Below are 230,686 nucleotides of genomic sequence, written 5' to 3'. Positions count from 1 at the left end.
CGAGGCCGCACCGGGAGAGCCCTTCGTGCTGCACCCCGGCGAGTTCGTCCTCGCCTCCACGCACGAACTCGTGACTCTGCCCGACGATGTCGCGGCACGGCTCGAAGGGAAGTCCTCGCTGGGCCGGCTCGGCCTGCTCACGCACTCGACGGCCGGATTCATCGACCCCGGATTCAGCGGTCACGTCACCCTGGAGCTGTCCAATGTCGCAACCCTGCCGATCACGCTGTGGCCGGGCATGAAGATCGGGCAGCTGTGCTTCTTCCGCCTCAGCTCCTCTGCCGTCAACCCCTACGGCTCCGCTGCCACCGGCAACCGGTACCAGGGCCAGCGCGGCCCGACCGCATCCCGTTCGCACCTGAACTTCTACCGGAGGGACATGTGATCACCCGCCGCGAACTGCGGCGCCAACGCGAAGCCGCCGAACGCGCCGAACGCGAGCGTGCCGACGCCGCGCGCTACCAGGGCGGTCTCGCCGCGTCCGGGGACACCGGCCCTGCGCGCTCCGGATCAGATGGGTCGCCGGCGCCCGCACCCTCCGTCTCGGATGAGGCGCCCGGACCCGGAGCCTCCGCCCCGGCTCGGCGCCGGACCGGGATGCCCTCGACCGGTCGCCCCGGGTACGGTGATCACCGCGCATCCGCGCCGGTCGACACTCCCACCTCGGCGGATCTGCGGGGTTTCCACCTTCTCCTCCTCGACGATGCCGTCGAGATCTCCGACGTCCTCGCACTCGTCCACAACAAGCTGCCGGACCTGCACCCGCAGCTCGACGAACACGGACAGATGAGGCTGAGTCGGCATTCGCGGCTCAGCTCCGGCACGGTCCTCGAACCCGCGGATGCCGCCGCCCTCGAAGTCCCCGACTGGGCCCACCACGCGATCGTCGTCGACTGTCCCCGCGACCGTCAGCCCTCCCCGCCACCGGACTGGTTCGCCGATGCCGACGGCCTCCACGCGGCCTTCCCCGAGGGCATGCCAGACCGGGAGGAGGAGCGGGTGCTCAGCCTCCTGCTCGCCATCGCCTCCCGCCTGCACACGGGAGTCCGCCTGGCCGACGAGCCCGGACTGCCGACGCGAGTGATCATCCCCGACCCCGAGGCGAAGGTCGACCTCTACCTGTACTCGCCCTACTGGCTGGAACCGCAGGTGGCCCTGGAGTTCGTGCGCCGCCACGCCCCGCACGCCTTCCAGCAGTCGCTGCCCACCCCCGACGAGGATGTGCTCGTGCAGGCGAACATCGACGACCCGCTCTTCGATCCTTCGGCCCCCGTCATCCTCGACGGCTACGCCCTGCTCGTCCCGCTCGGAGACATCGATGAGGCCGCCGGCGGCCTCGAGATCCGGGTGATGGAGGCCGAGTGGGTGCCGCCGATCATCGCCGCCCACACGGATGCCCCGCAGATCGAATACCACGTGCACTGGATGGACACCGAGTCCCGGCGCTACCAACCGAATCCGCGGCGTCGATTCCGCAGGATGCGCGCCGAGGTGGCCCGACTGACCGACGCGATCGGAGCGGAGCTCCTCGTCGGCTGCGATGGGGTGGGAGTCGACGAGAACGGTTTCCTCGTGACCAGCCGCCAGCTGCGCGAGTGAGCGTCGACGGGGCCACGGCACCCGATGGGGCCGTCGGCGCCGTCTGCGACCGTCCTGGGAATGCGACCGAGGACCCCGCCGGTGACTACCCCGAGGACCTCGCGAAGGACCTCGCCGAGGACTGCCCCGAGGACTGCGCCTAGGCCCCCGCCGATGACTGCGCCGAGGACCCCGCCGATGACTGCGAGGGCGGGCGAGAAACGGGTTCGGCCGAGTGCACGCAATTGGGGAAACTTCGTCTGTCCGTGCAAAAATAAACTCACGAACCTTTCTCACAAACAGGCATATGACGGAGGTGGCTGCCGGTGATAGCCATGACAGGTGCCTTCTTCGGCGCGTCTGTCATCGCCTACCCCCTGGTTCGTCTCCTCGGCCGCAACGCCTTCTTCTACCTCGCGCTCGTCCCCTTCGCCGGACTGGTGCTGAGCCTCTCGAAAGTTCACGACCTCTTCGGCCCCGGCGCCCATCCGCTCGTCGAAAGCATGAACTGGCTCCCGGAGCTCGGGCTCGAAGGTGTGTTCCGCCTCGACGTGCTCTCATGGATCATGACGCTGCTCGTCACCGGAGTCGGGGCGCTCGTCTTCGTCTACTGCGCCCGCTACTTCCCGCCCGACGAACCCGGACTGGCCCGGTTCGCCGGCATCTTCATGGCCTTCGCAGGCATGATGTACGGACTCGTCATCGCCGACGACCTCCTCATGCTCTACCTGTTCTGGGAAGGCACCACGGTCTTCTCCTACCTGCTCATCGGACACAGCCAGTCCCGGCGCCGCTCGCGTCAGGCGGCCCTGCAGGCGCTCATCGTCACCACCGCCGGCGGTCTGGCCATGCTCGTGGGCATGGTCCTACTCATCACCGCCACCGGCACCGGCCGGATCTCGACCCTGATCGACCGGGCACAGCTGGGCATGGACACCGGCGGAGTCATCATCTCCGCGATCATCCTCATCCTCATCGGCGCGATCTCGAAGTCCGCGCTCATGCCCTTCCACTTCTGGCTGCCCGGCGCCATGGCCGCCCCCACCCCGGTCAGTGCGTACCTGCACGCTGCGGCCATGGTCAAGGCCGGCATCTACCTCGTGCTGCGCCTGGCCCCCGGCTACAACAACATCCCCGGCTGGTCCGAAGTGCTGCTCACCCTGGGCCTGCTGACGATGTTCATCGGCGGCTGGCAGGCGCTGAAGCAGACCGACCTCAAACTGCTGCTGGCCTTCGGCACGGTCTCCCAGCTGGGCTTCCTCACGACGATGGCCTCCTTCGGCACTCCGGACATCACGAAGGCGGCACTCGGGCTGCTCATCGCCCACGCCCTGTTCAAGTCCTGCCTGTTCCTGTGCGTCGGCATCATCGACCACCGTGCCGGCACCCGTGACCTCACGAAGCTCTCCGGCGGCTGGAAGGCATTCCCCGTCGTCGCCGTGTGCGCGACGATCGCCGCCGCCTCGATGGCGGGACTGCCCCCGCTGCTCGGCTTCGCCGCCAAGGAAGCCGCCTACTCGACCCTCCTGTCCTCACCGGACAAGGCCTCGGTCATCGGCTTCATCGGCATCATGATCGGCTCGATCCTCACCGTCGCCTATTCCGCCCGCTTCGTCTGGGGCGCTTTCTCCTCGAAGCCCGGCGTCGACGACATCGCCCGCCGCGATGAGAAGCTCGGCCTCGTCTTCTCCCCGATCATCCTCACCGCGCTCACCTTGGCGCTGGGCCCGGGCGCCGGACTACTTGACGGATACTTCTCCGCCTGGACCGCCGAGCTGCCGATCGTGGCCGCCGAGGACGGGCACTACCACCTGGCGCTGTGGCACGGCTTCGAACCGGCGCTCGCCTTCACCGCCGTGACGGTCGCCGTCGGCGCGGCCCTGTTCTTCCTCCGCCACCCGTTCGCGAGAGTGCAGTCGACTCTGCCCTCGGGCATCGATTTCCACGAGCTCTACCGGCGGCTCATCAGCTGGATGGAAGCACTGGCGCTGTGGGTCACCGCCCGCACGCAACGCGGTTCGCTGCCGTTCTACCAGGGTGTGGTCTACCTCGTCCTCGTCGCCGGAGTGGGCCTGGCCATCATCGCCAACGACACCTGGAACATCGACTTCCGCCTCTCCGACACCCCTCTCGACTTCATCGTCGCCACCGTCCTCATCGTCGTCGCGATCGGTGCCACCCGGGCGAAGAAGCGCTTCACGGCCGTCGTCGTCACCGGCATCTCCGGCTATGCGATGGTCGCGTACTTCGCGTTCGTCGGCGCCCCCGACCTGGCCCTGACCCAGGTGCTGGTGGAGACCATCACGATCGTCGTCTTCGTCCTCGTCCTCCGCCGTCTGCCGGCCCGGATCGGCGAATCCACGGGGCGTCTCACTCCCGCCTGGCGGGCGATCATCGGCGGTGCCGTGGGCATCACGGTGATGCTCGTGGTCCTCATCGCCGCCGGGGTGCGCGTGGCCGACCCGGTCTCGACGGACTTCGGTCAGCTCGCCTACGAACTCGGCCACGGCCAGAACATCGTCAACGTCACCCTCGTCGACATCCGCGCCTGGGACACGATGGGTGAGATCTCCGTGCTCGTGGCGGCGGGAACCGGTGTCGCCGGACTCATCTTCGTCCGCGGCCGCGAAGGCCACCTGCACCGGTTCGAGAGGAAGAAGGACGGCACCGAGGCGGCCGGCCGGATCCGCTTCCAACCCGTGTCCGAGGACGTCGTCGACCTCCACCATCCCGGGCGGGAGGACCTGTCCCAGAAACGTGTGTCCTGGCTCATCGCCGGCCGCACCCTGGCTCCGCGCAACCGGTCGATCATTCTCGAGGTCACCGCGCGACTGATCTTCCACGCCGTCTTCGTCTTCTCCGTCTACCTCCTCTTCGCCGGCCATAACGAACCCGGCGGCGGTTTCGCCGGCGGCCTCGTCGCCGGTCTCGCTCTCGTCGTGCGCTACCTCGCCGGAGGCAAGTACGAACTCGCCGAGGCGGCCCCCTTCACTCCCTCGGGAATGCTCGGCACCGGTCTCGTCACCGCGATCCTCACCGTCGTCGGCGGTTGGGTGTGGGGCGATACCGTCTTCGACTCCGTCTACCTCGAAGGCGATCTGCCGTTGCTGGGTCATCTGTCCTTCGGCACGTCGACGTTCTTCGACATCGGCGTCTACCTCATCGTCATCGGCCTCATGCTCGACATCCTCCGCTCGCTCGGAGCCGAGGTCGACCTGCACCAGGAACGTGACGAAGCGATGCTCACCCACCGCATCCACGACAACGTCAACTTCTCCGAGAACATGGGATCGACCGCCGAACACCGCGCCGTGTCCGAGATCATCCACCGGGTCAATGAGCTCGACGTCGACAACGGTGCGGAAGGAGGCCGCCTATGAGCATGCCCTTCATCATGGTCCTGGCCATGGGTGTCCTCTTCGCCTCCGGCATCTACCTCATGCTCGAACGCTCCCTGACCCGCGTCCTGCTCGGCTTCATCCTGCTCGGCAACGGGGTCAACCTGCTCATCATCCTCACCGCCGGACGCGGTTCGCCGCCCCTGACCGACGGGAAGGACCTGTCGACCGAGGGCATGTCCGATCCGCTGCCGCAGGCGCTCATCCTCACCGCCATCGTCATCACCTTCGCCGTGACCGCGTTCCTGCTGGCGATGATCTACCGCTCCTGGAGGCTCATGCGCGCCGATTCGCTGCAGGACGACGACACCGACCTCCAGGTCGCGATCACGAAGGTCATCGACTCCGAAGCGGAGGCGAGCACGGACTACGACGACACCGAGTTCGGTGACGAGGCCGAGTCCCCGATCGTCGGCGCTGTCGACCTCGACGACGACGGCACTCCCGAAGAGCGGGAGGAGATCGCCGAGGAGATCGAGGACGCGGAGACCCCGACTGAAGCCGATGACATCGCCGAGGCGGTCGTGGAGTCCCAGACGCAAGCGCACAGCGCCGCTGAAGCGGAGGCCGCAGAAGCGGCCCGAGAAGAGACAGCGCCGGGTGACGAGTCCGGGAACACGGAGCCGGATGACGAGCACGGGAAGGGGGACCGGCCATGATCGATCTGCTGCCCGTCCTCGTCCCGCTGCCGGTGCTGCTGCCGCTGCTCGGCGCCGGCATCGCCCTCATCCTGTCCAAGCACACACGGATGCAGAACCTCGTGTCGGTCGCGATCCTCGTGGCCGTCATGGTCATCGCCACGATCATCCTCTTCGGCGTCGACATGCACGGTCCGCAGGTCGTGGCGATCGGCGGTTGGCAGCCGCCGGCGGGCATCGTGCTCGTGGCCGACCGGCTCTCCGCCCTCATGCTCATCGTGTCCTCGCTGGTCACTCTGTGCGTGCTCGTGTACGCGCTGAGCCAGGACGCCAACGACGATTCGAACGAGACCCCGATCTCCGTGTTCAACCCCAGCTACCTGGTGCTGTGCGCGGGCATTGCGAACTCGTTCCTCGCCGGGGACCTATTCAACCTCTACGTCGGCTTCGAGATGTTCCTCGTCGCCTCCTATGTGCTGCTCACCCTCGGAGCCACGGCCGAGCGCATCCGGGCCGGAGTCACCTATGTGATCATCTCGCTCGTCTCCTCGGTGATCTTCCTCGCCGCGATCGGCATCATCTACGCAGCGTGCGGAACCGTGAACATGGCGCAGCTGTCGCAGAGGCTCTCCGAGCTGCCTGCCGATGTGCAGATGATCCTCCACGTGATGCTGCTGCTCGGCTTCGGCATCAAGGCCGCGATCTTCCCGCTGTCCTTCTGGCTGCCCGACTCCTACCCGACCGCTCCGGCCCCGGTGACCGCGGTGTTCGCGGGTCTGCTGACGAAGGTCGGCATCTATGCGATCATCCGCACGGAGACCCTGCTCTTCGCCGAATCCTCGCTGCGGGTGCCGCTGCTCATCGCGGCGGGGCTGACGATGCTCGTGGGCATCCTCGGCGCCATCGCACAGTCGGAGATCAAGAGGATCGTGTCCTTCACCCTGGTCTCCCACATCGGCTACATGCTCTTCGGCGTGGCCTTGGGCACGAGTGTCGGCCTGTCCGCGGCGATCTACTACACGGTCCACCACATCATCGTCCAGACCGCGCTGTTCCTGGCGATCGGGCTCGTGGAAATGCGCGGCGGGTCCACCTCGACGCGGTCCCTGGGCGGTCTCATGGTGCTCTCGCCGGTGCTGACGATCATCTTCTTCATTCCCGCGCTCAATCTCTCGGGCATTCCTCCGTTCTCCGGATTCATCGGCAAGGTCGCCCTGTTCCTCGCCGGCTTCGACGATCAGGCGTGGCTGCCCACCGTCCTCATCGTCGCGGGCACCGTGACGAGCCTTCTCACGCTCTACGTCATCGGCCGTACCTTCAACCTCGCGTTCTGGCGTGATCCGGCCGATGTGGAAGAGCCCAACGAGGACCTCGTCGAGGAATTCGCCGACCGGAAGAAGACGCTGCTGGCGGGGAAGAAGTGGAAGTCTCAGATCGGCGTGCCCCCTGCTATGGTGGTGGCCACCTCGGTGGTCGTCATCGCCTCCCTCATCCTCACGGTCGCGGCCGAACCCCTGTGGGACATGGCGAATCGCGCCGCCGAGAATCTGCAGACGCCGATCGACTATGTCACGAACGTGCTCGGAGGTGACGACTGATGAGTCCGAACCGGGCACGGATGAGCCGCGGCCGCGGAATCGTCCAGCAGTTCGTGCTGCTCGTCTCGCTGGTCCTGCTGTGGCTGATGCTGTGGGATTCGATCACCGTACTCACCGTGGTCTCCGGGATCGTCCTCGCCTTCCTCGTCACCCGCATCTTCTACCTCCCTCCCGTCGTGCTCTCCGGTCGGTTCAACGTCTGGCACGGCGCGGTGTTCGCCCTGTGGTTCCTCTACTCGGTCCTCCATGCCTCGATCGAGGTCGCCTGGTATGCGTTCCGTCGCCGCGCCGTCGGCGCCGGTTCGGTCATCGCCTGCGATCTGCGCACGAGCTCCGATCTCGTGCTCACCCTCATCGCCGACACCGCCAGCCTCATCCCGGGATCGATCATCATCGACAGTGATCGCGCGATGGGCATCCTCTACCTGCACTTCCTCGACTGCGATTCCGAGGAGAAGCTGCATCAGGCGAAGGCGCAGGTCTACCACATCGAGGAGCTGCTCATCCGCACCCTCGGTTCGGCCCGCGACCTCGGGGCACTGCGTGCCCGCCCAGATCCGCTGGGCGAAGTCGAGGGAGGACGCGCATGAGTCAGATCGTCTTCGACCTCCTCGTCATCGCCGGGTCGGTGCTGTTGGCCGCCTCGGTGTTCATCGCGCTCTACCGGATCGTCCGCGGCCCCTCGATCCTCGACCGGATGATCGGCACCGATGTCGTGCTCGCCTCGATCATGTGCGGACTCGGCGGGTACATGGCCCTGGCCGACCGCACGGATCTGCTGCCCGTTCTCATCGTGCTCGCGATGCTCGGCTTCGTCGGCTCCGTGAGCGTGTCGCGATACGTATCGAAATCCGATTCGATGACGCCCGGCTCCGAGTCGGGAGCGCTGTCGGACTTCTCGGCATCGGATTGGCACATGTCCCAAGATGCCCAGGACGACGATTCCGCCGAGGCTGCTGCCCGGAGAGCAGCGCCAGGGCCCGGTTCGGTCCCGGTCTCCGATGAGGTCACCGAGATCTCGGACCCGACTTTCGACGCACACGCTGATGCCGGCGGGGAAGGTGAGGGCACCGGACCCGATCCCGGACCCGACGACGCCGAGCATATGTTCACGGGCCGCGGTGATTCTGCCCCTGGCCGAGACGATTCCGCCCCTGGCCGCAATGATTCTGCCCCCGGCCGCGGCGACGGGAGCACCCATGGTTCTTGACATCATCTCGGCCGTGCTCATCCTCCTCGGCGCTGTGCTGTCCCTGGCTGCGGCGCTCGGTCTCGTGCGGTTCGGGGATCTCCTCTCACGCATGCACGCGAGTGCGAAGCCCCAGGTCCTGGGGCTGATGCTCGTGGCCGTGGCGGTCGCCATCCAGTTCCCGACCTGGGCGACGGTGACGACGCTGGCGATCGTCATCTCCTTCCAGCTCGTGACGATCCCCGTCGCCACCCATATGGTCGGCCGCGCCGGCTATCGCACCAAACACCTGCGTCGTTCTATGCTGTATCGAGATGAACTCGCCGAGGCGGTCGACCGTGCCGAGGCCCGAGAAGTTGCCTGGGAACGCCAGAGAGGAACCGGAACTGAGCACCATGACGGCTGACAATCACACCGAGCCCCAACCACTCGTCTTGGTTGCCGACGACGAGCCGGATGTGCTCGGTGCGGTGGTGCCCTTCCTCGAGCGTTCCGGATTCCGGGTCCTGCCGGCCAGTGACGGCCTGCTGGCACTCGACGAGATCCACCGCCACAAACCCGATGTCTGCGTGCTCGACGTGCTCATGCCCGGAGCCGATGGCCGGCAGGTGCTCCGACGCCTGCGGCAGGAGGAGAACTGGGTCCCGGTGCTGCTGCTGACGCAGGTCGGTGAGGGTGTGGAACGGGCGATGGCGCTGGAAGAGGGCGCCGACGACTACCTCAACAAACCCTTCGATCCACACGAACTCGTCGCCCGCATCCGGGCGGTGCTGCGCCGGACCCGCAATGACGGGCCGCCCTTGGCCACCGCACCGGTACTCGTCTCGAGCTTCGGCCTGCGCGTGGACCGGGTGGGTCGGCGTGCCTGGCTGGGACAGCGCGAACTCGTCATCACCCCGAAGGGCTTCACCCTGCTCGAATACCTCATGGTGCACAAGGACGAACTCATCGAACGCTCCCGCCTGCTCGAGGTGCTGTGGGGATTCGAAGAGGCCGTGGGCACCCGTGCCGTCGATTCGCGCGTTGCCGAACTGCGACGCGTCCTCGGCGAAGACGCTGCCGAACCGCGGTGGATCGCGACCGTCCAGGGGCGCGGATACCGCTTCGTCGGTGAGGTCCGCGGTGAGGACGGGCAGAGGCGTCTATGACGAACTTCCTCGTCGTCGAGATCCAGGTCTGGCTGTTCCTGCTCCTGCTCGTCCTCGTGCTCGCGGGGCTGGCTGTCGGCGCCTGGTTCGGATGGCGGTATCTCAAGAGGCGCGAGGCGCAGCTGCGGGAATCCATCGAGACGGCCGCGGCAGAGGACTCGATGACCAAGCGCAACCGCATGCTCATCCGCCTCGACCATGAGCTGAAGAACCCTTTGACCGCGCTGCGCACATCCGCGGCGAGCATCCGCGAAGTCGTCCGCGACGGAGGCACCCTCACCGAGGTCGAGCCCGCCGCCAAACAGGTCGACGTGTCCTCCCGTAGGGTCGCCCGACTGCTCGCTGACCTGCGCAAACTCGCCGATGTCGAAACGCGCATCATCGAATATGCCCGCGTCGACCTCGACGCGCTCATCCATCAGGCGGTCGAGGACGCCTCGACCGCGCCCGGCGCCGAGGATCGGATGATCGTGGCCACGGTCGCCCGTGCTCCGTGGCGGCTGCCCGATGTCGCCGGGGAGGAGGATCTGCTGCTCACCGCGATCCTCAACCTGTTGGGCAATGCGCTCAAATACTCTTCGCAGGCCGAGGTCGTCGAGCTGCGCGCGAACGAGCAGATCATCGATGGACACCGGTGGGTCGTCGTCGAGGTCGCCGACACCGGCAGCGGCATTCCGCTGGCCGAACAGGAAGCCGTCTGGGACGAACTCTCCCGCGGTTCCCGGGTGCGGGCGGTCGCCGGTTCGGGGATGGGACTCTCGCTTGTCCGGGCCATCGTCACCCGGCACGGCGGTTCCGTGCAGCTGTTCAGCCAGGAGGGTGTGGGCACCTCGGTGCGCATCGTCCTGCCGGTGCTCGCCGATGCCGCGCCCGTCACGGTTCCGCAGATGTCGGAGCATATGGATCGGGTTGCCGCCGGTTCGCACCCGGTGCAGCCGATGCAGCAGGCGGATTCGCGGCGGTCTCCCGGGTTCCTTCCCCCGAGACAGCCGAACGAGGCCGAACTGCAGGGCCGGATCCTCGGCACCCCGCGGCGGACTTCGAAGCGTCGCCTCGAACGGGTCGACGGAGCTTTGGTCAACCGCACCACCGGAGAGTCCGTCTCCGGTGGATTCCCACCCGATTCCGGGCAGCATTCCCAGTTCAAGCCGCCGCGGTCAGGGCCGGGCGCACAGAATCTTCCTGAGGGCGGACCGCCCGTCGGCAGCCAGCCGGGCCAGCAGCACGGGGGCCAGCAGAACTTCGGCCAGCCGGACAGCGGACCCCAGAATTTCGGCCAGCCGAATTCCGGGCCGCACGGGTACCAGCAGCCGAACGGCGGGCCCCAGAATTTCGGGCAGTCGAACTCCGGACCGCACGGGTATCAGCAGCCGGACAGCGGGCCCCAGAATTTCGGACAGTCGAGCAGCGGGCAGCAGGCAAACAGTGGCCCCCAGCAACCGAACAGTGGACCCCACTGGCCCCAGCAGCCGAACAGCGGACCGCAGCCGCCGTACCGCCGAGACAACGGTGAGCAGCCGTGAGCTCGGTGTCACCGCTGCGCCTCGCGGCAGCCGGGACGCTCGCGCTGACCGTTCTCCTCAGCGGCTGCTCGGTCCTGCAGATCCGCACCGAGGACAAGGATGCCGGCCCCGTGCGCGTGGGCGTGCAGAAGACACCGGGCCCCGAACCCACGGACAAGCCCACCGATGCGGGCATCCCCGAGGGGATGTCGAAGAAGACGATCTCGCTCGGCGATTCCTGTCCTGTGACCATCTCCTTCGCTCTCGGCGACGACTGGACGGGCGGCGCCGGAGACACCGACAAGTTCCGGGTGTTCCATCGCGGTTCCGACAGTCGGGATTCCGACGTCATCCTCATCAACTGCTCCGAGGACTTCGGCGGCAGCGCGCAGGCGATCATCGATTCGAAGCGCAAATACACCTTCGACGGCAAGGGCTCCCAGGTTCTGTCGGAGACGACCGGTTCCCTCAACGCCGGCGAGTATTGGAGCTTCCAAGGCGAGCTGGGGTCGTCTGAGATCCTCGCGATCAACAGCCAGCCCACACTCATGTACGGGGTGCAGACGGGATACACGATCAACGGCAGACTGGTGAATCTCTCCATCGAGATGCGCGCTGTGAAGGAACACGCGAAGGCGGATGAGGACTTCAAGAAGATGCTGCCGACGGTGACGATCGGCGGGCAGAAGGTCCCGGCTCCGACCTTCCGCTAGAGGCGGTCGCGCTCAAGCGATTCTCCCTTCAGCGCCCCCTTGTCCGAGTTGCGAACTAGGATGAGGCCATGACGACCCACGACGCAGTGACCCGACTCCTCGACGCCCGCCGCCTGCAAGGCCTCCTGACGAATCAGAGCGGCCGCGTCATCGCCCAGTACTCGTTCCTCAACTCCGAGGGCAGCTCCTCCCTCAGCCACCTCGCCGATATCAGCGGCGAAGTGCCCCGCCGCATCACTCGCGGAGACCAGTCCATCGGCCCGGCCGCTCTGAGCGATAACGGGACGATCGTCTTCGCCGCCAAACGCAAGGGCGAGGACGGCAAGGACGCCGAGAGCCCGAGCCTGTGGGCGCTTCCCGACAACGGAGAGGCCCGCAAACTCGCCGACCATGAGGGCGGGTTCACCCGGATCGAGATCAAGGGGGAGACCCTCATCGTCGAGTTCCCCGTCCACACCTGGGCCGCCGATGAGAACGACCATCAGGAATTCAGTGCCGAGCGCAGCGATGCCAAGATCAGCGGCATCCTCCACACGGGGTTCCCGATCCGGCGGTGGAATCAGGATCTGGGGCCGGGCCGGCAGACCCTGGCGGTAGCGAAACTCGACGAGGCTGCCGCCGACTTCCCCGAGGTCGCCGATGAGCTCAGCGCTCCGGCGGGCCTGGACTTCCGCTACCTGTCGCTGCCGTCCGGCCGCCTCATCGACTGGGCCGTCGACGACGATGCCCGGTTCGCCCTCGTCCAGCTCGAGAGGCCGATCCCCGGCCAGCTCGAAGCCAGTGAGATCTGGCGCGTCGACCTGGAGGGTGAGCCCGAGCTGCATCGGCTGACGAAGCCGGCCGCCGATCACTGCTTCGGGATCGAAGCCATCAGCCCGGACGGGACGAAGGCCCTGGTCAGCCGCGAACAGTTCTGGACTCCGCAGGCAAACCTCGCCGTCGACCTCATGGTCCTCGACCTCGAGACGGCCGAACTCGCTCCCGTGTGGCCGGACGCCGATTTCTGGTTCTCACCGATCTGGGTCGACGACTCGACGATCGCGGCGGCCGCCGACGATCACGGTCGCGGCAGCGTCTTCATCGGCGATCTGGCCGATGCGCAGCCTCGGCGCCTCGTCGGCGGTATCGAGCAGAAGTATTCGTTCTCCGGTCTCGCACTGCGCGGGGACACGGTGGTCGCGACCGCCTCGGCGATCGATGTCGCGCCCATGCCGATCTCGATCGATCTCGCTACCGGGGTCATCAGCGAACTCGCGAACCCGGCGACGGCGCTCGACGAGGAGGGTACCCTCACCGAGGTGGAAGCCACGGCCGAGGACGGCACCCCGATCCGCGCGTGGCTGGTTCTGCCGGAGGGCGAGGGGCCGCACCCGCTCGTCGTGTTCGCCCACGGCGGCCCGTGGGGGTCGTGGAACGCATGGACATACCGGTGGAACCCTGCGCCCTTCGCCGCTGCCGGCTATGCGGTGCTGCTGCCGGATCCGGCGATCTCGACCGGGTACGGTCAGGCGATGATCGATCGCGGTCAGCAGCAGCTGGGTGGGACCCCGTTCACCGACATCATGACGCTCACCGAGACGGCCGGGGCGCGGGCGGACATCGACGCCGAACATGTCGCGTTGGCCGGAGGTTCCTACGGCGGCTACATGGCCAACTGGGTCGCCGGACACACGGGAAGCACGTTCAAGTGCATCGTCACCCACGCCTCCCTGTGGAACACCACGTCGATGGGGCGGACGACGGACAACTCCTCGTGGGACGAGGCGATGCGCGAACAGTCGGCGGAATACTCGCCACACCTCTTCGCCGATCAGATCGAAGTGCCCATGCTCGTCATCCACGGCGACAAGGACTACCGGGTGCCGATCGGGCAGGGACAGGAGCTGTGGCTCGACCTGCTCACGCAGTCGAAGACTCCGCTCAACGCCGACGGCGACACACAGCACCGATTCCTGTACTACCCGGATGAGGGGCACTGGATCCTCGGCCGCGGCAATGCCGAGGTCTGGTACCGCACGGTGCTGGCATTCCTCGACACGCATGTGCTCGGCATCGACGCGAACCGGGTCCGCACCCTGGGGTGAGCGAGAGCAGAGCGATGGAAGGACCTCGATGACACAGACCGAGCAGATCCCCGCCGAGGCGGTCATCCACAATGCGTGCATCCTCGACGGTGATCGGGCGACGTTCGCCGAGGACACCGCGGACACGTGGATCGCGATCGCGCAGGGATTGGTCACTGCACGGGGCCGCGGGGACGGCTGGAAGGACAGGGCCGCCTCGGCGAGGAGTGACGTCATCGACGCGGCCGGCGGATTCGTGGCTCCCGCGTTCGTCGATATCCACTGCCACGGTGCCGGCGGAGCGAGCGCCGAGGACGGAGCAGGCGCTGAGGACGAAGCAAGCGCCGAGGACGGAGCAAGCGCCGAGGACGGAGCCGACGCGATCGACGCGATCCTCGACGTGCATCGTGATCACGGCACCGGCAGGCTCGCCCTGTCATTCGTCTCGGACACGATCGACGGGCTGTGCCGGTCTCTGCGTGCCGGGGCCGGGATCGTCCGCGATCGGGCCATGGTCACGGGCCTGCATGCCGAAGGTCCCTTCCTGTCCCCGGATTTCAAGGGTGCGCATGCACCCGAGGTACTCACGTCGCCGACTCCTGAGGCGGTCGAGGCGCTCCTTGAGGCGGCCGCTGGAACGCTTGCGCAGGTCACCATCGCCCCCGAGCTGCCCGGTGCCCTCGACGCGATCAACCGGTTCACCGCGGCCGGGGTGCGTGTGGCCATCGGGCACACGGCCGCCGACTTCGAATTGGCCGCTGCGGCGTTCGACGCCGGGGCGAGCATCCTCACCCACGCGTTCAATGCGATGCCGGGCATCCACCACCGTGCTCCGGGGCCGGTTCTTGCCGCGGCCGAGGCCGAGCATGTCACCGTCGAACTCATCAATGACGGTGTCCACGTCGTGGCTCCGGTCGCACGCATGCTCCACGAGCTCGTGCCCGGGCGCCTCGCGCTCATCACCGATGCCATGGCGGCAACCGGTCTGCGCGATGGAAATTATCACCTCGGTTCGCTCCCCGTCGATGTCAAGGATTCGGTAGCCCGCCTGGTCACCTCGGACGGCTCTCCCGGTGCCATCGCAGGGTCCACGTTGACGATGGACGAGGCCGTGCAGCGGGCCGTCGCCGAGGTGGGTCTCAGTCCATTCGACGCTGTGCAGGCCGCGAGCCTCGTTCCTCTGCGAGCAGTGGGCGGCGCCGATGCAAACAACCTGCTGGCGATCGGAATGCCGGCAGACCTTCTGCTGCTCGATGACGACATGAGCATCCGAGGCTCGCAGATGGGCGGTTGAACTCGGCTGAGCCCTGATGGCTGCTGGATGCGATCGTCCTCGCACAGCGGCTGGACCAAACCGATCTCGGACGGCGGCTGGACAAGACCATGCCGGGAACACGGCCGTACTCGGCTCTGCTCGGAAAATGGGCACAGTCGTCTCCTGCAAGCTGGGGGAGCTATTCGTCGAACAGAGAGTCGACGATGTCGTCTGCGATGAAGCGGGCGTGGAGGATCGGCGTGCGAGAGGGGTCTTTTGCGGCGGGCGGAATGTACGCCGGCCGTCCGTCGAGGAGCATCAAGGTGTCCCAATCGGAGCGATCGAGCAGGTGGTGGTGATAGCTGCAGAGCAGTGCGAGATTGTTGACCTTGGTCTTGCCGCCGCGTGCCCAGGGCACCACATGGTTGGCGTCGCACCAACCGGGAGGGGCGTCACAGCCTGGGAAGGTACACCCTCGATCGCGAGCGGTGATCACTGACAGCTGTTTCCGATTGGCGAAGCGCTGCTCGGTTGCCACCTGCATGGTCTTGGCCTTGTCGCTCATGAGATGGAAGAACACCGAGCCGTTGAGGCCGTCAGCCATAAGTTCTTTGATGGGCACGGGGTTGTCAGCGCCTGTGGTGCCGTGCCCCTTGCCGCTGGCCAGATCCTCGGCCTTGGCGGTGACGACGAGGGCATACGGCGCTCCCGCGGTCGTACGCTGCTTGTCGATCGTAGAGACCAAACCGGCGAATCGTTCATAGATCCATTCCCGTGCTGAGGGCTGCTCGGCACTGACGTCGACGATCTCGCCGTTCTCGCGGACACCGACGCCTGGGGTATCGGACGGATTTCCGGCCGAGCGAACTGCAGCGAGGTTGGGCTCCGGTACGCGCTTGGCGTCATACCGTTCGCCGGAGAGCACCGCGTCGACGATCTCGAGCAGCTCTTCATCGGGAAGCGGAGCAGCTGTTCCCTCGGGTTCAAAGCCTTCGGTGTCGGATGCCAGATGCCCATCGGCAGCACACGAAGCACCTGCGATACCGGCCGCCGAGTCAGCCCCGTCAGTGTCAGGAGCATCGATGGCAGTCTTGTCGCCTTCACCGGCGGACTGAATCCGAGAGGTCAGCAGCCCGTTGAGGGTGCCGCCGGTGACGGGATCGAGCAGTCCCCGCACCTCCCAGTCGCCGTTGGCCTTGGCGCGCATCGACATGCAGTACGCAGCGCGGTCAGTCGAGTCTTTCGGCTCCTCGCCGTCCGGGTCGATGTATCCCATGAGCTTGCCGAAGATCTCCCGCAGGTCCTTGAGGCGGACCTTGGGCGCGTTGCGGACCAGGCGCGACTCGACATCGGTGCGGATCTCTTGGCTGACCCAGTTAGGCAGCTTCCGCATGCAGTCTTCGATGACGGATGCCTGGGCGGCGGAGATGGTGCCGGCATGGAGCGCATCCGCGACGAGAGGGTAGAGCGGCGGCAGTGCCTGTCCGGCCATGTCGACGCGTCCGCCGAGGTTCTTGGCCATCTCGGTCCGGCGATTGGCTTCTGCGCCGGTGAGGTTGAACCGATTCTCGATGAGCGATTTGGTCGACTTGGCGCCGAAGTCACTGGGGGTGCCGACACGTTCGCAGACGGAAAGCGCAAGCGTCGACAGCGCTTCATTGATGCGTGTGATCGCCTCGACTCCGTCGGCGAGCATGATGGCCTGATCCGGTCCCATTGGGCGATCGAAGGTGCGCAACTCATCCTTGAGGCTCATCAGCTGGGTGATGGCGGAGGTGACTTCCGGAGCGAAGCGACTGAGATCTGCCCACTCTTCGTCGGCCAGCAGGGGGTGACCGCTGGTCTGAGGGGAGTTGTCGGCATTCCGATCGGAATGATCGGAGCTGCGTTCGGGAGTGAGGGTCATGGGGATGATTTCCGTTCACCAACATCGTTGTTGTTGAAGTCCAGTATACTCTCATCGCCCAGAGAACGCCATAGAGAATCGAAAAAGATTTCGAACAATCTTCTGATGTTCGCAGATGTTCGGCGATAACGGCAGGTAATTTTGTGTTATAAGTTTGAGACTGCTGTCAGTGGTGATCGATGGGGCCATCGCCCGCTCGGCCGCTGTGCGAGCCGTACTGCCAGCCGCTGTGCGGGTGGCAGTGCCGGCCGCCGGGCCAGCCGCGGGCACCTGTTCGACTCGCCGGCCCACCAGCCGTCGGCCCGCCGCCGCAGGCCCCGCCGCCACGTCCCGGCTCCCGCGGTCGCGAACTCGGCCGTCCGGTCCCGGCTTCGAATGCGTCACCCGGACGTGGCACGATTGGGGGTATGGATGCCCTGCTCCTCATCGACACCGACGACGCCAGCTATCCCAGTGATGACGCCATGGAGACCCTCGGCGACATCGTCACCCGCACGCGAGCCGTGGGCGGTGTACTCATCTTCGCCTCCACGAAGGAGGGCCTCGCCGACACTCCGGACGAGGAGCTGAGCATCTTCGTCCCCGACGAGGAGGATCTCGTGCTCCGCTCGAATGGTCCCGATGTCTTCGAAGGCGTCGACGATCTCGCGGCCGGTCTGCACGATATGGCCGTCGACCGGATCATCATCGCCGGCGCCGACGACACCGCGGAAGCTCCCAGCGCCAGCGCCACCGCGGAAGCTCCCAGCGCCAGCGCCACCGCGGATGCTCTCGCCAACGCCGATACCGATGCCGATGCGGATGCTCCCGCCGATGCCGATGCCGATGCCGATGCGGATGCTCCCGGCGCGGTGTACGCTTCGGCGATGGCCGCGCTCGTGTGCAACTTCGATGTCATCGTCCTCTCCGATTCCACCACCGATCCTCGCGGCGAACTCGTCACCTGGACCGATGCCGCCGAGTCGGCCGGAGCCATGATCAAGAAGACCGCCGACACCTGGCTGCGGATGTAGCTTTCGTCGCGCCCATGTTCACGGGGGCCGATGAAGCGCCATCCGAGGTCACAGCGCTGCGAAGAAGAGCCGTGGCGCCGATTCGAGGCTCCCTCCGCCCGCGCGTTTCTACTTTGAGTAGAATGTGTGAATGGGTTGGGAATTCCACCTTCGTCCAGGCACCGATGGCACACGCATGTCGGTGCAGCGAGGCGAACTCGGGGCTGCATCAGAGGAGGAGCCATGACCGGATGGACGAAGTCCGTTCGCGCGCTCTTCGCTGCCCTCATCACGACCCTGCTGGCCCTGCTCATGCACCTCGGTGCCGGCGGCAGCGCCTCGCTCCTGGGCACCGGCGTCGTGTTCGTCCTGGTGCTCTGGGCGGCGATGATCCTCGCCGGCCGACGCCTCGGGTATCTCACCCTCACCGCTCTCCTCGGCCTCGGACAGGTGCTCATGCACCTGACGATGAGCTGGTCGGTGAACGCACACTCCGGAGCCCATGCGGACGCACACCCCGCCTCGGCGGGGGAAGGATCCGCCGCTGCCGCGATGAGTGCTCATGCGGGACACATCGTCCCTGCCCCGGGCACCCTCGACCTCGGATCGGCCGCCGCGGCCGCTTCTCATGCGCACGGCGGCACTTCGCCCGGGATGATCCTCGCCCACATCGCCGCGGTCCTCATCACCGCCGTGATCCTCAAACACGGTGAGGACATCGTCCTCACCATTCTGCAGCTGGCTCTGGGCCCGGTCGCCGGTGCACTGCGGGCCCTCGCCGAGGCGGCCGGCATCCTGGCTGACCATCCCTACCGGTCCGTGCTCGTTGCGTTCCGGTTGCCGCAGCCGATCGCTTCGGCCGTGGTCGGACCGAACTATCGCCGCGGCCCTCCTGCCCTCGTCTGACACCTCACTGCGACGGCGAAAACCGCCGTCACACCAACCCACCGAATGGTGGCAGTCGAAGACACCCGCGACCCAACACCGCTGTGAACCGGAACTGCCGCAACCCGGCACCGATGCGCCCCGGTTCTGCCGCGGTTCGCCGCACCTGCACGACCAGCAGCGCACTCGATTGCACGAGCGGCCGCACACTCAATCGGACGTGCAGCCGCGAGCTCGAGCGCGGCAGCGGTGACCCGATCGGTCCATGCACGCAGCGGCCCGTACGCGGCCGTATTCGACTGCACCAAAACACGAAAGTGCAGACATCATGCGAAAGAACATCACCCTGGCTATGGCCCTGCCCATCGCCGTCGTCATCGGCCTCTCCGGCTGCGGCCAGTCCGGCAGCCAGGCCGCCGATTCCTCGCAGCCTGAAGCGAGCGACTCGGCGTCGAACAGCCCCGCCTCCTCGCAGGTCGACGCCGATGCGCTCAGCCTCGACGACGCCTGGGTCAAGGCCGCTGAGGACGGAATGACCGCGGTCTTCGGCGAAGTCCGCAACAACACCGATCACGACATCAACCTCGTCGAGGCGAAGTACCCGGACGCAAAGATGGTCGAACTCCACGAAACCTCTGAGGACGGCTCCGGCGGAATGTCGATGCAGGAGAAGGAAGGCGGCTTCGACATTCCGGCCGGGGAGAGCCTCAGCCTCGAACCCGGCGGCGATCACATCATGATCATGGGCTTGAAGAAGGCGATCCGACCCGGCGAGGAGATCACTCTCGACCTTGTCACCGCCGATCATCAGAGCATTGAGGTCACAGCAGTGGCGAAGGAGTACTCCGGGGCCGAGGAGAACTACGCCCCCGGGGAAGCCGAGGGCGCCGAATCCGGCGACGACCACGGCGATCATGGAGACCACGGCGACCACGGAGACCACGGCGACCACGGAGACCACGAGGACTCCGATCATGGAGACCACGGTGACCACTGAGCAGTCTCCCTCCGGGTTCAGCCGCCGAGGTCTCATCACCTCGGCGGCCGCCGCCGGCAGTGCCGGTCTCCTCGGCGCAACCGCGGGATTCGGGCTCGGCCGGACCGGTCTTGGGTCGTCGGCGGCCGACGACGGCGGCGGATCGCCTCGGCGAGACCTGGACGGAGCGAACGGGGCACAGGTCGAACCGTTCTACGGCACTCACCAATCCGGTGTCGAAACCCCGCCGCAGGCGTATGCGCATTTCCTTGCGTTCACGATGCGACCGGAGATCACCGCCGCCGAGGCGGTCCGCTGGCTGCGTCTGCTCACCGCGGATGCGGCCGCACTCACCCAGGGCACGGCCCCGCTGGCCGATTCCGAAGCCGAACTGGCTGCCGATCCGGCCCGTCTGACGGTGACCTTCGGGTTCGGTCCCGGGCTCGTCGCACTGGCAGGCAAGGAGCAGGTCCCGGACTGGCTGAAGCCCTTGGAGAAGTTCGGTATCGATCGCCTCGACCCGAATCGCTGCAAGGGTGACCTGCTCCTGCAGATCTGCGGCGACGACCCGCTGACCTTGGCCCATGCCCGGCGCATGCTGTTCAAGGATTCGCGATCGTTTGCAGAGGTGGCGTGGCAGAGGGACGGGTTCCGTCGCGCCTACGGCAGCACAGGGGAGGGGACGACGCAGCGCAACCTCTTCGGACAGCTCGACGGCACGGCGAACCCCGGCCCGGGGTCCGAGGACTTCGCACGGATCATCTGGGGTGCCGGCACCGATACGACCGAACCGGTGTTCTCGGCACGGGGGGAGCCTCCGGCCGACCTCGGCGCGCACCTGCCCGGATGGCTGCGTGGAGGCACGACGCTGGTCCTGCGCGACATCGCTATGAACCTCGACACCTGGGACAAGGCCGACCGTCCGGCTCGGGAGTTCTCGACGGGACGGACCTTGGACACCGGGGCCCCGCTGTCGGGAACCGACGAGTTCGACGTTCCGGACTTCACCGCCGTCGACAAGCGTGGGCTGACGAAGATCTCGAAGGCCTCGCATGTGGCTCGGGCCCGTGACGGGCTGGGACCCGAAGTGCAGATCCACCGGCGCACGTTCAACTACGAAACCGGTGCCGGAGAGGATTCGGGGCTGCTGTTCGCGTCCTTCCAAGCCGACATCGAGCGTCAGTTCCTGCCGATCCAGCGCCGCCTCGCCGAGGTGGATCTGCTCAACGAATGGACGACGCCGATCGGGTCGACGGTGTGGGCGATCCCGCCCGGAGCCGAGGAGGGAGGATACGTCGGGCAGTCGCTGTTCGAGGGGTGAAGCTCAGCCGGTGAGTGCGGTCCGCGTCAGAACAGCGGCTGCGGCAGCGCATCCTCGAATTCGAGCAGGCGACGTTTCGTGTCGAGTTCGTGCCCGGGCAGTCCGCCCGAATAGCCGCCGAGTCCGTTTCCCGCGACGACTCGGTGGCAGGGCACGATGATCGGGATCGGATTGAGTCCCATGATGCCGCCGACGGCACGCGCGGGGATTCCGGTCCCACTGGCCTCGGCGAGCTGCCCGTAGGTCACGGTGGTCCCCGCCGGCACATCCTGGGCCAGTGTTGTGAGCACCGTGCGAGCGACGTCGGAGACCTCACCGAAGTCGACGGGCAGATCGAAATCGGTCCGACGGCCGTGAAAGTACGCACGCAGCTGGGCGACCGCCTCGGCGAGGAGCCGATCGTCGGGTTCGGGGGTGGGCACGGCCGCCTCGGTGCGGGTGAGCCACTCGAGACCGACGACAGACCGGCCGTCGCCGGTCACAGCGAGGGGACCGACGAAGGTGTCGATGATCGCCGAACTGTTCGTCATCTGGTGTCCTCCGGTCGGCCGAGTCTCTCAGACCACAGCCAGCCTATGACAAAGGCCCGGTCGAAGACTCGACCGGGCCAACGTCATCAGGCAATCACTTGGCGAGTTCGCCCTTCTTCAACTGATCGACGAAGTCCGGGTTGTCCTTCAGCCATTCAGCGACAGCCTTCTCATGATCGTCGCCTCCGTAGTGCTCATCGGAGAACATGAGGTTCTCGAGGCTGGCCAGGTGGTCATCGTCGAGAACGAGGTTCTGCAGCAGCTGCGAGACGTAAGGATGCTCATCTGCAGCTTCCTTGCCTGAGAAGCTGAAGATGCGCTCGGCATCGCCCATGGCACCCTTGGGGTCTTCGAGGTCGCGGACCGGGAAGGCATCATAGGCCCAGTGCGGACGCCACAGGGTCACTGCAATGTTCTCATCGGCATCGGTCGACTTCTTCAGCTGCGCGAGCATCGCCGGGGTCGAAGAGATCTTGAAGTCGAGGTTGTCGAGCCCGTACTCCGGGATCGCCTTCTCCTTCGTGGTCTTCGTCAGACCGGCACCGGCGTCGATCCCGTACAGGATGTTGTTGTACTCGTCACCCATGTCCTTGAGATCGCCGATGGACTTGGCCGGGGAATCCTCGTTGACGGCGATGGTCAGCTTCGCATTGTCGTACCAGCAGCCGTGGTCGACGAGATCGTCGCCGTACTGTTCGAGGTAGCTCTCGTGAGTCAGCGGCAGCCAGCCGTCGGTGAAGAAGTCGATGTCGCCCTTGGCCACACCGGTGAACATCGGACCGGCATCGAGCTCCTTGGTGTCGACTTCATAGCCGTCTTCCTCGAGAATGTTCTTCAAGAGGTAGATGGTGGCGTACGACTCGTCCCAGCCGCTGAAGATGCCGAGAGAGACCTTCTTCTCGTCGTCCTCGGTGTCGGCGACGTCCTTCGAACCCTCACCGGGCTTGCACGAGGACCAGTCCTGTCCGCCGGCATTGGTCTCATCGTCACCGCCGCCGGCGGGCTCGCCACCGGAGTTGGACGCGCCGCATGCCGAGAGGACAAGCGCGCTGGCGGCGAGGATGCCGCCCAGCTTGGTCAGAACTGACGTTTTCATATGACTCTCCTTGGTAGTCGTTTCGGTTAGTTGAAGATTAGGCGGCCGCGGCCTTGCGAGCTCGCTCGATCGGGGTCTTCCTGCCCAGAGCAGCTGTGACGCGATCGAGGAAGATTGCGATGACCACGACGGCCAGACCGGCTTCGACGGCCAGTGGCACATCGACGTTCTGAATGCCGCCGACGACCGCACCACCGAGGCCGCCTGCGCCGACCATACCGGCGAGGACGACCATCGACAGGGCCAGCATGATGACCTGGTTGACACCCGCCATGATGGTCGGCATCGCCAGCGGGATCTGGATCTTCGAAAGAATGTGACCCGAGCTGGCACCGAAGGCCTGACCGGCCTCGACGACTTCGGTGTTGACCTGACGGATCGCGAGTTCCGTCAGTCGCACTCCTGGAGGCAGGGCGAAGATGATCGTCGCAACCGCACCCGGCGTCTGGCCGATGCTGAACATGAGGATGGCCGGGACCAGGTAGGCCAGAGCCGGCATCGACTGCATGAAGTCGAGAACGGGTTTGACGACAGTCGATACCCAACTCACCTTGGCAGCGAGGATGCCGAGTGGGATCGCAATGATGAGCGCGACGAGCACTGCCACGATGACAAGAGCCAAGGTCGACATCGTGTTGTCCCATTGGTCGAGGGCACGCACGAAGTAGAACCCGATGAGGGTGAATAGAGCGACCTTCCACCCCGCGGCGAAGAACGCGATCGCGGCCAGGATGATGATCATGACCAGATAGATCGGCGAGGAGAAGACGAGATAGAGAACCTCGTAGAGGCCGCTGAGAATGAAATTGATGATGTCCAGCAGCCACTGGAACGCTCCGATGAACCAGGTGAGGAAGTCGTTGACCCAGTCACCGACCGGAAGGCGCGGATTCATGAAGTCCATCAGTGCTTACCCCTTTCAGCGTCGGTGGCGCCTCGCGTGGCGGCACCGGTTCCCTCATCCGCACTGCCGGCGGCGGATTCGACGTCAGCCGAAGCGTCCGCCACTTCCGTCGGAGTCGCCTGTTCGTCGGTGAAAGCGGCGCCGTCTTCGCTGTCCGACTCAGCGGCACTCGGCGAGACGACGACTGGTTCCGAGGCTTCCTGCACAGGCGGGATCTCCCCGGTTGCGGGACCCGGATCGGCCATCGAGTTCAGCAGCGCCACGCGCGGCACGATGCCGAGCAGTCGCTGATTCTCATCGATGACGGTCAACGGAACCTTGGCCGCGGAGCTGGGCGCGAAGAGCTCCGAGATCGGAGTCTCGGGACGAACCGTGAACAGGTCTGTCTTCTCCACGATGTCGGCGATCGTCTGCTGCCCTTCGCGGGCGGCTCTGACCACGTTGCGGTCGCTGACCATGCCGAGCACGGTGCGATTGTCGTCGAGGACGAGCAGGCCCGAGGAGTTGCTGTCCTCGAGCGTGCGCATCGCCAGCCGAGGGCCCGCTTCGATGCTGATCGTCGCCTTGGTCTCGCGCATGATCGAGGAGGCTGTGAGCACACGAGTGCGGTCGACGTCCTGAACGAACTCGGCGATGTAGTCATCGGCGGGCTGAGTCAGGATCTCCTCGGAGGTGCCGATCTGGACGATGCGTCCGTCACGCATCACCGCGATGCGATCGCCGAGGAACATCGCCTCGTTGAGGTCGTGCGTGATGAAGATGATGGTCTTGTTGAGCTTGGACTGAAGCTCCACGAGCTGTTCCTGCATCTCGCGGCGGATCAGCGGGTCGAGTGCGGAGAACGCCTCATCCATGAGCAGGATGTCGGTCTCCGCAGCGAGTGCGCGTGCCAGGCCGACACGCTGCTGCATTCCGCCGGAGAGCTGTTGCGGATATTTGTCGCCCCAGCCGTCGAGCCCGACGGCCTTGAGCCACTCCTCCGCCTTCTCCAGGCGCTGATTCTTCGGCATTCCCTGGATCTCCAGGGAATAGGCTGCGTTCTCACGCACCGTGCGGTGCGGCAGCAGAGCGAAGTGCTGGAACACCATCGACACGTGTTTGCCGCGGACCTTCCGCAGGGTCGACGAGTCCGCCGTCGAAATGTCCGTGCCGAGCACTTCGACGGACCCCCCGCTCGTATCCCAGAGTCCGTTGAGAGTACGGATCAGCGTCGACTTTCCCGAGCCCGACAGGCCCATGACGACGAAGATCTCGCCTTCCTCGACTTCGAAGCTCGCATCGATGACGGCAGCCGTGCCGAGCTTCGTGAGGTCCTTCCGGTCGGCCCCTTCTTCGAGCCGTTTGATCACTTCATTCGGCCGCTTGCCAAAGACTTTGTAGACATGTGATGCCTTGACGACAACGCTCATGTGCTTCCTCCTTGCATTCTTGGCTCTCCGCAAGAACGAGAGGCTTCACCCCCGTTTGCACGGTTCGGTGCTCGCAGATCCGATTGGTTCAATTGCGAACACGCCTCACCGCACACGGATATCTGATCCACCATTGTAGTTTTGTTCAGGAATTTCGGTAGATCTTTTATTGTCAATACTCGGTGTGGCGGCCTTGACTAGTGCTCTGACCTGGGGAAACGCAGGGTGCGACGTTACTTGATTGTTATAATCGGCAGTTGAGGCAGGTAGTTGTGACCTAAATGGATTTGCTGGCGAATGTGATTTCTTGATGGTGAAACGGAGCTTGCTCTTTCGCCTCGCCGGCGGCGAAGTCAGGAACGAGGCAGCGATTCGCTGAGGAAGCGGAGAACAGCAGGTGTGACCACCTCGGCGAATTCCTCGAAGAATCCGTGCCTGCCTTCGGGGAGGATGAGCATCTGCGAACCGGCGATCCGCTCGTGGAGGATGTGCGCGTTGTCGACCGGGTTCATTCGGTCGTCGTCGCCGTGGACGATGAGCGTGGGCGCACTGATTTCGGGCAAGCGGTCCCAGGCATTGTGACCGGCGCTGATGCGCAGGTGGGCCGCCGATTCGGCAGGCGTCATCGTGGCATCGCCGAGCAGCTTGCTGTACTCCGACGGCACCGTCCACGCCGGAGTGTAGAAGAGATCGAAGAGGTAGCGGGTGTGCTCCTGGCCGCGCAGACGGGCGAGTGACTGTCCGACCTCGCGGGGGCGCTTGACCGAATGTGGGCCGCCCGGAGTCGTGCACCCGAGCACAAGCGCGCTGACCCGTTCGGGGAAGTCCAGGGCCAGCATCTGTGCGATCCGCCCGCCCATCGACGTGCCGTAGGCGGCGGCGCGCTCGACACCGAGGCGGTCGAGCACCTCGGCGGCATCGGCGGCGAAGCTTGTGGTGGAGAGTTCGCCGAGTTCACCCCGGCTGCCGCCGGTGCCCCGGTAGTCGAAGGTGATGGTGCGGAACTGCGGGGAGAAGTCCTCGCGCAGCTCAGCCCACCATTCGTGCGAGTTCGACTGGCCTTGCAGCAGGAGCAGCGCGGGGCCGTCTTCGGGCCCGCTGACCTGGATCGCGAGCGGAAATCCATCGCGTGTGCGGATCGTGTGCTCCCGCATCGTCTCCACTCGTGTCCTCCTGCCCGCGGGCGTGAGGTGAACGCCTACGCTTGAATCATGAAACCACTGCCGTTCCTCAATCCTGCCGCAGGATCGCCCGCCGTGCGCAATCCCCTCCGGCCGGCCGTGATCGTGCCGACCCAGGCCGTCGACGCCGAAGAGCTGACCGCGCAGTGCGCTGCGGCCGCGGCGACGGGCGCCGTCGATGCCATCGAATGGCGCATCGATCCGCTGCTCGCGCAGACGGCTGTTGCCGAGGCGGCGATCGGTGACGGTGCACACCCCGAGGACCTCTTCGCCGAGGCGGCCACCCGCACCGAGGGGGTGCTGCGGCTGCTGCCGCACGCGGCCGCGGCGGGGCTGCCGGTGCTTCTCACCGTGCGCACCGCGTTCGAAGGAGGCCTGGTCGAGATCACCGAGGGCGCCTACGCCGAGGTGCTGCGGCGTCTCATCACCGGTGTGACCGGAGCGGAGGCGGGCCCCGGCGGTTCCGCAGCAGCAGATGGGGCCGGAAACGCAACCGTGCCCGTGGCGATCGATGTGGAGATCGACCGGGCGGAGTCGCGTGCGCTCATCGCCGCGGCGAAGGAGAACGGCGTGCCCATCGTCGCGTCCCACCACAACTTCACGGCCACCGATCCGCTTGAAGAGCTGCGCGCGACATTTCGCACCATGGCCGAGGCCGGAGCCGATGTGGCGAAGGTGGCGATGATGCCGCAGACTCCTGCCGATGTGCTGCGTCTGTTGGACGCGACCGCCGAGGCGGCTGCGTCCTCGAGCCGCCCCGTGCTCGGGATCTCGATGGGCCCATTGGGGCGGACCAGCCGAATCATGGGGTCAGACTTCGGCAGCTGCGCCTCGTTCGCGCAGCTGGGCACGGCTTCAGCGCCCGGTCAGATCGATGCGGTGGATCTCGCCGAGGTCTATGACCGGATCTACCGCTGAGGGGTCAGTCGAAGCTCTCTTCGATCTGCTTGCGGAACTTCTTCGGCAGGGCCTCCTCGCCGAAGTTGTTGCGCACGGTGTTCGCGGCGATGCGCTGCACCACGAGCTGTGCCACGGCCACACCGACACCGGAGACGATCGTCCAGGCGAGGGCTTCGGACATCGAGATCTCGTCATCGACGGGGTTCGACGGCGCCGGACGCTTCGTCGACTTCTCCCAGGCGACGGTCAGGGTCTTGCGAGCGACGAATGCGGCTGCGATGGGTGCTCCCACGCCGATGATCTGCCAAGCGAGCTTTCCCATGCTCGTGTCCTTTCCTTGAAGCTCAAACCCACGGCGACGCTGCGCCGTGTGAACGAAGTCCGTCCGAGACAACACTAACGCAGGACGGTGCCGGCGAAGCCAGGCGGCACGTCCCCCGATCGCGCAACATCACCGACTCGGGTGCGCGAGACCGATGTTCTCGGAAGCAGAACCCCTCCTTCTCGAGGGCCTCGGGGTCTCCGCCGCCTCGCGACAACGGCGCTGATCGCAGAAAGTCTCTCCATCTCATACTTTTGGGGGATGTGCGAATGACCTCGGCCGGGATAGCTTGAGATGACGATTCGGTGGGACGCGGGAAGGTCCGTGCCGAATCGTGACGAGAAAGGCGCATGATGCTGAGGAAGTGGAAGACGAGGATCGTCACCGCACTGTTCGTCTGTGGTGGCCTCGGATTCCTGCTGGTGCTGCTGCCCGGCCTGTCCGGTGTTTTCTGGCCGTTGTGGTTGGCCAGCTGCACCGTCTGCATCCTCGGGCTCGTGCTCGCCTTCACCCTCCCCTCGTCGGCACCCGCCGACACCCTGCCCCGGGCCTGAGGGTCCGGGGCAGCGCATCCCTGCCTGCCTCCCACACGCAATGCCGACCGGCGAGACCCGCGGATCATACGAACCGTCGGTCGAGCGCCTCAGCCGAAGAGCCTCGCCGCGCCGCCGGCTTCAGCCCGCGCGGACGATCGCTTGGAACCTCGCGGTGAGCTCATCGTCGACGGGAATCGCATTCCCATCGAGTTCGCGCAGTGCCACGGCCGTGCGCATCGACGAGACGAACCACGCCGCATCGGCGGTCTTGACGTCTTCGAGGCGCAGATCGGCGTACTCGGCCCGCAGCCCCACCTCTTCGGCGCGTTCGAAGATCAGCCTCTGCGTCGTACCGGCGAGCAGACCCGCTTCGGGGTCCGGGGTGAGGAGGCGGTCGCCTCGGCGGATGATGAGATTCGCGGTCGGGCCCTCGAGGACGACGCCGTCATGGGAGACGAAGAGCGCCTCTTCGGCGCCATGCTCCGCGGCATAGCGGCCGGCTGCCTGGTTGACGGCATAGGACAGGGTCTTCGCCCCGATGAGCAGCCACGGGGCCTTGCTGCCGATATACGCGTCGAAGCCGCGGTCGAGGCTCACTGCCGTGACGCCCTGCGCCCGTGCGGAGCGGATGTGGTCGTCCACGGGAACTGGGAACGCCCACCCGCGGGGCCGGAACTGTCCGTCAGCGCCCTGCTGACCGCGGGACATCGCGTAGCGGATCCCGAACTCGCTGATTCCCGGCTCGGCGGCGACCACCTCGGCGATGATCGCGTCGATGACCCGATCCCACAGCCCATCGTCGGGATCCGGCAGCTCCAGCGCCGAGGCGGAGCTGCGGAACCGCGTGAAGTGCCGTTCCCGATTGACGACGGTGGCACCGTCGACGCCCATGCTGACGAGGACGGTTTCGAAGATTCCGTCCCCGCGATGGGCGGAGTGATCGGTGACCGGCAGCTGCGCGGCGGCCAGGTCGGCGAATTCGAAACTCGCGGTGGTGGGATCGACGAGGACGAGCGGATCGCTCATGCGGTACCTCCGAAGAACAGGCCGAGGATGTAGGTCATGGCGGCGGCCCCGAAGCCGATTCCGAGCTGACGCAGCGCGCGCGGGCCGGGGGACTTGCCCGAAAGCAGACCGACGATGCCGCCGGTGAACAGCAGGGCGATGCCGACGAGGCCGGCGGACAGGAACACGGCGGGCAGCCCGGACATGCCGAAGATATAGGGCAGGATCGGGATGAGGGCGCCGGAGGAGAAGAAGCAGAAGCTAGAGACGGCGGCGCCGAGGCCGGTGCCGAGTTCGTCGCGATCGACCCCGGAGTCGACGGCCGGCAGCTTCGGCGCCCGCTTGTTCTTCGCCGCCGCGATCGTGCGGTTCGCGCGCGCTTCGGCCTCCCGGGCGTCCATGCCGCGAGCACGGAAGACGAGGGCGAGCTCATTGGCGTCGATGTTGAGGTCGGCCAGAGCGTGCCGCGACTCGGGATCCGGGGTCGAGGCTTCGAGGAGTTCGCGTTGAGAGCGCACGGAGATGTACTCACCGGCACCCATCGACAGGGCTCCGGCGAGCAGACCGGAGGCGCCGGTGAGCAGGATGACCGTGTTCGACACGCCGGCCGCGCCGACGCCGAGGACGAGCGCGAGGTTCGAGACCAGCCCGTCGTTGGCGCCGAAGACGGCGGCACGGAAGTTGCCGGACAGGCGGGCTCGGGAGCGGGCGGCCAGGGCCCGGACCACCTCGGCGTGGATGCGTTCGTCGGCCGCCATCTCCGCCGAAGCCGCCTCGTCGTCCTCATAGGGAGAGCTCGTCTCGGACTGCTGTGCCAAGGCGAGGACGAAGACCGAACCGAACATCCGGCCGAGGAAGGCGAGGCAGCGGGTGACGAGGTCGGCGGAGCGACGCTTCTCCGCATGTTCGCCCAACAGCGTGATCCAGTGCTCCTGGTGGCGGGATTCGGCGGTGGCGAGGCTGAGGAGGATCTCGCGGTCTTCGCCCGTGCGGCGTTCGGCGAGGTCGCGGTACACGCGTTCCTCGAGCCGTTCGTTGGCGAGGTAGCGCTGCCAGCGGCGAATGGTCCGTCTGTCAGGTGAGGCGGGCTGCTGGGCCCCACCGACGGAGTCGTTGGTCGTCACTGGCCCGAGTCTAATCCGGCGCGCGGGGTTCGGTACAGGCGGGTGCCGGCGGGCTGCGTGGTCGCGCTCCAGTGCGCATGAAATCAACGAGTGACCGGTTGTTATCAATTCGTGACATTAAACCCGGCGAATGTCGACTAGATTAAAGCCCAATGTGAGTTGTGTCACCGTTTCGTTATAGAAGAATGTGATTCGTTACCAACGGCGAGTCATGACGGAACGTCAGAATCGAGCTTCCCCGCAAGCGCAGTCGTGGAGGCCGCCACCGATATGGACAGCCATGTCGGAGCGGTCGATTCCGGCGCGCCTTCCCCAGCGATTCCTCGGGCACAGACGAAGGAGCGAAAGGAACTCCATGAAGTTGCGCACGAAGAGCTGGCTGGCGATCACCGCCTCGGCCGGCCTGATTCTGGGCGGGGTGAGTCCGGCGCTGGCCGCAGGCCCCGCCGGCCCGACCGAACACACCGACATGGGCGTCAACGGTGACGCCGTGATGGATCATCTGCAGAAGCTCTCCGACATCTCGACCTCGCATGCGGACGAAGGATTCCGTGCGTTGGGCACCCCCGGCTACGAAGAGGCCGTGGAATACGTCGAGGACACCCTCGAGGCCACAGGCGCCTTCGACGTCACTCGTCAGGCCTTCCAGCATGATCAGCAGAAGTTCCCCACTGTCGCGGTCAGCGTCGACGGGGAGGAGCTCGAGGTCGTACCCGCCGAGTACACCGAGGGCACGACCGAACCGCTGACCGACCTGCCCATCGTGCTGCCGGTCGATGACGACTACAGCGACCTGGCAGGCGGACAGCTCGGCTGTGAGGCCGGCGACTACGATGACAGTGCCGAAGGTGCGCTCGTGCTCGTCGTCCGCGGGGAATGCGCCTTCGGGGAGAAGACCCAGGCCGCCACCGATGCCGGAGCCGCCGCAGTCCTGCTCTACAACAACGACGAAGAGAACCCCGACGATGCGCTCAACGCCACCCTCGGCGAGCGCACGGAGGGCAATGCTCCCACTGTGGGGGCGAGCTTCAACATCGGCAACGATGTCCTCACCCAGGTCCAAGAGGCCGCCGAAGACGAGGCCCCGACCGCGGACTTCACCCTGGAGACCGAGTTCACCACCTCGACGACCTGGAACGTCATCGCCGAGACCAAGGCGGGCGATCACGACAACGTCCAGATGCTCGGTGCTCATCTCGACAGCGTCGAAGAGGGCCCCGGAGTCAACGACAACGGTTCCGGCTCCGCAGCCCTCCTGGCCAGCGCCGAGGCGCTCGCTCAGCAGCCGTCCGACGTCGACAACGCCATCCGCTTCGGGTGGTGGGGAGCTGAGGAGGAAGGCCTCGTCGGCTCGACCCACTACGTCGAGAGCCTCGACGATGCGGAACTGGGCAAGATCCAGTCGTACATGAACTTCGACATGATCGGCTCGGACAACTTCATCGTCGGCACCCTCGACTCCGACGGCTCCGATGTGCCGATTCCCGACGACGTCAACGTCCCCGAAGGCTCGGCCGAACTCGAGAAGATCTTCACCGACTACTTCGCGGACATCGACCAGCCGAACGTCGGCACCGATTTCTCCGGACGCTCGGACTACCAGGCGTTCATCGACAACGGCATTCCTGCCAGCGGCCTGTTCTCCGGCGCAGACGGCACGAAGACCGCCGAAGAAGCCGAGATGTTCGGCGGCACGGTCGGGGCGAAGCACGACACGAACTACCACCAGCCCACCGACACGATCGAGAACGTGAGCAAGGAGTCGATCGACATCTTCGCTCCGGCGATCGGATTCGCCGTGCACACGCTGGCCTACGAGCTTGTCGACGCCCCGACGACCCCGCCGACGGATCCGCCGACGGATCCGACCGATCCTCCGACCCAGACCCCGACCGACACGCCTGCCGAGCGGGCGCTGAGCATCGATCCGACGACGATCGAGGCCGAGGCCTTCGTCGGTGACAAGGGAGTCCAGGTCACGGCCACCGGCTGCACCGCCGACACCACGGCGACGATGAACGTCGACCCGCAGAACGGGAAGATCGAGAAGTTCGAGCAGACCGCGACGGTCGACGCGGACAGCACGGCACGCTTCGGAGTGCGCGGACTCGATGACTCGATGGTCGACAGCTACATCGGCACCTATGCCGTCACCGTCGACTGCGACGGGGGCGAGCCGCTGACCGGATCCTTCGAAGTCGTCGCCGCCGAAGACGGCTCCGGTGGCGGTGGCGGGGGAGACCTGCCCCGCACCGGCAACGAGGCCATGCCGCTGATCATCTCGGCCGGAGCGCTCATCGTGCTCGGTGTCCTGATGACTCTGGGCTCGCGTCGTCGCCGCGACTGAGAATCACACACCCACGGGTCGGTGACCGATGAGGTCGCCGACCCGTGTGGTCATTCACCCGGCGGAGCTGCGGGCATTCGACTCGCTGGCGTGGGGTCGCCGCCGTACGGATGCTCGTTTCGCCGCCGCGGGGTCGTTCGCTCCGCTGAGACGAATCCGCTCGGTCGGCGGTCTTCAGCTCACGTCCAACCCGACCAGGGACAATGGACTTCTGTGACTCCAAAACGTTTCTTCACATTCTTCGCAGTGGCCGAGACCGTCACCTGGTCTCTGCTCATCATCGGCATGATCCTCAAGTACGTCACGCACACCACCGAGGTGGGGGTGCGGATCGGCGGGGGCATCCACGGCTTCATCTTCATCTGCTTCGTCATCGCCGTCATCGGCGTCGGAACCTCGCAGCAGTGGAGCAAGCGGCGCATCGCCACGGGGCTCGGCTCGGCGATCATCCCCTACGCCACCATCCCGTTCGAGCGATCCGTCGAGAAGACCGGATCCCTCGAGGGCGAGTGGGGGCTCGGCCGCCGCGGTCGCGCGCCGGTCGGCTGGTTCGAGAAGCTCACCTCGTGGTGCATTCGGTACCCGTGGTGGGCCATCGGCATCGGCGTGGTCTTCGTCATCGTCGTCTTCTCGGGTCTGCTCGTGGCGGGCCCGCCCTGGGAATGGGGCAGATGATCGGCAGGTCCGCCCTGTTCTGTGTCGGTGGGCTCGCTTAGGATGAGTGGGGTCGGCCGGTGATCGGCCGACGGCACACCCCACTGCGATGAAAGGCCCACTGATGGACCTGCTACTCGGCGCCGGAGGAATCGGCGTCCTCGTCCTCGTCATTCTGATCGCACTGTTCGTGATCCTCCGCTCCTACAAGATCGCCTCCCCGTCCGAGGCGCTCATCATCACCGGGCGGAACGCATCGGGCGCTTCGGGCACCGGTCGCATCGTCATCGGCGGTCGCTCTGTCGTCTATCCGATCGTGCAGAAGGCGTTCATCCTCTCGCTGTCCTCGCGGCAGATCTCCGTCGAGATCGACGGCATCTCCATCAACGGCATCGCGCTGCGGCTGCGCGGCGTGGCGCAAGTCAAGGTCGGCGGCACCGAGGACGATGTGCGCAGGGCCGCGCAGCGCTTCCTCGACCAGCAGGATCAGATCGACCACTATTCGAAAGAGATCCTCTCCGGCACGCTGCGCGCCGTGGTCGGCACGCTCACGGTCGAGCAGATCATCCAGGACCGGGCCTCCTTCGCCGCTCAGGTGCAGGAGGAATCTGCGCACTCGATGAACAACCAGGGCCTCATCATCGACACCTTCCAGATCTCGGCGGTCGAGGATGAAGGCAGCTACCTGCGCGACTGGGGCCGTCCGCAGGCCGCCGAGGTGGCGAAGAACGCCGCCATCGCCGAGGCGAACGCCGGCCGCGCCTCCGCTGTTGAGGAAGCGCAGCAGAACGAAGAGACGCAGAAGCAGCAGGCGCTGACCGACCAGGCGATCGCCGAACAGCAGCAGCAGCTCGCGCTGCGTCGTGCCGCTCTGAAGGAAGAAGCCGATCAGCGTCAGGCCACTGCCGACAACGCCGGCCCCTTGGCCGCTGCGGCGGAGAAGCAGAAGCTGCTCGAACGCGATCGCGTGGTGGCCAAGGAGGCCGCAGAGCTGCGCGCCGAACAGCTCGACGCCGAAGTGCGTCGTCCAGCCGATGCCGAGCGCTATCGGCAGCAGGCGACCGCCGATGCCAGGGCCTACGAGATCGAGGCGCAGGGTCGGGCTGAAGCCGCGGCCGAGCTGCACCGTCGGTCGAAGGACGCCGAGGCGATCCGGCTCGAGGGCGAAGCCGAAGCCGATGCGATCCGGGCGCGCGGTGAAGCCGAAGCCGAGGCGCTGCAGGCGCAGGCCGAGGCGTACAAGCAGTTCAACGATGCGGCCGTGCTGTCGAAGGTGCTCGAAGTGCTGCCGACCGTGGCCGGCGAGCTCGTGGCGCCGTACGCGAACATCAAGGATCTTTCGATCGTGTCCACCGACGGAGAGTCGAAGCTGGCGAACTCCGTGTCGAACAACCTCGCGCAGGTGCTCGAAGTGGTGCGGGGCACGACCGGTGTCGACCTCACCGATCTCGTGGCCAAGGCGAAGGGCTCCGGCGGGGCGGGTTCGGCAGGATCGGACGATTCCTCGTCGCCCGAGGGCGGAGGACCGGCCGATTCGTCTGCGTCCTCGGGCGAGGGAACAGATGAGGTTGTCGATGGGGTCGTCGCGGACGGTCCGGCGTCTGCTGGGCCGCGGGCGAACCGCACGAGCTTCGACCCGAAGTCGTTCCTCGATGACAGCGGCGTCGACCTCGACCGGATCGGCGATGAGGTGAAGAAGGCGACCGGCTTCGATGTGCAGTCCTATATCGACGAGGCGAAGCGCCGCCTCGACGAGCGTGGAGCGGCCGGCGGCTCCGGAGAGGATTCGGATTCAGACACGGATTCGGGCTCGGACTCGGATCCGGACTCGGACGAGGGCGATACGCGTTCCGAGGACTGACTGGCTCAGCGGACCCTGTTGTTGATTCAGCGGGCCCCGGTGTACGCGGCACGGGCACCGATCAGACGATCTGGTCGGTGCCCGCTGCCGTTCCCGGCCCCTTCTGTGCGGGTGAGCAACGTCACCGCAGGCACTGTATATAAACGCATGTGCATATGTTAATGTGTTGAGTCGGGAGGTTCATATGGCTCATGATCATTCGCATGGTTCGGGATCGCGGCGTCAGCTGGGAATCGTTTTCGGCATCGTCGCTGCGATCTTCGTCTTCCAGCTCATCGGCTCCGTCATCACCGGCAGTCTCGCGCTGCTCGTCGACACCGGCCACAATGCCGTCGACCTCATCGGCATCGGCATCGCACTCTTCGCGGCGACGCTGGTCAACAAACCGGCCGGTGGGCAGAAGACCTGGGGATTCAAGCGTGCCGAAGTGCTTGCCGCGGGTGCGCAGGCGACTCTGCTGTTGGGCCTCGGCGTCTACAGCCTCATCGAGGGCGTCCGCCGATTCTTCGCCCCGCCTGAGGTGCCCGGGCCGGGCCTGCTGCTCTTCGGGGCCATCGGTCTGGTCGGCAATCTCGTTTCGATCGCCATCCTCAGTTCCTCGAGGGAGAATTCGCTCAACCTCAAAGCGGCATTCCTGGAAGTCATCGCCGATGCGCTCGGGTCCGTGGCCGTCATTCTCGCGGCGCTGTCGATCTGGCTCTTCGGCTGGGAGCGCGCCGACGCGGTGGCGGCGCTGGTCATCGCGGCCCTCATCGTTCCCCGGGCCTTTTCGATCCTCCGAGAGACCGGGTCGATCCTCCTCGAGGTCGCTCCGAAGGAACTCGACCTGGACAAGGTTCGGGAGCATCTCGAATCGGTCGAGCACGTGCAGGAGGTCCACGATCTCCACGTCACCCGCATCGATTCGAACCTGCCGGTGCTCACGGCTCATGTGGTGCTCGCCGACGAATGCTTCTACGACGGACATGCTCCGCGCATCCTCAAGGCTCTCCAGGAGTGCCTGGCCGAGCACCACAAGATTGCGATCGAACACTCGACCTTCCAGTTCGACCGCGCGAAGGATGCCGCTGAGGAGATCCACACCCACGAGTGAGGCGGGGTTCCTTGCCAGCGGTGTCTTGTGGGTGCGAGGACCGCTTTCGACTGCCTGCTCAGGCTGCCACGGTCTCTTCGGCGTTGATGGCTTCGAGCTGAGCAACGATCGCCTCGGTCATCTCGACCGTATTCGACTCGCCGCCCGGGCCCCGAAGCAAGATCCCGGCCCCGGTTGCGTTCTCAGTAGCCCGGCCTACGCGGTCGGCCTCTGCTGCCAGGCCGAACTGGTCGAGCATGAGCGCGGCTGGGTCGCCTTCGACTTCACCGGAACCGTCCTCATCGTGGCACTGGTGCGGGTGATGATCGGAGTCGTGGGTCTCGGGCAGTAGGCAAGGGGCCCGGGGCATCAAACGTTGCTGAAGCGGGTCGTCATTTTGGGTCATACTCGAAATTCATAGTGAAAAAAGACAGAACACTTGTAGGATCAAAGTCACTGGCGACGTAGTTGATCAATCGGGAGACTCCATCGATGCACACCACGAGACTTGCTCCGAACGAGGCCGCAAATGCTGCGGATGGCCTTCAGAATCGTTTTTTGAAGGGGTCTTCGGACGCCAGCAGGAAATTGGCCGCCTTGAAACGTGCACGATCGCAGTGGAACGACGCCGAGAACGACTTGTCTGGATCCGCCGCGCGTACACGATCTGTTCTCAATGCGCACGCGACGCTCGCCGAAGATCTCAAATTTTGGCTACAAGAGAGGCTGTCGGGATCCGATCGGGCATGGTCCGTCCTGACGAAGCTTCATCAGGACGGAAACATACAACCCCTTGAGGTGCCTTACAGACAGAGCGGGCAAGGCGGCATCGATTTCGACTTCTCCAGGATCGACCAGTTGAAGGATGACATCGTCCTGCTCCGTCGAAATCTTGACTTGGCTCGAATTTTCACCGGTGGCGTAAGCCGACGTCTCACGCTCAGCCTTTCATCGTTCGAGGGTGCCCGATTGCACTGCATCGCTATGGCACACGAAACCGCGGAGATGCTCGCTTCGGAGATGGGGCACTTCGACGCTGTCACAAATGAAAACCTTTCGAAGTACCGAGCGCAATTGGCGGCTATCGGCGCAGAACTCAGCAACGAGGTCGACGACGTCCACGGATCTTTTCAGACAGTGATCCGGTCAGTCGGTCCTGGAGCAGTCGGATCTTGGGAAGATGCGGAGCTGCAGAAATGGGAACCACCGGAAAGCGTCGTCCCTCAACACATAGCTCAACTGCGGTATGACAATCCGGAGTTGTCGGAGATCACCAGAACTTCCTTGCAAGTGCCCCTTCTCAAAGACATCAGGAAACTGGGCAATGTTCTTCACCCCTATTCGGGAAAGGCGACTGACCGAGAAGCGTTGGACGCAGTCGTTCGGAACTTCCTCGCTCGAACTATGTGCTCATTTCCTCCGAAGAATCTCAGGGTCGGTGTGATCGACCCGCTGGGCATGGGAAACGCTGTCTCACGATTCATTCGATTGGGCGATTACAATCCGGAGCTCATCTCGGGCAAGGTACGCAGCAATACTGAGTCAATCAAAGACCTGCTCAATACGTTGACTGCACATATCGAAGTCGTGGTGCAGAAGTATCTTCGTGGGACATACCGCTCTTTGGCTGAATACAACGACGACGCAGGCGAGGTTGCCGAGGCTTACCGGCTCTTGATCGTGCAGGACTTCCCTAAGCTGTTCGACGACGACATGCTCCACCAACTGCAGAGGATCATCGAGCATGGACCGAAATGCGGAATATTCACCCTTGTGACCGCTAACACCGATTCGGACGCAGATGACTTTCGCCGTATCGATATCAGCCATTTGCCACGGGATTCTATGGCTGTCACAAACGCGGATTTTGCGCCTGGCTCTGCCTCTCAACTCGGCGACTCGGCGTGGCTGACGGAACTGAGCAACGATCCGATCAGCGAGCTCGGCGAAGAGTATGGAGGCACTGTAATCGACCAGATCGTCGACAAGATTGGTTCGAGCTCCAGGACCCTCGACATCGATACTGCGATCGAAAAGACATTTTCCAAATTCAGCGAAGTAGTTGCAGGAGGCACGAAGTCGGAACTGAGACCGGATTTGAAGGTCCCTGATCTGAGCGACTCTGAAACTTGGTGGCAGAACCGTACGAGTGAGAATGTGGTCGCTCCATTCGGCCGGTCAGGAGCTACGGAAGTCGCTACTCTCCGGCTTGATTCAGGTAATCTCACTGGAGCACTGATCGTTGGCCGCCCTGGATCTGGAAAGTCGACGCTGATCCACACGGTTCTGGCGGGCCTGACAACTATGTATGGGCCAGACGAACTGGAGCTGTATCTCCTCGATTTCAAAGAAGGCGTTGAATTTGCCGACTACGCGGAGCACGGGTTGCCACATGCTTCTTGCATAGCGGTGGAGAGCGAACGCGAGTTGGGAATGAACGTTCTCCAGTCACTTGAGCATGAGCTCAAGCACCGAGCGGACACTTTCAAAGCCACCAAGGTACAGAACATCGGCGGTTATCGCGCCATCGGTCATGAGATGACGAGAATCGTGGTGTTTTTTGACGAATTCCAAGTGCTCTTCAATGATGATGACCGGATTGGACAAGCTGCCGCCAAGTCTTTGGACCAGATCATCAAGCAAGGACGCAGCCACGGAATCCATATAGTTTTGAGCTCCCAGACTCTGAGCGGCATGATCGCAATCAACAAGCAATCCCTCCAACTGCTCAACGTGAGGGTGCTGCTGCCCAGCTCCACAGAAGATGCGATGACTGTGATGGACGATCACAACCCTGCACACCGACTCATCTCGTCGCGAGGTGAAGGAATCCTCAATAACGAGTCGGGGCGCGAGTCTGCCAACGTTCATTTCAAGGGGGCATACGAGGACGCGACTGTCCGGAAAAACAGGCTGGACGTTATGAGAGCCAAGGCCGAAGATGAAGGATTCACTCGAAAGCCCCGCATCTTCGAAAGCGGTACGCAAGCCCACTTGGAAGAGGCCGAAATGGGCCGTTTCACACCTGGCTCGACCGAGGATCCGCAGAGCCAAAGCAAGCCTGTCGTTCTTCGTCCCGGAGACGCTTTCTCACTCCACTCCGACTACTACGTCGAGCTGAAACGGGAAGCCGGCAGCAACATCATTCACGTCGACCGCAATGTCTCGCACCAGCTTGTCGGAACGTTGACTGCTCTGTGGCTTTCTGCGCGGGCGTCGAATCCGTTCATGACGCACGAGATCATCGCCTTCTCTCACATTCTTCCCGCTCTTCAGCAGGTCATCAACGGGCTCGTCGATCAAGGAGTCGCAACGCAGTATTCGAGCAAGAATGCCGAAAGCGCGCTAGCATCCGTAGCCGCAGAGATCGACAGACGGCAAGAAGAACAGGACTTCTCCTCCGCCCCCATCCTTCTCACGCTCTATGGACTCCAGAAGGCCCGTGACCTCGACCCCAACAGCTTTTCCACTTCGATGAGCTTTGATGACGAACCAAGCGTCTCCTTGCACGAGCTGATCGAAAGAATCGCATCTGAAGGGCCAGAAGTCGGAGTGCATATCGTCGCAACAGTGGATACGGCTCAAGGACTTGAGAAGAGGCTCAGCCGCAAGGTTCAACACGAATTCTCCTTTCGGCTCATCGGCGCAATGTCGAACGAAGACATCGGCCAACTCACATCGGCGACCGTTCGTGTCCGTCCTGACCAAGGACAGATGCTTTACTACGACCTCGATACCGGAGAAACGAAGAAGTATCTTCCGTACGTACTGAACGATACGGACTGGGTGGCGAAAGCCCTGACTCTAGGAGAAACGATATGAGCGACCGTGTCCACGCCAATGCCCCCGAACTCGAGGCCTTCTCACGACGGCTCCGCAGCAACGGCGAGAACGTCGTCAAACTCGCCAAGGAACTCGAGTACACGCTTCGCACGATCGACTGGAATGATCGGGTCAAAGACCGCATTGATCACGATGTCCATGACGCGACTCTTGGACTGAAGAAGTTGGCCGAGAGTCTGTTTGACCATTCTCGCGAAGTCGATGCCAAGTCCCGGCAACTCAGGGACTTCCTTGGGCGATGAGTTCTGAGAAAGTCAGCTCCAGCCATGGAGCCTTGAGCTCGCTGTCGACGAGTTTGCTGGCATTCCGATCCGGATTCGACTATTCGGCCCGCAATGTTGATCGCTCTCTGCAGTCAAGTGCACACGATGCCGATCAAGCAGTGTCGGGTCGTCGGAGAGATCTCGATGCCGCTGTCGGCGACCGAGTGAAGGCACAAGCTCGTTTATATTCAGCGGAATCCGAGTTGTCCGCGGCAGAGAGCGAACTCGCCGACGCTCTCGATGAGGACCCGCGTTACAGTGGGAATTCTGTGGGATTTGCTCGAACACGGGTGGCGAGAGCGGAGAGCGAGCTTCGCGCCGCGTCCGAGAATCTCCGGGAGGCAGAGGAACGAGAACGCGAGACACGTCGGCTGTTGGAGCGAAGTGAAAACGCACGACGGCGGATTCATTCGGCGCTCGATGAGTATCGCCAATCATTCAGCAGCGCGAGAGCCGCTGAGACGGCCATCGCCACGGCGGCTTTGACGAAACTGTCTATTCTCAAGGGAGTTCTCGGCGCCTATCTGAGCAGTTCTTCTTCGAAGTCTTCAGCATTTCGGTCGGGTTCGACTGGAGTGTCTTCAGTGCCGTCTGCAATGTCAGGTGGTGTCTTAACCGATTCGGATGCCGGGCCCGACTGGAGCGCCTACCTGTTGAGACCAGACACTTCACAGATTCAAGTCGCACCGCTTGATCAAAGTCTGCTCGAAGTCCTAGACGCAGGAGCACTCAAAACGAGCGAGTCCGAAACAGCCGCCTTTGACATGCTCATCAAGCGCTGGGACAAGGGAGGGGCCGCGATGTTCAGGCGCAATCCGTCTTTGGAAAACTTCAGGGCTCGAGATGCACGTGAGGGGCTGAGCGGCACAGATTCGTACGAGGCAATGTTCGACCTGATCACAGCCGACCCTGTCACCGTCAACCCGATTACGGGAGCCGTTCGGTCTGGCCACCTGCTGCTCCGAGCCTTGGTGAACGCAGGAGCTGACATGATTCCGATGCGGTTCGAAGGCGTCGATAGTGATGATTGAGGACACGGCTCTTACGTTGAGGAAGTCGATGCGCGATATCAAGCTCAATTGGAACGACTCACAGGCGGACAAAGTCGAGTCAGAATTGATCGTGCCTCTGATCGCGAACGCCATGAGATTGAGTCAGCAAGCCGATGATGCGCTCGCAACAGTTGCCCGCGCACGAGAAGAACTGTAGAGGAAGTATATGAATCTCCCTGAATTCGGCCTCCCCGAACGGCTTAATGTCCCGCCTTTCGGCGAGCAGCAGTCTCGGTTGGGGCGGCAGATCCTCCTCGGTGTGAAAGTGGCCGCGATACTCTTCGTTGTCTGGTTGATCATCTTCGGGATCACCTCTTGCATGAACGCGATCAACGACATGATGAGCCTGCCGACCGGCGGAGGTGTGGAATCCCCAATCCGCGTTGAAGCTACATCTCTTGAATCACTGCCCGGGCAGGATCTCCACTGAATCGGTGCGGAAGCGTTCGAGCTTTTCCGGGTCGATCGAGACGCCGAAGCCGACGCCGGTGGGGACGTCGACCTTGCCGTCGTACATGACGATCTCCTCGGTGATGTCCTCGCGGAAGAAGCGGTTCGAACCGGAGATGTCGCCGGGCAGGGTGAAGCCCGGCAGAGAGGCCAGGGCCGCGTTCGCCGCCCGCCCCAGACCGGTTTCGACCATTCCGCCGTGCCACACGGCGACACCGTGAGCGGCGGCGAGATCATGGATCTTCTTCGCTTCGATGAACCCGCCGACCCGTCCGGGTTTGATGTTGATCACCGAGGTGGCTCCGAGCATGATCGCGTCGGCGGCCGCCTCGGCGGAGACGATGGACTCGTCGAGGCACATCGGGGTGTCCATGAGCTTCGCGAGTTCAGCATGCTGCCGGATGTCGGCCTCGCCGAGGGGCTGTTCGATGAGCAGGAGCCCGAATTCGTCGAGGCGGCGCAGGTGGGCGGCATCGACGAGGGTGTAGGCGGCGTTCGCATCGACCTGGAATCCGAAGTCATCGCCGAAGGCCCTGCGCACAGCGGCCACCGGGGCGATATCCTTGCCGGGCTTGATCTTCAGCTTGATCCGGGCGTAGCCCTCTTCGAGGTAGCCGCCGATGACGTCGACGGTCTCCTCGACGGAATCCTGAATGCCGACCGACACACCCGAGGGCACCGAGTCGACGACCCCGCCGAGGTACTCCTTGAACGACTGGTCGTTGAGTTTGAGCTGGGCTTCGATGACAGCCATCTCGAGAGCCGACTTCGCCATCGGATGACCGATGACATGACGCAGATGCCATGACACCGTCTCCGCGGTGAGGTCCTCGACGTCGAAGAGCAGCGGGGCCAACCAGCGACGAGTGACGTCGATGCCGGCGGCCACGTATTCGGAGGAGTAGAGCGGGGAGATCATCGCCACGGATTCGCCCCAGCCGGTGATCTCACCCTTGGCCGTGTCGAACACCGCTTCGACGAGGTAGCAGTCCTTCTCAGTCTCCCGCATGAACGAGGTCTCGAACGGTGTCACGAGCGGAATCGAGACCTGGTGAAGGGTGACTGACTTGAGTTTCATGTGCCGGGCTCCTAAAGCGCAACTCTGCGGGTGGGTCTTCGCCTCCACCTTATGCCAGGCTCTGGAGCGGTGGTGCGGCGGTTGATAGTGTGAGCGAAAGTCGTCCTGTCGGCAAGGGGGCCATCGTCATGAAAGACCACCTGAGGACGCTCACCGCGCGCAGACAATCGTGGTTCGGGCTCAAACTGCCCGTGAAGAAGGCGCTCGCCCAGCCGATGCTCCACCCCCTGCTGCGCACTGTCGCGCCGCGGCTCAGAGGTGTGAAGATCGGCCGTCTGCCCGCTCCGATCGAACTCACCGAGGTGCGCGGACGTGCCGGTGGAACCGACTTCATCCTCGTCGAGCCCTTTCGCTGCGAGATCGCCAAGGAGTTCTACTGGGGGCGCGGCCGACGCACCGAACCCGAAGACGCCTTTGCTCTTGACCTCATGGTTGCTCTCAGCGCCGACGCCGAGGCGTTCCTCGACATCGGCGCCTACACCGGGGTGTTCACGATGGCCGTCCTCGCCGCGAATCCGCGGGCCCGCGCCCATGCCATCGAGATCATCCCCGCAGTGGTGGCGGGGATGGAGAAGAACATCGCCCGCAACGGACTGAGCGACCGTGTCACCGTCCACCCCACAGGGGTCGGCAGTCCCGACACCTGGATGAAGGTGCCCCTCGGTGACGGGGGATCGGCCCTGCCGTCGTTCTACTCCGCCGACATGAGCTTCGACTCCGACGCCGAGGTGCGCTTCACCTCCCTCGACGCACTCCTGCCCGATCTGCTCGAGGAGACGCACAGGGCGGGCGTGGGCGAAGACTTGACGGTGACCATGAAGGTCGACGTCGAAGGCGGTGAGAACGATGTCTTCGCCCACGGGCAGGAATTCCTCGCCGCCTTGCGCCCGGACATCCTCTGCGAAGTCCTCGACGACCGAGCGAAACCACGGGAGCTCATGCGCCACCTCGGCGGGCACGGCTACCACTACTACCTCGTCGGGGAGGACCGGCTGTTTGCCCGGAAGACGATCCGGCCGGACCCGCAGCTGCGTGACTGGCTGTTCACATCGAAGTCGCCCGAGCAGATGCGCTCGGCCGGTTACCCCGTCGACTGAACGCACCGGCCCCATCGCCCGGACGCGGCCGGCGGGCACCCGCGACAAGGTCCGGCCGGTGCCGCGACACGGGCCTACCGGCACTCATGACAAGAGTCGGCCGGCCTCTCGCGCAGTCGTGCGCGCGGCGTCGACTCAGCCCTCGAGCTGATCGGCGATGAGAGCCGCGAGGAGTGCGGTGCGGGGTGCGATCTCGTCGATGACGGCGTGCTCATGCTCGGCATGCGCCCCATCGCCGACGGCACCGAGACCATCGAGCGTGGGAATGCCGTCACCGGCGGTGAAGTTCCCATCCGAGGCCCCACCCACGGACACGCCCTCCGGTGTGCGAAGCCCGAGCTCGGCCGCCAGAGAGGTGGCGCGGTCGAACAGCGCCGCCGACTGCTCGGGTTCGAACGGCGGCCGGTTGATCCCGCCGAGCACCTCGGTCGACGAGCCGTCCACCTGCGGGTTCGCAGCCAACTCGCGGATCTGCGCATCGACGCGTTCGAGTTCTGCCGCGGTTCGGGCGCGCACATCGATGTCCACCCGCGCCTCGGCGGGCACCGTATTCGACGTCGTTCCAGCACTGATCACGGTCGGGACCACCGTCGTCCCGGCTGAAGCGTCGGCGAGATCGGCCACGAGCGGCAGGGTCAGGGCCAGGGCCATCCCCGCGTTGATCCCCTTCTCCGGTTCGAGTCCGGCATGCGAGGCCCTGCCCGAGAACTTCAGTACGTAGTTGCTCGTGCCCTTGCGTTCGAGTTTGAGCGCACCATTCGCGCTCGCCTCCATGACGAACACGGCCCGGGCTTCGGCCGCCTCGGCGCGGATGAGCTCCGACGACGTCAGCGAACCGATCTCCTCATCGCCGGTGATGAGGATCGACAGCCCCTCCAGCGCGCGCTCGCCGAGGAGGTCACGCAGGATCGCGGTCGCGTGCACGCTCATGACCGCCCCGGTGAGCATGTCGAAGCTGCCGGGACCGCGCAGGATCCCGTCGGCGGTGGAGAAGGGGATGCGCTCGAGCGTGCCGTGCGGCCACACCGTGTCCTGGTGGTTGAGCAGGACGACGCGTGCCGGACCGGTGCCGAAACGCAGCCGCAGGTGGGCGGTGCCCTCGACCTCGAGCAGCTCCGCCTCGGCGCCGAGGCGGTCGCGCAGCAGTGCGGCGAAGTCCCGTGCCCCGGTGGCCACGGCCTCCTTGTCGCTCGAAGGAGTCTCGATCGAGATCACACGTTCGATGTCGGCGAGGATGTCGGGCAGACGGTGGTCCGCCTGAGCGACGAGTTCAGTGGGCTGGAATCCGGATGCAGGGGTCGAAGTCATAGCTCGATTCTACGGAGAGCCCGTTGTCGCTTTCGGCGGTGTCCGGATGGTGTGACCGGGGTCGACCTGCGCCGTGACCGCTCCCTGACCGCATCGTGACTGAACGCCGAGGTACATCACCGCCCACAAACCCCGCCGACTGTGGTTTGCTAGTTCCATGGGTGAGGCAGTCAGCTCGAAGCGGTATACGCCGGAAGAACGCACACTGTATCGGGAGAAGCTTGCAGAGAATCTCGAGCTCTTCGATACCTACCTTCGTCATGCGGATTTCAAATCGGCGGGCACGATCGGGCTCGAACTCGAGCTCAACCTCGTCGACGGTGAGAACCAGCCGAGCCTGCGCAACAAGGACGTGCTCGATCGCCTCGACGACGACTATCAGTCAGAGATCGGCGCTTTCAACCTCGAGCTCAACCACCCGGTGCTGCAGGTGGCCGGGCGGGGGCTGAAGACCCTCGAGGCCGGTGTCGCCCACCGTCTGGAGAAGGCGCAGAAGGCCGCTGAGGCGGAGGGACTGAGCATCGTGTCGATCGGGACCCTGCCGACGCTGACCACGCAGTTCCTCAGCGACGAGAGGTGGATGACCGAAGAGAACCGCTACGAAGCGCTGAGCAACTCGGTCATCGATGCGCGCGGCGAGTATGTGCGCATCGAACTCGGCCGGGACGAACGGTACAGGGCGGAGTTCGCCGATATCGCCCCCGAATCCTCATGCACTTCGATGCAGCTGCACCTGCAGGTGGCCCCGAACCGGTTCGCCGATGCGTGGAACGCCTCGCAGGCGATCGCCGCGGCGCAGGTGGCCATGGGCGCGAACTCCCCGCTGTTCGTCGGTCGCAAGCTGTGGCACGAATCCCGGATCCCCGTATTCTCCCAGTCCATCGACACCCGCACTCCCGAGCTGGTCAACCAGGGGGTGCGCCCACGCGTGTGGTTCGGCGAACGGTGGATCACCAGCGTGTTCGACCTCTTCGAGGAGAACGTCCGCTACTTCCCGCCGCTGCTGCCCGAGATCAAGGACTTCGTCGAGTTCCGGGCCGCGGATGCCCCGAAGCTCTTCGAACTCAACCTGCACAACGGTACGGTGTGGCGGTGGAACCGGCCGATCTACAACTCCGGTGACAACGGCGCCCACATCCGAGTCGAGAACCGTCTGCTGCCGGCCGGTCCGACCCCGGTCGACATGGTGGCCGACGCCGCTTTCTACTACGGACTCGCCGAATTCCTCGTCGGAGAGAACCGCCCAGTGTGGTCGCGGATGTCGTTCGCCGAGGCGGAGGAGAACTTCTTCGCCTGCGCCAAGGACGGCATCGAGGCACGTGTGACCTGGCCGAAGATCGGGCGCATCGGCGTCGCCGACCTCGTCACCGATGTGCTCGCACCCCAGGCCAGGCGCGGTCTGTCACGACTGAACATCGACAATGACGTCATCGACGAATACATGTCGATCATCGAGGGCCGCGCCGAGAGTCGCATCAACGGTGCGACCTGGCAGCTGCGCATGCTCGACCGACTGGCGCCGGGCAGCGCCCCGGGGTCGACCGAGCGCAGCGAGGGACTGAAGGCGATGATGGACGCCTACTTGGCCAACCAGGCGACGGGAGCCCCGGTCCACACCTGGGACATCCCCGACTGAGGGCGCTTTCTGCCGAGAAATGGTCGCAATCGGACACTCTGCGCCAAATGTAGGTCGCAATCGGATACTTCTGGCGCTTCGAAGTATCCGATTGCGACCTATTTTCTGAGCCTGAACTCGAAATCGCGCGACCGCAGCCTCAGAGGCGTTCGATCTCGACGAAGACGACGTCGGCGCTGCCTCCGGGATTCGAGACCTCGTGTTCGGAGCCGGCGGGGCGGGTGTAGGAGATGCCGGCCTCGAGCTCGGCGCGGATCTCGGTGCCGTCGGAGTTGCGCACAAGCATCGTGTCGGTGACCATCGGCACCACGACGTACTCGTACTCATGTCTGTGCATCGGAATGACGCCGTCGGGCCTGATCGTCCACTTCGTCACCCGGAACACGCCGTTGTCGAGCTGGACCTCTCCTGCCGAACCGGTGTCTGCTGCGGAGCTGTCTGCGGTCATTGCGATCTCCTTCGATGCGTGAGCGGATGCCTGAACGGACGTGATTACGCCACTGTATCGCCCGGCAGCCCGCACTTCGGCGACTCGCCCCGAACCGATCCACCCGGGCTAGCATGAGGGGTATGCGATACCCGCGTGAGAAGAAGTGAGATGATGACTGCCCGCACCCCCGCCGAGGCGGCCCCCACCACCCCCGCTCCCGCCGCGTCCGTTCCTGCCGCCTCCGCCCGATCGGGGCTCGTCCGCCCCTTCGCTGCGATGGGCATCGTCGCCACGGTCGGACAGATGCAGCGTGCCGGGCGTGACACGATCGCCATGTGCCTGGGCGAACCGACTCAGGGCGCGCCGAGCCCCGTGCTCGCGCGTGCCGCCGAAGTCGCCCGCGACGGCACCGGCCTCGGCTACTCGCCGATCTTCGGCATCCCCGAACTCCGGGAGGCCATCGCCGGTCACTACCGAGACTGGTACGGATTGGACATCGCACCAGAACGCATCGCTGTGACAACCGGGTCCTCGGGCGCTTTCCAGACGACATTCCTCACCTGCTTCGACGTCGGCGATCGAGTGGCTCTGGCCCGGCCCGGCTACGGGGCATACAAGAACATCCTCACCGCGCTCGGCTGCGAGGTCGTCGAACTCGACTGCGGTGCGGACGAGGGATTCCAACCCAGCGTCGAGCTGCTCGCCGCCGCCCACGCCGAGGCTCCGCTCAAGGGCCTCATGCTCGCCTCACCGGCGAATCCGACAGGGACGATGATCGGTGCCGAAGCGCTCGGGAAGCTCATGGACTGGTGCCGCGAGCACGGGGTGCAGGTGATCTCCGACGAGATCTACCACGGCATCACCTACATCGGCACCCGCGGCGAGACCGCCCTGGCCCATGACGACAATGCGATCGTCATCTCCTCGTTCTCCAAGTACTGGGGCATGACCGGGTGGCGTCTGGGCTGGGCGATCCTGCCCGAAGCCCTGATCTCACCCGCGCAGAACGTGACCGGAAACCTTTCGCTGTGTGCCCCGGTGCCAGCCCAGTACGCCGCGGTCGCAGGATTCACCGAAGAATCGTATGCCGAATGCGAGGCCGCCGTGGCCTCTTTCGCCGGTGCCCGCGAGCACGTCCTGAGCGCACGGTCCGACCTCGGCTTCGGTGAGATGGCCCCGCCCGACGGAGCGTTCTACATGTACGCCCGCATCGACGAGATCCTCGACCGGGCCGGTCTCGACACCGCCGGTCAGTGGTGTGGTCAGGTGCTCGAAGCCACCGGCGTCGCGCTGGCCCCGGGAGACGATTTCGACACAGTCAACGGCCCCCGCTCGGTGCGTCTGTCCTTGGCCGTCGGTGCCGAGAGGACCGCCGAGGCCATCGACCGCATCCTCGACTTCATGGGATGAGCTCCGCCGAGGTGAACCGGGGAGCTCAGACCCCCGCCCCACGGGCGCTGCCGACCCTGGGCATCATCATCGCCGCCGTGCTGCTGGGCTCAGCGGGTCTGTTCGTCATCCTCGCCGAGGCGACCGCCCCCACCGCGGCCTTCCTCCGCTGCTGGATCGCCGTCGTCGTCCTCGCGCCGCTGGCCGTCCTCGAGGTCCGCAGGCACGGGAAGGTGCCGCCTAAGGCGCTGCTCATCGCCGGAGTCTCCGGTGCCGCACTGGGACTGGACTACGTCCTCTGGGCCCAAAGCGTGCTCGACGCCGGACTCGGCGTGTCCACCGTGCTCATCAGCGTGCAGGTCATCGTCTTCCCCGCGCTCGTGTGGATCTTCGGAGGAAGCCGGCCCGGATGGCTGTTCATCGGCTGTGTGCCGCTCATGATCATCGGCATGCTGCTCACCGGAGGCGTCTTCGGTGTCGACGGAGCCGCGGCGAATCCGACCAGGGGCGCGATCTTCGGAGTGCTGTCCGGTGTGCTCTACGGCGTCTACATCTTCGGCATCCACCACAGCCGGAAGGTCGCGCCGAAGTTCGTCGTCGCTCCCGTTGAGATCGGCACCATCGCCGCGGGAGTGATGACGGCCGTCGCCGGACTCGCCCTGGGCGGCCTCGACTTCGATCTCGGGTGGGACGGCTGGGCGTGGATGCTCGCGCTCGCCGTCTGCGGCCAGGCTCTGTCGTGGGTGCTGCTGAGCATCTCGAGCCCGTTGGTGCCTGTGCCGACGACCGCGGCGCTCATGCTGCTGCAGCCGCTGTCGGCTGTTGTGCTCGGCTCGCTCATCGCCGGGGAACGGCTGCAGCCGGGGCAATGGGTGGGCGCGGTGCTCGTCGCCGCCATCGTCTGGGTCGTCGGTGGAGGACCGGAAGCGCTGACGAAGAGACGCCGGCGCTGAGCGGAGTTCAGTGCTCGTGCGCCTCGATCGTGTGGGCGATGGCGTCGATGATGATGTGGGCGACGTGGTCGTCCTTGAGCGAATAGTAGGCTTCGCGTCCGATGCGGTTGACGCCGACGAGGTGGAGGCCGCGGAGGAATTTCAGGTGCTGGGAGACCAGCGGCTGGGACAGGCCGGTCGATTCGACGATGTGCGTCACCGTCGCCTCACCGTGGGTGAGGACGAGCAGCATCTTCAGCCGTGAGGGTGTGGCGAGGGCCTTGAACAGGTCGGCGGTTTCGGTGATGGCTTCGAGGTTGTCCTCGGGATTGAGCAGCAGCTGCTCGACCTCGTCGTTGACGGGAACGGAATCGGGAATGGACGCCATGAGTGCAGATTACCGGACAAGCGGCCCGGCCACCCGATATGCGGACCGCGACAGGGCCGACAGGGTCGTACTCGGTGTGAGGGGCGGTGTCAGTCGAGGGCTTCGACGTCGTTCTGCGAACCGAGGAGATCATCGGCCAGAGACTCCCACTGTTCGTAGGCGTCGGGGAGGGCGGAACGCTGCACGGACTGGGCCGCCTCGGTCGGCGACATCATGTGCCAGCCGTCGATCTGGTCGAGTCCGGGGTTCTCGACCTCCGGATTGACGCCGTAGAACGCCTTCGCGGCGTAGACGGGATCGGTGAGCTGTTCGGGTTCGCCCCAGCCCTGGGACGGTCGCTGCTGGAACAGGCCGACGGAATCGCGATCCCCGGCGTCGAGGTTACGCAGCGAGGACTCCTGCAGCGCGGTCATCAGGGCGATGCGGATCGCCTGGTCGTCGAAGTCGGCACCGCGGCCGACGCCGATGATGAGGCGGGCATTGTCGATCTGCTGTTCATTGAGTTGGCCGACGGACGCCATCTGCATCTGCCTGATCTTCGTGGACCCGAACGAAACGGGGGAGTTGACGATGATGACGGCGGCGACGACGAGGGCCATCACTGCCGCTCCGAGCCCAATCAGGGCACCAGTAAGCACGGACCGGCGGCCCTTGCGAGATGATGTCAGACGAGGCATGTATATAACAATAGTGCAACAAACTTAAGGCTGCATGAGTCCAGGCCGAGCTGTTTGTCACAGTGAGGTCACGGTGACGGGCCATTCGGTGGGCGGCGATGCCTGAAGGCGCGGTCGGGTGAGGACCGAAGTCACGAGGAGGAGTCCGGAGCGGTCGCCGTTGCGTCCGGACGCGGACGAGAATACCCGAAATGAGTCTCGAACGCTTGACCTTGACACGATGTGAAGGTCTTCACTGAAGGGACAGGAGGTGGAGACCATGACCGTTCCACACGACAATCGCCGAACACATCAGACCGACGACCGGCTCGTCGAGGCACTGGGCGGTCCGCACTCGCAGCAGCGTCTGCAGGCCGCCATGGAAGCGGGCACCCGCGCCGATCCCGAATACCTCGAGGTCCTCATCGACCGGTGCCGCATCGAACCGGACTTCTTCGTCCGCGACATGCTCACCTGGGCGCTGACCAGGCTGCCGGCAGACGACACCGTCCCGCGCCTCATCGCCGAACTCGACTCCGACAGGCCGCAGGCGATCAGCCAGTCCCTGCACACGCTGTCGAAGATCGGTGACGCCCGCGCGTGGCCGGCCATGGATCCGTCCCGAATCGGTCGCCGTCTCATCGCCCACCCCGACACCGAGGTGGCCCGCAGTGCGTGGCGATCCGCCGTCGCTCTGGTGCCCGGTGAAGACCGACAGGATCTCACATCGGCCCTGGTGACGCAGCTGGGGCGAGGGGATGTCGAGATGCAGAAGAGCCTCAGCCGGGCGATCGTGGCCCTCGGTGAGGATCTCGTGTCAGTGGTCGATGAGAGGCTTCAAGCAGAGGACGACACAGTGCGGGCTCACGCCATGGCGACCCGGGACATGTTCGATGACCCGGATGCCGGCTTCGCCCACGCCTTGGACGCAGCCAAGCGAGTGGTCGCACTGGGGTCCGAGGCTTCGGTCTAGGCCGGTCTCAGGGAAGTGCCGGCCGATCCGGTGTCGTCGAGTGGGGCAAGCTCGACGACACCGGACCGGAGGCTCGGACTCCTTCCTCCGAGGGGTTCCTCCAAGCGAGCACCTCCGAAACGGGTCCTGAACGCGCGCCGAAGCTACGCGGATGAACCTATAGTGACAAACGAAGCGAGGTGGATATGCGCATCGGCGAGGTGGCCAGGCGCTCCGGCGTCAGCGCGCGGATGCTGCGGCACTACGAATCCATCGGTCTGCTCGAGCCCAGTGAGCGGACATCCGCCGGATACCGCGAGTATTCGGATGCCGACATCGGACGGATCTTCCACATCGAGGGCCTGCGCCGACTCGGCATGAGTCTTGCCGAGGTCCGAGAGGTGCTCGACGATCCGAGCTTCGACACGACGCGGCTGCTCGGCGACCTCATCGCCAAGACGCGCGAACGCATCGATGCCGAAGAGCGCCTGCTCGCGCACCTCGAGCGCACCGACCGGCTCGGCCGAACCGATCCCGAGGCGCTGCTGTGGACCATCGATCTCATGCGCTCTCTCGAATCCGCCGATGTCATCCAACGCCACAAGGCCGCCCTGGGCGGAGGGATCGACGGCAGCGTGCCGATCGAAGCGCTCTCCTCGGCCGTCCTCGACGAACCCGCACCCAATGCGGCCGGAGCCATGCGATGGGCCCTCGCTCAGGCAGGTTCCGCCGCCGTTTCGCCGCTCTTGACCGGAGTCGACGATCCGTCCGCCGCTGTGAGGATCCGGGCGATTCGAGCACTCGATGAGATCCGCCGCACGACCGGGCGTGAGGAACTCGGCGAGGAGGCGGTCGAGGAGATCCGTGACGCCCTGCGGTCGCGTCTCGATGATGAGGACGACGAGGTGAGAGGACTCTGCGCCTTCGCGCTGGCCGGACTCGATGACACGGCGGCGATCCCCGAACTGCTGACGATCGCGATGAATGGTCCTCGAGACATCGACGCCGCCGAGGCGCTCGCCGGATTCGTCGTCGCCGGCTCGACGGCTTCCGCCGATATCATGGCCGAGCTGCACCGGGCTGCCCGGTCACATCGGCCGAACGAGCGTTTCCGTGCCCTGCAGGTCCTCATCGAGATCGCCGATGAACCGGTCGGCCAGGTCCAGCCGGACCATGACATGGCGAAGCCGCATCGGAAGCAGGTGACAGAGCTGCTCGCACAGCTGGCCGAGGACGATGATCGACAGGTGGCCGCGACGGCCGCCGCGGAGCTGAGGCGACGGACGGGCCGCCTCGGCGAGGGGAATTCGGGTTCTCCGCATTCCGGCGGGTGAAACCGATTGTCTAAACTGGCACCCATGACTTCGGCAGGAATGAGGGACGGATCGGGCGCTGCAGATGCGCCGAGCGGGCAGAAGAGGCGGCTCAAGCATTCATTCGTCTACCGTCGTCACCACTTCACACCGACCGGGATCCTCGACTATCTGTTCTTCCTCTTCGGCGGGGCGGCTTCGACCTGGCTGGCGCTGCTGATCCTGCTCAAGGGATTCAGCCTCGGGTGGTGGCAGGTGCTGACCCTGCTCGTCTTCTGGGGCGTTGTGTCCTACCTTGCGCTGCCCAGGCTGCACCGCATCCTCTCCCAGATCTACGTGCCGAACTACTTCATCGGCCGCACCCGCACTTCCGACGGCTTGCTCGGCGACCCGGTCAACCTTGCCTGGCGTGGTGAGGAAGCGCAGATCCACCACGCGATGAGGGCGGCCGGGTGGACCCTCGCCGACAGCATCACGCCGGCGTCGACCTGGGAGATCATCCGCTCGACGGTGACGAAGCGCAGCTACCCGCAGGCACCGGTGTCACCGCTGCTCCTGTTCGGAAGGCGACAGGACTTCGCGTACCAGCAGGAGGTCGACGGTGATCCGGGCCAGCGCCACCACGTGCGCTTCTGGAAGTGTCCGAGCGGCTGGCTCATGCCCGGCGGACACCAGGCCGACTGGCTGGCCGCGGGCACCTACGACAAAGCCGTCGGGATCTCACTGTTCACCCTGCAGTTCACACACAAGATCGAAGAGAAGACCGACGTCGAACGCGACCACATCGTCAGTTCCGTCACAGCCGCAGACGACTCGATCACCGTGGACCGGATCAAGGACTTCTCGACCGGCTACCACTCCCGCAACGGTGGTGGGGACGCGATCATCACCGACGGGCACCTGCCGATCGTCGACCTCGCCGAAGTCGTCGCTGATGACGACGACTACCCCGAACGCTTGGAGCTGGCACTCGACGCCACCCAGATCTACTCCGAATCACGATCGGTCTCCGAAGTGACGAAGACTCTGTGGCGGCAGCGACCGCTGCAGACAGTCGTGGGGGCGGCGCTCGTGCTCATCCTCCTGATCTTCCAGGCTTGGGATGTGATCACCACGCTCCTCGACTGGAACGGACTGCGGACTGAAGTCGTCGGCTACAGCTCGGACATCGCCGCACTCAGCGACGACACGGCCACGCGCATCGTCGCGGGTGTGCTCATCGGAGTCAGCCTCCTCATCGGGTGTCTGCAGGTCATCGCCTCGGCGTCGGTGTTCCGCGGCAGCAACCGGGCCAGACTGTGGATCCTCACTCTCTCGACGATCTCCGTGATCGTGTCGATGACGAACTACTTCACCGGCGACCGTGACCTGGCGACGAACACGTATGCGCTGATGACGATCGCCATGCAGGTCGCCGTGCTGCTGTCGCTGTCGAGCGACTCCTCCCGGATGTTCACCCGCTTCAGCACGGCCGCACTCCGCGCAGAACGGCAGGACCGAGCCCTCGAGGACTGACGCTGCGGACCCGTGTATTCTGACCGTGTCCGAACTACTCCGCATCTCACCTCGACGCCGAGGTCGGAACACTCACGAAGGCAGGACTCCATGACCGACCAGATCCCCGATGCTTCCGTCTTCGATTCGATCGACCCGGCTCTCAAGTTAATCACCGCCGAGATCGAAATCTCAGCGCAGGCCGAAGCGGTGTTCGAACTCATCGCCGATCCGCGTCGGCAGCCGGAATGGGACGGCAACGACAACCTCGGGTCGGCCGTCGAGGGACAGCGAGTGCGTGGGACAGGCGGTTCCTTCATCACGACCCTGACCAAAGGCGTCGACCGGGAGAACCACATCGTCGACTTCGAAGAGGGGCGGCTCATCGCCTGGAAGCCGTCCGAGGTCGGGGGAGAGCCTTTCGGACAGAAGTGGGTGTGGCAGATCGAACCGATCGGAGGAGGCTCAGTCCTCGTTCGCCATATCTACGACTGGACGAAGCTGCGCGATCCGCAGCGCCTGTCTCGGGCGCAGTCGACGACGGTGGCGAATCTGCTCGCCTCACTCAAGAGGCTCAAACAGCTCGCCGAACGCTGAGCCGCAGCCCGAGTCTCACCATCGAAGACCCGAGCGGCCGGGTCACTTCGGCCAAGCGTCGGCCAAACGCGTGAGCAGTGATGCCAGCTGCGCCCTCTCGTCCTCGGTGAATGCGCTCAGCGCCTGATCGACGTTCTCACGCTGAGCACCGCGGAACCTGTTGGTGATTGCACGACCCTTGTCCGTCAGCGCGATGAGGGTGCGTCTCGCATCATCAGGGTCGGCCTCGCGACGCAGAAATCCGAGCTCGACACCTTGGGACACAAGTCGGGATGCGCGCGGCTGGTCGACGCCGATCGCATCACCGAGAGCGCTGACCCCCAGCGCCGTGCCTGCCTGGACGAGGGAGATGAGCAGACGGATGAGCGCACGCCCGCGACCGTGAGCGGCGAACGGTCCGCCGGGATGACGTTTGCCACCGAAAGGGAAGTCCTCCGAGTGCCGACCGCCCCCGAAACCTCCGCGTTCACCGAAGCCCCCGCGCTCGCCGTGCTCACCCAAACCTCCGAAAGGTCCGAAACCCCGCGGACCGCCGGAGCCGCGCCGCCACTGCAGGCGAGTGAGCGCTTCGGCGATCGCCTGAATGTCATCGTTCGTGCTCATGATTCGATTTTACATGTTACTTGACATGTTCCTCTATTGCATGTCATTCTGCATGTACATGTCAGATGACAACTAAAGGAGATGACATGACTGCCCACAACGACTTCAACGATGACAATGACGACGTCACCACCCCGCCCGCAGGCGCCGACGCAACAGGTGCGGACCACCAGGAGGGCTCACTGAACACTGGCGAGAACACCGACACGGACGATGCCTCGGGCCTCGATGCCGATGGTGCCGAGGGGGCGAATCAGGGCGATGCGACGGACAATGACACGGCCGTAACCGGAGACCCCGCGAGCGATGACGATGCCCGCGCAGGTAAGGACGATGACTCCGATGCCGATCTGCCGCAGCTGCTTCGCGAGTTCAGCCACGTGCTGCGCCGCGAGTTCCGCTCAGCCGCTGCCGATTCCGGTTTCGACCCTCGCGACCTCGGGCGCTTGCGGCGAGGCCGCCGCCGCTGGGATGCCGATGAGGTGGTCGCCGACGGCGCCGCCTATCCGGAAGAGCCGGTGACCTATGGCCCGCCGCGCGGCCGGGGCGGATGGGGGCCGTCGAAGAACATCGATCCCGAAGAGCTGCGCCAGCGCTTCCGCGATGTGCGCGACGGAGTCGGCGATCGCATCGAAGAGGTGCTCACCTCCGAAGAGTTCGAGAACCTCAAGGCCTCGCTGTCGAAGATCGTTGAGAACTTCGGCCCCGAAGGATGCGGAGACGACTCGGATGGCAACGACGGACCGCATGACCGCAGACGCCCCCATGATGATGACGGCCACCGAGGCGGTTCTGACCGTCACGAGGCTCACGGGCCCCACGGAGGGCGCGGCGATCGTGACAGCCGCCGTTCAGGGGGCCGCGGACGACGCGGGTTCGGCCCGAGCTTCGGTCCCGGATTCGGTCCGGGCCGACGAGGATTCGACCCCTTCGGTTGGGCCGATGAGCGCCGCAGCCGCGAGCAGGAGGTCCAGGAGGCCTTCGAGCGGGGATTCGCGGCCGGCTTCGAACAAGGACGCAATTCCTGACCGAGCCGCGCACTCGACGAAGCTCTCGTTGACCCAGCTTCGGCAGTCTCCTCGGTGCTCTCAACGTCTGCTGTGACCAGAAGGGCCGAATTGCTCCGCTCTCCGATCGCGGAGAGCCGGGGGCCCTTCTGGCAGAGAGTTTCGGTCTGCCCCGGACAACGAGGCCAAATGTCGCGGCGGGGCGCCGAACGTTGCGCTGAAGGCCCGGCTGAAGCTGGAGAGCTGCGAATAGCCGGTCTGTTGAGCCACCGTCGTCGCCGGCACCCCGCGCAGCAGAGCCTCGCGGGCAAAGGTCATTCGAGATACTCTGCGCCACGTCGGATAGGGGACTCCGGTTGCGATGCGGACTGAACGGTGGAACTCGCGTCCTGACATGCCGAGCCTGTCTGCCCAGTATGCAGCGGGGAACGGGGCATGCGGGTTTCTCGCCAAGCAGCTGAGCAGAGCGGTGATCGAACTGCTCGTATCAGGTAGGTGAGCAGAAGCCCCGTCGCCAGTGTCGATCGTATGAAGTGCGACATGATCGAAGAGAGAGTTGGCGACAGGGACCCTTGGGCGAAGGGCCGTATAGGTGCTGACGATCCCGTGGAGGAGGGCTGCCTTGGTCTCGGGACGGAAGCGATGGACCTGCAGATGTTTGGTCGTCGCAGGTAAACGACCGGTGGGGCGATAGCCCAGTGGGAGAACGAGTGAATCCTCTCTCGCTCTGACCTCGTGATGGGTGCTCGCTGGAAGGATGAGTGCCTCGCCACGGTGCAGGACCTTATGTCGGGCATCGACTGTGACGTCAACGGTGCCTCGATACACCCAGATCGCGACATGCGAGCCGTTGACTCTGGGCCAGGTCTGCGTCGGCAACAGGCGCGGAACCGGTGCCGTCCTGCTCTGCTCTCCTTCTTCCCGGGAAACAGGGAGCGTAGGGAATGTGGGTGTTCGGGCATCGTCGGCGCGATCTCGGTCGCTCTGTCGGAGACGGTGCCGCGCTTCTCTCGGGCTCTGATCCATGATTCGTCGGAATGTGCGGGAGAACGCGCTGGGATCAGCGAACCCGACACGGTGGGCAATGTGTTCGACGCTCAGATCCGTGGCCAGCAGATCCAGCGATGCGCAGACGCGCGCCAAGGTGAGCCAGGCGGAGAACGTCATTCCTGTCGCACCTTGGAATCTGCGTTGGAGAGTGCGCGGGCTCAGGCTCAATGAACTCGCCAGTTCGCCGAGAGTGTGAGGGGCGCTCGGATAGGCGAGGAGGAATCGAGCCAGCCGGTTGAGGTCCTCATCGACCGGCATCGGAGGAATCCTCCGGCTCGACTCTGCAGACTCGGCAACTCTCAGCGGGAGCGGGAGTTCGCCGAAATCTTCGACTGGGCGCAGGTAGCCAAGGCCCGCCGCGAAGCGAGACAAGACGATCGGCTCCCATTCGCGGGGGAGGCTGAAATGCTTGATCGTGGGCACCTCGGTGCCGGGGAGCCACGTCGGAACAGCAGTCGACCCGCGTTGAGTATTGGCGGAAACGGTGGCTCCGATTGGGATGAGCACCGCTTCGTCGGCGCCAAGCGACCAATCGCTTCCGTCGATGCGCACATCCGCCTGCCCGTGTACGACCCAGAAGAGCAGCGGTGTAGGCAGGTGTGCGATCTCCATGGCGGCGGCGGGCAGCCCATCGGGATCGAGGATGGCGGGCGAAGAGATCTGTCGGGACTCTGCTGGCAAGAAGATGTCGCTTTCGGCACGAAACTGATGATGAGGTAACCCTAAGCTATTCGGCAGTCGGCCGAGTTGCCGACCGGCATCGAGACCAGTCGGTGCCCGAAATCTCTGACCGAAGGACAGTCCTCCCATGCTCGTTGGCCGGATTCATGCTGCGCTCGCGTTGACCGTGATCCCCTTGATGATCGCAGCCGCAGGCTGCGCTTCTCCCCAGCCTGACTCTGATGAAACTTCTGCGGGCGGAACGGGCGAATGGCCCCGCACCGTCGAACACGCGTCGGGGTCAACTGAGATCGATGCCGAACCGCTGACTATCGTCTCGACCTCCCCGTCGTTGACCGGTTCTCTGCTCGCGATCGACGCACCAGTTACAGCGACAGCGACCGCTCTGCCGAGCACACTCGTCGATGACGTGGGCTTCTTCTCGCAGTGGGCTGACGTAGCACACGAACGCGGTGTGGAGGTGGCCTACGACAATCTCGAACTCGACCTCGATGCCGTCGACGAGTTGCAGCCGGATCTCATCATCGGCTCGGCAAACGCGGCAGATTCTGTCGCCGAAGCCTACGATCAGCTCTCCGATATCGCCCCCACAGTTCTCATCGACTATGGCACGAAGGACTGGCAGGAGGTCACAACGGAACTCGGCAGCGTCGTCGGTCACGAGGATGCCGCGAAGTCAGTGATCGATGACTACAAGAACTGGGTAGACGATCAAGCCGAGAAGATCGAGATTCCTCAGCAGCCGGTGACTGCGCTTGTCTACCTCGGATCCGAGGGTGTCTGGGCCTTTTCCAAAGACACGGCCCAAGGTCGGCTATTCACCAGCCTCGGCATCGACTACGCGGATGTCCCGGAGGACACCGCCACGCTCAAAGACGGAGTCGCTATGGTGAGTCCCGAAAATCTGCCGAAGGCATTCTCCGAGACAAAGTCGATCTTCGTCACTCCTGCCAGTTCCGCTGATGATGAAATCGAGTCCTTCACATCGGACCCGCTGCTGGCGAACATCCCCGCGGTGAAGAGCAAGCAGGTGTTCTCAGCAGGCGATGAATCATTCCGGCTCGACTACTACAGCGCGAAGCGAACAGTCGAACATCTCGTGGAAAGCTTTGGTGCCACGAAATGACGTCTGCGGCGACCCCTGCGACCACGCTGAACAGCAGTCGCACGGAATCCACGGACACAACGGTTGAGCCGGTCAAGGGAATACGGGCGAGTGTGCTCCTGCTCATCTGTGCGTGTGTCATCGTTGTCGCCGCGATACTCGGGGTCGCAGTCGGTTCCCACTACATTGAAATCAGTCGCGTGCTGAGTGCACTGAGCCGACCAGATCTCACCGATCCTGATCATGTCATCATCTGGAATTCGAGGATTCCGCGCTTGGCTCTCGGCATCGCGGTCGGAGCAGCTCTCGCCGTCGCCGGAGTGCTCATGCAAACCGTCACGCGCAACCCCCTGGCCGATGCGGGACTGCTGGGAATCAATGCGGGAGCCTCTGCCTCGGTGGTCGTCGGAATCGCCTATTTCGGAGTGGCGAGCACCCAAGCCACGGTGTGGTGGGCGCTCTTCGGAGCCGGATTCGCTGCAATCGTCGTCTACGCCCTCGGCACGACTCGTGGACGTGCGGCGACTCCAGTGCGGATGGCTCTCGCCGGAGCTGCCTTCGCGATGGCGGTCGGCGCCGTGACGAGCATACTGCTGATCAACAACGAGACGACATTTCTGAAATTCCGCTATTGGGTGGTCGGTACGCTGCAAGGGCGGCAGTTTGACGTCACGCTGTCTGTCGCTCCCTTCATCGTCGTCGGCCTCATGCTCGGGCTGGGACTCATCCGATCACTCGACGTCCTCGCGCTCGGAGACGAAACAGCCAAAGGGCTCGGTGCGCGAGTCGGACTCACCCGTGCGATCGCCGCTCTCGCCGTGATCGTGCTCGCAGGAGCGGCGACGGCGGCTGCAGGACCGATCGGCTTTGTCGGTCTGATGAGCGCTCATATCGTCCGCATCATCGTCGGCCCAACGCATGCGCGCATGGTGCCGTGTGCAATCGTCGTCGGCATCGCCCTCGTGCTCGCCGCCGATGTGGCAGGCCGGGTGATCCTGGCTCCGAGCGAAGTCCAGACCGGCATTTCTCTGGCAATCATCGGCGCTCCCGTCTTCATCTTGGTCGTGCGCAGAGGAGGACTGGGATGAGAGGCTCTCTCACTTCAGCGGCCTCACGTCAGACATATCCAGACTCAGAAACCGCGCACCGCGGCCATATACCAATCGCGCCCACTGGACCGCAGCCCAGTGATTCCGTCAGGAGAGTCTTCGCTCTCAGGATCGGGTCGATATCGGTTCGCATTGACCGTCGAAGCATCGTCGTGGGCTGTCTCCTGCTTGCTGTGGTCATCTGCTTGGCTGTGTTCGGGCTCTATCTGGGCCGTCCGCAGGAGGGGCTCGTCGGGACGGTGAAGGCGATATGGGGTGTCGGCTCCGAGCAGTTGGTGCGCAGCGTTCAGCAGCGACGGCTTCCTCGATTCCTCACCGCTTGCGCGGTCGGTGGGTCTCTCGCCGCTGCGGGGTCTCTGTTCCAATCTCTGACCCGAAATCCGCTCGGTTCGCCCGATGTCATCGGGTTCACCGCCGGAGCGGCGGCCGCGGCGGCCATCCACATCGCATTCTTTACCTCGACTGTCTGGACCACAGGACTGTTCGCCGTGCTGGGAGGGATGGCAGCGGCACTCGGTGTCTACCTGCTGGCTAGAAGATCCTCCCGAACAGGTGGTCTGCGTCTGGTGCTCATGGGCATCGGGACAGCGGCCCTTCTCACGGCGATCACCGACGCAGTGATCGTTCGCGCTGACTTCTCCGATGCCCAGGCTCTGCAGCAATGGACAGCGGGATCCCTCACCGGACGCGGCTGGCCGCACGTCGTGCTGACGTTCGGAACCGCTCTTGCCCTGCTGCCCGCCCTCATTCCCTTGGCTCGTCGCCTGTCGGTGCTCGAACTCGGTGAGGAAGCCGCTGCGTCGCTGGGACTCCGCGTGGAACGGCTGCGTCTGACCACTCTCATCGTCGCCGTCATCTTAGTCGGCACTGCTGTAGCCGCGGCCGGACCGATCGCCTTCATCGCTTTGGCCGCCCCGCAGATCGCTCGCGGCCTGGCGCGCAGCACTCAGGTGGGAATCTTCCTTCCCGGTTTGTGCGGTGCTTTCCTGCTGTCCGGTGCCGACCTGCTGTCCCAGGAACTCGAGATCGGTCTGCAGACGCCTGTCGGCCTCGTCACCAGTGTCCTCGGAGGACTCTATCTCCTCTGGCTGCTGGCGAGACGAATGTGAACTTCCCAGTGAAAGGAACTCCGATGCCATACCAGAATCCCCACACCATGGGTGCAGATCGCATAGAGCAGACGGCGCAGCTGAGGGTCGACAGTCTGCGCCTGGGCTACGGGGTGCGCGACGTCGTCATCGATCTCTCGGCGAACATTCCGCACAGAGGATTCACCGTGATCATCGGCCCCAACGGCTGTGGGAAGTCGACCCTGCTCAAGGGGATCGGTCGTCTCATCCCCTGGAAGAGCGGTGTGGTCACCCTGGGCGGAGCCAGCATTGCGAAGATGCCGCCTCGGCGCCTGGCTCGTCAGATTGCTCTGTTGCCCCAGTCGACGGGTGCGCCCGACGGCGTCAGCGTGTTCGATCTCGTGGCGCGCGGGCGGTTCCCCTACCAGTCTCTGCTGCGGCAGTGGTCGAACGACGACGGAGTGGCCGTCGAATCGGCGCTGGATTCAGTGGGAATGACCTCGCTGCGGGCCGCTCCTCTCGGAGAACTCTCGGGCGGTCAGCGCCAACGCGCGTGGATCGCCATGGCGCTGGCCCAGGAGACACCCATCATGCTCCTCGACGAACCGACCACCTACCTCGACATCGCGCATCAGCTCGAAGTGCTCGACCTGTGTGCACATCTCAATCAGCAAGGGCGGACCCTCATCGCGGTGCTGCATGACCTCAACCTCGCGGCCCGCTACGCCACACAGATTCTGGCCATGCGAGACGGTCGTCTCCGGGCCGCCGGCGCGCCCACAGACGTGCTCACCCCCGATCTCCTCGCTGAGGTATTCGATCTTCAGGCACTGGTTCACACCGATCCCGAAACTGGCCGGCCCCTCATCATTCCGCGACGACGCAGCGATTCGCAACAGGACGAAGGCACTTCTGACCACCCGTTGACGCACCCTGTCCATCAACAACGCACCCTGACCATCAGCGAAAGGAACTGAAATGGCACATGAAACGAGCACACGAACACTCACCGATGATGCCCGGCGAGCCTCGGCGAACAACAGAAGCGAAGAGGCCGCGCTGCGCGGAACGGACCACGATCGCAATCTTCACGACACGAGGGCGACCATCACTCGGTTGGAGTACCCGTCCGAGCACCTGCTGCGATTCACGGCTCGTCTGGAGTCCGGAGCGGATGACCCTGCGTGGGCGAGCCCGAACGTGACTATCAGAATGGAGCTCGGAGAGGACTTCGACGATGCTTCGCGGATCTACACGATCCGTGAATTCTCGGCCGCTTCCGCTGAAATCGTCGTCGATGTCGTGCTGCACGGCGAGTCGAGTCCCATGATGCGCTGGGCACGGAATGCGCGTATCGGCACGGTGATCGCCTTCCGCGGGCCGAGGCAACACTTCATCGTGCCTGAGGCCAAGGGGCGGAGAGCGGCGCTCTTTCTCGATTCGACCGCGATCCCGGCACTCTTTGCGATGGTCAAGCATTGGCCGACAGGGGTGCAGGGCACAGCGGTCATCGAATCGGATGACGAGGTGGCTGTGGCCGAACTCAAATGCCCACCGGGCCTCGAAGTCCTCACCGTAGTGCCGGGATCAGCGACCGGGCTCTCCGCGCATGCACGGATGCTCGAATCACCTGAGGAGCACGTGGTCTGGGCCGCCGGGGAACGCGATGCAATGCGCGAGATCAGAAAGCACTTCCGGAAGGAAGTCGGACTGGAGAAGGACGACGTCGCCGTCTTCGGCTATTGGAAGCGTGGAGTGACGAACACGGAGATCGACTCACAACGGCTTCACGCCTACAAGGAACTCCTCTCCGCCGGTGGCAACCTTGATGATCTCGACGATTCGGAGATCAGTATCTGACCGAGTTGCTCACCCGCCCCAGGCGAACCACCCGCCCGGGTGGCTCACCCGCGAGCGAGCACGCCTTCGAGGTCGTCGAGCACTGCGCGGTCCTCGATCGTCGACGGCACCGCCGGATTCTCGGCGCCGTCGGCGATCTCGCGCATGGTCTTGCGCAGGATCTTGCCCGACCGGGTCTTCGGCAGGCCCGGGACGATGTCGACACGCTTGAACGCGGCCACAGGACCGATCTCCTTGCGGACCAACGCCACGAGTTCGTCGATGACCGTGGCCGGATCGGCCTCCTCGGCGGAGTCGCCGAGCACGACGAGAGCGCGCGGAATCTGCCCCTTGACCTCATCATTGACGCCGATGACGGCGGCCTCGGCCACGGCCGGGTGAGAGGCGACGACTGCTTCGATGATGCCCGTCGACAGTCGGTGTCCAGCGACATTGATGACGTCATCGGTGCGCCCCATGACGTAGACGTATCCGTCCTCGTCGAGGTAACCGGAATCGCCGGTGAGGTAGTAGCCGTCGAAGGCGGCGAGGTAGGAGGAGATGAACCGGTCGTCGTCTCCCCACACCGTGGCCATGGTGCCCGGAGGCAGCGGCAGCTTGATGACGATGAGCCCCTCTTCCCCTGCGGCCACGGGCTGGCCGCTCGGGTCGAGGATGGCGACCTGGTAACCGGGTACAGGCTTCGTCGGGGAGCCGGGTTTGAGCGGGAACCGGGTGAGTCCCAGCGGATTCGCCGCAATCGGCCAGCCGGTCTCCGTCTGCCACCAGTTGTCGACGACGGGGATGTCGCGTCCGGTCGCCTCGGCGAGGGTCTTCGTCGTCCATTCGTAGGTGTCGGGGTCGAGCCGCTCACCGGCGAGGAATTCCGCACGCAGACTGGACAGATCGTACTTCTTCATCAGATCCCCGTTCGGGTCCTCCTTGCGCACCACGCGCATGGCCGTCGGGGCGGTGAAGTGAACGTTGACCTCGTGCTGCTCGATGGCGCGGAAGAAGGCGCCGGCGTCCGGGGTGCCCACGGGCTTGCCCTCATAGAGCACCGAGGTGACGCCCGCCAGCAGCGGTGCGTAGACGATGTAGGTGTGTCCGACGACCCAGCCGACGTCCGAAGCGGTGAACATTGTGTCACCGGGGTGGAGGTCGAAGAGCGCGGGCATCGAGAACGCACCGGCCACGGCGTAGCCGCCGGAGTCGCGGACGATGCCCTTGGGTTTGCCGGTGGTGCCGGAGGTGTAGAGGACGTAGAGCTCGTCGGTGGCCCTGACGGTGACCGGGGCGATGCCCTCCGGTGTCCGGTCGAGCAGGGTCGCATAGTCGAAATCGGTCTCGCCGAGTTCGCAGCGGTGCTCTTCGCGCTGGACGATGACCGTGAACTCCGGCGTGGACTTCGCGATGTCGATGGCTTCGTCGAGCATCGGCTTGTATTCGAGCACACGGTTCTTCTCGACTCCGCAGGAGGTGGAGATGACGGCCTTCGGGGCGGTGTCGTCGATGCGCACGGCCAGTTCGTTCGGGGCGAACCCGCCGAAGACGACCGAGTGGATCGCGCCGATGCGGGCGCACGCGAGCATGGCCACGGCCGCCTCGGGGATCATCGGCATATAGATGATGACACGGTCGCCCTTGGTCACGCCCTTATCGGACAGGGCTCGGGCGAAGCGGGAGACTTCGTCGAGCAGCTCGGCGTAGGTGATGCTGCGGATGGTGTCGGTGACCGGCGAGTCGTAGATGATGGCAGCCTGGTCGCCGCGGCCGGCTTCGACGTGGCGGTCGATGGCGTTGAAGCAGACATTGAGTTCGCCGTCGGGGAACCAGCGGTAGATCGGAGCATGCGAATCGTCGACGGCGCGCGTCGGTTCGGTGACCCAGTCGATGAGGCTCGTGGCCTGTTCGAGCCAGTAGTCTTCGGGGTCGGAGGCGATGCGGCCCACGACATCGTCGTAGCTGGGGGCGGGGTTCTGCGGGTGCGTTTCCATGACCCCATTGTGACCTATGGAACAGCTCTGCATTGAGGCGGGGGTCACATTTTTCGGGCCGGGGAGCATTGATCGAGCAGGGGCGACGCGGGCGATCGGTCGGCGGGAAAGTCGACCCATTCGTCTGCATATGGGCCGGGACAGGGCACAATGGGGATATGAGATTCCTGGTTGCATTGATCCTCGGCCTGGCAGTCATGTTCGGACTCAACGCCATCTTCGACTTCTTCTCGATGGCGCGACCGTGGGGTTCGGTCATCATGGGCGTCATCGTCGGCGTCACCATGCTCATCTTCCTCCTCGTCTGGGAAGCCGTCCGGCCGACCAAGCCGAAGGACGAAGCTGCGAAGCCGCAGAGAAGCGAAGAGGAACGTGCCCAGGCGCGGGCCGAGCGACGTGCGCGTCTGGCCGCCGAAGCGGGGGTGAGCCTCGAGGGCGTCGAAGGTGCCCTGCCGGGGTCGTCCGCGACGACCGGTGAGAACGTCGATGCCGCCAGCACCGAGGCGGTCGGCGCGGCTGACAGCGAATCCGCGGACACGGAGGCGACGGACACCGAGGCGACCGATGCTCCTGGAATCGGCGATGACGATGCTGCTGAAGACGCGGAGTCGGTCGAAGATGCGGCGGCCGGTGATGCCGCTGACGAATCGACGGACCCCGTTGAGAAATCGTCGATCGAAAGCTCGGGAGAAGACGACGAGACGGACTCTTCTCGACCGGCGCCGCCCATGCCCCCGTCGTATCCTGCACGGCCGACTGTCGCCCCGCAGACCGGCGGGGCAGAACACGCCGATGCACAGGCACAAGCCGGCGCACAGACACACACCGGCACACAGGCCGATTCGGCTGAGTCAACGACGACGAAAGCGGGCGACATTCCGCCTGCACCGCTGCTGCCTCCCGTGGCGACGGCTTCGGGCGATGCGGGAACATCTGCCGACAGACCAGCCGACACCGTTGCTGAAGAGGCTGGCGACAAACCAGCCGACACGGCAGAAGGCGACGACGCAGAGTCGGCGGCGGACAGGACTCTCGAAACGAACATCGACGATCCGGCGACTCTCGATCCCGAAGACTTCGACGAATCCGCCGGCGGGTCCTCTCTCGAATCGCCTCCCACCGGTGAACCCGGAATGTCCGTCGACGCACTCGAAGGCAAGGAACCGGAAGAGACCGCAGAGACAGGAGACGCAGCAGACGATTCCGCCGACGGGGCCGACGACTCACAGTCGCCTCAGCGCAATGACGTCTCGGCCGACGAGAACAACCAGTACCGACTCTGAGGCGTCGGAGCCCCTGGCACTTTCTCCGCACAGCCTCGAACGGCTCCATTGCTGTGCAAAACCAGTGGGCCTATGATCGGGACTAGGCGTTCTGCAGAGCACCGGGGGACGAACCCCAACGTTTGAACCCGGTGACCGTTTTCGGGCGGGGTGATAGCAATGACGGTCGCCAAGTACGTCGAGTCGTATCGGCAACTCAGCGAGACTGTCCATGACGCCGGTCTGATGAATCGGCACCGAAGCTTCTATCTCAGCCGGATCGTCGCCTGGCTGGTGGTTCTGGCCGGTCTGCTCGCAGCCGTCATCGTCTTCGGAGCCACCTGGTTCCAACTCATCACTGCCGGGCTGATCGGGATGGTCATGGCTCAGCTCGGCTTCCTCTCACATGAAGCCGCCCATCGCGAGATCTTCGCCTCGAGGGGATGGAACGAGTGGACATCGCGCATCATCGCGGGATTGTTCATGGGGCTGAGCTTCAGCTGGTGGATGGCCAAACACAACACGCATCACGCCTATCCGAATCAGGAGGGCGTCGACCCCGACATCGACTCCAATCTCATTGCGATGACCCCCAACGCCGCGGGCCGTCGCCGAGGGATCGGAGCCTTTCTCGCCAGTCACCAGGGTGCGTTCTTCGTCCCCCTGCTGTTCTTGGAGGGGGCAAACCTTCACTACGCATCGCTGAAGACTCTGTACTCGTCCCCGAACGTTCCTCACCGCATCACCGAGATCGTACTGATCGCGATCCGGCACGGAGCCTACCTCGCGCTTCTCTTCGTTGTGCTGCCCTTCGGTATGGCGTGCGCGTTCTTCGGGGTGCAGGTCGGCTTCTTCGGGATCCTCCTCGGTGGGGCCTTCGCCCTCAACCACATCGGGATGCCCACCGTCGAGAAGGGAATCCACATCGACTTCCTGCGCAGGCAGGTGGTCATGTCCAGGAACATCAAGGACGGGCCGGTGGCACGATTCTTCCTCGGCGGTCTGCAGTTCCAGATCGAACATCACCTGTTCCCGGCCGCACCGCGCACCAGCCTCCCGAAGATGCAGACGATCGTCCGAGAGCACTGCGCCCGCTACGACATCCCGTACACGGAGAGGACGCTGACCGAGGCAGCGGCCACGGTCGTCGCCTATCTCAGCCAGGTCGGCGTGAGAGGACAGGATCCCTACACCTGTCCGCTCGTGCGACGATACCGAGGGTGACGTCCATGCCTGATACTCACACCGATGTGCCGCATCCACCACTCAGGAGCGAACCGATGAAGATCACACTGCATTCGAGCATGTGCGTGGCGTCCGGCAACTGCGGATTCGTCGCGCCCGAAGTCTTTTCGAACCCAGACGAGAATGAGGGATTCGCGAAGCTCAACGACACGTCACCTCCCGAATCGCAGCGGGAGGCCGTCCGGGCAGCAGAGTACCTGTGCCCGTCGAAGGCGATCCAGCTCGACGAGCATCAGATCCCTCCGCGCTGATCAGGGTCGGTAGTGCTGTGCCAACTTCTCCAGCCCCTCTTCGACGCTGACTCGGGGAGTCCAACCGAGGACTTCCTGCGTCCGCCGCTGGTCGAACCAGTGCGCGGTCGACAGCTGCTCGGCGAGGAACCGGGTCAAGGGCGGTTCGTCATCGTGTTCGCCGAGCTCCCACACCTTCTCGACCAGCGAACCGGCCGCCAGGGCCGGGGCGACCGGGATGCGCAGCTTCGGCTCCGCGGCGCCGCCGGCGATGGCAATGCGTGACATCAGCTCGCCGATCGGACGCGGCTGACCGTTCGTCACCACCAGAGACTCACCATGCGTGGTGTCGACCGCGGACACGGCGGCGACGATCGCCTCGACCGCATTGTCGACGAACAGGGTGTCGACGAGCGCCGCCCCCGATCCGAGCACCGGCATCCGGCCGGCACGGGCCCGGTCGATGACCCGCTCGGTCAGCTGTGTGTCACCCGGACCCCACATGAGGTGCGGGCGCAGGACGAGCACCCGGAAATCAGCGGAGTCCGCACCCAGAGCGATGCGTTCACCGGCCCCCTTCGTCCGCGCGTACTCTCCGCTGGCGAATTCCGGAGACGCCGGTCCGGCCCCATCGCCGATGATCGAATCACCCGTATGCGCCACCGACGGCGAGGAGATGTGGACCAGACGCGGCACACCGGCCGCTCGAGCCGCGTCGACGAGCGTGCGGGTGCCGCCGATGTTCACGGCCTCGAAGTCCTTGGGGTCGCCCATCATCGAAACCTTCGCGGCCAAATGCACGACCGCCTCGGCGCCGGTGACCGCCTCCTCGACCTTCTGGGCATCGGTCACCGAACCCAGCACATCCGCAGCCCCGGCGACTCCGGACGGGCGACGCTGCAGAGTCGTCACCGTATGACCCGCGGACACGAGCGCGCGGGCGACGGACGAACCGAGCAGCCCGGAGGCTCCGGTGACGGTGATTCTCACTTCAGCTCCTCATGATCGGGGACGAGTCCGGTTCGGACATGACCTCTGCTCGCGAACCGGTCCAGTTTCGACAGCTCCTAGACCCTGCCGCGCACCGGCCCACCGGCCAGGACGCTGTCCGCCCACGCCGCGAGGCGGGAACGGTCGATCTTCGAATTGTGGCGGATGTCGGTGGGGAACTCGGGCGCGACAAGCACCGCGGTCAGGTCCTGACCGCTGACGTCGAGCACCTGCTCGCGCAGACGCGCGGTCAGCTCCAAGGGCGCCAATCCCGGTGCCAACGCGGTGCCTTCGGCATCGAGCACGGCGACGAGCGCCTGCGTGCCGTCTGGGCCGATTCCGACGACGGCGCTGCGGCTGACCTCGGCGTCGGTGTCGATGAGTGCCTCGAGACCGCCGGGCCCCACGGGCCCGCGCGGAGTCGTCACAACGTGCTGCAGGCGGCCTTCGAGCCAGACGCGGCCGGCTTCGTCGATGTGGCCGATGTCGTTCGTCCGATGCCAGGTCAGACCGTGCAGGTCATCACGGGCCGAATCGGCGGTAGTGCGCCAGAGATTGTCATAGCCGGACTTGATATGGGCGGCGCTGACGACGAATTCGCCCAGCCGATTACGGGCAGCATCACCTTCGAGAAGCTCTTCGGCGGAGTCGCCGGTCGCGTCGATGGGCGCCAGAGCGAGTTCGACGCCGTCGATGGGCGAGCCCACGCACACTCCGAGCCCGCCGGTCGCATCGGCTTCGGCCACCCCGGACCGGTCGATGTCGGTGAGCAGAAGCCCCTCGGTCATGCCGTAGGGCGAATGGATGGAGGCGTTGGGGAACACCTCGGCGATGGCGTCCATGAGCTCGAGCGGCACGGGGGCCCCGGCCGAGAGCACGAGTTCGACCCGAGCGCAGGCGGCCTTCTGCTCATCGTCGAGCGCCGAGGCGGTCGCGGCGACGTTCGTGTACGCGGCGGGGGAGGCGAAGACCATGGTCGCGCGTCCGGCGATGATCGCATCGGCGATCGCGCTGGCCGTGAGCGTCTTCGGCTTCGTCACGGACATGTCCGGAGTCACCGAGGTTGCCCCGATGGCCGGTCCCAGCAGGGCGAAGGGCGGGAAGCCGGCGACCAGTCCCGTTCCCTCTCGGACATCGAAGGCCCGGGTCAGCACGGCTGCCAGTGCCGAGATGTCCGCATGCGTATAGCGAACTCCCTTGGCCGGGCCGGTCGAACCGGAAGTGAAGAGGATCGCAGCATCGTCGTGTGGTGCCGGGGTCGGCAGCTCCGCGCGGTGCGGCGTCTTCGACAGCGCAGTCAGGCTCGTCTCGGTCTTGAACAGACGCGAGCGGACGGGACCGAGCGGGGTGACCGAGATCCGTCTGCCGGGCCATCCGAAGGCGCGGGCCAGGGCGAGGCCGGGCAGCTCGCCGATGATCCACTGCGGATCCGCCGAGGTGACCGCCCGGGTCATTCCCTTCGGTCCGAGGCCGGCGTCGGCGACGACGGCGACGGCACCGATCTTCAAGCAGGCGTAGAGAGCGGCGGTGAGGTTGTTGCCGGGCGCGACGAGCATTGACACCCGGTCGCCCGGCTTCACCCCGAGGTCGAGCAGTCCACCCGCGATCGACGTCGTCACATGCCACAGATGCCGCCAGGTGATCTGCTGTGCGGGGTTCTGCGCGAAGTCCACCGAGGCGATCGCCTCGTCATCGCGGCGAGAATCGAGGATCGCCGTGACCGCCCGGATCGGCGCGGGGTCTGTTCCGGGCGCGGAGTCCGCTTCGGCAGTGGAGCCCGGGCCGGAGGCGGAGACGGAATTCTTCGCCGCGGAATCGGTGTCGAACTGGGCGCCGAGCCAGTCGAGGACGAGACCGGCGACATCGTGATCTTCGCTCACGAGGTGGGAGGCGGTCTCGAAACGGTGCACATCGGCCTGCGGCAGACGTTGCCGCAGGTCTCGCAGGTAGCGCTCGAGGAACACCGGGTCCTTCGGCCCCCACACGAGCAGCGCGGGTTTGTCGAAGGCGGCGATGTCCCTCCCGATGCGCTGAAGCTCGGGATCCGAGGGGTGGTTCCCATCGACGGGGATGTCGGCGACGAAGTTGCCGATCGCCCACCGGTCCTCCGCGTTCGCGTACGGGGCCGCGAAGGCGGCTCTGGTCTCGGCATCGAGATCGCCGAGACTCAGCGTCACCCGCAGGAACCAGTCGGTGAGCACCGTGGCCGTGGGCAGCATGGGCCCGGCCAGGGTGGCGCGCAGCGGCGCGGGGAGAGGGGAGTCTTCGGGCTGGTGAACGGCCGTGTTGAGGCTGATCGCCGCCGATACGAGATCCGTGTTGCGCGCGGCCCAGCCCAGCGAGAGCACGCCGCCCCAGTCGTGGCCGATCGTCACGATCGGGTGGTCGCTGGAACCGCCGTTCGGTGCGGCACTGTCGGCCACCTCGGCGAGCAGGGTCGTGACGACGGCATCGAAATCGGTGATGCGATCGGAGATCCGGCGCAGCTGAGCGGCTTTCGGGGTCGGCATCTCGGAATGGGCGAGCCGTTCGGAGAAGCCCATCTCGAGCTGGTCGGGGGCGATGAGTCGCCAGGCTCGGCCACCGGAGCGGGCGGCGTCGACTGTGGCGCGTGCCAACCGTCGCCACAGGTAGGACCAGGTCGGGTTGCCGTGGAGGGCGAGGATGGTGCCCGCTGGCTCCACACCGGCCGCGCGCAGGGCGGGCAGGGTGTCGAGCACGTGGAACGCATGCGTCCCGTCGGAGGTCGGTGCCTCGACGATTCGGGACCAGGCGGGGTCCCACTCGGGCAGCTGCGGGGGAGTCGTGGCCGGCCGTGCAGGATATTTCATGGACTCTTCTACCACTCGATTTCGGTCATGGCAGTGTTGAGGCCGGAGCCGACACCCATGCACAGGATGCGGTCGCCGGGGTGGAGGTTCGCGGCCTCACGGGCCAGTGTGATGGGCAGGGAGGCGGGGCCGACATTTCCCAGTTCCGGGTAGGACACGGGGATCCGGTCGGGGTCGAGGTTCGCGGCCTTCGTGATCGAGTTCGTGTGCACATCGGAGACCTGGTGCATGACGTAGCGATCCATCTCCCGCCAGTCCCAGCCGGCCTCGTGGGCTTCCTCCCAGGCAGCCACGACGAGTTCCATCCCGCCGGAGAGCAGCCCTTTGGTGTCGGTGAACATGCCGTTGTGGTCGCCGACGCACAATGCGTGATGCTCGGTGGCGGCACGAGTGATCCCGCCGAGGACGCGATGGCCCTCCGGATGTTTGTCGGCCGGTCCGAGGACGGCGGCCGCGGCACCGGAGCCCAGGGTCAGGGACGCGAATTCGTTGAGGTATTCCTCGCGGGTGATCTCCGGGCGGTTGAGGCGGCGCAGCGTCGCCTCCTGCACGCGGGAGGCGTCTTCGCCGGCGACGACGAGGGCGTATTCGATCTGGCCCGCGTCGATCATGTTCGCGGCCAGGGTCATGCCGTTGACGAAGCCGAGGCAGGCATTGGCGATGTCGAAGTTCATCGCCTGCGGGCCCAGGCCGATGCCGGCGTGGACGCCGACGGCCACAGACGGCTCCAGATGTTCGCGGGTGACCGAGGTGTTGACCATGAGGCCGATGGCTTCGGCCGGGACATCCGCGTCGACGAGGGCCTTCTTCCCGGCGGCGATCGCACCGTCGGCGAACTGGTGGGGTTCGTCCCAGTTCCGTCGTGCGTAGACGCCGGCGACCCGCTGGAGCAGGCCCTGCGGAAGGTTGAGAGAGGACAGGGTATCGGCGAGGCGCTCGTCGAATTCCTCAGAGGTCACTTCGTTCGGGGCCAGCGTCTCGGTCAGGCCGAGCAGGGCCACGTTCGAGTGCCGAAATGTTGCGTTGCCGTTCGCCAATTGAGGTACTCATCCCTTTTCGGGTCGTTCGTCGGTGTCGATCTGGACCGCAGAGACGCGCGCGTGGCGCGACACGACGGGGGGAATTCCTGGACTATCTTACCGCTCAGTTTCTGAGATGTTCATCAGCGCGTGAACCAGGTGAAACCGTCGTAGAGCATTCCAGTGGCGGCGAGGACGGCGATGATCGCAAGAACAATCGAGGTCACAGTGTGTGAGACCTTCGATGTCTGGAAGCGCACGGCGCGTGAATAGGACATCGGCCGGTCGGTGACGAAATGCCCGAACTGGGCGAAGATCCGCCAGTCCATGACGTCGACGAGCGACTTCGCCGCGAGGGTGAAGACGATGATGCAGCCGATGCCCATGAACAGCAGGAACACGAAGCCTAAGAACCCGAAGTCCTTGAAGAAGGTGACGACCCGGTCGCCGATGGCGACGGCGAAGGCGGAGAAGCCTTCGCTGAACGGCAGCGCTTCGAAGGAGTCGGTGATCGTGCCGAGACTGACATTGTCGCGTTCGGTCCGCACGGAGCCGATGTACATGAAGATCGAGGCGGCGAGTGCCACGATGAGGTTGATGATCGAGATCGTCGCATTGTCCGGCCAGAAGTCGAGGTTCTTCAGCGTGTAGGTCGCTGACAGTGCCACACAGATGATGGCTCCGGTGAGCGCACCGATGGTCGCCGGCAGCAGGAGGTTGTTGAAGAACACGAACGCGACGACGGCGATGAGCGCGGCCCCGAAGATGTAGGTGAACACGGCGAGGGTGTCACCGTTCGCGGCCGTGGCGGCCCGCCGGTTCGCTTCGACCATCTGCCCCGAGTACTGGATGTTGCTCGCAAGCTCGGACTTCGCAGCCCGCGGCAGGTCGGCATCCCGGGCGTCGTCATAGCCATTGCCGTAGCCGTCGCCGTAGCCGTGGGCACTGTTGGGCAGCACGCGGGTCGCGTCATCGCCGCTCCACGGGCGGGTGGGCAGGTTGTCGTCGCCCTGGCCGTAGCCACCTGGGGTGCCCGGTCGACCTGACTGGGGCCGTGGCTGCCATCGTCCGAGCTTCGCACCGATCATGTAGATGACGAAGACGACGAGAGCTGCGAGGACTCCGATGGAGATTCCGGCGCCGAGCTCGTTCATAAGGGTGACTTCCTGGGAATGGACAACGGTGGTCGTCCTGTCAGTGTATGGACTCTTGACGCTTCGAGCACGTTCTGCCGGTGGACGAATAGGGGACGGAGTCGGGCAGAGGAGAGCTCGACTGGGCAATCGGCGGTTCCTGGGTAGGCTGGGAGCAGGACTCGGACCCTCAGGTCTGCCGGCCCTGCCCACCGACGTTCGAAGGAGACACGCGATGACCAACGCCCAGGCTTTCACCTCCGAGGCCCTGCCCCTGGACGAGCAGGTCGTCCTCGTCACCGGAGCCGGGCGCGGCCTGGGTTCGGCGATCGCGAAGGCCTTCGCGATCGAGGGGGCCGCCCTCGTCATCAACTACCGGTACTCGGCAGAGACCGCTGAGGAACTCGCCGAGGCGGTCCGTGCGCGCGGCGGACGTGCCGTGGCCATCGCGGCCGATGTCACCGATTCGCGTGCCGTCGACGCGATGTTCCGCACCGCGGCCGCGGAGTTCGGTGCGCCGGTGTCCACGGTGGTCAACAATGCGCTCGCGGACTTCTCCTTCAACGGAGATGAGCGCCAGCCTGCCGACGAGATCGACTACTCGGATTTCGCCGACCAGTTCCGCGGTTCTGTGGAGGGTGCGGTCAACACGGTCCAGGCCGCGATGTCCGGTTTTCGGCATATCGGGTCCGGGCGAGTCATCAACATCGGGACGAACCTGTTCCAGGACCCGGTCGTTCCCTATCACGACTACACGGCGGGCAAAGCGGCTCTGCTGTCGCTGACGCGGACGTTTGCCAAGGACCTCGGTCCGGCCGGGGTGCGGGTGAACATGGTCTCCGGAGGGCTGCTTCGCACCACCGACGCCTCGTCGGCGACGCCGGAGGAGGTCTTCGAACAGATCGCCGCCGCCAGCGCTCTGAGGCGGGTGACCACTCCGGAGGACTTCGGCTCGGCGGTGGTGTTCTTCGCCTCGCCCGCCTCCCGCGCGGTGACGGGGCAGAACCTCATCGTCGACAACGGCCTCGTCATGGTCTGAACCCGACGACATCTCACATCGAACGATGGTGCCCCGGGCCGGATGACCCGGGGCCCTCGTGTCTGGGCCGCTGTTGCTGAGACGACTCGGGTGGTGGGCCTCAGACCTGTTCGAGGAAGGTCAGGGCCCGCTCGTAGAGCAGCTCGGCGTTGGTCTCCCGGTGGTCCGCGGTCGTCGGGTCGCTGAACAGATGCGAAGCACCGGGGTAGAGGAAGTATTCGGCTTGAGCTCCGGCTCGAGTCGCCGACTCGAGGAGGGTCTCGATCGTCCCGGGGCTGCGCCACGAGTCGTCGACGGAGAAATGGGCTTGGACCGGCACCTGCTCCTGCCAGCGGGTCGGCTTCGGGAAGCCGCCGCCGTGGAAGAGCATGGCCCCGCGTGCACGCGGATCGTTCTTGCCCATCTGCTGAGCGAGTGCGGCTCCCAGCGAGAACCCGCCGAAGACGATCTCATCGCCGAGGTCGACGCAGGCGTCCTTCGCTCGGTCCACGAGTGTGGAGAACCCGACTTCCTGGGAGAACGCGACGCCCTCCTCGGCGTCGGTGAAGGTCTTGCCTGCGTACACGTCGGGCGTGTGGACGGCGTGGCCGGCCAGGATGAATCGTTCGGCGATGGCATCCATACCGGATGTGCGACCCAGTGCCGAATGGAACAGGACGAGCGTGGTCATAGAGTCTCCTCTCGGCCGGTCAGCGGCTGTGACCGTGGGGGATGGTGAAGGTGTCGGCGCGTGCGGTCGCCCAGTCGTCGGCCCATTCCGTGGGAGGATCCTCGAGGAGTTCGCCGGGTTTGAGCCAGTCGTAGAGGCGGGCATAGGACCAGGAGTCGGAGGCGGAGACGTTGCGGCGCAGCATGGTCGGCTCCAACTCGTCCGGGCCGGAGGCACCCATCGATGCCATGAGTCGCACCGCCTCGGCGACGACCCCATCGTGGTAGTTGCGCACGCGTTCGGCCTTGGTTGGTACGTCGATGGCGCGCGCTCGCCGCGGATCCTGTGTGGCCACGCCGACCGGGCATCTGCCGGTGTGGCAGACCTGCGCCTGGATGCAGCCGATGGCCATCATCATCGCGCGTGCGGAGTTCGTGAAGTCCGCACCCTGGATGAGACGTTTGACGATGTCGGTGCCGGTGGCGATCTTGCCCGAGGCGCCGATCTTGATCTTCGTGCGCAGGCCGGCACCGACGAGCGCGTTGTGCACGATCATCAGCCCCTGCGTCAGCGGCAGTCCCACATTGTCCTCGAATTCCAACGGTGCCGCACCGGTGCCGCCTTCGGAACCGTCGACGATGATGAAGTCCGGCAGGATCTCGGTCTCGACCATGGCCTTGACGATTGAGAGGAATTCCGTGCGCGATCCGATGCAGAGTTTGAATCCGGCGGGCTTCCCGCCCGAGAGCGTGCGCATCCTCTGGATGAATTCAAGCAGCTCGATCGGGGTCGAGAACTCACTGTGCCCGGGCGGGCTGATGCAGGTCTTGCCGACGGGGATGCCGCGGATCGCCGCGATCTCCTCGGTGACCTTCCGTCCGGGAAGCACACCGCCGATGCCGGGCTTCGCTCCCTGCGAGAGTTTGAGCGAGACCATCTTCACCTGCGGGTCCTTCGACTTCTCGGCGAAGATCTCCGGGTCGAACTTCCCGTCGGGGGTGCGGGTGCCGAAGTAGGCGGTGCCGAGTTCCCAGATGAGGTCGCCGCCGTGTTCGCGGTGGTACGGCGAGATCGACCCCTCGCCGGTGTCGTGAGCGAACCCGCCGAGGGCCGCTCCCTTGTTCAGGGCCCGTACGGCGTTGTTGCTCAGCGAGCCGAAGCTCATCGCCGAGACGTTGAGCAGTGAGATGTCATAGGGCTGGGTGCAGTCCTCGCCGCCGATGTGCACGCGGGGCGGACGCGGCGGGTTGGGGATCGGCATGGCCGAGTGCATGAGCGCCTCATAGCCGGTCCGGTTGACGTCGCGTTCGGTGCCGAAAGCGTGCTCGGAGTGCGTGCCCTTGGAGCGTTCGTAGATGGTGGTGCGGGTGTCGCGATTGAACGGCCGACCGTCCCAGTTGCGTTCGATGAAGTACTGCTGGATCTCCGGCCGGATCGATTCCAGCAGGAATCGGGCATGTCCGGCGATGGGGTAGTTGCGCAGGATCGAATGCTTCTTCTGAGTCAGATCCCATGCGGCGAGGGCGCCGAGTCCGATCGCCGAGGCGGTCGCCGCCAGCCCGGCGACCTGCTTGCCTGCCGACTCGCCGCTGACCAACCGGACAATGGGGAATTGCCGTTTCATTGTGCCTCCTTGAACTGTCCTGGCTTCGAGCCTAGACCCAGGAGACTGAGTTTTCAGGAAAGGCTGACCTGAGAAGATTCAGAGCAGTCCGGCAAACAGCGATCCGACGAGCGCATCGAGCTGCAGCGAATAGGCGACGATGATCGTCAGCCCGGTGGCGATCCACGCAATCTCCTTGCTGTGGTCGAAACCGCGCAGCGGTGCCCGACCGTACCGGAGGCCGCCGGCCAAGACGATGACGAGATCGATGATCCACCAGATCCCCAACCCGCCGAGGCTGAGCGCCTTGAGCACGCCCGTCGAGTACCGACCGGTGTAGAACCGATCCAGCCCGAGGAAGCCGAAGAGCAGAGACAGCAGCCAGGTGAGGACGAACGACCGATTGCCGGAATCGTCGGCAGACTCGTCGGTGCCGACCGGAGCCAGCGGAGGGAGGGGAGTGGCGGGAGAGATCGCGGGAATCTCGGTGGTCGCGGACATCGCTGTGGTCTCCCATCCTGTGCTCGCCGGTGCCAGGTCCGATGCTGTCGACGCCGGGGACCCGACGTCGTCGAAGGTATGGCTCCAGCCTAGGGAACCGAGCGGCGCCTCGGCGATGGGGTTATCCCCCTTTGCGGACTGGGCCGCTGACCGGAAGCGTTTGGGGTCGCGGTCCCCGCAGGCATAGCGTTGGTCTCATGAGCACAGGTGAGCCGAGTCCGACGAGCACTCGGCGAACCGTCGTCGCGGTCTTCCTGGCCGGAGTCTCCGTCTTCCTCGTCCTCTACGAGACCCAGGGGCTGCTGCCGGCCATCCGCGAGGCCTACGGCATCGACGGACCGACGGCGAGTCTGACGGTCTCGGCGACGAACGTGGCGATGGCTGTCTTCCTCATCCCGTTCTCGATGCTCGCTCCACGCATCGGCCATGCCCGTCAGATCGGCGCAGGCGTGATCGTCGCAGCGATCCTCGCCCTCGTCCTGCCGTTCACACCGACTCCCGAGCTGCTCATCGCCGTCCGCTTCCTCCAGGGGCTGGCGATCGCTTCGGTGCCGGCAACGGCGATGGCCTACCTCTCCCTGCGGCTGCCGTCTGCGGCCCTGCCCGGTGCGATCGGGGTCTACATCGCCGGCAACACGATCGGCGGACTGTGTTCGCGACTGCTCACCGGTCTGGCCTCTGAACTGCTCGGCTGGCACGGCGGGCTCGCCTTCACCGCCGGGATCTCCCTGATCTTCGGCCTCATCGTCGTCTGGCTGCTGCGTCACGACCTCTTCGCAACCGCCCGGAGCAGGGCCGTCCTCGACACCGAGCCGACCGTCGACGAGGCGGCCGAGCCCGATCCTGCTCCCACCGCTGACGACCCCGCACCCACCACTGAGGGCGACGGTGCCCCGCGGCCGCCTCGGCGAGTGATCCCGCTCAGCGGGGGACTGTGGCGGATCTACCTCACCGGTTTCCTGTGCATGATCGTCTTCGGCGGGTCGTTCACGATGCTCGGCACCCGGCTGCAGCAGGACCCGTGGCGGCTGAGCGAGGGCGCGGTCGCCCTGTTCTTCCTCATCTACCTCGTCGGCACCGTCGTCACCACGTACTACGGCCGCCTGGCCACGAAGTTCCCACGCCAGCACATCACTCTGGCCGGGATGCTCATCGCGCTCGCCGGTGCCGGGGCCACCCTCATCGACTCGCTCGCGAGCATCATCATCGGCATGTCGCTGCTCACCGCCGGCTTCTTCCTCGGGCACACCGGCGCCTCGGCAGCGGCCAGTGCGGCCCGACCCGGAGTGGACTCGACCCGTTCGGCGGCCATCTACCTCACCGTCTACTACCTCGGCACGAGTCTCGGAGCATGGCTGTCCGCGGTCCTCTTCGTCGACTTCGCCTGGCCCGGCGTCGTCGCGATGTGCGCGGCCTCACTCATCGCGGTCCTGGTCTTGACGCTGACCGGAGCTCCGATAGGGTTCAAGAAACGCCGCTGATCGGTTGTTCAGGGCCGCGGAATCCCCGCCGGGCCTACGGCGACCGGCCGGTGCCACGCCGATGCCGGACCGATGAGTGCCGGCCCTGCCTTCGAAAGGTCCTCCCATGCTCGAGACCACGCATTCGACCGTCGTCTGCTCGATCGCCGACGGCGTCGCCCACGTCGAGATCGACCGCGCCGAGAAACTCAATTCGCTCACCCGCGAGGTCTTCGAAGACCTCGTCGAAGTGGGACTGGCGCTGCGAGACTCCGCCGAGGTCAAGGCCGTGGTCCTGTCCGGTCGGGGACGCGCATTCAGCGCCGGCCTCGACTTCACCGAACTCACCCGGATCGCCGAGGAGGGGACCGCGACCCGCACGACCGCCGAGGAGGGCGCCGACAGCCGGGCCGAGGGCGCGGGCTCCGGGTCCTCCGCCGTCCACATCGGCGAACGCCTCGGCTCCGCCCGGGCGCTGGCGCAGAAGGCCGTGCACATCTGGTCGCTCGTCGAGGTGCCCGTCATCGCCGCGGTTCGCGGACCTGCTCTCGGCGGCGGCCTGCAGATCGCCCTCGGTGCGGACATCCGGGTGGCCGGGCCCGATGCGAAGTTCTCGCTCATGGAACTCAATTGGGGCATCATCCCCGATATGTGCGGCACCCAGCTGCTGCCGCGACTCGTCGGACCCGGTCAGGCGAAGAAGCTCATCGCCACCGCGGACACGATCGGTGCCGAGGAGGCCCTGCGCATCGGCCTCGTCGAAGAATTCGTCGACGACCCGATCGCCCGCGCCCGGGAATTGGCCGCACAGATCGCCGGACAGTCACGCTCAGCGCTCGTGTGGGCGAAGCGCCTCGTCGACCTGTCCTATGATTCCGAACTCAGCGTCGGCCTCGACACCGAACAGGAGGCGCTGGCACAGCTGCTGGGCACCGAGGAGCAGAAACAGGTTGTGGCGACCCGGCTGGCGGCGATGAAGGCGCGCGCGAAACGCTGACCTCAGGACCCGCGGATCGAGGGGAACTCCGGGCGGACGGGATCGATGGTCCGCTCGGCTCCGAGCGCCTCGACGACGGAGGCGAAGGACGAGAGCTGCCGCAGCAGAACGAATGTCGGACGCATGAGCTTGAGCCGGCCCGCAGCCTCGTCGGCGAGGATGCCGCTGACCGAACGCCATTCGCTCGTGTGCGCCTCCGTCGTCTGGTGCTGGGCGGCGGCGAGCTCCGGGGCGGCGATCGTATAGAAGTAGGTATCGAACCGTTTGGGGCGGCCCAGCGGGGTCACCCAGTTGGCCCAGGGGACGAGCCCGGCCGGATCGAGCACGGCACCGGTCTCCTCTTCGACCTCACGCACCGCGGCGGCGAGCAGGACCCGCCACCCCTCAGCCTCCTCGGCGATGGTCGAGCGTGACCAGGCGGACGTGTGCACGTTCGGGTCGGCGACGGTGATCGTCGAGGCGGTCTGCGCATCGATCGGGTCGACGCGGCCGCCGGGGAAGACGACGACACCGGCGGCGAAGTCCATCGTCGAGACCCGGTGCTGAATGAAGACTTCGAGACCCTCGGCGCCGTCGCGGAGCATGAGTACGCTCACGGCGGGCCTGACGGGCACCGACTCCGCGTTGATGACGTCGGGGCCGCGGCTGGCGCTGTCGGCCACATCCGAACGGTCGGAGCCCTCAGGACTGATGTCTCGAATCACGGTCAGCACCTTCGCTTTCGCCACTTGTCATTGTCTTCCAGTATGCCCGCGCACCCTCGCCGAGGCGGAACCGGGGTCGCGGACGCCGGGGCCCTGCTCGGGTGGGACCGGGGCCGGGCGGCACAGTGCAACCGAGGGGCGCGGACGGATGATGTCCGTGGTCAGAGGGGATGTGCCGGTGTGGCCGCAGACTCGGCACGATACGATAGTGCGCAATGCGAATTCCTCAACCTGAGGTGAAAGACCCCACCGGTGACGAACAAGGGCGGGGCTGAACAGGCGATATATGAGCAGTTTCGGGATCTATCCGCTCTTCAACATCAATTCGGCCTGGCCGAATTGGGTGATCATCACCCTTCTGCTGATCGATCTCCTCATCCGCATCATTGCGCTCGGATGGATTCCGCACAACCGCCGGCCCTCGGTGGCACTGGGCTGGCTGCTCGCGATCTTCCTCATCCCGTATGTCGGCGTCGCGGCGTTCCTGCTGCTCGGCTCGGCGAAGCTGCCGAAGCGGCGGCGGGACAAGCAGTCGCAGATGAATGCCCTCATCCGCGACCAGATCCGGAATCGGCCGATCCTCGGGCAGAAGGACCACATGCCCGAACCGCTGAGCACCGCAGCGCAGCTCAACTTCGACCTCGGTGCCCTGCCGATGACCCACGGCAACGACTTCGAGCTCCACGTCGACAATCACGCCTGCATGGAGGCGATGGCCGACGCCGTCGACGAGGCGACGCGATTCGTGCACTTCGAGTTCTACATCGTCGCCATCGATGACACGACGAGGCGGCTGCTCGATTCCCTGCTGGCCGCGCATGCGCGGGGGGTGCGGGTGCGCATCCTCATCGACCATGTCGGCTCGTTGGGGTATCCGGGGTATTCGGAGCTCGTCAAGAGGCTCGACTCCTCGGGCGTCAGCTGGCGTCGAGCCCTGCCGATTCGACCGTGGCGGGGCGAGTACCAGCGGCCCGATCTGCGCAATCACCGCAAGATCCTCGTCGTCGACGGGGACGTCGCGTTCACCGGTTCGCAGAACATCATCGACCGCTCCTACAACAAGGCGCGCAACCGGCGGAAGGGCTTCCGCTGGAAGGATCTCTCGCTCGAGTGCCGCGGTCCGGTCGTCGAAGAGCTCGATGCCGTGTTCATCACCGACTGGTATTCGGAGACGGACGAGATCGTCGACGAACCCGACAGCTTCGAACTCGATGCCCCCGACTCCGGCGGCATCCAGGCTCAGGTCGTGCCCTCGGGACCGGGATTCGAGGATGAGAACAATCTGCGGCTGTTCAACCACCTCATCTACAACGCGAATCGCAGCGTCGTCGTGTGCTCACCGTATTTCGTGCCCGACGAGTCGCTGCTGCACGCACTGACCACCGAGGCGCGCTCGGGTGTCGAGGTGCGCCTCTACGTCGGTGAGACGAGCGACCATTGGCTGACCCACAAAGCGCAGCAGTCCTACTATGACGAACTCGTTCGGGCCGGGGTGCGGATCTTCATGTACCACGCACCGACGGTGCTGCACTCGAAGTTCCTCATCATCGACGACGAGGTCTCGATCATCGGTTCCTCGAACATGGACGAACGGTCCTTTGCGATGAACCTCGAGGTCACGATGTTCATCGTCAATCGTGAGTTCACACAGCGCATGTACGAGCTCGAGGCCGAACGCTACGCCCCGAACTCCGTCGAACTCGACGCCGAGGAATGGGCGAGCCGGTCACTGCTGGAGAAGTACGTCGAGAACGTGGCCCGACTGACGAGCTCCCTGCTGTGAACGAAGCCGGCGACCGTGCCGCTGCTCAGTCGTCGTCGGCGACTCCGGCGGGGCCCTCGTCGTCGAGGTGACGCTCGGGATCGGCCACTGTGTCCTTGGCCTTCGGCGACGGCGTGTGCTTCGGCGAAGCGGTGGTGCTCTTCGCGGCGGTGTCCTGCGCGGACGATTCGTCCTCATCACCGTCGAATTCGGAGACGGGCGTGCTCGTCGACGCCACGGCATTGACCTTGTCGGCCGCGGTCTGGACGGCATCGGCGACGGCCGGTGACTTCTCACGCAGCGACTGGTTGGCCCTGTCGACGGTGTCCTGGACTCGCGGGTCGGTCCACAGATCCTGGGCCTGGGCCTTCAGCCGTTCATAGCTCTGGCGTCCGGTGCGCGATCCGAGAATGAATCCGACTCCGAGACCGGCCAGGAGAATCAATCTCTTCTTCATGGTCATGCTCCTCTTCGCAGTTTGCCGACACTGTCTGCCGCACTGCTGTGCGGCACAGATCCGAGCCTCTCGGTGATCAGCGCATGGGCGCTGTGTCCTGTCCCACCAGCTTATACCGTGCAGTGCCCGGTGGGGTATGGATTGCGCAGCCGATGCCCCGAGCGTCGAAGATCAGCCGACGGTGGGCTGCTGCTGAGTGATGCAGTGGATGCCGCCGCCGCGGGCGTAGAGTTCGCGGGCATCGACTCCGACGACCTTCCGACCCGGGTACACCCGCTCGAGCACAGCGGCCGCCTCGGCGTCCATCGGATCATCGAAGGTGCAGGCGATGACCCCGCCGTTGGTGACGAGATGATTGACATAGGAGTAGTCGACCCACCCCTCCTCGTCGCGCAGCACCTCGGGTGCGGGGATCGGCACCACTTCGAAGGGCACACCATCGGCGGTGGTCTCGGCGGAGAACTGTGCGATGAGCGCACGACTGAATTCGTAGTCCGGGTGCTTCGGATCGCGCTGATCGTGGACGAGGACGACGCCGGGACTGGGCATCGTGGCGACGATGTCGACGTGACCGCGAGTGCCGAAGGTCTGGTTGTCGCGGTGCAGCCCGCGATCGAGCCAGATGACCTTCTTCGCCCCGATCGTGGCCGCGAATTCGGCCTCGACATCGGCTTCGGTCAATCCCGGGTTCCGACCCGGGTCGAGTTGTACACTGCGGGTGGCCAGCACCGTGCCCTTCCCATCGACATGGAACCCACCGCCTTCGTTGCGCAGCGATGAGGACACCACCGGGGTGCCGGCCAGATCCGCGACGAACTCGCCGATGTGCTCATCGTGATCCCAGCTCGCCCACTCCTGCGCGCCCCACCCGTTGAATACCCAGTCCACCGCGTGCAGCCGGTCCTCGTCGTCGACGACGAAGCTCGGCCCGATATCACGCATCCACGCATCGTCGAGTGCGGCGTTGACGATCGTGATCGGGTGCGTGATCCCCTCGCCGAGGTGGCGCCTGGCATGCTCGGTCTGTGCACTGGTCACGACCACCGTCACCGGGGTGAACTCGCTGGTGGCCCGGGCAACGGCGGCCCAGGTGGCGCGGGCGGCTTCGGCGTCGGCCTCTGTGTCGCCGAGCGCGTAGCCGGAGGATGGGAACGCCATCCAGACCCGGTCCTGGGCGGAGGTCTCCGCGGGCATGTGCAACGTCATCGTTCGTCCCTTCGCTGATGTCCGGTCGAGCACGGTCGGGCGGGCGACCCGGTTCTTCGGGGCTCCGCGCCGCAGCCGTGGAATCTGCCGCCTGGTCGTGATCGGCGATCGTACCGCTGATTCTAGCCAGATCGTCGCCGAGGCGGCCGACGGATACCGTCGCCCGCCCGGAACGGGATTCGCAGCTCTCCCGTTCCGGCCTCCGCCGCTCTCCTGCCTCCGGTCCTGGCCCGCCTCGGCCTCTCCCGACCACCGGCGACCCCGTCGGGTGGGCCGGGCGACTCGGTCCGTATAGTCTGCCTGAGGACAGGAAAGTCGGTCGTGCCAAGGGAGGCAGCAGGTGGAAACAGCAGGAGCCCAAGAACCTTTCGGGCGGCAGAGGAGCGGACCTCTGACCGGGACGGTCGTGGCGGACTTCTCCCGCGTCCTGGCCGGACCCTACGCGACGATGATGCTCGCCGATCTCGGGGCCACGGTCATCAAGGTCGAGGGCAGGACCGGCGATGATACGCGTCACTGGGCGCCGCCTCGGCGAGGGGACGATGCGACGTACTTCCTCACGGCGAACCGGAACAAGCACTCGGTCGTCCTCGATTTCAAGGATCCCGAGGATCTCGAATTCGCACAGCAGCTGGCCGCCGCCTCCGACGTCCTCGTCGAGAACTTCAAGGCCGGGGGACTGGCGAAGTACGGACTCGACTACGAGACGGTGAGCGCGGTGAACCCGGGCATCGTCTACGCCTCGGTGACCGGTTTCGGTCGTGACAATCCGCTGCCGGGCTACGACCTGCTCATCCAAGGGCTGTCCGGGTTCATGTCGGTGACCGGCTCGGAGGAGTCGGGCCCGGTCAAGGCCGGTGTCGCTGTCGTCGACGTCATCACCGGACTCCATACGACGGTGGGCATCCTCGCCGCGCTCGCCCACCGCAAGGACACCGGCATCGGCCAGCTGGTCGAGACGAACCTGCTGTCCTCGGCGCTGTCGGGCCTGGCGAACCAGACCTCGGCGTATGTCGCCGGCGGCGTCGTGCCGCAGGCGATGGGCAACCAGCATCCGAGTCTCTACCCGTATCAGCCGATGCCCACGGCCGAGGGGCAGATCATCATCGCCTGCGGCAACGACAACCAGTTCGCCCGCCTCGCCGAGGTGCTCGGCCACCCCGAATGGGCCAGCGACGAAAGGTTCGCGAACTTCGCCGATCGCAACGTCCACCGCGAGGAACTCGACCCCGAACTCATCGCCGCACTCAGTGAGAAGACGAACCAGGAATGGTTCGACATCCTCACCGAGGCGGGGCTGCCCTGCGCGCCGATCAACTCGATCGCTCAGGGCGTGGACCTGGCATCGACGCTGGGACTTCAACCCGTCGCCGAGGCGGGCGAAGGGGATCGTGTCATCCCCACCGTGGCCAACCCGATCCGGTTGTCCGAGACCCCGGCCAGCTACGAATTGGCACCGCCGACGCTCGGCGAGTCGACCGAGGCGGTCAAGGACTGGCTGCGTTCGCTGCAGTAGGCAGGCATCACCGGCGGCCGTGATCGGGCACGGACCGGGGAAAAGTCCCTTGCCGCTGAAGTACCCTAGTCACTGTGTGCTGTCACCGCGGATGTCTGGGCGCCGCCCCGAATCCCGGTGCCGCCGGAAGTGTTCGCTGAGAGATTCGGAACCGAGATGGACAACAAGCCGACCGAGGCAGCGCCTCGGCGACGATCGGCGGTGAAACGGACCCTGATGGTGATCGCGATGGTGATCACGGGATTCCACCTCTTCGCCAGCTTTCTGTGGATCGCCCCTGCTTCGACGATGCGGGAGGTGATTCCCGGCGATCTGCTCACGAAGTACATGATTCCGATGTGGGGGCAGTCATGGAGCGTGTTCGCGCCCGAGCCGATCAATGGTGACTACTACTTCGACGTGCGTGCGGTGATCAAGACGGACAGCGGCGAGGAGATCACCCAGTGGGTCAGGGCCACAGACGTCGAGCTCGACCACTCCACGTACAAGCTGTTCCCGCCGCGTTCGGCCGGACTCGGCATCGGTGTGGCCTCGGATATCAAGGGATCCTGGGAGGATCTGCCCGATGACCAGAAGGCGATCGTCAAGCTCGACTACTTCAAGGGCGATGATTCGGTCGATCGGCTGACGACGAAGCTCAAGGAATACGACGACCCGAAGAATGCGATCCCGGACTACCTCGAGAGTGAGCACACGGCCACGGCCTATGCGACCCAGGTGGCGAAGGCGATCTGGGGCGACGATGTCCAGCGCGTCCAATACCAGGCGGCCCGACAGAACGTCGTGCCCTTCGCCGACCGCAACTCCAAGAGTGCCGAACGTCCGAAGATCCAGCCGGTTCCCGTGGGCTGGCGTGCACTCGTCGTCGAGGAGCATCAGTCCCAGCAGGAGTTCACGAAGTACTTCTGCTCCTCCGACAAAGTGAGGTGCGTCAGTGAACAGTGACGACACGACCCCGCACGAGGAAGACGACATGACATCGACGAGGAGCGGAACGGACACTGCGACCGAGGTCGGGCACTCCGGTCCGGCCGCCTCGGCGAGGGGAGACGAAGAGTCGCAGGAGAGCATCGGCAGCGCCGGACTCGTCCCGTTGACGACCCTGGTGCGCGCGAAGCTCGCGCACGGCTGGAACTGGCTCGAGGAGATGCTCACCGGTCGCTATCACGCGACCTACGGGCTCGCGGTGACGCGGATCCTCATCGGGTTGACCGGGCTCGGACTCATCCTCACGAACTTCAATGCGCGGCACTACGCCTTCGGCGTGGGGGCTGCATGGAACGGTGAGATCGCCGAACCGAAGAGCGACTTCCCGAGCATCTGGCTCTTCTCCCTCTACCACCGGGCGGTGACGACGCCGCCGCTGTTCACCGCGCTGACGATCGGGCTGGCGCTGCTGGCCATCGTCATCATCCTCGGGTGGCGCACACGGATCGTCCTGCCCTTCTACCTCGTGCTGTGGGTGAGCTTCATCGAGCTCAACGACGGTGCCGGCGACCAGGGCGACAACGCCTACCGCATGTTCATGATCGCGCTCCTCTTCGCCGACACCACCCGCCGGTGGTCGCTCGATGCCAGGCGCCGGGCCCGGAATCCGGAGTTCCCGGAGTCCGACGGCGGGCCGTGGCGGTGGGCGCTCATCATGGCCAACAACCTCGCCATCGTCGTCCTCGCATTCCAGGTGTGTGCGATCTACATGTCCGGCGGCCTGTACAAGGCTGGCGGCACCGCTTGGCAGCACGGATTCGCCGTGTACAACCCGCTGCACACGCAGCAGTTCGGCACTTGGCCGGTGCTGTCGGATCTGATGACGGCGTGGGGGCCGATGGTCGTGGCGATCTCGTGGGGGTCGATCCTCTTCCAGTGCGCTTTCCCGTTCATGCTGTTCAACCGATACACCCGCATCGTCGCGCTGCTCGGCATCCTCTCCTTCCACCTCGGCATCGCGCTGCTCATGGGCCTGCCGTGGTTCTCGTTGACGATGATCGCCGTCGACGCGATCTTCATCCGCGACCGCAGCTTCGCCAAGGTCAGCGCCTATCTGCGGCACTGGTGGGCCTCCTCGGCGCCACGGGCCAACGGAGCGAAGGCTGCTGGGGCTGGCGGTGCGAAGGCCGGGGCTGGGACGAAGGCCACTGGGGCTGGCGGAGCGAAGGCGGCTGGGACGAAAGCCGCCGAAGCGAATGCTGCTTCGTCCTCGAAGCCGGGGTCCTCAGCCGGTAAGAAGTAGCACGTTCGCGGCCCTCTTTCGCTGCGCAGCCGGCGGAGCAGACGCAGGGGCGTTTCACGTTCAGTGCGGCGGGTTTCACAAAAGGTGCATGGGCGCATCACTTTTGGTGCGAGTGCGCGTCACAAAAGGTGCGGTGCATCAGTTCCGAATCTGATGCACCGCACCTTTTGTGTTGCAGGGTGGTTCTCCCGACCGTTGTGTGGCAGGGAACGCCGTTGTGGAGCAGGGGGCGGCCGTGCCCGGCCGGTTCGGCTGCAGGGGCGGGCGCCCACGCACGCTGCGGCTGCAGGGGCGGCCCTGCCGACCGGTGCGGCTGCAGGGGGGCGACCCTGCCACCGCTGCGGCTGCAGGGTGGTTCTCTCCCGCACGCACGCATGCTGCGGCTGTTACCGCTTGGGGCGCAGCTCCAGGCCCTTGGCCTCGGGATCCTCGGGCAGGTCGACCACGACGGTGTCTCCGTCTTGGATGTCACCGGCCAGCAGAGCGCGGGCCAGCTTGTCGCCGATCTCGCGCTGGACCAACCTGCGCAGCGGACGGGCGCCGAATGCCGGGTCGTAGCCTTCGAGGGCCAACCAGTCCTCCGCGCCCTGAGTGACCTCGAGGGAGATCCGACGGTCGCCGAGCCGCTTGGACATGTGTTCGATCTGCAGATCGACGATCGAGGCGAGCTCGGCCTGGCCGAGGGCATCGAAGAGCACGATGTCGTCAAGCCGGTTGAGGAACTCGGGCTTGAACGTCGCATGCACGACGTCGAGGACCTTGCTGCGCTGCTCCTCATTCGACAGCGAGTTGTCGACGAGGAACTGCGAACCGAGGTTCGAGGTCAGGATGAGAATCGTGTTCCGGAAATCGACCGTGCGTCCCTGACCATCGGTGAGCCGACCGTCGTCGAGGACCTGCAGCAGGATGTCGAAGACGGAGGGGTGCGCCTTCTCGACCTCGTCGAGCAGGACCACGGAGTACGGGCGACGGCGGACCGCCTCGGTGAGTTGGCCGCCCTCGTCGTAGCCGACGTAGCCCGGAGGGGCGCCGACGAGGCGAGACACGGTGTGCTTCTCACCGTATTCGCTCATATCGATCCTGATCAGAGCCTTCTCATCGTCGAAGAGGAAGTCCGCCAGCGACTTCGCCAGTTCCGTCTTGCCCACACCGGTGGGTCCGAGGAACAGGAACGAACCGGTCGGACGATCCGGGTCGGCGACACCGGCCCTCGAACGGCGGATGGCATCGGAGACCGCAGCCACGGCATCCTTCTGCCCGATGAGTCGCTGACCGAGGACGTTCTCCGCCCCAAGCAGCTTCTCGATCTCGCCCTGGAGCAGGCGTCCGGCGGGGATGCCCGTCCAGGAGGAGACCACCTCGGCGATGTCATTGCCTGAGACCTTGTCGGAGACCATCGGGTCCGAGTTCTGCCCGGCTTCGGCTTCCGCTTCGGCTGCTTCGGCCTCGGCGATCTCCTTCTGCACAGCGGGGATCTCTCCGTAGAGCAGACGAGACGCGGTCTCGAGGTCCGTGTCGCGCTGAGCCTTGTCGGCAGCGGAGCGCAGTTCGTCGAGCTTCGTCTTCAGCTCACCGACCCGGTTGAGGCCGGCACGCTGGGATTCCCAGGTCGCTTCGAGTCCGCGCAGCTCCTCCTCCTTGTCGGCGAGATCGGCGCGCAGGGCGTTGAGCCGTTCGACGGACGCGGAGTCGGTCTCCTTCGACAGGGCCATGTCCTCCATCTTCAGGCGGTCGACGGCGCGCCGGAGCTCATCGATCTCGACGGGAGCCGAGTCGATCTCCATCCGCAGCCGGGATGCCGCCTCGTCGACGAGGTCGATGGCCTTGTCCGGCAGTCGCCGACCGGTGATGTACCGGTTCGACATCGTTGCCGCGGCGACCAGGGCGCCGTCGTTGATCGAAACCTTGTGGTGGGCTTCGTAGCGCTCCTTGAGTCCGCGGAGGATCGCAATCGTGTCCTCGACACTGGGCTCGCCGACGAAGACCTGCTGGAACCTCCGCTCGAGGGCGGGGTCCTTCTCGATGTTCTCGCGGTACTCATCGAGCGTCGTGGCGCCGATCATCCGCAGCTCACCGCGGGCGAGCATCGGCTTGAGCATATTGCCCGCATCCATCGAGGAGTCCCCGCCGGCCCCGGCACCGACGATCGTGTGGAGTTCGTCGATGAAGGTGATGATCCGCCCGTCGGCGTTCTTGATCTCCTCGAGCACGGCCTTGAACCGCTCCTCGAACTCGCCGCGGTACTTCGCGCCGGCGACCATCGCGGAGAGGTCGAGGCTGATGAGCGTCTTGTCGCGCAGCGACTCGGGCACGTCTCCGGCCACGATCCGCTGGGCCAGGCCCTCGACGACGGACGTTTTGCCGACGCCGGGCTCACCGATGAGGACGGGGTTGTTCTTCGTCCTGCGGGAGAGCACCTGAACGACGCGACGCACTTCCTTGTCGCGGCCGATCACCGGATCGAGTTTGCCCTCGCGGGCGACGGCGGTGAGATCGATGCCGAACTTCTCCAGCGACTGCATGGTCTCCTCGGGGTTCTCCGAAGTGACCTTCTTGCCGGCGCGCAGTTCGGGCAGAGCTGCGAGCAGCGCGTCCCGGCCGGCACCATTGGAGCGCAGGGCATCGCCGGTGCCGTCCTGGCCGGCAGCGGCGGCGAGCAGCAGGTGCTCGGTGGAGACGAACTGATCGCCGAGTGCGGTCATCTCCTCCTGCGCGAGATTCATCATCTCGAGCCCGGTCCGAGACAGGCTCGGCTGGCTCACCGAAGAACCGCTGACCGTGGGGAAGCCGCCGATCACGGCTTCGATGGCGGTGAGCACTCGCCGCGGGTCGGCGCCGACCTTGGTCAGCAGGGTGGCCGCGAGAGAATCGGGCTGGGACAGGAGGGCGGCGACGAGGTGCGCCGGTTCGACCTGGTTGTTGTGCCGGGCGACGACGTCGTTGACCGCAGTCTGCAGCGCCTCCCGGGATTTGGTTGTCATCTGTGCGTCCATGCGCAACTCCTTCGTGAAATCGTGTGCTGATCACAGCTCTCGAATGGAACAACACCAACAAAGTTGAGTCTATTCCGCTCAACCTTTATTTTCAGCCGAGAATCTCGCCGAGGCGGCCCGCCGTCCCGTATCGCCGACACCAACGCGTCCGGCTCAGTTCGCGAGCACGGACTGGAGGTCGAAGCGACGCAGGACCTTGTCGGCGATCTCCGGATCCGTGCCGCGTTCACGTCGGGCGGCGAGCACCTCGGCGCGGGCGGTCTGCATCGCCCTCTTCTGCACCTGCAGCATCTGCTCACGGTGTTCCTTGAACGCGGTCACCTGCTCGGAGTTCGCCTGGTCATCGGTGGTTCCGCTGAGCTGGTCGTGGAGGAGCTTGAACCTGGCCCGCAGCGGTTCGACCACCTCGTCGGGCAGGCTGTCGTCGTTCCTGATCTCGCGCATCGCCGCCTTGTAGGCGCGCATCGCGATCGCCTTCGTGGCCTGATGCTCCTTCTCCGCCTCGTCGTCGATGCCCAGGCCCGCCACCGCAGCGGGGAAGGTCAGTCCCGCCAGAACGAGGGTGACGAGCAGGACGATGGCCGCAGCGACGACGATGTAGGACCGGCCCGGAAACGGCATCCCGGATTGCGTGGTCGCGGGAATCGACAGGGCCAGAGCCACCGTGGCCAGACCGCGCATCCCGCCCCAGGTCATCAGGGTGGCATCGCGGACGTTCAGCGGAGCGGCATCGGGGTCGATCTCCCGGCGCTTGCGCTCGATGAGAGTGCCCAGGAGCAGCCAGATGAAGCGGACGGCGATGACGATGACGGCGATGAGCCCGCCGATGAGCAGCGCCCGCCCGAGATCGGCATGCTCGGATTCGATGATGAGACGCAGATCGAGTCCGATGAGGCCGAAGGCGATGCCGGTGATGAGCATCTCGAGGACCTGCCAGGTCGAGTTCTGGGTGACGCGTGCCGCGGAGTTGCCTTCCGTGTCGCGGCGACGGACCTCGAGTGCGGCGACGACGACGGCGATCACGCCGCTGGCGTGGAGGTGCTCGGCGACGAGGTAGACGCCGAAGGGCAGGACGAGCATCAGTGAGGAACGGGCGACCGTGTGGTCGATCTTCTCCATCACCCACCACGCCGCGAACGACAGGACCAGACCGACGGCGACCGCGACGGTGGCGGAGACGATGAATGACACAGCCAGATCTGCGTAGTCGACCTCGGTGCCGGCCAGCACCGCGGCCATCGCGGTCTGGAAGATGACCAGCGACGCCGCGTCGTTGAACAGTCCCTCGCTCTGCAGGGTCGACATGATGCGGCGCGGAATCGACACGGTGCCGGCGACCGCGTCGACGGCGACGGGGTCCGGTGGGGCGAGCATCGCGCCGAGGGCGATGGCCGCGGCGATCGTGATGCCGGGGATGAGGAGGACGGCGGAGCCTGCGACGGCGGCCACGGTCACCCCGACCAGGGCCACGGACATGCCGAGGATCGTGCGCCACCGGATCGCGAACAGTGCCCACGACGTCTTCTGCGCCGCGGCGAAGAGCAGGGGCGGCAGGAACAGGGGGAGCACGAGTTCGGGGTCGATGCCCACCTCGGCGAAGGTGGGGATGAAGGCACCGGCGATGCCGATGAGGACCATGAGCGCCGGCCACGGAAGTCTGAGTCTCTGCCCCAATCCGACCACCACCGAGGTAGCTGCTCCGAATCCGATGATCATCAGCAAAGTGGTCATGATGGTCCCTCTCGACTCCGCTGGACCCGCACCGGGAAGGCCGCGCGGACGGGGATGAGCGAAAACGGTCGACCAGATTCCGCGCTGCGAGCCTGACCTTTGGCAGAATATGGCTATGTCCGAGTCAATTGTATTCGCGCCGCTCGACGACGGAGTCGCGTCCGTGACGATCAACCGGTCGGCCACACGCAACGCCCTGTCCCTCGAGGTGATGGAAGCCCTCATCGACACCCTCGCCGAGGTGGGCCGCCGCACCGATGTGCGCGCAGTCATCGTCGGCTCCGCCGGTCACGTCTTCAGCTCCGGTCATGATCTCAAGGAGATCCGTGGGGCGGATCTTGAAGCGCAGCAGGAGATCTTCGACGCCTGTTCTCGTCTCATGCAGCTCATCCAGACCATTCCGCAGCCGGTCATCGCACAGGTTCAGGGGGTGGCGACGGCGGCCGGATGCCAGCTCGTGGCCGCCTGCGACCTGGCGGTCGCCGCGGAGTCGGCACGGTTTGCGACTCCGGGAGTGAAGATCGGCCTGTTCTGTTCGACGCCGATGGTCGCCCTCTCCCGCGCGGTGCCGGCGAAGCAGGCGATGCGGATGCTGCTGACCGGTGATTTCGTCTCCGCCGAGGATGCGCTGGCCTTCGGTCTCGTCTCCGACGTCGTCGCCGATGACGACCTCGAGACCGGCACGGCGGATCTCGCTCGGAAAGTGGCGTCCGCCTCGTCGGCTACAGTTGCCATAGGCAAGGCCGCGTTCTACGAGCAGCGTGAACTGCCTGTGGCCGAGGCGTATGCGCGGATGTCACAGGTGATGGCACACAATGCTGTCGGCACCGATGCTCAGGAAGGGATCGACGCCTTCCTGAGCAAGCGCGAGCCGCGGTGGCAGCACCGCGGATGAGCGCCCGCGATGTCGCGAGAACTTCGACAGCGTCGGGATGTGCCGCAGTGAGGCACGGATGAGAAGGGGATCAACGTGGCGGTGATAGTGACCGGAGCCAGCGGCTTCATCGGCGGTGCCATCGCGCGTGCTCTCGCGGAGAGGGACGAGACCGTCTACGCTCTGGGCCGGAGAGACCCGGGCATCCCCGGAGTGAACTTCCAGCAGTGGGACATCACCGAGCCGGCCCCTTCGGCGGTGACGTCCCTGGCGGGGAAGGTCACTTCGGTCTTCCACTGCGCCGGGATCGCCTCGGTGAGCGCTGAGGATGACGCACTCTATGAGGTGCGGGTGACGGGTACGCGCAACGTCCTCGACGCCTTCCCGAAGGCCCGCATCGTCCACCTGTCGTCGACGACGGTGTACCCGCCGAGCGAACTCCACACCGAACTGTGGGAGGAAGCCGGACCGAAGGATCCCGGCGAGTTCTCCGACGCCTACTCGCGCACCCATGCCCTGGCCGAACAGCTCGTCGCTCGGATCCGACCCGATGCCGCGATCCTCCGACCTGCGGCCGTCTATGGCCCGGGCGAGACGATGCTCATGCCGTTCCTCGCCCACATGGCGAAGAAGGGGGTGCTGCGTCTGCCCGGAGGCGGTCGGCAGAAACTGACCCTGACCCATGTCGACAATGTCGTGCGGGCCGCGCTCGCCTGCCTCGATGTGCCCTCGGCGGCGGGTCCGTTCAATATCGGGGATCCGACCCCGTACCGGCTCAAGGACGCCGTGGCCACTCACTTTGCGCGGATGGGCTACGACCAGGTCGTCATCGAAGGGGTGGCGAAGGACAAGGCGCTGGTCATGGCGAAGCTCGGACTCCGGATCAAGGGGATGTTCAAGCGCGGAGATCGTGCGAAGCTCTTCCTCGTCGAATACCTGCAGTCCGATCGGACCTATAACCTCTCACGGCAGCAGAGGGTGCTCGGGATCTCGACCACCCAGCACCTCATCCCCTCCCGGTTCCAGTAGGCCCGTCTCAGCGTTTCAGCCCGTGCTGGGCGGCGACGATCTTCGATATCAGCGAACGCGGCAGCACACGTTTGAGCAGGAACGGCAGCGGGGCCCGGCTGCCGACGGCGTAGAACTCCCGCGGCCTGGGCGAGATGATCGCGTCGACGATCGTGGCCGCGACTGTCTCGGCCGAGATGCCGCCTCGTTCATTGGCATCGAGCCGCTCGAGCATCGTCGTGACATCCGCCGAATAGGGCGATCCCTCCTCGAGGTACTTCGTCCGGCGCAGCCCGATGCCCGTGGCGATCGATCCGGGCTCGACGGTGCTCACCCACACCCCGAACGGTGAGAGTTCCTGCCGGGCGGCCGTGGCGAATCCGCGCAGAGCGGCCTTCGACGCCGAATAGGAGCTGCGGTGAGCCAGCGGAAAACTCGCGAGCATCGACCCGACCATGATGATGCGGCCCGCTCGTCGTTCGCGCATTCCGGGCAGAACGAGCTGACTCAGCCTTACGGGCCCGAACACATTCGTGCGGAACAGGCGTTCGACGGCATCGGCGGGCAGCTCTTCGAACGGACCGGACTGACTCTCGCCGGCATTGTTCACGAGCACATCGATGCTCTCGCGCATGCCGATCGCATCGAGATCCTCGGCCAGCCGGTCCGGCCCCTCGGGGTCGGCGAGGTCGAGCGGCAGGTACCGGACTCCGGGGATCGTGTCGGTCGGCTTGAGCCGATCCGGGCTGCGGCTCGTCGTGAGGACGGTGCAGCCCTTGGCCGCGAGTGCTTCGACGACGGCTCTGCCGATACCCGAGGTGCCGCCGGTGACGAGGACGGTGAGGTCCGGTCGCGCAGTGCCCGTCATGCTCGCTCTCCCCCTGGGAGCGCGGAATCGCCGTGCCCACGTCCTGATGCGTCATTCCCTCGTCCGGGTGCGCCGGCACCGGTCTGGTTTGCGACCGCGCGTCCGGCCCGCAGCCCCGAGAAGATGCACCCGCCGAGGAACGTGCCTTCGAGTGCGTTGTAGCCGTGCATTCCGCCGCCCCCGAATCCGGTGACCTCACCGGCTGCGAACAGCCCGGGAATCGGTGTGCCGCCTCCGGCAGTGCCGCCGGCAGCGCCGATGACCTGACCGTCGAGGTTCGTCTCCGCCCCGCCGAGGGTCTTGCGCGAGAGCAGACTCAGCCGCACCGCGATGAGCGGCCCGTGCTCGGGATCGAGGATTTCGTGCGGCTTGACCGCGCGCACGATCTTGTCCCCCAGATAGGCGCGGGCATTGTGGATCGCCTGCACCTGCGCATCCTTCGAGAACGGGTGCGCGGTCTGGCGGTCCCGTTGCCGGATCTGCTCGACGAGGTGGTCGTGATCGATGACCGGCCCGCGGGAGCGTGCATTCATCCGGGCGACGAGTTCCTCGGTCGAATCGGCGACGACGAAGTCGGAACCGTACTTCTTGAACGCCTCGATCGGCGCGGGAGCATCGGAGGAGCGCACACGGTCGAGCGTGATCCGGATGTCCTTCTCCGTGATGTCCGGGTTCTGCTCCGAACCCGAGAGCGCGAATTCCTTGCGGATGATCGACTCGTTGAGGACGAACCACGAATAGTCGTACCCCGTGTCGAGGATTGTGCGCATCGTCCGGTTCGTGTCGAAACCGGGATAGTTCGGGGCTGGGAACCGGTTGCCTTCGGCATCGAACCACATCGACGAGGGTCCGGGAATGATCCGGATCCCATGCCCGGGCCAGATCGGATTCCAGTTCTCGATGCCCTCCGTGTACGCCCAGATCCGGTCCCGATTGATCAGGCTCGCCCCGGCATCCTCGGCGATCTGGAGCATCCGTCCGTCCACGTGAGCGGGCACACCGGCGAGCATCGTGTCGGGGAACTCGCCGAGGCGGTCGACCGGCCAGTACTTCTTCATGAGGTCGAAATTGTGGCCGATCCCGCCGGTGGTGACGATGACGGCGGGAGCACGGAGTTCGAAGTCCGCGACCTCCTCGCGGTTCGACTCCACCCCGCGAGCCGTGTGGCTGGGCGCGAGCGTGCGACCGCGGACACCGACGACGGTGCCGGATTCGGTGAGGAGCTCATCGACGCGGTGTCGGAACCCGAACTCGACGAGCCCGGCCGTCTCGGCGGCTTCGACGGGTTCGCGGAAGACGCGGACCACCTCGGGGCCGGTGCCCCAGGTGAGGTGGAAGCGGGGGACGGAGTTGCCGTGTTCGGCGGCTCCGGAGCCGCCGCGTTCGGCCCAGCCGACGATCGGAGTCAGGCGCAGGCCGAGGTCACGCAGGTACTGTCGCTTCTCTCCTGCCGCGAATTCGAGGTAAGCCTCGGCCCACTGTCTGGGCCAGTGGTCCTCCTCGCGGTCGAATCCCGCCGAGGTGGCCCAGTCGGCGCGGGCGAGTTCGAGCGAGTCGTGCACGCGCAGTCGACGCTGTTCGGGAGAGTCGATGAGGAAGAGCCCGCCGAGTGACCAGAACGCCTGCCCGCCGAGGTTGGCGCGATTCTCCTGGTCGAGGATGACGACGCGTTTGCCGGCTCGGGTGAGTTCATGGGCGGCGACGAGACCGGCGAGTCCGGCGCCGACGATGATCGCATCGGGGGATGGGTGGCCGTTTGTGCTCATCGTCGACTCCTCTGTCGTCTCCGTCGGCCGAACCGACGTTCAGTGGGTTCAGATTGCCAAAAACAGGCCGGATTCTGGCAATCTGCGCACACTTACCTTTCAGTAGGAATCAGTATCGCAGACTCAGCCGCCCAGGGTGCGCTCCAACCAGTCGGCTGCCGCGGCGAAGGACTCCTCGGAGGTCGTCGGGTCGATCGGCACGAGGACTCCGTCGGAACTCGGGTAGCTGCCGAGGAAGGCGAGTTTGAGCGCGGACCGATGAACGCCCTGCAGCGCCTCGGCCACCCGCGCCTCGTGGATGTGCCCGAGCAGGTCGATCGAGAACTGGTAGAGACCCAGCCCGTCGCCGGTCGGTCGGGATTCGATGCGCGACATGTTCACACCGCGGCTGGAGAACTGTTCGAGCAGTTCGAGCAGCGAACCGGCCCGGTCCGATCGCAGAGCCGCGACGATGGTGGTCTTGTCCGCCCCGGTCGGTGCGGGAATGGCACCGGGACGGGTGACGACGACGAAACGGGTGACGGCGTCCTTGCGGTCGCCGATGTCCTCGGCGAGGACGTCGAGCCCGTAGCGCTGCGCGGCCAGGGCGGGACACACGGCGGCCACATGGTCACCGGCGTCGTTGGCCAGGTCGCGGGCGGCAGCGGCCGTCGACGAGGTCGGCAGGTAGACGGCATCGGGGAAGTGTTCGGACATGTACGCGCGCACCTGTGCCTCACCGTGCGGGTGGGAGCCGAAGGACGTGACCTCCTCGGCGGCGGTCCCCGGCTTCACGGCCAGGACGAAGCGGACGGGCACGACCACCTCGGCGATGATCTGGAGCCGACCGTGCTCGGTCAGGGCATCGATCGTGGCCGGCACCCCGCCTTCGACGGAGTTCTCGATCGGAACGACTGCGGCATCGCAGTCGCCTTCGATGACGGAATCGAGAGCGGCGGCGGCATTGCGCATCGGCTGTGCCGAGGCCGTCGCGCGCAGATTCCGGGAGTCGAGGAAGCTCAGCAGAGCCGCCTCGGTGAACGTGGCCTCGGGGCCGAGGTAGGCGAAACGGGCCAGACTCACTTGCCGGTCTCCTTCTGCTGGTGGCTCCGCTTGGCGCGGATGCGGCGGACGAGGATGGCGCGGGCGACATCGCGGTATTGGGCGGCGCGGTGCAGGTGCGCCTTGAGGTCGCGACCGGTGACGCGGTGGTGGAGGTCGCATTCGACCTCTTCCACGCGCAGGCCGGCGTTGACGACGTCGATGGTCATGGCCGTTTCGACACCCCATCCGGCGGCGAACGGCAGGGCCGTGTCGAAGGCCTCCCGGGACAGGCAGCGCATGCCCGACAGTGGCTGAGTGGCCTCGAAGCCGCTGAGTTCGGCGATGCCCTTCTTCGCGAGCCCGACGACGAATCCGAAGCCCCCGCCCTTGCGTTTCTGCTCCGGCAGGATCGCGATCGTCATGTCCGCTTCGCCCGCGAGCACGGGTGCGGCCAGGGGAGCGGTGTTGACGGCGGAGTCCTCGAGGTCGCCGTCGATGAACAGCAGCGCCCGATGCTTCGGCTCGAGACCCGGGTCGGCGTCGGAGATCTCCCGGTTGCGCAGCGCGAACGCCCCGGTCATCATGGCCGCGGCCTTGCCCTTGTTCTTCGGGTGGGTGATCACCTCGGCGCCGGCCCGACGGGCCACGGTCCCCGTGTCATCGCTCGATCCGTCGTCGACGACGAGGACGATGTCGACCCCGGGAATCTGCTTGGCCGCGATCACCGTGGCGGCGATGCGCTCGGATTCGTTCATCGCCGGGACGATGGCGGCGACCGCCTCGGGGGCGGGGTGCGGGTGTGCGCTCATGCGGGTGCTCCTGTCCGACACCGGCGCCGAGGCGGGGCCGAGCACGGTCGGATCCGTGCCCGGCCTGCCCGGCCGGGTGGCGGATGTCAGTGGATGGTCAGCTGGCGGGACACGATTCCAGAGCGGACGCGACGGGCCTCCGTGCTCATCGGTTCGGTCGTGTTCAGCGCCTCGTCCATGGTCTTGCCGAAGGCGGCGATGGGCTCTTCGACATCGTCGGGACGGGTGCCGAACTCGAGCTCCCAGACGGGGATGATGATCCCGTGGGCGCGGAAGTAGCCGAGGAAGGAGCCGATGCCGCCGAGGTCGTTGCCGTTCTCGGCCTGCAGGCGGGCCATCGCATCGACGACGCGATCCTCGCCCTCGGAACGGGCCCAGCGGACATAGGTGCGTCCGGACATCTCGGTCCAGTAGGCGGAGTCGACCGAGGCGAGCTTCTCGGTCGGGGCGACCGAGTTGTTGGCCTGCTGCAGGGCGGCACCGACCTCGGGGTCGGTCTCGGCCTCGGGCAGCGCCCAGTAGTCGAAGGATTCGAGCACGCGGACGTCGAACGGGTGAGAGGTGTCGAGGATGTCCTGCAGGCGCGGACCCGCACCGGGTTCGGTCGTCGCTTCGATCGAGGTGCCGGGCTCCGCCTCGACGGCGGCGAGGATGCCGCCGGCAACATCGCGGGAGGCGTCGGTCGAGGACACCGGCACCTGCATGCCGGCCATGATCTCGCCGTCATCACGACGCCAGGCCTGCCAGGCAGCCGGCAGGAGCGAGGCGATCGTCACCTCATGGCCGCCGTATTCCTCGGTGAGCTTCGCGGTCGCGGTCGCCGCGGGCACGAGTTCACGCAGGCAGATGATGTCGGCTTCGAACGGCAGGTCCGCAAACGGACGTGCGACGAAAGCCGTGGCCTGCGCCCTCGCGAGGCGTTTGGCGATGAGTTCTTCCTTGGAGCGCTTCGACTTCTTTCCCATGGGACGCAAGTCTAGTCGGTGCGCCGTGAGTGCGCCGGGAGGGTCCGGCGCCGCGCCGCTCCGCTCAGCGGTCGCGGGCGACGGGAATGAAGTATCGAGTGTTGTTGGACTCGTCCATACGCACCTGCAGCTTGTCACCGGGGTGCGGGAAGGCTGAGCGTTCGGGGTTGTCGGGAGTCAGCCCGAGCGTCTCGAGCTGGATGATGCCGTGCCGGCCGACTTCATCTGCGGCGAGGACGTAGGAGTGGTTGAGTTCGCGGATCGTGACCTCGATGGCCGGCTCGGTCGGTTCGTCCGTTTCGGCGAAGGTGCGTGGTGGGGCGGAATTGCCCATGCCCAGGTACGCTCCGACGTCATCGGCGATAAAACCGGCCACGGAATCCGCCTGGGCCATGAGACCGGCGAGGATGACGGACAGTCTCTCCTGCTGGGCGTCGGACTTCAGGGCCTGCCCGGGTTTGAACAGGTGCTCCTCGGCGAGGACGCACCACGCGTCCTGCAGGATCGTGCGCAGCTGCAGTTCGACGAGGACGGAGGGCTCGGAGTCGAACGGGACTTCGACGATGAGGTGGCGACCGCGGTATCCGGAGGGTTTCGGAGTCGCGGAGTAGTCGCGCACCTCGGCGATGGAGAGGTTCGCGTCGTCGTTCGCCTCGGTGAGCAGGTCCCACAGGGCGAGCTGTTCGCGTTCGGTGCGGCAGACGACGCGAGCGCCGACGACGTCGATGACCTGGTTTTCGACTTCGACGGATTCGTGGATCTCGTCATTGGCGTCGGCGAGTTTGCGTCGCAGCTTCTCACCGGTGCGCATCCGGTCCTTGATCCGACCGTCGACGACGCGCACTCGGTCGCCGGAGAGCAGAGAGGAGGAGGCGCGGACGGACTCGACCCAGTCGTTGACCGTCTCCAGGGCGGCCCTCCAGGTGGACTCACGCCGGTCGTAGGCTTCGTCGACCAGTTCGCGGACAGTTGCTGACATCATCGTCACCTTCCTAGCTCCTGGTTCAACTTCACCAGAAGACCGGGGAGATGTCTATGGCTGTGTCGCTAATGTTGCTCAGGCGGGGCCAAGGGGTGAGACGGACGACCGGGAGGTGGTTCAGAGGTCGTAGTCGACGATGACCGGTGCGTGGTCGGACGCGCCCTTGCCCTTGCGCTCTTCGCGGTCGATCTCGCCGGCTGAGGCGGTCGCGGCCAGCGACTGTGAGGCGAGCTGGAAGTCGATGCGCATGCCCTGCTTCTTCGGGAAACGCAGCTTCTGGTAATCCCAGAACGTGTAGACGCCGGGTCCGGGAGTGAACTGGCGGGTGACCTCGCTCAGGCCGGCTCCGAGGAGGTCGTCGAAGGCTCTGCGCTCGGCATCCGACACGTGCGTGGCGCCGTCGAATTCGGCCATGTCCCACACGTCCTCGTCGAGCGGGGCGACGTTGAAGTCACCGCAGAGGACGAGTCTCTTCTCCGGTTCGTCTGCCAGCTGGGCGGCGATGTCGCTCGTCAGCGCCCGGTACCACTCGAGTTTGTAGTCGTAGTGCGGGTGATCGAGTTCGCGGCCGTTGGGCACATAGAGGGAGTAGACGCGCACCCCGTTGCAGGTGGCGGCCAGGGCGCGAGCCTCGACGACGGGTTCGTCCGCACCGAAGGCCGGAATGTCCGCAAAGCCGATCTCCGTGTCGGTGAGTCCGACGCGGGAGGCGATGGCCACGCCGTTCCACTGGTTGAGGCCATGGAAGCTGACTTCATAGCCGCGCTCGGTGAACAGTTCCTCGGGGAACTGGGCATCCTTGCACTTGAGCTCCTGGATGGCCAGGACATCGACATCCGAACGATCCAGCCAGGCCCCGATGCGATCGTGGCGGGCGCGGATCGAGTTCACATTCCACGTAGCGATTCTCACCCTCCCACCCTAAGCGGTCGGCCCCGGAGGAGAAAGCGCACCCGGCCCCCGGCAACGTGATCGCAGGTCGCCCGCCGGAGGGGGCGGCGATTGCCGGGCCCCTGCGCCGACCGCACGGCCGCGAGTCGATAAGCTGGTGCCATGCCTGACGCTCCCAACGATCATCTCGGCCACGACGGCGCCGCGTACCCCGACTCCTACTATGTGCGTCTGTCCGAGGACCGCTTCGTCTCGACCCTGCACAGTCAGGGCGCATGGCAGCCCGGCGAGCAGCACCTCGCGCCCGCCTCGGGGATCGTCCTCGCCGAGATCGAACGCCGCCTGCCCAGCGACAAGATGGTCTCGCGGGTGACCTTCGACGTCCTCGGCGTCATCCACTCCGGTGAGTTCACCATCGACGTCGAGGTCATCCGCCCCGGCCGGACCATCGAACTCGTCGAAGCCCGGATGCGCCATGGTGAGCGCACGAGCATCATCGCTCGCGCCTGGCGACTGCTGGCTTCCGACACCGAGGCGGTCGCCGGTGACGAATGGCAGCCGCTGCCCGCCGTGTCCGAGATGCCCCAGGCCCCGTTCACCAACCGCTGGGGCGGCGGCTACATCGCGTCCCTCGAAGGCAGACAGGGAGCCGACGCCCACCCCGGCTATGCCCAGTCGTGGGTGCGCAGCCCCTACCCGCTCGTCGACGGCGAGACCGACCCTCCGACCGCGGCCTTCGTCAAGTACGTCGACACCGCCAACGGCCTGGCCGTGCGTGAGGACCCGAAGACGACCTTCTTCCCCAATGTCGACCTCTCCATCCACCTCACCCGGGAGCCCGAAGCCGGGTGGGTCGGCTTCGATACGCAGGTGACGTTCGGCCCGACCGGACTCGGCCAGACCACGAGCGTGCTCAGCGACGCCGACGGCCCCATCGGCACCGCCGTGCAGTCCCTGACAGTGCGCAGAGGCCGCGGAGCGGTATGACCGACAGGGCCCCGCAGGCACCGCGAACCGCATCGTCGCAAGCCGGTGACGATGCCGCTTCGCGGCGGGGCCGGATGCCTCGACCGCGTGCCCTCATCACCGGGGCGAGTTCCGGTCTGGGGCGCGGCTATGCGCGGGCCCTGGCCGGCGATGGCTATGATCTCGTGCTCGTCGCCCGTGACGAACGGCGACTGCGGGAACTGTCCGATCAGCTGGGTGCCGCTCACGCGATCAACGCCGAGGTGGTCGCCGCCGACCTGGCGAGGAGGGACGGAATCGACGCAGTCGCCGAGGTCATCGACACGCAGCAGATCGATGTCCTCATCAACAACGCCGGCTACGGACTGCGCGGATCGCTGTTGGAGTCCGACATCGCCGCACTCAATGATCAGGATCAGGTGCTCACCGGTGCCGTGAGAGAACTGTCGCTGCTCGCGGCACGGAGGATGCGGGCCCGCGGCCGCGGCGGCATCGTCACCGTCTCCTCCCTGGCGGCGGTGACGACGATGGGCCAGTACGCCGCGTCGAAAGCCTCAACGCTCGTGTTCACCGAGGCGCTCGCCGGGGAGCTGCGGAACAGTCCGGTGACGGTCACCGCCGTTCTGCCCGGGTTCATCCGGACAGAATTCCACGAACGCCTCGGTGTCGCCCGTCCCGGTCCCGGTCTGCTCTGGCTGAGCGTCGACCAGGTCGTGCGGGAGTCGCTGCGTGATGCTCGTGCGGGCAAGGTCGTCTCGGTCCCCGGGCGCGGTTATCGGCTGGCCGGTCTCGTTGCTCCGCTGGTGCCGCGTCCGCTCATGAGGTGGGGATCGAACGGTTTCGCCTTCGCCCGTCGTGACGGTCGCTGAACGATCGACGACGCCACGTCCTGCTTCGCGGGAGAGCCGTCTCGAGGTGTGGCCCATCAGCAATTTTCGTCCGCCCAGCGAAGTGCGGTTGAAAAGTGAACTACCTCGAACTGAGCCTGTGACCAGGGGTTCTATTCTGCCATCTTCTGTGCTATAGGTTCGCGGGCGAGATGAGACAAGTGGTGAGATTCTTTACAAGCGGTGCGAAAGTGTGGTCAAATTATGGTGTTCGCCCGGTGGGGATCGGGTGAACATAACGGACGTATGGGGATGCGTCCGGGTACTCGAGGGGAGTGCTGCGAGGACCCCGGGATGTCGCGATTGAGCGCCCCGGGGTCTTTGTCATTCATCACGCTTCGCGGAGGGGCTTTGCCACTCACAACTCCTCGCAGAGGGTCTTTGTCGTCCACAACTCTTCGCGGAGTTCATGCTGCCGACCGCCGAACTTGCGGTCACTATCGGATACTTCCGCCAAAATGTAGGTCGCAAACGGACATTTCTGAGCCCGGAAAGTATCCGTTTGCGACCTGCATTTTGGGGCAGCGGCTACAGACTGACGGTGCGTTGGCGGCGGGAACGCGTGCGGGCGATGCCGACTTCGACCGCCACGGCCCGCAGCGGGGCGCCCAATGCCAGGGAGGCATTGCCCGCGACACGGTCGGCCACCTCGGCGATGAGCGCATCGATGTCCGCGCGTTCATCGGCGTCGATGTGGACGAGCAGCTCCGGACTGCGGGCGGTCCCGCGCAGGATCACCTGTGCGTCGACGACCCCGTCGGTGGACTCGAGATCGTCAGCGACCGCCTCGGCGATGACCTCCGCGTTCATCGTCGTCAGTCCCGTCCGGGCGTCGGCCTGCATCCGGAAGGGCTTCGCGAAGTCCTTCCTGGGCACCTGCACGGCCAGCCAACGCAAGGCGATGACGGCGAGGATGACCGCGACGACGAGGGCAATCACCGCCGAATACGGCAGGGCCAGCACTGCTGTCGCCGGGTCGAGACTCGCATCAGCCTGCAGCGAAGGCAGGAAAGCGGCGGCGAAACCGAATCCGATGGCGAGCACGGCCAGTCCGAGGAACAGGGCGATGAGGCCCACGATGATGAGCCCCGTGCGGTTCGCGGCAGCGGCCGTGCGTCTCATGACTGACTCCTTCGTGCCTGGACCTTCACTGTGGGTACGCGGTCGAACGAGATCGCATCGAAGCGCTGCCGCACGGCGGCCTCGACCTCGGCGCGGATCGGTTCGTGATCGCGGATCGGGGTGGAGAACGTGACGATCGTCGAGGTGGCGTTCGAGGAGGCCTTGACTCCGCTGACGCCGTCGACCTCGTCGGCTGCGGCGGCCGCGATCTGCGACAGCGCCGAGGTGGGCACGGCGACCTCGAGATCACCGATGTGATCAGGCGCGTTTGCCTTCACCCCGGTGATCCGGCGCGCACCCGGCGAGACACCGAGGAGGAGTGCGATGAGTCCGAGCAGCGCAACGATGAGGCCGGTGCCGATGACGACTCCCGAGCTCCAGTGCAATGCGGACAGCCCACCGAGACCAGAAGACGGATCCGCGGAGGTGGCTCCGGACCCGGCTGCCGTCCCGAACAGCGGCGCATCCACGGTGCCGGAGGCCACGATGGCGGCGACCGCGAACCAGCCGAGCCCCACGGCCAGGAGCAGCACCAGCAGCGCGACGACCACGGCGGGGCCGATGCGTGATGGCCGCTTGCGCAGGAGACGAGAGCTCATTGCAGGGTCCTCCTTCCTCGATCCGAACCGGCAGCGGCCGGTCGCAGCCACCGCACGGCGATGTCGACCTGGCGGACGGTGACGCCGGTGAGACGTTCGACTTCGGTGCTCAGCGTGGTGCGCACCCGATCGGTCGCCTCGGCGATGGGGGTGGGATAGCTCAGCCCCACGTCGACGGCGAGAGTGCAGCTGCGTCCGGACAGGGTGACGTCCACGGCAGGGCGGGTCTCCAGGCTCGAGTTCGCGCCGATGCCGAAGAGGCCCGCGCTCGTGCCGCCGACGCCGGGCAGGTCTTTGAGGATCTGCCCGGCGGTGCGCTCGACGACCTTGTCCGCGATCGTCAGACCGCCTCGGCGAGGGGCCGGAGCCGTGGTCGTGTCAGGAGTCGACGACACGGCCCTACCTCCGGGTGGTCGAACGCGAACTCAGCGCGGACAGGTCGAGGCGTCCGTCGAGGACGAGGCCGACGGCGAGGCCGAGACCGCCGCAGATCGCGACGACGAGGAAGGCGAGGAAACCGCCGAAGTAGGCGACGATTCCCAAGGTCAGTCCGACGAGGAGTCCGATGAGTGTTTTCGACATGGCGTTCCTTCTGCGAAGGTGGTGCTGCGGATGGGGTCAGCTGAGTTCGGGAGAGTCCTTGGCCGGCGGCTCCTCGTCGTCCTCCGGCAGGTGGACGTCGGCGACGTCGATGTTGACCTCGACGACCTGGAGTCCGGTGCCGGTCTCGACGGCGCGGATGACGTTGCGGCGGATCGCCTCGGCGACCTCGACGATGGAGGTGCCGTACTCGACGACGATGGTGAGGTCGATGGCGGTCTGCTTCTCACCCTTCTCCACGGACACGCCGCCGGAGACGTTCGTCTGCGAGCCGGGGATGCGGTCGGTGAGGGTGTCGAAGGCTCGGCGTGCGGCGGTGCCCATGCCGTGGACGCCGGGAACCTCACGTGCGGCGATGCCGGTGAGTTTGGCGACGACGTTCTCGGCGATGGAGGTCGTGCCCATGTCGGTCACGAGAGGGCTGCGCACGGAATCCTCGGCCGGGATCTGGCTGGTCGAGGCGTTCTGCTTGTTCTCTGACATTTCTTCGGGTCCCTTCGGTCGGGTGGTGTCTTCGAGAGGTGCTGACATAGGTACAGACGCAGATGGTGGGAGATCCTCACGCAGATTTCGCAAAGAATTCTCAGAGGCTCGGCGAGCGGCACGGTGAGAGGCTCGGCGAATCCGGCTGATGGCGCTCGCCGAGTCCGGTTGTTTCGCACTGTTCCGGCCCGGCGGGTTCCTCGCTCGCCGACCGATCGGCATCTCACCGCGAGTGCCTTACGATGAGGGTATGACCAGGGGAGACAGTCGCTTCGACATCGTCACCTTGGTGGTGCGTGCCCGAGAAGGCGACATCGCCTCCTTCGAAGCGCTCGTCGACGAATACGAGCGGAAGCTGCTGCGTTTCGCCCTGCGCACGCTCGGTGACCGGCAGGATGCCGAGGACGTCGTTCAGGACACGCTCGTGCAGGCGTGGAAGTCCCTCGATGCCCTCGCCGAGCCCGCGGCCTTCGGCACATGGATCTACCGGATGGCGTCGAACCGCTGCACCGATGTGCTGCGACGCCGTTCGGCCCGGCCCGCCGACGCTTCGGACCCCGAGGACTTGGGGCACCATTCGGACGGTGCGGCCTCGGTCGAGAGATCAGTCGAAGCACGCACCGCACTCGAGCATTTCACCGAAATCCTCCAGACGCTGTCCTCGGAACAGCGTGTAACGTGGGTGCTCCATCAGATGGAGGGTCTCAGCTATTCCGAGGTCGCTGCGACCCTGGGAATCAGCGAAGGCAGCGTACGCGGTCGCATCCACCGCGCCCGAGTCGCCATCGCCGAGGGGATGGAAGGTTGGGTATGAGCGACGAGACCGCCGATGCGGCAACGGGAGAGACCGATGCCCGCCTGCGCGCTGTCATCGACGAATATATGGGAGCCTTCGAGCCCGACCCCGAGGACTCGGCAGGGCTGCGCGAGCGGATCCTCCGACTCGTCCGCGACGATGCGGTGCTCGCACCCTCGACGAGGCTGCTGAGCGAACGCGGCAACCCCTTCCGGATCACGACGGCCACGGTCCGCGAGATCGTCCGCGCGGCCGTCGACGCCGTGGACGGCATCCGCGCCCGCAGTGTCACCGTGACTCCGAGCGGCGAACCGGAGGGAAGCACGGCCGATGTGGGCCTGACCGTGGCCATGCGGGCCGGGGTCGAATTCGTCCCCGCCGCGGAGGAGGTCCGGCGCGCCATCGCCCGTGACCTCGACGCGGAGCTGGGGATCCCGGCGAACCGGATCGACATCACCGCCGAAGACGTCTTCGTCAGCGAAGATGCCGACACAGATGCAGCTGGCAGCCGCGCTGCCGGCAGCGAGGAGGCCGCAGATGACTGAGCCGAGGACGAGCGCAGGCAAGACGGCCGAGGCGCAGGCGAGTGCGGGCCCGTCGACCGGTGCGGGCGCACAGGAGAACGGAGAGCGCGTGATCTCGACACAGCTGACCGAGTCGGTCACGGGAATCGGCGGAGTCACCGGTCTGGCGCCCGGACTGCGCGACATGGTCGCCACCGCTGCCGCACGCGTGATGCGCAGACCCGCAGGAGGGCCGCCTCGCGTCGATGTCGCCCGCTCGGACGACGGTTGGAGTGTCCGCGTCGACGCTCACCTCGACGACAGTCGGTCCGTGTCCGAGATCGTCGACGAACTCTTCGCCGTCATCGCAGTCGACCTCCGGGCCCTCATCGACGGACCCGTCGGGGACATCGACATCGACGTTCGCGTCGTCAGCCGCGGTCGCTGAGCCCCGCCAGCCCGCCCGCCGGCTGGACGGCAGACAGCGCAGACAGCATCACGGCCCAGAAGAAGTTGAGCAGCCCAGCTCGACACTGGACTGCTCAACTTCTTCTGGGCCGTTTCCGCGTACGCCGGGCTCCCAGGCACCGTGGCTGCGGATGTCCGGGAGCCGGCGCTGCGGCTGTCCGGAGCGGACTCAGGCGGACTTGGCCTTCGACCGTCCGGTGATGAGTCCCCAGACGATGAGCACGATCAGCGAACCACCGATCGCACACAGCCAAGTCGAAAGCGAGAAGAACTTGTCCATCTCCGCGCCGAAGATCGCGCCGCCGAGCCAACCGCCGAGCATGGCGCCGATGACGCCGAGGATGAGATATGCGATGAAACCCATGTTGCTCACGTCCCTTCTGAGGCACTTGACCGGCTGGGTTGCACGGTTCAGTCTCAACTGTACAACCGGGGCCCGTCAAGAGTGCCAACCTGCGTTGATTCTTTATGACATCGGTACAGACGCAGTCGGGGCCGAATCCTCACGCAGAAACGGGCAGCGATCTTCCGCAGCCGGGCCGCCGGACCGTGATCGCTGGGACGGCGCTGAATGGTCGCCGATGGCCTGCACATTAGACTGGAGACCATGACCGACAGCGCTGACACTCGCCGACAACTGCTCGACCTCATCGACGAACTTGCCGTGGTCCGCGGCAGAGTGACTCTCTCCTCCGGCAGAGAGGCCGACTACTACCTCGATCTGCGGAGGGTCACGCTCGACCACCGCTCTGCCCCGCTCATCGGAGATGTCGTCCTCGATCTGCTCGAATCCGCAGGACTGCTCGAGAAGATCGACGCCGTCGGCGGACTGACCATGGGCGCCGACCCCGTCGGCACCGCGGTCATGCACCGCTCCGTGGTCCGCGGCACCCCGGTCGATTCCTTCGTCGTCCGCAAGGAGGCGAAGAAGCACGGCATGTCCCGCCAGGTCGAAGGCCCCGACGTCAAGGGCAAGCGCGTCATCGCCGTCGAAGACACGTCGACGACGGGCGGATCCGTGCTCACCGCGGTCGAGGCACTCCGGGAAGCCGGCGCCGAGGTGGTCGCCGTGGCCGTGGTCATGGACCGTGACACCGGCGCCAAGGAACGGGTCGAAGCCACCGGCATCCCGTACCTCACCGCGCTGACGACCGCGGATCTCGGACTCGACTGAGGGCCGCCTCGGCGAGGTGGGGTTCGCACTCCTCCTCGGCGCAGTTGCGGTCCGCCGATCACGACCTGGGACTCGACTGGCAATTCAGTCGAAATCGAGGACGTGGTTTGAAACATGTCTCTCATTTCAACACGATAGATGAGACACTCCCTTAGTATCGCCTGATGTAACAGTAAGGATGACGCGTGCTCACACTGAAAGAGGTTTCCCTGCGCAAGGGAAAGCGGACATATCTGGACGAGGTGAGTTTGACCGCCGAGGCGGGCCGGATCACCGCGATCGTGGGAACCCGGTCGGCTGGCCGGACCGAGTTGGTGCGCGTCATCATGGGTCTCATCGCCGCCGACGAGGGCACCGTCGAACTCGAGGACTTCGAACTCGACTTCGGTGACCGCCAGAACTTCGGCTACCTGCCCGCAGAGCGCGGCGGCTACCCGAACATGCGCGTCATCGATCAGATCGTCTACCTCGCCCGCCTGCACGGAATCACTCTGGGCGCGGCCGAACGCAATGCGCTGACTCTGCTGTCGCACCTCGACCTCGCCGACCGCGGCTACGCCCCGCTGAAGAATCTCTCCGGCGCCGAGATCGCCCGCGTCGACATCGCCGCCACTCTCGCGGCCGACCCGGACGTCGTCGTGCTCGACGATGCCTTCGCCGGCCTCGATGCGGCCTCGCTGCGTCTGGTCATGTCGCTGCTGCGGGCGCACGCCTCCTCGGGCGTGCCCGTCATCCTCGCCACCGACGATTGGGAGGCCGCACAGACCTTCGCCGATGACGTCATCGTCCTCGGTCAGGGCAAGGTCACCGCGTCCGGCAGCGTGGAGAAGCTGCTCGGCGATCCGCGCTACCGCGTCGAGACCACCGACACCGAGGCGGCAGAGTCCGCTTTGGCGTCCCGGACCGGAATCAGCGATGTGAGCGTCTCCCGTGGTGAGGGCTCGGTCGTGAGCTTCCGCGCAGATGACGCGAAGACCGCCGCCGCGGCAGTGGCGGAGCTCAAGAGTGTGAAGAACTTCGAAAGTGTCCGCCCGACACTGGCCGAGCAGTACAAGGAGGCTCTGTAATGGCGCGCAAGGACAAAGGTGCGAACGACGAGTCCCCGGAACCGCTCGTGTCGAAGGGCACAGCCGGCGACGGCATCGACGACCTCGGTGTCCCTCTCGATGACGACATCGAAGTGACCGAGGACGACACCGTCGAGAACGGCTCCGCCGAGCCCGACGACGTTCCCGTCGAACTCGCCGAGGACGGTCCCGACCCCGACGAACTGCCGGAGACCGGACTCGTCTCTGAATTCGTCGATGTCGGCAACCGCCAAGCCGCATGGCTCGTGTCGAACCGGGAGTCGACCACGGCGATGCGCAGCCCCTATTTCCTCGTCACGGCGGGCGTGATCATCCTCGGCGTGCTCGCCGCGATCATCACCGGCATCGTCGCTGACGCGCAGAAGGATTCGGGCACGCCGACCATGGCGATGGTCGGGGTGGGCGAACAGGCCCAGATGTACGAACAGCAGCTGGGGGTGAAGATCACCGACGCCAAGGATGCGTCCGCGGCGGAGAAGCTCGTGCGCGAAGGCAAGGTCGATGCGGCGTTCATCCAGGACCCCACCGGTCAGGCCCAGCCGACGATCATCGCTCTTGACGAGCAGCCCGAAGCGCTGCTGGAGAAGCTCGCCCCGAAGACCGAGGCGACTCTGCTGAAGACCCCGGCGGTCGAGGGCACGGTGGCCACACCGCTGCTGTGGGGCATGGTTGCGTTCGCGCTCCTCGTCATCGCGACGTTGGGCACCTCCCTGTATCAGAACCTGCGGCTGGAGAAGCGGAATCGGATCACGGAGATCATCGCGGCCACGGTTCCGCCGCGCGCCTCCGCTTCGGGACGGATCACGGGCATGCTGTCCCTGGTCATCGTCCACATCGTTGTGGCAGCGGTCATCGTCGAACTCGGCCTCTCGCTGTCGGGCAAGACCTCGCTGGCCTTCGCCATGCTGCCGGGTCTGGGCTGGTTCGCACTCACCCTGCTGCTCACCGCGTGGTCGGTCTTCGCCCTCCTGGTCTGGGCCTCGACCGTCGTCGGATCGAAGGCGCGCACGACCTTCGTCTCGATTGTCGGCGTCATCACCGTCGCCGGGTTCTTCGCTCCGGTCATCCTCGGTCCGACGGGCATGACCGCGAAGGTCCTGTCCTGGACTCCCTTCACCTCGCCGCTGGGCATCGCCGGTCGTTTCTTCGCAGGCCAGGCCGAGTGGTGGGAGGGCCTCATCGCCGCCGGCATCGCCCTGCTGCTCGCGGTCATCGTCCACGCGCTGGCCTCGGGTGCCTATGTGCGTTCGGTCCTCAGCGGAGGCGGACGCGGAGGCCGGACCGTGAAGATGAGCAAGCGCGCGCAGAAGGTCGGCGCCGGATCGGTGTCCGCGAAGAAGGACGACGCGGAGGCGTCGGACGATGCCAAGTCGGACGATGCGGACGACGCGCAGCCCGCAGCCGCCTCGGCGAAGGAATCCGCTGAGAGCGGATCAGCCGCAGGCGAGGACGCGAAGTCGGCGGATGAGCCCCGCGACGAGAAGTGACCGAGAACGCTGAACCGCAGGTGGGGGTCGGTCCTTGGACCGGCCCCTGGCCTGTGGAAGAGCGCTTCGACCCCGAGCTTCTGCGCGAAGGCGACCGGCGCAATGTCGTCGACAAATACCGGTACTGGAAGCACGATGCGATCGTGGCCGACCTCGACGCCGCTCGGCACGACTTCCATGTCGGAGTCGAGAACTGGCAGCACGACCTCAACATCGGTTCGGTGGTGCGCACCGCGAACGCCTTCAACGCCGCAGCGGTGCACATCGTCGGCAGACGCCGGTGGAACCGGCGGGGCGCGATGGTCACCGACAAGTACCAACACGTCATCCACCATCCGAGCGTCGACGACCTGCTGAGCTGGTGCGCCGAGAACGACGTGCCCCTGCTGGGCATCGACAACTTCCCGGATTCTGTTCCGCTCGAGACCTACGACCTGCCCCGACGGTGCCTGCTCCTGTTCGGTCAGGAAGGACCGGGGCTGAGCGAGGAAGCGCACCAGGCGAGCCGAGACGTGCTCTCCATCGCCCAATACGGGTCGACGAGGTCGATGAATGCCGCGGCCGCCGCCGCGATCACCATGCACTCGTGGGTGCGCCGCCACGTCTTCGACCAGCCCGTGGGCTGATCCGACGAGCCTCCTGGCCGACGAATCGCCGGGGGCTTCGGCGGAGAATGCAGAAGCGCCGAGGTGACACGGAAGATTCCGTGTCACCTCGGCGCTTCACTGTTCCGACCGCGTCGGACTTCGCCGCGGTGCGGATCAGCGGAGGTCGGCGGCGTGGGGTTCGATCAGCCCGCCGAGTTCGGCGAGTTCAGCCGTCAGCGAGTCCGCATCGTCGAAGGTGCGGGTCATGACCGTCAGGCGCTTGGCGTAGTGACCGATGGGGTATTCCATGGTCATGCCGATGCCGCCGTGCATCTGGATCGACTCCTGGCTGATGTTGCGCGCAGCCTGGTCGACGACGATCTTCGCGGCGATGACATCGCGGTGGCGGTCCTTCTCGGCACCGGGAACTTCGGAGGTCACGGCCAGGCGCGAATACAGAGCCATACTGCGTGCGTACTCGAGCTCGGCGTAGAGGTCCGCAGCCCGGTGCTGCAGCGCCTGGTTCGCACCGATGGGCGCGCCGAACTGCTCACGGGTCTTCAGGTACTCGGCGGTCATCGTCATGGAGGCCTCGAGCGCACCGACGGCTTCGGCCATGATCGCGGCATTGCCCAGGTCGATGACCTCGGACAGGACCGCGTTGGCGTCGGCAGCGTCGAGACGCTGTGCCGCGACGTTGTCGAGCTTGAGGTTCGCGGTTCCGAGTCCATCGGCCTGGCGGTGGGCGACCCGGCTGAGACCCTCGGCGTCGGCGGCGACGAGGTAGAGGCCGAGTTCACCGTTCTGCGTGGCGGTGACGATGAAGTGATCGGCGACGTCTCCACCGAGGACGCTGATCTTCTCACCGGTGAGGGTGACGCTGCCGTCGGCTCCGGAGACCTGAGTCTGCGGGGTGTCGACGGCGTAGCGCTGTCCCGGTTCGAGGGCGGCGAGAGCGAGGAAGGTCTGGCCTTCGGCCACGCCGGGCAGGATTGCCTGCTTCTGGTCTTCGCTGCCTCCGAGGAGGACCGCGTTCGCGCCGAGGACCGCGGTGGCCAGGTACGGTTCGAGCACGAGAGAGCGACCGAACGCCTCGGCGACCACGGCCACCTCGTTGAAGGTCATGTCCGCGCCGCCGTAGGACTCCGGGATGGCGAGTCCGAGCAGACCCATCTCGGCGAAAGCCTGCCACTTCTCGCGGGAGATGCCCTCTTCGCTGCGAAGGATCTCTTCGCGCGTGGCGGTGTCGTACTCGCTGCGCAGGTACTTGTGCAGAGTGCTGGCGAGTTCTTGCTGAATGTCGTTGAGTTCAAGATCCATTGTTGTCCTCTTTGAGAAATCGTATGAGCGTCGGTACCTCAGAGACCGAGCAGTGCCTTCGAGATGATTCCGCGCTGCACCTCGGACGAACCGCCGTAGATGGTGACCTTGCGGGTGTTGAAGTAGGTGGGCAGGGCGTCGACCGCTGCGCTGGGCAGATCGGACAGGCCCTGTCCCTGCACACGGTCGGAGACGAAGTCGAGACCCTGCGGGCCGAGCACATCGACGAGGAGTTCGGAGATGTCCTCCTGCAGCTGCGAGCCCTTGAGCTTGAGGACAGACGAACGCGGGTCCGGCTTATCGGAACCGGCGGCCTGAGTGGAGAGGATCCGCAGCTGGGTCATCTCGAGCGCGGTGAGTTCGGTTTCGATCTTCGTCAGGCGGGCGGAGAACAGGGGATCCTCGAGCAGAGTGCCCCGAGCGGTCTTCGTCACCGCGGCATAGGCCTTGGCGCGTGCGAGGTTGACCTTGGAGGCGCCGATGCGGGCGATCCCGGTGCGCTCGTTGCCGAGCAGGAACTTCGCGTAGGTCCAGCCCTTGTTCTCTTCGCCGACGAGGTTCTCGACCGGGACCTCGACATTGTCGAAGAAGACCTCGTTGACCTCGTGACCGCCGTCGATGAGCTGGATCGGACGGACCGTGACTCCGGGGGTCTTCATATCGATGAGCAGGAAGGAGATGCCGGCCTGCTTCTTGACATCCGGGTCGGTGCGGACGAGGTTGAACATCCAGTCGCCGTACTGGCCCAGAGTCGTCCAGGTCTTCTGGCCGTTGACGATGTACTTGTCGCCGTCGCGCACGGCCGAGGTCTTGAGCGAAGCGAGATCGGAACCGGCGTTGGGCTCGGAGAATCCCTGCGACCACCAGATGTCGATGTTCGCGGTGGCGGGAAGGAAGCGCTCCTTGAGCTCTTGGCTGCCGAAGGTCGCGATGACGGGACCGACCATGGAGACGTTGAACGGCAGCGGCTGCGGAACGCAGGCCAGCTGCATCTCTTCGAGCCAGATGTGGCGCTGCACCGGAGTCCAGTCCTGACCGCCCCATTCGACGGGCCAGTTCGGCACCGCGTAGCCGTGCTTGTTCAGGATCTGCTGCGAGGTGACCATGTCGTCCTTGGTCAGCTCCTGGCCGGTGGCGACCTTGAAGCGCAGCTCCTCGGGGATCTCCGTGCGGTAGAACTGACGCATCTTCTGCGCGAACTCGCGCTCCTCTGCATTCAGCAAGGTGTCCATGGAATCTCCTGATTGATCGTTCGGTAACTTAGTTCCCATAGTACGTTTCGGTGTTCGGGCTCACAAGTGGGTAGGGGCAGAACTGGCCCACGGAGGTGAGGTGACAGCGGGATGTGCCTGTGGTTCGAAGCTGTGGGCGCGAGAAGACTGGGTGCGGGAGCGACGTCTGGGAGCTTCGATTGTGGAAGGCGAGGGGTGTGCAGGTCCGTGGCGCTCCGAGGTGAGGGGCGGACGGAGATTCCCCGGCAAGGGGCGTTGGTGGTTTGCCGTACATCGGGAAAAATGAGTGCACAAAGGCGTTTTGTGCTGTAGAATATTACAGCTATAGTAGGAATGGAAATCCAATCGGCGACCGCTGCTCATCGTACGCGGCGTCGAGCGGCATTCACTTGTACGGAACGCAGGTCGAGGGGCGTGAAGACGCCGAACGGCATTGTCGGGAGACTCGTTGCGGTGTCAGCGTCCCGACGCCGACCGGGTAGTGGATGACGAGCGGTTTGAAGAAGGCTGAGCAGATGCCCACTGCTGTTCGAACGGTCCAACATCAGATTCTCGGGTACAGGGACGAAGTGGCAGCCGTCGTCAAGTCCCTCACAGACCCGGACGGTTGCGGTGCGCTGGTCATCGGTGCTGCCGGAATCGGGAAGACCACGATGCTCAACACTGCTCTGGCGCACATGGATGACGAGACTCCTGTACTGCGCTTTCGGGGGTCGGAGACACTGCGTGATCAAGACCTTGGAATCTTCGAGATTCTTCTCTCCCAATCGGGAACCGCAGCCGACGTCGGCGCAGGAGGCGCGCTGTCTGCGATCGGCAGGGTGCTGTTGGCCCGCTACGCCGACGAGGTTCCCATCGTTCTGCTCGACAACGCGAACCTCGTCGACGCGAGGTCACTGTCAGTGCTGATCCAACTTGCTGTGGCCAGACGCGTCAAGCTCCTCATCGCTGCTGAGTCCATTCGTCCTCCCCTCGACCTTGCGACAAACCTGTGGCTCTCGGGCGGACTCATCCGTGTCGACCTCAGCGGCCTTGACGAAGCCACTGTGGCCGCCCTGTCCAGGACCTCGGGGTCACGCGCGTTTGCAGATCGGTCGGTTTCCCGCCTGCGCGCAGAGACTGGTGGGAACCCGCTGCTGCTCAGCCATGTCCTGTTCAACCGCGACCACCTGCGGACCACAGAACGGATCCTGTGGAACATCGATCCTGAACTGCGGCCCGTGCTCGAAATGGTCGCGATGACCGGTGCGGTCCATTATGAGACTCTTCTCCAGCTCTGCTCGGCCGAAGAGCTCGACTCCTTGGCCGACGGCGGGGTCATCAGGATGACTCGTGCCAGACATGCCGCTGTCAGGATCGCCGAACCAGTGGTCGCCTCTTCACTGCGTGCGCAGGTCAGACCTTCGCATTCGCTGTCTTTGTGGAAGAGCCTCAGCGCAGTCGCCGATTTTGATGTGATGGAACAGCGCTCCCTGTTCGGATATCTGTCCTGGGGGATCAGTCTGGGCTTCACCCAGCCGACTGAGAAGATCCTTGAGGCTGTGGCCTGGGCAAATTGTGAAGGGGACTATGCGGGAGCGGTCGCACTCGCCGAGTCCGCCACCGAGAAGTCGACTGAACTGCTCCTTGAGATCGTCCGCGCAGAACAAGGCAGGTACAACAACAAAGCGGCGCACAGGGTCTTCGACCGTGTACTGGAATCCATTGCCGAAGACTGGACCCAGATGAGCCCGCAGCTCCTGTCCCGTGCGGCTTCCATGGATGTGCGGCTGACCGACCCGCGTGAGCCCGATCGATTCCGGCTCGGCTGGCTGCACCCTCACCTTGAGTCATCTGTCGAGCGGGGCAGATTCGACGTCACGCTTGCCCGGTTCGACCTCACAGGCGGGCGCTTCGCAGAAGCCATGGCACGGGCGGAGCGCGTCTACCTCGACCATTCGTGTCTGACCCGCCATCGGCTTCGTGCCTGCGCCGTGCTCGGAATGGCCTCGGTGCTCACAGGCAGGGTTGAGGCGGGACTGCAGTTCATCGAGCAGGCGGAACTGATGTTCGGTCTGCCGGGAATGACGAGCTTCGAACGTGAAGATTCGGCGCCTCAGTTCTTCATCGCCAGATACACAGCCGGCGATTGGGACAGAGCGCGAACATCACTGAAATGGACGGAAGCGAGAGGGTGGAGGATTATCGATTCACAGCTGTCCGGGTTCGTCGGAGCCCTTGTCGACCTGCGCACCGGTCATCCCGCCCGCGCGCTGGCCGTGCTGGAGAAGGTCACTGCGAACAATGAGAACGTCGGCTATGTGGGCACCGCAGCAGCGCTGGACTTCGCCCGCACGCTGATGGGAGACGCCGCCGCAATGAGACCGGCGAGGTCGGGCCTGCCGCCCGGGGGCGAGAGCTATTCGTATTGGGGAGACTTCGAGGCCTCGCTGTTTCAGCTGCAGACTCTGGCCCTGTCGAAGCCGGACGAGGCCGCTGATCGACTCTACGCTCTCGGCGGCGCGGCACGCTCGAAAGGTGCGGCGACGTTGGCCGCTTCGGCATGGCTGGAAGCGGCATGCCTGGGGCATCGAGCGGCGATCGTCGAGCTGGGTGGAGCCGCCGCGGAGATCAATGGACAGCCGGGGCGACTGGCAGGCATCGTCGCTAAGGCGATGGCCGACGGTACGCCGTCCGCTCTCGTCGAGGCGGGCAGAAGAACCTCGGAATACGGTGCCGTCGTCCTCTGCTCGACTCTTGCGAAACTGGCTCAGTCCCGCGCTATCGATGCCCACGATCAGCAGGCGGCCAAGGAGGCCCGGATCCTCATCGGCAACAGCCTGCGGGCGATCAGGTTCAGCACCTCGGGGCCCCGATTGCAGGCTGTGCTGACCGACTTCGAACGGCAGCTCGTCGATGGAATCATCGCCGGACGCAGCAGCCAGGACATCGGTGCCAGACAGCATCTGTCAGCGCGCACGATCGAATGGCACCTCAGTCGGATCTATCGCCGCCTGCACGTGGCCAATCGACGGGAACTGCGGGAGGTGATCGCCTCGTGGGGGGACTATCCCTGAGCTCCACAGGCCAGCCTGTCGTCTTCGGCCGCAGCCGCGAGGTCGAAACAATGGAGAACTCTCTGCGTGATTCGACTTCCGGCGGAATCCTCATCGAAGGCGATAGGGGCTCGGGCAAGACTTTTCTCGCTTCCTTCCTGCATGGTCGCCGCGGCGGTGCGGAGCTGTGGCTGCGCGGCGACCGGATATTCAGATCGGTCGACTTCGGGGCACTCGGGCTGTTCGTCGATCTCGACAGAGACCCAGACGATCTGCTCCATCGCGTCGTTTCGATGCTGACAGAAGAACGGTCCACTCCCGTGGTCTACGTCGACGACGCCCATGACGTCGACCGGCGCACCCTCGGCGTACTGTCACAGCTGGCCAACGACGGTGACCTCAAGATCGTGGCGACACGCAGTCGAGACCGGTCGGGCTGTGAGCATCCGTTCGACGACCTCGTCGCGGACCATGTTCTAGAACACGTTGCCCTCAGCCCACTCGATCCTGATTCCTATGCGGAGATGGTGGAACACTACCTCGGCGGGATCGTCTCCCGCGGGGTGCTCGACATCGTCGAATTCCACTCGGGCAGGGTGCCGGGGAAGATCGTCGAACTCATCGGATACACGAGTCGGGCGAAGAGGTTCTACAACCGTCAGGGGGTCTGGGTCCTCGACGGGCGCGATGTCGACTATGACGAACGTGCACGTGACATGACGCGCATCGATCTTGAAGGATACCCGAAGCAGCTGAGGGACGCACTCGAGCTGGTCGTTCTCGCGGGGGAGGTCGATGTCGAACTCATGCTCGCTGCCGACCTCGGCGAAGCAGCAGATGCCCTCGTAGCCGCCGGGGAGATCGACCTCATCCACAGAGGGCGACGCATGTATGTGGCCATGGAGAATCACAAATCCGAGACGATCCGGTACACGGTTCCTGACGGTCGGAGCCGGCGGATGTACGACTTCGTCCTCGCCGGCGGCGCATCACCCTCATCCGAGTGGGCGCTGATGCTGCGGATGGACTGGGCACTGGGCTGCGGAGCGAAGATCGAGGTCCAGAATCTCATTGAGGCTGCCCGGGTGGCGGCACGGATCGGTGAATGGCAGAGAGCGCTGCGAATGCTCGTCGAAGTGCCGACCGATCATATGGACGCGGTTGAACTCTGCGACCTCGGGCGCCTCTACTGCGAGGTGAATCAAGCGGCGCTCGGCTTCGATGTGCTCGCTCAGGCTGTGCAGAAGGCCTGCTGTGCCGACCTCGTCGTCGAAGCATTCGTTGTCTGGATCTATCAGGATTTCGATCGCAACTCTCCGACTCTGACGCTCGAGAGATTCCGTGATGCCCTCGACCGCGTCGAGGTTCTGGCCGAGGAGGGTCTCGGGCACGGCATCGAGCACGACGCCCCCAGTCTCGCTGAAGCACACTGCAATGGGTTGGATGTGTCCACCGCCCGTGACATCATCGACTACCTGGGCACTCGTTCCCTGCTGGTGGGCGCTTCCGATCAGCGCTTCCTGATCCAGGCTTCCCGCGATGACAGGCTGCCCGAGTCCCTGCGCATACTCCTGACCGTTGCCTTGGCCGTTCGGAAACTCGAGAAGGGGCGTACGGTCGAGGCCCTTGACCTGCTGGATCGTGAGTCCGGTCGCAACTACACCGTGGGGACGGCTTCGATGATCCTGTCCATGGTTCGAGCCGATGCCCTGACCATCGCAGGCGATGCGGAGCGGGCCAAGCGGATCTTAAGTGATCTGCCGAGCAACGACATTGCCTATCTTGCCGCCCGCAGCGGTCCCAGCGACCTTGTCTGGGCCCGCGTCCATACCCACGACGGAGCATTGCCCGAAGCGACTCGGTCCGCCCACGCTGCCGTCGAGGGGCTCGAACATTGGAACCTGGCGGCATTTCTCGCGATAGCCATCGCGGAAGCCGCGTATATGTCGATCGTGGGCGGAAACGTCGCCGTCGCTGCTGACTATGAGGCCCGCTTCGACGAGCTGCCGGCTCGCGGCCCCTTCATCGGGTACCGTCGTGCGGAGATCATGGTCCTCGTGGCGAAGGGGCTGCGTACCGGCGATGCCGTGTGGGTTGAGAAGCTGCAGCAGCTGCTCACCGAGGTGATGAGCGAAGACCAGTTCGGGTTGGCCGCTCTCATCAGGCTTATGCTCTTCCGACACTTCGACGTGGTCGAACCCGAGGAGATGTGTCTGCTGGCCGGACGTGGAACAGGCGACGAATTCCGTCTTCTCGGGCAGCTGGGAGCAGCCCTGCGCGAGAGTGACAGCGCGGCCCTGCTCGATATCGCAGAGGCCCGAGACAGAAGCTTGCCGGACCTTGCCGCGCTGTGCAGGTCGCTGGCGCGCGCTGCCGTCGATGGGGAAGACGCCAGGACGGACAAGCGCAGAGACAGCGGACTGAAACTCACAGTGAGAGAGCGCCAGATCAGCAATCTCATCATTGCCGGCCGCACTAACGCGGAGATCGCAGCGGAGATCGGTGTCCGCGTCAGAACCGTCGAAGGGCATACTTACCGGCTCTATCAGAAGCTGGGCGTGACTCGTCGCGAGCAGGTCGCCGAGGCGCTCGGACGGACGCAGGCCACACGCTGAGACTGTATGGATGCCGTGGTCTAGTCCGGGGTGCCGGCGATGCAGGGCCAAGTGCGACCGAGTACTTGGAAGGGCGGCAGGCCGCCACTCACATGGTCAGACAGCGCCTGGAACGATGACCGAATCATGACCGAGTAGTGGCTTCCCGTAGTCCTGGCCCTCAGGCTGAGTATCATCGACCGATGATCAGGTAATGACCACCTAGTGACCGCCTGCGAGTGCTCGGAATGATGGGGGCATGTTCACTTCCGCCCAAGCACTGGGCCACTCAGACTACAGCTGTTCGGACACAGTTCGATGACCGCGCAGGCCCTGTCCCATTCACCGCTCACCGATACGCGCACTGCCCACGTCGGGCGTCCCGATGCGGTGTTCGCCAGCCGTCGACGAATGATCATGGCGGTGTCGCTGCAGGCGGCAACGACCATCTTCGCGATAGCGATCGTCGTGTCGCAGACGCAGGGGCCCGAAGCGGCGTGGATCCTCGTGTGGTGGGTCCTCGATCTGCTCTCCGGCGGCAGCACGTCTGTCGGCCGCATCTCGCGTTCGGTTCGGATTCCGCTGCTGGCGGCAGTCGTCGTCACCGGCGCAGTCGCCGTCATCGCCACATTCACCTCCTGGGAGAAGCTTGTTCCTGCCGAGGCGATCGCGAGCGAGGGCCCTGCGGTCTTTCTCATCGCGCTGTGGTGGACGGCAGGAGCCACCGCAGTGATCCGTGCGGTCATTCCCATGGTTCTGCCCAAACGCACGCTGCGCATCGTCTCCGAGTCCCTCGGCAGTGTGGACAAGGCCGTGAGCGAGGTCGTCGTCAGCGGTTCCGCCAGAACCGACAGTGATGCTTTCGTCGCCGCTGTCCTCGCCGAGGTGAGGCGACGTGACGTCGAGCTCGTCGAACTGTCCTTCGGCATCGATGCGGAAATGCTGCGCCGGCTCAGCTGGGAGCTGCGCAACCGAGACGTGGAACTCTACTTTCCGCTCTTCGACCTCGGCGTCGACCCCGCGCGTGTCCGAGCCATGAGTGCCACAGACAGCTCGGGGCTTCTCATTGCTCCGTCCCGGCCCGGAGTGCTCGACCGTGTTGCCAAACGAGCCTTCGACGTTGTTGCTGCGAGCCTCCTCGTCCTCATCTTCCTCCCGCTGCTGGTGGCAGTTGCGGTCGGGATCAAACTGTCCATGCCGGGCCCCGTGTTCTTCTCACAGCAGCGTGTGGGGCGTGAGAGCCGACCATTCAGGATCTTCAAGTTCCGCTCGATGGTCATCAACGCGGATGCTCAGCTCACGGACCTGCTCAAGACCCAGGGGACAGCAACGCAGCCGTTGTTCAAGGTCGACTCCGATCCGCGGATCACCCGGCTCGGTCATGTTCTGCGCAAGTCCTCGATCGACGAGCTGCCGCAGCTGTTCAATGTCATCTGCGGTTCGATGAGTCTCGTCGGTCCTCGCCCTCAGCGCGAGGGAGAGGTCGCCCTCTACCGAGGCTCCGATCATCAGCGTTTGGGTGTGAGACCCGGAATGACCGGGCTCTGGCAGGTCAGCGGCCGATCCGACCTCGGGTGGGCGCAGGCGCGCGAATTCGACCTGTACTACGCGCATAACTGGAACCTCAAAGATGACCTCAAGATCCTCTTGCGGACCTTCGGAGCGGTCACCAGAGCAGCAGGTGCCCAATGATCCGCGTCGCTCATCTCATCCACACCACGGGAATCGGCGGTGTCGAAGCTGCTGTCGATCTCGTCGTTCGCAGGGCCGACCTCCTGCTCTACCGGGTCTTCGCCTTCGAGCAGGCCGAGCCATCAGCGGTTTCGGCCGACTTCGCCGGCGCAGGCGTGAATTCCCCGCGATCCGCGCTCGGCATGCTTCGCCGACTGCACGAATTCCAACCTGAGGTCGTCGTCAGCTCTCTCTGGCGGTCGGTCATCGTCGGAGGCATTCACCGGATCCGCCGTCCGCGCACGCCCTGGGTCATCTACGTCCACAACACTCGTTACACAAACGTCGTTGATGCCCTTGTCCATCGCGTCGCCCTTCCCTTCGCGGATCGCATCCTCTGCGATTCCGCGGCCGCCTTGGACGCGCTCGTTCCGAAATCACTCAGGTCCCGCGCCGAGGTGGTCTGCCCCGATTCCGAACTGATGTATCTGTCCCGGAGACGAGCTCTGCCCGCAGCATCGGATGCCGGTGGGCCGCCATCGGGCATCGAGCCGGCCGGTGACGATCTGCCTGACCCGGATTCCGGAAGTGATTCAAGGCAGCCGATGCGGATCATCTACTGGGGCAGAGCCGTCGAAGCAAAGCGCCTCGACCGTTCTCTGGAGCTTGTGGCCGCCCTCGAAGCGGCTGCACCCGGTGCCTTCGCGCTCGACATCATCTCTCCGGAGACTCCTACGCTGCGCGTGATCTTGGCCATGGCACACGACCGAGGTCTGCCCCTGACCTGGTTGGGGGCCGGAAAAGCCGATCACATCCTGGCTCACGCTGAGAACGCCTCGTTCTTCCTTCAGCTCAGCGAATATGAGGGTCTGGCAATGTCCGTCCGTGAAGCGCTCGCCTTGGGGCTTGTTCCTGTCGTCACTCCCGTGGGCGCGATCCGCCATTACACAGAGGACGGCGTCAACGCCGTCCACGTCCGCAATGACGATGCCGAGGCTTCTTCTGAGGTTTCGAGCCGCGAACAGATCGAGGCCGAGACCTTCACTCGGACCGCACGGCGAATCATCGAGTTGAGCCATGACCTCAGTCGGCTGACCACGATGTCCCGCGCGGCTCGAACGGTACCCGGCAGCGACTTCATCGCCGACTTCGAATCCGCATTGGAAGCTGCCTCGAACATCAGGTCACCACGAGTGCAGAGGGCAGAACAATGAGTCCGAGGCGCTTCCCGAGCTTGGCTCAGTTTCTGCTCATCGGCTTCTGCGGTCTCGCGGTCGTGCTGGCCCCGATCGTGCGCGGGCTGCTGCCCCAACGGTTCCTGCTCGACGATCAGCATGTGCAGAACGCGATCGACGATCCCGGATTCGCCGCTGAGGACGGATCGTTTCACGTCTTGGCGCAGTTCTACCAAGCGCTGGGGCTCGATTCTTCGCCTGCACTTGCAAGCACTGCGGCCATGTTCGTCCTCGTCATCTGTGTCATCTTGGCGCTCGACTTCGGCCAATGGGAACGAGTCGGACTCTTGGGCACCGGGCTGCTCGGCCTCACCGTAGTTCTCGGACTGGCCTACCTTGCCCAGTTCACCAAAGAGTTCGTCTCTCTTCTCGTGGCGCTTGTCGTATTGGCGGCGGTGCGTTCGGCGAGGGACAGTGTGCGCGCCGTGCTCATCGTCGGCACCTGTCTGACCTACGGGGCACTCGTGCGGCCGTACTGGTCACTCGTCGCGGCGCTGATTCCGATCGTGTACTTCACGCTGAGGCGGGTCCGTCGCCCGCTGCTGATCGTGATCGCGTTCGTCCTCGCCTATATCGCGCTGGCGGTCGCGTTCCAGCTGTTCCGGGGAGAACAGCTGGGCGCTACACGGGCATGGGTGAATTCTGGGCGCAGCGAGAGCACCGTCGCCACGCTCATCAGCAATCCCGACTTCGGAACGTCTCAGGCAGCGGGGGTGCTCTCGATTCTCGTCGTCGCGCTCTTCATGCTCGTCCCGATTCCGATGTTCGCTATGGGGTCGCTCTACTACCTCGTCGCCGGCTTGGCGATCGTGGTCGTGTGGGCCGTGGTCGCCTCCGCGATCATGCGCGGACGCGCGCAGCGTGAGCCGAGAACAGCCTGGATCGCGGCCGTCCTGGTCTCACTCTTCATCGTGCTGGTGATCTTCGAACCCGACTACGGCTCGTATCTCAAACATCTCACTCCCTTCCTGCCGCTGTTCCTGGCACTCATCCCGATCCGTGTCGCGAACCGAGGGCCCGGCCCTCCGGACTCCAACACAGTCACCGATTCGAGACGTGTCGCAGCCACGGCTCAAGCAGACAACCACATCCAGAAAGGGTGAGCACGATGAAGCTCCTCCACATCACCGATGCCGCGGCCGGCGGCGTGCTGTCCTCAGTGACGGCTCTGGCACGTTCACAGGCTGCTGATCCTCGATTCGACCAAGTGGGGTTCTGCTACACACCACGTGCCGATTCGCCCTCACACGATGAGATCGCGATCGGAATGGGCTGCAGGGTGATGGTCGAGTGCTGGGCACAGACCTCGAAATCCTCTGTCACCAGCCTCATGCGGGGGCTCGTGCGTGAACTTCGCAGCAACCACTGGGACGTGATCCATCTGCATTCGTCTCGGGCAGGCTTCCTGGCCCGGTCGCTGGCGATCCTGCTGCGGCCACGTGCCCACTTGGTCTACAGTCCGCACGGCTTCTCGTTCAATCAGATCGAGTTCTCGAACAGAGCACGAGAGGTCTATCTGAGACTGGAGCGGGTGGCGCTTCACGGAGGCAGGGACCTCGTTCTGGTATCCGGCACAGAAGCAGAGTGTGCCGCCGAGAAGCTGCCGGGCGCCCGCACTGCGGTCCTGGCAAACGCCGTCGACACCTCGCACTTCGCACCGGTCGATACTTCACGGGGACCGGCGAGTGAGGTGGTGGAGGTCGTTCACCTGGGGCGGGTTGCTACGCAGAAGAACCCTGGACAGTTCGCCCAGATAGCGTCACTGGTGCACCGGGAATACCCGGGGAGATTTGCCTTCACCTGGATCGGGGACGGCGACCGCAGTCTGCTTGAGGCAGAGACCGGAGCGCTCGATGATCCCAGAGGCGATGCATCTGCACCGGCAGTTTCAGTCACGGGTTGGGTGTCTCCGGAGGAAATCCGTGAGCACTTGTCCGCTGCCGCGATTCTGCTGTTCACCTCGGCGGCCGAGGGAATGCCCATTGCGATGCTGGAGGCAGGGAGCATGGCTATCCCCACCGTCGGCGCGGATGTCATCGGCGTCCGAGATCTGATCGACGATGATGTCGACGGATCGCTGTTCCGAACGTCGGCAGAGGCCGTCGCAGCTTTGGGCGATCTGCTCTCAGGAGAACGTCGCCGTTCCCTCGGCTTGAGAGCGAGGGAACGGGTGGTGCGCGAGCACTCGCAAGCAGATCTGGCCGGACGATCACTGCACATATACACGGGCTTCATCAGAGCGGAGACCATTCGCCGGCGAGGTGGAACATCAGTACCGGCTCGGCCCCCGACGAAGATCACGACGGTGCACTCGCACGTCTCGAACACAGAAAGCAGAACAGCATGAGCGGCGAACAGATTCTGAGAATCTTCTTCATCAGACGCTGGTGGATCATCGGCTGCGTGATCCTCGGGGCCTTTCTCGGTACGGCGCTGGCCGTCACGCTTCCACAGGTCTACGACGCCCGATCGCAGGTCATCGTCTCAGTGTCGGAGAACTCCGACGTCAGTGCAGCAGAATCAGCGGTCTACATCGATGACCGGATGCCCACCGTCCTCGAGATCAGCCGATCGAACGACTTCGCCGAGGAGGTCGCACGCGGCTCCGGCATCGAACGGACCGCAGCGGAGATCCGCAGCGAACTCGAGGCCACGGTGGTGCCTGACACCACGGTGATCGAAATCCATGCGCGCGATCACAACGCGCAGCAGGCCAAAGTGCTTGCCGATCGAGCGGCGGACACGATGTCCAGATCATTCGTCACCGATCAGTTGGGACCAGATGCCAATATGGATGTGACCGTCCTGCAGAAGGCGGAGACCGATGACGCCGTCAACTTTCCCGACCCGATTCGCTTCCTCGGCATCGGTGCCCTGGCCGGGCTCCTCCTCGGACTGGTGGTGGCTCCGATCAGACATGGTCTGGATTCACGCATCCGTGATTTCAGCGATATTCTCGCGATCTCCGAAGCCGGCCTTCTGGCAGTGCGGATGCAGCGGCCGGGAGGGGCCGTCCGTCGGCAGATCACCAGCGCCGGTGCCGCCACATCAACCGGGGGCCTGCTCGCTCGGCTCGGGGTCAGCAGCCAGTCCGATCACCCCGTGACTGTGACACTCTGCGGCGTCGGCGGGGCGGGCAATGAGCTGGCAGCGGATCTGGTGGAGACTGCGGCCGCCAGCGGTCTGATATGTGCCCTCGTCTCGGCTGATCCGACAGCACTCAACACCACACATTACCGAGAACTGTCCCAGGTCCTCGGGGTCAGCGTCATCGACGTCAGCTCGGAAGCCGGCACGGGAGTATTCAGCGGGCAAGCGGTGAGAACGGCATTGGCCTCCCAGCAGGAACAGTATGACTTGGTGGTCTGTCTGAGCTCGGACTTCGCCTCGCACCCTCAGACCTGCGGCTTCCTCGAGTCTTCGGGACTGGCAGTGATCGTCACGACGCTCCACCCCGACCGGGCCGACCTGCGGGCGACTCGTGAGCTCCTGCGAGCAAACGATACGACCGCAGCCGGGGTCGTCGTCGTCGATCCGACGACGCGATCGAATGATGTTCCGGACTTCATCCGCAGCCTCGACGAACTCGTCGTCGACCCCCACCACACCTCGAAGCCATTCATCGTCGGTTCTGATGAGCCGACTTCGCCTGGTGCCGAACTGGCAACACAGGAATTCGACATGGTGACGACACCAGCGGCAAGTGACGAATTCGTCACTCCAAGAGAAAACGGCCGGAAACGGCACAACACAGATGGAGCACAGTCATGACAGGCACAAACTGGCCGCGGCGACTCTCCCGCCTCGGCGTGCAGAGGAACTCATCCGTGACACGATTGTTCGTGCTCGGTCAGATAGACATATTCTCGATCATCCTCGCGTGGGTGATGATCGTGACGTGGACCTCCCGCGCCGACGGTGCGAAGGGCCTGACGGTCCTGGGTTCGATCATCTTGTGTCAGATACTGGTCGGCTCTGCGCTCTCGCTCTATCGCAATCGGTACCCCATCGGTTCGGCATTGGAGCTGCGCAGACAGGGGATCGGTGCGATCATCGTCACCGCTCTCGGAACCATCATCGCCTCAGTCTCGAGTCTGGCCTATGATCTGCCGTGGTTCCTGCTGGCCATGCTGAGCGCACAGGTGCTCATGATCGCCGGTCGACAGGCGCTGCGGATGTGGATCGACTCGCGGTTCCGTCCGCACTCGGGCCAACGTGTGGTCGTGGTTGGCGCCGGCGAAGCTGGCGGTGCTCTCATCAGTCAGATGCTGAGCGACCCCAACGGCGGCTACATCCCGGTTGCGCTCGTCGATGACGATCGTGCGAAGGCCAAGGCCGTCGTGCACGGGATCCATGTGCGCGGCAACATCGACGATATCCAGTCCGTCGTCGATGATCACGCTGCTGATGGCGTCATCGTCGCTATCGCGCAGGCACCCGCCGAAGTATTCACGACGATGGTTCGTCATCTCGATCTTGAGCACACCTGGGTGAGGACGATCCCGTCATTTGCGGATCTGCTGTCCGATGATGTCGATCTGTCTCGTTTGCGCGACATGAATGTCGCCGACCTCATCGGCCGCAAGATCATCGACCCCGAACCCGAGTCGATCACACGTCTGGTCAAGGGCAAGACCGTGCTCGTCACCGGTGCAGGAGGATCGATCGGGGCAGAGCTGGTCCGTCTCATCGCGAAGCAGTCACCTGAGCGGCTGGTCATGCTCGACCGGGACGAGTCAGCATTGCACTCACTATGTCTGAGCATGGACGGCAGAGCGCTGATGGACTCCGCCGATATCGTCCTCGCCGATATTCGCGATGCGGATGCCTTGGCCGCAGTGTTTGAGGACATCCGCCCACAGCTCGTCTTCCATGCCGCGGCTCTCAAGCACCTGCCGATGCTGGAACGCTACCCGGCCGAGGGGTGGAAGACGAACGTCCACGGGACGCTCAATGTGCTCCGTTGCGCTGCGAAAGTGGGAGTCGAACGCTTCGTCAACATCTCGACGGACAAGGCTGCCAACCCGACGAGTGAGCTGGGGCGTTCGAAATACGTGGCAGAGAGGCTGACGTCTCATTTCGCCGAGGTGACCGGTCGTCCCTATGTCAGCGTGAGATTCGGAAATGTGCTGGGTTCACGTGGGTCAGTCCTCATCTCCTTCACCGAGCAGATCAGGCGCGGGGCACCCCTGACGGTGACACATCCCGATGTGACGAGATTCTTCATGACCATTCCCGAAGCGTGCGTCCTCGTCCTCAACGCTGCATCCGAAGGGGCACCGGGGGAGACGATGGTCCTCGATATGGGCGATCCTGTTCGGATTGTCGACATCGCAGTGCGCATGATGACGATGGCCGGACGGTCGTGCCCGATCACCTATACGGGCCTGCGCGATGGCGAGAAGCTTCACGAGGAGCTTTTCGCGCCGAGTGAGGGAGCGAACCAAACCCCCAATGGGCGTGCGTGGCGCGTGGAGATCAGCGGTCTCGAGCCTGCGTTCCTCGAGGCTCCGGATGTGGACCTTCCTCGGATCCGCGAGGCCTACAGCAGCTATGTCGGGGGAGGCGGCGACCAGGTCGAGCACAAGGCCGCCTCCGAGACGACAGAGGCGAAGGAGAACCCGCTGCCGAGACGAGCGACGCAGGTTCCGGAGCCTGCGGCGCGAGACGCGGAACCCGTTGGTTCCCTGAACCATGCGGCCCGCGTCATCGAGGTCGACAGTGCATTGGTCAAGGAGAGCATCCGATGACGGAGAACATTCCACTCTGCGTTCCATCAGTCGGGTTTGCCGAAGAAGCTGCGGTGTCGATTGCGCTGCAATCGGGCTGGGTCGCTCCCGCAGGCCCACACGTCGACGTCTTCGAAGCTGAACTGGCTGAACTCACCGAACGGCCGGAGGTCGTGACGACGAGCTCGGGGACGGCTGCGCTCCATCTGGCTCTCCTCGCTGTCGGCATCGAGCCCGGTGATGAAGTCGCAGTGGCGACTCTGACCTTCGCCGCCACGGCGAATGCCGTGGCCTATGTCGGTGCCACTCCCGTCTTCATCGATTGCGATGACATGGGACTGATGTCGCCGGAGCTGCTTCGGCTGGCGCTGAGCGAGAGGGCTGCGGCGGGCAGACCGATCAGAGCCGTCATCCCCGTCGATGTCTATGGCCGACCCGTTGACCACCAGGCCATCGCCGAGGCGGCTCAGGACTTCGGTGCTGTCGTCGTGGCCGATGCGGCCGAATCGCTGGGCGCTCGCCTCGGCGGTCGTCCGGCAGGATCGTTCGGTGCTTTTGCCGCGGTGTCGTTCAACGGCAACAAGATCGTCACAACCTCATCAGGGGGTGCCCTCCTATGTCCGGACCACGAGAGCGCACAGCGTGTGCGCTACCTGGCCAGTCAGGCGCGTCAGCCGGTGCCGCACTACGAGCATACGGAGATCGGCTACAACTATCGGCTCTCCAACATCCTCGCTGCACTCGGCTCGGCACAGCTGGCGCGACTGCCCGAGATCCTGCGGGCAAAGCGGTCGAACTTCGAGATCTACAAAGCAATGGCCGAACAGCTGGACGGTGTGCGCATACTCGATCCTGCTGAGGGGAACTGCTGGATGAACACGCTCATCCTGGAGTCCGAAGCCGACGCAACCGGCATGGCAGGCAGTCTGCTCGACGTCGGAATCGAGACCCGACCGGTCTTCAAACCGATGCACATGCAGCCGGCCCAGGCGGGCGCAGATCGGTCTTACATCACCGGTCGCGCAGAGGATCTGTATCGGCGCGGGATCGTCCTCCCCTCGAGCACGGACCTGCGGCCAGAGCAGATCAGTCGAGTCGTGGACATCATCGTGTCGACCTGCCGGACAAGGAGCACAGCATGATGGAACGGTTCTCACGGGCTCTCGTCATCGCCCCACACCCTGACGACGAGGTCCTCGGAGCCGGCGGTACGATGGCCGCTCTGCACGCCCACGGATGTGAAGTCCATGTGCTCGTGGCCTCACAGGACCAGCCGCCTCTGTACCCCTCGGGCACTGCTGAGATGATCCGGGCCGAAGCACAGGACGCGCATGCGCGCCTCGGTGTCACCAGCACCGAGTATCTGCCGCATCCGTCCGTCGAGTTGGCCAGGATGGGAGTGGCGGCGCTCAACTCGGGGATCCAGGCGACTGTCGACCGTCTGCACCCGGACCTCGTGTTGGCTCCATTTCCTGATCGGCACCTCGATCACAAGGCGGTGTTCGAAGCTGCGATGGTGGCTGTCAGGCCGGTGGGGGCCGGAACGGGCATCTCGGCCGTGGCGCTCTACGAGACGATCTCGGAGACTCATTGGAATGCGCCGCACATCGAAGCCGATTTCACTCCTGACTGGTTCGTCGACATCTCGGACCACATCGATGCCAAACTGACAGCCTTCGCCGCCTACGCCTCGCAGGTCCAGGACCATCCCGGGCCACGCTCCCTGGCCGCTCTGAAGGCCTTGGCCGTCTTTCGCGGCAGTCAGGCGAGTCTTGCCTTCGCCGAGACTTTCCACACGGTCCGTCGCATCACCCGATCCGGAGATTGGGCAAGCGAATGAGGTGGCGGTCGGGTCTGCGTGGTATCGGCGGCGATGCGTTGGTCGTCGGCATCGGCCAGCTTGCGGCGTTTGCCTACCCCATCGTCAGCTTGCCGTTGCTGACGAGGCTGCTCGGGGTGAACTCCTTCGGAAGAGTGGTGATCATCGTTGCGATTCTTCAAGTCATCGTGCGCCTGTGCGACTACGGGTTCTCTGTCAGCGCTGTGCGCAGAATCGCGGTCGCGAAGGACGATTCCGAACGTTCCCAGGTCATCTTCTCCACCCTCCTCGCCGTGGTGCTGCTGTGGTTGGCCGGTGCGGGTGCGCTGCTGCTGATCGTCGCGGCCGTCCCGACGCTGCACAGGGACTTCGGCCTCTATCTGATCGGAGCTCTGGTCATTGCGGGCGGAATCGGCTTTCCCTCGTGGCTGCTGCAGGGCCTGCGACGCCTGCGCCTGTTCGCAGTGATCACCGCGACGTCACGCTGCATCGCACTGGTGGGGCTGATCGTCACGGTGAAGGGCGAGTCCGATATCGGGTGGGCGATCGCCTGGCAGTTCGCTCCACCAGCCATCGCCACTCTGCTCGCATGGCCGTTCCTCGCCCATCGCTGCGTACAGTGGTCGACGCCGAGCCTGCGGGCGGCGAGATCTGCGCTGGCAGACGGCCGCGAACTGTTCTTCTCCTCACTCGCGCACAGTCTGATGGGCTCGGCACCGGTCGTGGTCCTCGGGCTGGTCTCTGTTCCTGCCCAGGCCGCACACTACGGCGCGGCAGAACGGTTCGGAAACGCCGGACGCGGAGTGCTCTTCGCCATCACCGATGCCCTCATGCCCCGCATGGTCGATGCCCGAGATCGCAACCGTCCGGGAGCGGCAGGGCCCGGTGCGATCATGATCGCGCTCTTCGCGCTGTTCGCCATGGGCGGGGTCACGCTGATCCTCGTGGCCCCCTGGTTCGTCCCGTGGTATCTGGGCGCTGGATTCGCCGAGGTTGTGCCGATTGCGCAGATCATCGGCATTGCACTCGTCACCAGCGGCGGCGTCGCCGTGCTCATGCTCGACCTCAACTCGCAGCGTCGCTACTCTGCCACCGCCATGGCGATGATGAGCGGCGCGGTGGCCCATCTCGTCATTCTCGTGCCGATGGCTGTGGCATTCGGCGCGATCGGAGCCGCATGGGCATTGGTCTTCGCCGAGCTCTTCATCACCGGGCTGCTGTTGGTGCTGCGCTGGCGGGGCCCGGCTGCCCACGCGCTCGAGGTGAGAACCGACGAACCGGACAACATCGACAGGGAGACTGCTGATCATGAATTATGAACCCCCGAGCGAAGAGGCGATCACCGAGCGCACTCGCAATGCTGCGGTCACCGTCGTGGTACCCGCGTACAACAGCGCCGATACCATTGTGCGGACATTGGACTCTCTGACGGCGCAGACATCGACCGACTTCTGTGTCCTCGTCATCGATGACGGCTCAGACGAGGAGATCCTCGGGCTCATGCCAGATGATCCTCGCTTCTTAGGACACCGGCTGCAGACCAATCGGGGATATGCGGGGGTGACGAACTGTGCGCTCGGCCTGATCTCGAGCAGGTGGGTGATCTTCCTCGACTCCGATGACACCTTCGACCCCGAATGTCTGGAAGTCCTTGTGGCGCGCGGAGAGATGGAGGACTCCGATGTGGTCGTACTTCCCCTGAAGACGATCACAGCTTCTGGAGCTGTGAGCATCGCTGGGGTCGTCGACACCCCATCGCCGTTGCCTGCCCCGCAGGCCCTGCAGCTGTTCATCGACGGTCGAGCCCGATTCAACCAGCATCTGCTGTTCCGTCCCAATCACGTTCGTTCGAAGGACAACACATACAGCGACCTGGGATTCGTCTTCAACCTGCTCAGCACCGTGTCGACTGTGAGCTTTGAGACCCGACCCATGTACAACTATTTCCTGAATGCCGAATCGGTGACGGGCCAACTGCGTCCCAGCATCTGGGATCTTGCTACCGTGCTCGACGACGTCGAAGACGCCCTCTATGCCGTCTACTCGGGGCGTGAGGCCGTCGAAGCAATCCATCGGATGCGGTGGATGCAGCTGAACTTCATGGTCAGCAAGGCAGCTGGAGACACGCAGTCGCCGAGGCTGCAGGCGGAAGTTTACTCCTGGTGTCGGAATGAGATCCGATTCTCGCATGTCGTCGATGCGATGAGGAGTCGCCATGTGGCCAGGGGGCTGTCGCTGGCGCTCGCCCGCATGAGCCGGGGAGTCCACAGCCGGGCCTATCGTCTGCGCGGCAGATTGCAGGAGGCCCGGACATGACAGTCCCGGCGACGACCTCACGGCGACGCTGGTTGATCGGAGCGGGCCTGATCACGGTGTCCGCGTTGGTCACTGCCGATGGGTGTGCGGCTCAGCGAGTCGGCCGGTTCGGCTTCACCGTGAGCTCACCTCAGCCGGGGCTCGAGGAGTTCGAAAGGGATGTTCGCGCCGTGCACGAGCTCGGAGCCGAATGGGTGCGTTTCGGGGTCGTCGGCTTCGAGGTCATCAGGTCCTGGTCGGAGAAGGGGGAGCTGGTCTTCAACCCAGAGCGTCTGCGCCTCTACGACAGTGCTTTTGCATTCGTGGAATCATTGGGCATGAGCGTCTGTCTGCTCACAGTCGACGGGGCCCCCGCATCGCAGAACACCCCGGAGTACTTTGCAGCGATGAAGCAGTACTGGGGGCAGTTGGCACAGCGTTTCGGCTCCTCAGTCGCCGTCTGGCAGGTCTACAACGAAGCCAGTGATCTCGACTTTCGTACGGCACGCGCCATCGAGGGAGATCTCGACACCTATCTCTCCGACCTCGACGAAGCACTCGGAGTGGCGCGAGAGTCCATCCACGCGCATGCGTCCCATGTCCAGATCACGACGAGCGCCAGCGGATATCCCGTCAATGACGAACGCGAGCAGCAGTGGCTGCGGTTCTTCGCCGCTGTCAGCGGGCACCTCGACATCTGCACGGTCGACTTCTACCCGGTGCTCTCGCGCAAGGCGATGTCGTCCCTGCCCAGACGCATCGAAAGGCTGGGACAGCAAGAGCATCTGCCCGTATCCGTGGGTGAGTTCGGTCTGCAGACGGGACCTGGTCTCTACACGGAGGCACAGCAGGCGGAATCACTGGTCGAAACGATCGGCGAACTCTCACAATCTGCTGCAGATCCGGTGTTCGTCTATCGGCTGCGCAATGACGGCGCCTCCCAGGACGACGGCTTCGGGCTCTTCGAGATCGATGGAACGCCGAAGTCGTCCCTGCCGAAGGTCGCCGCTGCCATCTCCCGAGGCTTTCCCGATGGTTGAAACACGGATGTCTGTGACAGCAGCGAGAAGCTCAGCACCACCTCGGCGACGGAAAACCGGTCCGAGACCTTCATCCCCGGAGGGAAAGACCAACACTCATGAACGTCAATGTAGATTCCGCCCCTGGCGACAATGTCGGGCTCTGCTGTGAAAAGGCTGCGTATGCTGCTTCTGCGCGTCGTCGCGTGCCGGACTCGGAGCCGAACGTGAGCCGGTGTCGCAGTCCGGAAGAGCTCGCACGGGAACTCGGCCTCGCCGGTGCGGAGTTGACGGCGCCTGCTCGGGACTGTTCGGCCATCACCCGTGCCGAATTGGCAGCCAGTCTCTACACCGCCACCGGCGGGTGGGCGGACTTGGCCCGCACAGTCCTCGACATCGCCGAATGGACGGTGCTGCCCGATGATGTGACGGCGACGAGCTTTGCCGACTATGTGGCCACTCTGAGTCCCCGGCTGGAGCTCGATCTCACAAGCAGTGACGCGTGGGTTGCGACGGTTCTGTCACATCTGAGCTCGTTCTCCAGGCAGACCGCGGTGCTCGCCCTGTCCTCGATCGATGCGAAGGTCGAAGGGGGACTCGTGCTCCACGATGCGGAGGGGGTGCTCATGCGGCTGCAGATGGCGGGCGTCGTCATATTCGCGGAGGAATCAGCCGGACGCAGGTACCTGCGCGTTCCCGCTCTGCTGGCGGCGGTCCTGCGTCGAGAGGCTGCGGAGGGTGAGTCCTATCCGGGACTTGTCACGGATCTCGTCGGGGCGCTGACTGACCATCTCGAGAATTCCCAGATCCCCGACCTGCGCGTTCTCGCTGATGTCCTGGGCCTGGCGCGACGCAGTGGACTCTGGCGGGTGCTGATCCGACTTCAGGAATCATTTGGCTTGGCAATGTTTCTGCTGGCCCCCCAGGCAGTATGCGGAGCCTATGCAGGTCTTCCCGCGGCTGCTCTCTCGGACGAGCCCGAATTGGACATCATGTATCTGCTGGCGGAGGAACTCGTGGGACATCATGAGAATGAGATCACATGTGAAGCGGCACGAGACATCCTCGTGTGGGAAACTCGCGCAGGACAGTTGAGTCGGTTCCTCCCCGGTGATTCTTCCGTCAGGAAGGATGGCGGCGGGGCAGAAGATGAGGCCCGTCTCGGCGGCTTCGCGACGATCGGTCGTATGGTCGAACTGGCCCAGACGGGGCAGCACGCGAGGGCGGCGAGCACCGGACTGGAGTGGTTGGGAGGGGTCGGTGGGACACGGTCCCGCCTCATCATCCGATTTCTGACAGCGGTCTCGCTCTTCCACTCGGCTGAGCCGCAGAGAGCGCTGTCCATCCTGCATGAGATCGAACCGGCAGCGAGCAGCCGACACATCGATGGAGACTTCCTGCTGCCAGCCATCACAGCGTGGACGGCCCTGGTGTCCGCATCCAGCGGCGATCATGAACGAGCCGACCGGCATTTGGAACGACTGGCAGACGAGATCCACTTTCCCGTCGTCATCGACGAATGGGTGCAGCCGACGATGCACATCGCTGCGGCGCTGCGCGCTCTCGATCGGCTGGACCTGGATGGGGCCCGGAGGGAGATCGATCTGCTGACCGGTTATCCGCAACTCGGTTCACTGTCGGCCTACATTCCCGTCATCAGCCGCATGCTCGCACTTCTCGGTGCCACGACCGAATCCGAGCTGCTGTTCGTCACCGATGAGATCGAAGAATACCGGGATCCGGTATCCGTGTCGGTCACGGGGCGGGAACTGCTGCGGGCAAGCCGCATTATGGTCTTCATCGGTATGGGGCAGTTGAAATGGGCCGAGGCGGAGAACCAGCAGCTGTCCGTGAGCTTCGGTCCGCGCATTGTGCTCAGCGCTCGAATCGAACTCATCGCAGGCCGGCACAAGAGTGCGGTCGTGATGGCTGATACGTGGTTCTACCATCAGTCGCTGACTCCGAAGACTCGAGCCGAGCTGGCAGCAATCAAAGCCGCCGCGCTGCAGAGGATCGGACAGGAGAGCGAGGCGAGGGCCGAGTTCCTCACCGCCATCAGCCTCTCTGCCTGGGTGAGCTCGCTTCTGCCCATCGCCCTCCTGCCGCTGGGAGACAGGACGCGACTGCTCGCGTTGACGAGGCAGGACAGGACATGGGATGAGGCGTTCTCCGTCTTCAGCCGACACTTCCGAAGCAAGGAGGATCTCCTTACGCGGCTGCAGACTGTGGGAGTGATATCGGTCGAAGAAGTGTCACTGCCCGAACTGAGCCCGGCAGAGTTGCAGCTGCTTGAACTTCTCTCTCAGGGACTGACGATCTCAGAGATCTCAAACGAATTCCAACAGGTGCCGGGGACAGTGAAGAACCGCCTCTCGGTCCTCTACCACAAGTTCGAAGTCGCCGGCAGAGAAGAGGTCATCAAGCAAGCGAGGCGGCTGGGCTTCCTGCGGCCAGGGTGAGCGCTGGGGTTTATGCTGATCACGGAGGCCGGTTCATAGGGTTGGGGCAGCGAGTTCAGACGGTGATCAGCTGCTCTCTTGCCGAGCGACGGCTGAGAGTGTCAGCGACGAGCTCCTCAGCTACCTTGCCTGCAAGCTGCATGATCCGGACTACACTCTCGATATGCCAGAGGGCCGAACTCCCGTGATGGTGTCCGGCGATCAGCGGTCCGAGGACGAAGATGCCCGGATTGGCACGGAACGAACCATCCAGGGCAAGCCCGGACTTCGAAGCCGAAGGCTTCACTGTTCCCGCGCCGAGCATCTGTCGCAGCAGTGGGGAGTGGGTGTCTGTGACTCGTTCGAATCCCGTGGCATTGATGATCACCGCATAGCCGTGATCCGGGGTGTTCGGGGCACCGACAGTCGGGAAGAGGGTCGATGCGGTTGGCCGGTCCACATCGGCGAACAGCATACCCTCAAGATGAAGCGCTTCTCGAAATCGCCCGGGGACGCAGGCTATGCTTCCGTCTGAGATGCCTTCGTCGAGTAGGTCGACGGCATCACCCCCGGCTTGGCGCAGCAGGTCGGAGATGGCGCGTCCGTGTTCGGTTGCCATGGAGCACAGCTCATAGTCCTCCATATAGGCCAGAGAGGACCCGACTGCTGCGATCAGCGCTTCGATCTTCGATTTGAAGCTGTGGTGGTCGACCGATGCCGCAAGCTCCGCGCGCACCGCGGCATGCAGCTCCCTCGCCCGTAACGGAGTCTCTGCCGCAGCAGACTCGAGCAGCCGGTCGACGATCGGTGTCGGTGCCCGTTCGTCGGAGCGGTCGTGATGCCAATGGTGAGGTCGTCCCTGGGGCGAGAGGATGGTGAGCCTGGCGCCGGTGTCCTGTCTGAGCCTGTGCGATGCGAGAAGGAACTCCAGAGCATCCGCATTTCCGCCCACCAGCAGGATCTCCCGCTTCTCAAGCGGCAACGACATCAACCGGCCCTTGATCCTCTCGATCACGTGTTCAATCCCCGGAGCGTGGATATCATCGACGAAGCCCGCGGCGAGGTGATCGTCGATGACGGTCGAATCGCCGTCGGTGACTGCCAGCTGCCGCACTGGTGGTGAGCCGATGGCCAGCAGCATGGAACACGCATGAAGGGTGAAGCGCACCTCACCGTCAGAAGTCCTTTCGCGCAGATGGGCACCTCCGTGACCGTCCCCGATCACCTCATTGACATCAGCATGGACGAAGTCGACTTCGACGAAGCCCCGGGTAAGATCGACGGCACGTTCGACGAGCTCAGCCAGATACTGTCCGTAGAGTCGGCGCGGAAGATAGAGACCGTCCCATCTGCCGGCACGCACCTCGTCTTCGTGGCGAAGGATCCAGTCCCGATCCATGGCCTGGGCCAGAAGCGAATCGGGGGGCAGGCCAGCTGCTGCCCAGGCGAGCATCTCCTCTCGTCGTTCCTCAAGCCAACTGATGAACTCACCGCGCTCGCGGTCTGGGAGGAAATTCTCCAGTGCCGAGATCAGAAGCGAGGAGCGTCCCGAACGATGACCGTAGGGGATACCGGAATGGAACTGCTCGTCTCGGTCGATGACCGTGATGCGGATGCCGTCATCGAGTGATGACTTCCGCTCGGCAAGCAGGGAGAGGATCTGCAGCAGCCCATGTGTGCCTGAGGCTCCTGAACCAAGGATGGCAATGTCCACTTCATGTGCTGAAGGTTTTCTCATCGTCGAGACTGCTTTCGTCGAAATGACACATGGTGACCCCAGGATAGTCCGCCGGCCGAACACCCACAGTCACGAATTCATCTCAATTCGGCTCCCTTCTGCTCTTCTTCTCCCCAGATTCTCCCCGGAGGCCGGGCCTTCGCCTTCACACCGTGACGAGGTCCCTGCGCCGGAACCCGAGCACACCGAGGATCACGAGGACGGCAGCAATCGCGACCAGTGCCACGACCGCCTCGGGAGACAGATCCTGGGCAGGATACTGGCCGATGTGAACGAACACGGAAGTGTCGAGGACCGCCTCGTCGAGGTCCATCATCTGTCCGAACAGGGCCAGGCCGGCACTGCAGGCGAAGACGATCCAGGTCAGGCCCTGCAGCCTCGGTGCGCAGCCGTAGAGTGCGAGGGCGAGCCCGAGCAGAGCCCACACGGATGCGGTCTGAGCGATGTGGCCGAGGATCGTCGGTCCCAGCAGAGACCAGCCGCCGGTCGATGCGGCCGCTCCCAGCCCCTCGCCGAGGCCTGCCAGGGCCAGCAGCCAGAGCGAGCCCAGCAGTGTCACAGACATCCACGACAGCACCCAGCGGCCGCGTCCCACGGCCGTGGCGAGCACGGGCTCCGTGCGCAGCCCCGACTCCTCGGCCCGCAGCCCCGAGGCGGCGATGATCGCATAGGCGGCGACGATCATGGCGAAGTAGAGGGCCATATAGCCGATGTAGCCGTCGACGATTCCACTCGAGCCGCCCATGAGATCGAGGATCTCCGGTGGCATCCCAGCCGCACCGTCGCGCATGACTCCGGTGAAGGAGCCGAAGATCAGCGCCATGGCGAAGACCCCGATCGACCACCAGACCAGACTCGAACGCTGCAGACGAAGTGCCAGTCCTGTGCTCGTCGACAGAGCAGATGAGGCGTGGGCCCGGCCCAGGCGGTCGGCGAAGATCCCCGCCGACAGATCGCGGCGAGACTGGAGCAGCACGCTCACAGGGACGAGGACGACGATGGCTGCCACTGACAGCAGCAGTGGCATCCAGCGATCGAGAGTGTACGGGGCCGTCTGCTGCGACCAGCCCAGTGGGGAGAGCCAGGAGAGCCATTTCAGGTCGCCACCCGAAACGGCCGACATGTCACCGAGGCCGCGGACGACGAACGCCGCAGCGAGGACTGCTCCGGCGATGCCTGAGGCTGCCCGAGAGAACGAGCTCAGCTGCACGGTGACGCCCGTGATCGTTGCGAACACGCAGCCTGCCGCGGCGATGCTCGCGCCGAAGAGGAGGGCAGAGGAGAAGGGGTCGGGCTTCGCTTCGGAGAAGAAGAATGTCAGGGACATGAGGAACCCGGCCACCAGGTTCATTACCACTGTGAGACCCAGCGCGGCCAGAAGCTGCGTGTGGCGGCCGACCACGTTCGCTCTCAGCAGTTCTGCCCGACCGGTCTGCTCCTCGGCGCGGGTGTGCCGAGTCATCGTGGTGATCGACATCAGGGCAGCGCCGAGCATGAGGAAGACCCCGTACATGCCGACGACGAAGCGTGGGATCGTGATCTCATCCATTCCGTAGCCCGGGCCGGTGATCAGACCCATCACGGGATTCTTCGCGAACACCACCATCGAGGCCAGGGTGCCTTCGTCCATGACGACCGCGATCGCATTTGCGAAGTAGGCGTTGAGGGCGGCGAGGCTGAGAATCCAGATGGGCGCTCGCCACCTGTCTCGTCGGCCCATGAGCCGCAGCAGAGTCCACAGGCCGGCCACCTCGGAGCTGCCGTGGTCCTCTGAATGACGGCCGCGGCCGGAACGGTTCAGCCGTGCATCATTCCGGTTGGGGGCGCCGGCGGTGCGTGCCAGGAGGGTCATGGCTCCTCCTTCGCAAGGAGCCCGCGGCCGGAAGCAGTGTGGCGACTCGCGGAGCCGCTGCGACCGGCAGTACCGCGAGCACCGGCAGTACCGGCAGCGTTGCCGTAGTGACGCAGCAGCAGCTGTTCGAGCGTGGGCGGCGTCGCTGTCAGCGCCCGGATCTCATGCTCGCCGAGAGCGCGCATGATGGCGGGAAGCTCGGCGGTGTCGGCGCTGAAGTGCAGCTGCGGTCCCTCACGGACCAGATCGTGGACTCCGGGCATGTTCTGCAGTTGCGGAATCTCCGACTCCACTTCGACGGTGACCGTTGTTCGGGAGAGGTGGCGCAGGTCCGACAACGCGCCGGATTCGACGATTCGTCCCGATCTGATGATCGAGACACGGTCGGCCAATGCCTCCACCTGCGCGAGGATGTGACTGGAGAGCAGCACCGTGCGTCCTTCCTCCTTCGCCTCTCGGATGCACTGCTGGAAGACGGCCTCCATGAGCGGGTCGAGCCCGGCAGTCGGTTCGTCGAGCAGCAGAAGATCGACGTGTGAGGCCAGCGCCGAGATCAGCGCAACCTTCTGCCGATTGCCCTTCGAATAGGTTCGGCCCTTCTTACGCGGGTCGAGGTCGAAGCGCTCGATGAGTTCATCGCGCTTGCGGGTATCGACCCCGCCGCGCAGCCGCGCGAACAGATCGATTGCCTCGCCCCCGCTCAGACTCGGCCAGAGTTCGACGTCGCCGGGAACGTAGGCGAGCCTGCGGTGAAGGGGCACCGCACGCTTCCAGGGGTCCTGTCCGAGGAGTCTGATGCGACCCGAATCGTGTTTGAGGATGCCCAGCAGGATCCTGATGGCCGTCGACTTGCCGGCCCCGTTCGGGCCCAGGAATCCGTGGACCTCGCCGCGTGCCACCTCGAGGGACAGCCCGTCGAGCGCGCGGACGCGGCCGTAGCTCTTGACCACGTCCCGCATGGAGATGGCCATGGAGTCGGTGTCGGCAACCGCCGAGGTGGACGGTGGAGTGTTCGTCGCTGTGGTCATGGCTGATCGCCTCCTGAGGGTTTGGTGGGGTCGGGTGCCGCATCGTCGGGAATCGTGCTGTCGGGGATCGCGCTGTCGGGGATCGTCTCGAAGACGCCGTTGAGGTAGAGGTCGAGCAGGTGGGGTGCGAGCCGAGTCATCGTCTCCGCTGTGCCATTCGTACCCAGAGAGGTCTGCAGTCGGTGTTCGAGCATCGACGGCGCCAGTGCCAACGTCGCGAGAGTCGCCGCCTGCCCCCGAGGATCCTCACTCTGCCGAAACGTGTATCCGGCGAAGCCATGGGCGATGTAGTCCTCGACGAGACCGATGTAGTGCTCGAAATGGCGTTGGCCGTGTTCGCTGGGATCCAGCAGAGACTTCATGAGGTAGTTGAAGTTCATCGCCATACTCGGATCGTCGAAGAACATCCGCATGACGCGAGCGGAGTATTCGACATTCGCGGCTTGGGCCTCGGAGATGGCATCGAAGACGTGGTTGTCGCAGACGGTGCGCAGCCTCTCCTTCGACCCGAAGTGGTGGATGACGAGCCCGGGGGAGACCCCGGCCGCCGAGGCGATGCTGCGGATCGTCGATTTTGTGAACCCGTGGATGGCGAACTCCGAAATCGCGGCAGTGCGAATCCGGTCCGCAGTCTCCGGGGAGGCATTGGGAGAACGAGCAGGCTTTGCCTCTGCCGGTTCGGGAGTCTGCCTCGCTGTCGGCTTCCTCGAGTTCGATTCGTCGTGTGTTGAACGCATGTTTAATATTAAACGCGCGTTCAATCATGGAGTCAATGGGGCGGGTGAATTTTTTCGGGTCGAGCCGACCGGGAGTTGCGCCGGCGGTCTCGCGTAGAGGTGGTTCATCTCTTGACGTACAACCGAATGGTTGTATAATTTGACTATGGAAGCACTTTCCGACGATCAGGTGGACCTGATGTTTCAGGCATTGGCCGATCGGACGCGTCGCGACATCGTGCGGCGGGTCATGGTCGAAGAGCTTTCGGTGTCCGAGCTCGCAGATTCCTATGACATGAGCTTTGCAGGGGTGCAGAAGCACGTTGCTGTGCTTGAGCGTGCGAAGATCGTGTCGAAACGGCGGGTCGGACGCGCCCAGATCGCGCACGTCGAAATGGGTGCGATTCGCACCGTGGCCTCACTGCTGAGCGAGCTTGAGGAAATGTGGCGTGCACGGATCGAACGCATCGATGACCTGCTGGCCCAGGATGGGGCCGACGGTCTGTGATGCGAACACGATGAGACGAACAAAGGAGTTGTCATGCCAGTCATTGAAACCACCCACGACGAAGAGAACCTGACTCTGACGATGGTCGCCGAATTCGCGGCACCTCCCGAACGGGTCTGGGAGGTCTACGCCGACCCGCGCCAGCTCGAGAAGGTCTGGGGGCCGCCCACCTATCCGGCAACGGTGGTCGACCACTCTTTGGTGCCAGGGGGTCGGGTCACCTACTTTATGACCAGCCCTGAGGGTGAGAAGTTCTGCGGGCTCTGGGAAGTGTCCTCGGTCGACGCTCCGAGGCAATTGGCATTCCGCGACTATTTCGCGGACGAGGACTTCAACATCGATGAGTCGATGCCCGGCAGCGGCAGCGTCTTCACCTTCAGTGAGGTCGACGGGGGGACGCGGGCCACCTACGAATCGACCTTCGACTCCCTCGAGAGCCTCAAAACCGTACTCGAGATGGGCATGGTCGAAGGCGCCACGAGCGCGATGAGCCAGATTGACGACCTGCTTGCTCAGGACTGAGGTGGACTCGGCACGAGAATGCGAAACGGTTGGCAAGTTCTCTTCGATCTGAGACTCAATTATCGAAGAGAACTTGCCAACCGTTGGCGCAGCGGCGGCGCAGGCTCCAGCGGCGGCGCAGGCTCCAGCGGCGGCGCCGATGCGCGGCGGTGCAGAGGCTCCAGCGGCGGCGCGGCAGCTCAGCGTTCGGTCTGTGCCTGCATCGAGTGGCGTGGTGCCTCGGGGCCGACCGGGATGATGAGGAGCAGGCCGACGAATAGCACGATGAGGATCCCCGCCGTGCCGGCTCTTTGGAAGCCGAGGATCGAGATCGAGAGGGCGAACATGGCCGGGCCGAGGAAGCTCACAGCACGACCGGTCGTGGCATAGAGTCCGAAGTTCTCCCCAGCACGTTCGGGTGGAGTGATCCTGGCCAGGAAGGACCTGCTCGAAGCCTGCACCGGTCCGACGCAGAAGCTGAGCACAAGCGCACAGATCCAGAACACGACGGGATCGTCGCTGAAGAGGATCGGCAGGCCGCCGATGAGGATGATGATGAGCCCGGTGATGATCACGGGCTTCGGCCCGAGCCGGTCATCGAAGAATCCGGCGATCATAGCTCCCGCGCCGGCAGCGACGTTGGCGGCGACGCCCAAGATGATGATCTCCGAAGGCGAGAAGCCGTAGCTGCCTGCGGCCAGCACCCCGGCGAAGGCGAAGATCGCGGCCAGCCCGTCGCGGAACACCGCCGATGCGATGAAGAACCGCAGCGTCTGATGCTCCTCCTTCCACATCCGCACGAGGCGGCGGACGAGCACGGCATAGTCGGCGATGAACGACTTGATCGGGTGCCCAGCTGATGGGTTCGCAGTCTGCGCACTCGGTGCTGTGAAGAGCACAGGCACGGCGAAGATCGCGAACCAGGTCGCCGACATGACGGCGACGACCCGGAACCTCATCCCGCCCTCGTCCCCGGCACCGAAGAGCCCCACCTCGGGCTGGATGACGAGGACGAGGAGAATGACGAGAAGGACGAGGCCGCCTGCGTAGCCCATGCCCCAGCCGAAGCCCGAGACCTTCCCGACGTTGCCAGGCTGGGTGATGCGGACCATGATGCCGTTGTAGGACACCTCGGCGAATTCGAAGAACACGCTGCCCATGGCGATGAGCAGGAGACCCAGCCACAGGTAGTCGGGGGAGTCGCGGACGAAGAAGAGCCCGAACATCGTGAGAATGACGATTCCGGTGTGGATTCCCAGCCACAGCTTATGCCGACCGCCGGAGTCGGCCCGAGTGCCCGCTGCCGGTGCGACCAAGGCGATGATGAACCCGGCCGCAGCCATCGACCAGCCCAGCGCCGAGGAACCGGATTCCTCTGTCGCCGCCACGCTCTTCGTCAGATACGGCGAGAAGACGAAGGTGATGATGACGGCGTTGAACGACGCCGACCCCCAATCCCAGAGGGCCCAGCTCAGCACTCGGGAACGGGACCCCGCCGGCGATATCGGATTCGTCTGCATGACGCCACTGTAGATGAATCGTCATCGCTGCAGGTGCCGCTGGCGATTCGGGTGATTGTCCTCATCGAGCTGCTGTTCCCGCGGTGGTTGTCCTCAGCGAGGTGCTGTTCTCGCCGTGATTGTCCCTACAGTCTGCTGAGAATAGCTTGATAGCTACGGTACATTACGGCAGAGTTGGTAGACGTTCACAGCCACTCGATCCGAAAGGCCTCATGGATACCTCCGACGAGAAGGAGAGCGCTGGGGTGGGAGAGACGACCACCTCGGCGCCGAAGAACGACGCTGAAAATCCGCATATGCTCATCGATTCGCCCGATCCGATTCGGTTGCATCTGCCGAGCGAGGTGTCGCTGGCAGATGCCGACACCGATGACGAGATTACCGCGAAGCTGAAAGCACAGGGCGTGCGCCTGGGCAAGGGACTCATCGCTCCGGCCGTCTTCTGGCCTTCCCTGATCGCAATTCTGGGCGTTGCGCTGCTTGCGATCTTCCTGCCCGACGGCACCAACACGGTCCTGACGAGCGTCAACGATTGGATCGTCGCCGACCTTGGTTGGTATTACATGCTCGTCGTCGGCGGGTTCGTCATCTTCTCCATCGTGATCGGATTCTCGAAGTTCGGGAAGATCACTCTCGGCCGTGACGGAGAGAAACCCGAGTTCGGAGTCTTCTCCTGGTTCGCCATGCTCTTCGCAGCCGGTATGGGCATCGGCCTGGTCTTCTATGGTGTCGGTGAGCCACTGACCTATGCCACATCCGGCCCCAAGCCAGGATGGGACGGCAGCGAAGCGGATATCTCCAAGCTGGCGATGGCTCAGACCTTCATCCACTGGGGACTGCATCCTTGGGCGATCTACGCCGTGATCGGACTGGCGTTGGCCTACGCGATTCACCGCCGTGGACGTCCTGTCTCGATCCGCTGGGCGCTCGAGCCTCTGCTCGGGCACCGCGTCAAGGGCTGGATGGGCGATATCATCGACATCCTCGCCATCTTCGGTACCGTCTTCGGCATTGCGACCTCCCTGGGGCTCGGTGTCCAGCAGATCTCGTCCGGCCTCCAAGCGATCGGGCTGGTCGGTGAGGTCGACAATATGTTCCTCGTCATCCTCATCGTCGTCATCACCTTCCTGGCTACCCTGTCCGTGATCTCGGGAGTGGGCGCGGGAATCAAGTGGCTGTCGAACATCAACCTGTCGCTGGCGGGACTCCTCCTCATCGCCGTGCTGCTGCTCGGCCCCACCTTGTTCCTGTTCCAGAACCTCATCGAGTCCCTCGGCGTCTACCTGGCGAACTTCTTCAACATGACCTTCGACGTCGGTGCCTACACCGGCGAAGAAGGCGCCGAGTGGGCATCGAGCTGGACGATCTTCTACTGGGGCTGGTGGATCTCCTGGGCCCCGTTCGTCGGTGTGTTCATCGCCCGCATCTCGCGGGGACGCACCGTCCGGGAGTTCATCGCCGGCGTCCTCCTCGTACCCACCGTGGTCGGATTCATCTGGTTCGCCGCACTCGGCGGCACGGGAATCTATCGACAGCTCTTCGGTGAGGGCGGCCTGGTCGACCCGGAAGAGGGAGTCGTGGCAGAGAAGGTGCTCTTCGACGTGCTCAGCTCCCTGCCGATGGGCAGCATTCTGTCTGTGGTTGCCATCATCCTCGTGGCGATCTTCTTCATCACCTCCTCGGATTCCGGATCGCTGGTCGTCGACATGTTGGCCTCCGGCGGACACCCGAACCCGCCGGTGTGGTCACGTGTGCTGTTCGCCGCACTCGAGGGCGCTCTGGCGATCGGACTGCTCCTGGCCGGCGGCCTCGGTGCTCTGCAGGCGGCCTCCCTGGCTACGGCGCTGCCGTTCAGCATCATCCTGATATTCATCGCGATCTCGATGGTGCGGGCGTTCCAGATCGAATCCCTCAGAGCTCGGGAGATCGAAACCGGTCAGCGTACTCACGAGGTCGGTGAACACATCGCCGATGACTTCGACGAATACCTCGGCGACAAGGTCGATGCACGTATCGACTATCGGCTGTCACGGACCAGGGGCGTGTTGACCAGAACCCCGAAGGAAGAGCGGAAGGCCAAGGGCACCCAATAGACGCCGGCACTCGGCAGGCCTCTCACCTGGCTGTCGAGCGAGCCGTTGAAGCAGCCGAGGCGGCCCGGGTTTCGACCCGGGTCGCCTCTGCTGGCTGCGCCAACGGGTTCAGGAGCCAGAATTCTTCGGCCACGGCGGGGAGCACTTCAGGCTCTACCCATGACCGAGTAGTCTGGGAGCAAACGAGCGCATCGAATCCACCGACCAAGGAGCCCATATGCCCATTGCAAGCCCCGAAGTGTATTCCGAGATGATCAGCCGTGCGAAGTCCGAGGGCTTCGCCTATCCGGCGATCAACTGCACGTCTTCGCAGACGATCAACGCGGCCATCCGCGGGTTCGCCGAGGCCGGGTCCGACGGCATCGTGCAGATCTCCACGGGCGGCGCCGAGTACATCTCGGGTCCGACGATCAAGGACCGTGTGCGCGGCGCGATCGCGTTCTCCGTCTTCGCCGCCGAGGTGGCCAAGAGCTACGACGTCAACATCGCTCTGCACACCGACCACGCCCCGAGGCAGGCCGTCGAAGAGTGGGTCAAGCCCCTGCTCGCGGCCTCGACCGAGCGGGTGAAGAACGGCGGCGAGCCCTACTTCCAGTCGCATATGTGGGACGGTTCGGCGGTTCCGCTCGATGAGAACCTCGTCCTCGCCGAGGAGCTGCTCGAGCTCTCGGCCGCCGCGCATTCGATCCTCGAGATCGAGGTCGGCGTCGTCGGCGGCGAGGAGGACGGCGTCGAGAACGAGATCAACGACAAGCTCTACACGACCGTCGATGACGGCCTGGCCACCGCACGTGCCCTCGGCACCGGCGAGAAGGGCCGCTACCTCACGGCTCTGACCTTCGGCAACGTCCACGGCGTGTACAAGCCCGGCAACGTCAAGCTGCGTCCCGAGCTCCTCGGTGAGATCCAGGAGAAGGTTGGGGCAGAAGTCGGCAAGAAGTCTCCGTTCGACCTCGTCTTCCACGGCGGTTCGGGATCGAGTGAAGAGGAGATCGCCGAGGCGGTCCGCCACGGAGTCGTGAAGATGAACATCGACACCGACACCCAGTACGCCTTCACACGCCCGGTCGTCGAGCACATGCTGCGCAACTACGACGGCGTGCTCAAGATCGACGGCGAAGTCGGCGACAAGAAGCTCTACGACCCGCGCTCCTACGGCAAAGCGGCAGAGGCGAACATGGCCGCGCGCATCGTCGAGGCCTGCGAGAACCTCGGCTCGGCGGGCACCAGCCTGAAGAACTGAGCCCGGCACGCAGACTGTGGTCTGAGTCCGAGCATTCGCAGCAGCGGCCGTCGTCCGGAACCGGGCGGCGGCCGCTGCTCTCTGTCTGCAGGCGTGAACGGGCAAAGAGTGGTCGCTTTCGGATACTTTCTGGCAAACAGTGGTCGCAATCGGATACTTTCAGCGTCGGAAACTATCCGTTAGTGACCTAAGTTTCGGCCGGGGCGCCGCTGTGAATGACACGAGGTCCGGGACGCCATTGTCCCGGACCTCGCTATTCACTCGTACCTCGTCCCACTCCGCGGAAACGGCTGACCGTCAGCCCTCCGGCCGGGCCACCGATGCCGGGCAACCGCCGCCGGGCCACGACGGCGGGCGGCGGTCGCTCAGCCCTCGGGCCGGGCCACCGATGGCGGGCGGCGGGCGGCCGTCGCTCAGCCCTGCGGCACGGCGTCGCCGGCCTTGAGGCGTGCCACCCGCTGGTCCCAGAAGTCGGCGTTGCGCACACCGAGCTTCTCGGGCTCGAACACCGGGTCCAGTCCGTGCTTGGTCTGGCGTTCGAAGTCGCGCAGGAGCTTGAACGCCGGCTGCTGCAGGATGAGGATCGCAATGATGTTCAGCCAGGCCATGAGTCCCACGCCGATGTCACCGAGCGCCCAAGCACTGCCCGAAGCCGACATCGCGCCGACGGCCACCGCGATGACGATGACCAGCTGCAGGATCCGCTTGGCCACGGCCAGGACCATGGTGTTCCTGATCTTGCCCAGCAGGTACACGAGGTTCGTCTCGGCCATGTAGTAGTAGGCGACCATGGTCGTCAGGGCGAAGAGGAAGATCGAGATCGCGATGAAGGATCCGCCGAAGCCGGAGAGCATCGAGTCGAGACCGGCCTGCGGCCATTTCTCGCCCGGTGTGGCGGCGATGGCCTCGGCCATCTGGCCGCGCCCGGTGCCGATGATCGTCTCTCCGTCGGTGTCGAAGACCTTGTACATGCCCGTGGAGAGGATCATGAACGCAGTGGCCGAGCACACGAAGAGCGTGTCGATGTAGACGGAGCCGGCCTGGACGAGTCCCTGCTTGCTCGGATGGGAGACCTCGGCGGCCGACGCCGCGTGCGGTCCGGTTCCCTGACCGGCCTCGTTCGAGTAGATGCCGCGCTGGACACCCCACTGCACGGCCATGCCGATGATGCCGCCGAACGCCGCTTCCTGTCCGGCGTCGATGCCGAAGGCGGACTTGAAGACGAGTTCGAACACCGGGATGATCTGATCGGCGTTGACCAGGGTCACCGCAATGGCGGCGATGATGTAGATGACGGCCATGAAGGGCACCGCCAGCGAAGCGAAGTGCGCGATGCGCTTGATGCCGCCGATGACGATGAAGCCCATGATGATGACCAGTGCGATCGCTGTCACCCAGGTGGGCAGGCTCCACGCGTTCTCCACGGCTCCCGAGATCGCATTGGCCTGGATGCCCGGCAGCATGAAGCTCATGGCGATGACCGTGACGGCCGCAAAGACCATGCCGTAGACCTTGAACAGGCCACGGGCCTTGGTGTGACGGTAGGCCTTCTCGATGTAGAAGGCAGGACCGCCGCGGTATTCGCCGGTGCGGGGGTCCTGTTCCTTGAAGACCTGCCCCAGCGTCGATTCGACATAGGACGTCGAGGCGCCCAGCAGAGCGGAGATCCACATCCACACGACGGCACCGGGCCCGCCGAAGCCGATGGCGGTGGCGACACCGGCGATGTTGCCGACGCCGACGCGACCGGCCAGGGAGATCGCGAGGGCCTGGAAGGACGAGACTCCCTCATTGGAGCTCTTGCCCCTGAACATCTGCTTGAAGATGGCAGGAATCTGACGGATCTGCACCGCCCGTGAGCGGATCGTGAAATAGACACCGGCGCCGAGGCACAGGTAGACGAGGGCGGACGACCACACCACGTCATTGAGCCATTCGATGAAAGCGGACACGCTTCTCCATTCGTTTCTCCGAGCCGGGATCACCGGTTCGGCATTGCTGAGGGAATGTCTGTGCCAGAGCGCTGACCGCCGTGTGAGCAATCACCACCGAGCGAGCAATCAACTCCACGAGAGTTTCTCGGCAGTTCTCTGTGATGCACCTCATAAGTGAAACCGATTGTGATCTGTCGCGCAAATCGACGTCGCCGAGGCGGCTCGACCTCGCCGCGACCGCCTCGTCCGCATCGGCGGAGGCTACGACAAGGAGGGTTTCGCTGTGTCGGTGGGGCCGCCTCGGCGATGGGGGTCGGTTCGGCCCGATTCGGATCGGCGGCGAATCATTGCGAAGTCATTGCGATGTGGCTCACCGGCTATGAGCCAGTTCACTATTTGGGACGGGAACCGTATGATGTGGTGCGGATCTCTTCGAGCAAAGACGACACGAAGAGCACATTTGGAATGACAGGAACACCATGAAACGACGCACTGGTGCGAAGGCCGTGGCCATCGCCGCGGCGGGGGCTCTGCTCCTCTCCGCCTGCTCCACCTCGACGACGGGAGGCGGCGACGGGGATGACAAGGGCGGCATGCTCACGGTAGGAACCACGGACAAGGTTGTGGCGCTGGACCCGGCCGCCTCGTACGACAACGGAAGCTCACTCGTCGAGCAGCAGGTCTACCCCTTCATCCTCGCGTACAAGCCCGGCACGGCCGAGCTCAACCCCTCGATCGCCGAATCCGCGGACTTCACCGAACCCACGAAGTACGAGGTCAAGCTCAAGGACGGGCTCAAGTACGCCAACGGCAATGAACTGACCTCCTCGGATGTGAAGTTCTCCTTCGAGCGGCAGCTGAAGATCCAGGATCCCAACGGACCGTCCTCGCTGCTCGGCGGGCTGAAGTCCGTGGAGACCCCGGATGAGAAGACCGTGATCTTCAACCTCAAACGCAAGAACGACCAGACCTGGCCGGGAGTGCTCGCCAGCGCGGCCGGTCCGATCGTCGACGAGGACGTGTTCTCGGCGGACAAGGTCACCGAGGACCAGGACATCGTCGACGGCAAGGCCTTCGCCGGTCCGTACACGATCGACGGCTTCAAGTTCAATGAGCTGCTCACCTACAAGGCGAACGAGGACTATCAGGGCTTTATCGAGCCGGCGAAGACCGAGACCGTGCAGATGAAGTACTACTCGGACGCGAACAACATGAAGCTCGACGTCCAAGAGGGCACCATCGACGTCGCCTGGCGTTCGCTCTCGGCCACCGACATCGACGACCTCGGCAAGAACGAGGACCTCAAGGTCCACAAGGGCCCCGGCGGAGAGATCCGCTACATCGTGTTCAACATGGACACGATGCCCTTCGGTGCGAAGACCGATGAGGCCGATGAGAAGAAGTCGCTCGCGGTCCGTCAAGCCATGGCTGACTCCGTCGACCGTCAGGCCATCGCCAGCCAGGTCTACAAGGACACCTTCACTCCGCTGTTCTCGCACGTGCCCGAAGGCCTGCCCGGTGCAGACGAGCCGCTGAAGGCCGAGTACGGCGACGGCAACGGCGGGGCCGATGTCGAGAAGGCGAAGAAGGCGCTCAAGGACGCCGGTGTCGAGACACCGGTCGAGCTCAAGCTGCAGTACAACCCGGACCACTACGGTCCGTCCTCGGGCGACGAGTACGCCTTGGTGAAGGATCAGTTGGACAAGACCGGTCTGTTCAAGGTCGACCTCCAGTCGACCGAATGGGTGCAGTACAACAAGGACCGCACCGATGACGTGTACCCGATGTACCAGCTGGGTTGGTTCCCCGACTACTCGGATGCTGACAACTACCTCGTGCCGTTCTTCTACGACACGGACGACACCCCGTCGTTCCTCGGCAACCACTACCGGGATAAGACGATGAACAAGGAGCTCAACGCTCAGTCCTCCATCGCCGATGAAGGCAAGCGCGAGGAAGCTCTGAAGAAGATCCAGGGTCAGCTCGCCGACGAGCTGCCGACCCTGCCGCTGCTCCAGGGCAACCAGATCGCGGTGTCCGGCAAGGACATCAAGGGCGTCGACGACACCCTCGATCCCGCGTTCCAGTTCCGGCTGGCGCTGCTGAGCAAGTGATCACCCCCACGAGGTGCAGGTGAGCCGGTCAGGCCGCCTGCACCTCGTGGCGCGTTCGCGGCGCACTCACGCCGATCCGCGTGAGCTGCCGCCCATCGCCGGGCGCGCCCATCCGCGAGCCCGGCCGCGGACACCTCGAAACACATCCCAAAGGAACACATGTCTGCTGCCATCAGCGAACCAGGGGCGGAGGCCGCCGAGACTTCGGTCGCGGTCAAGAAGCCCTCGGGAGGCGGTCTGGGACGTTACGTCCTCATCCGCTTCCTCCTCATCATTCCCACCATCTTCATTCTCACCACTCTGGTGTTCTTCCTCATGCGCATCACCGGTGACCCGATCACCGCGGCGCTGGGCGGACGCCTGACGAAGGCCCAACTGGCCGAGCGCGTCCAGGCCGCCGGCTACGACCGGCCCCTCCTCGTCCAATACTTCGAGTACATGGGCAACCTGCTCAAGGGCGACTTCGGCACCGCGGTCTCCGACGGCCAGCCGGTCTCGGCAATCCTCCTCAACTATGGGGCGGCGACCGTCGAACTCGTCTTCTACGCGCTCATCGTCGCGTTCGTCATCGGCATCCCGCTGGGCATGCTCGCCGCCTACCACCGCGACAAGGCCCCGGATGCCGCACTGCGAGTGCTCGCGATCCTCGGCTACGCGACCCCGGTGTTCTTCGCCGGCATGATCCTCAAGCTCATCTTCGGCGTCTTCCTGCCGATCCTGCCCGTGGCCGGTCGCGGCACCACACAGACCGAATACATCATGTCCGGAGTCGTGGGCCCGACCCGGATCTACCTCATCGACGCCCTGCGGATCGGGAACTTCTCCGTCCTCGGCGATGTGCTCGCCCATGCGGTGCTGCCGGCGATCGCCCTCGGCGTCCTCACCGCCGGAGTCTTCCTCCGGCTCGTGCGCACGAACCTCATCGGCACTCTCGAACAGCAGTACATCGACTCGGGCCGATCCCGCGGCATCTCCGAATACCGCCTGGTCACCAAGCATGCCTACCGTCCGGCGCTGATCCCGATCATCACCGTCATGGGCATGCAGATCGCTCTCATGCTCGCCGGCGCCGTGCTCACTGAGACGACATTCGAATGGAAGGGGCTCGGCTTCAAACTCGCCGAATACCTCACCGCGCGTGACTTCGTGGCCGTGCAGGGAATCGTCGTGTTCCTCGCCGTCATCGTCGCGTTCACGAACTTCCTCGTGGACGTCATCGCCGCATTCATCGACCCGAGAGTGAGGTACTGATGTCCACTCCAGACAATCCACAGAACCCCTCGTCGACGCCGTCGACGGAGATCTTCGCCGAGGTGGCTCCCGGTTCCGGTGTCCCCGCGCTGGCCTTCGACGAGAAGGCGAAGAAGTCCTGGTTCTCCCGGCTGCCGATCGTCTCCCATCTGCGTCAGTCCGTGGGACTGCAGCGCGGAATGCTCATCACCGGGCTCGTGCTGTGCGGGATCGTCCTCATCAGCGCGATCTTCGCCCCGCTCATCGCCCCCTACGGCTTCAATCAGCTCGGCACCTCCGAAGGCAACTTCGGGTCGAAGCTGCCTCCCGGAGGCTCCCACATCTGGGGCACGACGGTCGGCGGCTACGATGTCTTCTCCCGCGTGGTCTGGGGCGCGCAGACCGCAGTGGCCGTCATCGTCGTGGCCGTGATCATGTCGATCTTCGCCGGTGTCATCCTCGGCCTCATCTCCGGGTACCTCGGTGGGTGGCTCGACCGCATCCTCGTCGTCATCGCCGATGCCGTCTATGCCTTCCCCACCCTGCTGCTCGCGCTGGTCATGTCGATCGCGATCTCCGGCGGCCAGTCGAGTGCGTGGGGCGGCATCGCCGCGGCCGCGTTCTCGATCACCGTGGTCTTCATCCCCCAGTACTTCCGGGTCGTGCGCGCCGAGACGCTGCGGCTGAAGGCCGAGCCCTTCGTCGAATCGGCGATCGTGCTGGGGGCGTCGAAGACGCGCATCATCTCCAAGCACATCTTCCGCAACGCAACACGGACCCTGCCGCTGATCTTCACGCTCAACTCCTCCGAGGCGATCCTCACCCTCGCCGGACTCGGGTTCCTGGGCTTCGGCATCGAACCCACCTCGGCGTCGGAATGGGGCTATGACCTCAACAAGGCACTGCCGGATGTCACCTCCGGCGTGTGGTGGACCGCGGTGTTCCCGGGGCTTGCGATCGTGCTCACGGTGCTCGGCATCACCCTGGTCGGTGAGTCGATGAACGATCTCAACGACCCGCGCCTGCGGGTGCGGCGGAAAGCGAAGACGAAGAACGTCAGAACTGCGGAGGTCAAGGCATGAGCAGGAAGTCACATGAGCAGGCCGGTCCTGCGACCGACAACGTCCTCGACGTCGACGGACTCGATGTCACCTTCTCCACCGACGGAGGCGAAGTCCACGCGGTCAAGGACGTATCGCTGTCCGTCTCACCCGGTGAGGTGCTCGCCATCGTCGGCGAGTCCGGTTCCGGCAAGACAGTGACCGCCAGGTCCATCCTCGGGCTGCTGCCGGAGACGGCGCAGCGCTCGGGCGCCATCGTCATCTCCGGGCAGAACGTGCTCAGCGTCTCCGCCGAGGAACTGCGGGCCATGCGCGGACGTGACGTGGCGATGGTCTTCCAGGAGCCTTCGACCGCACTCAATCCCGTCTACACCGTGGGCTGGCAGATCGCCGAAGGCCTGCGCGCCCACGACAGGAAGGCGAACAAGGCCGATCTCAAGGCCCGCGTCGTCGCGGCGATGGAGCAGGTCGGAATCCCGGATGCCGAGAACCGCTTCGACTACTATCCGCACCAGTTCTCGGGCGGGCAGAAGCAGCGCATCGTTATCGCCATGGCACTTGCCCTGGGCGCGAAGCTCATCGTCGCCGACGAGCCGACCACGGCCCTCGACGTCACCGTGCAGGCCGAGATCCTCGATCTGCTGCGGGAGCTGCGTGATGAGACGGGCACATCCATCGTGCTCATCACCCACAACATGGGTGTTGTCGCCGACCTCGCCGACCGGGTGGCCGTGATGTTCCGCGGCGACCTCGTCGAGGTCTCCTCTGTCGAGCAGCTCTTCAGCGACCCGCAGGAGCAGTACACGCGGGAACTGCTCGCCGCCGTGCCCCGGATCGGATCGACCGTGGCAGGCAGCCGGAAGGCCGCTGCCGCCGAGGCAGGGGCCGGGTCGGGTACGACCGCGCGGGACCCGTCGGTGGCCGAACCTGCGTCGGCGGGCACCGCCTCGGCGGGGGAGACATCGATCAGCACCGCCTCGGCGGGGGAGGCCTCGATCGGCACCGCCTCGGCGGGGGAGCGAGATGCGGGGGAGCGAGACGCGCGGGAGTCGATCGTCTCCGCTCGCGATCTCGACATCGTCTATCCCGGCGGCATCGGCCGAGACGATTTCCACGCAGTGAAGAAGGTCAGCTTCGACATCAAGGCCGGTGAGGTCTACGGCCTCGTCGGCGAATCGGGATCGGGCAAGACGACGATCGGGCGCGCAATTGCGGGTCTGACCAGGGCCAGCGGGGGAAGCCTCAAAGTGCTCGGTCATGAGATGGTCGGGTTCAAGGAACGCGAGTTCTCGAAGATCCGGCGGCGGATCGGGTTCGTGTTCCAGGACCCGGCGGCCTCGTTCAACCCGCATCTGACGATCGGGGAATGCGTCGCCGAACCGTTTGCGATCCACCGTCGGGAGATGAGCGCCGCGGATCGGTCGAAGCGGGTGATCGAGCTGCTCGATTCGGTGCAGCTGCCGAGGGCCTATGCGGCCAGGTACCCGCACGAGCTCTCGGGCGGGCAGCGGCAGCGGGCGTCGTTGGCGCGCGGTCTGGCGCTTGATCCGGAACTAGTCATCGCCGATGAGCCGACCTCGGCGCTGGACGTGTCGGTGCAGGCGAAGGTGCTCGAGCTGTTCGTCGAGCTGCAGAATCGCTTCGACTTCGCGGCCCTGTTCATCAGCCACGATCTCGCCGTCGTCGATATGCTCTCCGACAGCATCGGGGTGCTCTTCCACGGTGAGCTGCTCGAAGAGGGCACAGGTGAACAGGTGCTCGGTGCGCCGAGGGAGGATTACACGAAGCGTCTGATCGCTTCGCTGCCGGTGCCGGATCCGGCCGAGCAGGCCAAGCGCCGCGAGCTCGCCCGCTCCCTCCGCACCCCCTAATTGCCACCTGACGGCGGCCCAGCAACCTCGCGCAAGGTTGCTGGGCCGCCGTCAGGTAGTAAGGGAGGTTATTTGGGGTCGGCGATGAAGTCGAGCATTCCGGCCTGATTGACCGGCAGGCTGAGCAGGCGGTCGAGCTCTTCCGCGGAGGGATCGATGCCAAGGATGCGCAGCGAGTACTGCGTGAAGTCGCGTTCGATCATGTCCGGGGTGAGATCGCCCGTGGGCCGGTACCACAGCGAGAGCGAATTGCAGATCGAGTGGATCGCACGAGTGGCCAGGGCCGCACTGTCGACGCGGAAACTTCCGGCCTCGACGCCGGCGCGGACGATATCGCCCACGATCTCCCGGGCCTCACGCTGGAGTTCCTTGACCTGAACGGCATTGTCCCCGGTGAGACGCTCGGTGTCGCGAATGAGCACGGTCGAGACCGACACATTCTCCGTGCGGTAGCGGGCGAGGTAGCGCACGGCCACGGTGAGCTGATCGACCGGGTCGTCGTCGACCTCGGCGATGACCGCACGGGCATGCTCGATGTACCACGAGTACGCGGTGTGGACGAGTTCGTAGAGCGCTTCCTGCTTCGAAGGGAAGTAATAGTAGAGTGCGGAGAGGCTCAGCCCCGCCGTCTGTGCGATGTCGCGGATGGATGCGCCGTCGAATCCCTTGTCCGCAAAGGTATCCCGGGCCGAGCGGAGGATGTTGTTGCGGCCGTTTGTTGAACGCACGATGACCGGACTCCTTTGCCTAGTTTTCGTCGAGGCCGACTTTTCTATCGAACAGTCTTTCACTTGCCCCACGACCATACACGACGGGCCCCGCTCTCGGGCGCGATTCCACAGGGAACTTCACCTAAGGCCCGCGGAATCGATGATCGCCGAGGCGGCCGTGCCTACCGCGGGAGACCGCGCCGCCGCGTGATCAAGGTCACTCGAGCGGCGGGGAATGATTGACGGTTCAACAATGTTGGCGTGGGTGGAGCGCACAGGAGACCTGTGCCGCGGCCACTGTGCGACGGTGCCGCATCCGCCCGTCTGACACCGACTACCGATTTGAGGACCCACATGCTCAACATTGCCATCATCCCCGGAACCTCGCGTCCGCAGGCGCTCAATCCCCAGATCGTCGCCTGGGTCAACGATCAGCTGGCGGGCAACGATGACGTCCGCGCCGAGGTCGTCGACTTCGGTGATTTCGATCTGCCCCTGCTCGACGAGGTCGTCCCTGCGGGCGCCAAGATGTACGGCAATGACCACACCAAGGCCTGGGGCGCCAAGCTCGAGGAGTTCGACGCCTTCATCTTCGTCACCCCCGAGTACAACCACTCGATCTCCGGCTCGCTGAAGAACGCGCTCGACTTCGTCGCCACCGAGTTCAACCACAAGGTCGCAGGAATCGTGAACTACGGTGCCGACAAGGGTGTGCGCGCCGCCGAGCACCTGCGCCACATCCTGGCCAACTACAAGCTCGCCGTCGTCCGCGACCAGGCCTCGTTCTCGATCTTCACCGACGTCACCGATGGCACGTTCGCCCCGACCGAGGTCTCTGCCGCGCCGTTCGCCTCGATGGTCGCCGACATCGTCAGCTGGGGCGAAGCCCTCAAGTCCGTGCGCGAAGCCAGCGCCGAGGTGCAGGCCGCCTGAGCAGCCCACGTTCACATTCGTTGACCCCAGGGCAGGGTCCGGGACCTGTGTGCCCTGAGGCCCGCACGCTCTGAGAACACACGCCCAAGGCCCGCCGATCAATGATCAGCGGGCCTTGCGCTGTTTGCATCCGGAACCGCAGCCGCCTGTGCCGCCGCCGGGCCGATCGCACCCTCATTCAACCGCCGCCGGGCCGTTCGCCCCCTCGTTCAACGGAAAATCAGGTTTTCGCACCGGCCTCGCATCGATAACCTGATTCTCCGTTGAACGAGGTCCCGCCATAGGAAGGTGACCGGTCCCACAGCGCTGCGTTAGAGTCGCAACGACAGATCGTTCACTCAACGACGCCACGATCCCCGCGATGCAAAGGACACCTATGGATCTGCAGAACACCGTCGCCCTCGTCACCGGCGGAGCCTCCGGCCTCGGCCGGGCCACCACCGAACGCCTCCTGGCGGCCGGCGCCCAGGTCGTCATGGTCGACCTCAACGCCGAGGTCGGTGAGCAGGTCGCCGCCGAACTCGGCGACTCCGCCCACTTCGTCGCCGCCGATGTCACGAACGAAGACGAGATCCAGGCCGCCGTCGACACCGCCACCGGACTCGGCGCCCTGCGCGTCGTCGTCAACTGCGCCGGAGTCGCAACACCGGGCAAGCTCGTCTCCCGCAAGGGACCGCTGCCCCTCGACGCCTTCCAGAAGGTGCTGGGCATCAATATCGTCGGCACCGTCAACGTCTGCCGCCTCGCCGCCGCGGCCATGCAGGGCCAGGAGGCCACCGGCGAGGAGCGCGGAGTCATCATCAACACCGCCTCCGTCGCGGCCTTCGACGGACAGATCGGCCAGATCGCCTACTCGGCGTCAAAGGGCGCCGTCGCCTCGGTGACCCTCCCGATGGCTCGCGAACTCGCGGCCTCCCTCATCCGCGTGGTCACCATCGCCCCAGGCATCTTCGAGACCCCGATGATGGCGGGACTGCCCGCCGAGGCGCAGGAATCCCTCGGCAAGTCCGTGCCCCATCCGGCCCGCCTGGGCAAGCCGACCGAATATGCCCAGCTCGTCGAATCGATCGTGGCGAACCCGATGCTCAACGGTGAGACGATCCGCCTCGACGGCGCGATCCGCATGGCCCCGAAATGATCGGCTGAACCCTCGCCGAGGCGGCTGGCCGCCCGTGCGTGAATCGCGGGCAGTCGCCTTCGCGAGGCAGTCGGTCCGCGGAAGATGAACTTCCTCGGCCGTGCGGGAATCATCGGAGTGGCCGTCTGCGCAGCGACCATGGGCACCGCACAGGTGCTGAGCTGGACGGGAGCCGACGGCGCAGCCTCCCTGGCGGCGCTGCTGACCCTTGTGCCCGCCCTCCTCACCCTCTGTGGTTTCGGCTCCTGGGCGTTGCGGGATACGACTGGCGAAGGCGTGAGCATATCGAGCAATATGAGCTCGATCTCCATCTCGCATACATGAGTACACCGAAGAGCCGGGTTCTCAGCGGTTCTCAGCGGTTCTCGTTGACGAGCAGCGCCAGCTGCACCCGTGAGCTCACCTCGAGCTTGTCGAAGATGCGCGCAAGGTGGGTCTTCACGGTCGCTGTTGAGACGAACAGCGACCGTCCCACCTGCGCGTTCGTCATTCCCTGCGCGACCGCCTCGGCGATCTCCCGCTCCCGCGTCGACAGGGAAGCGAGCGGATCCGGGCCCGGCGCCGAGGCGGTCGGGCCGGACGTGAGCAAGGTGGCCAATGCGGTCGCCGACAAGGTGCGGGTGCCGTCGGCGGCGGCTCGCACCGCGTTGATGAGCTCCTCGGGCGGGGTGTCCTTGAGGATGTAGCCGGCGGCCCCGGACTGCAGGGCGCGATGGATGAAATCGTCGGTGCCGAAAGCCGTGAGCATGAGCACCTGCGGGTGCTCGGGATCCGACAGCAGCGTCTGCGCCGCCTCGAGGCCGTCGACGCCGGGCATTCGGATGTCCATGAGGACGAGGTCGGGATTCAGTCGACGGGCGAGATCGATGGCCTCGTGCCCGTCGGCCGCCTCGGCGATGACGTCGATGTCCTCGGCCGCGCCGAGGAGGAGCCGCAGTCCCGAACGCATGAGCGATTCGTCGTCGGCGATGATGACACGGATCGTCACGCTTCTTCCTCCTGCTGCCCGTCCGGCGGCGTCCCGTCCGAACCGTCCTCGTCCTCGGTCGCCGCTTCCGCTTCCGTGGCGCTTCCCTCGGTTGTGAAGACTGCGGGGTCGATGGGGATGCGGGCGCGGAGGGTGAATTCGGGGGCCGTCGTCACGGTGAGGTCTCCGCCCATGGCCTCCATTCTCTCTCGCAGTCCCAACAGCCCCAAGCCGGAACCGGTGACGAGCTGCTGTGCCCCGGCGCGGAACGCAGGGCCCAAACCGGTGTGGGGGTTGCTCGCAACGAGTTCGAGGCGACCCTCCGCCTCGTCGAGGCCGACCTTGATCGTCACCTTCTGACCCGGTGCGTGTTTGACGGCGTTCGTGATCGCCTCCTGGGCGAAACGGTAGATCGTCGTCCGCTCCAGTGCACTGCACCGCTGGAGTGCCGCGGCACAGACGGGGTCGATATAGCGCAGTTCGGCGATGTGGCCGCGGGCCGCGACGAGGCGGTCGATGTCGGGGTCGATGACCGTGCCCTGGTCATCACTGCGGAGCATCGTGAGGACCTCGCGGAGTTCGATTCCGGATCGGCGGGCGGCATCGGCGATGAGGCGCGCGCTTTCGCGCACGTCCTCGGGGTCGAGGTCCTGCCTCACGGACAGGGCTCCGGAGTACATGGCGATGACGGACAGATGATGGGACAGGGAATCGTGCATGTCGCGGGCGATGCCGCGACGCACCTCGGCGATGGCGCGATCTTGGCGGGAGCGTTCGCGCAGCAGGGTCTGAGCGGCGGAGTCGATGAGGCCCTGTTCGCGGGAACCGCGGATGACGCCGATGGCGACGATGACGGCATAGACGATGCTGCTGAAGAGGAAGATCGGAAGCTCGAACGCGCCGGCGGCCTGCGGGGTGAGGACGTAGGTCGACAGGAGGGCGGCCAGTGCGGCGGCGAGGGCGAGGAAGTCAAGAGCCCAGCTGCGCCGGGCCGACAGTGACACGAGGATGAGGGACGCAGCGAGGAACCCGACCGTGCTGACCGTGCCGCAGAGGAGGCCGATGATGCCGACGGTGACCGGGATCCAGCCGCCGGGGCGGCGTTGGAGTGACTCGACGGAGCCGTCGGCGGCGAGGAACTCCTCACCGCCGCGACCCGTGACGGTGAGGAATTCGCCGAGCTTCTCCGCGGCGAGGACCTTCGGACGCAGCTGCTTGCGCGGGACCCGACGTCCGTCGAAGAAGAGGACGAGAGGCAGGCAGATGAGGGAGACGAGACCGAAGACGAAGTGGACCAGCAGTTCGGCGCTGAGCGCATCGGCTTCGGAACCGGCGTCCTCCGGTGAGGGCCAATCGGCCCCGACGACGATGACGAGCAGGAGCACACCGACGGCGGCGGCGATGCCTGTCCAGAGCAGGGCATGCGCGAGCGGGCGGCCGGTTCGAGATGTCACGCTTCGACCCTACCCGGGCGACCGCTGGGAGGCTGTCGTCCGAAAGGATGAAATCCGTTCGGACCCATGGTCGCGGTTGCTCGATCGGAAGCACCCTGATGTGTGCATTCGCCCGATCGGATGACACGAATCATGCCCTCGGCCGATGGTCGACGACCCCGTTCTTCGACAGGGTGGAGACATGAGAAATCAACCGCACACACTGCACAGTCAACCGGCCCAACCGCTCCAGCCGGCCCAACCGCTCCAGCCGGCCCAACCGGCCCAGCCCGGCACGGACCTGCACATCCCCGCATCCGTTGAGCCGCCTCGGCGCTATCATCGGCAGTTCGCCGGGCTGCCGGGGAACCGATGGTTCAAACCGATCCTCGTGGTGCTCCTGACCCTGCTGTTCTACTCGGTCGCGATGATCGTCGAGTTCGTGAGCTTCTTCATCGTTGCCCTGATCACGCTCAACACCGAAGGCGACTTCACCGCGTGGTCAGAACGACTCATCGACTTCAACACCATCACCGGAGTGCTCTTCGGGCTCATCAACGTCATCCTCATGTGGCCGGCCGCCGAACTCGCGACCCTCTGCGTCTATCGGCGCTGGTACTCCTCGATGATCTCGCTTCGCGGCGGCATGCGTTGGGGCAGACTCGGGCGGTACATGCTCTACGGGACGGCCGTGTGGGTGGTCTGCGCGATCGTCATGGTCCTCTTCTCGGACGGGGCAACGGGCACCCTGACCTCGGGAATCGTGTGGAATCAGCATGTGCTCGCCATGCTCATCGCGTTCGTCCTCCTCGTCCCGTTCCAGGCGACGGCCGAGGAGATCGTCTTCCGCGGGCTGGCGATGAACATCATCGGCTCCTGGCTGCGGCACCCGGCGTGGGCCGTGCTGATCCCCGTGCCGTTCTTCGTCTTCGGCCACCTCTACGATCTGCCCGGACTCATCGATGTCGGGATCTTCGCCGCGATCGTCGGCACACTGACCGTCATCACCGGCGGCCTCGAGGCCGGGATCGCGTTCCACATCGTCAACAACCTCTTCGCGTTCGTCCTCGGTGTGCTCTCCGGAGCCGACCTCAACGCGACGAGTTCCCCGACCGCCGAGGTCGTCGTGTCGATCGCCGCCCCGATCGTCTTCGGCATCGTGGTCGTCCTCGACCACCGTCGCCGAGGCGGTCCCTCCACTGGCGAAACGCTTCGTCCCCGCGGGGACGGGTCAGAATACGTGGGGGTCGGGCCCGAATCCGCGTGAGTCGGGTCCGGACCTGCGAACGCGTGAGTCGGGTCCGGACCTGCGAACGCGGGGCCGGGCGTCTAATGGCGTGGGTGCGAATCCGGCTTGGTCGCGGAATCGGTCGCGGGCGCGGTCGCAGTATCAGCGGTCGTCGGGACGGAAGCCGACTGAGAGGCCGAACCGGTGGTCGGATCGGTCCGCGAACCGGCAGCCAGCAGACGGTCGACGAGTTCGTCGACCGTGACGCCCTCGGCTCGTGCAGCCATGTCGAGACGGTCGAGAGTCGAGGGCGACAGCGTCGAGCCGGCCCGCTGCGGTGCTTCAGGCGGAGTCGAACGAGGCCGCGTGGGCCCGGTTGTTGTTTCGCCGGCATCCGCAGGCTTCGCCCCAGCCCTGAGCAGCAGCGAGGTCAGCGGCACGATGACGACTCCGAGCGCGGCGAGGATCCACACGATGCCGTTGAGGCGGGTCAGCCATTCGAGCTCCCATGCCGCCTCCACCCAGATCATCATGAGGACCAAGCATGTGCCGAGTACGAGGAAACCGAGCGTGATCGGCAGCCCGATGCGCACCAGCCGGGTTCGGGCTGTCAGCAGCAGAATGAGCGAACTCACCGCTGCGACGGCGGTGAGAAGGACGGATGAGGCGAGTACTTGGGAAATGATGTCGCCGATGCTGAGGCCGTCGGTCTCGGACCACGGGCCGTCCCACCGGTACGGATCGCCCCAGAGGAACCACAGGCACAGCGCCATGGTGATCACAGACAACCCGATCGTGACGATCCCGAACCATTGGCTCCGGCGACCGAGGAGCGTCGCCCCGCAGAACGCCGCTACGCTGACGGCCCCGGTCAGGGCAGTCGTGCCGATGACCCTGTAGGTCGCTTCGGACTCCATATCGCCGAGCAGGACGATGATGCCTCCCGCCGCTGCCAGGCTGAAAGCCACGACGATGACGATGGCGATCGTACGGCGCAGGACCCGCGCGGATGAGTTCGCCGGGATCGGTGAGCCTGTCGCCGCGGGCGAGCCCGTTGCAGCGGGTGGACTTGCCGGACCAGTGGAGTCGGCAGGTGGGGGACCTGGTGACATGGGGAGATATCCTTCCGGAGGGGGATCGGTCGGTGACATTCAGTATGGCATCGAACTGTCCCCACAGTCCGCCCCGCAACCGTGCCCTCACTCGGCAGGCAGTGTGGCTCTGACCTCGAAACCGCCGTTGTCGGTCGGCCCCACCCGCAGGCTCCCGCCCAATGCTTCGACGCGCTCACGCATCCCCTTGATGCCGAAACCCCCGCCGAGGTGGCTGTGCCCGCCCGTATCCGGCCCGCCGTCGGGTGTGCCGTTGAGTACAGAGATCTCGAGTCGGGTCCCGATGGCCGTGACGGTGACCGCCACCGGGGCCCCGGCGGCATGACGCAGCGCATTCGACAGACTCTCCTGCACCACGCGGTACGCCGTGAGGCTCGCCGTCGCCGACAGTGACAGAGCCTCGCTGGGGAAGTCGAGATCGACGGCGGCCCCGGAACCGCGGGTGATGTCGACGAGCGTGGGAATGTCATCGACGGTCGGCTGCGGCGCCAGGTCCGCATCCCGACCTCCGCGGAGGATCGCGAGCAGCCCGCGCATCTCCGTCAGCGCCTGCCGGGCAGAGGAGGCCATCGAGTCGAACTCGCCGAGGCTGCGCTCATCGAGTCCGGGCAGCCGGTACTGCGCGGTCGTGGCCTGCACGCTGATGACTGACATGCTGTGGGCGACGACATCGTGGAGTTCCTGGGCAATCCGGTTGCGTTCTTCCAGCTCCTGCCGTTTGGCCAGTTCCGCGGCACTGAGTTCCCGCTCGGTCTCCAGCTGCCGGCGACCTTGGATGAGGAGGTTGCCGATGACACCGATGATCCCGGCGCCGGCGGCGATCGACAGCGTCGTGATGACGTTCGACAGAGCCCCCGAGAACCCGCCGGCATGCGGCATGACCAGTGCCAACACCCCGATGAGCAGGCTGGCCGTCCAGACGGCGACGAGGTGGATCCACCGGTGGCGCAGACCGATGAGGAAGTGGAGGAACACGAGTGCCAACAGCGAGGTGACCGTGAACGGTCGCACCGCCCCCGAGATGTCCGCGGTGAGCAGGATGCTCACGAGCTGACCCGCGAGACCGAGGCCGATTCCGGCGATGGGCCACCGCACGGCGAGGACGAGCGAGGCGCTGAGCGCGAAGGCGATGAGCATCGCGAAGACGGTCGGGACGTCATAGACGACCGTGGTCACCGGCCAGGCGACCGCCACGAGCACGACACCGACGAAGACCGACATGAACCAGAACCAACTCCGGTTCCCGGCGGCAGTCGAGAGGATGGACGAGCTCGGTGCCGAGGCGAGCGATGGCGAGGCCGCATTCGGGTGAGGGTGCTCGGCCGCGGTGCGAGCCCAGTCGGAGGACAGGGCGGCGCGGATCGTGACGATCTCAAGCAGCGCCATGGCGTGGAGGACGAACGGGAAGGTGAGCAGGAGGATGAGGCCCACGACGGACTGGAATGACGCCTCGGCGGCGAAACCGAAGTCCCTGACCGGGGAATTCGTCGCCCAGGCGACGACCCGATCAACGGTGTCCCCGCCCCCGTCGGGGATGAAGGCGCCCCAGAGGAAGTGGGTGATCCCGCCGAGGCCGCCGAAGAACCACGCGGCTGATACGACGAAGGTGAGGATCCGGATCGGCAGTGCGAACACGGCCTCGAAGAGCAGATCCAACCACGCGCGGGCGTCACCCAGGGGAGCCAGCCACCAGCGGAGTCCGCGTCCGCGCGGTGGGGCGGCCGCCTCGGCGATGGGAGCACCCCACACGCGGGCCCGGGCCCGGGAGAGGTCGCCGAACGCTCGGGCGACGGTGAGCGTCAGCGGTAGGAGGAGAACCCCGACCCACACGATCGCCGTGCCGATCGAGACCGAGAACAGGGCGATGAGGACGGGCATCGCGATGAGGGAGATGAGCATGCTCGGCGCTACCAGCCCGGCATCACGGCCGAGATTGTGCCACAGGCGAGCCCACCAGGAGCGGTCCTGGGGTGCAGGGGACTGACTCGGCGACCTGTGCGTCGGGTCGGTCGGCTGGGGCTCTGCTGGTCGGGGCACCTCTTCAGCGTACGGGTTTCCGGACTGGGACGCGCCGGGCGAGACCGGTGTGATCGGTGCTGTGGGGGAGTGGTTCATGACTGGGTTCCTTGCTGGAGAGGATGGGTGGTGGCGGCAGGTGCCGGGACGGGGGAGATGACGGTCGATCGAGCGCTGAGGACCTTCGGGTGGAACCGCGAGAGCATCCACACCCCGCCGATGCCGATGCCGGCCGAGGCGAGCAGACCGAGAGTCGCCACGGGGGTCAGTCCCGAGTATTCGCCGAAGAAGGCCGCACCGATGATGACGGCGACGATCGGGTCGATGACGGTGAGCCCGGCGAGCACGGTCTCGGCGGGACCGCAGGCGTAGGCGGTTTGGACGAGCCAGAAGCCCGCGGCCGAAGCCAGTCCCACCGCGCTGAGCAGCAGCCACCACCGCGCACCCAGTCCGTCGAGTCCGGGCAGACCGGCCACGATGACCGAGCGCGCGAGGACGTGCGTGGCCGCGGCGACCGTGCCGAAGACGATGCCGGTGATGATGACCCGCGGAATGTGGCCGGCGGAGCTGATCGAGAACAGGCCCGCGAAGATGCTGAGCGCAATGAGCACCGCGAGCAGCCAGGTCACCGACTGCTCAGTGGCGCTGAGGTCGTGGGCGAACCGTGCTGAGGTGGTGACGAAGGAGAACACCCCGAACAGAGTCACCGCGATGCTGATGAGCAGGGGCGCACCGAGGCGGAGCCCGAAGAAGCGCTGCCCGATGAGGACGGCGGCGACGAGGGAGACCGCGCCGATGGGTTGGACGATGGCGACCGGGCCGAGGCCGAGGGCGATGACATTGAGCACCGTGACCAGCCCCATGAGCCCGAGCCCGGTGACCCAGGTGGCGCGGCGACGCGGACCGGGAGCCATGGCGGCCACGGCATGCTGCTGGAAGTGGGTGCCCAGAGCCAGGCAGAACGCTGCCGCGGTGGCGAGGACGATGGCGGTGATGATCATGGCTCGAACATTAGAGAGCGGGTATGCGCCTGCGCATCATACGTGGGAGTGAATATGGTCCCGCGCGGGTCCCCCAGGAGGATGAAATCCGGTCGAAGCCGGGTCGAGGCGACGGCTTCTCGGGGTTTGAGAGGGTTCCGGGGCGGCCGCGTCCGGTAGGTTTGAACCATGCCAGGAATTGAGGATGCGGGGGACGGATCAGCCGCCTCGGCGAGTGTGCCGCCACCGTCGGAGACGATCATCCGGGTCGCCATCGTCGACGATCAGGCGATGATCCGGCAGGGCTTCGGTGCGCTGCTGGACGCGCAGACGGACATGCAGGTCGTCGGCAGCGCCGAGGACGGATCGGCCGTCGTCGACCTCGTCCGCCGCACGGATCCCGACGTCATCCTCATGGACATCCGGATGCCGAAACTCAACGGCCTCGACGCCACCCGGGCGATCTCCACCATGCCCGGGGTGCATCCGCGAGTCATCATGCTCACGACCTTCGACGCCGACGAATACGTGTTCTCTGCGCTGCGGGCCGGTGCCAGCGGATTCCTCCTCAAGGACTCCACCGCCGAGGATCTCATCACCGCCGTGCGCGTCGTGGCCGGCGGGGAGTCGCTGCTCGCGCCCTCGGTGACCCGCCGTCTCATCGCCGAATACGTCGCCGGACCCACCGTGGCCAAGGACACCGCGGTTCTCGGACAGCTCACCGACCGTGAGATCGAGGTGATGACCCTGGTCGCGAAGGGCCATGCCAACGCCGAGGTGGCCGCGCAGCTCTACCTCGCCGAACAGACCGTGAAGACCCACGTATCCCGGATCCTGTCGAAACTGGGCCTGCGCGATCGCACCCAGATCGTCGTCGCCGCCTACGAGACGGGCCTGGTCGTCGCGGGAAGCTGAGAGCCGCACCGCCGCCTGAGGTGGGCGAACGGGTCGGGTGACCGGCGACCACTGCGACCACTTCAGACGCCGGTGGGGAACGACTACTGGCGGGCGAAACGGGCGCCGAGGTCCTTGACGATCGTTTCGGCCGACGCTGCGTCCGCTCCCCGGTAGCCGGTTCCGGCCCACAGGTGCAGGCCCTGCGGGTCGTCGGCCCTCTTCGCCGCGACCCGGAACTCCTTCGTCAGATGGTGCACCGCCGGATAAGCGTTCACGGCCACCGGATCGAAGCGACGGACGAAGCCGTTGACGAGAGCGCGCGCCGGGCGACCGGTGAATGCGCGGGTGAGCCGGGTGTCTGTGAACTCACCGGAGGCCAGTGCGGCGCGGTGCGTCGGCGCGGTTCCGGCTTCATCGGAGCGCAGCAGCAGGGTGCCGACGACTACGGCGCTCGCCCCGGCCCCGAGGAGCTCAGCGACCATGGCCTCACCGTCGACTCCGCCTCCGGCCGCCACGGGCAGGTCCACCTCGGCGAGGATGTCGCGGACGAGATCGACGGTGGGGCGGTCCTCGATCGTCCGTGTCGGATCGGCGGTGCCCGAATGCCCACCGGCACGCGGGCCCTGGACGATGAGCCCATCGACTCCGCGTTCCGCGGCCACTCGGGCCTCGGGCACAGAGGTCACCGTGGCGACGATCTGGCTGCCGACGGCGTGGAGGCGGTCGACCGTCTCATCGGTGGGCAGGTTGAAGGTCGTCGAGACCACAGGCACGGGGTGGTTGATGAGCCAGTCGAGCTTCTCGTCGAAGTGGTCGTCATCGTCGACCGGTTCGGGGTCGAGGGTGACGCCGCGTTCGGCCGCGGCCGGTTCGAGCTCGGCAACGAAGGCGGCGAAGGCCTCCCGGTCGACGGGAACGGGGTTCGGGACGAAGAGATTGACGCCGAAGACATCGGTGGTCTCACGCATCCGCTCGACCAACGGGGCCAGGGCCTCTGCCGTGAGATAGCCGCCGGCGACGAAGGGGAAACCGCCGGCTCGGGCGACCGCCTCGGTGAGTTCGGGCGTCGTCGTCCCACCGGCCATGGGAGCGCCGATGATCGGCAGGGTGGTCTTCGCGAAGGCGATCGTCACGAGTGTCTCTCCTTGAAGTCGGGCGTGCTCATCGCCATTCTCACACGACCCCGCGTGACCGGTGCGGGGTGCTCAGTGTGCGGTACCCAGCGTGACCGGTAGGGGGTGTTCAGCGTGCGGCATCCCCCGCAGGTATCGGCCGGCCGGTGCGAGCTCGGCTCCCCGGGGTGATGCGGCGGGCCGAACACGGTTCCTAACTTCGGTGTCATCGCACTTCACCGACCCGGATGAGAAACCGCCATGACACTGACATTCCGCGAATCGCTGCCGCCCGACGACCACCGAGGCCGGGCCCACCCCGCCCTGCCGACCGTCGTCGCACCACCCCGCGAGTCCGCCGGGCACCGGCGGGATCCCGCCCTCGACCTCCTCCGCTTCGCCTGCCTCGTCGTCGTGGTCATCCTCCACTCGATGATGAGCGCGGCAGTCCTCGGCCCCGACGGCGCCGTGGTGCCCACCGTCGCGCTCTCGGACACCACCGGCTTCGCCGCCGCCTCCTGGCTCTTCCAGGTCATGCCCCTGTTCTTCATCATCGGCGGCGCCTCGGGCTTCTTCGCCTGGCGTCGCATCCGCGCCAGCGGGGGCACATGGGCCGACTACCTGCGCGCTCGCCTGCGCCGACTCGTCGCCCCCGTCACCGTCCTCATCGCCCTCGCCGGGATCGGCCTGTCGGCAGCCGCCGAGATCGGCGTTCCCACCGAGCTGATCACCGAGGCGAGCCACCGCATCGGCCAACCACTGTGGTTCCTCGCCGTCTATGTCGGCCTCACCGCGCTCGTGCCCGTGGCGGTGCATGTCCATGACACCGCGCCGAGGCGGGCCCTGGCAGTGCTCGCCGGTGCCGTCATCGTCGTCGACGCCCTGGTCGCGGTCACCGGAGTCTCGGGGTTGGGCTATCTCAACTTCCTTCTTGTGTGGCCGTTGATCCAGCAGCTCGGGTTCTTCTGCGCCGAGTCCCTCGACCGACCGGTGCGCCGGGCATTCGTATGGCCGGTGCTGGCGGCCGCGCTGCTGGTCCTGGCCGGGCTCGTCGCCTCCGGCGTCTACAGCCCGAATATGCTCATCAACCTCAACCCGCCCACCGGTGCCCTCGTGCTGCTCGGAGTGGTGCAGATGTGCGGACTGCGGCTCCTCCACGCCCGGCTCAACCGAGCGCTGACCGCAGGCGGGGGCGCGGCGACCGAGGCCGTCACCGAGGCGGCCGCCGAGCCGAGGATTCTGCGCGCGCAGATCTGGCGGCGGGTCATCGCCTGGGGCAACCGGTACGGAATGGAGGTCTATCTGTGGCACATGAGCGTCGTCATCGTCCTCATCGGGGAACTCGGGGCTCTGGCACAGACGGTGTCGGGTCTGCGGAGTGCGGCTGGTCCGGGGATCGCCGAGTTCGTGCTGCCCGAGATCGGTTCCGCCTGGTGGTGGGCCACACGGCCGGTGTGGCTGCTGGCGGTGATGCTGCTGTCGGCGCTTCTGGCCATGGCGGTGAATCGGATCCCGTTTCCCACCGAACAGCGTCTGACAGCGATCGGCCGACATATTCCGGTTCTCGGGCCGCGGGCCCGCGCCGTCACCGCGGTCGGTGCGGCCACGACCGGCATCGCCATCGCCCTCCTTGTCGGAATCGCGCCGCTGGGCTGGACGCTGACGGCCGTCCTCCTGCTCATAGGCGCGCTCATCCTCGCTGCTGGGCTGTCCGACCGGCCGGGCGTTTCCGCCCCGTCGGCCGGGTCATCCCGCCGGTCTCTATGACGAAGCGTGACGAAGAACGCAAAGAAGGATTGTTGAGCAATGATGTTTATTGGTACGGTATGAATCGTCAGCATTCCATGACATCACTTCAGCAGAGGGCATGATGATCGCACACAAGAATTCGCAGACCTGGGCGTTGTCCGCACGGTTCGAAGCTCTTGATTGTTGCCGCCTCATGCCGATGTTTCAGCTCTTCACCGGCTGATCCCGCGAGGTCTGCCGCGGCTTCCCGGCACCGTCGTTCGGCTCGCGGATTCTCATCCCACCTTGCTCGCCTCCGGGTCCGATGCTTCTTCTCGACTCGGGCACACCCGCTCAAGGTTGCCTGATTCCGCTCATTATGTGTTGAGCAATCATCGCCGAATGCTCGGTAGCGACCCGCACCGTCTTTCGTCCCGTCACGGACACACCCTTCCTCCCGCCACTGACACACCACAGGATTCCCATGAATATCGCCAGTCTGCACGCCTCCGACCCGGCTCATTTCGCCGGTGGCGGCCGCGCCGCCCGCACTCGCCGCACCTACTCGACCCGCTTCGCCCTCGCCGCGCTCACCGCCGGTTCCCTGCTTCTGGCCGGCTGCTCCGGTTCGGCCGGTGCCGAAGGCGATGACGGGCAGCCGCAGAAGGGCGGGGTCCTCAAGGTCGCCTACGACACGGACCCGCAGTGCGTCGACGGACAGCAGGTCGGCTACAACGTCACCCTCAACATCACCCGCCAGATCACGGACTCCCTGACCGACCAGGACCCGAAGACCGGCGAGATCAAGCCCTGGCTGGCACAGTCCTGGGACGTCTCCGACGATGCGAAGACCTTCACCTTCCACCTCCGCGACGGGGTGAAGTTCCACGACGGCACGGACTTCACTTCCGCCTCGGTGAAGGAGAACTTCGAGGCGATCAGAGACCTCGGAGCGAAGGCGTCGATCGGCCAGACCTACATCGACGGACTGAAGTCGATCGACACCCCTGACAAGCAGACCGTGACCTTCACCTTCGACCAACCCAACGCCCAATTCCTGCAGGCGACGTCGACGATGAACCTCGGCTTCTACTCCTCGAAGACGCTCGAACAGACCCCTGAACAGCGCTGCACCGGCGACCTCGTCGGCACCGGCGCATTCACACTCGAGAAGGTCGAACACGACAAGGCGATCACGCTGAAACGCAACGATGACTACGACTGGGCCTCCTCACTGGCCGCCCATGAGGGGCCGGCCCATCTCGACGGCGTCGAATTCTCGATCGTCCCCGAGGCCTCGGTGCGCAACGGTTCGCTGCTCTCGGGCCAGGTCGACGTCGACACCACTGTCCAATCCCAGGACGAACAGACCCTCGAAGCCCAGGGCCTCGACATCGTCTCCCGCGCCAACCCCGGTGTCGTGTACAACCTCGTGCCGAAGACCACCGGGCAGATCGCTGAGGACGAAGCGGTGCGCAAGGCCCTCAACAAAGGCATCGACCGGCAGCAGCTGGCCACGGTCGTCTCCGACCATCAGGCTCCGGCCACCTCGGTGCTGGCGAAATCGACCCCGCAGTACGAAGACCTCTCGGACCTGCTGGCCTATGACCCGGACGGAGCGAAGAAGCTGCTCGACGACGCCGGGTGGAAACCCGGAGCCGACGGCATCCGGGTCAAGGACGGCACGAAGCTGACGACGACGCTGACCTACTGGCAGGACGCTCCGTTCCTCGAACTCGTCCAACAGCAGCTGCGGACCATCGGCTTCGACCTCCAGCTGGAGAAGAAGACGATCGCCGAGGTCACCGCCCTGCAGGCCGAAGGCAAGGAAGACTTCACCTTCGGCAACCTCACCCGCTCGGACGCTGACATCCTCCGCAACTACTTCGGCGCGAACGAGCAGAACTCGAACGCCCGCAAACCCGGAGAGATCGACAAGGTGCTCGCCCGCACCACCGAAACCCTCGACGAAGACGCCCGAAAGGCCGACTTCACCCAAGCTACGAAGCTCATCCTCGACGAAGGCTATTCGATCCCTCTCGTCGAACTCACCGGCATCGTCGGCACAGGAAAGAACGTCCACGACTTCGCCTTCGAAGCCTCCTCCCGCTACCAGCTCCACGACACCTGGCTCGGCGGTGAGCAGTGATGAGTCTGCGTTTCCTCGCCTCCCGCCTGGCCCAGGGCCTGCTCGTCCTGTGGATCGCGTTCACTCTCAGCTTCTTCCTTCTCTATTGGCTGCCGGGCGATCCGGTCATCACGATGCTCGGTGCCGGCGGAGAGCTGCAGAGCTTCGACCCCGCCGAGGTGGCCCGACTGCGCGCCGAATTCCACCTCGACCAGCCGCTCATCGTCCAATACCTCTTCGCGTTCGGGAGCCTGCTGCGCTTTGACCTGGGCACGTCGATCCAGGCCGGCACTCCCGTCACCGAGGCGATCGCCTCCGCCCTTCCCTCGACGCTGGCGCTGGCCGCGCTCGCCCTGGTCATCGCGCTCCTCGTCGGGATCATCATCGCCGTGTCCGCGACCCTGAGTCGCCGACCGTTGCTGCGCGATGCGCTCGCCGCCCTGCCGGGACTCGGGGTCGCCCTGCCGACCTTCTGGGTCGGACTCATGCTGCTGCAGTTCTTCTCCTTCCGGCTCCCGCTCTTCCCCGCAGTGAGTGACGGAACGCCGGCTGCCATCGTGCTGCCTGCCGTGACCTTGGCGATCCCGCTGTCGGCGATCATCGCCCAGGTCCTGTTCCGTTCGCTGCAGAACGCATGGGTCCAACCCTTCGTCACGACCTTCCACGCCTCCGGATACACCCGCCTGCGACTGCTGCTGCGCCAGGCACTGCCCGTGGCGCTGCTGCCGACACTGACGATGGGTGGGGTGCTGTTCGGTCAGGCACTGGCCGGGTCCGTCGTCGTCGAGAACGTGTTCTCCCGGCAGGGACTCGGACGCCTCGCCCAGACCGCGGTCACCGGGCAGGACATCCCGCTCGTCCAAGGCATCGTCCTCTTCGCCGCGGCCGTGTTCGTCCTCGTCAACCTCATCACCGACCTGTCCTACCCGCTGCTCGACCCGCGCCTGCGGGCCGCACGACGCACACGTCGCACGTCGACCGTCACCGAGGCGGCCCACCAGGAGCGTGGATCCGATGTCGCGAACCCGGTCCCGAGCTCAGCGACGGCTGGGAGCGAAGGAGCACGCGCATGAGCCCCGCACTCGAACTGCAGACGAACAGCGAGACCGAGGACCGACAGGCCGGCACCCTGCGCCGCCTCACCTCGGCGGCGGCAGGCTCGCGGATCGGCGTCACCGAGGTCATCGCGCTCATCGTCCTCGCCCTCGCCGCGGTCGCGGCACTGTGGCCCGGCCTGCTCACCGGTGTCGATCCGCTCACCGGCAACCCCGCCGACCGACTGCTGCCGCCGAGTGCCGAACACGTCTTCGGCACCGACCAGCTCGGACGCGATGTCTTCTCCCGCACCGTCCACGGTTCGGCCCAGACGCTGTCGGCCAGCCTCGCCGCCGTGCTCATCGGAGTCGGGGTCGGTGTGCTTCTCGGGCTGCTGTCCGGATACTTCACCGGGGCAGTCGACGCGATCTTCATGCGCACCGTCGACGTCCTCCAAGCCGTCCCCGGTCTGCTGCTGTCGATGGCCGTGATCACCGCACTGGGTTTCGGCACTCTCAACGTCGCCGTGGCCGTCGGCGTCGCCGCCGTGCCCTCCTTCGCCCGCCTCACCCGCGCCGAGGTGATCCGCTGGCGGGCAGCCGAATTCGTCCGGGCCGCCCGCGCGGACGGCCTGTCCGCCGCGGCCGTCCTCGCCCGACACATCCTGCCGCAGGTGAAGGGCCCGATCGGGGCGCTGCTCGCCCTCGAGTTCGGGTCCGCGGTGCTCGCGGTCTCGGCGCTGAGCTTCCTCGGCTTCGGTGCCCCGCCGCCGCAGCCCGAATGGGGACTGCTCGTGTCCGAGGGACGCGACTTCCTCGCCGCCGCCTGGTGGATGACGACCTTCCCCGGCCTCGTCGTCGCCGCCGTCGTGCTCGCAGCCAACCGCCTGTCCCACGCCGTCAATTCCGAGAAGGGATTCCGATGATCCACACCGATCTCCTCGCCTGGCCCTCGGCCGGAGCCGGCACCGAGCTCCTCGAGGACTCCGATGCCCTTCCTCCGGAGGTCTCGACCACCGCCGGCGAGCAGGCTGCCGTTCCCGCCGGCAACTCTGCCGGCACCGCTGTCGGCAGTTCCGTCGGCACCTCTGTCGGCCGTGGATCGTCGGCGCCCACGCCACAGGCCCCGGACGTGCCGGCTCGGCAGACCCCTGCGGTCCTCGACGTCTCGGGGCTGAGCGTGACCTACCCGGGCGCGAGCGCACCGGCGATCGCCGGCATCGGCCTGACCCTGGATGCCGGCGATACGCTCGCCATCGTCGGCGAATCCGGGTCGGGGAAGTCGACGACGGCGGCGGCACTGACCGGACTCCTCCCGACGGGGACTCGGGTCGAGGCGTCCACGCAGAGCCACCTCGGCGAGGATCTCTCCTCGGCGAAGCCGCGCACCTGGCAGCGCATCCTCGGCACGGGGATCGGGTACGTGCCGCAGGACGCCGGAGCCGGACTCAATCCGGTGCGCACGATCGCCTCGGCGCTGCACGAGACGCTGACGGTCAATGGTTTCGCGAAACCCCAGATCGGACCGCGCATCGCCGAAGTGCTCACCGCCGTGGGCCTCGATGCGGACACCCACGGACGGCGGTATCCGCACGAGCTCTCCGGCGGGCAGCGGCAGAGGGTGCTCATCGCCAATGCGATCGCCGCCCGCCCCGCGCTCATCATTGCCGACGAACCGACCTCGGCGCTTGACGCGACGGTCGCCAAACAGGTCCTCGACGTGCTCACCGCCCTCGTCGCCGAGTCGCAGACCGCGCTCGTGCTCATCACCCACGATCTCGGGGTGGCCAAAGAACGCGCCGCCGAGCTCATCGTCATGAGCCGTGGCCGCATCGTCGAAACCGGGCCGACGGACCGCATCCTCACCGCACCCCGGCATCCCTACACTCAGGCTCTGCTCGCCGCAGCCCCGCACCTCGGATGGGGTCGGCTTCAACCGGGCCGCGCGACGCGGACCGACCTCGGAGGCGGCGCGGACGCATCGGTCGCGGACGCATCGGGCGGCGCGAACGCATCGGTCACGAACGATTCAGGCGGGGCCGCATCGGTCGGAACCGAACCGGTGACCGACCCCAGCACCGAGGCAGTGCTGACCGGACGCGGAATCGTACGGAATTTCGGCGGGGACCGTCCCGCAGTGAACGGACTCGACATCGCGCTGCGGGCCGGGTCGACCATCGGCATCGTCGGCGAATCCGGGTCGGGGAAGACCACCTCGGCGCGGATCCTCCTCGGCGCGGATCGGGCGGATGCCGGCGGTGTCGACCTGCACGGAAAGCCGCTTGCCGACTATCGCCGGAAGGACCTCGGTCGACGGATCCGGTACGTGCACCAGGACTCGAGCGCCGCGCTCGACCCGCACTACACGGTCGAGCGGATACTCACCGAACCCCTGCGCGGCCACCGCATCGGCACCCGCTCTCAGCGGCCGGGCCGGGTGCGGGAACTGCTCGATTCCGTGGCGCTCGACCACAGTCTGCTGGGCCGCACCCCGCAGGAGCTCTCCGGAGGGCAGCGGCAGCGGCTCGCGATCGCACGGGCTCTGGCCGTCGACCCCGAGGTGATCATCCTCGATGAGCCCGTCTCCGCCCTCGACGTCGGTGTGCAGGCGCAGATCCTGCAGCTGCTCGTCGACCTGCAGGCCCGCCTCGGCGTCGCGTATCTCTTCATCTCCCACGACCTGGCCGTCATCGAACAGATCTCCGATCAGGTGATCGTCATGAAGGACGGACTCGTCATCGAATCCGGGCCGACCGCTCACGTCCTCCACAGCAGCCGCCACGCCTACACCCGGGCGCTCATCGACGCAGTGCCCTGCTTCGACGACTCGGCCGTGCGCACGGTCGCAGCAGACAACCTCACCGACAACCCCACCGACTCAACAGGAGCACATCATGCCTGACACCCACACCTCCGGACAGCCGCGCCAGGTCCACCTGGCCGCCCACTTCCCCGGCGTGAACAACACGACCGTGTGGGCAGACGCCGCCTCGGGCAGCCACATCGAATTCGATTCCTTCTCCCATCTGGCGAAGACCGCCGAGGCCGGGCTCTTCGACTTCTTCTTCCTCGCCGAGGGCCTGCGCCTGCGCGAACACCAGAACAAGATCTTCGACCTCGACGTCGTCGGCCGCCCGAACACCACGGCCGTGCTCTCCGCGCTCGCCGCCGTGCCCACCCGTATCGGCCTGGCCGGGACACTCAGCGCCACCTACAACGAGCCCTTCGACATCGCTCGCCGGCTCGCGACCATCGACCATCTCTCCAACGGCCGCGCCGCCTGGAACGTCGTGACGACCTCGGACGCATTCACCGGCGAGAACTTCCGTCGCGGCGGCTACCTCGACCACGCCGATCGCTACCGTCGCGCCGAAGACTTCATCGACGTCGCCCGCAGACTCTGGGACGCCGCGGCGAACGACGGCGCCTTCGCCCACGAAAGCGACTTCTTCGACATCTCCGGCCGATTCCCCACCGGAGCCCTGCCCGGCGGCCACCCCGTGGTCTTCCAAGCCGGAGACTCCGATTCCGGCCGCGACTTCGCCACCGGTTCCGCCGACGTCGTCTTCACCCGTCATTCGGACCCCGAATCCGGGCGGAAGTTCTACGCGGACGTGAAATCCCGACTCGCCCGCTACGGTCGAGCCGAGGACGAGTTGAAGATCTACCCGGGCGTATCCGTCATCCTCGGCGATACCCCCGCCGAGGCGGTCGAACGCTCCCGCGAGGTCGCCGCCCAGCAGGTCAGCGAGGCCGGTGCCATCGCCTTCCTCGAACGCGTCTGGGACCGTGACCTCTCCGCCTTCGACCCGAACGGGCCGCTGCCGGACGTCCCGCCGGGCGGCGAGTCGATCTCGCAGGGACGGGTCAGACACATCAAGGACGCCGAAGCCACGATCGCGGCCTGGCGCGACATCGCCGAGGCCGAGAACCTCACCGCCCGCGAACTCGTCATCAGAGTCTCGAACCGGCACTCCTTCGTCGGCACCCCGCACCAGGTCGCGCTCGACCTCGCCGAGGCGGTCCGGACAAGAGCCGCCGACGGCTATATCCTCGTCCCCCACCTCACCCCCGGCGGACTCGACGAAGTCGTGGAGAAGGTCGTGCCCGAACTCCAGGAACTCGGCGTCTACCGCACCGAATACCCGGACGGCTCCCTGCGGGAGACCATCGGACTGCCCGCCGCACGCACCGCAGCCGACTGGGCGGACGCCCGCGGCCGAGCCCGGGGGACGACCACCGGCGCTGACGCCGCCGAGCTCAAGGAGGTGGGCTGAGATGGCACGTGTCGTCCTGCTCTCATCGAGCCCAGCGGAGAATTCGAAGACCGAGGCGCTGCTCGGGTTCATCGGCCGCAGGCTGGGCCAATACGGCCACCGCACGGAGTTCATCAAACTCCGGCACCTGCCCGCCGGGCCGCTGCTGGCTGGGGACACGAGCGACGAACTCATCGCCTCGGCCCGGTCCACCGTCGCATCCGCCGATGCCGTGGTCGTCGGCTCGCCGGTCTTCAAGGCCACCTACACGGGTCTGCTCAAGGTCTTCGTCGATGTGCTGCCGATGGACGCTCTGCACGGCAAACCCGTGCTGCCGGTCCTCACCGGCGGATCGGCCGCCCACGTCCTCGCCCTCGACTTCGGCCTCAAACCGCTGCTGGCCACGCTCGGAGCGAGTTCGATCGGCCGCGGACGCTTCGTCCTGTCGAAGAACATCCTCCCGGCCACCGAGTCGAGCCCGGCAAGCATCGACGAGTCCGTCGAACTCGACGTCATCGACGCCATCGATCAGTTCGACTCCGAACTCACCGTGCGGTCCCGATCCTGCACCCACGCCGAGGCGGTCGACCCCGAATCCCTCATCACCACCCCGATCACGACCGACAGGAACCCCTCATGAGCGCGCTCATCGCCACCACCCTCACCCCGGACCTCACGACCGGTCTCGCCGCGGCGAAGACCCTCGACGGACACGTGGATTTCGCACTCGTGCCCGATGACTTCTCCGACCTCGACGCTGTCGAATTCGCGTCCTGGCTCGGGCCGCTGACCGACCGCCTCGGGCTGATCCCCGAGGTGCGCATCACCCATCTCGAACCCTTCCACGTGAGCACAGCCTCGGCGACGCTCGACTACGCCGCCCGGGCACGGGCGGGCCTGTCCGTCGGGATTTCCGACAGCGCCGCCGAGGCGGAGCTGTTCGGCCGCCGCGCAGCCGCTCCGGCGGTCGATGCCTGGGCCGAAGCGGCCGCGGTCATCGATGTCATCCGGCGCCTCTGGGATTCCTGGGACGACGATGCGATCATCCGCGACAAGAGCACCGACCGGTACATCGATCGCGACCGCCTCCACTACGTCGAGGCGAAGCTGCCAGACTCGACCGGCACCGACTACTCGGTGCTCGGCCCCTCGATCACGCCGCGCCCGCCGCAGGGCCATCCGCCGATTGTCGTCCGCGCCGAACCGGGCAATGAAGCCGCCCGCGCCGCCGCCGACATCGTCCTCGTCGATGAAGCCTCCGGAACGGTCTCACTCGAAGAGCTGCGTGCCGAACTCGCGCCCGAGACCCCGGTGCTCGCGATCCTGCCCGCAGCCGATCGCCGGACCGAAGTGGCCGACATCGTCGGTTCGGTGCGCATCCTCCGGGGACGCGGGGCGGACGGGGTCCTCTTCTCGGCCTCCGTCGCCGAGCAGCTCGAGTTCAGCGTCCGGCTCGTCTCCGAGATCCTCCCGGCGCTGCAGTCGGCGGGACTGCGGGAGAACACGACGGGAGCGGATCTGCGCAGCCGCCTCGGCGTGGGGCCGGCTGTGAGCGCCTATGCCGATGCGTGAGCGGTCGGCGGTCATCAGCGGCGGTCGTGTCGGGGATGATGGCTCGCTCGGACCCCGCGCCGACCTCGCCTTCATCGGCGCCGGACCGAAGACCCTGGGCATCCTCCTCGCGATCGCCGCCGCCGAGGAGGCCGGGGCGGGGCTGCGCATCCACCTCATCGACCCGTTCTCGCCGGGGCCCGGACGGATCTGGCGGACCGAGCAGTCGCCGCATCTGTGGATGAACTCCCGCACCGAGGACATCACGATCTTCCCCGACGACTCCTGCCGCCTCGAGCGTCCCGGGGTTCGGGGCCCGACCCTGCACGAATGGATTCACGGGCCCGGCCGCGAGCGACTCTCCAGGTGCGGACTCGCCGAGGAGGCGGCGCTGCTCGACTCACAGTCCTTCGCGAGCCGACGGATCCAAGGCCACTACCTGTCTGCGGCTTTCGACACCGCACTCGACCAGCTCGCCGCCGAGGTGCACATCCACCGGGTCCGCGCCGAGTCGGTGCGGCGGGTGGATCGCGGCTCGGGTTTCACGGTCACCACCTCGACCGGTGCGACGATCACCGCGGACGTCCTCGTCTCCGCGCAGGGTCACCTCGACATGCACCCGGCCGCCGCGGACGCGGAGTTCGGCAACCGTGCGACCGCCTCGGCGAGGGGAGCCGGTCTCTACTATCAGGCTCCCGGCTATACCGCCGACCTCGACTTCTCCGCGATTCCCGCCGGCGCCGAGGTGCTCACCCGCGGTTTCGGGTTGGCGTTCCTCGACTTCATGGTCATGGTCACCGAAGGCCGCGGCGGAGAGTTCGCTCCGAGCGGGGAGAACCTTATCTACCGTCCCTCGGGCGGCGAACCGGTGCTGTGGGTCGGGTCTTCGCGCGGCATCTCCTACAGCCCGAAACTCGGCTACAGCAGGACCGCCGTCCCCGGCGCCCCCGAGGTCGAACTGCGGTATCTCAGCCGCCTCGACGACGGCGAGGGCGGCAAGGGCGGCGAGAGGGCTGCGGGGGATCACCTCGGCGGGGGACACCGTTCCGGCAGGGCGAGTACGGTCATCGACTTTCCGACTGTGCTCGGACCGCTGTTCGAACTCGAACTCACCTATGCCCACTACGCACACGTGCTGTGGAAGCGCGAGATCGATGCTCCCGAACTTCTCACGCTCATCGATGAAACCGCCGACGAGGTGGTCTCGACAGGTCTCGCCACCGGACCCGCGTGCGCAGGCGACGTCGCCGCCGGCCGGCGGACCCATGCGCCGCGACACCGTGCTTGCGTCGAGGCCATCGCTGCGGCTGCTCGGGCGGTCGTCACCGACCCGGACGACCTGTTCGACTTGGCTCGATTGGATCGGCCTCTCGACGATCTGAGCTGCGAGGACTTCGCCAGCGCTGAAGTCAGCGTGCGCGAGCACATCGAGGGCCACCTGCGGCGCAGCGCCGATGCCGAGCATTCGGCCGACCTTGCGGTGTTCGAGGCCCTGGTCAAGTCCTATGTGGCGATCAGGACGCTGGTCCGTGACGGCCGAGTCAGTCACAGTGATCGCACGGAGTTCGTCGAGGGCAGCTTCCACTCGCTGTTCTCCTTCATCGGCAGCGGCCCGCCGCCCGTGCGGGTCAAGCAGATCCTCGCCCTCCACGACGCAGGGCTCGTGCGTTTCCTCGGTCCTGGGCTCAGCGTAGAGGCCGATGAGTTCGGTTTCACCGCGCGATCGACGGCACATCCGGAGGCGAAGACCTTCACTCACTTCGTCGACGCCCGCCTGGCCCGTCAGAGCGCCGAGCGCGCCGCGGATCCAGCCCTCGCCTCACTCCGCTCGGACGGGGCGCTGCTGCTCGAGGATACGGCGCACGCGAAGCTGCGCACGGACGAGACGGGCCGCGCACTCGATGCGGACGGTGAGGCGCAGCCGGACCTGTTCCTGCTCGGTCCCGCGGTCTCGGGATCGACCGCTGAGGCATTCAGCCGGCCGCACACGGGTGCGCCGGTGTTTGCCGACAACGAGAGGATCGCCGGGGCGATCCTGGCCTCCGTCGCGGCGATCTCCGACGACCGTGAACTCCTGGCAGGGTGAGGGCCGGCCCGACGGCAGAGATCGTCCGTGGCGGAAGCAGTCGTCTGTGAGGGCAGCGGGCGTCCGTGACGGCAGCGGTCGTCCGTAAAGGGAGTGGCCGTCCGCCTCGGCGAGCGACGTGACCTCTCATGTCGAAAGATGACGATGATCAACGTCATATGACAGGCGGTGACCGTGCGCGTCACCGGATGCGCACGCACGGTTGCCGGCGGATCACACTGATAGTCACCGCAGATGCAGCGGTGTTCATCAGTGAAGGAAGGATCCGCCGTGAGTTCACCCCGTTACGAACCCACCACACCCGCCGGAATCTCGACCCGATCGGTGCACTCGGGCGCCATGCCCGAGGCACACACCGGTTCGGTCGTGGCCCCGATCTTCCAGACTTCGACTTATCAGATGGACACCCCGGGAGAGACCCGTGCCGGATTCGACTACGCCCGCACGGGCACCCCGAACCGCAGCGATCTCGAAGAGGCGCTGTGCGAATTGGAGAACGCGTCCTTCGCCGCTGCGGTGAACTCGGGCACGTCTGCCGAGGTGGCCGTCTTCTCCGCTCTGCTCGGTCCCGGCGATGAAGTGATCCTGCCGCGCGACGTCTACGGCGGAACCTTTCGTCTGCTGCAGAACGAGTACGTGCGGTGGGGTGTCGTCATCCGCACCGTCGACTTCACCGACACCGCGGCACTTGCGGCGGCGATCAACGAACGCACCGCGATCATCTGGGTCGAGACCCCGAGCAATCCTGGGCTCGACGTCATCGACATCGCCGAGGCGGCCCGACTCGCCCACGCGGCGAACGCGCTGCTGGCCGTCGACTCGACGTTCGCCACACCGGTCCTGCAGCGTCCCCTCGAGCTCGGCGCCGATATCGTCGTCCACTCGACGACGAAGTTCATCAACGGCCATTCCGATGTCATCGGCGGTGCCGTCCTCGCCGGCGACGGGACCAGCTGTCCCCGCGCCGCCGAGGTGATCGATCGTCTGGAGAGCCACCTGGCTTCTGTCGGGCTGGGGGTCTCTCCGTTCGACGCGTGGCTGACCAGGCGCGGGATCAAGACTCTGCCAGTGCGGATGAAAGCGCACTGCGAGAATGCGCAGGCCGTGGCCGAATGGCTCGAAGGCCGGGAAGAGGTCGCCGAGGTGGTCTACCCGGGTCTGCCCTCGCATCCGGGGCACGAGGTGGCGAAGCGGCAGATGAGCGGTTTCGGGGGAGTGGTCTCTCTGCGCACCGACACCGAGGAGCGAGCTCTGGCGCTGGTGGCGAACACGAAGCTCATCACGCTCGCCGAGTCGCTCGGGGGAGTCGAGTCCCTCATCGACCATCCGGCGACGATGACGCATCTGGCCGTAGCCGACAGCGAGCTGAGCATCTCGGGCCGGTTCATCCGACTGTCGGTCGGCATCGAGGACATCGACGACATCCTCGCCGACCTCGCCCAGGCCCTCGACGCCACGGCCGCGACTGCCGGCTCCCCGAAGACTGACGAGACGACAGCCCGCGAGGAGGCCTCGGCGACGACCGCTCCGGTCGGCGTGCCCGTATAACCTGCACAGCCATCCGCCGCGACCATCCCGCACCATTGGCGCCTCCGCCTACCCATAGCGGCTTGTCCTCCCGGTGCTTGAAGCATCCGTCACCTTAAGCGTCATAACGCCCCGTTGCACCGGGGCGGTGTGGAGCAAAGGGTGACGGATGCTCGGGCCGCGTCGCGGAAAGTGCCCGGAAAATGCTGCCGGAGGTCCGGAAGTGCCTGGCAACCGGTGCCAGCGATAAGGATGGTGTGCGCGGTCACGGCCTGTGGGGAAAACCCGATGCGGGGTCGGAGGTCTTCGTGCTGTCCGCGCGACTTCGACTCCCGTAGCGTATTCGGTATGAGTGAGAAGACCCCCGAGAACCCGCAGGATCAGGAGCCGCAAGGCACCGATCCGAGCGAGACTCAGCCCCCCGACGAGCGCGAAGAGTCCATCAGCGCCGAGGCGATCGTCAGCGCCCCGCCGACCGCAGAGTTCGACGAAGCGACAGCCAGCCAGGCCGGGCAGTTCCGGACGAAGCCGCTGGACCTCGATGTGCCGTTCGCGACGGACCCGACCCGAGAGTATGAGCAGGCTCCGCCCCGACAGAATGGGCCGGACCCGACCCGCGTCTACGGGCAGGAGCCGCGCTCCCCACAGACGCCGATGACCTACCCGGCAGCGTCGGGAGCGTATGGGTCGGCCGGACCGCGTCCCCAGGCATCGGCGGGTCAGCCGCCCCACGCTTCTGCCGGACCGCATCCCCAGAAACCGGTGGGTCAGCCGCCCTACGGCCCCTCAAGTCAGCCACCTTACGGCCCGGCAGGGCAACCGTCCTACGGTCCCGCGGGTCAGCCGTCCTACGGTCCGACTGGACACCAGACCCCGTACCCCCAGGGACCGAACCGCGCCCAGCAACCCGGACACGCCGCGCAGCCGCAGCCCGGGATGCCCGCCCCCGGCCCGATGCCACGTGCGATGCCGGCCCCGCAGCCGCCTCGGCGCAGGAAGCCGCGCACCGAACCGGTCACCTTCGCCCCGGTGACCGGCTCACTGCCGCTGACCGACGACGACGTCACGGAGATCCCCGCGGACGGCCCCATCACCTGGCCCAAACGGTCGACCGGAATCATCGGCGTCGCGAACCTCGTGCTCTCCGCGGTCCTCGCCGTCATCTGGGCCTGGGTCCCCCTCGGTCTGCTGTTCACCGGCATCGGCGGCATCTTCGCCCTCGGTCTCGGTGTCATCGCCCTCCTCGTGTGGGTACTCGTCCAGCAGGGCGCGAATGTCGCCGAACGCTACCGTGCCGAACTCATCTACGGTGACAAGATCCCCGTTCCGAAGATCGAAAGCAGCATCCGCGAACCCGGCTTCACCCGCTTCCTCCACAACCGCTGGCTGCAGGTGAAATCCGGAGCGTTCTGGCGCTCGACCGCCCACCACTACATCAAGATGCTCTTCGGAGCGATCATCGTCGCCGGCACCCTCGCCGGCATCTGCGGGTCCATCTACGGCATCTTCGCCGCGATCAATCCCTCCGGCGTCAACGCCTTCTTCATCAGCACCGACATCGAGGGCCCGGCCCGCATCGGCGTCGCGATCGGTTCGGTGATCGTGCTCGCGAGCTCCGTGGCCATCCTGTGGTTCGCCCCGTTCCTCGACCGAGCACTCGACCGGGCGCTGCTCGCTCCGGCACGCACCGTCGCTCTCCAGGCCGAGGTCACCGAACTCGACCGGGCCCGGATGGCCGGCATCGAGGCGGCCGCCGCCGAGCGGCTGCGCATCGAACGCGACCTCCACGATGGTGCCCAGCCCCGCCTCGTGGCACTGACCATGACCCTGGGCATGGCGAAGTCGAAGATCGACTCCGACCCCGAACGCGCCAAGGAACTCGTCGCCGAAGCCCACACCGAGGCGAAGGGCATCGTCACCGAACTGAGGCAGCTCGCCCGCGGCATCCACCCGGCCGTGCTCACCGACCGCGGACTCGACGCCGCCGTATCCGCCCTCGCCGGCCGATCGACGATCCCCGTCGACGTCGACGTCCGCCTCGAAGGCCGAATCGGCCGGGAAGCCGAAGCCGTGTCCTACTTCGTCGTCGCCGAATGCCTGACGAACATCGCCAAGCATTCCGGCGCCACCCGGGCAAGCGTCTTCATCGCCCCGATCGACATCGGAGTGCAGATCGTCGTCACCGACAACGGTCACGGCGGCGCCGGCGTCGACCGCTCCGGACGCCACACCGGAATCGCCGGTCTCATCGACCGTGTCGAAGCCGCCCGTGGCACACTGAATCTGACCAGCCCCGCAGGTGGGCCAACGACTGTAGTTGTGGAGGTGCCATGCGCATCGTAATCGCTGAAGACTCTGCCGTCCTGCGGGCCGGACTCGAACGGCTGCTCGCCGACGCCGGACACGAGATCATCGCGGCCGTGCCCGATGCGAACGAGCTGCTGGCCGTCGTTCACAACGATCCGCCGGACCTCGCCGTCATCGATGTGCGCATGCCCCCGACATTCACCGACGAAGGCATTCGCGCTGCCGTGCTCATCCGCAAACAGAACCCGGACGTCAAGGTCCTCGTGTTCAGCCAGTACGTCGAGGAGCAGTATGCCTCCGAACTCATCGCCGAGAACACCGGCGGATTCGGCTACCTGCTCAAAGACCGTGTCGCCGATGTCGAAGACTTCCTCGCCGCGGTCGACGAAGTCGCCTCAGGCGGTACCGTCCTCGACCCGGAAGTCGTCTCCCAGATCCTCGTGCGCACCCGCAAGAAGGACGGACTGTCGACTCTGAGCCCCCGCGAAGTCGAAGTCCTCCAACTCATGGCCGAAGGCAAATCCAACGCCGCCATCGCGCGCACCCTCTATCTCAGTGCCGGAGCAGTAGAGAAGCACATCAGCTCGGTCTTCACGAAGTTCGGCCTCACCGCCGACACCTCGGACAACCGACGCGTCCTCGCCGTCCTCACATTCCTCGGAGCCTAGAATGCCTGCCACAGTTCGCATCAGCGAATCCGCTCGCGTCGGTCTGCGTGCGACCCTCATCATCCTCGCAGCCGTCGTCCTCCTCATCCCCATCATCGTCACCACCGCCCATGGCGCCTCACGCCTGCACTACGGTGAGATCGTCGCTGAGAAGGCCCTGCCGTCGACGATGAAGGAGCTCAAGATCAAGCTCGGCATGGGTGCCGACGTCGACATCACGACCGCCGACGTCGCCGTGCCCACTGTCGAACTCACCGCGACCGGCCCCCGCGACAGTTCCCCCGACCTCAAGGTCGAGCAGAACAAGGACACCGCCGAGGTGGACCTGCCCCACCGAAAGAAACTGCAGAACACGCGGCTCATCGTCACCCTCCCTGCGAACCTCGCTCGTGGCCTCACCCTCGACCTCGACGGGAACTACGGCCGATTCGACGTCGACGGCCACTATGCGGAGATCTTCGCCGACACCGACGGCGGGGGCCTGTCGATCACGGGTGCCGCCGACCGTGTGCACACCTCGACCGATTGGGGAGCGACCTCGCTCGACGGCGCCTTCGACACCGTGGAAGCGAAGACCGGGGTCGGCACCATCAGCGGAGAGAATCTCACCGTGAACGATCATGTCGATGCCGTGACCTCGACGGGAACACTCGACCTCGAATTCACCGACGAAGCGATCCCCTCCGGCGGCATCAGCGCGAAGACCGACGAGGGGTCGATCGACCTGCGGCTGCCGAACCTCGAACTCGCGAATGAGAAGACCGGCAAGGACTTCGTCTACCGGATCAACGCGAAGTCGAACGACGGTTCGGTCGATATGGCCTCCGACCTCAAGAAATACGATGTCAGCAAGGACCCGAAGGACGCCGAGGGCAAGACCCTCGTTCCGATCTCGGCCACAGCTGACACTGGTATGGTCACGGTCAGCCAGAACTGAGACACGACCGGCGCACGGGCGGGCTCTTGACGGTCCCGCCCGTGCGACGTCTGAGAGGCCGATCCGTCATGCGCATCACTGTCTATGGAGCCACCGGAGCCTTCGGCGCCCGCCTCGTCGATCTCCTGCGCTCCCGCGATCACGAGGTCATTCCCGCGCATCGCGGCAATGGCGTCGACACATATACGGGGGAGGGAGTCGCCGAGGCGGCCGACGGCAGCGATGCCCTCGTCGACTGCGTCAACCGCCTGACGACGAAACCCCGCAAAGCCATCGACTTCTTCTCCCGCAGCACGCAGTCGATCGCGCGGGCCGCGGCAGAGTACCCCGGAACTGCGGTCGCGTGCCTGTCGATCGCCTTCCGCCCCGAAGCCGCCGAGTCCCGTCTGCTGGGCTACTACCAGGGCAAGGCGATGCAGGAGCGCATCTACCGCCGACTCCTCCCGGAAGAACGGCTGCTGATGTTCCGTTCCGCCCAATGGTTCGAACTCGTCGACACCATGACGATCGCGGCCGGGCCCGTGCGCTTCGTGCCGAAGATGCGGGTGCAGGCCCTCGCCGTCGCCGAGGCGGTGCGGATGATGGCCGATTCCATCGACGCCGGTGAGCGCGGCACTGTCGAAGTCGCGGGACCGCAGATCAGTGACTTCGCTGCGATCGCACGACTACTGGCCGCGAGACGCGCCCAGAAGGCCGGGACGAGACCGGCGAAGGTCATCGGCATCCCCCTGCCCGGACCGACCGCGCGAGACGGCCTCATCCCACCGGCACCGAGGATGTCCGCAGTGACCGTTGATGAGTGGCTGCGCTCGGTCTGAGCCCTGAACGAGTGACAGGGTGAGCTGCAACGGCTGAACCTCAGTCGAGTCCGAGCACTGTGGCACCATTGGTCCACAGCACCGACCGCATCCAGTCGTCACCGAGCCCCAGCCCCGCGAGACCTGAGATCTGGTCGACATACGGGTAGGGGATGTTCGGGAAATCCGAACCGAGGATGATCTTGTCCTGGAGTCCGACTAAGCGCTCGCGGTAGGCGGGGTCCACCTCGGCGGGGGAGGAGAAGTACCCCGAGGCGAACATCGTCGTGTCGAGGTGGACGTTGTCGAACTCCTCGGCGAGGGAGGCGAATTCGTCGTATTCGGGCATGCCCATATGGGCGATGACGAGCTTGAGGTCGGGGAACCGTGCGAGGACGTTCGCCACCGCCTGAGGGCCGGTGTATCTGCCGGGCAGGGGCGCGGATCCGGCGTGGATGACGATGGGGGCCTGCGCTGTCTCGAGCGATTCCCACGCGGGGTCGAGGACCGGATCGTCGGGGGAGAACACTCCGACCTGGACGTGCATCTTGAACAGTGTCGCCCCGGTGGCCAGCGCTTGGGGGACGTAGTCGGCGCATTCGGGTTCGGCGTAGAGGGTGCCGCAGTGGATGACGTCGTCGTGGGCGGCGGCGAATTCGGCGTTCCACTCGTTCAGCCACGCGGCCATGCCGGGTTTGTGCGGGTAGGTCAGGGCCGGGATGGCACGATTGCCGAGTTCGCGGACGATGCGCAGACGTCTGTCCGTGTCATAGCGGTAGGTGATCGGCCAGTCGCGGCCGTAGTTCGTCGCGGCATTGTCGAAGTAGTCCCACACCTTGTCCAGAACGTTCTCGGGGAGGAAGTGGATGTGGATGTCGGCCAGCGCCGGCAGGCCCAGTGCCTCGAGATAGGCGGGGATCTGCGCGTCCGTGTGCGGGGGAGTCGTCATCGTGTCCGGCACCTCGACGGTGCGGCCGACCATGGTTTCGGGGGCGGGATTCGCCGCTGCGATCGGGGCGGTGTGAGTGGCTGCGTCGTCGGAGTCGTTCATGGGGCCCACTCTATGGCCCTCGGCAGGCGTCGGAGGAAGGCGGTCCGTCTTCAGCGTGCATCCATGACGGCGGCATAGACTGCCCGGATGAGCCTGCGCGATCCCTACCCGACCATCGTTCCGTCCCAGGTCAGAAACGTGGGGCAGGCGCCGTTCTGGACACCGGGAGAGACGGTGACCTGGACGTTCCGGCGGTTCGACTTCGACCGTGACCGCGCCGAGGTGGCCCGCCCGATGCGCGTGATCGCCGATGGTCCGCAGGGTACTGCCCTGTGGTTGGCCGGCGGCACTCCGACGCAGGAGACTCGCGTCGTCGGCTGGGAGGACACGAACCCGCACGACGTTCCCCTGGCCGCGCGGTTCCGCCCCCTCGCTGAAGCGCCGACCCGGATCAATGTCGAGGGCACCTGGCGCGGGCGCGGGGTGCTCAAGATCGTCCCGCCCGCGGTGCCGTTCTCCGTGTGGGTGCTGCTCAAAGATGTCTCCGACGGTGCCGGACACGGGGCCGACGGCACTGAGCCTGGCGGAGTGCGCACCGAGTGGTACATCAACCTCGAGGCGACGCATCGGCGGACGAAGGACGCGCTGTTCACCAGCGATCACATCCTCGACATCACCTTCCCCGTCGAGTCTGCGCCCCTGCACAGCAGCGGCGGCCTCGACCCGAACGGCGCCGTGTTCAAGGACGTCGACGAACTCGCCGCGGCCGCGAATTTCGGCGCATGGCCGGAGGAATGGTCGGACATCATCCGCAGCAACGGCAGTCATCTGCTCGACCACCTCGGCGATTTCTCCTGGGCCCTCGACCCCGCATGGGAAGCGGTGGCCCGCGATCTGGCAGACGAAACGACGCCTCTGACCGGCGATGATGCCACGTCGATCGCGCGACTGGGAGCCGCCTCGGTGAGAGAAAAATCGTTCGTTCAGGAACATCGAGCGATCCCGAATGGTTGTTATGACCGACACCATCGGTGACTGGCACGGATGCGCCCGTCACCGCAACGAAGCACACAGTCGAGAATCATCTGCTGCTGAAAGGAACCGTCTCCATGACGACCAACCATCGGATTCGCCTGAACTCGCGCCCCGTGGGCGCTCCCACCGCGGAGAACTACCTGCTCGATGAGGTGCCCGTGCCCACTCCGGGCGATGGTGAGGTGCTGCTGCGCACCCTCTACCTCTCGCTCGACCCGTACATGCGCGGGCGGATGTCGGACGCGAAGTCCTACGCCAAGCCCGTCGAGGTCGGCGATGTGATGGTCGGTGCCACTGTCTCCGAGGTGGTCGAATCGAATGCTGCCGACTTCGCCGTCGGCGATATCGTCCTCGGCTACGGCGGATGGCAGGAGTATTCGGTGGAGAGGACCGGGCACCTGCGCAAGATCGACCCTGAGCTCGCGCCGATCTCCACCCATCTCGGGGTGCTCGGCATGCCCGGTTTCACCGCGTATGCAGGGCTGCTCGAGATCGGTCAGCCGCAGGCAGGCGAGACCGTGGCTGTGGCCGCCGCAACCGGGCCCGTCGGGTCCGTCGTCGGCCAGATCGCGAAGATCAAGGGTGCGACCGCGGTCGGCATCGCCGGTGGCCCGGACAAGGTCGCCCACCTGGAGGAGCTCGGCTTCGATGTCGCGCTTGACCACCGGAGCGGGAACCTGCGGCAGGAGCTGAAAGAGGCGGTCCCGCAGGGCATCGATGTCTACTACGAGAACGTCGGCGGAGACGTGTTCAACGCCGTGCTGCCACGGCTCAACACCTTCGCCCGGGTGCCCGTGTGCGGTCTCGTCGCCAACTACAACCTCACGTCGCTGCCCGAGGGACCGGACCGTTCCGGAGCCCTCATGGGCCAGATCCTCACGAAGTCGCTGCTGGTGCGCGGCTTCATCCAGACGGAATTCGCCGAGCGGCTGACGCCGCAGTTCCTCTCTGACATGAGCGGGTGGCTCAAGGAGGGCAAGGTCCGTTACCGCGAGGACATCCGGCCCGGGCTGGAGAAGGCCCCCGAGTACTTCAACGACCTGCTCACCGGAGGCAACTTCGGCAAGATGGTCGTCGCCGTCGGCGCGGAGAGCTGATCGGGCAGAGGACTCGCCTCACCCGAAGTGCGCGAACACCTCAGCCGGGTCGAGGCCGAGGCTCAGTGCCAGGGTGAGGGCGATCCTCGCCTTCCTGGCATCGAGGATCCCGGCCGGGATGAGTCCCGTCTCGAGCAGACCGATCTCACCGCCGAGGTAGCCGTAGGTGCGCTTCAGACTCGCACCGGATCCCGTGCGGGAGGCGAGGACGACGGGCATGACCTCCGCCAGCCGGGCCACCGCGGGCGCCAGGTGCTCGGGCACGTGCCCGCCGCCGACTCCGGAGACCACGGCGCCGGAGAATCCGGAGCCGGCGATGAGATCAAGGGTCTCCTCCGGCTCGCCCATCCCCACCTCGGCGAGGGCGATCTTCGCCAGCCGATCGGGCCGGGAGAGGCCGGCGAACGGTGACTTCGGCGCGCGCGGTGCGTGCGGCAGGTGGAGATCATCCTCGCTCAGCCACCCGATCGCCCCGAGGACGGGACCGGAGGAGAACGCGGCCGTCGAGGTCGTGTGCGCCTTCGTGACGAACCTCGGATCGTGCACTTCGTCATTGAACACAAGAGACGCAGGCAGCCCGCCGACCTGGTCGGACAGTGCGGTCAGGGCGGCGCTGCGGACATTCGCGGGCCCATCGGCTCCGGGCAGCGTCGGATTGCGCATGGCCCCGGTGGCGGCGATATGGATGCCCGAATCGTTGAGCAGCCAGAGCCCGAACGCCGACTCCTCCAAGGTATCGGTGCCCTGGGTGAGCACGATGCCATCGGCGGCGGTGGTCCGGGCGAGCTCGACGACGTCGAAGAGCATCTCGAGGGTGACGTTCGCGCTCGAGACCTGTGAGACCTGAGTGAAATCGGCCTGCAGATCCGGCCAGATCCCGTCGAGGCCGGCGGCCGCGGCGATCTCGGCTCCGCTGAGCGCCGGCGCGACCCCGCCGGAGGCATTCGCCGTCGAGGCGATGGTCCCGCCGAGGGCGGCTACCAGCAGATGGGGAGCAGAGGAAGACGAAGAATCAGGCATGATGCGAGTCTAGCGCCGCCTCTCGTGTCCGCGGCCTTTGCTAGTCTTCACGCATGGATCCCGATACCGTGCTCCGCTTGGCTCACGATCAGGCCATGCAGTATCCCTCCGTCGAGCTCGTCCACCCCTTCGGTCCCGAGTACACCGTGTACAAGGTGCGCGGGAAGATGTTCATGATGACCTTCGAGCTGCGCGGTGTGCCGAGCATGAATCTCAAGATCGATCCCCTCGACGGGGAGGTCCTCTGCGACGCCCACGCCGAGATCACCCCCGGCTACCACATGAACAAGAAGCATTGGATCACCGTGGCCGGCCACGGCGAGCACGGCCGTGACGAGGATGCCGACGCCGGCCACGACGGCAGCGCTGGATTCGATGCCGAACTGCTCGGCGACCTCGTCCTCGAGTCCTACTGCCTCGTCGTCGCGAAGCTGCCGAAGAAGGACCGACCCGTGGACCCGACGACCTTCGGCGGACGCGAATGATGTGGGGCGAGCAGTCACAGCGTTTGAGGGGCGACGACCGACGATGACCGTCCCAGTGTCGCCCCTGCGCCGCCACCAGCGAGAGGCTCTGGCCACCCTCGACGAGGCGAGTGCGGCCGATGATCGACGCTCGTGGATCGTCCTGCCGCCCGGAGCGGGCAAGACACGGGTGGGCATCGAACATGCCGTCCGTCTGCTCGAACAGGACCGGGTCGGCACCGTCGTCGCCTTCGGCCCCAACACCGCGATCCAGACCCAGTGGGCGCATGCGTGGAACAGCCTCGGCGAGGGACGTGGCGCTGAGGGACGTGGCGCTGATGACCAGGGGCAGGCCGCTGGCGGACCGGCCGGAACCGACCGGGAACTGGACGCCGTGTTCACCGCCCTGACCTACCAATCGCTGGCGGTCTTCGACGAGGAGCGGGAGTCGACCGGCAGCCTCCTCGACGAACTCGCACCCGGCGGCAGACAGCTCGTCGATCGGCTCGTCGACTCGGGCCCGCTCCTGCTCATCCTCGACGAATGCCACCATCTGCTCGAAGTCTGGGGCTCTCTGCTGGCCGAACTGCTCGATCTGCTCCCCGAAGTCTGGGTGCTCGGGCTCACCGCCACCCCGCCGGGGACGATGACACACTCGCAGCGCGAACTCGTCTCGGTGCTCTTCGGCCGGGTGCGCTACTCGGCGTCGATTCCCGCTGTCGTCAGGGAGGGCGATCTGGCGCCGTTCGCCGACCTGGTCTGGCTGACCGAACCGACGCGGGAGGAGAAGGACTGGCTCGCGTCTGAAGCCGTCCACTACACGGAGTTCATCACCGGTGTCCTCGATCCGAGCCGGGGCAGCCTCAGCTTCCTCGAATGGGTCGACCGACGCTTCCTTGGCACCCGGGCCGAGACCGTGAGCTGGCAGAGCATGCGCGCGTCGGTGCCCGATCTGTGCGACGCGGCCCTGCGCCTGCACCATGCCGAACTGCTGCGCCTTCCACCCGGAGCCCGGGTCGGCGAACAGCATCGCCGCGACCCCGACATCGATGACTGGGCGCTGCTCATCGACGATTGGATGCGCCACCACCTCCTTGCTTCGGCAGAACCGGGCGATGGTGCCGCCGCCGAGGCGATCCGCCGTGCCCTGCCGGCGATCGGCTACCGCTGGACCCGCCACGGGATCCGCCCCGGCCGTTCACCCGTCGACCGGGTCATCGCCCGGTCCGCGGCGAAACCGACCGCGAGTGCCGACATCGTCGCCCTCGAAGCCGCCGAACTCGGTGAGCGACTGCGCATGCTCATCCTCTGCGATGTCGAATCCGCCACGGCCACGCTCTCGGCCGAGGTCGGCGAAGTGCTGGATGAACGATCCGGTTCCGCTCTGCTCGTCCTCGAGACCCTCATCGCCGATCCGCGCACGCAGGCCCTGCACCCCGTGCTCATGACCGGTCGCACCGTCGCCGGGCCGCCCGAGGTGCTCGCCGACCTGCACAGTCGGATCGCCGAACGCGACCGGACTCTGGCCTCAAAGCTGAGCATCAGCGAGCCCGCGGCCGGTATCAGCCGCCTCGAAGGCGGGTGGACGAGCCGGACCTGGGTCCCCCTCATTACGGAGTGCTTCAGCCGCGGGGATCTCCAAGTGCTCATCGGCACTCGGGCCCTGCTCGGCGAAGGGTGGGATGCCCCGGCGGTGACCGGGGTGATCGACCTGTCGACCGCGACCACACCGACCGCCGTGACGCAGACTCGCGGGCGCGCACTGCGCAAGGACACTCACTGGCCCGGGAAGGTCGCACTCAACTGGACCGTGGTGTGCGTGAGCTCCGAGCACCCTCGCGGTGATCAGGACTGGGGCAGGCTCGTGCGCAAACACGAGGGATTCTTCGGCACCGACGCCGACGGGGAGGTCGTCGACGGAGTGGCCCATATCGATCCCGCTTTCTCCGCCTTCGAACCTCCCGGCGATGACAGCTTCGCCGCGATCAACGCCCGGATGACCGCCCGCGCTCAAGCCCGCACCGAGGTGGCCCGGCGCTGGGACGTCGGCGCCGACTACCGGGATGAGGAGCTGCGATCGGTGCGCATCCTCGCGACCGCGGAGAACACCGCCTTGCTCGCGCCGATCGCCGAGCACCGGCCCGCGGCCGCAGACACCGCCGCCGCAGGGCTGAGCGTCACCCGGCGCCACCTCGGTGGGGATCCCGGCCGACTGCTGCCCTTCGGCTTCGGGCGTGGGGCAATGTCTGCGTGGATCGGCATCGGAGTGTTCCTGGGGATCGTCGCCCTGCTCAGCAGCGGAGTCCTCGCCGCGGTTCTCGGAGCGTTCGCGGCAGTCGTCCTCATCGGTCTGCCCGTGACGCTGTCGATCGCGGGTGCCCGCAGGCGTCGCCTCTATTCGCGGCCCCCGACGGTCTCCCAGGTCGCCGGGGCGATCGCCGAGGCGCTGCACGAGGTCGGCCTGAGCACCCAGGGAGCCGAGGCGGTGCGCGTACGCATCGACGCCCGCGGAGACCTGCGCTGCCACCTCGACGCCGATGCCCGATCGGCAGAGGCCTTCGCGCTCGCTCTCGACGAGGTGGTCTCGCCGATCACCGATCCCCGCTATCTGCTGCCACGCTGGCATCTGCCGCCTGGCAATCCGGGAATCCGCGGCTGGTGGGATCAGCTGCGCGCAGGGATCGGCTCTGCCCATGAGCGTGACCCCGTATGGCATGCGGTGCCCAGCGTTCTGGGCACGAACCGGGAGCTGGCCGATGCCTTCGCCGCGTCCTGGGGCAGTTGGATCGGCGGGGGCGGTGCCGTCTACACCCGCAATACCGACGGTGCCGGGATCCTCGTGTCGGTGCGATCGGCGAATCCGCTGGAGCTGACCTCCGTGCTGCGCACGACCTGGCACTGATGCGGTGCAGCGGCGTGGAATTGGCAGACGGGGGCCTCGGCGCAGACAATAGTCGATATGTCAGCCCTCAGTTCAGCGCTCGCCTACCGGCGACTGCTCGAATCGAATGCCACCCTGCGCATGCTCCGGGCCGACAACCTCGCTGTCATGGCCGGCACCCTCGACGCCCACCTGGGCAAGCCGGGCACCCGGATGAACACCGAGGACCTGCATGAGAGCATCGACGCCGACCTCGAGGAGCTGCGCGACCATTTCGACCTCTCTCTGCGCACGGCGAAGGCCTACTGCGATGACTGGCGGCGGGCCGAGATCCTCGTCCGCCGGCCGGCCACCGCCGCCCGGGGTGAGACCTACGAGCTCTCCGCTGCCGGCTTCGATGCGATCCGCATGCTCGAACAGCTGCGCACCCCACCGCAGACCGCCACCGAATCCCGGCTGGTCAGCCTCGCCCAATCCGTGCGCCAACTGGCCATTGACACCGACCCGGACAGCTCCCGCCGACTCGCCGCACTGATTGCCGAACGCGATCGCATCGATACCGAGATCGCCCGTGTCCGCCGCGGCGACCCCCGCTCCGTCGTCCTCGACCGCAGGCGTGCGAACGAACGCGTCTCCGACATCCTCCAACAGGCACAGGGACTGCCCGCCGACTTCGCTCGCGTGCGTGCCCGCTTCGAAGAGCTCAACCAGGAGCTGCGGATCTCGATCCTCGCCGCCGAGGACTCCCAATCCCAAGTCCTCGACGAAGTCTTCCGCGGCGTCGACCTCATCGAATCCTCCGACGAGGGCCGCACCTTCTCGGCGTTCTCCGCCCTCGTGCGCGACCCCGAACAGTCCGCGTCCTTCGACGACGACATCGCAGCCATCCTCGACCGCGATTTCTCTGCCGCCCTGTCTCTGTCCACCCGCCGCTCCCTGCGCACCCTGATGCGGCAGATGAAGGACGGTTCGCACGAAGTCTCGGACATCCTCACCGAATTCGCCCGGGGTCTGCGCCGCTACGTCCACTCCCACGAATTCCAACGCGACCGCGTCATGCGCACCCTGCTCCAAGAGGGCCTCGCCGCGGCGGCGCCGGTGGCCCAAGAGCTCAGACCCTACGACGAGATCGGCATCGACCTCGAACTCTCCAGCGTCTCCTTGGGCAGCGTCGGCGAAGTCATCCTGCACGACCCCGAGGAGTTCGACGCCGGAGCCGAACTCGACGAGGCCACCGAAACCGAAGTCGACTTCGCCGAACTCATCGCCGTCGCCCGCGAATCCGAGATCGACTTCGCCGAGCTCACCGAGAACATCAATTCCGTCGTCACCTCCGCCCATGAGGCCTCTGTCGCCGAGGTGCTCGAGACCTTCCCCGCGACCCAGGGCCTGGCCAGCGTCATCGGCCTGCTGTCCCTGGCCAGCACGTACGGCCACGTCGATCACGACAACCGCGAAATCCTCACCTGGTCCGGCGTCGACGGCATCGCCCGCACCGCCGCGATCCGCCGCCACTACTTCACCGAAGGCATCACCCTATGAGCCCTGCCGATCACGACACCGACACACCACCCGCCGAGGAGGGGGCCGCCTCGGCGAGGGAGCCCTTCGCTTCCCCGGAGACCGTCGACGACAATCCCAGCGCCCTGTGGTCCGGGGACACCGGAACGCTGAGGGAGCGGACCCGGCGGGTGCTGCTCGAACTGCTCAAGGGCCCCTACGTCTCGGGGACGCAGAGCCCGCAGCTGTGGGCGGCCCTCGTCGCCGACGAAGGACTCGTCCGCTCCCGTCTGCACGACCTGTTCCTCGACCTCGTCATCGACCGGGTCGACGAATTCGCGTTCACTCGCAAGATCGTCACCGATGAGATCGACGCGCCGGCCGCGGTGCGCAGCGAACGGCTCACCTTCCTCGACACGGCGATGCTCCTCGTGCTGCGGCAGCTGCTGCTCGCCGCACCGGGGGAGAAGCGCGTCATCGTCGACCGCGAAGAGGTCTACGAACGGCTCGCGATCTACCGCACCGGCGACGAATCGACCTTCCAACGCAATCTCAACGGTGCCTGGTCGCGGATGAGCAACCGGCTGCGCGTGCTCCACAAGGCCGGCGAGGACCGGTTCGAGATCTCTCCGATGGTGAAGTTCCTCATCGACGAGGATCGGGTGCGTGAACTCATCGCCGTCTATGAGCGCATCGCTGCGGGTGAGACCGATGCCGGTGAGGATTTCGGCGATGCTGATACGGGTGCCGGCGATGCTGGTGCTGAGGGCGATTCTGGCGGCGACGCTGAAACTGACACCGAGGAGGACGACGCGTGACCGAAGCACTCTTCCCACTCGACGCTGCGTTCGTCGCCGAGCAGGCACGGGCCCGCGGAGCGAACCGTCCCGACGTCGGCAGCCAGTGGCGACTCAGCGAGATCCAGATCGCGAACTGGGGCACCTTCGACGCCGACATCCACCGCATCCCCGTGTCGCACAAGGGTCACCTCATCACCGGACCCTCCGGTTCGGGCAAGTCCTCCCTCCTCGACGGCATCGCCGCCGTGCTCACCCCGGACAAATGGCTGCGCTTCAACGTCGCCGCCCAGACCGCCGGCAGCCGCGTCGACCAGCGCAGCCTCGTCAGCTACGTCCGCGGGGCGTGGACACGGACCGCCGACACCGAAGAGGACCGCGTCGTCAGCAAGTATCTGCGGCCCCGGGCGACCTGGAGCGGCATCATCCTCCGCTACGACAACGGCACCGACCGGCCGCTGTCCTTGGCCCGGCTCTTCTTCATCAAGGGCTCCGGTACGAAGACGACGGACCTCTCCGACGCCTGCATCCTCGAGCGCGGAGAACTCGATCTCTCCGAACTCCAGCACTATGCCCGCTCGGGACTCGAGACCCGCAAACTCAAGGCCGACCGCCCCGATGCCGTGGTCACCTCGAACGGACACCACGGGAAGTTCTATGCGCGCATGCGCAAGACCTTCGGCATGGCCGACGAATCCGCCCTCCAACTGCTGCACAAGACGCAGTCGGCCAAGAGCCTCGACAGCCTCGACCGGCTCTTCCGTGACCATATGCTCGAAACCCCGGTGACCTTCGACCTCGCCGAGACCGCCGTCGCCCAGTTCGGCGACCTCAAAGACGCCCACGACCATGTCGTCGAACTGCGTCGTCAACGCGACCACCTGCTCCAGCTGCGCGAAGCCGCCGCTCGTTTCGAATCGGCCAACGACGTCGCCGCGGAATCGATCGCCCTCAGCGACGCCCTGCTGCCGTACCAGAAGCGACGCGAACTCGACATCCTCCGGACCGACCTCTCGGCACTGACCCGCCGGATCGTCGAACTCGAGGTCACCGCCGACCGGGCGCAGCGCGACTACGATGCCGCCGTCGACGAGTACGACCTGGCCCGGCGGGCCACGCTCGAACTCGGCGGGTCCGAGGCCGAACACCTCCAGCAGCGCATCGACACCGCCGAGACCGAACGCCGCGCCATCGCCGAACGCTGGGCCGGTCTGGCCCGTCAGCTCGAACAGGCCGGCATCGACGCGGCACCGACCACGGCCGCGGAGTTCGCCGAACTCCAAGCCCAGATCGCGTCCAGCCTCGACGACGACACCCGGGTGTCCGGTCCCAGCCACGCCGACCACGACCGGTTCTCCCAGGCCCGCGCCCGGGTGCGGGAGCTCGAAGGCGAGATCGAATCCCTGCGCCGCTCCGGATCGACCGTGCCGAACAACCTCATGGCGATCCGGACCGAACTCGCCGCCGGCACCGGCCTGAGCGAGAAGGCCCTGCCCTTCGCCGCCGAACTCATCGAGGTCGACCCCGCAGAAGCCCGCTGGACCGGGGCGATCGAACGCGTGCTGCGCCCGATGGCGCTCACCGTCCTCGTCCGGTCCGAGAACCTCTCGGCCGTGCGCACCTGGGTCGACGCCCACCGTATTCGCGGTCGCCTCGTGTTCGAGGAGATCCCGCATTCGGTGCCGAGTCCACGCCCCGTCGGCAGTGAGAAATCACTGGTCAACAAGGTGCACGTGTCCGACACCGGATTCGGTGACTGGGTGCGGTCCACCCTGTCCGAACGCTTCGACTTCGCGTGCGTCGACCACCCCGACGAACTCGACGACCACCCGCGCGCCGTCACCGTCAAAGGTCAGGTCAAGACCTCACGCACCCGGTATGAGAAGGACGACCGGCGGCGCATCGACGACCGCAGCCAGTGGGTCCTCGGCGACCGGGAAGCCAAACTCGAAGCGCTCATCGCCTCACTCAAAGAAGCGCAGTCCGAACTGGCCGCCGCCGAACAGATCGTCGCCGCCGCCGATGCCGAAACCGCACAGGCGCACCGTCGCCGCGGCATCCTCGCTGGCATCCGCGAACAGTCCTGGCGTGACGTCGACCGGGACGGGGCCGCCGAGAAGGTGGCGACCCTGGAGCGGCAATTGGCCGAACTCGAAGACGCCGACGGTGACCTGCAGCAGGCGATCGGCGCCGAACGCCAAGCGAAAACCGTCAAGGACACCGCTGAGAACGCGAAATCCGAAGCCGACTACGCGCTCCGCCGGGCCAACGAGGAATCGGCGGATCTGCGCTCGAACATCACCCGGATCGAGGACGACGTCAACGCCGGTCGCATTGCCGAAGTCGAGGGCCGCCTCGGCGAACAGTTGGATGATCGGTTCCGGAAGGTCCAACGCAGCATCAAGCGCGAGAACCTCGCCGAGGTGGGCCAGCAGGTCTCGCAGATTCTGCAGGAGGAGAAGGACCGGGCACAGGCTGTGGCCAGGGACGCCAGCAACGCCGTGACCCGGTTGGCAACAGAGTTCAAAGCCGCGTGGCCGTCGGTATCGTCCCAGCTGACAGCCGAGGTCGACGATCGGCGGGCGTATCTGGGGATGCTCGACGAGATCCTCGCACACGGTCTGCCCGATCATGAGAACCGGTTCCGGGAGCTGCTCCAACAGCGCTCCCGCGACCTCATCGGCGAGCTGCTCAACGAGATCCATGCCGCCCCGCGGGAGATCGATGATCGGGTCGCCCCGATCAACTCCTCCCTGCTGCGCTCGCAGTTCGACGAGGACCGGTACCTGCGGCTGAAGGTCAAGACCCGCCGGTCCGAGACCGTCAACGCCTTCATCGCCGATCTGCGCTTCGTGGCCGCGGGCAGCTGGGGCGAAGACGATATGGAGACCGCGGAGAAGAAGTACGACACCCTCGCCGAGGTGATGCGCCGATTCGCCTCCAGCGAGCACGTCGACAAGGTGTGGAAGACCCACTGCCTGGACACCCGTCTGCACGTCAGCTTCCTCGCCGAGGAGATCGATGATCACGGGCGGGCGCATGCGACCTACGATTCGGGTGCCGCAATGTCCGGCGGTCAGCAGCAGAAGCTTGTGATCTTCTGCCTGGCCGCGGCGCTGCGCTACCAATTGGCAGACCCGGACGAGGCGATCTCGAAGTACGGCACGATCATCCTCGACGAAGCCTTCGACAAGGCCGACACACGCTACACCCGGATGGCGCTCGACATCTTCATCGAATTCGGATTCCACATGGTGCTCGCGACCCCGCAGAAGCTGCTGCAGACGATCGAACCCTATGTGGGTGCGGCGACGTCGATCGAGAACCCGAGTCGGCAGAAGACCCTCACCTCGACGATGGTGTGGGACGCAACCGAGCGTGCGGACTCCGACGGCGCGGGCGATGTGAGCGAACTGGAAGGTGCCGGCGAACCGGTCGGCGCGGACGATGTCTCGAACTCTGAGGAACCGGACGCACAATGACCATGCTCTCCGTCGCCGGGGCCCGGACGAAGGCGCGCGCTCGTCTGAACTCGTCCATGGCCGCCTGGGCCGCGGAGGGCAGCGGCGTAGTGCGCCTCGAGATCGCGCTCAAGCCGCCGACGGAGAAGCAGGTGCTCACCGATCAGGCTGCCGCCGCCGAGTGGGCCGGCAGCTGGAGGGCAGCCGAGGAGACAGCCATCGGATGGGCCTCGCCGACGGCGCCGGGATCGGTCGCCGGGACTCGCTCGGGACTCGAGATCGACTGGGAAGACCGCAACTGGGCCCGGGTCGGTCGCCAACGCATTCCCATCCGTGTGCGCCTGACCACCGCGGACGCGGTCGCTGATTTCGTCGGCGGCGAGTCCGCCCGCGACTGGCGGAGACTGCGCGACCGGGCAGCGACGATCCGCGACCGATTCGCAGCTGAGCCGGGCAGCGTCGAACAGATCGACGCTGATGACCCGGACGGTCCCGGCGCCGGCGGCACCGGTGACGACGACGCACTCGCCGCCGCGATTCGGTCCCAGGCGAAGCGGATCCTCGGGTTGACCGACGCCGCGTTCACCACCGTCCTCGACGTCGTCGACTGGCTGCGCGGCCACCGGCTCGGAACACTGCGACCGAGGCAGCTGCCCATCCGCGGAGTCGACTCCAAGTGGTTCGAGACCCACCGCAGCCTTGTCACCGCACTCCTCGGCGGAATCGGGCACGCCGACGCCGTGACCGTCCTCGACGCCGAACCGCGACTGCGTCTGCGCATCCTCGACCCGGCCCTGAGGGTCACGGCGGAGCCCGCCGCTCCGGCCACCGGCCAGGCGGCCGATATCAGCCTGGCCGGCCTCGATGACATCACCGCACCGATCTCGCAGCTCGGCCGCCTGCCCATCGCCCCGCAGTTGGTCTTCGTCTTCGAGAACCTCGAATCCGTGCTCGCCATGCCCGCCTGGCCGGCCGCCGTGGCCGTCCATGGTTCCGGCTATGCCGTCGACGGGGTGGCTCGGTTCGACTGGATTGCCGACGCCCGAGTGATCTATTGGGGTGACCTCGACTCTCACGGGTTCGCGATCCTCAATCGGCTGCGCAGCCACCTGCCGGCCGTCGAATCCGTGCTCATGGACGAAGCGAACCTGCTCGCCCACCGGGACCTGTGGGTGCCCGAACCGAAACCGAGCACCGGCACGTTCGCCCACCTCACCGGCACGGAACTGCGTGCCCTCGACCGGATCCGCGCCGAAGGCAACGTCCGGCTCGAACAGGAACGCATCCCCTGGGACACGGCACTGAACCGACTGCGGACCGCGGTCGGAAACCCGACGCCGAGCCGCCTCGGCGAAGGGGAGGGCGATCTCGGTGCGGGGACGAGACGTGGCACGGAAACGGAGCGTCTCCTCGGCGAAGGCGACGATGACGACGGATAAACCGCGCGGAGGACTGACCGCCCTGTGCATCGCGGAGTTGGTCTGCTGGGGCCTGCTCTACTACTCGCTGCCCGTCGCGGTCACCCCGATCTCAGCGGATATGGGCTGGAGCCATACGACGGTGACGGCAGCACTGACGATCGGACTCATCGTCTCGGCGCTCATGGGACCCCGCGTCGGGCGGATGCTCGACGAGCACGGGCCGCGGCTGATCATGGGCGCGGGCACGCTCATCGGCGTCATCGCGCTCGGACTCGTGGCGGTCGCCCCGAACCTCGTCGTCTTCTTCTTCGCCTGGATCCTCGCGGGCTTCGCTCAGGCTGCGACCCTCTACCCGCCGGCCTTCGCCGTCGTCACCCGCTGGTACGGGAACGAACGGACGAAGCCGCTGACGACGATCACGCTCGTCGGTGGGCTCGCCTCGACGGTGTTCGCGCCGATCATCGCCTGGCTCATCGACGTCTGCGGATGGCGGGGCACCTATGGCATCCTCGCCGGTCTGCTCGCGGTCCTGGCACTGCCGATGCATCTGCTCTTCCTCAACCGGAGATGGACCGACGAAGCGGCCGCGGACCGGGTGCGACCGAGCCGGGCCGAACTGCGGACGATCACCCGACACCCGCGCTTCATCATCCTGCAGATCGCGGTGGCCATCGCGACCTTCACCCTCTTCGCGTTGACGATCAACATCATCCCCGTCCTCATCGAACGCGGAGCCGGGTACAGTCTCGCCGCGATCGCCCTCGGGCTCGTCGGCTTCGGTCAGGTGGCGGGACGCTTCGGCTATCCGAGCCTGGAGCGGCACACGAGTCCGCGTGCCCGCACCGTCCTGCTCTTCGCCGCCGGCGCCCTCGGGCTGTGGCTGCTGGCGCTGGTGCCGAGCCCGATCTGGATGCTCATCGGCATCGCCATGGTCACCGGGGGAGTGCGCGGCTGCATGACCCTCTTCCAGGCCACAGCCGTGTCCGACCGTTGGGGGACGAAGAACTTCGGAGCCATCAACGGCGTCTTCGTCGCCCCCATCACCGCCGGAACGGCTCTGGCCCCCGTGGCCGGGCCCGCCCTGGCCGATGTCATCGGCGGTTACGGCTGGATGTCGATGACCATGGCCGGACTGCTGACCCTGGCGACCGTGCTCTCGGCCCGGACCTGAGAGGGCCCTCCCAGCCGACCCTCGCATCGGCAAGCCGGCAGTATGGGCGCTCGAAGAGCAGATCGCGAAGGTCGGAGTTGCTCGAGCTTCAACTGCGGATTTCAATACAGCACGCGTTTCGAGTTCTGCTGCCTTCGGTTCAGGCAGATCGTTATACGGTTCGGTCGGCATCCACATGTGCAAAGTCGATTGCTGCATTCGCGGAACGTGTAAAAGAAATGGCGAATTCTTTACACGTGCTGTCGATATGGCAATCTGCCTGTCACGTCCGGACCGTCCCAGCTGCTCCGCGCTGTCACTGCTCTCACATATCCAGCCGGTGGACTCGGGGATAGACTGACGGTGCGGTCCACGCATACGCCGGGGAACGCAGACGAGCTACCTCGGCGTTCGTGTTTCAACGGAAGGAAGTCAATGCCCACCGTCGCCAGAAACATCGTCGATACCCTCGTGGCCAGCGGAGTCCAGCGCGTCTACGGCATCCCCGGAGACTCGCTCAACGGCTTCACCGATGCGCTGCGGGTCAACCCTCAGCTCGACTGGGTCCATGTCCGCCACGAGGAGGCCGCCTCCTTCGCCGCCAGCGGTGAGGCCGCACTGACCGGCCAGCTGGCCGTGTGCGCCGGCAGCTGCGGGCCCGGCAACCTCCACCTCATCAACGGTCTCTACGATGCCCAGCGGTCGCGAGTTCCCGTGTTGGCGATCGCCGCACAGATCCCCAGCGACGAGATCGGCTCGAACTACTTCCAGGAGACCCACCCGACCGAGCTGTTCCGCGAATGCAGCGTCTACGTCGAAAACGTGGCCACTGCCGAGCAGATGCCCCGGCTGCTGCGCATCGCCATGCGCGAGGCCGTCGAGAAGCGCGGCGTCGCGGTCCTCGTCATCCCCGGTGACATCGGCCTGACCGAGATCAGCGCCGCCGCCGAGGTGGTCCGGTCCTATCCCTCGCACGTGATCCCCGCCGAATCCCAGGTCGAGGCCGCCGCGAAGGCGCTCAACAAGGGCAAGAAGGTCACGATCCTCGCCGGCGCCGGCACCGAGGGCGCTCATGATGAGCTCATCGCCATCGCCGACAAGCTGCAGGCACCGATCGTCCACGCCCTGCGCGGCAAGGAATTCGTCGAGTACGACAACCCCTTCGACGTGGGCATGACAGGTCTGCTCGGCTTCTCCTCCGGCTATCACGCGCTCAAGGGCTGCGACACCCTGCTCATGCTCGGAACCGACCTGCCCTATCAGCAGTTCTATCCCGAAGACGCGACCGTCATCCAGGTCGACGTGCGCGGCTCCCAGATCGGGCGGCGCACCCCGGTCGACATCGGCCTGGTGGGGACGGTGGCCGATACCGTCGACTCACTGCTGCCTCTCATCAAGGGCCACCGCAGCAGTTCTCATCTCAAGACGATGACCAAGCACTATGCGAAGACCCGCAAGGAGCTCGACGAACTCGCCACACCGTCGAAGCGCACCATCCACCCGCAGTACCTCACCCGGCTCATCGACGAGATGGCCGATGACGATGCGGTCTTCGTCCCGGATGTGGGATCACCGGTGACCTGGGCGGCGAGGTATCTGACGATGAACGGCAAGCGCCGCCTCATCGGGTCTTTCAGCCACGGCTCCATGGCCAACGCCCTCTCCCAGAGTGTCGGGGTGCAGTCAGCGTTCGAGGACCGGCAGACCATTGCGCTCGCCGGTGACGGCGGACTGTCGATGCTGCTGGGCGAACTCATCACGCTCACCCAGAACAAACTGCCGGTGAAGACGGTCGTGTACAACAACTCCTCGCTCAACTTCGTCGAGCTCGAGATGAAGGCCGCCGGTTTCGTCACCTTCGGCACCGAGCTCAACAACCCCGATTTCTCCACCATCGCCGAGGCGGTCGGGATCAAGGGGTTCCGCGTCGAGAAGTCCAAGGACCTGCCGAAGGTGGTGCGTGAGTTCCTCGCCTACGACGGGCCCGCAGTCCTCGACGTCGTCACCGAGCGGCAGGAGCTGTCGATGCCGCCGACGATCACCGCCGACCAGGCCAAGGGCTTCGCCCTCTACGCCATCCGCACGGTGATGTCGGGCAAGGGCGATGAACTCATCGACCTCGCACGGACGAACATCCGCCAGCTCTTCTGACGCCGCGCCTGACGCCGCGGCTGACGCTGCGCCTGAGGCCCCTGCCGAGAAACAGGTTGAGTGCCGAGAAACGGGAGTGCACTCCCGGGCCTCGGCACTCAACCTGTTTCTCGATGAAACCAGGGGAGGTGCTGGTCAGCGGAGACCGTAGGGGGCTAAGGCCTGAGCGGTGACGAGGGCTGCGGTCAGCGCCTCATGCCCCTTGTCTTCCTGCGATCCCTCGAGCCCGGCACGGTCGAGCCCCTGCTGTTCGGTGTCACAGGTGAGCACGCCGAAGCCCACGGGCTTGCCGGAGTCGATGGCCACACGACCCAGGCCGTCGGTGGCGGCCTGGCAGACGTAGTCGAAGTGCGGAGTGCCACCGCGGATGACCACGCCGAGGGCGACGACCGCGTCGAAGTGCGGCATCAGTCGTGCCGCGGCGACCGGCAGTTCGAAGCTGCCGGGAACGCGGATGAGCGTGGCTTCGGCACCGGCCTCGGCGGCGGCGCGTTGGGCTCCGTCGACGAGTCCGTCCATGATCTGGGTGTGCCAGGAGGCAGCGACGATGGCGACGCGCAGATCGGCGGCGTCGACGGTGAGTGCGGGGGCTCCGGAATGGGCCATGGGTATGTCCTTTGCTCAAGGGCTCGGGTGAGCCTGTCGTGCGGGTTCGGAAGAGCCTGGTTCGTTCCTGACGAGAGTGCGGTGACCCCGTCGTGGTCTTCGTATGATCGGTGCCGCCAGGGCCGGCGGCTGAGCGTCAGCTGGCGACGGCCCCGGTGGATTCGGCGCTGTCGCGGGCAGTCCCCGTGACCTCGGGCAGCGTGAGCGCATGGTGCATGCGTTCGCGCTTCGTGGCCAGGTAGTGGGTGTTCTCCGGGCGGGCGGCGACCTCGAGCGAGACCACCGCCTCGACCGTGATGCCCAGCTTCTCCAGTGCTGCCGTCTTCGCCGGGTTGTTCGTCAGCAGTCGGATGCGTGTGAGACCGAGCGAACGCAGAATCGCTGCGGCGGCACGGTAGTCGCGGGCATCATCGGTGAACCCGAGGTCACGATTCGCATCCACCGTGTCTCGGCCCTGATCCTGCAGCGCATAGGCACGCAGCTTGTTGCTCAGTCCGATCCCGCGGCCCTCATGCCCGGTCAGGTAGATCACGGCCCCTCCACGGTCGGCGACGAGATCGAGCGCCCGGTCGAGCTGCTCCCCGCAGTCACACCGATGCGAACCGAAGACATCCCCGGTCAGGCACTCCGAATGCACACGCACCAAGGGCGCCGGACCGTCAGATGCAGAGTCCAACGATCCCGCGAACACGCCGAGGTGGTCGTGCCCGTCGATCGTGAACGCGCGGGCCCGCAGGCTCCCGTGCTTCGTCGGCAGCGGAACCTCCGCGGTCGTCAGCAGGGGCTCGTCTCCCGCCGGTGACTCGGCGCCGGACATCGCGGAAGTTGCAGAGGTCTCGGTGCCGGTCAGTGCGGAAGACCCCGTCGACGACGCCTCGTCGACGCCGCCTGCATCCCGGGCATCGAGGTAGGCGATGAGCTGCTCGATGGAGACCATGACGAGGTCGTTCGCATCGGCGAAGTCACGGACCGCGTCGAAGCGCATCATCGAACCGTCGTCGTGGACCACCTCGGCGATCATCGCCACCGGCTGCGCACCGGCCAGGCGCGCGAACTCGACACCCGCTTCGGTGTGGCCCGGGCGTTCGCGGACCCCGCCGTCCTTCGCGACGAGCGGGAAGATGTGACCGGGCCGCGAGATCGCTGCCGGATCGGGGATCGCTGCGGCGAGCACCCGGCCGGTCTCGGCACGTTCGGCGGCGCTGATTCCCGTGGTCACTCCCACTGCGTCGCAGCTGATCGTGTAGGCGGTGCCCTTCGGGTCCTCGTTGTCGGTGACCATCGGCGGCAGTCGCAGGGCACCGGCGCGGTTGGCGGTCATAGGAGCGCAGATGACGCCCGAGGTGTGGCGGACGAAGAAGCCGATCGTCGCGGCGTCCGCGTATTCGGCGGCCATGATGAGGTCGCCTTCGTTCTCCCTGTCCTCATCGTCGACGACGAGGATGGGACGGCCGGCGGCGACGGCGGAGATGGCCGCGTCGATCGGGTCGAGACGGCTGGCGTGAGCGACTGAATCAGTCATGATCGACTCCTTGCTGAGTGCTGTTGTGCGTCGTAGACGATGAGAAGGACAGGAGGCGGGCGGTGTACTTCGCGAGCACATCGACTTCGATGTTCACGGCCGCGCCGACCTCGAGCTCGCCGAAGGTCGTATGGGTCAGGGTGGCCGGGATGAGGCCGACCTCGACCCACGCGTTGGGGGCCGAGGGTTCGGACACGGCGGTCAGGGTCAGGGACACTCCGTTGAGGGCGATGGATCCCTTGACCGCTGTCAGCGGAGCGAGGTCGTTCGGGACCGCGATGCGCAGGGTCGACCAGTCGGGCCGGTCGATGCGGTCGATGAGTTCGCCGCGTCCGTCGACGTGGCCTTGGACGACGTGACCGTCGAAGCGCCCCGAGGCGGGTGTGCAGCGTTCCAGGTTGACCCGGTCGCCGGTGCCCAGCGTGCCGAGCCCGGTCAGACGCAGCGTCTCGCCCATCACCTCGGCGGTGAAGCGTCCCGGCTTCTGCGCAGCGGACCGTCTCGTCGAGGTCAGGCAGACGCCGTTGACGGCCAGCGATCCGCCGAGGTCGAGATCGGCGACGAGATCGCCGGCATCGATGGTGATCGCGGCCGAATCGTTCGTGTGCTCGATGGTCTCGACGGTGCCGAGTCCTTCGATGATTCCGGTGAACATGTGCCTCCGTGATGCTGAAGTCGTGGTGCTGAACAGTGAGTGTCGAGTGGGGCAGCGGTGGGCCGGCTGCGTGTCGTCAGGGGCCCGGTGGGCCTGAGACGGTCGATCCTGAACCCGTCGACCCTGCCCCTGTCGACTCTGAAACCGGCGGGGCGGATCCCGGTGGTGTCGTCTCTGTGGCGAAGTGGAGCAGGAAGTCGGGGCCGAGCGTTGAGAGGGCGGGCACCTCGGTGTCGTCGGGGACCAGTCGAAGCGCCTCGCTGAGGGTGCCGATATTGAGCCCTTCGATGCTGCGCCGGCCCGGGCCGATCAGCAGCGGCGCCTGATAGCAGAAGACCTCATCGACGACACCGGCGGCGAAGAAGGCGGCGAGGATCCGCGGCCCGCCCTCGACGAGGAGGTGGCGGACCTTCTCCTCGTGCAGTCGGTCCAGGGCTTCGCCGATGTCATGGGTGCGCAGCCGGAGGGTGTCGGGGTTGAGCGCGAGGAAGGATTCGGCGGGCAGCTCGGTGTCACCGAGCACGACGGGCCGCGGCTGATTCGGCAGGGCGGTCCCGTCCGCTTCGCGGGCGTTGAGTCGCGGATCATCGGCCAGCGCCGTGCCGGTGCCGACGAGGATGGCATCGACGCGAGAGCGGATCTCATGGGCGTGCGCCCGGGACTGCGCCGAGGTGATCCATTGGCTGGTCCCGTCGGCGGCGGCAACGGCCCCGTCGAGGCTCTGCGCGATCTTCACCGTGACGAAGGGCCGGCCCTCGGACATCGCCGAGACCCACCGGGCGTTGAGAGCGCGGGAGTCCGCGCGGTGCAGTCCCGAACGCACTGTGAGCCCCGCCTCGGCGAGGATCTCACCGCCACCGGCGGCCAGCGGATTCGGGTCGGGTGCGGCGAAGATGACGGACGGGATTCCGGCGGAGCGGATCGCCTCGGTGCACGGCCCCGTCCGACCGTAGTGGGAGCAGGGTTCGAGCGTGACGAACAGCGTCGCAGCGGACAGGTCGATGTCGAGATCGTGAGCGGTGGTGATGGCATCGACTTCGGCGTGTGGAGTGCCGGCGCCACGGTGATGGCCGATGACGATCTGGCCGTCGTCGGTCAGGATTGCGGCGCCCACGAGCGGATTCGCCCCGCGGAATCCTTCGCGGGCCGCGTTGAGGGCCGCGGTCATCGCCGCGGATTCGAGTTCGGTGAACTCCGCTGCCTCCGTGAGCTGCGCGCCCATGAAAAAACCTCCCGAGCCTTCGCCGGGAGGGAGGATATTGCGGGTGCAACCATCAGAGCGGCCGGACGCTGACGGCGGTGCATGCGAATGCACGCCTCCACAGCGGCCAAGGCCACCATGCTCCTCCCATCCAGACTCTGACTGTCGGTTTCGGAATTTCACCGAATCAACCGCCTGCACGAATGCCAGCGGGTCGCGGACTATGACCGCCGGTACGGAATTTCACCGTCCCCGGAACATGTGAGGCCAGATTAGCACGACCATCGCCGAGGCGGATGTGGCGTCCGTCACAAGATGACCTCCGCGTCCGGCGGAGCCGGATTTGCCGTGATGCATAACCGGGGTATATAAAGAGGTTATGGATGATGTGGATTCAGCAGAGCTCGTATCGCGTCTCGTCGTCGTCTCGTCGCGTCTGACCAGGGCGTTTCGGCGAGTGATCGGCAACGAGAACTCCTTGGCCGCCCTGCGAGCGCTCGCAGTCGTCGAGCAGTATCAGCCCGTTCGGGTCGGGCATTTCGCCCAGGGGTACCTGAGTTCACAGCCCGCGGCGACGAAGCTCCTCGCCAAACTCGAGGAGGCCGGACTCGTCGTCCGGGAGGCGAGCCCCACCGACGGGCGCGCCTCGCAGTTCTCGCTGACCGATGCCGGCCGGGAGCGGCTGGCCGAGAACCGCTCGATCATGATCGATCAGATGCAGCCGTACTTCGAATCGCTCAGCGTCGAGGAGCGGCAGAGCGTCGATCGGGCACTCGGGCTGGTCTCGGACTTCCTCAAGGATCGGCATCCGGTCGACAGCGTCGACGAATCCGCGGAAGCACCGGAGTCGGACGCGAACGCGGACTAGACGACGAATCCACTACGGGTCTCACCCGTGATCTCACAACAGAAGGCACCACACGAAAGGGGACGCGACCAGCAGATGAGAGCGTCAGCAGACAACGAAGCCACAGGAGACGAAACACCCGGCGACACCGGGGCGGGAGCGTCCATCCTCCATCAGCCACGTGCCGTCTGGGCAGTTGCGTTCGCCGCCGTCATCGCCTTCATGGGCATCGGTCTGGTCGACCCGATCCTGCCGGCCATCTCGGCTGAACTCGATGCCTCTCCCGCCCAGTCGATGCTGCTGTTCACCAGCTACCTGTTCATCACCGGCGGCATGATGTTCTTCACGAGCTTCCTGTCCTCGCGCATCGGCGCGAAGACCACACTGCTCGTCGGGCTCGTCCTCATCGTCGCATTCGCCGCGCTCGCGGGATTCTCCGGTTCCGTCGACCAGATCATCGGCTTCCGCGCCGGTTGGGGTCTGGGCAATGCGCTCTTCATCTCCACCGCCCTGTCGACGATCGTCGGTGCCGCATCCGGCGGCGCGGATAGGGCGATCATCCTCTACGAGGCGGCTCTGGGCGTGGGCATCGCCACCGGCCCGCTCCTCGGCGGGCTGCTCGGCGGGATCTCGTGGCGCGGTCCGTTCTTCGGCACCGCAGTCCTCATGGCCATCGGCTTCATCGCCATCGTCGTGCTGCTGCCGGGAGGCACGAATTCGGGCGGACCGTCTGCCGAGCCGATCAGGCTCAGTGCCACATTCCGGGCGCTCGCTCGTCCGGGAGTGGCTGTGCTCGGTGTCTCCGCGCTGCTGTACAACTTCGGCTTCTTCATCCTCCTGGCCTACAGCCCCTTCCCTGTCGAAGCGGCCGCCGCGAAGATGGGCATGGAGGACTTCGGAGCCATGGGACTCGGCTACGTCTTCTTCGGCTGGGGCATCTGCGTGGCGGTCACCTCGGTGTTCGCGGCTCCGCAGCTGACCAAGCGGATGGGGCGCCGCCGCAGCCTCATCGTCACCCTCGTCGCGCTCGCTGTGCTGCTCGGGGTCATGTCGTTCCTCGTCGACTCGTTCGTCGGCATCATCATCTGCATCATCGTCGCGGGCATGTTCCTCGGTGTGCTCAACACGGTCTTCACAGAATCGGCGATGGAGGTCAGCGACCTGCCCCGCCCGGTGGCTTCGGGCACCTACTCGGGTGTGCGCTTCGTCGGCGGTGCCGTGGCGCCGATCGTCGCCGGAGCCGTGTCCGAGTCGATCGGGCCGGTTCTCCGTACCTCTTCGGAGCCGGAGCCGTGCTGCTGTCGGTCGTCGTCATCTCGGTGGGCTGGAAGACGCTGCGTCGCGTCGACGGCCATATCGACGAGACTCCGGTCGACGAAGCATATGCCCTGACCGGGGGTGATGCCTGAGGCATCGAGGCATTCCCAGCGGCGCCCGAAGGACAGATCCTCGGGCGCCGCTGCTGTCTTCGAAGGTTCGAGTTCGGGATGCGGCTGCTGTCGTCGAGGCAGGGCCGTTGGGCGAACGAAGAGGCGTGTTGCAGATCTGAAACCGTGGGAAATAGGGGCGGAGGCGGACTTTGGTGCACAATTGGAGCTGCTGATCCTGAACAATCCTCTAAATACGAAGGTCATAATGTCCTACGACGCGAATGCAGCATACAACTCAGGTTCCGGGGTCCCCGGTCAGGGAATGCCGGGTGCCGGAATGCCCGGTGAGCAGGGCTTCGGCGGAGCGCCGCGCGGTGCCGCCCACCCCGATGACCTTTCCCTCCCGCTCTACGGCGCCTCCTTCGGCCAGGCCGTCAAGCGCTTCTTCAAGAACTACGTGAAGTTCAACGGCCGGGCCTCGCGCAGCGAGTTCTGGTTCGCTTACCTGTTCACCGCTCTCGGTGCTCTGATTCCGTATATCTTGCTGATCATCGGGTTGGTCATGATGTCGGTTTCGGCATCTGGGGATCCGTATGGGTTCTCCGGGCCGTCCGGGGCCAGCCTGGCTCTGATGGGCATCGGTGGAACGCTCATGGGGCTTTTCGTCCTGGCTACTCTGGTACCGCAGATCGCCATCTCCTGGCGCCGGCTTCATGATGCGAACTACTCAGGTCTGCTGTACCTTCTGTCCTTGACGGGCATCGGCAGCATCGTCCTCATCGTGCTCTACATCATGCCTTCGAAGCCCGAGGGACAGCGCTACGACGCCTGAGTCGCACTCCGGCAATCACGTCTCGCTGAGGACATGTCAGCTGCGGGACCATCACGCCCCGTCGGCGCCATCTCGCACCGTTGCAACGGTATGAGATGACGTCGGCGGGGCGTTGTGCCGCCTGCGAGAGGCGGTGACGCTCGCGGGTGACTACCGGGGGCGGACGGTCCGGACGAACGACACGATCATCGCGACGAAGACGATCGCCCACACGACGAAGCCGATCCAGAACCAGTGCTGACCGATCCACTCGATCGCGGGCAGCCGATCCGAGCGGCCCAGGAACATGCTCGCCACCGCGTACATGCCCAAGGGGAACACCATGCTCCACAGTCCCGCCGAGTAGCTCATCGGCACCCGGTGGATGAGGTGCCGCCACGCTCCGGCCAGAACGAGAGCCGGGATGAGCCAGGTGGCGAAGGCCCACAGCAGCGTCGACGATCCGCCGACGACCATGCGTGTGGCATCAAGGATCGGCGAGGCCTCGAGTTCGAGGATCCGCGATCCCGCAACGATCGTGATTGCCAAGGCCCCCATCGTCACCCAGTACGGGGCGTCGAGGTCTTCGGGCCCGAATCGATGCCGCAGAACCCTGACGAAGATCGACACCGAGCAGACGACATAGAGTGCCAATCCCACGGCCCACATCACCACAGCGACCAGGGTGAGGAAGACGACGAAGCCCGCAGAGGAGAACTCGGTGTTCGCGGTTTCGATCGCCAGGCTCGAGGCGACGACGGCCACGGACTGAGACGCCACCACCCAGACCAGCCAGGTGCCGTTGACTTCCTTGGACACCGGGTGGATGTTCGAGCCGAGGATCGCAGTGAATGGAATTCCGTACCCGAGGATCAGCCACAACAGGGCGCCGATGCCGAAGAGCACCAGCGCCGGTTGCACCACCCCGAGCCCGATCAGCGCTGTGGCCAGGACATTCGTGCCCGCCACAGCAGTGAAGAACCCGAAGGCGCGACTGGGATTGTGAAGGTCGGCACGCAGATCATCTCGGTAGCGGACCACCCGAATGAGTGACAGAGCGATGAAGAACAGGTAGAGGACGACAGCCGGCCAGAACAGAACGACGCTGAGCAGGTGCAGCCCCTTGAGCTGAGCGCCGACCGCGACGATGCCCGTGGCCATCACCGAAGCGAAGCATCCGGGTGCGAGCGTCGACGGGCTCAGGCCCCAGGCCCTGTGCAGCTGCGAGAGGCCGCTATCCGCCGTGCTCATCCGCTCCTCGCCCTCATGTGCGTATTCGTTCCCATCTGCGTATTCGTTCCTTTCAACCTTAGTACTCCGCATCGGCCCGCAGCTGCACAGGAGACGTTGCGGACTCCGAATCGCGCCCGCAGGCGGAGGCGATGGTGTGCGATTGCCGACAATCGCCTTTTTCTGAGCCCGTATTCGTGAGACGATCCGCTAGAGTTACCTATGAGTAACCTGAAGTCTGTCGGCCCCTCCTTATGCCGCCGTTCCCCTCCGGTGGCGTAGTCTGCAGTCACATAAGCGGCGCGTCGGCGCCCGGACGCGCTGAGGGTCGGCGCGAGGACAGACAAGCCGGCACAGACACGTGGGAACGGACGATTGGGAGCCATGGCCATGGAGAGCACCACAGAGACTCTCGCCGAGGACACGGACAGCGACGAGCAGTCGATTGCAGTGCGCAATTGGTCCCTGTCAGGCAAGCAGGGTGAGGTCTTCGACGACATCGACCTCGAGATTCCGGAGGGCGGACTCGCGATCGTCCGCGGTCCCGCCGGCAGCGGAAAGACCTCCTTCCTCCTGTCCCTCGCGGGACGGATGCGGGTCTCGGCGGGGGAGGGCCGCCTCGGCGACCTCGACATCCGCAAACGGGCCCGCGCCGTTCGCAGCCTGGTCGCGGTCGGACATGTCGAGGGTCTGACCGACCTCGAGAACGATTTCACCGTGGCCCAGCACGTCGCCGAACGCCAGATCATGCTGCAGCCTTGGTATAAGCCTTGGGTGTCGAAGTCATCGCTGCGCGAGATCATCGGCCTGTTCCGCGAGACTCTGCAGTCGGCGACGGACTTCATCGACGAACAGCCCGAAGGGACGTTCTCGACCACAGATGCGCAGCGGGCAGACTTCCTCATCGACGACGACGGTGAGGTCTTCGTCTCGGAACTGAGCGAGCTGCAGAAGTTCTTCCTCGAATTCGGGTTGGCCTGCCTGAGCCGACCGCCCGTCGTCGTCATCGACAACATCGACTACCTGCGCGAATCAGCCGACCGGGCGCGAGCCTGGGCGGGGATCCTCGTCTACCAGCAGCTGCGGAAGACTCGAGAGCCGGACAAGCCGCTCACGGTCATCGTCTCCTGCGAGGACGCCGGCGAATTCGACATCGCACAGCGATCGCTCGGACCCCACGCGGAGCCGAGGGCGGTCGTCGAACTCGAGCTGCCCGTCAGCCAGAGACCCCACAGCCGATCGCGGCACTGACGATGTCCGCACCGTCGCCTGCACTCGCCGAGGCGGCTCCCGGCCGCGATCCGATCGCGGCCCCATCCGCACTGACAGTCCTCCACCACGATTTCGATCCCGAGGAGATTCCCGTATGTTCTCCCTTCCCTGGCTAGAGCTCTCACGGTTCAAACGACACACGATCACGCGCCTGGCGATGATCGTCATCGCCATCATCCCCGCCATCTACGGCGGCCTCTACCTGGCCTCGAACTGGAACCCGACCGACCATCTCGACAAACTGCAGGCGGCAGTGGTCAACGAGGACGTCGGGGCGGAGAAGCCGGATTCCGACGGCGAGACCCTGCACGCCGGCGATGAACTCGTCGACGAGATCACCCCGAAGGGCGAAGGCGGATTCGACTGGACCGAGACGAGCCAGGAGGAAGCCGACAAGGGCCTGTCCGAAGGCAAGTACTTCGCGATCCTCGAGATCCCGAAGGACTTCTCGCAGGCCCTGGTGTCCACCGGCGGCGACGATCCGGAACGGGCTGGACTGCAGTTGCGCACCGACGACGCCCACAACTTCATCGTCGGCCAAGTGGCCGGCACTGTGCTCAATGAGATCAATTCGGGTTTGAACAAGACGACCACGTCCGAATACGTCAACGAGGTCTACCTCGGCTTCAATGACATCCACGCGGAGACGAAGAAGGCCGCAGACGGGGCGGCGGAGCTCCACGACGGTTCGGTCGAACTCCACGACGGAACCGGTCAGCTCGTCGACGGGACGACCGAGCTCGACAAGGGCGTCGGCACGCTGAGAACGGGACTCGGCGATCTCGACGACGGCGCCGGGGAGCTCAAGAAGGGCAGCGGCGACCTCGCCGACGGCGCCGATACCTTAGCGAAGTCGACGACCGAGGCGAAGAACGGTTCGAGCGAACTCGCCGACGGGGCCGGTCAGGTCGCCGACGGCACCTCCGAGCTCCGTGACGTCGCCGATGAGACCACGGACAAGGCGGAGGACCTCAAGCGCAAGGCCGATGACCTCGTCGACGGGGCGCGACCGAAGCTCGAACGTGCCGAAGGCGACTTCGATGATGCTCGCACCACCGTGCGCGGGGACATGGACGACCGGGTCAAGCAGCTGCAGAAGGACTATCCGGACGATGAGAATGTGCAGAGACTCGCGGACGACATGAACGGCCTCGGCGAGGATCTCGACAGTGCGCACACGCGTGCCTCCGATGCGAAGGACGAAGCCAAGCGCCTCGAGGGCCCGGTGACCGACGCCGTCGATTCCGTCATGGAGAAGATCAGGGCCGCGGACAAGAAGGTCGGTCAGCTCGACGATGGGGCGCAGAAGGTCTCCACTGGAGCCGACGACCTCCATTCCGGCCTGCTCAAGCTCGATGCCGGGGCGGGCAAGCTCGCCACGGGAGCCGATGATCTCCATTCCGGTGCCGTCGAACTCAAGGACGGCACCGCGAAGGCCAAGGACGGAGCCGATGACCTCAAGGACGGCTCCTCGCAGCTCGTCGACGGGTCGACCGAACTCGACAAGGGTGCGGGCAAGCTCGTCGACGGTTCCGAGGAACTCGCCGACGGCTTGGAGAAGGGGCTTGAGCAGATCCCGACGTACGACAAGAACGACCGCGACCACCGGTCGGACGTCGTGGCTGTGCCGGTCGATGCGGAGAAGTCCAAGGACAACGCCGTCGATGCCTACGGTGAGGGCCTGGCAGCCTTCTTCGTGTCTCTGGCACTGTGGATCGGCGGCATGATCACCTACATGGTCCTCAACGCGATTCCCTATCGTGCCCTGGCCTCATCGGCGAAGTCTTCGCGCATCGCTTGGGCCGGATATGTGCCGGGTCTGCTCTTCGGAGTCGCGCAGGTCGCAGTGCTCTACCTCGTGCTCACCTTCGCCCTCGACTTCTCGGCAGGTGCATGGCTGTGGACCCTGCTGTTCTCGGTGCTCATCGCCGCGAACTTCCACGCGATCCACCAGCTGTGTGTGGCCGCACTGGGCGGAGTCGGGCGGCTCATCGCGCTCGTGCTGCTGATGATCCAGATCGCCTCGGCGGGCGGGACCTATCCCGTGGAGACGGCACCGGGCATCTTCCAGATCATCTCGCCGTTCCTGCCGATGAGTCACGCGGTCAACGGACTGCGCACGCTCATCGCCGGCGGCGATATGTTCATCGCCGGGCAATCGGCGGTGGTTCTGCTGCTGATGACGCTCATCGCCCTGGCAGCGACCGTCGTCGTGTGCAGCCGCAAACGCATGGTCACGCTCACGCAGCTGCACCCGAGTCTGAGCTTGTAGTGCTGGGCCGGGCGCGGCGGAAGGGGTCGCCTCGGTCAGTCGTCGAGGTAGCGAAGGTACCGCTGCGGGTCGTCGAGGAAGCGGCGCCAGTGGTCGACCATGTCGAGGTCTTCCCACGTGGACTCGCGCAGCCCCCATTCCCCGGCCTCGACGAGCTTCGCCCCCTCGGCTCGGGCGAGGATCGGAGAATGCGTGGCCATGACCGTCTGCAGGCCGTTGCGCTGGCGTTCGCGGATGAGCTGGAGAAGAGTGAGCGAAGCGGTGAAGGACAGCGCGCTCTCCGGCTCATCGAGGATCCACAGCCCCAGCCCCATGAATCTGCCCGTGAGCAGGTCGACGAACATCTCGCCATGTGACCGCTGGGCGTACTGGCGGCCGCGGATGGAACCGACGTCCAGCAGGTAGGCCATGTTCTCGTGCATCGTCTCGGCGCGGAGGAAGAAGCCGCCGCGGTCAGCTGACGCTCCGCGAATGATCTGCAGGTGGTCGCTCAGCTCGGGAGGCGCCTCGGCGTGATCGCGCCTCTCCCAGTCGGAGCCACCGCCGTGCGGCAGGTCGAGGGCCGTAGCGATGGCTTCGATGATCGTGGACTTGCCCGAACCGTTCTCGCCGACGAAGACGGTCGTGCGTTCGAACTCGAATCCCTCCAGAACGTTGCGGACGGCCGGCAGCTCGCGCAGCCAGGGACTCAGCTCCGGAGGCGACAGAGCGTGCTTGTTCACTGATCGCAGCGGCAGATCGATGCGGGGATCCATGTCGGTGAGGCTACCGGCCGGCCCTGACATGGCCGGCCGTGCCTACCCGAGTGCCAGCCGCAGCGCGAGGATGATGAGCACGATCGCGATGACGATGTCGAGGACCTGCCACACTCGCGGCCGGGCCAGGTACCGGGAGAGTCCGCGGGCGCCGTAGCCGATGGCGAGGAACCAGCTCATCGAACCGAGCATGGCCCCGAGCGTGAACGGCCAGACGTTGCCCTCGCCCTGCTGATTGGCGAGATTGCCGAGCATGACGACGGTATCGATGTACACACCGGGATTGAGGAAGGTCAGCGCCAGCGTGGTGAGGATGACCGACTTGAGGCTGCGCTGCTGGGTGTCCGCTTCGAGCCCGGTGGCAGCGCGTGCCGAGCGCAGGCTGGTCCACGCGAACCAGAGCAGATAGGCCACGCCCAGCCAGCGCAGGATCTCCAGAGCCCATGGCGCCAAGAGCACGATCGCGCCGATGCCCACCGTGCCCGCTCCGATGAGCAGGACTGCAGATAGTGACGACGACGCCGAGGTGCTCACGCCGGATGCCCTGCCGCAGCAGGAGAGCGTTCTGAGGTCCGACGGCGATGATGAGCGACCAGCCGGTGAGGAGTCCGGTGACGAGATGAGTGAGCACGGACTCAAGATTAGAGTCCGCAGCCGGGTAAGAAAAACACAAGAATCTTCATCTGATGCACAATTGCTTCATGAACATCGAGCACGTCAAGGCGCTCGCCGCGGCCGTCGACGAGGGCACGGTCGAAGGCGCGGCATTCGTCCTGGGGATCACGCCTTCGGCTGCGAGTCAGCGCATCCGCACCCTCGAGTCCCGCCTCGGACAGGTGCTCATCCGCCGCAGCAATCCGATCACCGTCACCGAGGCGGGGCAGGCGGTCCTCAGGTACGCCCGGGAGGTCGAGCTGCTCGAGGCCGAGACGATGGACCGTCTCATCGACATCGATGCACCCGGCCGGACCGACGCCGACCGGGCCGGGTCCGGCACCGCGGCCCGGATCCCCACAGTGCTGCGGATCGGGGTCAACGCCGATTCCATGGCGACGTGGTTTCGTCCGATCTTCGCCGAGGCGGCCGGCTGGGATGACATCGTCATCCGCATCGAGCTCGCCGACCAGGACAAGGCGCTCGGCCTCCTGACCTCGGGCGAAGTGTTGGGAACGATCACCTCGGCGCAGGTCGGCGGATACGGGACCGAGGTCGAACGGCTCGGGTCGATGCGCTATGTCGCCGTCGCCACCAGGCATCTGCTGGCCAGGCACAGCACCGGCGCCGAGGTGGACCTGGAGAGGATGCCCATGGTGAACTTCGGCAAGGACGACGATCTGCAGCTGTCATTCCTCCGCCGCGAGGGAGTCGAGGTGACCCCGCCGATGTCGGTGGTGCCGAGCTCCGCCGATTTCGCGACCGCAGTGGCAGCCGGTGTCGGCTGGGGGATGCTGCCCGTGCTCCAGCTCGACGAACTCGACGACGATCTCGTTCAGATCCCCGAGGCCCGGCCCATCGACGTGCCCCTGTACTGGCACCATTGGAAGCTGGCTTCGGAGAAGCTCGCACGGCTGACCGCGGCTCTCCGCCGTGCCGCAGCGACGATGCGGTGATCAGCCGTCGAGCAGCTTCGCGATCAGCCATCTGAGCTGATCGAGGGCGGCATCGACGGTGATGCGCTCGGGGGCGATGATCGCATGCAGACTCAGTCCGTCGAGCATCGTGAACAGGGCGGTCGCCGAGGGTGGCACCTCGGCGGGATCGATATGGCCCTCCTCGGCGAGGAGGCCCAGCCACCTGTGGAGACAGTCATAGGTGACCTGATGGCCGTGTTCGATCAGCCGGCGGGCCCGCGTACGCTGCTCGGGCCCGAGGGCGCTGATGTGCATGGTCAGCCAGACATCGAGTTGGAGATCGCGATGCTCATGCGAGGGTAGGAACTGGGAGCAGCACTCGAAGAGACGCTGCCGTGGATCGCGGGCCGCGTCGTCGATCGAGAAGTCCTTGATCGCGACTTCCATGTAGCTCTGCGCGATCGCCTCGTGCAGAGCGGCCTGAGTGGGAAAGTAGTGCCGCAGAGTCGATGCTCCGATCCCGGCCTCCTTGGCCACGGCTCTCACACTGAGATTCGCCTGACCGGGGCTCGACCGTTCGGCCAGCCTGATCGCGGCCTCGATGATCTCTGCGCGACGAGCCATGTTCCTCTTCCCTTGTGATCCCACCATATGCCAGGCGACCGCCGAATCGCGGCGCGGCCATGCGCCAGTGTAGTACAGTGTACTAGTACGCCGTACTAGACAGAGCATCGACCCTGTGGAAAGGGAGTCCGAAATGATCGAGAGCCTCCAGGAATTCGCCGCGTCCATTCCCGACTGGCTGCAGTGGGCGGGCATCCTTCTCGTCTCCGCCATCCCCTTCGTCGAGTCCTACTTCGGCTCGGTCATCGGTGTGGCGATCGGCCTCCACCCGGTCGTCGCCATCCTCATGGCCGTCATCGGCAATGTGATCTCGATGCTCGCCTTCGTCTATGGAACCGGTGCCATTCGCGACAGGGCGACGAAGAACAAGGAACCTGATGAGTCGCCGAAACGGCAACGGCTCAAGCGCATGTTCGACAAGTTCGGCGTGCCGGGAGTCTCGCTGCTCGGCCAGACCTTCCTGCCCTCACAGATCACGTCCTCGGCGATGGTCGGCTTCGGTGCGAACCGCAATGTCGTCGCCTTCTGGCAGGTCATCTCGATCATCATGTGGGGAGTGCTCTTCGGCGTGCTCGCAACGCTCGGCATCGAACTCGCGCTGCGCTGAGTCGAGGACGGGGCCTCCGGCCGGGTCGCGTCAGTGCCTCCACCTAGACTGGCCCCATGACGGAAAGCATCCCGACGTCCCCGCCCGTTTCGGCAACTCCCGACGACTTCGCCGCCTCCGCTCAGCGGATCCTCGCCGAGCTGACCGCAGACCCGAGCGCGCAGTTCCGCGACGGTCAGCTCGAGTCGATCCGTGACCTCGTCCAGGGCAAGAAACGCGTGCTCGTCGTCCAGCGCACGGGGTGGGGCAAGTCGGCTGTGTACTTCGTCGCCACCCGCATGCTCCGGGCCTCCGGCACCGGACCCAGCCTCATCATCTCGCCGCTGTTGGCGCTCATGCGCGACCAGATCGCCGCTGCCGAGCGTGCCGGTGTCCGTGCCGCCAGTCTCAATTCCTCGAACGTCACCGAGTGGGACTCCGTGCTCGAGGACCTCAGAGCCGGCAGCCTCGATGTCCTCCTCGTCTCCCCGGAGCGGCTGAACAACCCGCAGTTCCGCGACGAGGTGCTGCCGCAGCTGCTGTCCTTCCTCGGCCTCATCGTCGTCGACGAAGCCCACTGCATCTCCGACTGGGGGCATGACTTCCGCCCCGACTACCGCCGCATCGGCCGGATCCTGTCCGAACTGCCGACGAACACCCCGGTGCTCGCGACGACCGCGACCGCGAACTCCCGGGTCGTCGCCGACGTCGCCGAACAGCTCGGCGACGACACCACCGTCGTCCGCGGCGAACTCGCCCGCGACTCGCTGCGGCTCGGGGTCCTGCCCGGACTCGACGCCAGTGCCCGCATCGCCTGGTTGGCCTCACACCTGGGTGACTTCACCGGCTCCGGCATCGTCTACACCCTCACCGTCTCCGCCGCCGAGGACATCACCCGGATGCTGCGCGAGCAGGGCCACGAGGTCCGCGCTTATACGGGCCGGACCGATGCCGAAGAACGTGCCGAACTCGAACAGCAGCTCAAGGACAACCGCCTCAAGGCGCTGGTGGCCACCTCGGCGCTGGGCATGGGCTTCGACAAACCCGACCTCGGTTTCGTCATCCACATCGGGGCACCGTCCTCGGCCGTGGCCTATTACCAGCAGGTCGGTCGTGCCGGCCGCGCTACGGACTCCGCCGATGTGCTCCTGCTGCCCGGTGCCGAAGACGAACAGATCTGGGAGTATTTCGCCACCGCATCGATGCCGAACCAGAACGACGCGAATGCTGTGCTCGCGGCCCTCGCCGAGGCGGACGGCCCCCTGTCCGTGGCCCGCTTGGAGACGCTGGTCGGAACCAAGAGGTCCCGTCTGAATCTGCTGCTCAAGACCCTCGAAGTCGAAGACGCCGTGTCCAAGGTCCGCGGTGGGTACGTCTCCACCGGGATGGGCTGGGCCTATGACCGGGAGCGATACGAAAAGGTCGCGGCCGTCCGCGCCGAAGAGGCCCGGGCCATGCTCGACTACGAAGCGACCGGTCAATGCCGGATGGAGTTCCTCATCCGGCAGCTCGACGATCCCGACCCGCAGCCATGCGGGCGCTGCGACAACTGCGCCGGTGTGTGGTTCTCCGCTGAGATCTCCGACGAGCAGCGTCAGGCTGCGGCCGGGAACCTCCACAAGATCGGCTTGCCCATCGAACCGCGCAGTACGTGGCCCAGCGGGTTGGCCAATATCGGCGTGCCTCTCAAGGGCCGGATCCCCGCGGAAGAACTCGCCGAGGAAGGGCGTGCGATCGCCCGCCTGTCCGACCTCGGGCAGGGGCAGACGCTGCGGTCATTCCTCGCCTCCGATGCTCCCGATGTCGAGGTCCCCGGGCAGATCGGCAAGTGGTGCCTTGAAGTGCTTGCTCAGTGGGATTGGAATTCTCGCCCCGAGGTAGTCGTCTCGATTCCGAGCGGCCGTCGCCCCGTGACCGTTCGGTCCTTGGCTGAGAATCTCGCTGCGGCCGGTCGTCTCGCCGACGGGGGTGAACTGCTTCAGATCGGCGACCACGGCACCCCGGACGTCAACAGCGCCTTCCGAGTCAAAGACCTCTATGAGGCCTTCGTCGTCCCGCCCGAGGTCGAAGAGGCCGTGGCCGGGAAGTCGGTGCTGCTCGTCGATGACGAGGTCGTCTCTCGGTGGACGATGACGGTCTGCGCACGCTTGCTGCGCAGGGCGGGAGCCACCTCGGTGCTGCCATTCGCGCTCGCGCTGCGGGCCTGATGCGGGTGGGTCTGCGGGGCTGACGGGGTGGTGCCGAGGTCCTGAGGACACTGGCTTCGGCACCCTGCGGGCTCAGACCGCGCGGAGGTCCCTGACCAGCCTCGGCGTCGACCTGCGTCCGACCCGTCCGACCCATACCGGCCACGGATATGCCAGGCGGATGTGGAAGTAGTTGATGTACTCGGCCGCCGCGAACAGCCAGACGAACACGACGAGGACGGCACTGAGGCTGGGTCCGGGCCAGGTGGCAACGACGCCGATGCCGCAGCCGAGAATCACGATCGGATCGAGAACCCGCAGTCCTCGATAGATTCGAGCGAAATGGGGCGGAATCGTGGCGGGCAGGTGCTTCCGGGCAAGCAGCCAATAGACGCCGCCCTGAACGAGGACGGACAGCAGTGGAGCCACAGCGAACCACAGTGCCGCCTCGGCGCCGTCGGCGGCGACGAACGCGAGATTCGCCGGCACTGCGGCAAAGACCGCCGCGGCGACGATCTCCCCGACCCCGAGGCTGAGGAGCCGTTTCCGCAGCGGCCCGAAACGTACTGCGACCGCGGTCTCGCGGCCGGTCACGGGTTCTGCTGCAGCTGAAACGTCGCCCCTTCCGGATCCGTGACCGTGACGATGCGACCGTACGGGGAGTCCTCGGGACCGGCGAGCACCTTGCCGCCGAGCTCGGTCACCTTCGCTGCCGCGGCATCGGCGTCTTCGACATTGAAGTAGGTGCGCCAGTAGGAATTCCGCGCCCACTCGCTGGCATCGCAGATTCCGGCCACGGCATCATCTCCGTCGCCGTGCGTTGAGTAGGGGAACCCCTCCATCGGGGTGATGTCGAAGGAGAAGACCTCGCCGTAGAACTCGTTCGCGGCCTGGTAGTTCGTCGTCATGAGCTCGAACCACACCGGCGTGCCCGGGGTGAGCGGAGTATCGAAGCCGGAGAACTCGCCGGGCTGCCACATGCCGATGGGCGATCCCGTCGGGTCGACGACAACGGCCATCTCTCCAAGCGGGCCGACGGGCATCGGACCGACGACATCCGCGGCACCGGCGGCCAACGCGGCCTTATGGACTCCGGTGATGTCGGCAGTATGCAGGTAGGTCGACCAGGCGGTGGGTATCTCCGGGCTCGGGGTGCCGTCCATGTTCATCGCCTGCATGCCGCCGCCGACGGCATTGCCGTCCTTCGTGATCATGGTGTAGTGGCCGAAGTCAGGGCCCTGGTCGGTGAATTCCCAGCCGAAGAGCTGGTTGTAGAAGTTCTGGGCGGCCTCGAAGTCCTGGCAGACATAGTCGATCCAGATGGGCTGGCCTTCACGGGGATTGAGTGGCATTGCATCTCCTCTATCGGGTGGATTCTCTTCAAGGGACGACAGCGGCCCGGGTGGACGAGGTGGGAGTGCGGGAATCCTATTGCCAGGAACGTGTGAAATCGTCGAAGCAGTCGGTCAGCGCCGCTTGCAGCAGCGGACCGAAGGTCACGCGTCCCACCCCGAGTTCGGTGAGCTGGCCGAGGTCGAGCTCCTCGGGGACTGCTCCCTTGATCGGATGAGCGGTGACGTTCAACGGCAGAGTGACCTGGGCGAGGATCGATTTGAGGGTGCCGACATCGGGCAGGCGGACGGGGTAGACGGAGTCCGCGCCCGCCTCGGTGCACAGACGGAGACGACGGACAGCCTCGGCGGTGGGGTCATCGAAATCGCCGGGAAATTTGAACACGTCGGTCCGCGCGTTGATGACGACGTGGACCCGCTGAGCTTCGGCGGCCTGCCGGAGGCTCCAGATGTAGGCAGCATGCTCGTCGGGACTGCGCATGCTGCCCCGACTGTGGATCGTGTCTTCGATATTCACCCCGACGGCACCGGCTTCGAGGAGCCCGGCGATGAGTTCGGGAGCCGGGGTGTCATAGCCGGATTCGAGATCCGCGGTGACGGGAACGTCCACCGCCGAGGTGATCCTCGAGATTCCTTCGAGCGCCTGCTCGAGGGTCATGTTCTCCCCATCGGCATGGCCGAGAGAATCGGCCAGCGGGTGCGAACCGATGCTCAAGGCGTTGAAGCCGACGTCGACCATGGCGCGTGCCGACCAGGCATCCCAGACGGTCGGCAGTACGAGAGGCTCGTCCTGATGGTGTCCCTGCAGCAGGGTGAAGGCGCGTTCGGCAAGAACCGTGTAATCGACCATGGACAATACTGTTCCACTTCGCAGGCCCGACACGCCAGGGTTTTCAGCGGTTCACCAGAAGGTTTCAGACTCGGGCGGTGATACCGTGAACGACATCTGAGGTTGTCGCACAGAGGGGCCGAGGTGGTCGGTTCGGGCACCATCCGCGTTTCGCCCAAACCTGAGCGGGTATGGGCGCTCCTCGCTGTGCTTGCCGGTCTGCTCGTCATCCTCATCGAAATCCCCGCGGCACTTCTGTCCGAGGGCACCTATTCGTTCGTTCGACAGTCGATCAGCCACCTGGGCGTGACAGGGTGCGGGGAATGGTCCGTCGCCGACGCCCCGATCGAGGTGTGTTCGCCTGCGCACCCGCTCGTCAACGGATCCTCCATCCTCGGCGGATCGATCCTCGCGGTCATCGCTTTGGTCTGGCACGACTGGATCGCGCCGACGGTCTGGGGCAGGTGCGGTTCCTTCCTTCTCGCCGGGGGCGGGTTGCTGCTGGTCGGAACCGGGATGGTCCCCGCCGACATCGACCCCACCCTGCATGCGGTCTTCGGCTTCGGTGGTGCCGCGGTGCAGAACCTCGGGCTGCTGGCCGCCGGCATCGCGATGTCGAGGTGGCCGGAGAAGAGGTGGATCGGGCCTGCCGAATTCGGTGGACTCACCGTCGGCTTCGGCGCACTCGGGTTCGCGGGAACCCTGCTCATGGCCGCACCCGAGGGCTGGAATCTGCCGGTCGGCATCATCGAGAGGGTCGCTGCCTACCCGTTCTTCGTCTGGTTCGTCCTCACCGGGTGGAAGCAGCTGCGCGATGCCGCGAAGAGGCGACGTGAACTGGCAGAAGGGCGCTGAGAAGTCGAAGCACCGCGGTCCGAAAGCCCGGGTCCGAAAACCTGTGCAGTGATCACTGAGCTATCCTTAGTGAACAATGTTCGCAAAGGAGGCTCATGAAGATCCTTGTCCTCGCGCCCGGTTCCCGCGGCGACGTCGAGCCTGCTATCCGCATCGCCTCGGGCCTCATCGCCGACGGGCACGGGGCAACGATCGTCACTCATGCCGACTACGAGCAGTCCGTGACTGCCGCCGGCTGCGAATCCGTATCGTTCACCGTTCCCCTCGAACCGCCGCGGCCGCCCGGTGGCAAAGCTCCGGGAGCCCGCGGTTACCTTGCCCACCTGCGGGACTACATGCTCGACCATGCCCGCGCTGCGCTCGCCGCCGCAGCGGGCGGTGGGTTCGGGGCTGTCATCGCGAACCCGATTTCGCCGTATGGTCACGACATCGCCGAAGCGTTGGATGTGCCCTCGGCCGAGGCGCTGCTGCAACCGGCCGAGCCGAGTCGAGGCTACCCGCCGATGATCGCTTCGAACCTCGATCTCGGGCCCGTCCTCAACCGCGGTTTCGGCCGCCTGGCCCGACGCTTCCCCGCTCCCGTCGACACAGCGGTCGCTCATGTGCGCAGGGAACTGGGACTGCCGGATGAGAGCCGCCGTGCAGGCGCCCATCGACGGCTGAGCGCCGGCCTGCCCATCCACCACGGCATCTCGCCTGCAGTCCTGCCGCGTCCCAACGACTGGCCGAGCAACCTCAGCCTCGACGGATTCTGGTGGCCCGTCGAGGATGAGGACTGGACACCCGCGGTCGGACTCGTCGACTTCCTCGCTGCTGGGCCCGCACCCGTCCTCATCACTTTGGGCAGCGTCGATACCGGCGGAAGTTCGGCGGTGACTGACTTCGCGGAGGCCACCGACCGCCGAGTGATCGTGCAGGGGGCCTGCGGCAGCAACCTCGCCGAGGCGGCTCCGCACCGAGTCTTCGCCGCGGACCATGTGCCCCATTCCTGGCTGCTGCCGCAGGTCGCGGCGGTCGTGCATCAGGCCGGTGCCGGAATCACCGCGGCCTGTCTGCGTGCCCAAACCCCGAGTGTCCCGCTGCCGCAGCACACCGACCAATTCTTCTGGGCGCGACGCGCACACGAACTCGGCACCGCGGTCACCCCGCTCACCGGAAAGCGCGTGAGCGGAGAAGGGGTGTCTGCAGGTGTGGAGCAGGTTCTCGGCGACTCAGGGTACCGGCAGCGCGCCTCTCAGGTCGCTGCCCGACTCGACGACGGCGACAGCACGGCACCGCTGCGCCGGTGGGCAGCGATGTGTGATGGCTGAGGAGGGCGCAACGACGGACAGGCACGTCGGGCCGGCCATCAGGATCGGCCGGCGGGCGAAGTTGAACCGGACCGTGATCGTTCGAGCCGCGATCGCTCTGGCCGATCGCAGCGGACTCGAAGCCGTGACCATGCGCGCCGTGGCCGCTGAGCTCGACAGTGCTGCAGCGGCCCTGTACCGGCATGTGAGGAACCGAGAGGAACTCGTCAACCTCGTTCGCGACAGCGCACTGACCGAACGAGGCGAAGCCACGGCGACCGGAGACTGGCAGACCGATCTGCGGACTTTCACGCACGGCCTCCTCGAGCTGCACTTCGCACATCCGTGGCTCGCCGCGGGCGGCCTGCCGACGAAGCTCGGCCCACAGGCCGTGGACGTCGTCGAGACAGCCATGTCACTGCTCACGCCCCATCCGGCGGGCCGGGGCCAGAAGTATTCGGCGATCGCAGTGCTCTTCGAACTCGTCGCGGGGTTCGCCCGCAGCGCTGCGGCGACGCAGCCGCTGATCGCCGACTTGGCCCCGCGTCCGGGTGAACCAGACGCCGATCGCGACGAGGCCGCCGGCGATCACTCCGAGACGATCAATGGGCCGGACTTCGAGGCCCAGCGCGCACATGCACTCACCGTCATCCTCGCAGCGACGTGTGGAGTTCTCGACAGCGAGCAGCTGCACACCCGAACAGATCCCTGACGATCTGAGCGCCCCCATGCGCGCACGACCGGTCGCCGTAGGCACCCACGACCCTGCCATGATCGCTCACAGACGCGGGGTCCGCGGCGGCACCTCCCGGCGCGCTCCCGTGGCTTCGAACGCCGCGGCGATCTCGATGAGCGCGGTATCGTCCCAGCCGCGGCCCGCGATCGTCAGACCCACCGGAATGCCGGTGTCGGCCATCGTGCCCATCGGCACCGTCACCGAGGGGATGCCGAGATGACGCGGCACAAGGTTGCCGTTGGCCACCCATGTGCCGTTGCGCCACCCGAGATCAGCCGAGGTCTCATCGACGTCCATGTCCGCCGGTCCCACATCGGCCATCGCCGGGAAGACCACGGCATCGAGTCCGTTGGCATCCATCCACTCTTCGAGGTCGACACGGCGAGTCTCCTCGAGCCCGCGCACACCGGATTCGAGCTCCGGGATCTCCGTCAGCGACGAATAGCCATTGGCCCGCACCTGTTCCGGATAGGTCGCGATATCGTCGTCGAAGCCGAAATACCGATCGGGCAGCGCACCCTCGGGCTGCGGGAAGATCAACGCCCCGTCGACCTCGGCGAGCGTGTGCAGGTTCGGATCCCCATTTGCTGAGAGGAAATCGTCCCACGCCCACGAGGAGAGGTCGTTGATCTCCCGATCGAGATACTCAGGCGAGACGAGTCCGCGAGTCCTGATCGTCGGAGCGTCGAGGCGGTCGCCCTCGTAATTGCTCACGACCGGGAAATCCGTCTCGACAACCTCGGCGCCGGCGGCTTCGAGATCGGCCCGCGCGGCCTGCCACGCCTCGATCACCGAGGCACGAGTGACGACCCGCTGTCCCGTGGGCCCGCCGATCCCGCCGTCCGGGTTCGTCCCGGCCTCGTCATCGGCGTTGATATACATCCGCGGCACTCCGAGGCGGGCGCCGGCGAGCACCGACCGGGCCTCCTCGAGCGACTCCGGCAGCAGCGAGGCATACGAGGCTGGGCGCACAGCGCTCGCCTTCGGAATGCTCACCCAGGGTTGGACGCGCCAGAAATCGCCGCGGGTCTCGGCATCATCGTCGACGATGACGTCGAGGACCTCGAGCAGATCGGCCATCTTTCGGGTGTGGGGGACCACGACGTCCATGGTCGGCACGAGCGGCCAGTTCCCGCGCACGCTGATGACCCCGCGCGAGGGCGTGTAGGCGATGAGCGCATTGTGCGAAGCCGGTGCCCGACCGGAGGACCAGGTCTCTTCCCCGAGGCCGAAAGCCGCGAAGCTCGCGGTTGTGGCGGTGCCCGAACCGTTCGAAGATCCCGAGGCGAACGCGCTGGTCAGCCAGTCCGCGTTGTACGGGCTCTCGGCGCGACCGTAGAGCCCGCGCTGCATGCCGCCGTTGGCCATCGGCGGCATGTTCGTCAGGCCCAAGCAGATGGCGCCGCCGGCGCGCAGGCGTTCGATCGTGAACGCATCCTTCTGCGCGATCAGATCGGCGAATGCCGGCGAACCGGACGCGACCGTGAGGCCGGCGACCATGTAGCTGTCCTTCGCCGTGTACGGAATCCCGTCGAGGGGGCCGAGCGTGGTCCCGGCGGTGCGTCGTTCGTCGGAGGCGGCAGCCTCGGTCAGCGCTTGGGGGTTCGCAACGATCACGGAGTTGAGCTTCGTGTCGGTATCCGGGCCGTCGAATGCGGCGATCCGATCCTGATAGGCCTCGACGAGTTCCACCGAGGTGGTGCGGCCGTCCTCAAGGGCCGTCCGCAGATCGGCGATGGACGCTTCGACGACGTCGAACTTCGACATGTTCATCCTCCGGGCACTCGACGGTGCGTGCGCGATGTGGGCGTGTTCCTGCCCAGGGTAGCGCCGATCCGGTCGTGATGGGCTGCGGATTCCGT

At 65.8% G+C, this 230,686-nt stretch carries 195 protein-coding genes, 3 pseudogenes and 1 riboswitch (1 of these 199 running past the window's edge); of the genes and pseudogenes, 126 read left to right on the top strand and 72 right to left on the bottom strand.

Features of this window, described 5'->3' with window-relative positions; all coding sequences use genetic code 11:
- The 14 genes from dcd to ACPUD7_RS02675 all read left to right on the top strand — a co-directional run.
- Positions 1 to 385 carry the 3' portion of a dCTP deaminase gene (gene dcd, locus ACPUD7_RS02740; protein WP_135541635.1) on the top strand. 194 nt of this gene lie to the left of the window's left edge, so the window shows 385 of its 579 coding nt (coding positions 195-579); its start codon lies off the left edge, out of view; its stop codon occupies positions 383 to 385.
- On the top strand, positions 382 to 1,599 hold the full coding sequence (locus ACPUD7_RS02735) for a hypothetical protein (protein WP_425119051.1): 1,218 nt from the start codon (positions 382 to 384) through the stop codon (positions 1,597 to 1,599). The genes dcd and ACPUD7_RS02735 overlap by 4 nt, the downstream gene beginning before the upstream one ends.
- Positions 1,596 to 1,742 (top strand): hypothetical protein, encoded by a 147-nt coding sequence (locus ACPUD7_RS02730; protein ID WP_425119050.1) that lies wholly within the window; start codon positions 1,596 to 1,598, stop codon positions 1,740 to 1,742. The genes ACPUD7_RS02735 and ACPUD7_RS02730 overlap by 4 nt, the downstream gene beginning before the upstream one ends.
- A gap of 171 nt (positions 1,743 to 1,913) precedes the next feature.
- Positions 1,914 to 4,958 carry a Na+/H+ antiporter subunit A gene (locus tag ACPUD7_RS02725; protein ID WP_135541722.1) on the top strand — a complete coding sequence of 1,015 codons (3,045 nt, stop codon included), beginning with the start codon at positions 1,914 to 1,916 and terminating at the stop codon, positions 4,956 to 4,958.
- Positions 4,955 to 5,635, top strand: a complete 681-nt coding sequence (locus tag ACPUD7_RS02720) for a Na(+)/H(+) antiporter subunit C (protein ID WP_425119049.1) — start codon at positions 4,955 to 4,957, stop codon at positions 5,633 to 5,635. The genes ACPUD7_RS02725 and ACPUD7_RS02720 overlap by 4 nt, the downstream gene beginning before the upstream one ends.
- Entirely contained in the window at positions 5,632 to 7,212 is a 1,581-nt protein-coding gene (locus ACPUD7_RS02715) for a Na+/H+ antiporter subunit D (protein ID WP_425119047.1), read from the top strand. The genes ACPUD7_RS02720 and ACPUD7_RS02715 overlap by 4 nt, the downstream gene beginning before the upstream one ends.
- Positions 7,212 to 7,802 (top strand): Na+/H+ antiporter subunit E, encoded by a 591-nt coding sequence (locus ACPUD7_RS02710; RefSeq protein ID WP_135541629.1) that lies wholly within the window; start codon positions 7,212 to 7,214, stop codon positions 7,800 to 7,802. The genes ACPUD7_RS02715 and ACPUD7_RS02710 overlap by 1 nt, the downstream gene beginning before the upstream one ends.
- The gene (locus tag ACPUD7_RS02705) at positions 7,799 to 8,422 is read left to right on the top strand and encodes a monovalent cation/H+ antiporter complex subunit F (protein ID WP_425119046.1); all 624 of its coding nucleotides are present in this window, start codon (positions 7,799 to 7,801) and stop codon (positions 8,420 to 8,422) included. Before ACPUD7_RS02710 ends, ACPUD7_RS02705 begins: the two co-directional genes overlap by 4 nt.
- Positions 8,412 to 8,807 carry a monovalent cation/H(+) antiporter subunit G gene (mnhG, locus tag ACPUD7_RS02700; protein ID WP_135541625.1) on the top strand — a complete coding sequence of 132 codons (396 nt, stop codon included), beginning with the start codon at positions 8,412 to 8,414 and terminating at the stop codon, positions 8,805 to 8,807. Before ACPUD7_RS02705 ends, mnhG begins: the two co-directional genes overlap by 11 nt.
- Complete coding sequence (locus tag ACPUD7_RS02695; RefSeq protein ID WP_135541623.1) at positions 8,797 to 9,549, top strand: response regulator transcription factor; 753 nt, start codon at positions 8,797 to 8,799, stop codon at positions 9,547 to 9,549. Before mnhG ends, ACPUD7_RS02695 begins: the two co-directional genes overlap by 11 nt.
- A complete protein-coding gene (locus tag ACPUD7_RS02690) occupies positions 9,546 to 11,072 on the top strand; it encodes an ATP-binding protein (protein ID WP_425119045.1) in 1,527 nt (508 codons plus the stop codon). Before ACPUD7_RS02695 ends, ACPUD7_RS02690 begins: the two co-directional genes overlap by 4 nt.
- Complete coding sequence (locus tag ACPUD7_RS02685; protein WP_425119044.1) at positions 11,069 to 11,764, top strand: hypothetical protein; 696 nt, start codon at positions 11,069 to 11,071, stop codon at positions 11,762 to 11,764. Before ACPUD7_RS02690 ends, ACPUD7_RS02685 begins: the two co-directional genes overlap by 4 nt.
- A gap of 68 nt (positions 11,765 to 11,832) precedes the next feature.
- Positions 11,833 to 13,848: a S9 family peptidase gene (locus ACPUD7_RS02680; protein WP_425119043.1), complete on the top strand. Its 2,016-nt coding sequence runs from the start codon at positions 11,833 to 11,835 to the stop codon at positions 13,846 to 13,848.
- Between the two features lie 28 nt (positions 13,849 to 13,876).
- Positions 13,877 to 15,121 carry an N-acetylglucosamine-6-phosphate deacetylase gene (locus tag ACPUD7_RS02675; protein ID WP_425119041.1) on the top strand — a complete coding sequence of 415 codons (1,245 nt, stop codon included), beginning with the start codon at positions 13,877 to 13,879 and terminating at the stop codon, positions 15,119 to 15,121.
- Between the two features lie 160 nt (positions 15,122 to 15,281).
- On the opposite strand, the gene ACPUD7_RS02670 is transcribed toward ACPUD7_RS02675, so the two are convergent.
- Positions 15,282 to 16,988, bottom strand: a complete 1,707-nt coding sequence (locus ACPUD7_RS02670) for a DUF222 domain-containing protein (RefSeq protein ID WP_425119040.1) — start codon at positions 16,986 to 16,988, stop codon at positions 15,282 to 15,284.
- Between the two features lie 407 nt (positions 16,989 to 17,395).
- Here ACPUD7_RS02670 and ACPUD7_RS02665 point away from each other — a divergent pair, with 407 nt between their 5' ends.
- The 4 genes from ACPUD7_RS02665 (at position 17,396) to ACPUD7_RS02650 (ending at position 21,162) form a co-directional block, all read left to right on the top strand.
- Positions 17,396 to 18,001: a hypothetical protein gene (locus ACPUD7_RS02665; RefSeq protein ID WP_425119039.1), complete on the top strand. Its 606-nt coding sequence runs from the start codon at positions 17,396 to 17,398 to the stop codon at positions 17,999 to 18,001.
- 222 nt (positions 18,002 to 18,223) lie between these two features.
- Positions 18,224 to 18,886, top strand: coding sequence for a hypothetical protein (locus ACPUD7_RS02660; protein WP_425119038.1), 663 nt, complete (start codon positions 18,224 to 18,226; stop codon positions 18,884 to 18,886).
- A gap of 307 nt (positions 18,887 to 19,193) precedes the next feature.
- A complete protein-coding gene (locus ACPUD7_RS02655; RefSeq protein WP_425119037.1) occupies positions 19,194 to 19,862 on the top strand; it encodes a copper chaperone PCu(A)C in 669 nt (222 codons plus the stop codon).
- Positions 19,840 to 21,162, top strand: a complete 1,323-nt coding sequence (locus tag ACPUD7_RS02650) for a Dyp-type peroxidase (protein WP_425119071.1) — start codon at positions 19,840 to 19,842, stop codon at positions 21,160 to 21,162. Before ACPUD7_RS02655 ends, ACPUD7_RS02650 begins: the two co-directional genes overlap by 23 nt.
- A 26-nt stretch (positions 21,163 to 21,188) precedes the next feature.
- Here the strand turns inward: ACPUD7_RS02650 and ACPUD7_RS02645 are convergent, their stop codons facing one another.
- From ACPUD7_RS02645 to ACPUD7_RS02625, 5 genes are all read right to left on the bottom strand, one after another.
- Positions 21,189 to 21,692: a methylated-DNA--[protein]-cysteine S-methyltransferase gene (locus tag ACPUD7_RS02645; protein WP_425119036.1), complete on the bottom strand. Its 504-nt coding sequence runs from the start codon at positions 21,690 to 21,692 to the stop codon at positions 21,189 to 21,191.
- A 94-nt stretch (positions 21,693 to 21,786) separates the two neighbouring features.
- Positions 21,787 to 22,788, bottom strand: coding sequence for a glycine betaine ABC transporter substrate-binding protein (locus ACPUD7_RS02640; protein ID WP_135541605.1), 1,002 nt, complete (start codon positions 22,786 to 22,788; stop codon positions 21,787 to 21,789).
- A 37-nt stretch (positions 22,789 to 22,825) separates the two neighbouring features.
- Positions 22,826 to 23,683 carry an ABC transporter permease gene (locus ACPUD7_RS02635; RefSeq protein ID WP_205683379.1) on the bottom strand — a complete coding sequence of 286 codons (858 nt, stop codon included), beginning with the start codon at positions 23,681 to 23,683 and terminating at the stop codon, positions 22,826 to 22,828.
- 8 nt (positions 23,684 to 23,691) lie between these two features.
- Entirely contained in the window at positions 23,692 to 25,101 is a 1,410-nt protein-coding gene (locus ACPUD7_RS02630; protein ID WP_425119035.1) for a quaternary amine ABC transporter ATP-binding protein, read from the bottom strand.
- 353 nt (positions 25,102 to 25,454) lie between these two features.
- The gene (locus tag ACPUD7_RS02625) at positions 25,455 to 26,255 is read right to left on the bottom strand and encodes an alpha/beta fold hydrolase (RefSeq protein ID WP_425119070.1); all 801 of its coding nucleotides are present in this window, start codon (positions 26,253 to 26,255) and stop codon (positions 25,455 to 25,457) included.
- A 57-nt stretch (positions 26,256 to 26,312) separates the two neighbouring features.
- Between ACPUD7_RS02625 and ACPUD7_RS02620 the strand changes: the two genes are divergently transcribed.
- Positions 26,313 to 27,200, top strand: coding sequence for a type I 3-dehydroquinate dehydratase (locus ACPUD7_RS02620; protein WP_425119034.1), 888 nt, complete (start codon positions 26,313 to 26,315; stop codon positions 27,198 to 27,200).
- Positions 27,201 to 27,204: 4 nt separating this feature from the next.
- Here the strand turns inward: ACPUD7_RS02620 and ACPUD7_RS02615 are convergent, their stop codons facing one another.
- Positions 27,205 to 27,504, bottom strand: a complete 300-nt coding sequence (locus ACPUD7_RS02615) for a DUF4235 domain-containing protein (protein WP_135541595.1) — start codon at positions 27,502 to 27,504, stop codon at positions 27,205 to 27,207.
- 350 nt (positions 27,505 to 27,854) lie between these two features.
- On the opposite strand from ACPUD7_RS02615, the gene ACPUD7_RS02610 reads away from it, so the two are divergent.
- Positions 27,855 to 28,058 (top strand): hypothetical protein, encoded by a 204-nt coding sequence (locus ACPUD7_RS02610; RefSeq protein ID WP_135541593.1) that lies wholly within the window; start codon positions 27,855 to 27,857, stop codon positions 28,056 to 28,058.
- A gap of 120 nt (positions 28,059 to 28,178) precedes the next feature.
- Here the strand turns inward: ACPUD7_RS02610 and ACPUD7_RS02605 are convergent, their stop codons facing one another.
- Both ACPUD7_RS02605 and ACPUD7_RS02600 read right to left on the bottom strand, forming a co-directional pair.
- Positions 28,179 to 29,066, bottom strand: a complete 888-nt coding sequence (locus ACPUD7_RS02605; protein WP_425119033.1) for an aminotransferase class IV — start codon at positions 29,064 to 29,066, stop codon at positions 28,179 to 28,181.
- Positions 29,063 to 30,169 carry a VIT1/CCC1 transporter family protein gene (locus tag ACPUD7_RS02600; protein ID WP_425119032.1) on the bottom strand — a complete coding sequence of 369 codons (1,107 nt, stop codon included), beginning with the start codon at positions 30,167 to 30,169 and terminating at the stop codon, positions 29,063 to 29,065. Before ACPUD7_RS02600 ends, ACPUD7_RS02605 begins: the two co-directional genes overlap by 4 nt.
- 355 nt (positions 30,170 to 30,524) lie before the next feature.
- Here ACPUD7_RS02600 and ACPUD7_RS02595 point away from each other — a divergent pair, with 355 nt between their 5' ends.
- The 4 genes from ACPUD7_RS02595 to ACPUD7_RS02580 all read left to right on the top strand — a co-directional run bounded on the left by ACPUD7_RS02595 (position 30,525) and on the right by ACPUD7_RS02580 (position 36,124).
- The gene (locus ACPUD7_RS02595; protein WP_425119031.1) at positions 30,525 to 32,516 is read left to right on the top strand and encodes a M28 family peptidase; all 1,992 of its coding nucleotides are present in this window, start codon (positions 30,525 to 30,527) and stop codon (positions 32,514 to 32,516) included.
- 213 nt (positions 32,517 to 32,729) lie between these two features.
- The gene (locus tag ACPUD7_RS02590; protein ID WP_135541585.1) at positions 32,730 to 33,191 is read left to right on the top strand and encodes a DUF3817 domain-containing protein; all 462 of its coding nucleotides are present in this window, start codon (positions 32,730 to 32,732) and stop codon (positions 33,189 to 33,191) included.
- A gap of 103 nt (positions 33,192 to 33,294) precedes the next feature.
- Entirely contained in the window at positions 33,295 to 35,031 is a 1,737-nt protein-coding gene (locus ACPUD7_RS02585) for a flotillin family protein (RefSeq protein WP_135541583.1), read from the top strand.
- Positions 35,032 to 35,215: 184 nt separating this feature from the next.
- Entirely contained in the window at positions 35,216 to 36,124 is a 909-nt protein-coding gene (locus ACPUD7_RS02580; protein ID WP_135541581.1) for a cation diffusion facilitator family transporter, read from the top strand.
- Positions 36,125 to 36,182: 58 nt separating this feature from the next.
- Here the strand turns inward: ACPUD7_RS02580 and ACPUD7_RS02575 are convergent, their stop codons facing one another.
- A complete protein-coding gene (locus ACPUD7_RS02575; protein WP_205683378.1) occupies positions 36,183 to 36,473 on the bottom strand; it encodes a hypothetical protein in 291 nt (96 codons plus the stop codon).
- Between the two features lie 122 nt (positions 36,474 to 36,595).
- Between ACPUD7_RS02575 and ACPUD7_RS02570 the strand changes: the two genes are divergently transcribed.
- The 5 genes from ACPUD7_RS02570 to ACPUD7_RS02550 are packed head-to-tail and all read left to right on the top strand — an operon-like array spanning position 36,596 to position 41,691.
- Positions 36,596 to 39,925 carry an FtsK/SpoIIIE domain-containing protein gene (locus ACPUD7_RS02570; protein WP_135541579.1) on the top strand — a complete coding sequence of 1,110 codons (3,330 nt, stop codon included), beginning with the start codon at positions 36,596 to 36,598 and terminating at the stop codon, positions 39,923 to 39,925.
- Entirely contained in the window at positions 39,922 to 40,188 is a 267-nt protein-coding gene (locus tag ACPUD7_RS02565) for a hypothetical protein (protein WP_135541577.1), read from the top strand. The genes ACPUD7_RS02570 and ACPUD7_RS02565 overlap by 4 nt, the downstream gene beginning before the upstream one ends.
- A gap of 32 nt (positions 40,189 to 40,220) precedes the next feature.
- Positions 40,221 to 41,240: a hypothetical protein gene (locus ACPUD7_RS02560; protein ID WP_135541575.1), complete on the top strand. Its 1,020-nt coding sequence runs from the start codon at positions 40,221 to 40,223 to the stop codon at positions 41,238 to 41,240.
- Between the two features lie 28 nt (positions 41,241 to 41,268).
- Complete coding sequence (locus tag ACPUD7_RS02555) at positions 41,269 to 41,418, top strand: hypothetical protein (RefSeq protein WP_167854468.1); 150 nt, start codon at positions 41,269 to 41,271, stop codon at positions 41,416 to 41,418.
- 9 nt (positions 41,419 to 41,427) lie between these two features.
- Entirely contained in the window at positions 41,428 to 41,691 is a 264-nt protein-coding gene (locus ACPUD7_RS02550; protein WP_135541573.1) for a hypothetical protein, read from the top strand.
- On the opposite strand, the gene menC is transcribed toward ACPUD7_RS02550, so the two are convergent.
- On the bottom strand, positions 41,665 to 42,789 hold the full coding sequence (menC, locus tag ACPUD7_RS02545; RefSeq protein WP_425119030.1) for an o-succinylbenzoate synthase: 1,125 nt from the start codon (positions 42,787 to 42,789) through the stop codon (positions 41,665 to 41,667). The two genes, ACPUD7_RS02550 and menC, sit on opposite strands and share 27 nt — an antisense overlap.
- A gap of 128 nt (positions 42,790 to 42,917) precedes the next feature.
- Between menC and ACPUD7_RS02540 the strand changes: the two genes are divergently transcribed.
- Complete coding sequence (locus ACPUD7_RS02540) at positions 42,918 to 43,886, top strand: FkbM family methyltransferase (RefSeq protein WP_425119029.1); 969 nt, start codon at positions 42,918 to 42,920, stop codon at positions 43,884 to 43,886.
- Between the two features lie 135 nt (positions 43,887 to 44,021).
- Here ACPUD7_RS02540 and ACPUD7_RS02535 read toward each other — a convergent pair whose 3' ends face one another.
- On the bottom strand, positions 44,022 to 45,194 hold the full coding sequence (locus ACPUD7_RS02535; protein WP_425119028.1) for a M20 family metallopeptidase: 1,173 nt from the start codon (positions 45,192 to 45,194) through the stop codon (positions 44,022 to 44,024).
- A 157-nt stretch (positions 45,195 to 45,351) separates the two neighbouring features.
- Here ACPUD7_RS02535 and ACPUD7_RS02530 point away from each other — a divergent pair, with 157 nt between their 5' ends.
- On the top strand, positions 45,352 to 46,830 hold the full coding sequence (locus ACPUD7_RS02530) for a glutamate--cysteine ligase (protein ID WP_135541565.1): 1,479 nt from the start codon (positions 45,352 to 45,354) through the stop codon (positions 46,828 to 46,830).
- Between the two features lie 139 nt (positions 46,831 to 46,969).
- Here ACPUD7_RS02530 and ACPUD7_RS02525 read toward each other — a convergent pair whose 3' ends face one another.
- A complete protein-coding gene (locus ACPUD7_RS02525) occupies positions 46,970 to 47,278 on the bottom strand; it encodes a cupin (protein WP_096161862.1) in 309 nt (102 codons plus the stop codon).
- Positions 47,279 to 47,431: 153 nt separating this feature from the next.
- Here ACPUD7_RS02525 and ACPUD7_RS02520 point away from each other — a divergent pair, with 153 nt between their 5' ends.
- Positions 47,432 to 48,670 (top strand): pyridoxal phosphate-dependent aminotransferase, encoded by a 1,239-nt coding sequence (locus ACPUD7_RS02520; protein ID WP_096161896.1) that lies wholly within the window; start codon positions 47,432 to 47,434, stop codon positions 48,668 to 48,670.
- Entirely contained in the window at positions 48,667 to 49,602 is a 936-nt protein-coding gene (locus ACPUD7_RS02515; RefSeq protein ID WP_096161861.1) for a DMT family transporter, read from the top strand. The genes ACPUD7_RS02520 and ACPUD7_RS02515 overlap by 4 nt, the downstream gene beginning before the upstream one ends.
- Positions 49,603 to 49,609: 7 nt before the next feature.
- Here ACPUD7_RS02515 and ACPUD7_RS02510 read toward each other — a convergent pair whose 3' ends face one another.
- Together ACPUD7_RS02510 and ACPUD7_RS02505 are read right to left on the bottom strand one after the other, a co-directional pair.
- Positions 49,610 to 49,969, bottom strand: coding sequence for an ArsR/SmtB family transcription factor (locus ACPUD7_RS02510; RefSeq protein WP_096161860.1), 360 nt, complete (start codon positions 49,967 to 49,969; stop codon positions 49,610 to 49,612).
- A gap of 89 nt (positions 49,970 to 50,058) precedes the next feature.
- Entirely contained in the window at positions 50,059 to 50,568 is a 510-nt protein-coding gene (locus ACPUD7_RS02505; RefSeq protein WP_425119027.1) for a peptidoglycan-binding protein, read from the bottom strand.
- 337 nt (positions 50,569 to 50,905) lie between these two features.
- On the opposite strand from ACPUD7_RS02505, the gene ACPUD7_RS02500 reads away from it, so the two are divergent.
- The 4 genes from ACPUD7_RS02500 to ACPUD7_RS02485 all read left to right on the top strand — a co-directional run bounded on the left by ACPUD7_RS02500 (position 50,906) and on the right by ACPUD7_RS02485 (position 54,981).
- Positions 50,906 to 51,598 carry a HEAT repeat domain-containing protein gene (locus ACPUD7_RS02500; RefSeq protein ID WP_096161858.1) on the top strand — a complete coding sequence of 231 codons (693 nt, stop codon included), beginning with the start codon at positions 50,906 to 50,908 and terminating at the stop codon, positions 51,596 to 51,598.
- 185 nt (positions 51,599 to 51,783) lie between these two features.
- Positions 51,784 to 52,911, top strand: coding sequence for a MerR family transcriptional regulator (locus ACPUD7_RS02495; protein WP_096161857.1), 1,128 nt, complete (start codon positions 51,784 to 51,786; stop codon positions 52,909 to 52,911).
- A 24-nt stretch (positions 52,912 to 52,935) separates the two neighbouring features.
- Positions 52,936 to 54,405, top strand: a complete 1,470-nt coding sequence (locus ACPUD7_RS02490) for an LssY C-terminal domain-containing protein (RefSeq protein WP_425119026.1) — start codon at positions 52,936 to 52,938, stop codon at positions 54,403 to 54,405.
- Between the two features lie 90 nt (positions 54,406 to 54,495).
- On the top strand, positions 54,496 to 54,981 hold the full coding sequence (locus tag ACPUD7_RS02485; RefSeq protein ID WP_425119025.1) for an SRPBCC family protein: 486 nt from the start codon (positions 54,496 to 54,498) through the stop codon (positions 54,979 to 54,981).
- 42 nt (positions 54,982 to 55,023) lie between these two features.
- Here the strand turns inward: ACPUD7_RS02485 and ACPUD7_RS02480 are convergent, their stop codons facing one another.
- Entirely contained in the window at positions 55,024 to 55,584 is a 561-nt protein-coding gene (locus ACPUD7_RS02480) for a MarR family winged helix-turn-helix transcriptional regulator (RefSeq protein WP_425119024.1), read from the bottom strand.
- Between the two features lie 86 nt (positions 55,585 to 55,670).
- On the opposite strand from ACPUD7_RS02480, the gene ACPUD7_RS02475 reads away from it, so the two are divergent.
- Positions 55,671 to 56,612, top strand: coding sequence for a hypothetical protein (locus tag ACPUD7_RS02475; RefSeq protein WP_425119023.1), 942 nt, complete (start codon positions 55,671 to 55,673; stop codon positions 56,610 to 56,612).
- Positions 56,613 to 56,672: 60 nt separating this feature from the next.
- Here the strand turns inward: ACPUD7_RS02475 and ACPUD7_RS02470 are convergent, their stop codons facing one another.
- The gene (locus ACPUD7_RS02470) at positions 56,673 to 57,899 is read right to left on the bottom strand and encodes a helix-turn-helix domain-containing protein (RefSeq protein ID WP_425119069.1); all 1,227 of its coding nucleotides are present in this window, start codon (positions 57,897 to 57,899) and stop codon (positions 56,673 to 56,675) included.
- 550 nt (positions 57,900 to 58,449) lie between these two features.
- On the opposite strand from ACPUD7_RS02470, the gene fepB reads away from it, so the two are divergent.
- The 5 genes from fepB (at position 58,450) to ACPUD7_RS02445 (ending at position 63,466) form a co-directional block, all read left to right on the top strand.
- Positions 58,450 to 59,448 (top strand): Fe2+-enterobactin ABC transporter substrate-binding protein, encoded by a 999-nt coding sequence (fepB, locus tag ACPUD7_RS02465; protein WP_425119022.1) that lies wholly within the window; start codon positions 58,450 to 58,452, stop codon positions 59,446 to 59,448.
- The gene (locus ACPUD7_RS02460; RefSeq protein ID WP_135541736.1) at positions 59,445 to 60,515 is read left to right on the top strand and encodes a FecCD family ABC transporter permease; all 1,071 of its coding nucleotides are present in this window, start codon (positions 59,445 to 59,447) and stop codon (positions 60,513 to 60,515) included. The genes fepB and ACPUD7_RS02460 overlap by 4 nt, the downstream gene beginning before the upstream one ends.
- A 173-nt stretch (positions 60,516 to 60,688) precedes the next feature.
- Complete coding sequence (locus ACPUD7_RS02455) at positions 60,689 to 61,645, top strand: FecCD family ABC transporter permease (protein WP_240690026.1); 957 nt, start codon at positions 60,689 to 60,691, stop codon at positions 61,643 to 61,645.
- Positions 61,646 to 61,668: 23 nt separating this feature from the next.
- Positions 61,669 to 62,583 (top strand): ABC transporter ATP-binding protein, encoded by a 915-nt coding sequence (locus tag ACPUD7_RS02450; RefSeq protein ID WP_240690028.1) that lies wholly within the window; start codon positions 61,669 to 61,671, stop codon positions 62,581 to 62,583.
- Position 62,584: 1 nt separating this feature from the next.
- Positions 62,585 to 63,466: a siderophore-interacting protein gene (locus tag ACPUD7_RS02445; RefSeq protein WP_135541740.1), complete on the top strand. Its 882-nt coding sequence runs from the start codon at positions 62,585 to 62,587 to the stop codon at positions 63,464 to 63,466.
- Positions 63,467 to 63,510: 44 nt separating this feature from the next.
- Here ACPUD7_RS02445 and ACPUD7_RS02440 read toward each other — a convergent pair whose 3' ends face one another.
- Positions 63,511 to 65,442 (bottom strand): acetate--CoA ligase, encoded by a 1,932-nt coding sequence (locus ACPUD7_RS02440; protein WP_135541742.1) that lies wholly within the window; start codon positions 65,440 to 65,442, stop codon positions 63,511 to 63,513.
- A gap of 158 nt (positions 65,443 to 65,600) precedes the next feature.
- Here ACPUD7_RS02440 and ACPUD7_RS02435 point away from each other — a divergent pair, with 158 nt between their 5' ends.
- The 3 genes from ACPUD7_RS02435 (at position 65,601) to ACPUD7_RS02425 (ending at position 68,200) form a co-directional block, all read left to right on the top strand.
- On the top strand, positions 65,601 to 66,725 hold the full coding sequence (locus ACPUD7_RS02435) for a hypothetical protein (RefSeq protein WP_135541744.1): 1,125 nt from the start codon (positions 65,601 to 65,603) through the stop codon (positions 66,723 to 66,725).
- A 159-nt stretch (positions 66,726 to 66,884) separates the two neighbouring features.
- On the top strand, positions 66,885 to 67,928 hold the full coding sequence (locus tag ACPUD7_RS02430) for a fatty acid desaturase family protein (protein WP_135541746.1): 1,044 nt from the start codon (positions 66,885 to 66,887) through the stop codon (positions 67,926 to 67,928).
- A gap of 56 nt (positions 67,929 to 67,984) precedes the next feature.
- On the top strand, positions 67,985 to 68,200 hold the full coding sequence (locus tag ACPUD7_RS02425; RefSeq protein WP_167854476.1) for a ferredoxin: 216 nt from the start codon (positions 67,985 to 67,987) through the stop codon (positions 68,198 to 68,200).
- Here ACPUD7_RS02425 and ACPUD7_RS02420 read toward each other — a convergent pair whose 3' ends face one another.
- From ACPUD7_RS02420 to ACPUD7_RS02405, 4 genes are all read right to left on the bottom strand, one after another.
- Positions 68,201 to 69,169: an NAD-dependent epimerase/dehydratase family protein gene (locus ACPUD7_RS02420; RefSeq protein ID WP_135541749.1), complete on the bottom strand. Its 969-nt coding sequence runs from the start codon at positions 69,167 to 69,169 to the stop codon at positions 68,201 to 68,203.
- Between the two features lie 77 nt (positions 69,170 to 69,246).
- A complete protein-coding gene (locus ACPUD7_RS02415) occupies positions 69,247 to 72,000 on the bottom strand; it encodes an alpha/beta fold hydrolase (protein WP_425119021.1) in 2,754 nt (917 codons plus the stop codon).
- Between the two features lie 8 nt (positions 72,001 to 72,008).
- A complete protein-coding gene (locus tag ACPUD7_RS02410) occupies positions 72,009 to 73,037 on the bottom strand; it encodes a 3-oxoacyl-ACP synthase III (RefSeq protein ID WP_425119020.1) in 1,029 nt (342 codons plus the stop codon).
- Between the two features lie 125 nt (positions 73,038 to 73,162).
- Positions 73,163 to 74,173 (bottom strand): hypothetical protein, encoded by a 1,011-nt coding sequence (locus tag ACPUD7_RS02405; RefSeq protein ID WP_425119019.1) that lies wholly within the window; start codon positions 74,171 to 74,173, stop codon positions 73,163 to 73,165.
- Positions 74,174 to 74,387: 214 nt separating this feature from the next.
- On the opposite strand from ACPUD7_RS02405, the gene ACPUD7_RS02400 reads away from it, so the two are divergent.
- Positions 74,388 to 75,191 carry a 3-oxoacyl-ACP reductase gene (locus tag ACPUD7_RS02400; RefSeq protein WP_425119018.1) on the top strand — a complete coding sequence of 268 codons (804 nt, stop codon included), beginning with the start codon at positions 74,388 to 74,390 and terminating at the stop codon, positions 75,189 to 75,191.
- Positions 75,192 to 75,291: 100 nt separating this feature from the next.
- On the opposite strand, the gene ACPUD7_RS02395 is transcribed toward ACPUD7_RS02400, so the two are convergent.
- From ACPUD7_RS02395 to ACPUD7_RS02385, 3 genes are all read right to left on the bottom strand, one after another.
- Positions 75,292 to 75,861, bottom strand: coding sequence for a dienelactone hydrolase family protein (locus ACPUD7_RS02395; protein WP_425119017.1), 570 nt, complete (start codon positions 75,859 to 75,861; stop codon positions 75,292 to 75,294).
- 19 nt (positions 75,862 to 75,880) lie between these two features.
- Positions 75,881 to 77,464 carry an FMN-binding glutamate synthase family protein gene (locus tag ACPUD7_RS02390; RefSeq protein ID WP_135541758.1) on the bottom strand — a complete coding sequence of 528 codons (1,584 nt, stop codon included), beginning with the start codon at positions 77,462 to 77,464 and terminating at the stop codon, positions 75,881 to 75,883.
- Between the two features lie 78 nt (positions 77,465 to 77,542).
- Complete coding sequence (locus ACPUD7_RS02385; protein WP_425119015.1) at positions 77,543 to 77,944, bottom strand: TM2 domain-containing protein; 402 nt, start codon at positions 77,942 to 77,944, stop codon at positions 77,543 to 77,545.
- Between the two features lie 197 nt (positions 77,945 to 78,141).
- Here ACPUD7_RS02385 and ACPUD7_RS02380 point away from each other — a divergent pair, with 197 nt between their 5' ends.
- Positions 78,142 to 79,425, top strand: a complete 1,284-nt coding sequence (locus ACPUD7_RS02380; protein ID WP_425119014.1) for an MFS transporter — start codon at positions 78,142 to 78,144, stop codon at positions 79,423 to 79,425.
- Between the two features lie 106 nt (positions 79,426 to 79,531).
- Complete coding sequence (locus ACPUD7_RS02375; protein WP_425119013.1) at positions 79,532 to 80,401, top strand: enoyl-CoA hydratase-related protein; 870 nt, start codon at positions 79,532 to 79,534, stop codon at positions 80,399 to 80,401.
- 2 nt (positions 80,402 to 80,403) lie between these two features.
- Here the strand turns inward: ACPUD7_RS02375 and ACPUD7_RS02370 are convergent, their stop codons facing one another.
- Positions 80,404 to 81,129: an NUDIX hydrolase gene (locus ACPUD7_RS02370; protein ID WP_425119012.1), complete on the bottom strand. Its 726-nt coding sequence runs from the start codon at positions 81,127 to 81,129 to the stop codon at positions 80,404 to 80,406.
- Positions 81,130 to 81,391: 262 nt separating this feature from the next.
- Here ACPUD7_RS02370 and cls point away from each other — a divergent pair, with 262 nt between their 5' ends.
- Positions 81,392 to 82,888 carry a cardiolipin synthase gene (gene cls / locus ACPUD7_RS02365; RefSeq protein WP_425119011.1) on the top strand — a complete coding sequence of 499 codons (1,497 nt, stop codon included), beginning with the start codon at positions 81,392 to 81,394 and terminating at the stop codon, positions 82,886 to 82,888.
- 25 nt (positions 82,889 to 82,913) lie between these two features.
- Here the strand turns inward: cls and ACPUD7_RS02360 are convergent, their stop codons facing one another.
- The gene (locus ACPUD7_RS02360) at positions 82,914 to 83,324 is read right to left on the bottom strand and encodes a hypothetical protein (protein ID WP_425119010.1); all 411 of its coding nucleotides are present in this window, start codon (positions 83,322 to 83,324) and stop codon (positions 82,914 to 82,916) included.
- Between the two features lie 171 nt (positions 83,325 to 83,495).
- Positions 83,496 to 84,530, bottom strand: coding sequence for an agmatine deiminase family protein (locus tag ACPUD7_RS02355; RefSeq protein ID WP_425119009.1), 1,035 nt, complete (start codon positions 84,528 to 84,530; stop codon positions 83,496 to 83,498).
- 340 nt (positions 84,531 to 84,870) lie between these two features.
- On the opposite strand from ACPUD7_RS02355, the gene ACPUD7_RS02350 reads away from it, so the two are divergent.
- The 3 genes from ACPUD7_RS02350 (at position 84,871) to ACPUD7_RS02340 (ending at position 88,276) form a co-directional block, all read left to right on the top strand.
- Entirely contained in the window at positions 84,871 to 86,046 is a 1,176-nt protein-coding gene (locus ACPUD7_RS02350) for a CaiB/BaiF CoA transferase family protein (protein ID WP_425119008.1), read from the top strand.
- Positions 86,047 to 86,202: 156 nt separating this feature from the next.
- A complete protein-coding gene (locus ACPUD7_RS02345; protein WP_425119007.1) occupies positions 86,203 to 86,991 on the top strand; it encodes a DUF5819 family protein in 789 nt (262 codons plus the stop codon).
- Complete coding sequence (locus tag ACPUD7_RS02340; RefSeq protein WP_425119006.1) at positions 86,981 to 88,276, top strand: HTTM domain-containing protein; 1,296 nt, start codon at positions 86,981 to 86,983, stop codon at positions 88,274 to 88,276. Before ACPUD7_RS02345 ends, ACPUD7_RS02340 begins: the two co-directional genes overlap by 11 nt.
- A gap of 386 nt (positions 88,277 to 88,662) precedes the next feature.
- On the opposite strand, the gene clpB is transcribed toward ACPUD7_RS02340, so the two are convergent.
- Together clpB and ACPUD7_RS02330 are read right to left on the bottom strand one after the other, a co-directional pair.
- A complete protein-coding gene (gene clpB / locus ACPUD7_RS02335) occupies positions 88,663 to 91,269 on the bottom strand; it encodes an ATP-dependent chaperone ClpB (protein WP_425119005.1) in 2,607 nt (868 codons plus the stop codon).
- 153 nt (positions 91,270 to 91,422) lie between these two features.
- On the bottom strand, positions 91,423 to 93,000 hold the full coding sequence (locus ACPUD7_RS02330) for a Na+/H+ antiporter (protein WP_425119004.1): 1,578 nt from the start codon (positions 92,998 to 93,000) through the stop codon (positions 91,423 to 91,425).
- 115 nt (positions 93,001 to 93,115) lie between these two features.
- Between ACPUD7_RS02330 and ACPUD7_RS02325 the strand changes: the two genes are divergently transcribed.
- Together ACPUD7_RS02325 and ACPUD7_RS02320 are read left to right on the top strand one after the other, a co-directional pair.
- Entirely contained in the window at positions 93,116 to 93,895 is a 780-nt protein-coding gene (locus tag ACPUD7_RS02325) for an enoyl-CoA hydratase (RefSeq protein WP_425119003.1), read from the top strand.
- Positions 93,896 to 93,970: 75 nt separating this feature from the next.
- Entirely contained in the window at positions 93,971 to 94,903 is a 933-nt protein-coding gene (locus tag ACPUD7_RS02320; RefSeq protein ID WP_425119002.1) for an NAD-dependent epimerase/dehydratase family protein, read from the top strand.
- Positions 94,904 to 94,910: 7 nt separating this feature from the next.
- On the opposite strand, the gene ACPUD7_RS02315 is transcribed toward ACPUD7_RS02320, so the two are convergent.
- From ACPUD7_RS02315 to ACPUD7_RS02285, 7 genes are all read right to left on the bottom strand, one after another.
- A complete protein-coding gene (locus tag ACPUD7_RS02315; protein ID WP_425119001.1) occupies positions 94,911 to 95,750 on the bottom strand; it encodes an SDR family oxidoreductase in 840 nt (279 codons plus the stop codon).
- On the bottom strand, positions 95,747 to 97,516 hold the full coding sequence (locus ACPUD7_RS02310; RefSeq protein WP_425119000.1) for an FAD-binding dehydrogenase: 1,770 nt from the start codon (positions 97,514 to 97,516) through the stop codon (positions 95,747 to 95,749). The genes ACPUD7_RS02315 and ACPUD7_RS02310 overlap by 4 nt, the downstream gene beginning before the upstream one ends.
- Positions 97,517 to 97,639: 123 nt before the next feature.
- Positions 97,640 to 98,578 carry a prephenate dehydratase gene (pheA, locus tag ACPUD7_RS02305; protein WP_135541788.1) on the bottom strand — a complete coding sequence of 313 codons (939 nt, stop codon included), beginning with the start codon at positions 98,576 to 98,578 and terminating at the stop codon, positions 97,640 to 97,642.
- A complete protein-coding gene (locus ACPUD7_RS02300; RefSeq protein WP_425118999.1) occupies positions 98,575 to 99,348 on the bottom strand; it encodes a glycosyltransferase family 2 protein in 774 nt (257 codons plus the stop codon). Before ACPUD7_RS02300 ends, pheA begins: the two co-directional genes overlap by 4 nt.
- Before the next feature lie 86 nt (positions 99,349 to 99,434).
- On the bottom strand, positions 99,435 to 100,313 hold the full coding sequence (locus ACPUD7_RS02295) for a DUF5926 family protein (RefSeq protein ID WP_425118998.1): 879 nt from the start codon (positions 100,311 to 100,313) through the stop codon (positions 99,435 to 99,437).
- Positions 100,314 to 100,377: 64 nt separating this feature from the next.
- A complete protein-coding gene (locus ACPUD7_RS02290) occupies positions 100,378 to 101,295 on the bottom strand; it encodes a GTP pyrophosphokinase (RefSeq protein ID WP_240690031.1) in 918 nt (305 codons plus the stop codon).
- 117 nt (positions 101,296 to 101,412) lie between these two features.
- Positions 101,413 to 102,207: an exodeoxyribonuclease III gene (locus ACPUD7_RS02285; RefSeq protein ID WP_135541794.1), complete on the bottom strand. Its 795-nt coding sequence runs from the start codon at positions 102,205 to 102,207 to the stop codon at positions 101,413 to 101,415.
- A gap of 141 nt (positions 102,208 to 102,348) precedes the next feature.
- Between ACPUD7_RS02285 and ACPUD7_RS02280 the strand changes: the two genes are divergently transcribed.
- A complete protein-coding gene (locus ACPUD7_RS02280; RefSeq protein WP_425118997.1) occupies positions 102,349 to 103,173 on the top strand; it encodes a thioesterase family protein in 825 nt (274 codons plus the stop codon).
- Entirely contained in the window at positions 103,170 to 104,021 is an 852-nt protein-coding gene (locus tag ACPUD7_RS02275) for an SDR family NAD(P)-dependent oxidoreductase (protein ID WP_240690033.1), read from the top strand. The genes ACPUD7_RS02280 and ACPUD7_RS02275 overlap by 4 nt, the downstream gene beginning before the upstream one ends.
- 546 nt (positions 104,022 to 104,567) lie before the next feature.
- Here the strand turns inward: ACPUD7_RS02275 and ACPUD7_RS02270 are convergent.
- From ACPUD7_RS02270 to ACPUD7_RS02250, 5 genes are read right to left on the bottom strand one after another with little or no spacing between them, the layout of a single operon-like run.
- Positions 104,568 to 105,161: an alkaline shock response membrane anchor protein AmaP gene (locus ACPUD7_RS02270; RefSeq protein WP_425118996.1), complete on the bottom strand. Its 594-nt coding sequence runs from the start codon at positions 105,159 to 105,161 to the stop codon at positions 104,568 to 104,570.
- Entirely contained in the window at positions 105,158 to 105,760 is a 603-nt protein-coding gene (locus ACPUD7_RS02265) for a DUF6286 domain-containing protein (RefSeq protein WP_425118995.1), read from the bottom strand. Before ACPUD7_RS02265 ends, ACPUD7_RS02270 begins: the two co-directional genes overlap by 4 nt.
- Positions 105,757 to 106,155: an Asp23/Gls24 family envelope stress response protein gene (locus ACPUD7_RS02260; RefSeq protein WP_425118993.1), complete on the bottom strand. Its 399-nt coding sequence runs from the start codon at positions 106,153 to 106,155 to the stop codon at positions 105,757 to 105,759. Before ACPUD7_RS02260 ends, ACPUD7_RS02265 begins: the two co-directional genes overlap by 4 nt.
- Positions 106,156 to 106,159: 4 nt before the next feature.
- On the bottom strand, positions 106,160 to 106,342 hold the full coding sequence (locus ACPUD7_RS02255) for a DUF2273 domain-containing protein (RefSeq protein WP_135541803.1): 183 nt from the start codon (positions 106,340 to 106,342) through the stop codon (positions 106,160 to 106,162).
- Between the two features lie 36 nt (positions 106,343 to 106,378).
- Complete coding sequence (locus tag ACPUD7_RS02250) at positions 106,379 to 106,843, bottom strand: Asp23/Gls24 family envelope stress response protein (RefSeq protein ID WP_425118992.1); 465 nt, start codon at positions 106,841 to 106,843, stop codon at positions 106,379 to 106,381.
- A gap of 250 nt (positions 106,844 to 107,093) precedes the next feature.
- Here ACPUD7_RS02250 and ACPUD7_RS02245 point away from each other — a divergent pair, with 250 nt between their 5' ends.
- The 3 genes from ACPUD7_RS02245 to ACPUD7_RS02235 are packed head-to-tail and all read left to right on the top strand — an operon-like array spanning position 107,094 to position 108,590.
- The gene (locus ACPUD7_RS02245) at positions 107,094 to 107,657 is read left to right on the top strand and encodes an RNA polymerase sigma factor (protein ID WP_135541848.1); all 564 of its coding nucleotides are present in this window, start codon (positions 107,094 to 107,096) and stop codon (positions 107,655 to 107,657) included.
- Positions 107,654 to 108,184, top strand: coding sequence for a hypothetical protein (locus tag ACPUD7_RS02240; RefSeq protein ID WP_205683383.1), 531 nt, complete (start codon positions 107,654 to 107,656; stop codon positions 108,182 to 108,184). Before ACPUD7_RS02245 ends, ACPUD7_RS02240 begins: the two co-directional genes overlap by 4 nt.
- A complete protein-coding gene (locus tag ACPUD7_RS02235; RefSeq protein ID WP_425118991.1) occupies positions 108,177 to 108,590 on the top strand; it encodes a hypothetical protein in 414 nt (137 codons plus the stop codon). Before ACPUD7_RS02240 ends, ACPUD7_RS02235 begins: the two co-directional genes overlap by 8 nt.
- Positions 108,591 to 108,779: 189 nt before the next feature.
- Here ACPUD7_RS02235 and ACPUD7_RS02230 read toward each other — a convergent pair.
- Positions 108,780 to 108,971, bottom strand: a pseudogene (locus ACPUD7_RS02230) (GlsB/YeaQ/YmgE family stress response membrane protein); the annotation flags it as partial.
- A 246-nt stretch (positions 108,972 to 109,217) separates the two neighbouring features.
- On the opposite strand from ACPUD7_RS02230, the gene pyrE reads away from it, so the two are divergent.
- The 4 genes from pyrE to ACPUD7_RS02210 all read left to right on the top strand — a co-directional run bounded on the left by pyrE (position 109,218) and on the right by ACPUD7_RS02210 (position 112,985).
- Positions 109,218 to 109,784 (top strand): orotate phosphoribosyltransferase, encoded by a 567-nt coding sequence (gene pyrE, locus ACPUD7_RS02225; protein WP_135541811.1) that lies wholly within the window; start codon positions 109,218 to 109,220, stop codon positions 109,782 to 109,784.
- 185 nt (positions 109,785 to 109,969) lie between these two features.
- The gene (locus tag ACPUD7_RS02220) at positions 109,970 to 110,851 is read left to right on the top strand and encodes an ABC transporter ATP-binding protein (RefSeq protein WP_135541812.1); all 882 of its coding nucleotides are present in this window, start codon (positions 109,970 to 109,972) and stop codon (positions 110,849 to 110,851) included.
- Positions 110,851 to 112,359: an ABC transporter permease gene (locus tag ACPUD7_RS02215; RefSeq protein WP_425118990.1), complete on the top strand. Its 1,509-nt coding sequence runs from the start codon at positions 110,851 to 110,853 to the stop codon at positions 112,357 to 112,359. The genes ACPUD7_RS02220 and ACPUD7_RS02215 overlap by 1 nt, the downstream gene beginning before the upstream one ends.
- Positions 112,356 to 112,985, top strand: a complete 630-nt coding sequence (locus ACPUD7_RS02210) for a TrmH family RNA methyltransferase (RefSeq protein ID WP_135541816.1) — start codon at positions 112,356 to 112,358, stop codon at positions 112,983 to 112,985. The genes ACPUD7_RS02215 and ACPUD7_RS02210 overlap by 4 nt, the downstream gene beginning before the upstream one ends.
- 135 nt (positions 112,986 to 113,120) lie before the next feature.
- Here ACPUD7_RS02210 and ACPUD7_RS02205 read toward each other — a convergent pair whose 3' ends face one another.
- Together ACPUD7_RS02205 and ACPUD7_RS02200 are read right to left on the bottom strand one after the other, a co-directional pair.
- The gene (locus tag ACPUD7_RS02205; RefSeq protein ID WP_135541817.1) at positions 113,121 to 114,266 is read right to left on the bottom strand and encodes an acyl-CoA dehydrogenase family protein; all 1,146 of its coding nucleotides are present in this window, start codon (positions 114,264 to 114,266) and stop codon (positions 113,121 to 113,123) included.
- A gap of 38 nt (positions 114,267 to 114,304) precedes the next feature.
- A complete protein-coding gene (locus tag ACPUD7_RS02200) occupies positions 114,305 to 115,498 on the bottom strand; it encodes an acyl-CoA dehydrogenase family protein (RefSeq protein WP_135541819.1) in 1,194 nt (397 codons plus the stop codon).
- 569 nt (positions 115,499 to 116,067) lie between these two features.
- Here ACPUD7_RS02200 and ACPUD7_RS02195 point away from each other — a divergent pair.
- From ACPUD7_RS02195 to ACPUD7_RS02130, 14 genes are all read left to right on the top strand, one after another.
- Positions 116,068 to 118,554: a helix-turn-helix transcriptional regulator gene (locus ACPUD7_RS02195; protein WP_425118989.1), complete on the top strand. Its 2,487-nt coding sequence runs from the start codon at positions 116,068 to 116,070 to the stop codon at positions 118,552 to 118,554.
- 50 nt (positions 118,555 to 118,604) lie between these two features.
- Positions 118,605 to 121,148 carry a LuxR C-terminal-related transcriptional regulator gene (locus ACPUD7_RS02190; protein ID WP_425118988.1) on the top strand — a complete coding sequence of 848 codons (2,544 nt, stop codon included), beginning with the start codon at positions 118,605 to 118,607 and terminating at the stop codon, positions 121,146 to 121,148.
- 297 nt (positions 121,149 to 121,445) lie between these two features.
- Entirely contained in the window at positions 121,446 to 122,819 is a 1,374-nt protein-coding gene (locus ACPUD7_RS02185; RefSeq protein ID WP_301536481.1) for a sugar transferase, read from the top strand.
- Positions 122,816 to 124,012 carry a glycosyltransferase gene (locus ACPUD7_RS02180; RefSeq protein ID WP_425118987.1) on the top strand — a complete coding sequence of 399 codons (1,197 nt, stop codon included), beginning with the start codon at positions 122,816 to 122,818 and terminating at the stop codon, positions 124,010 to 124,012. Before ACPUD7_RS02185 ends, ACPUD7_RS02180 begins: the two co-directional genes overlap by 4 nt.
- Before the next feature lie 20 nt (positions 124,013 to 124,032).
- Positions 124,033 to 125,136, top strand: a complete 1,104-nt coding sequence (locus ACPUD7_RS02175; protein ID WP_425118986.1) for a hypothetical protein — start codon at positions 124,033 to 124,035, stop codon at positions 125,134 to 125,136.
- Positions 125,137 to 125,141: 5 nt separating this feature from the next.
- Positions 125,142 to 126,380, top strand: coding sequence for a glycosyltransferase (locus tag ACPUD7_RS02170; RefSeq protein ID WP_301536484.1), 1,239 nt, complete (start codon positions 125,142 to 125,144; stop codon positions 126,378 to 126,380).
- Complete coding sequence (locus tag ACPUD7_RS02165; protein WP_425118985.1) at positions 126,377 to 127,804, top strand: YveK family protein; 1,428 nt, start codon at positions 126,377 to 126,379, stop codon at positions 127,802 to 127,804. The genes ACPUD7_RS02170 and ACPUD7_RS02165 overlap by 4 nt, the downstream gene beginning before the upstream one ends.
- Entirely contained in the window at positions 127,801 to 129,783 is a 1,983-nt protein-coding gene (locus ACPUD7_RS02160; RefSeq protein WP_301477838.1) for an SDR family NAD(P)-dependent oxidoreductase, read from the top strand. The genes ACPUD7_RS02165 and ACPUD7_RS02160 overlap by 4 nt, the downstream gene beginning before the upstream one ends.
- Positions 129,780 to 130,904, top strand: a complete 1,125-nt coding sequence (locus ACPUD7_RS02155) for an aminotransferase class I/II-fold pyridoxal phosphate-dependent enzyme (RefSeq protein WP_425118984.1) — start codon at positions 129,780 to 129,782, stop codon at positions 130,902 to 130,904. The genes ACPUD7_RS02160 and ACPUD7_RS02155 overlap by 4 nt, the downstream gene beginning before the upstream one ends.
- Positions 130,901 to 131,602 (top strand): PIG-L deacetylase family protein, encoded by a 702-nt coding sequence (locus ACPUD7_RS02150; RefSeq protein ID WP_301477842.1) that lies wholly within the window; start codon positions 130,901 to 130,903, stop codon positions 131,600 to 131,602. Before ACPUD7_RS02155 ends, ACPUD7_RS02150 begins: the two co-directional genes overlap by 4 nt.
- Complete coding sequence (locus ACPUD7_RS02145; RefSeq protein WP_301477844.1) at positions 131,599 to 132,900, top strand: lipopolysaccharide biosynthesis protein; 1,302 nt, start codon at positions 131,599 to 131,601, stop codon at positions 132,898 to 132,900. Before ACPUD7_RS02150 ends, ACPUD7_RS02145 begins: the two co-directional genes overlap by 4 nt.
- The gene (locus tag ACPUD7_RS02140) at positions 132,890 to 133,897 is read left to right on the top strand and encodes a glycosyltransferase family 2 protein (protein ID WP_301477846.1); all 1,008 of its coding nucleotides are present in this window, start codon (positions 132,890 to 132,892) and stop codon (positions 133,895 to 133,897) included. Before ACPUD7_RS02145 ends, ACPUD7_RS02140 begins: the two co-directional genes overlap by 11 nt.
- On the top strand, positions 133,894 to 134,916 hold the full coding sequence (locus ACPUD7_RS02135; RefSeq protein WP_425118983.1) for a hypothetical protein: 1,023 nt from the start codon (positions 133,894 to 133,896) through the stop codon (positions 134,914 to 134,916). The genes ACPUD7_RS02140 and ACPUD7_RS02135 overlap by 4 nt, the downstream gene beginning before the upstream one ends.
- Before the next feature lie 311 nt (positions 134,917 to 135,227).
- Entirely contained in the window at positions 135,228 to 137,354 is a 2,127-nt protein-coding gene (locus ACPUD7_RS02130) for a LuxR C-terminal-related transcriptional regulator (protein WP_425118982.1), read from the top strand.
- A 55-nt stretch (positions 137,355 to 137,409) separates the two neighbouring features.
- On the opposite strand, the gene ACPUD7_RS02125 is transcribed toward ACPUD7_RS02130, so the two are convergent.
- From ACPUD7_RS02125 to ACPUD7_RS02110, 4 genes are all read right to left on the bottom strand, one after another.
- Entirely contained in the window at positions 137,410 to 139,071 is a 1,662-nt protein-coding gene (locus ACPUD7_RS02125; RefSeq protein ID WP_425118980.1) for an FAD/NAD(P)-binding protein, read from the bottom strand.
- A 145-nt stretch (positions 139,072 to 139,216) separates the two neighbouring features.
- The gene (locus tag ACPUD7_RS02120) at positions 139,217 to 140,923 is read right to left on the bottom strand and encodes an ABC transporter permease (protein WP_425118979.1); all 1,707 of its coding nucleotides are present in this window, start codon (positions 140,921 to 140,923) and stop codon (positions 139,217 to 139,219) included.
- Entirely contained in the window at positions 140,920 to 141,951 is a 1,032-nt protein-coding gene (locus ACPUD7_RS02115; RefSeq protein WP_425118978.1) for an ATP-binding cassette domain-containing protein, read from the bottom strand. The genes ACPUD7_RS02120 and ACPUD7_RS02115 overlap by 4 nt, the downstream gene beginning before the upstream one ends.
- The gene (locus ACPUD7_RS02110; RefSeq protein ID WP_425118976.1) at positions 141,948 to 142,688 is read right to left on the bottom strand and encodes a TetR/AcrR family transcriptional regulator; all 741 of its coding nucleotides are present in this window, start codon (positions 142,686 to 142,688) and stop codon (positions 141,948 to 141,950) included. The genes ACPUD7_RS02115 and ACPUD7_RS02110 overlap by 4 nt, the downstream gene beginning before the upstream one ends.
- A gap of 145 nt (positions 142,689 to 142,833) precedes the next feature.
- On the opposite strand from ACPUD7_RS02110, the gene ACPUD7_RS02105 reads away from it, so the two are divergent.
- Together ACPUD7_RS02105 and ACPUD7_RS02100 are read left to right on the top strand one after the other, a co-directional pair.
- Positions 142,834 to 143,175, top strand: a complete 342-nt coding sequence (locus tag ACPUD7_RS02105; protein ID WP_301537710.1) for an ArsR/SmtB family transcription factor — start codon at positions 142,834 to 142,836, stop codon at positions 143,173 to 143,175.
- Between the two features lie 33 nt (positions 143,176 to 143,208).
- A complete protein-coding gene (locus ACPUD7_RS02100) occupies positions 143,209 to 143,697 on the top strand; it encodes an SRPBCC family protein (protein ID WP_425118975.1) in 489 nt (162 codons plus the stop codon).
- Positions 143,698 to 143,876: 179 nt separating this feature from the next.
- On the opposite strand, the gene ACPUD7_RS02095 is transcribed toward ACPUD7_RS02100, so the two are convergent.
- A complete protein-coding gene (locus ACPUD7_RS02095) occupies positions 143,877 to 145,196 on the bottom strand; it encodes an MFS transporter (protein ID WP_425118974.1) in 1,320 nt (439 codons plus the stop codon).
- 296 nt (positions 145,197 to 145,492) lie between these two features.
- Here ACPUD7_RS02095 and ACPUD7_RS02090 point away from each other — a divergent pair, with 296 nt between their 5' ends.
- Both ACPUD7_RS02090 and fbaA read left to right on the top strand, forming a co-directional pair.
- The gene (locus ACPUD7_RS02090) at positions 145,493 to 147,289 is read left to right on the top strand and encodes a BCCT family transporter (RefSeq protein ID WP_425119068.1); all 1,797 of its coding nucleotides are present in this window, start codon (positions 145,493 to 145,495) and stop codon (positions 147,287 to 147,289) included.
- A 217-nt stretch (positions 147,290 to 147,506) separates the two neighbouring features.
- The gene (fbaA, locus tag ACPUD7_RS02085; RefSeq protein ID WP_425118973.1) at positions 147,507 to 148,532 is read left to right on the top strand and encodes a class II fructose-bisphosphate aldolase; all 1,026 of its coding nucleotides are present in this window, start codon (positions 147,507 to 147,509) and stop codon (positions 148,530 to 148,532) included.
- A 413-nt stretch (positions 148,533 to 148,945) separates the two neighbouring features.
- Here fbaA and ACPUD7_RS02080 read toward each other — a convergent pair whose 3' ends face one another.
- Positions 148,946 to 150,484: an alanine/glycine:cation symporter family protein gene (locus ACPUD7_RS02080; protein ID WP_425118972.1), complete on the bottom strand. Its 1,539-nt coding sequence runs from the start codon at positions 150,482 to 150,484 to the stop codon at positions 148,946 to 148,948.
- Positions 150,485 to 150,945: 461 nt separating this feature from the next.
- Here ACPUD7_RS02080 and ACPUD7_RS02075 point away from each other — a divergent pair, with 461 nt between their 5' ends.
- The 4 genes from ACPUD7_RS02075 (at position 150,946) to ACPUD7_RS02060 (ending at position 156,742) form a co-directional block, all read left to right on the top strand.
- Positions 150,946 to 152,580 (top strand): ABC transporter substrate-binding protein, encoded by a 1,635-nt coding sequence (locus ACPUD7_RS02075; RefSeq protein WP_425118971.1) that lies wholly within the window; start codon positions 150,946 to 150,948, stop codon positions 152,578 to 152,580.
- A gap of 159 nt (positions 152,581 to 152,739) precedes the next feature.
- Complete coding sequence (locus tag ACPUD7_RS02070) at positions 152,740 to 153,831, top strand: ABC transporter permease (protein ID WP_425118970.1); 1,092 nt, start codon at positions 152,740 to 152,742, stop codon at positions 153,829 to 153,831.
- Positions 153,831 to 154,892: an ABC transporter permease gene (locus tag ACPUD7_RS02065; protein ID WP_425118969.1), complete on the top strand. Its 1,062-nt coding sequence runs from the start codon at positions 153,831 to 153,833 to the stop codon at positions 154,890 to 154,892. The genes ACPUD7_RS02070 and ACPUD7_RS02065 overlap by 1 nt, the downstream gene beginning before the upstream one ends.
- A complete protein-coding gene (locus tag ACPUD7_RS02060) occupies positions 154,889 to 156,742 on the top strand; it encodes a dipeptide ABC transporter ATP-binding protein (RefSeq protein ID WP_425118968.1) in 1,854 nt (617 codons plus the stop codon). The genes ACPUD7_RS02065 and ACPUD7_RS02060 overlap by 4 nt, the downstream gene beginning before the upstream one ends.
- 68 nt (positions 156,743 to 156,810) lie before the next feature.
- Here ACPUD7_RS02060 and ACPUD7_RS02055 read toward each other — a convergent pair whose 3' ends face one another.
- Positions 156,811 to 157,470 carry a TetR/AcrR family transcriptional regulator gene (locus tag ACPUD7_RS02055; RefSeq protein ID WP_425118967.1) on the bottom strand — a complete coding sequence of 220 codons (660 nt, stop codon included), beginning with the start codon at positions 157,468 to 157,470 and terminating at the stop codon, positions 156,811 to 156,813.
- Positions 157,471 to 157,806: 336 nt separating this feature from the next.
- Here ACPUD7_RS02055 and ACPUD7_RS02050 point away from each other — a divergent pair, with 336 nt between their 5' ends.
- The 3 genes from ACPUD7_RS02050 to ACPUD7_RS02040 all read left to right on the top strand — a co-directional run bounded on the left by ACPUD7_RS02050 (position 157,807) and on the right by ACPUD7_RS02040 (position 159,847).
- Positions 157,807 to 158,385: an NADPH-dependent FMN reductase gene (locus ACPUD7_RS02050; protein ID WP_425118966.1), complete on the top strand. Its 579-nt coding sequence runs from the start codon at positions 157,807 to 157,809 to the stop codon at positions 158,383 to 158,385.
- Positions 158,386 to 158,761: 376 nt separating this feature from the next.
- Positions 158,762 to 159,523 (top strand): SDR family NAD(P)-dependent oxidoreductase, encoded by a 762-nt coding sequence (locus tag ACPUD7_RS02045; RefSeq protein ID WP_135539716.1) that lies wholly within the window; start codon positions 158,762 to 158,764, stop codon positions 159,521 to 159,523.
- A gap of 84 nt (positions 159,524 to 159,607) precedes the next feature.
- The gene (locus ACPUD7_RS02040; RefSeq protein ID WP_135539718.1) at positions 159,608 to 159,847 is read left to right on the top strand and encodes a hypothetical protein; all 240 of its coding nucleotides are present in this window, start codon (positions 159,608 to 159,610) and stop codon (positions 159,845 to 159,847) included.
- 31 nt (positions 159,848 to 159,878) lie between these two features.
- On the opposite strand, the gene ACPUD7_RS02035 is transcribed toward ACPUD7_RS02040, so the two are convergent.
- The gene (locus ACPUD7_RS02035) at positions 159,879 to 160,511 is read right to left on the bottom strand and encodes a response regulator (protein WP_135539720.1); all 633 of its coding nucleotides are present in this window, start codon (positions 160,509 to 160,511) and stop codon (positions 159,879 to 159,881) included.
- Complete coding sequence (locus tag ACPUD7_RS02030) at positions 160,508 to 161,944, bottom strand: sensor histidine kinase (protein WP_135539722.1); 1,437 nt, start codon at positions 161,942 to 161,944, stop codon at positions 160,508 to 160,510. The genes ACPUD7_RS02035 and ACPUD7_RS02030 overlap by 4 nt, the downstream gene beginning before the upstream one ends.
- 181 nt (positions 161,945 to 162,125) lie before the next feature.
- Here ACPUD7_RS02030 and ACPUD7_RS02025 point away from each other — a divergent pair, with 181 nt between their 5' ends.
- Complete coding sequence (locus tag ACPUD7_RS02025) at positions 162,126 to 163,190, top strand: lysostaphin resistance A-like protein (RefSeq protein ID WP_425118965.1); 1,065 nt, start codon at positions 162,126 to 162,128, stop codon at positions 163,188 to 163,190.
- Positions 163,191 to 163,252: 62 nt separating this feature from the next.
- On the opposite strand, the gene ACPUD7_RS02020 is transcribed toward ACPUD7_RS02025, so the two are convergent.
- The 3 genes from ACPUD7_RS02020 to ACPUD7_RS02010 form a co-directional block, all read right to left on the bottom strand.
- Complete coding sequence (locus ACPUD7_RS02020) at positions 163,253 to 164,119, bottom strand: hypothetical protein (protein ID WP_167854409.1); 867 nt, start codon at positions 164,117 to 164,119, stop codon at positions 163,253 to 163,255.
- 231 nt (positions 164,120 to 164,350) lie between these two features.
- Positions 164,351 to 166,378, bottom strand: coding sequence for a sensor histidine kinase (locus tag ACPUD7_RS02015; RefSeq protein WP_135539728.1), 2,028 nt, complete (start codon positions 166,376 to 166,378; stop codon positions 164,351 to 164,353).
- Positions 166,375 to 167,280, bottom strand: a complete 906-nt coding sequence (locus tag ACPUD7_RS02010; protein WP_135539730.1) for a hypothetical protein — start codon at positions 167,278 to 167,280, stop codon at positions 166,375 to 166,377. Before ACPUD7_RS02010 ends, ACPUD7_RS02015 begins: the two co-directional genes overlap by 4 nt.
- A gap of 168 nt (positions 167,281 to 167,448) precedes the next feature.
- On the opposite strand from ACPUD7_RS02010, the gene ACPUD7_RS02005 reads away from it, so the two are divergent.
- Entirely contained in the window at positions 167,449 to 168,174 is a 726-nt protein-coding gene (locus tag ACPUD7_RS02005) for a response regulator (protein ID WP_135539732.1), read from the top strand.
- Between the two features lie 83 nt (positions 168,175 to 168,257).
- Here ACPUD7_RS02005 and ACPUD7_RS02000 read toward each other — a convergent pair whose 3' ends face one another.
- Positions 168,258 to 169,289: an NAD(P)H-dependent flavin oxidoreductase gene (locus ACPUD7_RS02000; RefSeq protein ID WP_135539734.1), complete on the bottom strand. Its 1,032-nt coding sequence runs from the start codon at positions 169,287 to 169,289 to the stop codon at positions 168,258 to 168,260.
- 240 nt (positions 169,290 to 169,529) lie between these two features.
- Between ACPUD7_RS02000 and ACPUD7_RS01995 the strand changes: the two genes are divergently transcribed.
- From ACPUD7_RS01995 to ACPUD7_RS01930, 14 genes are all read left to right on the top strand, one after another.
- Positions 169,530 to 171,035, top strand: coding sequence for an acyltransferase family protein (locus tag ACPUD7_RS01995; protein WP_135539736.1), 1,506 nt, complete (start codon positions 169,530 to 169,532; stop codon positions 171,033 to 171,035).
- A gap of 445 nt (positions 171,036 to 171,480) precedes the next feature.
- Positions 171,481 to 173,145: an ABC transporter substrate-binding protein gene (locus ACPUD7_RS01990; RefSeq protein ID WP_135539738.1), complete on the top strand. Its 1,665-nt coding sequence runs from the start codon at positions 171,481 to 171,483 to the stop codon at positions 173,143 to 173,145.
- The gene (locus ACPUD7_RS01985; protein ID WP_135539740.1) at positions 173,145 to 174,197 is read left to right on the top strand and encodes an ABC transporter permease; all 1,053 of its coding nucleotides are present in this window, start codon (positions 173,145 to 173,147) and stop codon (positions 174,195 to 174,197) included. The genes ACPUD7_RS01990 and ACPUD7_RS01985 overlap by 1 nt, the downstream gene beginning before the upstream one ends.
- Positions 174,194 to 175,084, top strand: coding sequence for an ABC transporter permease (locus tag ACPUD7_RS01980; RefSeq protein WP_135539741.1), 891 nt, complete (start codon positions 174,194 to 174,196; stop codon positions 175,082 to 175,084). The genes ACPUD7_RS01985 and ACPUD7_RS01980 overlap by 4 nt, the downstream gene beginning before the upstream one ends.
- Positions 175,081 to 177,060 (top strand): ABC transporter ATP-binding protein, encoded by a 1,980-nt coding sequence (locus tag ACPUD7_RS01975; protein ID WP_135539743.1) that lies wholly within the window; start codon positions 175,081 to 175,083, stop codon positions 177,058 to 177,060. The genes ACPUD7_RS01980 and ACPUD7_RS01975 overlap by 4 nt, the downstream gene beginning before the upstream one ends.
- Positions 177,053 to 178,435, top strand: coding sequence for an NtaA/DmoA family FMN-dependent monooxygenase (locus ACPUD7_RS01970; protein ID WP_135539745.1), 1,383 nt, complete (start codon positions 177,053 to 177,055; stop codon positions 178,433 to 178,435). The genes ACPUD7_RS01975 and ACPUD7_RS01970 overlap by 8 nt, the downstream gene beginning before the upstream one ends.
- Position 178,436: 1 nt before the next feature.
- Positions 178,437 to 179,054: an NAD(P)H-dependent oxidoreductase gene (locus tag ACPUD7_RS01965; RefSeq protein WP_135539747.1), complete on the top strand. Its 618-nt coding sequence runs from the start codon at positions 178,437 to 178,439 to the stop codon at positions 179,052 to 179,054.
- Positions 179,051 to 179,986, top strand: a complete 936-nt coding sequence (locus tag ACPUD7_RS01960) for an LLM class flavin-dependent oxidoreductase (RefSeq protein ID WP_205683341.1) — start codon at positions 179,051 to 179,053, stop codon at positions 179,984 to 179,986. Before ACPUD7_RS01965 ends, ACPUD7_RS01960 begins: the two co-directional genes overlap by 4 nt.
- Positions 179,973 to 182,051, top strand: a complete 2,079-nt coding sequence (locus ACPUD7_RS01955; protein ID WP_135539749.1) for an FAD/NAD(P)-binding protein — start codon at positions 179,973 to 179,975, stop codon at positions 182,049 to 182,051. The genes ACPUD7_RS01960 and ACPUD7_RS01955 overlap by 14 nt, the downstream gene beginning before the upstream one ends.
- A 270-nt stretch (positions 182,052 to 182,321) precedes the next feature.
- Entirely contained in the window at positions 182,322 to 183,599 is a 1,278-nt protein-coding gene (locus tag ACPUD7_RS01950; RefSeq protein WP_276606434.1) for a trans-sulfuration enzyme family protein, read from the top strand.
- Between the two features lie 327 nt (positions 183,600 to 183,926).
- The gene (locus ACPUD7_RS01945; protein ID WP_135539753.1) at positions 183,927 to 185,921 is read left to right on the top strand and encodes a sensor histidine kinase; all 1,995 of its coding nucleotides are present in this window, start codon (positions 183,927 to 183,929) and stop codon (positions 185,919 to 185,921) included.
- Positions 185,909 to 186,553, top strand: coding sequence for a response regulator transcription factor (locus tag ACPUD7_RS01940; RefSeq protein ID WP_135539755.1), 645 nt, complete (start codon positions 185,909 to 185,911; stop codon positions 186,551 to 186,553). Before ACPUD7_RS01945 ends, ACPUD7_RS01940 begins: the two co-directional genes overlap by 13 nt.
- Position 186,554: 1 nt before the next feature.
- The gene (locus ACPUD7_RS01935) at positions 186,555 to 187,490 is read left to right on the top strand and encodes a hypothetical protein (protein ID WP_135539757.1); all 936 of its coding nucleotides are present in this window, start codon (positions 186,555 to 186,557) and stop codon (positions 187,488 to 187,490) included.
- A gap of 68 nt (positions 187,491 to 187,558) precedes the next feature.
- Positions 187,559 to 188,308 (top strand): SDR family oxidoreductase, encoded by a 750-nt coding sequence (locus ACPUD7_RS01930; RefSeq protein WP_135539759.1) that lies wholly within the window; start codon positions 187,559 to 187,561, stop codon positions 188,306 to 188,308.
- Between the two features lie 40 nt (positions 188,309 to 188,348).
- Here ACPUD7_RS01930 and ACPUD7_RS01925 read toward each other — a convergent pair whose 3' ends face one another.
- Positions 188,349 to 189,338: an amidohydrolase family protein gene (locus ACPUD7_RS01925; protein WP_425118963.1), complete on the bottom strand. Its 990-nt coding sequence runs from the start codon at positions 189,336 to 189,338 to the stop codon at positions 188,349 to 188,351.
- Between the two features lie 87 nt (positions 189,339 to 189,425).
- Between ACPUD7_RS01925 and ACPUD7_RS01920 the strand changes: the two genes are divergently transcribed.
- Complete coding sequence (locus tag ACPUD7_RS01920; RefSeq protein WP_425118962.1) at positions 189,426 to 190,313, top strand: DUF402 domain-containing protein; 888 nt, start codon at positions 189,426 to 189,428, stop codon at positions 190,311 to 190,313.
- Positions 190,314 to 190,387: 74 nt separating this feature from the next.
- Complete coding sequence (locus ACPUD7_RS01915) at positions 190,388 to 191,410, top strand: NADP-dependent oxidoreductase (RefSeq protein WP_135539763.1); 1,023 nt, start codon at positions 190,388 to 190,390, stop codon at positions 191,408 to 191,410.
- Positions 191,411 to 191,428: 18 nt separating this feature from the next.
- Here ACPUD7_RS01915 and ACPUD7_RS01910 read toward each other — a convergent pair whose 3' ends face one another.
- Positions 191,429 to 192,430, bottom strand: a complete 1,002-nt coding sequence (locus ACPUD7_RS01910) for an asparaginase domain-containing protein (protein ID WP_425118961.1) — start codon at positions 192,428 to 192,430, stop codon at positions 191,429 to 191,431.
- A gap of 53 nt (positions 192,431 to 192,483) precedes the next feature.
- Here ACPUD7_RS01910 and ACPUD7_RS01905 point away from each other — a divergent pair, with 53 nt between their 5' ends.
- From ACPUD7_RS01905 to poxB, 8 genes are all read left to right on the top strand, one after another.
- Positions 192,484 to 192,915 carry an MmcQ/YjbR family DNA-binding protein gene (locus ACPUD7_RS01905; protein WP_135539767.1) on the top strand — a complete coding sequence of 144 codons (432 nt, stop codon included), beginning with the start codon at positions 192,484 to 192,486 and terminating at the stop codon, positions 192,913 to 192,915.
- Between the two features lie 43 nt (positions 192,916 to 192,958).
- Positions 192,959 to 195,796 carry a DEAD/DEAH box helicase family protein gene (locus tag ACPUD7_RS01900; RefSeq protein ID WP_167854410.1) on the top strand — a complete coding sequence of 946 codons (2,838 nt, stop codon included), beginning with the start codon at positions 192,959 to 192,961 and terminating at the stop codon, positions 195,794 to 195,796.
- Positions 195,797 to 195,853: 57 nt separating this feature from the next.
- Complete coding sequence (locus tag ACPUD7_RS01895; RefSeq protein ID WP_425118960.1) at positions 195,854 to 197,317, top strand: DUF3375 domain-containing protein; 1,464 nt, start codon at positions 195,854 to 195,856, stop codon at positions 197,315 to 197,317.
- Positions 197,314 to 198,093, top strand: coding sequence for a DUF4194 domain-containing protein (locus tag ACPUD7_RS01890; protein ID WP_425118959.1), 780 nt, complete (start codon positions 197,314 to 197,316; stop codon positions 198,091 to 198,093). Before ACPUD7_RS01895 ends, ACPUD7_RS01890 begins: the two co-directional genes overlap by 4 nt.
- Positions 198,090 to 201,554, top strand: a complete 3,465-nt coding sequence (locus ACPUD7_RS01885; protein WP_425118958.1) for an ATP-binding protein — start codon at positions 198,090 to 198,092, stop codon at positions 201,552 to 201,554. Before ACPUD7_RS01890 ends, ACPUD7_RS01885 begins: the two co-directional genes overlap by 4 nt.
- Positions 201,551 to 202,972 carry a Wadjet anti-phage system protein JetD domain-containing protein gene (locus tag ACPUD7_RS01880; protein ID WP_425118957.1) on the top strand — a complete coding sequence of 474 codons (1,422 nt, stop codon included), beginning with the start codon at positions 201,551 to 201,553 and terminating at the stop codon, positions 202,970 to 202,972. Before ACPUD7_RS01885 ends, ACPUD7_RS01880 begins: the two co-directional genes overlap by 4 nt.
- Positions 202,959 to 204,125 (top strand): MFS transporter, encoded by a 1,167-nt coding sequence (locus tag ACPUD7_RS01875; RefSeq protein WP_135539778.1) that lies wholly within the window; start codon positions 202,959 to 202,961, stop codon positions 204,123 to 204,125. The genes ACPUD7_RS01880 and ACPUD7_RS01875 overlap by 14 nt, the downstream gene beginning before the upstream one ends.
- Positions 204,126 to 204,539: 414 nt before the next feature.
- The gene (poxB, locus tag ACPUD7_RS01870; protein ID WP_135539780.1) at positions 204,540 to 206,255 is read left to right on the top strand and encodes a ubiquinone-dependent pyruvate dehydrogenase; all 1,716 of its coding nucleotides are present in this window, start codon (positions 204,540 to 204,542) and stop codon (positions 206,253 to 206,255) included.
- 135 nt (positions 206,256 to 206,390) lie between these two features.
- On the opposite strand, the gene ribH is transcribed toward poxB, so the two are convergent.
- From ribH to ribD, 4 genes are all read right to left on the bottom strand, one after another.
- Positions 206,391 to 206,861: a 6,7-dimethyl-8-ribityllumazine synthase gene (ribH, locus tag ACPUD7_RS01865; protein WP_425118956.1), complete on the bottom strand. Its 471-nt coding sequence runs from the start codon at positions 206,859 to 206,861 to the stop codon at positions 206,391 to 206,393.
- Positions 206,862 to 206,997: 136 nt separating this feature from the next.
- Positions 206,998 to 208,383, bottom strand: coding sequence for a GTP cyclohydrolase II (gene ribA, locus ACPUD7_RS01860; RefSeq protein WP_425118955.1), 1,386 nt, complete (start codon positions 208,381 to 208,383; stop codon positions 206,998 to 207,000).
- A complete protein-coding gene (locus tag ACPUD7_RS01855; RefSeq protein ID WP_135539786.1) occupies positions 208,376 to 209,038 on the bottom strand; it encodes a riboflavin synthase in 663 nt (220 codons plus the stop codon). The genes ribA and ACPUD7_RS01855 overlap by 8 nt, the downstream gene beginning before the upstream one ends.
- Positions 209,039 to 209,114: 76 nt before the next feature.
- The gene (gene ribD / locus ACPUD7_RS01850) at positions 209,115 to 210,260 is read right to left on the bottom strand and encodes a bifunctional diaminohydroxyphosphoribosylaminopyrimidine deaminase/5-amino-6-(5-phosphoribosylamino)uracil reductase RibD (RefSeq protein ID WP_425118953.1); all 1,146 of its coding nucleotides are present in this window, start codon (positions 210,258 to 210,260) and stop codon (positions 209,115 to 209,117) included.
- Positions 210,261 to 210,374: 114 nt separating this feature from the next.
- A riboswitch (FMN riboswitch) is annotated at positions 210,375 to 210,503 on the bottom strand.
- A 115-nt stretch (positions 210,504 to 210,618) separates the two neighbouring features.
- On the opposite strand from ribD, the gene ACPUD7_RS01845 reads away from it, so the two are divergent.
- From ACPUD7_RS01845 to ACPUD7_RS01835, 3 genes and pseudogenes are all read left to right on the top strand, one after another.
- Positions 210,619 to 211,107 (top strand): MarR family winged helix-turn-helix transcriptional regulator, encoded by a 489-nt coding sequence (locus ACPUD7_RS01845; RefSeq protein WP_425118951.1) that lies wholly within the window; start codon positions 210,619 to 210,621, stop codon positions 211,105 to 211,107.
- Positions 211,108 to 211,182: 75 nt separating this feature from the next.
- Positions 211,183 to 212,495: pseudogene (locus ACPUD7_RS01840) on the top strand (MFS transporter).
- Between the two features lie 226 nt (positions 212,496 to 212,721).
- Positions 212,722 to 213,288, top strand: coding sequence for a DUF805 domain-containing protein (locus tag ACPUD7_RS01835; RefSeq protein ID WP_425118950.1), 567 nt, complete (start codon positions 212,722 to 212,724; stop codon positions 213,286 to 213,288).
- 150 nt (positions 213,289 to 213,438) lie between these two features.
- On the opposite strand, the gene ACPUD7_RS01830 is transcribed toward ACPUD7_RS01835, so the two are convergent.
- The gene (locus ACPUD7_RS01830; RefSeq protein WP_425118949.1) at positions 213,439 to 214,518 is read right to left on the bottom strand and encodes a tellurite resistance/C4-dicarboxylate transporter family protein; all 1,080 of its coding nucleotides are present in this window, start codon (positions 214,516 to 214,518) and stop codon (positions 213,439 to 213,441) included.
- A gap of 369 nt (positions 214,519 to 214,887) precedes the next feature.
- On the opposite strand from ACPUD7_RS01830, the gene ACPUD7_RS01825 reads away from it, so the two are divergent.
- Both ACPUD7_RS01825 and ACPUD7_RS01820 read left to right on the top strand, forming a co-directional pair.
- Positions 214,888 to 215,748, top strand: a complete 861-nt coding sequence (locus ACPUD7_RS01825) for an ATP-binding cassette domain-containing protein (protein ID WP_425118948.1) — start codon at positions 214,888 to 214,890, stop codon at positions 215,746 to 215,748.
- A 115-nt stretch (positions 215,749 to 215,863) separates the two neighbouring features.
- Complete coding sequence (locus ACPUD7_RS01820; RefSeq protein WP_425118947.1) at positions 215,864 to 218,041, top strand: YhgE/Pip family protein; 2,178 nt, start codon at positions 215,864 to 215,866, stop codon at positions 218,039 to 218,041.
- Positions 218,042 to 218,076: 35 nt separating this feature from the next.
- Here ACPUD7_RS01820 and ACPUD7_RS01815 read toward each other — a convergent pair whose 3' ends face one another.
- Positions 218,077 to 218,796 carry an AAA family ATPase gene (locus tag ACPUD7_RS01815; protein ID WP_135539798.1) on the bottom strand — a complete coding sequence of 240 codons (720 nt, stop codon included), beginning with the start codon at positions 218,794 to 218,796 and terminating at the stop codon, positions 218,077 to 218,079.
- Positions 218,797 to 218,838: 42 nt separating this feature from the next.
- Positions 218,839 to 219,427, bottom strand: a pseudogene (locus ACPUD7_RS01810) (LysE/ArgO family amino acid transporter).
- Positions 219,428 to 219,497: 70 nt separating this feature from the next.
- On the opposite strand from ACPUD7_RS01810, the gene ACPUD7_RS01805 reads away from it, so the two are divergent.
- Positions 219,498 to 220,406, top strand: coding sequence for an ArgP/LysG family DNA-binding transcriptional regulator (locus tag ACPUD7_RS01805; protein ID WP_425118946.1), 909 nt, complete (start codon positions 219,498 to 219,500; stop codon positions 220,404 to 220,406).
- Here the strand turns inward: ACPUD7_RS01805 and ACPUD7_RS01800 are convergent, their stop codons facing one another.
- Positions 220,407 to 220,991 carry a TetR/AcrR family transcriptional regulator gene (locus ACPUD7_RS01800; protein ID WP_135539804.1) on the bottom strand — a complete coding sequence of 195 codons (585 nt, stop codon included), beginning with the start codon at positions 220,989 to 220,991 and terminating at the stop codon, positions 220,407 to 220,409.
- Positions 220,992 to 221,124: 133 nt separating this feature from the next.
- On the opposite strand from ACPUD7_RS01800, the gene ACPUD7_RS01795 reads away from it, so the two are divergent.
- Both ACPUD7_RS01795 and ACPUD7_RS01790 read left to right on the top strand, forming a co-directional pair.
- Positions 221,125 to 221,598 carry a hypothetical protein gene (locus ACPUD7_RS01795; protein ID WP_135539806.1) on the top strand — a complete coding sequence of 158 codons (474 nt, stop codon included), beginning with the start codon at positions 221,125 to 221,127 and terminating at the stop codon, positions 221,596 to 221,598.
- Between the two features lie 56 nt (positions 221,599 to 221,654).
- The gene (locus ACPUD7_RS01790; protein ID WP_135539808.1) at positions 221,655 to 223,784 is read left to right on the top strand and encodes a RecQ family ATP-dependent DNA helicase; all 2,130 of its coding nucleotides are present in this window, start codon (positions 221,655 to 221,657) and stop codon (positions 223,782 to 223,784) included.
- A gap of 72 nt (positions 223,785 to 223,856) precedes the next feature.
- Here the strand turns inward: ACPUD7_RS01790 and ACPUD7_RS01785 are convergent, their stop codons facing one another.
- The 3 genes from ACPUD7_RS01785 to ACPUD7_RS01775 all read right to left on the bottom strand — a co-directional run bounded on the left by ACPUD7_RS01785 (position 223,857) and on the right by ACPUD7_RS01775 (position 225,965).
- The gene (locus tag ACPUD7_RS01785) at positions 223,857 to 224,357 is read right to left on the bottom strand and encodes a hypothetical protein (protein WP_425118945.1); all 501 of its coding nucleotides are present in this window, start codon (positions 224,355 to 224,357) and stop codon (positions 223,857 to 223,859) included.
- Positions 224,354 to 225,115: a VOC family protein gene (locus ACPUD7_RS01780; RefSeq protein ID WP_425118944.1), complete on the bottom strand. Its 762-nt coding sequence runs from the start codon at positions 225,113 to 225,115 to the stop codon at positions 224,354 to 224,356. The genes ACPUD7_RS01785 and ACPUD7_RS01780 overlap by 4 nt, the downstream gene beginning before the upstream one ends.
- A gap of 76 nt (positions 225,116 to 225,191) precedes the next feature.
- Positions 225,192 to 225,965: an isocitrate lyase/PEP mutase family protein gene (locus tag ACPUD7_RS01775; protein WP_135539812.1), complete on the bottom strand. Its 774-nt coding sequence runs from the start codon at positions 225,963 to 225,965 to the stop codon at positions 225,192 to 225,194.
- 102 nt (positions 225,966 to 226,067) lie between these two features.
- Here ACPUD7_RS01775 and ACPUD7_RS01770 point away from each other — a divergent pair, with 102 nt between their 5' ends.
- The 3 genes from ACPUD7_RS01770 (at position 226,068) to ACPUD7_RS01760 (ending at position 228,800) form a co-directional block, all read left to right on the top strand.
- Positions 226,068 to 226,799 (top strand): DUF998 domain-containing protein, encoded by a 732-nt coding sequence (locus ACPUD7_RS01770; RefSeq protein WP_425118943.1) that lies wholly within the window; start codon positions 226,068 to 226,070, stop codon positions 226,797 to 226,799.
- A 95-nt stretch (positions 226,800 to 226,894) separates the two neighbouring features.
- Positions 226,895 to 228,109: a glycosyltransferase gene (locus ACPUD7_RS01765; RefSeq protein ID WP_425118942.1), complete on the top strand. Its 1,215-nt coding sequence runs from the start codon at positions 226,895 to 226,897 to the stop codon at positions 228,107 to 228,109.
- Positions 228,110 to 228,182: 73 nt separating this feature from the next.
- On the top strand, positions 228,183 to 228,800 hold the full coding sequence (locus ACPUD7_RS01760) for a TetR/AcrR family transcriptional regulator (RefSeq protein WP_425118941.1): 618 nt from the start codon (positions 228,183 to 228,185) through the stop codon (positions 228,798 to 228,800).
- 66 nt (positions 228,801 to 228,866) lie between these two features.
- Here ACPUD7_RS01760 and ACPUD7_RS01755 read toward each other — a convergent pair whose 3' ends face one another.
- Positions 228,867 to 230,591 (bottom strand): amidase, encoded by a 1,725-nt coding sequence (locus tag ACPUD7_RS01755; RefSeq protein WP_425118940.1) that lies wholly within the window; start codon positions 230,589 to 230,591, stop codon positions 228,867 to 228,869.
- Positions 230,592 to 230,686: the final 95 nt, after the last annotated feature.

Origin of the sequence: Brevibacterium sp. FAM 24630 (genome assembly GCF_049804075.1) — a bacterium.
Lineage (GTDB): Bacteria > Actinomycetota > Actinomycetes > Actinomycetales > Brevibacteriaceae > Brevibacterium.
This window is presented reverse-complemented; position numbering and strand designations above follow the sequence as displayed.

Bases quoted from the DNA above. Each gene is read 5' to 3' on its own strand.
- ACPUD7_RS02725 (WP_135541722.1), top strand. From the start codon at position 1,914: ATGACAGGTGCCTTCTTCGGCGCGTCTGTCATCGCCTACCCCCTGGTT.
- ACPUD7_RS02720 (WP_425119049.1), top strand. From the start codon at position 4,955: ATGAGCATGCCCTTCATCATGGTCCTGGCCATGGGTGTCCTCTTCGCC.
- ACPUD7_RS02715 (WP_425119047.1), top strand. From the start codon at position 5,632: ATGATCGATCTGCTGCCCGTCCTCGTCCCGCTGCCGGTGCTGCTGCCG.
- ACPUD7_RS02710 (WP_135541629.1), top strand. From the start codon at position 7,212: ATGAGTCCGAACCGGGCACGGATGAGCCGCGGCCGCGGAATCGTCCAG.
- ACPUD7_RS02705 (WP_425119046.1), top strand. From the start codon at position 7,799: ATGAGTCAGATCGTCTTCGACCTCCTCGTCATCGCCGGGTCGGTGCTG.
- mnhG (WP_135541625.1), top strand. From the start codon at position 8,412: ATGGTTCTTGACATCATCTCGGCCGTGCTCATCCTCCTCGGCGCTGTG.
- ACPUD7_RS02695 (WP_135541623.1), top strand. From the start codon at position 8,797: ATGACGGCTGACAATCACACCGAGCCCCAACCACTCGTCTTGGTTGCC.
- ACPUD7_RS02690 (WP_425119045.1), top strand. From the start codon at position 9,546: ATGACGAACTTCCTCGTCGTCGAGATCCAGGTCTGGCTGTTCCTGCTC.
- ACPUD7_RS02680 (WP_425119043.1), top strand. From the start codon at position 11,833: ATGACGACCCACGACGCAGTGACCCGACTCCTCGACGCCCGCCGCCTG.
- ACPUD7_RS02675 (WP_425119041.1), top strand. From the start codon at position 13,877: ATGACACAGACCGAGCAGATCCCCGCCGAGGCGGTCATCCACAATGCG.
- ACPUD7_RS02670 (WP_425119040.1), bottom strand. From the start codon at position 16,988: ATGACCCTCACTCCCGAACGCAGCTCCGATCATTCCGATCGGAATGCC.
- ACPUD7_RS02665 (WP_425119039.1), top strand. From the start codon at position 17,396: ATGGATGCCCTGCTCCTCATCGACACCGACGACGCCAGCTATCCCAGT.
- ACPUD7_RS02660 (WP_425119038.1), top strand. From the start codon at position 18,224: ATGACCGGATGGACGAAGTCCGTTCGCGCGCTCTTCGCTGCCCTCATC.
- ACPUD7_RS02655 (WP_425119037.1), top strand. From the start codon at position 19,194: ATGCGAAAGAACATCACCCTGGCTATGGCCCTGCCCATCGCCGTCGTC.
- ACPUD7_RS02650 (WP_425119071.1), top strand. From the start codon at position 19,840: ATGGAGACCACGGTGACCACTGAGCAGTCTCCCTCCGGGTTCAGCCGC.
- ACPUD7_RS02645 (WP_425119036.1), bottom strand. From the start codon at position 21,692: ATGACGAACAGTTCGGCGATCATCGACACCTTCGTCGGTCCCCTCGCT.
- ACPUD7_RS02640 (WP_135541605.1), bottom strand. From the start codon at position 22,788: ATGAAAACGTCAGTTCTGACCAAGCTGGGCGGCATCCTCGCCGCCAGC.
- ACPUD7_RS02635 (WP_205683379.1), bottom strand. From the start codon at position 23,683: ATGAATCCGCGCCTTCCGGTCGGTGACTGGGTCAACGACTTCCTCACC.
- ACPUD7_RS02630 (WP_425119035.1), bottom strand. From the start codon at position 25,101: ATGAGCGTTGTCGTCAAGGCATCACATGTCTACAAAGTCTTTGGCAAG.
- ACPUD7_RS02625 (WP_425119070.1), bottom strand. From the start codon at position 26,255: ATGCGGGAGCACACGATCCGCACACGCGATGGATTTCCGCTCGCGATC.
- ACPUD7_RS02620 (WP_425119034.1), top strand. From the start codon at position 26,313: ATGAAACCACTGCCGTTCCTCAATCCTGCCGCAGGATCGCCCGCCGTG.
- ACPUD7_RS02615 (WP_135541595.1), bottom strand. From the start codon at position 27,504: ATGGGAAAGCTCGCTTGGCAGATCATCGGCGTGGGAGCACCCATCGCA.
- ACPUD7_RS02610 (WP_135541593.1), top strand. From the start codon at position 27,855: ATGATGCTGAGGAAGTGGAAGACGAGGATCGTCACCGCACTGTTCGTC.
- ACPUD7_RS02605 (WP_425119033.1), bottom strand. From the start codon at position 29,066: ATGAGCGATCCGCTCGTCCTCGTCGATCCCACCACCGCGAGTTTCGAA.
- ACPUD7_RS02595 (WP_425119031.1), top strand. From the start codon at position 30,525: ATGAAGTTGCGCACGAAGAGCTGGCTGGCGATCACCGCCTCGGCCGGC.
- ACPUD7_RS02585 (WP_135541583.1), top strand. From the start codon at position 33,295: ATGGACCTGCTACTCGGCGCCGGAGGAATCGGCGTCCTCGTCCTCGTC.
- ACPUD7_RS02580 (WP_135541581.1), top strand. From the start codon at position 35,216: ATGGCTCATGATCATTCGCATGGTTCGGGATCGCGGCGTCAGCTGGGA.
- ACPUD7_RS02575 (WP_205683378.1), bottom strand. From the start codon at position 36,473: ATGCCCCGGGCCCCTTGCCTACTGCCCGAGACCCACGACTCCGATCAT.
- ACPUD7_RS02570 (WP_135541579.1), top strand. From the start codon at position 36,596: ATGCACACCACGAGACTTGCTCCGAACGAGGCCGCAAATGCTGCGGAT.
- ACPUD7_RS02565 (WP_135541577.1), top strand. From the start codon at position 39,922: ATGAGCGACCGTGTCCACGCCAATGCCCCCGAACTCGAGGCCTTCTCA.
- ACPUD7_RS02555 (WP_167854468.1), top strand. From the start codon at position 41,269: ATGCGCGATATCAAGCTCAATTGGAACGACTCACAGGCGGACAAAGTC.
- ACPUD7_RS02550 (WP_135541573.1), top strand. From the start codon at position 41,428: ATGAATCTCCCTGAATTCGGCCTCCCCGAACGGCTTAATGTCCCGCCT.
- menC (WP_425119030.1), bottom strand. From the start codon at position 42,789: ATGAAACTCAAGTCAGTCACCCTTCACCAGGTCTCGATTCCGCTCGTG.
- ACPUD7_RS02540 (WP_425119029.1), top strand. From the start codon at position 42,918: ATGAAAGACCACCTGAGGACGCTCACCGCGCGCAGACAATCGTGGTTC.
- ACPUD7_RS02535 (WP_425119028.1), bottom strand. From the start codon at position 45,194: ATGACTTCGACCCCTGCATCCGGATTCCAGCCCACTGAACTCGTCGCT.
- ACPUD7_RS02530 (WP_135541565.1), top strand. From the start codon at position 45,352: ATGGGTGAGGCAGTCAGCTCGAAGCGGTATACGCCGGAAGAACGCACA.
- ACPUD7_RS02525 (WP_096161862.1), bottom strand. From the start codon at position 47,278: ATGACCGCAGACAGCTCCGCAGCAGACACCGGTTCGGCAGGAGAGGTC.
- ACPUD7_RS02520 (WP_096161896.1), top strand. From the start codon at position 47,432: ATGACTGCCCGCACCCCCGCCGAGGCGGCCCCCACCACCCCCGCTCCC.
- ACPUD7_RS02515 (WP_096161861.1), top strand. From the start codon at position 48,667: ATGAGCTCCGCCGAGGTGAACCGGGGAGCTCAGACCCCCGCCCCACGG.
- ACPUD7_RS02510 (WP_096161860.1), bottom strand. From the start codon at position 49,969: ATGGCGTCCATTCCCGATTCCGTTCCCGTCAACGACGAGGTCGAGCAG.
- ACPUD7_RS02505 (WP_425119027.1), bottom strand. From the start codon at position 50,568: ATGGCCCTCGTCGTCGCCGCCGTCATCATCGTCAACTCCCCCGTTTCG.
- ACPUD7_RS02500 (WP_096161858.1), top strand. From the start codon at position 50,906: ATGACCGTTCCACACGACAATCGCCGAACACATCAGACCGACGACCGG.
- ACPUD7_RS02495 (WP_096161857.1), top strand. From the start codon at position 51,784: ATGCGCATCGGCGAGGTGGCCAGGCGCTCCGGCGTCAGCGCGCGGATG.
- ACPUD7_RS02490 (WP_425119026.1), top strand. From the start codon at position 52,936: ATGACTTCGGCAGGAATGAGGGACGGATCGGGCGCTGCAGATGCGCCG.
- ACPUD7_RS02485 (WP_425119025.1), top strand. From the start codon at position 54,496: ATGACCGACCAGATCCCCGATGCTTCCGTCTTCGATTCGATCGACCCG.
- ACPUD7_RS02480 (WP_425119024.1), bottom strand. From the start codon at position 55,584: ATGAGCACGAACGATGACATTCAGGCGATCGCCGAAGCGCTCACTCGC.
- ACPUD7_RS02475 (WP_425119023.1), top strand. From the start codon at position 55,671: ATGACTGCCCACAACGACTTCAACGATGACAATGACGACGTCACCACC.
- ACPUD7_RS02470 (WP_425119069.1), bottom strand. From the start codon at position 57,899: ATGCCGGTCGATGAGGACCTCAACCGGCTGGCTCGATTCCTCCTCGCC.
- fepB (WP_425119022.1), top strand. From the start codon at position 58,450: ATGCTCGTTGGCCGGATTCATGCTGCGCTCGCGTTGACCGTGATCCCC.
- ACPUD7_RS02460 (WP_135541736.1), top strand. From the start codon at position 59,445: ATGACGTCTGCGGCGACCCCTGCGACCACGCTGAACAGCAGTCGCACG.
- ACPUD7_RS02450 (WP_240690028.1), top strand. From the start codon at position 61,669: ATGCCATACCAGAATCCCCACACCATGGGTGCAGATCGCATAGAGCAG.
- ACPUD7_RS02445 (WP_135541740.1), top strand. From the start codon at position 62,585: ATGGCACATGAAACGAGCACACGAACACTCACCGATGATGCCCGGCGA.
- ACPUD7_RS02440 (WP_135541742.1), bottom strand. From the start codon at position 65,442: ATGGAAACGCACCCGCAGAACCCCGCCCCCAGCTACGACGATGTCGTG.
- ACPUD7_RS02435 (WP_135541744.1), top strand. From the start codon at position 65,601: ATGAGATTCCTGGTTGCATTGATCCTCGGCCTGGCAGTCATGTTCGGA.
- ACPUD7_RS02430 (WP_135541746.1), top strand. From the start codon at position 66,885: ATGACGGTCGCCAAGTACGTCGAGTCGTATCGGCAACTCAGCGAGACT.
- ACPUD7_RS02425 (WP_167854476.1), top strand. From the start codon at position 67,985: ATGAAGATCACACTGCATTCGAGCATGTGCGTGGCGTCCGGCAACTGC.
- ACPUD7_RS02415 (WP_425119021.1), bottom strand. From the start codon at position 72,000: ATGAAATATCCTGCACGGCCGGCCACGACTCCCCCGCAGCTGCCCGAG.
- ACPUD7_RS02405 (WP_425119019.1), bottom strand. From the start codon at position 74,173: ATGAACGAGCTCGGCGCCGGAATCTCCATCGGAGTCCTCGCAGCTCTC.
- ACPUD7_RS02400 (WP_425119018.1), top strand. From the start codon at position 74,388: ATGACCAACGCCCAGGCTTTCACCTCCGAGGCCCTGCCCCTGGACGAG.
- ACPUD7_RS02395 (WP_425119017.1), bottom strand. From the start codon at position 75,861: ATGACCACGCTCGTCCTGTTCCATTCGGCACTGGGTCGCACATCCGGT.
- ACPUD7_RS02390 (WP_135541758.1), bottom strand. From the start codon at position 77,464: ATGAAACGGCAATTCCCCATTGTCCGGTTGGTCAGCGGCGAGTCGGCA.
- ACPUD7_RS02385 (WP_425119015.1), bottom strand. From the start codon at position 77,944: ATGTCCGCGACCACCGAGATTCCCGCGATCTCTCCCGCCACTCCCCTC.
- ACPUD7_RS02380 (WP_425119014.1), top strand. From the start codon at position 78,142: ATGAGCACAGGTGAGCCGAGTCCGACGAGCACTCGGCGAACCGTCGTC.
- ACPUD7_RS02375 (WP_425119013.1), top strand. From the start codon at position 79,532: ATGCTCGAGACCACGCATTCGACCGTCGTCTGCTCGATCGCCGACGGC.
- cls (WP_425119011.1), top strand. From the start codon at position 81,392: ATGAGCAGTTTCGGGATCTATCCGCTCTTCAACATCAATTCGGCCTGG.
- ACPUD7_RS02360 (WP_425119010.1), bottom strand. From the start codon at position 83,324: ATGAAGAAGAGATTGATTCTCCTGGCCGGTCTCGGAGTCGGATTCATT.
- ACPUD7_RS02355 (WP_425119009.1), bottom strand. From the start codon at position 84,530: ATGACGTTGCACATGCCCGCGGAGACCTCCGCCCAGGACCGGGTCTGG.
- ACPUD7_RS02345 (WP_425119007.1), top strand. From the start codon at position 86,203: ATGGACAACAAGCCGACCGAGGCAGCGCCTCGGCGACGATCGGCGGTG.
- clpB (WP_425119005.1), bottom strand. From the start codon at position 91,269: ATGGACGCACAGATGACAACCAAATCCCGGGAGGCGCTGCAGACTGCG.
- ACPUD7_RS02330 (WP_425119004.1), bottom strand. From the start codon at position 93,000: ATGACCACTTTGCTGATGATCATCGGATTCGGAGCAGCTACCTCGGTG.
- ACPUD7_RS02325 (WP_425119003.1), top strand. From the start codon at position 93,116: ATGTCCGAGTCAATTGTATTCGCGCCGCTCGACGACGGAGTCGCGTCC.
- ACPUD7_RS02315 (WP_425119001.1), bottom strand. From the start codon at position 95,750: ATGACGGGCACTGCGCGACCGGACCTCACCGTCCTCGTCACCGGCGGC.
- ACPUD7_RS02310 (WP_425119000.1), bottom strand. From the start codon at position 97,516: ATGAGCACAAACGGCCACCCATCCCCCGATGCGATCATCGTCGGCGCC.
- ACPUD7_RS02300 (WP_425118999.1), bottom strand. From the start codon at position 99,348: ATGAGCGCACACCCGCACCCCGCCCCCGAGGCGGTCGCCGCCATCGTC.
- ACPUD7_RS02295 (WP_425118998.1), bottom strand. From the start codon at position 100,313: ATGGGAAAGAAGTCGAAGCGCTCCAAGGAAGAACTCATCGCCAAACGC.
- ACPUD7_RS02290 (WP_240690031.1), bottom strand. From the start codon at position 101,295: ATGATGTCAGCAACTGTCCGCGAACTGGTCGACGAAGCCTACGACCGG.
- ACPUD7_RS02280 (WP_425118997.1), top strand. From the start codon at position 102,349: ATGCCTGACGCTCCCAACGATCATCTCGGCCACGACGGCGCCGCGTAC.
- ACPUD7_RS02275 (WP_240690033.1), top strand. From the start codon at position 103,170: ATGACCGACAGGGCCCCGCAGGCACCGCGAACCGCATCGTCGCAAGCC.
- ACPUD7_RS02270 (WP_425118996.1), bottom strand. From the start codon at position 105,161: ATGAGACGCACGGCCGCTGCCGCGAACCGCACGGGGCTCATCATCGTG.
- ACPUD7_RS02265 (WP_425118995.1), bottom strand. From the start codon at position 105,760: ATGAGCTCTCGTCTCCTGCGCAAGCGGCCATCACGCATCGGCCCCGCC.
- ACPUD7_RS02255 (WP_135541803.1), bottom strand. From the start codon at position 106,342: ATGTCGAAAACACTCATCGGACTCCTCGTCGGACTGACCTTGGGAATC.
- ACPUD7_RS02250 (WP_425118992.1), bottom strand. From the start codon at position 106,843: ATGTCAGAGAACAAGCAGAACGCCTCGACCAGCCAGATCCCGGCCGAG.
- ACPUD7_RS02245 (WP_135541848.1), top strand. From the start codon at position 107,094: ATGACCAGGGGAGACAGTCGCTTCGACATCGTCACCTTGGTGGTGCGT.
- ACPUD7_RS02240 (WP_205683383.1), top strand. From the start codon at position 107,654: ATGAGCGACGAGACCGCCGATGCGGCAACGGGAGAGACCGATGCCCGC.
- ACPUD7_RS02235 (WP_425118991.1), top strand. From the start codon at position 108,177: ATGACTGAGCCGAGGACGAGCGCAGGCAAGACGGCCGAGGCGCAGGCG.
- pyrE (WP_135541811.1), top strand. From the start codon at position 109,218: ATGACCGACAGCGCTGACACTCGCCGACAACTGCTCGACCTCATCGAC.
- ACPUD7_RS02215 (WP_425118990.1), top strand. From the start codon at position 110,851: ATGGCGCGCAAGGACAAAGGTGCGAACGACGAGTCCCCGGAACCGCTC.
- ACPUD7_RS02205 (WP_135541817.1), bottom strand. From the start codon at position 114,266: ATGGATCTTGAACTCAACGACATTCAGCAAGAACTCGCCAGCACTCTG.
- ACPUD7_RS02200 (WP_135541819.1), bottom strand. From the start codon at position 115,498: ATGGACACCTTGCTGAATGCAGAGGAGCGCGAGTTCGCGCAGAAGATG.
- ACPUD7_RS02190 (WP_425118988.1), top strand. From the start codon at position 118,605: ATGGAGAACTCTCTGCGTGATTCGACTTCCGGCGGAATCCTCATCGAA.
- ACPUD7_RS02185 (WP_301536481.1), top strand. From the start codon at position 121,446: ATGACCGCGCAGGCCCTGTCCCATTCACCGCTCACCGATACGCGCACT.
- ACPUD7_RS02180 (WP_425118987.1), top strand. From the start codon at position 122,816: ATGATCCGCGTCGCTCATCTCATCCACACCACGGGAATCGGCGGTGTC.
- ACPUD7_RS02170 (WP_301536484.1), top strand. From the start codon at position 125,142: ATGAAGCTCCTCCACATCACCGATGCCGCGGCCGGCGGCGTGCTGTCC.
- ACPUD7_RS02165 (WP_425118985.1), top strand. From the start codon at position 126,377: ATGAGCGGCGAACAGATTCTGAGAATCTTCTTCATCAGACGCTGGTGG.
- ACPUD7_RS02160 (WP_301477838.1), top strand. From the start codon at position 127,801: ATGACAGGCACAAACTGGCCGCGGCGACTCTCCCGCCTCGGCGTGCAG.
- ACPUD7_RS02155 (WP_425118984.1), top strand. From the start codon at position 129,780: ATGACGGAGAACATTCCACTCTGCGTTCCATCAGTCGGGTTTGCCGAA.
- ACPUD7_RS02150 (WP_301477842.1), top strand. From the start codon at position 130,901: ATGATGGAACGGTTCTCACGGGCTCTCGTCATCGCCCCACACCCTGAC.
- ACPUD7_RS02145 (WP_301477844.1), top strand. From the start codon at position 131,599: ATGAGGTGGCGGTCGGGTCTGCGTGGTATCGGCGGCGATGCGTTGGTC.
- ACPUD7_RS02140 (WP_301477846.1), top strand. From the start codon at position 132,890: ATGAATTATGAACCCCCGAGCGAAGAGGCGATCACCGAGCGCACTCGC.
- ACPUD7_RS02135 (WP_425118983.1), top strand. From the start codon at position 133,894: ATGACAGTCCCGGCGACGACCTCACGGCGACGCTGGTTGATCGGAGCG.
- ACPUD7_RS02125 (WP_425118980.1), bottom strand. From the start codon at position 139,071: ATGAGAAAACCTTCAGCACATGAAGTGGACATTGCCATCCTTGGTTCA.
- ACPUD7_RS02120 (WP_425118979.1), bottom strand. From the start codon at position 140,923: ATGACCCTCCTGGCACGCACCGCCGGCGCCCCCAACCGGAATGATGCA.
- ACPUD7_RS02115 (WP_425118978.1), bottom strand. From the start codon at position 141,951: ATGACCACAGCGACGAACACTCCACCGTCCACCTCGGCGGTTGCCGAC.
- ACPUD7_RS02110 (WP_425118976.1), bottom strand. From the start codon at position 142,688: ATGCGTTCAACACACGACGAATCGAACTCGAGGAAGCCGACAGCGAGG.
- ACPUD7_RS02105 (WP_301537710.1), top strand. From the start codon at position 142,834: ATGGAAGCACTTTCCGACGATCAGGTGGACCTGATGTTTCAGGCATTG.
- ACPUD7_RS02100 (WP_425118975.1), top strand. From the start codon at position 143,209: ATGCCAGTCATTGAAACCACCCACGACGAAGAGAACCTGACTCTGACG.
- ACPUD7_RS02095 (WP_425118974.1), bottom strand. From the start codon at position 145,196: ATGCAGACGAATCCGATATCGCCGGCGGGGTCCCGTTCCCGAGTGCTG.
- ACPUD7_RS02090 (WP_425119068.1), top strand. From the start codon at position 145,493: ATGCTCATCGATTCGCCCGATCCGATTCGGTTGCATCTGCCGAGCGAG.
- fbaA (WP_425118973.1), top strand. From the start codon at position 147,507: ATGCCCATTGCAAGCCCCGAAGTGTATTCCGAGATGATCAGCCGTGCG.
- ACPUD7_RS02075 (WP_425118971.1), top strand. From the start codon at position 150,946: ATGAAACGACGCACTGGTGCGAAGGCCGTGGCCATCGCCGCGGCGGGG.
- ACPUD7_RS02070 (WP_425118970.1), top strand. From the start codon at position 152,740: ATGTCTGCTGCCATCAGCGAACCAGGGGCGGAGGCCGCCGAGACTTCG.
- ACPUD7_RS02065 (WP_425118969.1), top strand. From the start codon at position 153,831: ATGTCCACTCCAGACAATCCACAGAACCCCTCGTCGACGCCGTCGACG.
- ACPUD7_RS02060 (WP_425118968.1), top strand. From the start codon at position 154,889: ATGAGCAGGAAGTCACATGAGCAGGCCGGTCCTGCGACCGACAACGTC.
- ACPUD7_RS02050 (WP_425118966.1), top strand. From the start codon at position 157,807: ATGCTCAACATTGCCATCATCCCCGGAACCTCGCGTCCGCAGGCGCTC.
- ACPUD7_RS02045 (WP_135539716.1), top strand. From the start codon at position 158,762: ATGGATCTGCAGAACACCGTCGCCCTCGTCACCGGCGGAGCCTCCGGC.
- ACPUD7_RS02040 (WP_135539718.1), top strand. From the start codon at position 159,608: ATGAACTTCCTCGGCCGTGCGGGAATCATCGGAGTGGCCGTCTGCGCA.
- ACPUD7_RS02025 (WP_425118965.1), top strand. From the start codon at position 162,126: ATGAGAAATCAACCGCACACACTGCACAGTCAACCGGCCCAACCGCTC.
- ACPUD7_RS02015 (WP_135539728.1), bottom strand. From the start codon at position 166,378: ATGAACCACTCCCCCACAGCACCGATCACACCGGTCTCGCCCGGCGCG.
- ACPUD7_RS02010 (WP_135539730.1), bottom strand. From the start codon at position 167,280: ATGATCATCACCGCCATCGTCCTCGCCACCGCGGCAGCGTTCTGCCTG.
- ACPUD7_RS02005 (WP_135539732.1), top strand. From the start codon at position 167,449: ATGCCAGGAATTGAGGATGCGGGGGACGGATCAGCCGCCTCGGCGAGT.
- ACPUD7_RS01995 (WP_135539736.1), top strand. From the start codon at position 169,530: ATGACACTGACATTCCGCGAATCGCTGCCGCCCGACGACCACCGAGGC.
- ACPUD7_RS01990 (WP_135539738.1), top strand. From the start codon at position 171,481: ATGAATATCGCCAGTCTGCACGCCTCCGACCCGGCTCATTTCGCCGGT.
- ACPUD7_RS01985 (WP_135539740.1), top strand. From the start codon at position 173,145: ATGAGTCTGCGTTTCCTCGCCTCCCGCCTGGCCCAGGGCCTGCTCGTC.
- ACPUD7_RS01980 (WP_135539741.1), top strand. From the start codon at position 174,194: ATGAGCCCCGCACTCGAACTGCAGACGAACAGCGAGACCGAGGACCGA.
- ACPUD7_RS01975 (WP_135539743.1), top strand. From the start codon at position 175,081: ATGATCCACACCGATCTCCTCGCCTGGCCCTCGGCCGGAGCCGGCACC.
- ACPUD7_RS01970 (WP_135539745.1), top strand. From the start codon at position 177,053: ATGCCTGACACCCACACCTCCGGACAGCCGCGCCAGGTCCACCTGGCC.
- ACPUD7_RS01965 (WP_135539747.1), top strand. From the start codon at position 178,437: ATGGCACGTGTCGTCCTGCTCTCATCGAGCCCAGCGGAGAATTCGAAG.
- ACPUD7_RS01960 (WP_205683341.1), top strand. From the start codon at position 179,051: ATGAGCGCGCTCATCGCCACCACCCTCACCCCGGACCTCACGACCGGT.
- ACPUD7_RS01955 (WP_135539749.1), top strand. From the start codon at position 179,973: ATGCCGATGCGTGAGCGGTCGGCGGTCATCAGCGGCGGTCGTGTCGGG.
- ACPUD7_RS01945 (WP_135539753.1), top strand. From the start codon at position 183,927: ATGAGTGAGAAGACCCCCGAGAACCCGCAGGATCAGGAGCCGCAAGGC.
- ACPUD7_RS01940 (WP_135539755.1), top strand. From the start codon at position 185,909: ATGCGCATCGTAATCGCTGAAGACTCTGCCGTCCTGCGGGCCGGACTC.
- ACPUD7_RS01935 (WP_135539757.1), top strand. From the start codon at position 186,555: ATGCCTGCCACAGTTCGCATCAGCGAATCCGCTCGCGTCGGTCTGCGT.
- ACPUD7_RS01930 (WP_135539759.1), top strand. From the start codon at position 187,559: ATGCGCATCACTGTCTATGGAGCCACCGGAGCCTTCGGCGCCCGCCTC.
- ACPUD7_RS01925 (WP_425118963.1), bottom strand. From the start codon at position 189,338: ATGAACGACTCCGACGACGCAGCCACTCACACCGCCCCGATCGCAGCG.
- ACPUD7_RS01920 (WP_425118962.1), top strand. From the start codon at position 189,426: ATGAGCCTGCGCGATCCCTACCCGACCATCGTTCCGTCCCAGGTCAGA.
- ACPUD7_RS01915 (WP_135539763.1), top strand. From the start codon at position 190,388: ATGACGACCAACCATCGGATTCGCCTGAACTCGCGCCCCGTGGGCGCT.
- ACPUD7_RS01910 (WP_425118961.1), bottom strand. From the start codon at position 192,430: ATGCCTGATTCTTCGTCTTCCTCTGCTCCCCATCTGCTGGTAGCCGCC.
- ACPUD7_RS01905 (WP_135539767.1), top strand. From the start codon at position 192,484: ATGGATCCCGATACCGTGCTCCGCTTGGCTCACGATCAGGCCATGCAG.
- ACPUD7_RS01900 (WP_167854410.1), top strand. From the start codon at position 192,959: ATGACCGTCCCAGTGTCGCCCCTGCGCCGCCACCAGCGAGAGGCTCTG.
- ACPUD7_RS01895 (WP_425118960.1), top strand. From the start codon at position 195,854: ATGTCAGCCCTCAGTTCAGCGCTCGCCTACCGGCGACTGCTCGAATCG.
- ACPUD7_RS01890 (WP_425118959.1), top strand. From the start codon at position 197,314: ATGAGCCCTGCCGATCACGACACCGACACACCACCCGCCGAGGAGGGG.
- ACPUD7_RS01880 (WP_425118957.1), top strand. From the start codon at position 201,551: ATGACCATGCTCTCCGTCGCCGGGGCCCGGACGAAGGCGCGCGCTCGT.
- ACPUD7_RS01875 (WP_135539778.1), top strand. From the start codon at position 202,959: ATGACGACGGATAAACCGCGCGGAGGACTGACCGCCCTGTGCATCGCG.
- poxB (WP_135539780.1), top strand. From the start codon at position 204,540: ATGCCCACCGTCGCCAGAAACATCGTCGATACCCTCGTGGCCAGCGGA.
- ribH (WP_425118956.1), bottom strand. From the start codon at position 206,861: ATGGCCCATTCCGGAGCCCCCGCACTCACCGTCGACGCCGCCGATCTG.
- ribA (WP_425118955.1), bottom strand. From the start codon at position 208,383: ATGACTGATTCAGTCGCTCACGCCAGCCGTCTCGACCCGATCGACGCG.
- ACPUD7_RS01855 (WP_135539786.1), bottom strand. From the start codon at position 209,038: ATGTTCACCGGAATCATCGAAGGACTCGGCACCGTCGAGACCATCGAG.
- ribD (WP_425118953.1), bottom strand. From the start codon at position 210,260: ATGGGCGCGCAGCTCACGGAGGCAGCGGAGTTCACCGAACTCGAATCC.
- ACPUD7_RS01845 (WP_425118951.1), top strand. From the start codon at position 210,619: ATGGATGATGTGGATTCAGCAGAGCTCGTATCGCGTCTCGTCGTCGTC.
- ACPUD7_RS01835 (WP_425118950.1), top strand. From the start codon at position 212,722: ATGTCCTACGACGCGAATGCAGCATACAACTCAGGTTCCGGGGTCCCC.
- ACPUD7_RS01830 (WP_425118949.1), bottom strand. From the start codon at position 214,518: ATGAGCACGGCGGATAGCGGCCTCTCGCAGCTGCACAGGGCCTGGGGC.
- ACPUD7_RS01825 (WP_425118948.1), top strand. From the start codon at position 214,888: ATGGAGAGCACCACAGAGACTCTCGCCGAGGACACGGACAGCGACGAG.
- ACPUD7_RS01820 (WP_425118947.1), top strand. From the start codon at position 215,864: ATGTTCTCCCTTCCCTGGCTAGAGCTCTCACGGTTCAAACGACACACG.
- ACPUD7_RS01815 (WP_135539798.1), bottom strand. From the start codon at position 218,796: ATGGATCCCCGCATCGATCTGCCGCTGCGATCAGTGAACAAGCACGCT.
- ACPUD7_RS01805 (WP_425118946.1), top strand. From the start codon at position 219,498: ATGAACATCGAGCACGTCAAGGCGCTCGCCGCGGCCGTCGACGAGGGC.
- ACPUD7_RS01800 (WP_135539804.1), bottom strand. From the start codon at position 220,991: ATGGCTCGTCGCGCAGAGATCATCGAGGCCGCGATCAGGCTGGCCGAA.
- ACPUD7_RS01795 (WP_135539806.1), top strand. From the start codon at position 221,125: ATGATCGAGAGCCTCCAGGAATTCGCCGCGTCCATTCCCGACTGGCTG.
- ACPUD7_RS01790 (WP_135539808.1), top strand. From the start codon at position 221,655: ATGACGGAAAGCATCCCGACGTCCCCGCCCGTTTCGGCAACTCCCGAC.
- ACPUD7_RS01780 (WP_425118944.1), bottom strand. From the start codon at position 225,115: ATGCCACTCAATCCCCGTGAAGGCCAGCCCATCTGGATCGACTATGTC.
- ACPUD7_RS01775 (WP_135539812.1), bottom strand. From the start codon at position 225,965: ATGGTCGATTACACGGTTCTTGCCGAACGCGCCTTCACCCTGCTGCAG.
- ACPUD7_RS01765 (WP_425118942.1), top strand. From the start codon at position 226,895: ATGAAGATCCTTGTCCTCGCGCCCGGTTCCCGCGGCGACGTCGAGCCT.
- ACPUD7_RS01755 (WP_425118940.1), bottom strand. From the start codon at position 230,591: ATGTCGAAGTTCGACGTCGTCGAAGCGTCCATCGCCGATCTGCGGACG.